This window comes from Comamonas sp. 23 (genome assembly GCF_049601575.1).
Classification (GTDB): Bacteria; Pseudomonadota; Gammaproteobacteria; order Burkholderiales; family Burkholderiaceae_C; genus Comamonas; species Comamonas squillarum.
Map to the genome: position 1 here is coordinate 3302644 of NZ_CP187127.1, position 230686 is coordinate 3533329.

At 63.7% G+C, this 230686-nt stretch carries 200 protein-coding genes, 1 tRNA gene, 2 pseudogenes and 1 riboswitch (2 of these 204 running past the window's edge); of the genes and pseudogenes, 88 read left to right on the forward strand and 115 right to left on the reverse strand.

Translation table 11 applies throughout. From position 1 onward, the window contains the following. The 3 genes from ligK to ACPEE1_RS15015 form a co-directional block, all read right to left on the reverse strand. On the reverse strand, window positions 1-288 hold the start of the coding sequence (ligK, locus tag ACPEE1_RS15005) for a 4-carboxy-4-hydroxy-2-oxoadipate aldolase/oxaloacetate decarboxylase (protein WP_260719310.1). Its footprint begins 396 nt before the window's first position; the window shows 288 of its 684 coding nt (coding positions 1-288); the start codon lies at window positions 286-288; its stop codon lies beyond the left edge, outside the window. Between the two features lie 32 nt (window positions 289-320). Further along, window positions 321-1349, reverse strand: coding sequence for an amidohydrolase family protein (locus tag ACPEE1_RS15010; protein ID WP_423933576.1), 1029 nt, complete (start codon window positions 1347-1349; stop codon window positions 321-323). Between the two features lie 69 nt (window positions 1350-1418). Next, window positions 1419-2537: a 4-oxalomesaconate tautomerase gene (locus tag ACPEE1_RS15015; RefSeq protein WP_423933579.1), complete on the reverse strand. Its 1119-nt coding sequence runs from the start codon at window positions 2535-2537 to the stop codon at window positions 1419-1421. A 280-nt stretch (window positions 2538-2817) separates the two neighbouring features. On the opposite strand from ACPEE1_RS15015, the gene ACPEE1_RS15020 reads away from it, so the two are divergent. After that, entirely contained in the window at window positions 2818-3240 is a 423-nt protein-coding gene (locus tag ACPEE1_RS15020) for a hypothetical protein (protein WP_423933581.1), read from the forward strand. Between the two features lie 120 nt (window positions 3241-3360). Here the strand turns inward: ACPEE1_RS15020 and ACPEE1_RS15025 are convergent, their stop codons facing one another. Beyond that, the gene (locus ACPEE1_RS15025; RefSeq protein ID WP_116925207.1) at window positions 3361-3663 is read right to left on the reverse strand and encodes a DUF883 family protein; all 303 of its coding nucleotides are present in this window, start codon (window positions 3661-3663) and stop codon (window positions 3361-3363) included. Between the two features lie 233 nt (window positions 3664-3896). Here ACPEE1_RS15025 and ACPEE1_RS15030 point away from each other — a divergent pair, with 233 nt between their 5' ends. Further along, window positions 3897-4157, forward strand: coding sequence for a hypothetical protein (locus ACPEE1_RS15030; RefSeq protein ID WP_232539609.1), 261 nt, complete (start codon window positions 3897-3899; stop codon window positions 4155-4157). A 176-nt stretch (window positions 4158-4333) separates the two neighbouring features. After that, window positions 4334-4528, forward strand: a complete 195-nt coding sequence (locus ACPEE1_RS15035) for a hypothetical protein (protein ID WP_133248088.1) — start codon at window positions 4334-4336, stop codon at window positions 4526-4528. A gap of 212 nt (window positions 4529-4740) precedes the next feature. Here the strand turns inward: ACPEE1_RS15035 and ACPEE1_RS15040 are convergent, their stop codons facing one another. The 12 genes from ACPEE1_RS15040 to ACPEE1_RS15095 form a co-directional block, all read right to left on the reverse strand. Continuing rightward, window positions 4741-7824, reverse strand: coding sequence for an efflux RND transporter permease subunit (locus ACPEE1_RS15040; protein ID WP_423933584.1), 3084 nt, complete (start codon window positions 7822-7824; stop codon window positions 4741-4743). Continuing rightward, the gene (locus ACPEE1_RS15045) at window positions 7821-8999 is read right to left on the reverse strand and encodes an efflux RND transporter periplasmic adaptor subunit (protein WP_423933586.1); all 1179 of its coding nucleotides are present in this window, start codon (window positions 8997-8999) and stop codon (window positions 7821-7823) included. Before ACPEE1_RS15045 ends, ACPEE1_RS15040 begins: the two co-directional genes overlap by 4 nt. 22 nt (window positions 9000-9021) lie before the next feature. Further along, window positions 9022-10464 carry an efflux transporter outer membrane subunit gene (locus ACPEE1_RS15050; RefSeq protein ID WP_260719305.1) on the reverse strand — a complete coding sequence of 481 codons (1443 nt, stop codon included), beginning with the start codon at window positions 10462-10464 and terminating at the stop codon, window positions 9022-9024. Between the two features lie 11 nt (window positions 10465-10475). Next, window positions 10476-11123 (reverse strand): GbsR/MarR family transcriptional regulator, encoded by a 648-nt coding sequence (locus ACPEE1_RS15055; protein ID WP_165841146.1) that lies wholly within the window; start codon window positions 11121-11123, stop codon window positions 10476-10478. 144 nt (window positions 11124-11267) lie between these two features. Next, the gene (locus tag ACPEE1_RS15060; protein ID WP_116925200.1) at window positions 11268-12332 is read right to left on the reverse strand and encodes a PAS domain-containing protein; all 1065 of its coding nucleotides are present in this window, start codon (window positions 12330-12332) and stop codon (window positions 11268-11270) included. Between the two features lie 7 nt (window positions 12333-12339). Continuing rightward, window positions 12340-13221 (reverse strand): hypothetical protein, encoded by an 882-nt coding sequence (locus tag ACPEE1_RS15065; RefSeq protein ID WP_423933591.1) that lies wholly within the window; start codon window positions 13219-13221, stop codon window positions 12340-12342. Between the two features lie 77 nt (window positions 13222-13298). Further along, entirely contained in the window at window positions 13299-13988 is a 690-nt protein-coding gene (locus tag ACPEE1_RS15070; protein ID WP_423933594.1) for a response regulator, read from the reverse strand. 253 nt (window positions 13989-14241) lie between these two features. Beyond that, window positions 14242-15102: an isocitrate lyase/PEP mutase family protein gene (locus ACPEE1_RS15075; RefSeq protein ID WP_116925198.1), complete on the reverse strand. Its 861-nt coding sequence runs from the start codon at window positions 15100-15102 to the stop codon at window positions 14242-14244. Window positions 15103-15117: 15 nt separating this feature from the next. Next, the gene (gene prpF / locus ACPEE1_RS15080) at window positions 15118-16317 is read right to left on the reverse strand and encodes a 2-methylaconitate cis-trans isomerase PrpF (protein ID WP_423933598.1); all 1200 of its coding nucleotides are present in this window, start codon (window positions 16315-16317) and stop codon (window positions 15118-15120) included. 25 nt (window positions 16318-16342) lie between these two features. After that, window positions 16343-18982 (reverse strand): Fe/S-dependent 2-methylisocitrate dehydratase AcnD, encoded by a 2640-nt coding sequence (gene acnD / locus ACPEE1_RS15085; RefSeq protein WP_423933600.1) that lies wholly within the window; start codon window positions 18980-18982, stop codon window positions 16343-16345. An 88-nt stretch (window positions 18983-19070) separates the two neighbouring features. Next, window positions 19071-20249 carry a bifunctional 2-methylcitrate synthase/citrate synthase gene (gene prpC / locus ACPEE1_RS15090; protein ID WP_423933603.1) on the reverse strand — a complete coding sequence of 393 codons (1179 nt, stop codon included), beginning with the start codon at window positions 20247-20249 and terminating at the stop codon, window positions 19071-19073. Continuing rightward, the gene (locus tag ACPEE1_RS15095; protein ID WP_423933605.1) at window positions 20246-20644 is read right to left on the reverse strand and encodes an acyl-CoA thioesterase; all 399 of its coding nucleotides are present in this window, start codon (window positions 20642-20644) and stop codon (window positions 20246-20248) included. Before ACPEE1_RS15095 ends, prpC begins: the two co-directional genes overlap by 4 nt. A 159-nt stretch (window positions 20645-20803) precedes the next feature. On the opposite strand from ACPEE1_RS15095, the gene ACPEE1_RS15100 reads away from it, so the two are divergent. Continuing rightward, window positions 20804-22222: a short-chain fatty acyl-CoA regulator family protein gene (locus ACPEE1_RS15100; protein WP_423933608.1), complete on the forward strand. Its 1419-nt coding sequence runs from the start codon at window positions 20804-20806 to the stop codon at window positions 22220-22222. Here ACPEE1_RS15100 and ACPEE1_RS15105 read toward each other — a convergent pair. Further along, window positions 22204-23091 (reverse strand): LysR family transcriptional regulator, encoded by an 888-nt coding sequence (locus ACPEE1_RS15105; RefSeq protein ID WP_423933611.1) that lies wholly within the window; start codon window positions 23089-23091, stop codon window positions 22204-22206. The two genes, ACPEE1_RS15100 and ACPEE1_RS15105, sit on opposite strands and share 19 nt — an antisense overlap. An 82-nt stretch (window positions 23092-23173) precedes the next feature. Between ACPEE1_RS15105 and ACPEE1_RS15110 the strand changes: the two genes are divergently transcribed. Both ACPEE1_RS15110 and ACPEE1_RS15115 read left to right on the forward strand, forming a co-directional pair. Then, window positions 23174-23710, forward strand: a complete 537-nt coding sequence (locus tag ACPEE1_RS15110) for a GNAT family N-acetyltransferase (RefSeq protein ID WP_423933614.1) — start codon at window positions 23174-23176, stop codon at window positions 23708-23710. Window positions 23711-23712: 2 nt separating this feature from the next. Next, window positions 23713-25263 (forward strand): MFS transporter, encoded by a 1551-nt coding sequence (locus tag ACPEE1_RS15115; protein ID WP_423933617.1) that lies wholly within the window; start codon window positions 23713-23715, stop codon window positions 25261-25263. A gap of 37 nt (window positions 25264-25300) precedes the next feature. Here ACPEE1_RS15115 and ACPEE1_RS15120 read toward each other — a convergent pair whose 3' ends face one another. Together ACPEE1_RS15120 and ACPEE1_RS15125 are read right to left on the reverse strand one after the other, a co-directional pair. Further along, window positions 25301-26497, reverse strand: a complete 1197-nt coding sequence (locus ACPEE1_RS15120) for an MFS transporter (protein ID WP_116925190.1) — start codon at window positions 26495-26497, stop codon at window positions 25301-25303. A gap of 37 nt (window positions 26498-26534) precedes the next feature. After that, the gene (locus ACPEE1_RS15125) at window positions 26535-27776 is read right to left on the reverse strand and encodes an MFS transporter (RefSeq protein ID WP_423933620.1); all 1242 of its coding nucleotides are present in this window, start codon (window positions 27774-27776) and stop codon (window positions 26535-26537) included. A gap of 133 nt (window positions 27777-27909) precedes the next feature. On the opposite strand from ACPEE1_RS15125, the gene ACPEE1_RS15130 reads away from it, so the two are divergent. Together ACPEE1_RS15130 and ACPEE1_RS15135 are read left to right on the forward strand one after the other, a co-directional pair. Beyond that, window positions 27910-28524, forward strand: coding sequence for a TetR/AcrR family transcriptional regulator (locus ACPEE1_RS15130; RefSeq protein ID WP_423933622.1), 615 nt, complete (start codon window positions 27910-27912; stop codon window positions 28522-28524). A 150-nt stretch (window positions 28525-28674) separates the two neighbouring features. After that, window positions 28675-28827: a hypothetical protein gene (locus ACPEE1_RS15135; protein WP_165841144.1), complete on the forward strand. Its 153-nt coding sequence runs from the start codon at window positions 28675-28677 to the stop codon at window positions 28825-28827. A 73-nt stretch (window positions 28828-28900) separates the two neighbouring features. Here ACPEE1_RS15135 and ACPEE1_RS15140 read toward each other — a convergent pair whose 3' ends face one another. The 4 genes from ACPEE1_RS15140 to ACPEE1_RS15155 all read right to left on the reverse strand — a co-directional run bounded on the left by ACPEE1_RS15140 (window position 28901) and on the right by ACPEE1_RS15155 (window position 33124). After that, the gene (locus ACPEE1_RS15140; RefSeq protein WP_021028205.1) at window positions 28901-29071 is read right to left on the reverse strand and encodes a hypothetical protein; all 171 of its coding nucleotides are present in this window, start codon (window positions 29069-29071) and stop codon (window positions 28901-28903) included. Window positions 29072-29203: 132 nt separating this feature from the next. Continuing rightward, window positions 29204-29398, reverse strand: coding sequence for a hypothetical protein (locus tag ACPEE1_RS15145; RefSeq protein ID WP_021028206.1), 195 nt, complete (start codon window positions 29396-29398; stop codon window positions 29204-29206). Between the two features lie 185 nt (window positions 29399-29583). After that, a complete protein-coding gene (ligD, locus tag ACPEE1_RS15150) occupies window positions 29584-32094 on the reverse strand; it encodes a DNA ligase D (protein WP_423933626.1) in 2511 nt (836 codons plus the stop codon). Window positions 32095-32119: 25 nt separating this feature from the next. Next, on the reverse strand, window positions 32120-33124 hold the full coding sequence (locus tag ACPEE1_RS15155) for a Ku protein (RefSeq protein WP_423933628.1): 1005 nt from the start codon (window positions 33122-33124) through the stop codon (window positions 32120-32122). Between the two features lie 252 nt (window positions 33125-33376). On the opposite strand from ACPEE1_RS15155, the gene ACPEE1_RS15160 reads away from it, so the two are divergent. The 11 genes from ACPEE1_RS15160 (at window position 33377) to infA (ending at window position 41191) form a co-directional block, all read left to right on the forward strand. Next, entirely contained in the window at window positions 33377-33634 is a 258-nt protein-coding gene (locus ACPEE1_RS15160) for a hypothetical protein (RefSeq protein WP_116925186.1), read from the forward strand. Beyond that, window positions 33634-34413, forward strand: coding sequence for a trehalose-phosphatase (gene otsB, locus ACPEE1_RS15165; RefSeq protein WP_423933632.1), 780 nt, complete (start codon window positions 33634-33636; stop codon window positions 34411-34413). The genes ACPEE1_RS15160 and otsB overlap by 1 nt, the downstream gene beginning before the upstream one ends. Beyond that, entirely contained in the window at window positions 34410-35954 is a 1545-nt protein-coding gene (locus tag ACPEE1_RS15170; protein ID WP_423933635.1) for an alpha,alpha-trehalose-phosphate synthase (UDP-forming), read from the forward strand. The genes otsB and ACPEE1_RS15170 overlap by 4 nt, the downstream gene beginning before the upstream one ends. 3 nt (window positions 35955-35957) lie before the next feature. Continuing rightward, window positions 35958-36983 carry an acyl-CoA dehydrogenase gene (locus ACPEE1_RS15175; RefSeq protein ID WP_182345435.1) on the forward strand — a complete coding sequence of 342 codons (1026 nt, stop codon included), beginning with the start codon at window positions 35958-35960 and terminating at the stop codon, window positions 36981-36983. Beyond that, on the forward strand, window positions 36971-37729 hold the full coding sequence (locus ACPEE1_RS15180) for a PIG-L deacetylase family protein (protein ID WP_116925182.1): 759 nt from the start codon (window positions 36971-36973) through the stop codon (window positions 37727-37729). The genes ACPEE1_RS15175 and ACPEE1_RS15180 overlap by 13 nt, the downstream gene beginning before the upstream one ends. Then, window positions 37726-38304 carry a class I SAM-dependent methyltransferase gene (locus tag ACPEE1_RS15185; RefSeq protein ID WP_423933639.1) on the forward strand — a complete coding sequence of 193 codons (579 nt, stop codon included), beginning with the start codon at window positions 37726-37728 and terminating at the stop codon, window positions 38302-38304. Before ACPEE1_RS15180 ends, ACPEE1_RS15185 begins: the two co-directional genes overlap by 4 nt. Before the next feature lie 7 nt (window positions 38305-38311). Continuing rightward, window positions 38312-38968, forward strand: a complete 657-nt coding sequence (locus tag ACPEE1_RS15190) for a glycosyltransferase (protein WP_182345432.1) — start codon at window positions 38312-38314, stop codon at window positions 38966-38968. A 229-nt stretch (window positions 38969-39197) separates the two neighbouring features. Beyond that, the gene (locus ACPEE1_RS15195) at window positions 39198-39371 is read left to right on the forward strand and encodes a hypothetical protein (protein WP_158400602.1); all 174 of its coding nucleotides are present in this window, start codon (window positions 39198-39200) and stop codon (window positions 39369-39371) included. Between the two features lie 561 nt (window positions 39372-39932). Next, entirely contained in the window at window positions 39933-40355 is a 423-nt protein-coding gene (locus tag ACPEE1_RS15200) for a hypothetical protein (protein ID WP_232539603.1), read from the forward strand. A 316-nt stretch (window positions 40356-40671) separates the two neighbouring features. Beyond that, on the forward strand, window positions 40672-40896 hold the full coding sequence (locus tag ACPEE1_RS15205; protein WP_116925179.1) for a hypothetical protein: 225 nt from the start codon (window positions 40672-40674) through the stop codon (window positions 40894-40896). A 28-nt stretch (window positions 40897-40924) separates the two neighbouring features. After that, window positions 40925-41191, forward strand: a complete 267-nt coding sequence (gene infA / locus ACPEE1_RS15210; RefSeq protein WP_116925178.1) for a translation initiation factor IF-1 — start codon at window positions 40925-40927, stop codon at window positions 41189-41191. Window positions 41192-41395: 204 nt separating this feature from the next. Here infA and ACPEE1_RS15215 read toward each other — a convergent pair whose 3' ends face one another. Beyond that, window positions 41396-41905: a hypothetical protein gene (locus ACPEE1_RS15215; protein WP_423933644.1), complete on the reverse strand. Its 510-nt coding sequence runs from the start codon at window positions 41903-41905 to the stop codon at window positions 41396-41398. Window positions 41906-42358: 453 nt separating this feature from the next. Here ACPEE1_RS15215 and ACPEE1_RS15220 point away from each other — a divergent pair, with 453 nt between their 5' ends. The 6 genes from ACPEE1_RS15220 to ACPEE1_RS15245 all read left to right on the forward strand — a co-directional run bounded on the left by ACPEE1_RS15220 (window position 42359) and on the right by ACPEE1_RS15245 (window position 50619). Beyond that, window positions 42359-42925, forward strand: a complete 567-nt coding sequence (locus ACPEE1_RS15220; protein ID WP_198424355.1) for a sigma-70 family RNA polymerase sigma factor — start codon at window positions 42359-42361, stop codon at window positions 42923-42925. Then, window positions 42922-43926, forward strand: a complete 1005-nt coding sequence (locus ACPEE1_RS15225; RefSeq protein WP_116925175.1) for a FecR family protein — start codon at window positions 42922-42924, stop codon at window positions 43924-43926. The genes ACPEE1_RS15220 and ACPEE1_RS15225 overlap by 4 nt, the downstream gene beginning before the upstream one ends. A gap of 185 nt (window positions 43927-44111) precedes the next feature. After that, on the forward strand, window positions 44112-46559 hold the full coding sequence (locus tag ACPEE1_RS15230) for a TonB-dependent siderophore receptor (RefSeq protein ID WP_423933648.1): 2448 nt from the start codon (window positions 44112-44114) through the stop codon (window positions 46557-46559). A gap of 323 nt (window positions 46560-46882) precedes the next feature. Further along, window positions 46883-47629, forward strand: a complete 747-nt coding sequence (locus ACPEE1_RS15235) for a sulfite exporter TauE/SafE family protein (protein WP_182345426.1) — start codon at window positions 46883-46885, stop codon at window positions 47627-47629. A 453-nt stretch (window positions 47630-48082) separates the two neighbouring features. Beyond that, window positions 48083-48775 (forward strand): response regulator transcription factor, encoded by a 693-nt coding sequence (locus ACPEE1_RS15240; RefSeq protein WP_423933651.1) that lies wholly within the window; start codon window positions 48083-48085, stop codon window positions 48773-48775. Window positions 48776-48798: 23 nt separating this feature from the next. Then, window positions 48799-50619: an ATP-binding protein gene (locus ACPEE1_RS15245; RefSeq protein ID WP_423933653.1), complete on the forward strand. Its 1821-nt coding sequence runs from the start codon at window positions 48799-48801 to the stop codon at window positions 50617-50619. A 105-nt stretch (window positions 50620-50724) separates the two neighbouring features. On the opposite strand, the gene ACPEE1_RS15250 is transcribed toward ACPEE1_RS15245, so the two are convergent. Continuing rightward, window positions 50725-51294: a TetR/AcrR family transcriptional regulator gene (locus tag ACPEE1_RS15250; RefSeq protein ID WP_116925278.1), complete on the reverse strand. Its 570-nt coding sequence runs from the start codon at window positions 51292-51294 to the stop codon at window positions 50725-50727. 87 nt (window positions 51295-51381) lie between these two features. On the opposite strand from ACPEE1_RS15250, the gene ACPEE1_RS15255 reads away from it, so the two are divergent. Further along, window positions 51382-51849: a DUF1348 family protein gene (locus ACPEE1_RS15255; protein ID WP_116925171.1), complete on the forward strand. Its 468-nt coding sequence runs from the start codon at window positions 51382-51384 to the stop codon at window positions 51847-51849. A 199-nt stretch (window positions 51850-52048) separates the two neighbouring features. Here the strand turns inward: ACPEE1_RS15255 and ACPEE1_RS15260 are convergent, their stop codons facing one another. From ACPEE1_RS15260 to ACPEE1_RS15280, 5 genes are all read right to left on the reverse strand, one after another. Then, window positions 52049-53326, reverse strand: a complete 1278-nt coding sequence (locus tag ACPEE1_RS15260) for a CitMHS family transporter (RefSeq protein ID WP_182345422.1) — start codon at window positions 53324-53326, stop codon at window positions 52049-52051. Between the two features lie 114 nt (window positions 53327-53440). Continuing rightward, the gene (locus ACPEE1_RS15265) at window positions 53441-54151 is read right to left on the reverse strand and encodes an RraA family protein (RefSeq protein WP_182345421.1); all 711 of its coding nucleotides are present in this window, start codon (window positions 54149-54151) and stop codon (window positions 53441-53443) included. Between the two features lie 54 nt (window positions 54152-54205). After that, a complete protein-coding gene (locus ACPEE1_RS15270) occupies window positions 54206-55174 on the reverse strand; it encodes a hydroxyacid dehydrogenase (RefSeq protein ID WP_182345420.1) in 969 nt (322 codons plus the stop codon). A 17-nt stretch (window positions 55175-55191) separates the two neighbouring features. Continuing rightward, on the reverse strand, window positions 55192-56088 hold the full coding sequence (locus ACPEE1_RS15275) for an amidohydrolase family protein (RefSeq protein ID WP_182345419.1): 897 nt from the start codon (window positions 56086-56088) through the stop codon (window positions 55192-55194). Then, window positions 56081-57052 carry a Bug family tripartite tricarboxylate transporter substrate binding protein gene (locus ACPEE1_RS15280; protein ID WP_260719280.1) on the reverse strand — a complete coding sequence of 324 codons (972 nt, stop codon included), beginning with the start codon at window positions 57050-57052 and terminating at the stop codon, window positions 56081-56083. The genes ACPEE1_RS15275 and ACPEE1_RS15280 overlap by 8 nt, the downstream gene beginning before the upstream one ends. A gap of 92 nt (window positions 57053-57144) precedes the next feature. Between ACPEE1_RS15280 and ACPEE1_RS15285 the strand changes: the two genes are divergently transcribed. Continuing rightward, a complete protein-coding gene (locus ACPEE1_RS15285; protein WP_116925165.1) occupies window positions 57145-58062 on the forward strand; it encodes a LysR family transcriptional regulator in 918 nt (305 codons plus the stop codon). A gap of 213 nt (window positions 58063-58275) precedes the next feature. After that, a complete protein-coding gene (locus ACPEE1_RS15290) occupies window positions 58276-58596 on the forward strand; it encodes a hypothetical protein (RefSeq protein ID WP_116925164.1) in 321 nt (106 codons plus the stop codon). A 266-nt stretch (window positions 58597-58862) separates the two neighbouring features. Here the strand turns inward: ACPEE1_RS15290 and ACPEE1_RS15295 are convergent, their stop codons facing one another. Continuing rightward, the gene (locus tag ACPEE1_RS15295) at window positions 58863-60569 is read right to left on the reverse strand and encodes a hypothetical protein (RefSeq protein ID WP_423933661.1); all 1707 of its coding nucleotides are present in this window, start codon (window positions 60567-60569) and stop codon (window positions 58863-58865) included. Window positions 60570-60918: 349 nt separating this feature from the next. Beyond that, window positions 60919-64863, reverse strand: a complete 3945-nt coding sequence (locus ACPEE1_RS15300; protein ID WP_423933663.1) for an IPTL-CTERM sorting domain-containing protein — start codon at window positions 64861-64863, stop codon at window positions 60919-60921. Between the two features lie 1092 nt (window positions 64864-65955). Between ACPEE1_RS15300 and ACPEE1_RS15305 the strand changes: the two genes are divergently transcribed. Beyond that, the gene (locus tag ACPEE1_RS15305) at window positions 65956-66978 is read left to right on the forward strand and encodes a DNA topoisomerase IB (RefSeq protein WP_260719277.1); all 1023 of its coding nucleotides are present in this window, start codon (window positions 65956-65958) and stop codon (window positions 66976-66978) included. Between the two features lie 143 nt (window positions 66979-67121). Here ACPEE1_RS15305 and ACPEE1_RS15310 read toward each other — a convergent pair whose 3' ends face one another. Together ACPEE1_RS15310 and ACPEE1_RS15315 are read right to left on the reverse strand one after the other, a co-directional pair. Further along, a complete protein-coding gene (locus ACPEE1_RS15310; RefSeq protein ID WP_423936456.1) occupies window positions 67122-69917 on the reverse strand; it encodes a prealbumin-like fold domain-containing protein in 2796 nt (931 codons plus the stop codon). After that, window positions 69918-70331, reverse strand: a pseudogene (locus ACPEE1_RS15315) (hypothetical protein); the annotation flags it as partial. 910 nt (window positions 70332-71241) lie between these two features. Between ACPEE1_RS15315 and ACPEE1_RS15320 the strand changes: the two are divergent. Continuing rightward, window positions 71242-71610, forward strand: coding sequence for an excalibur calcium-binding domain-containing protein (locus ACPEE1_RS15320; RefSeq protein ID WP_423933666.1), 369 nt, complete (start codon window positions 71242-71244; stop codon window positions 71608-71610). Window positions 71611-71842: 232 nt separating this feature from the next. Here the strand turns inward: ACPEE1_RS15320 and ACPEE1_RS15325 are convergent, their stop codons facing one another. Beyond that, complete coding sequence (locus ACPEE1_RS15325; protein ID WP_423936458.1) at window positions 71843-72445, reverse strand: TonB-dependent receptor domain-containing protein; 603 nt, start codon at window positions 72443-72445, stop codon at window positions 71843-71845. Window positions 72446-72492: 47 nt separating this feature from the next. Continuing rightward, window positions 72493-73329 (reverse strand): TonB-dependent siderophore receptor, encoded by an 837-nt coding sequence (locus tag ACPEE1_RS15330; protein ID WP_423933668.1) that lies wholly within the window; start codon window positions 73327-73329, stop codon window positions 72493-72495. A gap of 95 nt (window positions 73330-73424) precedes the next feature. Here ACPEE1_RS15330 and ACPEE1_RS15335 point away from each other — a divergent pair, with 95 nt between their 5' ends. From ACPEE1_RS15335 to ACPEE1_RS15370, 8 genes are all read left to right on the forward strand, one after another. Next, the gene (locus ACPEE1_RS15335) at window positions 73425-73946 is read left to right on the forward strand and encodes a hypothetical protein (RefSeq protein ID WP_232539594.1); all 522 of its coding nucleotides are present in this window, start codon (window positions 73425-73427) and stop codon (window positions 73944-73946) included. A 585-nt stretch (window positions 73947-74531) separates the two neighbouring features. Further along, window positions 74532-76169: a methyl-accepting chemotaxis protein gene (locus tag ACPEE1_RS15340; protein WP_116925150.1), complete on the forward strand. Its 1638-nt coding sequence runs from the start codon at window positions 74532-74534 to the stop codon at window positions 76167-76169. A gap of 2 nt (window positions 76170-76171) precedes the next feature. Next, window positions 76172-76654, forward strand: a complete 483-nt coding sequence (locus tag ACPEE1_RS15345; RefSeq protein WP_423933671.1) for a chemotaxis protein CheW — start codon at window positions 76172-76174, stop codon at window positions 76652-76654. Then, window positions 76651-77910, forward strand: a complete 1260-nt coding sequence (locus ACPEE1_RS15350) for a CheR family methyltransferase (protein ID WP_423933674.1) — start codon at window positions 76651-76653, stop codon at window positions 77908-77910. Before ACPEE1_RS15345 ends, ACPEE1_RS15350 begins: the two co-directional genes overlap by 4 nt. Beyond that, a complete protein-coding gene (locus ACPEE1_RS15355) occupies window positions 77894-78580 on the forward strand; it encodes a chemotaxis protein CheW (protein ID WP_116925148.1) in 687 nt (228 codons plus the stop codon). Before ACPEE1_RS15350 ends, ACPEE1_RS15355 begins: the two co-directional genes overlap by 17 nt. 55 nt (window positions 78581-78635) lie before the next feature. After that, entirely contained in the window at window positions 78636-80858 is a 2223-nt protein-coding gene (locus ACPEE1_RS15360; RefSeq protein ID WP_260719266.1) for a hybrid sensor histidine kinase/response regulator, read from the forward strand. Beyond that, window positions 80855-81862: a chemotaxis-specific protein-glutamate methyltransferase CheB gene (gene cheB / locus ACPEE1_RS15365; RefSeq protein ID WP_423933678.1), complete on the forward strand. Its 1008-nt coding sequence runs from the start codon at window positions 80855-80857 to the stop codon at window positions 81860-81862. Before ACPEE1_RS15360 ends, cheB begins: the two co-directional genes overlap by 4 nt. After that, window positions 81859-82875, forward strand: a complete 1017-nt coding sequence (locus ACPEE1_RS15370) for a response regulator (protein WP_116925145.1) — start codon at window positions 81859-81861, stop codon at window positions 82873-82875. Before cheB ends, ACPEE1_RS15370 begins: the two co-directional genes overlap by 4 nt. 397 nt (window positions 82876-83272) lie before the next feature. Here ACPEE1_RS15370 and ACPEE1_RS15375 read toward each other — a convergent pair whose 3' ends face one another. Further along, window positions 83273-84463 carry an ankyrin repeat domain-containing protein gene (locus ACPEE1_RS15375; RefSeq protein WP_423933680.1) on the reverse strand — a complete coding sequence of 397 codons (1191 nt, stop codon included), beginning with the start codon at window positions 84461-84463 and terminating at the stop codon, window positions 83273-83275. Window positions 84464-85085: 622 nt separating this feature from the next. On the opposite strand from ACPEE1_RS15375, the gene proX reads away from it, so the two are divergent. Further along, the gene (gene proX / locus ACPEE1_RS15380; RefSeq protein ID WP_116925143.1) at window positions 85086-86096 is read left to right on the forward strand and encodes a glycine betaine/L-proline ABC transporter substrate-binding protein ProX; all 1011 of its coding nucleotides are present in this window, start codon (window positions 85086-85088) and stop codon (window positions 86094-86096) included. 107 nt (window positions 86097-86203) lie between these two features. Here proX and ACPEE1_RS15385 read toward each other — a convergent pair whose 3' ends face one another. Further along, a complete protein-coding gene (locus ACPEE1_RS15385) occupies window positions 86204-86458 on the reverse strand; it encodes a hypothetical protein (RefSeq protein WP_133248085.1) in 255 nt (84 codons plus the stop codon). Window positions 86459-87018: 560 nt separating this feature from the next. Here ACPEE1_RS15385 and ACPEE1_RS15390 point away from each other — a divergent pair. Both ACPEE1_RS15390 and ACPEE1_RS15395 read left to right on the forward strand, forming a co-directional pair. Then, window positions 87019-87213 (forward strand): hypothetical protein, encoded by a 195-nt coding sequence (locus ACPEE1_RS15390; RefSeq protein WP_182345404.1) that lies wholly within the window; start codon window positions 87019-87021, stop codon window positions 87211-87213. A 172-nt stretch (window positions 87214-87385) separates the two neighbouring features. Next, a complete protein-coding gene (locus ACPEE1_RS15395) occupies window positions 87386-87826 on the forward strand; it encodes a hypothetical protein (RefSeq protein ID WP_116925141.1) in 441 nt (146 codons plus the stop codon). Between the two features lie 141 nt (window positions 87827-87967). Here ACPEE1_RS15395 and ACPEE1_RS15400 read toward each other — a convergent pair whose 3' ends face one another. The 4 genes from ACPEE1_RS15400 to ACPEE1_RS15415 all read right to left on the reverse strand — a co-directional run bounded on the left by ACPEE1_RS15400 (window position 87968) and on the right by ACPEE1_RS15415 (window position 95115). Continuing rightward, entirely contained in the window at window positions 87968-89815 is a 1848-nt protein-coding gene (locus ACPEE1_RS15400) for an acyl-CoA dehydrogenase (RefSeq protein WP_423933684.1), read from the reverse strand. A gap of 177 nt (window positions 89816-89992) precedes the next feature. Further along, window positions 89993-91177 carry an acetyl-CoA C-acyltransferase gene (locus ACPEE1_RS15405; protein WP_423933687.1) on the reverse strand — a complete coding sequence of 395 codons (1185 nt, stop codon included), beginning with the start codon at window positions 91175-91177 and terminating at the stop codon, window positions 89993-89995. A 42-nt stretch (window positions 91178-91219) separates the two neighbouring features. After that, complete coding sequence (locus ACPEE1_RS15410) at window positions 91220-93325, reverse strand: 3-hydroxyacyl-CoA dehydrogenase NAD-binding domain-containing protein (protein ID WP_423933690.1); 2106 nt, start codon at window positions 93323-93325, stop codon at window positions 91220-91222. 125 nt (window positions 93326-93450) lie between these two features. Continuing rightward, on the reverse strand, window positions 93451-95115 hold the full coding sequence (locus tag ACPEE1_RS15415) for a flavin-containing monooxygenase (RefSeq protein ID WP_423933693.1): 1665 nt from the start codon (window positions 95113-95115) through the stop codon (window positions 93451-93453). Between the two features lie 254 nt (window positions 95116-95369). Here ACPEE1_RS15415 and ACPEE1_RS15420 point away from each other — a divergent pair, with 254 nt between their 5' ends. The 8 genes from ACPEE1_RS15420 to ACPEE1_RS15455 all read left to right on the forward strand — a co-directional run bounded on the left by ACPEE1_RS15420 (window position 95370) and on the right by ACPEE1_RS15455 (window position 103173). Next, a complete protein-coding gene (locus ACPEE1_RS15420) occupies window positions 95370-97034 on the forward strand; it encodes a long-chain fatty acid--CoA ligase (protein ID WP_423933696.1) in 1665 nt (554 codons plus the stop codon). 99 nt (window positions 97035-97133) lie between these two features. Then, window positions 97134-98054 carry an SMP-30/gluconolactonase/LRE family protein gene (locus ACPEE1_RS15425; RefSeq protein WP_423933698.1) on the forward strand — a complete coding sequence of 307 codons (921 nt, stop codon included), beginning with the start codon at window positions 97134-97136 and terminating at the stop codon, window positions 98052-98054. 44 nt (window positions 98055-98098) lie between these two features. After that, complete coding sequence (locus tag ACPEE1_RS15430) at window positions 98099-98851, forward strand: SDR family NAD(P)-dependent oxidoreductase (protein WP_339559210.1); 753 nt, start codon at window positions 98099-98101, stop codon at window positions 98849-98851. A gap of 14 nt (window positions 98852-98865) precedes the next feature. Then, the gene (locus ACPEE1_RS15435) at window positions 98866-99639 is read left to right on the forward strand and encodes an ABC transporter ATP-binding protein (protein ID WP_423933702.1); all 774 of its coding nucleotides are present in this window, start codon (window positions 98866-98868) and stop codon (window positions 99637-99639) included. Further along, window positions 99632-100372 carry an ABC transporter ATP-binding protein gene (locus tag ACPEE1_RS15440; protein ID WP_116925132.1) on the forward strand — a complete coding sequence of 247 codons (741 nt, stop codon included), beginning with the start codon at window positions 99632-99634 and terminating at the stop codon, window positions 100370-100372. Before ACPEE1_RS15435 ends, ACPEE1_RS15440 begins: the two co-directional genes overlap by 8 nt. A 17-nt stretch (window positions 100373-100389) precedes the next feature. Beyond that, window positions 100390-101271, forward strand: coding sequence for a branched-chain amino acid ABC transporter permease (locus ACPEE1_RS15445; protein WP_021028133.1), 882 nt, complete (start codon window positions 100390-100392; stop codon window positions 101269-101271). 64 nt (window positions 101272-101335) lie between these two features. Then, window positions 101336-102346, forward strand: a complete 1011-nt coding sequence (locus tag ACPEE1_RS15450) for a branched-chain amino acid ABC transporter permease (RefSeq protein ID WP_423933706.1) — start codon at window positions 101336-101338, stop codon at window positions 102344-102346. 2 nt (window positions 102347-102348) lie between these two features. Next, window positions 102349-103173: an SDR family NAD(P)-dependent oxidoreductase gene (locus ACPEE1_RS15455; RefSeq protein WP_423933709.1), complete on the forward strand. Its 825-nt coding sequence runs from the start codon at window positions 102349-102351 to the stop codon at window positions 103171-103173. A gap of 425 nt (window positions 103174-103598) precedes the next feature. On the opposite strand, the gene ACPEE1_RS15460 is transcribed toward ACPEE1_RS15455, so the two are convergent. After that, the gene (locus ACPEE1_RS15460) at window positions 103599-104546 is read right to left on the reverse strand and encodes an IS481 family transposase (protein WP_423933322.1); all 948 of its coding nucleotides are present in this window, start codon (window positions 104544-104546) and stop codon (window positions 103599-103601) included. Window positions 104547-104694: 148 nt separating this feature from the next. Here ACPEE1_RS15460 and ACPEE1_RS15465 point away from each other — a divergent pair, with 148 nt between their 5' ends. Then, window positions 104695-105225: a hypothetical protein gene (locus ACPEE1_RS15465; protein ID WP_423933712.1), complete on the forward strand. Its 531-nt coding sequence runs from the start codon at window positions 104695-104697 to the stop codon at window positions 105223-105225. Window positions 105226-105253: 28 nt separating this feature from the next. Here ACPEE1_RS15465 and ACPEE1_RS15470 read toward each other — a convergent pair whose 3' ends face one another. Further along, on the reverse strand, window positions 105254-106099 hold the full coding sequence (locus tag ACPEE1_RS15470; RefSeq protein WP_423933715.1) for a hypothetical protein: 846 nt from the start codon (window positions 106097-106099) through the stop codon (window positions 105254-105256). Window positions 106100-106197: 98 nt separating this feature from the next. On the opposite strand from ACPEE1_RS15470, the gene ACPEE1_RS15475 reads away from it, so the two are divergent. Further along, window positions 106198-106965 (forward strand): competence protein CoiA family protein, encoded by a 768-nt coding sequence (locus tag ACPEE1_RS15475; protein WP_423933717.1) that lies wholly within the window; start codon window positions 106198-106200, stop codon window positions 106963-106965. A gap of 84 nt (window positions 106966-107049) precedes the next feature. Here the strand turns inward: ACPEE1_RS15475 and ACPEE1_RS15480 are convergent, their stop codons facing one another. From ACPEE1_RS15480 to ACPEE1_RS15510, 7 genes are all read right to left on the reverse strand, one after another. Beyond that, window positions 107050-107433: a hypothetical protein gene (locus tag ACPEE1_RS15480; protein WP_423933720.1), complete on the reverse strand. Its 384-nt coding sequence runs from the start codon at window positions 107431-107433 to the stop codon at window positions 107050-107052. A 63-nt stretch (window positions 107434-107496) separates the two neighbouring features. Beyond that, the gene (locus ACPEE1_RS15485; RefSeq protein WP_423933722.1) at window positions 107497-107928 is read right to left on the reverse strand and encodes a DUF6283 family protein; all 432 of its coding nucleotides are present in this window, start codon (window positions 107926-107928) and stop codon (window positions 107497-107499) included. A 50-nt stretch (window positions 107929-107978) separates the two neighbouring features. Then, window positions 107979-108836: a hypothetical protein gene (locus tag ACPEE1_RS15490; protein ID WP_423933725.1), complete on the reverse strand. Its 858-nt coding sequence runs from the start codon at window positions 108834-108836 to the stop codon at window positions 107979-107981. 20 nt (window positions 108837-108856) lie between these two features. Then, the gene (locus ACPEE1_RS15495) at window positions 108857-110701 is read right to left on the reverse strand and encodes a sigma factor-like helix-turn-helix DNA-binding protein (protein ID WP_423933728.1); all 1845 of its coding nucleotides are present in this window, start codon (window positions 110699-110701) and stop codon (window positions 108857-108859) included. Window positions 110702-111093: 392 nt separating this feature from the next. Continuing rightward, on the reverse strand, window positions 111094-111399 hold the full coding sequence (locus ACPEE1_RS15500) for a hypothetical protein (protein ID WP_423933731.1): 306 nt from the start codon (window positions 111397-111399) through the stop codon (window positions 111094-111096). Between the two features lie 525 nt (window positions 111400-111924). Further along, window positions 111925-113586, reverse strand: a complete 1662-nt coding sequence (locus tag ACPEE1_RS15505) for an RNA-directed DNA polymerase (RefSeq protein WP_423933733.1) — start codon at window positions 113584-113586, stop codon at window positions 111925-111927. A 53-nt stretch (window positions 113587-113639) separates the two neighbouring features. After that, on the reverse strand, window positions 113640-114644 hold the full coding sequence (locus ACPEE1_RS15510; RefSeq protein ID WP_423933735.1) for a hypothetical protein: 1005 nt from the start codon (window positions 114642-114644) through the stop codon (window positions 113640-113642). A gap of 689 nt (window positions 114645-115333) precedes the next feature. On the opposite strand from ACPEE1_RS15510, the gene ACPEE1_RS15515 reads away from it, so the two are divergent. Both ACPEE1_RS15515 and ACPEE1_RS15520 read left to right on the forward strand, forming a co-directional pair. Further along, window positions 115334-116107 carry an enoyl-CoA hydratase/isomerase family protein gene (locus ACPEE1_RS15515; RefSeq protein ID WP_021028139.1) on the forward strand — a complete coding sequence of 258 codons (774 nt, stop codon included), beginning with the start codon at window positions 115334-115336 and terminating at the stop codon, window positions 116105-116107. Between the two features lie 445 nt (window positions 116108-116552). Then, window positions 116553-117200: a TetR/AcrR family transcriptional regulator gene (locus tag ACPEE1_RS15520; protein WP_021028140.1), complete on the forward strand. Its 648-nt coding sequence runs from the start codon at window positions 116553-116555 to the stop codon at window positions 117198-117200. Between the two features lie 73 nt (window positions 117201-117273). Here the strand turns inward: ACPEE1_RS15520 and ACPEE1_RS15525 are convergent, their stop codons facing one another. From ACPEE1_RS15525 to ACPEE1_RS15580, 12 genes are all read right to left on the reverse strand, one after another. Then, on the reverse strand, window positions 117274-118467 hold the full coding sequence (locus ACPEE1_RS15525; RefSeq protein WP_021028141.1) for a porin: 1194 nt from the start codon (window positions 118465-118467) through the stop codon (window positions 117274-117276). 206 nt (window positions 118468-118673) lie between these two features. Further along, window positions 118674-119249, reverse strand: a complete 576-nt coding sequence (locus ACPEE1_RS15530) for a nuclear transport factor 2 family protein (RefSeq protein WP_423933739.1) — start codon at window positions 119247-119249, stop codon at window positions 118674-118676. Further along, on the reverse strand, window positions 119246-121363 hold the full coding sequence (locus ACPEE1_RS15535) for an acetate--CoA ligase family protein (protein WP_423933741.1): 2118 nt from the start codon (window positions 121361-121363) through the stop codon (window positions 119246-119248). The genes ACPEE1_RS15530 and ACPEE1_RS15535 overlap by 4 nt, the downstream gene beginning before the upstream one ends. 11 nt (window positions 121364-121374) lie before the next feature. Then, complete coding sequence (locus ACPEE1_RS15540; RefSeq protein WP_423933744.1) at window positions 121375-122526, reverse strand: acyl-CoA dehydrogenase family protein; 1152 nt, start codon at window positions 122524-122526, stop codon at window positions 121375-121377. Between the two features lie 3 nt (window positions 122527-122529). Continuing rightward, entirely contained in the window at window positions 122530-123708 is a 1179-nt protein-coding gene (locus ACPEE1_RS15545) for an acyl-CoA dehydrogenase family protein (RefSeq protein WP_021028144.1), read from the reverse strand. Window positions 123709-123771: 63 nt separating this feature from the next. Then, entirely contained in the window at window positions 123772-124755 is a 984-nt protein-coding gene (locus ACPEE1_RS15550) for a Bug family tripartite tricarboxylate transporter substrate binding protein (RefSeq protein WP_182345387.1), read from the reverse strand. A 52-nt stretch (window positions 124756-124807) separates the two neighbouring features. Further along, on the reverse strand, window positions 124808-125638 hold the full coding sequence (locus ACPEE1_RS15555) for an SDR family NAD(P)-dependent oxidoreductase (RefSeq protein WP_198424353.1): 831 nt from the start codon (window positions 125636-125638) through the stop codon (window positions 124808-124810). Beyond that, on the reverse strand, window positions 125638-126861 hold the full coding sequence (locus ACPEE1_RS15560) for an ABC transporter substrate-binding protein (protein WP_423933749.1): 1224 nt from the start codon (window positions 126859-126861) through the stop codon (window positions 125638-125640). The genes ACPEE1_RS15555 and ACPEE1_RS15560 overlap by 1 nt, the downstream gene beginning before the upstream one ends. A gap of 446 nt (window positions 126862-127307) precedes the next feature. Then, window positions 127308-128474: a mandelate racemase/muconate lactonizing enzyme family protein gene (locus ACPEE1_RS15565; protein ID WP_182345385.1), complete on the reverse strand. Its 1167-nt coding sequence runs from the start codon at window positions 128472-128474 to the stop codon at window positions 127308-127310. A gap of 35 nt (window positions 128475-128509) precedes the next feature. Next, on the reverse strand, window positions 128510-129208 hold the full coding sequence (locus ACPEE1_RS15570) for an SDR family NAD(P)-dependent oxidoreductase (protein WP_116925117.1): 699 nt from the start codon (window positions 129206-129208) through the stop codon (window positions 128510-128512). Beyond that, complete coding sequence (locus ACPEE1_RS15575) at window positions 129198-130172, reverse strand: Bug family tripartite tricarboxylate transporter substrate binding protein (RefSeq protein WP_182345384.1); 975 nt, start codon at window positions 130170-130172, stop codon at window positions 129198-129200. The genes ACPEE1_RS15570 and ACPEE1_RS15575 overlap by 11 nt, the downstream gene beginning before the upstream one ends. A gap of 315 nt (window positions 130173-130487) precedes the next feature. Next, window positions 130488-131426, reverse strand: coding sequence for a dihydrodipicolinate synthase family protein (locus tag ACPEE1_RS15580; protein WP_423933753.1), 939 nt, complete (start codon window positions 131424-131426; stop codon window positions 130488-130490). Between the two features lie 396 nt (window positions 131427-131822). Here ACPEE1_RS15580 and ACPEE1_RS15585 point away from each other — a divergent pair, with 396 nt between their 5' ends. After that, entirely contained in the window at window positions 131823-132821 is a 999-nt protein-coding gene (locus ACPEE1_RS15585) for a LysR family transcriptional regulator (RefSeq protein WP_260719237.1), read from the forward strand. Between the two features lie 398 nt (window positions 132822-133219). Here the strand turns inward: ACPEE1_RS15585 and ACPEE1_RS15590 are convergent, their stop codons facing one another. After that, window positions 133220-133756, reverse strand: a complete 537-nt coding sequence (locus ACPEE1_RS15590; protein WP_423933756.1) for a hypothetical protein — start codon at window positions 133754-133756, stop codon at window positions 133220-133222. 170 nt (window positions 133757-133926) lie between these two features. On the opposite strand from ACPEE1_RS15590, the gene ACPEE1_RS15595 reads away from it, so the two are divergent. After that, window positions 133927-134484: a GNAT family N-acetyltransferase gene (locus tag ACPEE1_RS15595; RefSeq protein WP_260719235.1), complete on the forward strand. Its 558-nt coding sequence runs from the start codon at window positions 133927-133929 to the stop codon at window positions 134482-134484. A gap of 130 nt (window positions 134485-134614) precedes the next feature. Here ACPEE1_RS15595 and ACPEE1_RS15600 read toward each other — a convergent pair whose 3' ends face one another. The 6 genes from ACPEE1_RS15600 to ACPEE1_RS15625 form a co-directional block, all read right to left on the reverse strand. Continuing rightward, on the reverse strand, window positions 134615-135238 hold the full coding sequence (locus ACPEE1_RS15600) for an ANTAR domain-containing response regulator (RefSeq protein ID WP_243419268.1): 624 nt from the start codon (window positions 135236-135238) through the stop codon (window positions 134615-134617). Between the two features lie 2 nt (window positions 135239-135240). Further along, window positions 135241-136386 carry a transporter substrate-binding domain-containing protein gene (locus ACPEE1_RS15605; protein ID WP_260719234.1) on the reverse strand — a complete coding sequence of 382 codons (1146 nt, stop codon included), beginning with the start codon at window positions 136384-136386 and terminating at the stop codon, window positions 135241-135243. Between the two features lie 153 nt (window positions 136387-136539). Next, window positions 136540-138342 carry a nitric oxide reductase activation protein NorD gene (locus tag ACPEE1_RS15610; RefSeq protein WP_423933760.1) on the reverse strand — a complete coding sequence of 601 codons (1803 nt, stop codon included), beginning with the start codon at window positions 138340-138342 and terminating at the stop codon, window positions 136540-136542. A 13-nt stretch (window positions 138343-138355) separates the two neighbouring features. Beyond that, the gene (locus ACPEE1_RS15615; protein WP_423933763.1) at window positions 138356-139198 is read right to left on the reverse strand and encodes a CbbQ/NirQ/NorQ/GpvN family protein; all 843 of its coding nucleotides are present in this window, start codon (window positions 139196-139198) and stop codon (window positions 138356-138358) included. A 5-nt stretch (window positions 139199-139203) separates the two neighbouring features. Further along, window positions 139204-139686, reverse strand: a complete 483-nt coding sequence (locus tag ACPEE1_RS15620; RefSeq protein ID WP_260719231.1) for an AmiS/UreI family transporter — start codon at window positions 139684-139686, stop codon at window positions 139204-139206. Between the two features lie 73 nt (window positions 139687-139759). Continuing rightward, window positions 139760-140797, reverse strand: a complete 1038-nt coding sequence (locus ACPEE1_RS15625) for an aliphatic amidase (protein WP_423933767.1) — start codon at window positions 140795-140797, stop codon at window positions 139760-139762. Window positions 140798-141343: 546 nt separating this feature from the next. On the opposite strand from ACPEE1_RS15625, the gene ACPEE1_RS15630 reads away from it, so the two are divergent. Next, on the forward strand, window positions 141344-141640 hold the full coding sequence (locus ACPEE1_RS15630; protein WP_423933770.1) for a hypothetical protein: 297 nt from the start codon (window positions 141344-141346) through the stop codon (window positions 141638-141640). A gap of 85 nt (window positions 141641-141725) precedes the next feature. On the opposite strand, the gene ACPEE1_RS15635 is transcribed toward ACPEE1_RS15630, so the two are convergent. After that, window positions 141726-142643 (reverse strand): LysR family transcriptional regulator, encoded by a 918-nt coding sequence (locus ACPEE1_RS15635; RefSeq protein ID WP_182345375.1) that lies wholly within the window; start codon window positions 142641-142643, stop codon window positions 141726-141728. A gap of 135 nt (window positions 142644-142778) precedes the next feature. Here ACPEE1_RS15635 and ACPEE1_RS15640 point away from each other — a divergent pair, with 135 nt between their 5' ends. Then, a complete protein-coding gene (locus ACPEE1_RS15640) occupies window positions 142779-143528 on the forward strand; it encodes an SDR family oxidoreductase (RefSeq protein ID WP_423933772.1) in 750 nt (249 codons plus the stop codon). A 295-nt stretch (window positions 143529-143823) separates the two neighbouring features. Next, entirely contained in the window at window positions 143824-144315 is a 492-nt protein-coding gene (locus ACPEE1_RS15645) for a hypothetical protein (protein WP_182345373.1), read from the forward strand. 314 nt (window positions 144316-144629) lie between these two features. Here the strand turns inward: ACPEE1_RS15645 and ACPEE1_RS15650 are convergent, their stop codons facing one another. The 4 genes from ACPEE1_RS15650 to ACPEE1_RS15665 form a co-directional block, all read right to left on the reverse strand. Beyond that, entirely contained in the window at window positions 144630-145115 is a 486-nt protein-coding gene (locus tag ACPEE1_RS15650; protein WP_232539582.1) for an ASCH domain-containing protein, read from the reverse strand. Window positions 145116-145580: 465 nt separating this feature from the next. After that, window positions 145581-147173, reverse strand: coding sequence for an aldehyde dehydrogenase (NADP(+)) (locus ACPEE1_RS15655; protein ID WP_423933775.1), 1593 nt, complete (start codon window positions 147171-147173; stop codon window positions 145581-145583). A 134-nt stretch (window positions 147174-147307) separates the two neighbouring features. Beyond that, window positions 147308-148639, reverse strand: coding sequence for an MFS transporter (locus ACPEE1_RS15660; protein ID WP_182345371.1), 1332 nt, complete (start codon window positions 148637-148639; stop codon window positions 147308-147310). Window positions 148640-148751: 112 nt separating this feature from the next. Beyond that, window positions 148752-149888, reverse strand: a complete 1137-nt coding sequence (locus tag ACPEE1_RS15665; protein WP_182345370.1) for an iron-containing alcohol dehydrogenase — start codon at window positions 149886-149888, stop codon at window positions 148752-148754. Between the two features lie 104 nt (window positions 149889-149992). Between ACPEE1_RS15665 and ACPEE1_RS15670 the strand changes: the two genes are divergently transcribed. The 3 genes from ACPEE1_RS15670 (at window position 149993) to ACPEE1_RS15680 (ending at window position 152816) form a co-directional block, all read left to right on the forward strand. Then, window positions 149993-150934, forward strand: a complete 942-nt coding sequence (locus tag ACPEE1_RS15670; protein ID WP_423933779.1) for a LysR family transcriptional regulator — start codon at window positions 149993-149995, stop codon at window positions 150932-150934. A 318-nt stretch (window positions 150935-151252) separates the two neighbouring features. Further along, on the forward strand, window positions 151253-151858 hold the full coding sequence (locus tag ACPEE1_RS15675; RefSeq protein WP_182345369.1) for a nucleotidyltransferase family protein: 606 nt from the start codon (window positions 151253-151255) through the stop codon (window positions 151856-151858). After that, window positions 151845-152816, forward strand: coding sequence for an XdhC family protein (locus tag ACPEE1_RS15680; protein ID WP_182345368.1), 972 nt, complete (start codon window positions 151845-151847; stop codon window positions 152814-152816). Before ACPEE1_RS15675 ends, ACPEE1_RS15680 begins: the two co-directional genes overlap by 14 nt. Before the next feature lie 51 nt (window positions 152817-152867). On the opposite strand, the gene ACPEE1_RS15685 is transcribed toward ACPEE1_RS15680, so the two are convergent. The 3 genes from ACPEE1_RS15685 to ACPEE1_RS15695 are packed head-to-tail and all read right to left on the reverse strand — an operon-like array spanning window position 152868 to window position 156804. Continuing rightward, the gene (locus tag ACPEE1_RS15685; RefSeq protein ID WP_423933783.1) at window positions 152868-155054 is read right to left on the reverse strand and encodes a xanthine dehydrogenase family protein molybdopterin-binding subunit; all 2187 of its coding nucleotides are present in this window, start codon (window positions 155052-155054) and stop codon (window positions 152868-152870) included. Between the two features lie 18 nt (window positions 155055-155072). Further along, on the reverse strand, window positions 155073-156065 hold the full coding sequence (locus tag ACPEE1_RS15690; protein ID WP_116925268.1) for an FAD binding domain-containing protein: 993 nt from the start codon (window positions 156063-156065) through the stop codon (window positions 155073-155075). Further along, a complete protein-coding gene (locus ACPEE1_RS15695) occupies window positions 156052-156804 on the reverse strand; it encodes a 2Fe-2S iron-sulfur cluster-binding protein (RefSeq protein WP_198424367.1) in 753 nt (250 codons plus the stop codon). Before ACPEE1_RS15695 ends, ACPEE1_RS15690 begins: the two co-directional genes overlap by 14 nt. Before the next feature lie 493 nt (window positions 156805-157297). Between ACPEE1_RS15695 and ACPEE1_RS15700 the strand changes: the two genes are divergently transcribed. Beyond that, window positions 157298-158221, forward strand: a complete 924-nt coding sequence (locus ACPEE1_RS15700) for a LysR family transcriptional regulator (protein ID WP_182345364.1) — start codon at window positions 157298-157300, stop codon at window positions 158219-158221. A gap of 202 nt (window positions 158222-158423) precedes the next feature. Further along, a complete protein-coding gene (locus tag ACPEE1_RS15705) occupies window positions 158424-158792 on the forward strand; it encodes a VOC family protein (RefSeq protein ID WP_182345363.1) in 369 nt (122 codons plus the stop codon). A 129-nt stretch (window positions 158793-158921) separates the two neighbouring features. Here ACPEE1_RS15705 and ACPEE1_RS15710 read toward each other — a convergent pair. Continuing rightward, window positions 158922-159413, reverse strand: a pseudogene (locus ACPEE1_RS15710) (acetyl-CoA C-acetyltransferase); the annotation flags it as partial. Between the two features lie 184 nt (window positions 159414-159597). Between ACPEE1_RS15710 and proP the strand changes: the two are divergent. Together proP and ACPEE1_RS15720 are read left to right on the forward strand one after the other, a co-directional pair. Beyond that, window positions 159598-161169: a glycine betaine/L-proline transporter ProP gene (proP, locus tag ACPEE1_RS15715; RefSeq protein ID WP_182345361.1), complete on the forward strand. Its 1572-nt coding sequence runs from the start codon at window positions 159598-159600 to the stop codon at window positions 161167-161169. Between the two features lie 284 nt (window positions 161170-161453). Continuing rightward, complete coding sequence (locus ACPEE1_RS15720) at window positions 161454-162422, forward strand: tripartite tricarboxylate transporter substrate binding protein (RefSeq protein WP_423933787.1); 969 nt, start codon at window positions 161454-161456, stop codon at window positions 162420-162422. Between the two features lie 348 nt (window positions 162423-162770). On the opposite strand, the gene ACPEE1_RS15725 is transcribed toward ACPEE1_RS15720, so the two are convergent. The 6 genes from ACPEE1_RS15725 to cysS all read right to left on the reverse strand — a co-directional run bounded on the left by ACPEE1_RS15725 (window position 162771) and on the right by cysS (window position 168447). Next, a tRNA-Ser gene (locus ACPEE1_RS15725) sits at window positions 162771-162863 on the reverse strand. Window positions 162864-162888: 25 nt separating this feature from the next. Continuing rightward, complete coding sequence (locus ACPEE1_RS15730; RefSeq protein ID WP_116925084.1) at window positions 162889-164169, reverse strand: aspartate kinase; 1281 nt, start codon at window positions 164167-164169, stop codon at window positions 162889-162891. Window positions 164170-164246: 77 nt separating this feature from the next. Then, window positions 164247-165218, reverse strand: coding sequence for a tRNA lysidine(34) synthetase TilS (tilS, locus tag ACPEE1_RS15735; protein ID WP_182345359.1), 972 nt, complete (start codon window positions 165216-165218; stop codon window positions 164247-164249). Between the two features lie 83 nt (window positions 165219-165301). Continuing rightward, window positions 165302-166276, reverse strand: a complete 975-nt coding sequence (locus ACPEE1_RS15740; RefSeq protein WP_116925082.1) for an acetyl-CoA carboxylase carboxyltransferase subunit alpha — start codon at window positions 166274-166276, stop codon at window positions 165302-165304. A gap of 77 nt (window positions 166277-166353) precedes the next feature. After that, a complete protein-coding gene (locus ACPEE1_RS15745) occupies window positions 166354-167004 on the reverse strand; it encodes a DNA-3-methyladenine glycosylase family protein (RefSeq protein ID WP_116925081.1) in 651 nt (216 codons plus the stop codon). A gap of 57 nt (window positions 167005-167061) precedes the next feature. Then, the gene (gene cysS / locus ACPEE1_RS15750) at window positions 167062-168447 is read right to left on the reverse strand and encodes a cysteine--tRNA ligase (RefSeq protein ID WP_260719219.1); all 1386 of its coding nucleotides are present in this window, start codon (window positions 168445-168447) and stop codon (window positions 167062-167064) included. A gap of 315 nt (window positions 168448-168762) precedes the next feature. Between cysS and ACPEE1_RS15755 the strand changes: the two genes are divergently transcribed. The 5 genes from ACPEE1_RS15755 (at window position 168763) to ACPEE1_RS15775 (ending at window position 172379) form a co-directional block, all read left to right on the forward strand. Next, window positions 168763-169329 carry a tetratricopeptide repeat protein gene (locus ACPEE1_RS15755; RefSeq protein ID WP_243419265.1) on the forward strand — a complete coding sequence of 189 codons (567 nt, stop codon included), beginning with the start codon at window positions 168763-168765 and terminating at the stop codon, window positions 169327-169329. A gap of 183 nt (window positions 169330-169512) precedes the next feature. Then, window positions 169513-170097: a peptidylprolyl isomerase gene (locus ACPEE1_RS15760; protein WP_423933792.1), complete on the forward strand. Its 585-nt coding sequence runs from the start codon at window positions 169513-169515 to the stop codon at window positions 170095-170097. A gap of 68 nt (window positions 170098-170165) precedes the next feature. Further along, window positions 170166-170672 (forward strand): peptidylprolyl isomerase, encoded by a 507-nt coding sequence (locus ACPEE1_RS15765; protein WP_182345356.1) that lies wholly within the window; start codon window positions 170166-170168, stop codon window positions 170670-170672. Window positions 170673-170689: 17 nt separating this feature from the next. Further along, on the forward strand, window positions 170690-171550 hold the full coding sequence (locus ACPEE1_RS15770; protein WP_423933794.1) for a UDP-2,3-diacylglucosamine diphosphatase: 861 nt from the start codon (window positions 170690-170692) through the stop codon (window positions 171548-171550). Between the two features lie 4 nt (window positions 171551-171554). After that, a complete protein-coding gene (locus tag ACPEE1_RS15775) occupies window positions 171555-172379 on the forward strand; it encodes a zinc-dependent peptidase (RefSeq protein WP_423933797.1) in 825 nt (274 codons plus the stop codon). A gap of 9 nt (window positions 172380-172388) precedes the next feature. Here ACPEE1_RS15775 and ACPEE1_RS15780 read toward each other — a convergent pair whose 3' ends face one another. From ACPEE1_RS15780 to ACPEE1_RS15800, 5 genes are all read right to left on the reverse strand, one after another. Further along, window positions 172389-173057: an alpha/beta hydrolase gene (locus tag ACPEE1_RS15780; RefSeq protein ID WP_423933800.1), complete on the reverse strand. Its 669-nt coding sequence runs from the start codon at window positions 173055-173057 to the stop codon at window positions 172389-172391. A gap of 119 nt (window positions 173058-173176) precedes the next feature. Beyond that, window positions 173177-173734, reverse strand: coding sequence for an NADPH-dependent FMN reductase (locus ACPEE1_RS15785; RefSeq protein ID WP_116925263.1), 558 nt, complete (start codon window positions 173732-173734; stop codon window positions 173177-173179). A 114-nt stretch (window positions 173735-173848) separates the two neighbouring features. Beyond that, entirely contained in the window at window positions 173849-175390 is a 1542-nt protein-coding gene (locus ACPEE1_RS15790) for an ArnT family glycosyltransferase (RefSeq protein WP_423933803.1), read from the reverse strand. A 66-nt stretch (window positions 175391-175456) separates the two neighbouring features. Further along, on the reverse strand, window positions 175457-176053 hold the full coding sequence (locus ACPEE1_RS15795) for a phosphatase PAP2 family protein (protein WP_260719215.1): 597 nt from the start codon (window positions 176051-176053) through the stop codon (window positions 175457-175459). 128 nt (window positions 176054-176181) lie between these two features. Beyond that, on the reverse strand, window positions 176182-176895 hold the full coding sequence (locus ACPEE1_RS15800; protein WP_116925071.1) for an ABC transporter ATP-binding protein: 714 nt from the start codon (window positions 176893-176895) through the stop codon (window positions 176182-176184). Window positions 176896-176974: 79 nt separating this feature from the next. Between ACPEE1_RS15800 and ACPEE1_RS15805 the strand changes: the two genes are divergently transcribed. Then, complete coding sequence (locus ACPEE1_RS15805; RefSeq protein WP_260719214.1) at window positions 176975-177589, forward strand: arylesterase; 615 nt, start codon at window positions 176975-176977, stop codon at window positions 177587-177589. A gap of 63 nt (window positions 177590-177652) precedes the next feature. Here the strand turns inward: ACPEE1_RS15805 and ACPEE1_RS15810 are convergent, their stop codons facing one another. From ACPEE1_RS15810 to ACPEE1_RS15835, 6 genes are all read right to left on the reverse strand, one after another. Next, window positions 177653-178894 (reverse strand): PLP-dependent transferase, encoded by a 1242-nt coding sequence (locus ACPEE1_RS15810; protein ID WP_116925069.1) that lies wholly within the window; start codon window positions 178892-178894, stop codon window positions 177653-177655. A gap of 58 nt (window positions 178895-178952) precedes the next feature. Then, complete coding sequence (tadA, locus tag ACPEE1_RS15815; RefSeq protein ID WP_423933809.1) at window positions 178953-180458, reverse strand: tRNA adenosine(34) deaminase TadA; 1506 nt, start codon at window positions 180456-180458, stop codon at window positions 178953-178955. A gap of 5 nt (window positions 180459-180463) precedes the next feature. Next, entirely contained in the window at window positions 180464-180709 is a 246-nt protein-coding gene (locus ACPEE1_RS15820; RefSeq protein ID WP_182345351.1) for a hypothetical protein, read from the reverse strand. 32 nt (window positions 180710-180741) lie between these two features. After that, on the reverse strand, window positions 180742-181677 hold the full coding sequence (locus tag ACPEE1_RS15825) for an ADP-ribosylglycohydrolase family protein (protein ID WP_182345350.1): 936 nt from the start codon (window positions 181675-181677) through the stop codon (window positions 180742-180744). 108 nt (window positions 181678-181785) lie between these two features. Then, window positions 181786-182400 carry an HAD family hydrolase gene (locus ACPEE1_RS15830; RefSeq protein WP_116925066.1) on the reverse strand — a complete coding sequence of 205 codons (615 nt, stop codon included), beginning with the start codon at window positions 182398-182400 and terminating at the stop codon, window positions 181786-181788. After that, complete coding sequence (locus tag ACPEE1_RS15835; protein WP_116925262.1) at window positions 182397-182987, reverse strand: RNA 2'-phosphotransferase; 591 nt, start codon at window positions 182985-182987, stop codon at window positions 182397-182399. Before ACPEE1_RS15835 ends, ACPEE1_RS15830 begins: the two co-directional genes overlap by 4 nt. 139 nt (window positions 182988-183126) lie before the next feature. Here ACPEE1_RS15835 and ACPEE1_RS15840 point away from each other — a divergent pair, with 139 nt between their 5' ends. Beyond that, window positions 183127-183855, forward strand: coding sequence for an NUDIX hydrolase (locus tag ACPEE1_RS15840; RefSeq protein ID WP_116925065.1), 729 nt, complete (start codon window positions 183127-183129; stop codon window positions 183853-183855). Between the two features lie 115 nt (window positions 183856-183970). Further along, complete coding sequence (locus ACPEE1_RS15845; RefSeq protein ID WP_423933814.1) at window positions 183971-185974, forward strand: peptidase U32 family protein; 2004 nt, start codon at window positions 183971-183973, stop codon at window positions 185972-185974. A 134-nt stretch (window positions 185975-186108) separates the two neighbouring features. Here the strand turns inward: ACPEE1_RS15845 and ACPEE1_RS15850 are convergent, their stop codons facing one another. After that, the gene (locus tag ACPEE1_RS15850; protein ID WP_116925063.1) at window positions 186109-187461 is read right to left on the reverse strand and encodes an MFS transporter; all 1353 of its coding nucleotides are present in this window, start codon (window positions 187459-187461) and stop codon (window positions 186109-186111) included. Window positions 187462-187648: 187 nt separating this feature from the next. On the opposite strand from ACPEE1_RS15850, the gene cyoA reads away from it, so the two are divergent. The 7 genes from cyoA to ACPEE1_RS15885 all read left to right on the forward strand — a co-directional run bounded on the left by cyoA (window position 187649) and on the right by ACPEE1_RS15885 (window position 194578). Continuing rightward, a complete protein-coding gene (cyoA, locus tag ACPEE1_RS15855; RefSeq protein ID WP_116925062.1) occupies window positions 187649-188704 on the forward strand; it encodes a ubiquinol oxidase subunit II in 1056 nt (351 codons plus the stop codon). Between the two features lie 30 nt (window positions 188705-188734). Next, window positions 188735-190738: a cytochrome o ubiquinol oxidase subunit I gene (gene cyoB, locus ACPEE1_RS15860; RefSeq protein WP_116925061.1), complete on the forward strand. Its 2004-nt coding sequence runs from the start codon at window positions 188735-188737 to the stop codon at window positions 190736-190738. After that, window positions 190731-191354 (forward strand): cytochrome o ubiquinol oxidase subunit III, encoded by a 624-nt coding sequence (gene cyoC, locus ACPEE1_RS15865; protein WP_021026722.1) that lies wholly within the window; start codon window positions 190731-190733, stop codon window positions 191352-191354. The genes cyoB and cyoC overlap by 8 nt, the downstream gene beginning before the upstream one ends. Then, entirely contained in the window at window positions 191355-191783 is a 429-nt protein-coding gene (gene cyoD / locus ACPEE1_RS15870; protein ID WP_116925060.1) for a cytochrome o ubiquinol oxidase subunit IV, read from the forward strand. Window positions 191784-191852: 69 nt separating this feature from the next. Then, on the forward strand, window positions 191853-192608 hold the full coding sequence (locus tag ACPEE1_RS15875) for an SURF1 family protein (RefSeq protein WP_423933818.1): 756 nt from the start codon (window positions 191853-191855) through the stop codon (window positions 192606-192608). A gap of 106 nt (window positions 192609-192714) precedes the next feature. Then, complete coding sequence (locus ACPEE1_RS15880) at window positions 192715-194073, forward strand: ATP-binding protein (RefSeq protein ID WP_243419264.1); 1359 nt, start codon at window positions 192715-192717, stop codon at window positions 194071-194073. Continuing rightward, window positions 194036-194578: a response regulator transcription factor gene (locus ACPEE1_RS15885; RefSeq protein ID WP_021026719.1), complete on the forward strand. Its 543-nt coding sequence runs from the start codon at window positions 194036-194038 to the stop codon at window positions 194576-194578. Before ACPEE1_RS15880 ends, ACPEE1_RS15885 begins: the two co-directional genes overlap by 38 nt. A gap of 18 nt (window positions 194579-194596) precedes the next feature. Here ACPEE1_RS15885 and ACPEE1_RS15890 read toward each other — a convergent pair whose 3' ends face one another. Further along, window positions 194597-195496, reverse strand: coding sequence for a LysR substrate-binding domain-containing protein (locus ACPEE1_RS15890; protein WP_116925260.1), 900 nt, complete (start codon window positions 195494-195496; stop codon window positions 194597-194599). 167 nt (window positions 195497-195663) lie between these two features. Between ACPEE1_RS15890 and ACPEE1_RS15895 the strand changes: the two genes are divergently transcribed. Both ACPEE1_RS15895 and ACPEE1_RS15900 read left to right on the forward strand, forming a co-directional pair. Next, complete coding sequence (locus tag ACPEE1_RS15895; protein ID WP_116925058.1) at window positions 195664-196755, forward strand: YeiH family protein; 1092 nt, start codon at window positions 195664-195666, stop codon at window positions 196753-196755. A 118-nt stretch (window positions 196756-196873) separates the two neighbouring features. Beyond that, window positions 196874-198157 (forward strand): O-acetylhomoserine aminocarboxypropyltransferase/cysteine synthase family protein, encoded by a 1284-nt coding sequence (locus tag ACPEE1_RS15900; protein WP_182345344.1) that lies wholly within the window; start codon window positions 196874-196876, stop codon window positions 198155-198157. A 98-nt stretch (window positions 198158-198255) separates the two neighbouring features. Here the strand turns inward: ACPEE1_RS15900 and ACPEE1_RS15905 are convergent, their stop codons facing one another. The 3 genes from ACPEE1_RS15905 to mntP all read right to left on the reverse strand — a co-directional run bounded on the left by ACPEE1_RS15905 (window position 198256) and on the right by mntP (window position 201163). After that, window positions 198256-198867, reverse strand: coding sequence for an OmpW/AlkL family protein (locus tag ACPEE1_RS15905; protein ID WP_182345343.1), 612 nt, complete (start codon window positions 198865-198867; stop codon window positions 198256-198258). 288 nt (window positions 198868-199155) lie between these two features. Further along, window positions 199156-200151, reverse strand: coding sequence for a DUF808 domain-containing protein (locus tag ACPEE1_RS15910; RefSeq protein ID WP_260719208.1), 996 nt, complete (start codon window positions 200149-200151; stop codon window positions 199156-199158). A gap of 442 nt (window positions 200152-200593) precedes the next feature. Beyond that, window positions 200594-201163 carry a manganese efflux pump MntP gene (gene mntP, locus ACPEE1_RS15915; protein ID WP_116925055.1) on the reverse strand — a complete coding sequence of 190 codons (570 nt, stop codon included), beginning with the start codon at window positions 201161-201163 and terminating at the stop codon, window positions 200594-200596. A 19-nt stretch (window positions 201164-201182) separates the two neighbouring features. Next, window positions 201183-201346: riboswitch (yybP-ykoY riboswitch) on the reverse strand. Between the two features lie 419 nt (window positions 201347-201765). Here mntP and ACPEE1_RS15920 point away from each other — a divergent pair. Continuing rightward, window positions 201766-203298 (forward strand): NCS1 family nucleobase:cation symporter-1, encoded by a 1533-nt coding sequence (locus ACPEE1_RS15920; RefSeq protein ID WP_423933826.1) that lies wholly within the window; start codon window positions 201766-201768, stop codon window positions 203296-203298. A gap of 15 nt (window positions 203299-203313) precedes the next feature. Continuing rightward, a complete protein-coding gene (locus ACPEE1_RS15925) occupies window positions 203314-204048 on the forward strand; it encodes an aspartate/glutamate racemase family protein (protein WP_021027627.1) in 735 nt (244 codons plus the stop codon). Window positions 204049-204129: 81 nt separating this feature from the next. Here the strand turns inward: ACPEE1_RS15925 and ACPEE1_RS15930 are convergent, their stop codons facing one another. The 13 genes from ACPEE1_RS15930 to ACPEE1_RS15990 all read right to left on the reverse strand — a co-directional run bounded on the left by ACPEE1_RS15930 (window position 204130) and on the right by ACPEE1_RS15990 (window position 221173). Then, window positions 204130-205251 carry a VWA domain-containing protein gene (locus tag ACPEE1_RS15930; RefSeq protein WP_423936460.1) on the reverse strand — a complete coding sequence of 374 codons (1122 nt, stop codon included), beginning with the start codon at window positions 205249-205251 and terminating at the stop codon, window positions 204130-204132. Between the two features lie 116 nt (window positions 205252-205367). Then, window positions 205368-207929: a DUF5682 family protein gene (locus tag ACPEE1_RS15935; protein WP_423933829.1), complete on the reverse strand. Its 2562-nt coding sequence runs from the start codon at window positions 207927-207929 to the stop codon at window positions 205368-205370. Between the two features lie 47 nt (window positions 207930-207976). Next, entirely contained in the window at window positions 207977-209059 is a 1083-nt protein-coding gene (locus tag ACPEE1_RS15940) for an ATP-binding protein (RefSeq protein WP_423933832.1), read from the reverse strand. Between the two features lie 43 nt (window positions 209060-209102). Next, window positions 209103-210824 (reverse strand): DUF5691 domain-containing protein, encoded by a 1722-nt coding sequence (locus ACPEE1_RS15945; protein WP_423933835.1) that lies wholly within the window; start codon window positions 210822-210824, stop codon window positions 209103-209105. Further along, on the reverse strand, window positions 210821-212233 hold the full coding sequence (locus ACPEE1_RS15950; RefSeq protein WP_423933837.1) for an SWIM zinc finger family protein: 1413 nt from the start codon (window positions 212231-212233) through the stop codon (window positions 210821-210823). The genes ACPEE1_RS15945 and ACPEE1_RS15950 overlap by 4 nt, the downstream gene beginning before the upstream one ends. A 292-nt stretch (window positions 212234-212525) precedes the next feature. Then, complete coding sequence (locus ACPEE1_RS15955) at window positions 212526-212813, reverse strand: DUF3325 domain-containing protein (RefSeq protein ID WP_116925050.1); 288 nt, start codon at window positions 212811-212813, stop codon at window positions 212526-212528. Next, window positions 212810-214606, reverse strand: a complete 1797-nt coding sequence (locus tag ACPEE1_RS15960) for a PepSY-associated TM helix domain-containing protein (protein ID WP_423933839.1) — start codon at window positions 214604-214606, stop codon at window positions 212810-212812. Before ACPEE1_RS15960 ends, ACPEE1_RS15955 begins: the two co-directional genes overlap by 4 nt. Next, on the reverse strand, window positions 214603-214929 hold the full coding sequence (locus tag ACPEE1_RS15965) for a DUF3649 domain-containing protein (protein WP_021027639.1): 327 nt from the start codon (window positions 214927-214929) through the stop codon (window positions 214603-214605). Before ACPEE1_RS15965 ends, ACPEE1_RS15960 begins: the two co-directional genes overlap by 4 nt. Further along, on the reverse strand, window positions 214926-215651 hold the full coding sequence (locus tag ACPEE1_RS15970) for a cobalt ABC transporter substrate-binding protein (RefSeq protein WP_423936462.1): 726 nt from the start codon (window positions 215649-215651) through the stop codon (window positions 214926-214928). The genes ACPEE1_RS15965 and ACPEE1_RS15970 overlap by 4 nt, the downstream gene beginning before the upstream one ends. A 120-nt stretch (window positions 215652-215771) precedes the next feature. Further along, on the reverse strand, window positions 215772-218138 hold the full coding sequence (locus ACPEE1_RS15975) for a TonB-dependent siderophore receptor (protein WP_423933842.1): 2367 nt from the start codon (window positions 218136-218138) through the stop codon (window positions 215772-215774). 105 nt (window positions 218139-218243) lie between these two features. Further along, window positions 218244-219557, reverse strand: a complete 1314-nt coding sequence (locus ACPEE1_RS15980; protein ID WP_423933845.1) for a sigma-70 family RNA polymerase sigma factor — start codon at window positions 219555-219557, stop codon at window positions 218244-218246. 221 nt (window positions 219558-219778) lie between these two features. Continuing rightward, window positions 219779-220579, reverse strand: coding sequence for an anti-sigma factor (locus tag ACPEE1_RS15985; RefSeq protein ID WP_423933848.1), 801 nt, complete (start codon window positions 220577-220579; stop codon window positions 219779-219781). A gap of 18 nt (window positions 220580-220597) precedes the next feature. Continuing rightward, complete coding sequence (locus ACPEE1_RS15990) at window positions 220598-221173, reverse strand: sigma-70 family RNA polymerase sigma factor (RefSeq protein WP_182345334.1); 576 nt, start codon at window positions 221171-221173, stop codon at window positions 220598-220600. Window positions 221174-221515: 342 nt separating this feature from the next. Between ACPEE1_RS15990 and ACPEE1_RS15995 the strand changes: the two genes are divergently transcribed. Next, on the forward strand, window positions 221516-222304 hold the full coding sequence (locus tag ACPEE1_RS15995; RefSeq protein ID WP_423933852.1) for an SDR family NAD(P)-dependent oxidoreductase: 789 nt from the start codon (window positions 221516-221518) through the stop codon (window positions 222302-222304). Between the two features lie 3 nt (window positions 222305-222307). Further along, window positions 222308-223009, forward strand: a complete 702-nt coding sequence (locus tag ACPEE1_RS16000) for a glutathione S-transferase family protein (RefSeq protein ID WP_116925044.1) — start codon at window positions 222308-222310, stop codon at window positions 223007-223009. A gap of 68 nt (window positions 223010-223077) precedes the next feature. Here ACPEE1_RS16000 and purL read toward each other — a convergent pair whose 3' ends face one another. Then, on the reverse strand, window positions 223078-227088 hold the full coding sequence (gene purL, locus ACPEE1_RS16005; protein ID WP_182345332.1) for a phosphoribosylformylglycinamidine synthase: 4011 nt from the start codon (window positions 227086-227088) through the stop codon (window positions 223078-223080). Between the two features lie 182 nt (window positions 227089-227270). Here purL and map point away from each other — a divergent pair, with 182 nt between their 5' ends. Both map and ACPEE1_RS16015 read left to right on the forward strand, forming a co-directional pair. Continuing rightward, window positions 227271-228086 carry a type I methionyl aminopeptidase gene (gene map, locus ACPEE1_RS16010; protein ID WP_021024879.1) on the forward strand — a complete coding sequence of 272 codons (816 nt, stop codon included), beginning with the start codon at window positions 227271-227273 and terminating at the stop codon, window positions 228084-228086. Between the two features lie 222 nt (window positions 228087-228308). Then, a protein-coding gene (locus ACPEE1_RS16015; RefSeq protein ID WP_116925041.1) for a [protein-PII] uridylyltransferase crosses the window boundary here: on the forward strand, window positions 228309-230686 show its 5' portion. The gene runs 241 nt beyond the window's last position; 2378 of the gene's 2619 nt are visible here — the first part of the coding sequence; its start codon is at window positions 228309-228311; its stop codon lies off the right edge, out of view.

The window sequence follows — 230686 nt, forward strand, 5'->3', positions numbered from 1 at the left end:
AAAATAGCCATCGCTGCATGGTGAGGTCACGGCCGCCACGACGATGTCGCCAGGCTGGATCTGCTCTGCCGCCACATGCAACATCCAGTTGTCGCCAGGCTGGAGCAGCACCGTCACCGCTGTGCCGGAGACACACTGGCCCGCGGCGATGGGACGCAGCGCTGGCTGGAGCAGGCCGACACGGCCCATGGCCTCATGCACCGTGGCCGAACCCAGAGGGGCCAGGCCATCGGCTGCGGCACGGTCAGCACGCTGGATATGGCGGTAAACAACACCGAGTTCATACATGGAAATGTCCTTGTTGGTGGGTGGCGGGCGCTTCACAGCCCCCGGTGGCGAAGCACGGCATCCAGGCGCGGAAACACGCGGCGCGCATTGCCCTCGTAGACCTGATGTCGCTCTTCGTCGTTGAGATGAGGTGTTGCCTCGATATAGCGCCGGGTGTCGTCGTAGTGGTGGCCGGTTTGCGGATCGATGCCGCGCACCGCCCCCACCATTTCGCTGGCAAACAGAATGTTTTTGGCTGGCAGCACCCGGGTGAGCAAGTCAATGCCGGCCTGGTGGTAGACACAGGTGTCAAAAAACAGGTTGTTGAGCAGGTGCTCCTCGAGCAAGGGCTTGCCCAGCGCCTGCGCCAGCCCCCGAAACCGCCCCCAGTGGTAAGGCGCGGCCCCTCCTCCGTGGGGGATCAGCAGGCGCAGCGTGGGAAAGTCCTGGAACAGCGCACTGTCGAGGCACTGCATAAAGGCCGTTGTGTCGGCATTGAGGTAGTGCGCGCCAGTGGTGTGAAAGCAGGCATTGCAACTGGTGGAGACATGCACCATCGCGGGGATGTCGTACTCCACCATCTTTTCGTAAATCAGGTACCAGGAGCGGTCAGACAGCGGCGGCGCAGTCCAGTGCCCACCGGAGGGATCAGGGTTGAGGTTGATCGCCACATTGCCGTATTGCTCGACACAGCGCACCAGCTCGGTGATGCAGGTGCGGGGATCGACACCCGGGGACTGGGGCAGCATCGCGGCCGGCACAAAGTGGTCGGGGAACAGCTCGCTCACGCGAAAGCACAGCTCATTGCAGACCTCGGCCCAGGCGCTCGATGTCTCGAAATCGCCGATATGGTGGGCCATGAAGCTGGCGCGCGGGCTGAAGACGGTCAGGTCCAGCCCCCGCTGGCGCATCAGCTGGAGTTGGTTGCACTCGATGGTCTCGCGAATCTCGTCATCGCTGATGCGCAAATCTGCGGCCCGAGGCGTCAGGCGTGGGTCCTTGAGGCCAGCCATCTGCAGGTCGCGCCACTGGCCCAAGCCAGCAGGTGCGGTTGTGTAATGCCCATGTACATCAATAATCATGCGGTGCTCCTCCCTGTTTGTTCTCTTTGGTAGCGCTTGCAGCCAAACGTGGCTTTGTATGGCCCAGCGTTACACGGGCCCTGCCCAGATGGCGCTGGGCACCATCACCTCGCCGCGCATCAGCACCCGCGCTGTGCGCAGCAAGGCCACCTGGGGCGGCGCATCGGCCTGCGCCACGCCCTGCTTGAGCTTGACGCTCAACACGCCGGAGGGATGCTCGATGGCGACCGTATCGGCATCGGCACCGCTGGCCCGCCGGGCCCATCCGTCACAGACGGAGCCTGGCAGCTCAACGGCCGTGCCCACCGTGACCGCGGCCAGCACGCCAATGCTTTCGTGGCACACATGGGGGATAAAGCTGCGCGTGCTGATCGCACCGCCATGCCGGGGCGGCGCCACCAGGGTCATCTTGGGGTAGTTTTTGGCAGAGACGTCACCCAGACCCATGGCCTTCGCGGCCTGCAGGCGCAGCGCCTCCAGCCGGCGCCGAAGATGGTGGTGGGCATCGAGCTGGGCAACGGTCTCATAGCCGCTGGCACCCATATCCTTTGCTTTGACCATCACCAACGGCATGCCGTTGTCGATGCAGGTCACCTCCACGCTGAATGGCGCAAAGCCCTCTCCTGCCACGTCCATGCGCTCGCGCGCCTTGCCGGTGGGCAGCAGGCTCTTGCAGACCGACCCCGCTGTTTCCTGAAAACAGATCTCGATCGGCGCAGCGCTGCCCGGCACGCCATCGATGCGGGCGTCTCCGCCATCTGCCAGCTGGCCGCCAGATAGCGGCAGCGTGATATCGGCCAGCATGCCGGTGTTGCGGGCCAACACGCGAAAGCTGGCACGCTCACCTTGGGCCTGCACCATGCCCGAGGCCAGCGCAAAGGGCACCGCCGCGGCCAGCATATTGCCGCAGTTGGGGCGGGTATCGACCGTGCCCATGTCCGGCTGCACCTGGGCAAACAGAAACTCCAGATCCACCCCAGCTTGCGCCGAGCGGCTGACAATGCCGATCTTGCTGGTCAGCGCATGCCCGCCGCCAATGCCGTCGATCTGCCGGCGGTCGGGTGAGCCCATTGCGGCCAACAGCACCCGGTCCCGCGTGGCCGTATCCTGGGGCAAATGGGCGGCATTGAAGAATGGCCCTTTGGACGTGCCGCCCCGCATCAGCAGGCAAGGAATCGCTGTTGGCATGGAATGCTCCCCGTGTTCTGTTGGCATCCATTCTGGGGACAGACACCACAAAGAGCCACGGGCACAGCGGCCTAGCAGCTATACCCTGCTGGCATATCTGCGCCGCACAGGCAACGCACAGGCGCGCCTCGTCCTACGGCAGATGGCATCGGCTGCTGTCAGGCCTTCACCCGCCTCTGTCCTAGCATGGGGCATGCTGATTAAGAGAGCTACCCCCAAAGTTTCTAGGAAAGCGGCCGCCGCGCTGGCGAGCCTGTGTATCGCTGCCACGGCCTCTGCGATGAGCGATGAGGAGGTCCGCGCTGAAACCGACCGCATTGCGGCCCAGTACCGCACGGCCATCGCCCATTGCCAGACGCTGCAGGGCAACGACAAGCACATCTGCATAGAGGATGCCAAAGGCAGCCAGCGCGTGGCCCAGGCCGAGCGCGATGCCAAAGTGCTGGGCGACGCCGGCCACAGTTACCAGGTGCGTGTGGCCAGAGCCGAAGCAGACTACCGCGTTGCCAACGAGCGCTGCAATGAGATGCGCGGTGATGCCGTCGGCATCTGCAAAAAAGACGCCGAGGCGACCTATCGCAAAGCCCAGCAAGATGCCCAGGTCAAACGCGTGGAGGCGCCCCCTGCCATGTCCACTGACCGTCCCTTGACTCCGCTGGCGCCTGCCCGCAGCGACTTGCCCCTCGCAAACCCGCCGCGTTGATGCCGCATGGCGCGGCGCCGGTGGACATGGCGCAAAAAAACCTGCGCTGACCCGATGCGGTCAGCGCAGGTTTTCTCGCATGCACAAAGGGCCGGCGCCGCCAGCCCCAAAATTTGGCGATCAGCGACGGCAGGCTGCGTAGCCCAGCACCACACCAATGGCCAATGCTGCGCCTGCAATGTGCCAGGGCTCGTCATGCGCATATTTGTCAGTGCAGGCGGCGGTGTGCTTGGTTTGCGCAATGGCGCGGGCTGCGGAATCGCGGGCCATGCCCATGCCCTCGTCCATGCGCTCGCGAATGCGCTTGATCTCGGGGATCGCATCGAGCTCCTTGACCGACAGCAGTGCACGCACATCGCCCACCAACTGGTCGACATCCCCCTTCACATCGGAGAGGCTGACTTGTCGCTTCTTGAAAAACATGTTCTTTCCTTTCTTGTACCAAGCCCAAAATGTGCTCTAGCTCATACCTTATCCAAAGACAAACTAGCGCCATGTAGGAAAGCCGCCCGCATCGGCGTGCAAGGGTTCTGCTATCAGCGGTGGCAGAACAAAACCATGCTTTGGCGCACAAGCGCTGCCCCCGCTTTTCCTACACACAAGCCTTGCCTTGCAGGCCACCATGGGCGCTGAGCCCCATGAACCCTGGAGGATGTATGCCAGACCAAGCCCCCGAGAAAACCAACCCGCCCGCGAGCGACGAGACCAAGATCAACACCACCCGCAAGCAGCAGCCCCATGACACCGGCTCGCAGGCCAAGATGCCCCATGAAAAAGACCAGTCCGTGGGGGAGACCAGCCCAGAGCCCTCGCCCGAGATGGAGCAAGCCCATACAGATCTCAAGCGCGGTCTGATCGATACCGATGCGCGTGCCCCCGACGGCCGGCCCAAAGCAAGCAAACCATCGGCCACTTGAGGCATTTCATCGCCGCAGACATCAGCGGTACAGCATTCGAAAACCCTATTTGGGGGCAAATGATTTATTTTGTAACATCATCAAATATACAAATGCATCTATAGGATAAATCTTGCTTTCGTACTAAGCTGTCCGCGTTGGAGCCCGTCCATGTGGCACCGACAGGAAGGTTTGCCGTGTCGCAACGAAAGCAGGAGGATGCTGCCACAGGCGATTACCTGGAACAGCTCAAAGCCGAAGGTGCCAGTCTTTTGATGCAGAACCCACAGGAAGGTACGCCCGAGCACGCCAAGATGATGCTGATTGACGCCAAGATTGACCAACTCACCAGCCCCATTACCGTCCCGAACTGGAAGGAAACAGGTTTGTGAACCGCAGCCCGCTGATCCAGCGGGTTTTTTGTTGCCCGGCGCAACCGCTGCGCCGGGGGCCGCACGGCAGCGAACTTGGAGCCGCTAACACGACCCAGCAAACCGAGGTTTGCGGTTGAGACGAGGTGTCAAACCGCAGACAGTACAAACGTACGGCAAGGCTTGAGGCGGCCGGCTAGGCAACGACGTATCAAGGGTTTTGTTTGCGGCTCTCATTGGTGGGCCTGTAGCGTCTCCCGCTGATCCTGAGCACTGGGCAAGGTCACCCAGCGCGCCAGTTTGGGCCGCAGCCAGTTCTCCAGATCATCCATCACCGCATAGACCACCGGCACCAGCACCAGCGACAAGGCGGTGGACGACACCAGCCCGCCGATGACGGCAACGGCGAGCGGCTGGCGGAACTCCGAGCCGCTGCTCACGCCCAAAGCGGTAGGCAGCATGCCCATGGCCATCGCAATCGTGGTCATGATGATCGGCCGGGTGCGCTCATGGGCGGCTTCCAGCAGGGCCTCGGTCTGGCTCTTGCCCATGCGCTCGGCCTCCACCGCATGCTCGACCAGCAAGATCGAGTTCTTCGCCGCCAGGCCCATCAGCATCAGCAAGCCAATCAGCACCGGCAGGTTCAGCTCTCCGCCTGTTGCCAGCAAGGCCAAAAAGGCGCCGGCCAGCGACAGCGGCAGTGCCGCCAGAATCACCACCGGTTTGACAAAGCTGCGGAACAGCAAGATCAGCACGCCAAAGATCAGCCCCACCCCCGCCATGATGGCCAGGCCAAAGCTGGCAAACAGCTCCTGCATGCCCTCGGCATCGCCATAGAGCGGGCGCGATACGCCCTCGGGCAGGTTCTTCAGGAACGGCAGCGCATCCACGGCCGCATTGGCCTGGCCCAGCGACACGCCATGGACCTCCGCCTCCAAGGTGATGCGGCGCTCGCGGTCAAAGCGATCGATGTGGGATTCGCCCACCTGGAAATGCATGTCCGCCACCGCCGACAAGGGCACCGTGCCACCCTGCCCCGTGGGCACGCGCAGCGCGCCAATACTGTCCAGATCACGCAAGGTACCCTGGGGCAGCCGCACGCGCACCGCCAGCCGCTGGCGCCCGGTGTTGAACTTGGAGGCGGTCGCATCCAGGTCACCCAGGCTGGCCATGCGCGCCACCTCGGCCACCACATCGGGGGTCACGCCCAGGCGCGCGGCCGCATCGGGCTTGAGCCGTATCACCAGCTCGGGGCCCGGGTTGGGCGCCACCTGGTGCACATTGGCCAGCATGGGCAGGCCGCGCAGCTCGCGCTCGGCGTCTGCGGCCGTGCGCCGCAGCAGCTCGCCATCGTGGCCACCCAGGATTACCTGCAGGTTCTGCGTGCCGCCGCCTTCGCTCTCGCTATAGCTCAGCCGCACATCGGGCACCTGCAGCAGCAGAGGCCGCAGATGGTCCTGGAAGGCCTTGGTCGTCATCGAGCGCGGTGATTTGAGCTGCACAATCACGCTGCCCTTGCGCGGGTCGCCATCGCGCTGGCTGCTGCCCACGCTGACAAACACATCCTGCACATCCCCTTGCTGGCGCAGCAAACGGGTCAGGCTGGCGGCCGAGGCGCGCATGTCTTCGGTGGTCGCGCCGGGCGCGCCTTGCAGGTTGATCTGCACCGTGCCGCCATCGCCCTTGGGCGCAAAGCCGGTGGGCAGCAGCGAGGCGAGCACCAGCGAGCCGACAAAAATCAGCACCCCGGCCGCCAGCGACCACCAGCGGTGCGCCAGCGCCCACTCCAGCAACCGGCGGTAGCGGCCAGTAAAGGGCTTGTGCGGATGGGGCTGTGCCGAGGGCTTGAGCAAATAGGCGCACATCAGCGGTGACAGCAGGCGCGCCACCATGAGCGAAAACATCACCGACACGGCCACCGTCACCCCGAACTCGCGGAAGTACGGCCCGGCATAGCCACCCATAAAGGCAACGGGCAAAAACACCACGGCAATGGCCAAGGTGGTGGCCACCACCGCCAGGCCAATCGCGTCGGCCCCTTCCATCGAGGCGCGCCAGGGCGAGGCGCCGGCCTGCACCCTTTTTTGGATGTTCTCCACCTCGACAATGGCGTCATCGACCAGCACGCCGATCACCAAGGTCAAGGCCAGCAGGGACAGCATATTGAGCGAATAGCCGAGCCAATGGATCACCGCAAACGTGGGGACCAGCGAGATCGGCATGGCCACCGCCGCAATGAGCGTCGCGCGCCAGTCGCGCAAGAACATGAACACGACGACCGCCGCCAGCAGCATGCCTTCGAGCAAGGTCGCCACCGTGGCATCAAAGCTCTCGCGGGTGTTCTTGGCGCCCGATGACACCAGCTGGTACGAGACCCCGGGCTGCTCCTTGGCCAGCGCCGCCACCGCCTTGGCCACCGCCGTCTCCACATCCACGTCGGACGCGGCCTTGGTCTTCATCACCTGAAAACCGACCACCGCCTCGCCATTCAAGGCCGCAAAGCCGCGCCGGTCGCTGGCGCCACTGGCCACGGTGGCCACATCACCCAGGCGCAGATGGCGGCCGTCACGGGTGGCAATCACCAGCTGCTCAAGCTCCTGCACCGATGGGGCGGCCGCGAGGATACGCACCTGCTGCTCCTGCGCACCAATCTGCGTGCGGCCGCCCGATGCATCGAGGTTGTGCGCGCGCAGCGCATCGTTCACCGCCACGGCCGTCAGTCCCAGCGCCTGCAGCTTGGCGGGGTCCAGCGTCACGGTGATGTCGCGCGCCACACCGCCGACCTGGGTCACCTGCCCCACCCCTGGCAGCGCCACCAGCTTGCGCGCCACCACATCCTCAATGAACCAGTTCAGTTCCACATCGTCCATGCCCGGGGCGGAGACCGCATAGGTCAGCAAGGGCATGGCATCAAAATCGAGGCGCTCGACAATCGGCGGCTCGATGCTGGCTGGCAGGTTGGCGCGCACACGGTCAATGGCCGCCCGCACCTCATCGACAGCCCGCTGCGGCTCCAGCCCGATCTCGAACTCGACCAAGGTCAGCGACATGCCCTGGGTGACGGTCGAGATCACATGCTTGACGCGGGCCACATTGGCCACCCCGTCTTCCACCACGCGGGTGACCTGGGTTTCCACCTCGGTGGCCGCCGCGCTGGGCAAGGCCACTGCCACCTGCACGATGGGAAAGGACACATCCGGGTAGAGCTTGATCGGCATGACACGGTAGGCCATCAGCCCGGCCACCAGGATGGCGATGAACAGCACCACCACGGGGATCGGGTTCTGGATGGACCAGGCGGAGATACGCAGCTTCATCGCTGGCCTCCAGCCGCAGCCGCAGCAGCAGGTGCAGGTGCAGGTGCCGCCTCCGGCGTGGCAGGCACGGCGGCCGGCTGGGCAGCGCCATTGATCTGCACCCGGTCCCCCTCCAGCACAAAGGCGCCGCCGCCCAAGGCCAGGCGCGTGCCCAGCGGCGGGCCATCGCGCAAGGCCACCCAGCCCTGGGCACGGGCGCCCAGGCTCACCGGCAGCTTGCGGATACGGCTGTCGGCATCGATCGTGGCCAGCTGCGGGCCACCGGCTTCAAAGTGGATGGCTTTTTCTGGCACTGCCGCCACCGGTGCGGCCGCCTGCGCAAAACGCGCCTGCGCAAAGCCGCCGGGGCGCAGATCGGCCCGCACCGGCAGCGCCACGCGCACCTGGGCCAGCTTGGTCTTGTCGTCCACCCGGCGCGACAAAAGCCGCACCTGGCCCTCCAGCTCAACACCCGAAGCCAGGGTCACCGCCACCTGGTTGCCCGGCTGGATACGGTCCACCTGGTCCTCGGGCACCTCGGCAGCCAGCTCCACCATGCCGTCCCGCGCCAGGCGGAACATCGCCTCGCCCCCAGGGCTGGCCACATCGCCCCGGCGCACATTGCGCTGCAGCACCACACCGGCCACCGGCGCGCGCAGCACCATGCGCTCGGCCTCTACGCGCAGCCCCGCCAGGTTGGCCGCTGCCACATCGGCATTGGCCTGGGCGCTGGCCGCTGCCGTGCGGCGCTGCTGGATCTGCTCGTCCGACAGCACGCCCTGGCCGTCCAGGCCTTCGACCCGTGCCGATTCGGCCCGGGCCTGCCTGGCCTGCGCCTTGGCCTGCACCAGGCTGGCCTGGGCCTGGGCAATCTTGGCCTGCAGCAAGCCGTCATCGAGCCGCGCCAACGGCTGGCCGGCACGTACCTGGTCGCCCTCATCGGCCAGCAGCGCGGCCACCCGGTAGCCGCTCAGCTCCGGGCCAATCGCAATTTCTTCGCGCGCCACCAGCAGGCCCGATGCCTGCTGCACCCCACCCATGGGACGCAGCTCCACCTGCGCCACGCTCACCGTTCGCACCACCTCGGCCACCGGCTTCGCAGTCTTGTCCGCACTGCCTTCGGAGCAGGCCACCAGGCCCAGCAGGGCCAGCGACCCCAGGCCTAGCCCCAAGCCCACGCGCCATCCGCTTGTCATTGATTGCAGCATTGCATCCCTCTCAATTCGTCTTCTGTGTATCGGTGCCCAGCGCATCCCGGGGCCAACCGCCGCCCAGCGCCTGGAACACCTGCACCGCATGCGCCAAGGCTTCAGCGCGCGCCTGGGTCAGGCCACCGCGCGAGTCGCGGTAGACCTGCTCGGCATCGAGCACCACCACCAGGTCAAAAAAGCCGGCCTCATAGCCCTTGCGCGCCGCCTCATAGGCCGTCTGCGCCCGCGCCTCGGCCTGCGCCAGCACTTTCAGCCGCTGTGTATCGGGCGCCATGCGGAGCAGCGCCTGGTCCGTCTCGGAAAACGCGCGCTGCACCACCTGCTCATAGGCGATCACCGCCTGCTCGGCGCGGGCGCCCTGAGCGCGGGCGTTGGCCAACAAGCGCGGGCGGTCCAGTACCGGCATGGCCACATTGCCTGCCAGCGACCACAGCCCGGTGCTGAGCGACGCGCCCTGCTTTTGCCAGTTCAGCCCCAGCCCGGGCGTCAAGGTGATGCTGGGCAGCAGCGCCAGGCGCGACAGCTCCAGGCCGCCCGCGGCCGCATCCATCTGCGCCTGGGCCTGCAGCACATCGGGGCGCCGCGCCAGCAAATCCGCAGGCAACGCACGCGGCAGCGCCGGCGCCTGGGTTTGGCTGTCATCGAGCACCAGGGCCGACAAGGGCTGGTCGCCCTGCCCCACCAGCACCAGCAAGGCGCGCCGTGCGGCATCGAGCTGCGACTGCAGCACCAGCGCATTGGCCTGGGCTGCCAGCAAGCTGGCATCGACCCGCGCCACATCGGCCAGCGCCACCAGGCCGCGCTCGAGCTTGCGCGCCAGCACCTGCTGCAGGCGGGTCTGGATGGAGATCGTCGCCTGGGCATCGGCCAGCGCAGCGGTCAGGCGCTGGGCCTCAAACAGGCTGCGCGCCACTTCGGCCACCAAGGCCGCGCGCTCGCCATAGGCGCCATAGAGCGCCGCGCCAAAGTCGCCATCGGCCTGCCGCGCCAGCGCATCACCCCGGCCCAGCACATCGAGCTCCCAGGAGACTTGCAGGTCCAGCCCGGCGCTACTTTGCCGGCCCAGGCCAACCCCACCCGCCGATGCACCGCCCAGCCGCTGCACGCTTCTGCGCTCGCCGCTGGCGCGCAGGCCGCCCTGGGGCTGGTACTGGGTCAGCGCCGCCTCGCGCACCGCCCTGGCCTCGCGCACCCGCGCCAGCGCCATCCGCGCCTCGGTGCTGGCCGCCAAGGCCTGGTCCACCAGGCGGTTGAGCTGGGGCTGCTCGAACAGGGTCCACCAGGTATCGAGCTGGGGCGCCGCCTGCGCTGGCTGCAGGTCCGGCAACGAAGAGGCCACCGAAAACTGCGACGCCACCACCGGCGCTGGCGCGGGCGCATCCGGCACCGACGAGCACCCCGACAAAGCCGCCAGGCACAGCGGCGCGGCCGCCCATAGAACGTATTTCATGGCTCGGGTACTCAGTCTGGTGCTTTGCGGCTGGATGACGGCGCGCGAGCTTGGCGCACTTTAGGTGCTTTAGGCATTTTGGGCGTGGTTGCAGCAGCGGCTGCCGCCCTCTCGGCACGTGCCGATCGCCGGGCAGGCACCGGTGGCGCCGCCGCCTGCTTTTGCCGCTCGGCCAGCTTGGCCAGCAGCTCCTGCAAGGTCTGGGCCGTCACCGCATGAAAATCCTGCGCCTGCTTGAGGCGCGCGGTGGCATCAGCGGACAGCGGGCTGGCCGCCAGCAGCTCATCCACATAGGTCGTAAAGCGCTGGCAATCGGCAATGCTCTGCTCCAGCACGATCAAGAAGGGGTTGGCGCGCAGGCTGAAAAAGTCCTGGCGCTCGCCGCGCATCGCCACCCGCTCGATGATCCCCAGGCGTTCGAGCAAACGGGTATTGGTGCTCACGCTGGCGCGGCTGGCCTGCATGCGCTCGGCCAGCTCGGCAAAGCTGATGGGCCCGCCATCGAGCAAAAAGATGCCGATCAGGCGCCCTGCAATCCGGGGCAGGCCACTGGTTTCCGCCTGGATCGCATTGCGCTCGATAAACAGCTCGCGCGCTTCCAGCGCTTCATGCGCCTTCTTGGCCGCCGAGGCCGCCTTCGCCTTGTCCTGCTGGGTCACAGCCACCGTCCTTTATCCATATTGTTCAGTCACCGCTGAACAATATAAACGAATTCGGGTTGACCCTAGTTATTAGAAGTAACGCTCGCCTAAAAAAGAAAAAGGGCCGTGGTGGTCGGCCCTGCGGTGCTGTGCTACTGGTGGTCAGGACTGGCGCAAGGCCAGCCGCGCCGTCAGCAGGGTGCGCCCCGGCTCGGAATCGATCTCGAGCACGCCGCCCACGCGGCCGATACGCACGGCCATCGAGCGCATGCCGATGCCCAGGCCCGAAGCCTCCACGGCTGCGGCATCAAAGCCCACGCCATCGTCTTCGATCTCCAGCACCAGCGCATCGGCCTCAGGCTGCAGAAAGGACAGGCGCACCTGGCGCGCCTGGCTGTGCTTGATGACATTGGTGAGGCCCTCCTCGACCAGGCGCGTCATCGCCAGGTACTGCAGCGCATCGGGCGGTGTGCGCCAGGCGGGCGCAAACTGCCAGTCGCAGCGGATGTCGAGCGCATCGAACAGGTTGGCAAAGCGGTGGCGCAACGGGGCCAGCCACTCCTGCGGCGACGCGGGCACGCGCACCTGGGCCGAGGAGTTGCTGTCAATGGTCTGGCGCAGGTCATCACGAATGTGCTTGAGCATGGACAGCACCTGGGGCCGCGTCAGGCTGCCACCGCCGCCCTGCTCCACGGCAGCAATCATGTGCACCAGCGAACCACCGAGCCCGTCATGAAGGTCATGGGTCAGGGCCAGGCGCTCTTGCAGGCGCGCGTTCGACAGCTTTTGTGCATCGAGCTCGGCCTTGACCTGCTCGGCCTTCTTCTGCTCGGTGATGTCGAAGGTAAAGCCGATCAGCCCGGTGGTCTCGCCCTGTGCATCGCACAGCACATGCACCACCTCGCGCACCCAGACAAAGCTGCCTTCACTGGTCAGCGCGCGGTACTCAGCCTCGTGGTCCACGCCGGCCAGGCACAGCCCAACGCAGCGATTGACCGTCGTGTCGCGCTCGTCCGGGTGGATACGCTCGGCCCAATCGTTCACCGTCTGCCAGCTGTCCTGGGGCCAGCCCAGCAGCGCCTCGATCTGTGGGCCCACATAGGTGTACTTTTTGCTCGCCCAATCGATGCGGAACGGAATCGCCAACGTGGACTCCAGCAACGTTTGGTAGAGGCCATTGTCGGTATCGGGCTCCAGGGTGCGTAGACGAGGCTGCGTATCGAGCATAGGGGTGTCAGGGTTGCGTCAACAAGGGGTGAACCGTCGGCAACGCATTCCAGAACCAGTAGAAGTACCCGCTGTCTTTGGGCAGCAAGGTCAGGGTCTGCACACTTCTTTGTGTGCCTCCCCGCCAACAGGCCAGGGCTGAATTGCGGTTGCCGTGCAGATCGATATAGGCCGCATCCGGGATTTTGGGCCTGGGCGGCATGTACAAGGCCATGCCCCGGGGCACCCAAAGATCGGCGAGAAAGATTCTATCCCGGTGGGGCCAATAGCGCCCTACCGAAATCACCAGCGGCAGCTGGGGGTCTACCGAGGAGAACACATGCGGGAAATCATGGTGCTCCAGGTCGGTGCAGACCGTGGGCTGCAGCTGGTTGCGCTGCGCATCGTCCAGGTACGGACACTGCTGGCCGGCAAACATGCCGTACTCGAACGGGGTGTTCTCCAGATGGCGGATCGGGCTTTGCATGCGCAGGCCCTGGCCCGGCTCGATCAAGGTGATGCCAAACGCAGCAGCGGCCTCGCGCGTGGCCCACAGCGGCTCGTACACCACCTCGGTGGCGACGAACTCCAACTTAGTCTCCTCACCAAATGTTGTCGGCGGCAAGCGATGCGTGCCACTGACCTGGTAGCCGCGACCCCAAGAGGGCTCGGGGGAACCGGCCGCGGGGCTGCCCGCCACCGGGCTGCCGGCCACCGGAGTGCCGGCCACCGGAGTGCCGGCCACCGGAGTGCCGGCCACAGGCTGCAGCTCCTTCACCGCTGCAGGGAGCTTGTCCTTGAATGTGGGCATGCCATCGATATTGCAGACATAGGGCTTCTCCTGCGTATCGACCCATGTGCCGATACCGTCTCGAATCAGCAAAGGCGCATCAAAAAAAGTGTGGGGCACGGTCAATCACTCCAGATCGGATGGGCGGGCGGTTACGGGCAAGAGAGACATGGGACCAGCGCTGCGCGCATCCAGCATCAATCCACCAGGCGGCGCCGGCGCGCTTCCTGCGCTGCCTGGGTGCGCGAGGACACCGACAGCTTGCGGTAGACATTCTTGATATGCGACTCGACCGTGTAGCGCGACAGAAACAGGCGCTCGGCAATCTCGCGGTTGCTCAGGCCCTCGACCACGAGGTGCAGGATAGTGTGTTCGCGCGCACTCAAGCCCGGGTCGTCCGCCGCCTGCACGGCTGGCGGGGCTTGCAGCGGCAGCTCCTCAATAATGCGCCGGGCAATAAAGGGGTCGATGGGCGCGCCGCCGCGCAGCACGCTGCGCAAGGCCATGGCCATTTCCATGTCGTCGCGCTCCTTGAGCACATAGCCCACGGCGCCCGCGCGCAAGGCCGCCCAGATCATTTCCTGCGTGCTCCAGGCAGACACCACCAGCATCGGCAAGTTGGGCGCCTGGGCATGGAGCTCCTCGATCAGCTCGATACCACTGCCATCGGGCAGGCCCAGGTCCACCAGCACCAGTGATACGGTGTGGGCCTCGCCCGCCAGGTAAGCGCGCGCCTGGGCGAGCGACCCGGCCATCACCAGCGCATCGCTGCTGTAGCCCAGCTGCTGCAGCAAGCCCCGCAGCCGGTTGCGCACCAGCGGGTTGTCCTCCACCACCAGTACGGGTGCGGGCAGTGCGAGATCGGCGGTGAGCATCTGGGTGGGCATGGGATCCGTTCATATTCCAAGTGCTGCAATTATTCCGCAAGCCCAGGCCCTTGCCCCTCACTGAAACTGGTGAATTTCAGCGCCGTGACGGTTTGCTGAACACCGCGTGGCAGCGGCCAATGATCGCCCTTAAGAGTCGCTAACACAACCCTTGATACGTCGTTGCCGAACCTTGTCGTACTACTGTACTGCCTGCGGCTCGACGCCTAGTCTCAATCGCAAACCTTCGGTTTGCTGGGTCGTGTTAGCGACTCTAAGTAAACCGCTTCTCCAGCGCATCCCAGGCGGGCTTGCCCACCAGGCGCTGGCGCTCGGCAAAGGTGGCCACCAGGCCGCTCGCCTCCTGCACCGACTTCTTATCGCGCAGCACGGTCAAGGTCTTTTGCATGCCGGCCACTGCCCCCTGCAGCGCCGCATTGGCATAGAGGACGATGCCGTAGCCCAGCGCGCCCAGTTGCTCGGCATCAAAAATGGGGGTCTTGCCGCCAATCACCATGTTCATCAGCTGCGGGGTGGCGAGCCGCTTGGGCAGCGCGCGGATCTCTTCAGCGCTGGTGACCGCCTCGACAAACAAAATATCGGCCCCGGCTTCGGCAAAGCGCTGGGCCCGCTCCACCGCCGCCTCAAAGCCATGGGTGGCCGCCGCATCGGTGCGCGCCATGATCAGCAGGTTCGGGTCGCGCCGGGCATCGACGGCGGCCTTGATCTTGCTCACCGCCTCTTCGGTGGAGACCACCTCCTTGCCGTTGAAATGCCCGCAGCGCTTGGGCGCCACCTGGTCTTCGAGCTGGATGCAGTCGGCACCGGCACGCTCCAGGGTGCGCACCGTGTGGTAGACATTGAGCGCATTGCCAAAACCGGTATCGGCATCGACCAGCAAGGGCACACTGACCGTATCGCGGATGCGCGCCGTGTGGTCGGCGATCTCAGCGAGGCCCATAAAGCCCTGGTCCGGCAGGCCCAACCACATATTGGTCACGCCCGCGCCGGTCACGTAAATCGCCTCAAAGCCCAGGTCCTCGATCACCTTGGCCGACAGCGCATTGAAGGCGCCCGGCACCAGCACGCCCCGGCGCGCCGCCACCATGTCTTTCAGCAGTTGCTTGGTATCCATCCCACAGTCCCCCGTTCAAAAACAATCGCCCGGCACCCGCACGGCGCCTTCCATCAGAATGCGTGCGCTGCGGCTCATCAGCGCCTTGGTCACCACCCACTGGCCATCCTGCAGGCGCGCCTCCGCTCCCACCCGCAGGGTTCCCGAGGGGTGGCCAAAGCGCACCGCGCTGCGCTCGCCGCCACCGGCGGCCAGGTTGACCAGGGTACCCGGCACGGCTGCAGCCGTGCCAATGGCCACCGCTGCCGTGCCCATCATCGCGTGGTGCAGCTGGCCCATCGACAGCGCCCGCACCAGCAAGTCCACGTCCTGCGCCTCCACCGCCTTGCCGCTCGATGCCGTGTAGCTGGCCGGCGGCGCCACAAAGGCAATCTTGGGCGTGTGCTGGCGGCTCGCGGCCTCGGCCAGGTCCTGGATCAGGCCCATCTTCAGCGCGCCGCAGGCACGAATCGCTTCCAGGCGCGCCAAGGCCTGCGCATCGCCATTGATATCGCCCTGCAGCTCGCAGCCGGTGTAGCCCAGGTCTTGCGCATTGAGAAAGATCGTCGGGATGCCGGCATTGATCAAGGTCGCGGCAAAGCTGCCTACCCCTGGCACATCGAGCTGGTCCACCAGCTGGCCGGTGGGGAACATGGCGCCACCATCCTCGCCCTCATCAGCCGGGTCCATGAAGGCCAGCTGCACCTCGGCAGCGGGAAAGCTCACGCCATCGAGCGCAAAGTCGCCGCTCTCCTGCACCTGTCCGTTGCGGATGGGCACCTGGGCCATGATGGTCTTGCCGATATTGGCCTGCCATATACGCACCGTGCACAGCCCGTTGTGCGGGATGCGGGCCGGATCGATCAGGCCCATCGCGATCGCGCAGGGGCCGACGGCGGCCGAGAGGTTGCCGCAGTTGCCACTCCAGTCCACCAAGGGCTTGTCGATGGCCACCTGGCCAAACAGGTAGTCCACATCATGGTCAGCGCGAGTGCTCCTGGCCAGCAGCACCGCCTTGCTGGTGCTGGAGGACGCATTGCCCAGGCCATCGATCTGCTTGCCATAGGGGTCGGGGCTGCCCAGGGTGCGCAGCAAGATCGCATCGCGCGCCGCGCCAGACTGCTGCGCGGGCAGCGGCAAATCCGGCACATGGAAGAACACCCCCTTGCTGGTGCCGCCCCGCATATAAATGGCGGGGATCTTGATCTGGGGAGGATGGGCGGTCAGGTTCGTCATGGTCGTTCAGAAAAAAACTAGGCATTCACACCGAGGCCGGTTGCACCGCGCGCGATGCCAGAAAATCCTGCGCAAAGCGCTGCAGCACGCCGCCTGCCTCGTAGACAGACAGCTCCTCGCCGGTATCGAGGCGGCAGGTCAGCGGCACGCGGTCCACCAGGCCGCTGCGGCGCCAGATCACCAGGCTCAGCGTAGCGCGCGCTGTGCGCTCACCTTCCACATCATAGGTCTCCGTACCATCGAGCTGCAGCGTCTTGCGTGTCGTGCCCGGCTGGAACTCCAAAGGCAGCACGCCCATGCCGATCAGGTTGGTGCGGTGGATGCGCTCAAAACCCTCGGCCACCACCGCCTCCACCCCCGCCAGGCGCACGCCCTTGGCCGCCCAGTCGCGGCTGGAGCCTTGGCCATAGTCGGCACCGGCAATGATGATCAGCGGCTGGCGGCGCTGCAGATAGGTCTCCATCGCCTCCCACATGCGCACCACACGCCCCTCGGGCTCGATGCGGGCCAGTGAGCCTTTTTGCACCTGGCCACCCACCACGGCCATCTCGTTGACGAGCTGGGGGTTGGCAAAGGTCGCGCGCATGGCCGTTAGGTGGTCGCCCCGGTGGGTGGCGTAGGAGTTGAAGTCCTCCTCGGGCAGGCCCATCTTGGCCAGGTACTCGCCAGCGGCCGAGCTGGGCAGAATGGCGTTGGATGGCGAGAGGTGGTCGGTAGTGATGTTGTCGGGCAAGAGTGCCAACGGCCGCAGCCCCTTGAGCGTGCGCGGATGCGCTGCCAGCGCGCCCACACCTTCGGTGTCCCAATACGGCGGGCGGCGGATATAGGTGGACTGGGGGCGCCAGGCGTACTGCGGAGCCGCCCGCTCGCCGTTGTCTGCCTGGACTGCAAACATGGGCTCGTACACCGCGCGGTACTGCGCAGGCTTGACCGCTTGCGCCACCACGGCATCGATCTCCGCGTCGCTCGGCCACAGGTCCTGCAGCCGGATCTCCTGCCCGTTCACGACGGCCAGCACGTCCTTTTCGATGTCAAAGCGGATGGTGCCCGCCATCGCATAGGCCACCACCAGCGGTGGCGAGGCCAGAAACGCCTGCTTGGCATAGGGGTGGATGCGTCCGTCAAAATTGCGGTTGCCCGACAGCACTGCGGTGGTGTAGAGGTCGCGTTCAATGATCTGCTGCTGGATCTGCGTATCGAGCGCGCCGCTCATGCCATTGCAGGTGGTGCAGGCAAAGGCGACGATGCCAAAGCCCAGCGCCTCCAGGTCCTCCAGCAGACCCGCCTCTTGCAGGTACAGCTGCACCGCCTTGGATCCGGGCGCGAGCGAGGTCTTGACCCAGGGCTTGCGCACCAGGCCCAGGCGCCGCGCATTGCGCGCCAGCAGCGCCGCAGCGATCACATTTCGCGGATTGCTGGTGTTGGTGCAGCTGGTGATGGCGGCGATGATGACGGCACCATCGGGCAGCAGGCCCTGGGCTTCTTGGGCGCGCGCCAGCGCCAGGGGCTCGGCGCCGGCAATGCCGCGCGCGGTCAGCTGCGAGGTCGGCAGACGCCGGTGCGGGTTGGACGGACCCGCCATATTGCGCACCACCGTCGACAGGTCAAACTGCAGCACCCGGTCGTACTGCACCTCGTGCAGGCTGTCCGCCCAAAATCCGGCGGTCCTGGCATAGGTCTCGACCAGCTGCACCTGCGCTTCCTCCCGGCCCGTCAGCCGCAGGTAGGCCAGCGTCTGCGCATCCACCGCAAACAGCGCGGCAGTGGCGCCATACTCCGGGCACATATTGGCAATGGTGGCGCGGTCACCAACCGAGAGGCTGCGCGCGCCCTCGCCATAAAACTCCAGATAGGCGCCCACCACTTTTTGCTGGCGCAGGAACTCGGTCAGCGCCAGCACGATGTCAGTCGCGGTAATGCCCAGCTGGGGCTGGCCGCTCAATGCCACGCCGACAATATCGGGCAGGCGCATCCAAGAGGCCCGGCCCAGCATCACGTTCTCCGCCTCCAGCCCGCCCACCCCCACCGCAATCACACCCAGCGCATCGACATGGGGCGTATGGCTGTCGGTGCCCACGCAGGTATCGGGAAAGGCGACACCGTCCTGCACATACACCACCGGCGACATCTTCTCCAAGTTGATCTGGTGCATGATGCCGTTGCCCGCGGGGATCACATCCACATTGGCAAAGGCCCGCTTGCTCCATTCGATGAAATGGAAGCGGTCCTCATTGCGGCGGTCCTCGATCGCGCGGTTCTTCTCAAAGGCCTGCGGGTCAAACCCGCCGCATTCGACGGCCAGCGAATGGTCGACAATCAGCTGCACCGGCACCACCGGGTTGACGGCGGCCGGATCGCCGCCCGCCTGGGCAATCGCATCGCGCAGGCCGGCCAGGTCCACCAAGGCCGTCTGGCCCAGGATGTCGTGGCAGACCACGCGCACGGGAAACCAGGGAAAGTCGATATCGCGCCTGCGCTCGATCAGCTGGCGCAGGTAGTCTGGCAGCTGCGCCGGGTCGGCGCGGCGCACCAGGTTTTCGGCATGGACGCGCGCCGTATACGGCAGCTGCGCCCAGGCGCCGGGCGCCAGCGCATCGACTGCCGCCTGTGCATCAAAATAATCGAGGCCGGTGCCGGCCAGTGCTTGTCGGTAATTGCTGTTCATGGGGCAGTGCAGACCGGCGGGCTGGGCGGCCCGCAGGGTGTCGCTTTTCTATATAGATCTGTAGAAGGTCGTGTCGGCCGGCAGCCGCTCAGCCGCGCTGGTCGATGGGCTGGAACACCTGGTCTTCCGGCCCCGTGTAGTGCGCGCTGGGACGGATGATCTTGTTGTCCACCCGCTGCTCGATCACATGCGCAGCCCAGCCGCTGGTGCGCGCAATCACAAAGAGCGGCGTGAACATGGCAGTGGGCACGCCCATCATGTGGTAGCTCACGGCGCTGAACCAGTCGAGGTTGGGGAACATCTTCTTGGCCTCCCACATCACGGCCTCCAGGCGCTCGGCAATGTCATACATCTTGGTCGAACCCGCCTCCAGCGACAGCGCCTTGGCCACGCCCTTGATGACGACATTGCGCGGGTCGCTGACGGTGTAGACCGGGTGGCCAAAGCCGACCACCACCTCCTTGTTCTCCACCCGGCGGCGGATGTCGGCCTCGGCGGCATCAGCGCTGTCGTAGCGCTTCTGGATCTCGAAGGCCACCTCATTGGCGCCGCCATGCTTGGGGCCGCGCAGCGCGCCAATCGCGCCGGTGATCGACGAATACATGTCACTGCCGGTACCGGCCACCACGCGGGCGGTGAAGGTCGAGGCATTGAACTCGTGCTCGGCATACAGGTTCAGCGAGGTGTGCATGGCCCGCTCCCACAGCGCACTGGGCTTTTTGCCATGCAGCAGGTGCAGAAAATGCGCGCCGATGGAGTCGTCATCCGTCTCCACATCTATGCATTTGCCCGAGGTGCTGAAGTGGTACCAGTACAGCAGCATGGAGCCGAGCGACGCCATCAGCCGGTCGGCAATATCGCGCGCGCCGGGCAGGTTGTGGTCGTCCTTCTCCGGCAGGGTGCAGCCCAGCACCGATACCCCCGTGCGCATCACATCCATCGGGTGGCTGGCGGCGGGCAGCTGCTCCAGCGCCTGCTTGACGCTCGCGGGCAGGCCGCGCAGCGCCTTGAGCTTGTCCTTGTAGGCGCGCAGCTCCGCCCCGTTGGGCAGCTTGCCATGCACCAGCAGGTGGGCGATCTCTTCAAACTCGCAGACCTGGGCCATGTCCAGAATGTCATAGCCCCGGTAGTGCAGGTCATTGCCGCTGCGCCCTACGGTGCACAAGGCGGTGTTGCCCGCCGTCACGCCCGAGAGCGCAACCGATTTCTTGGGCTTGAAGGTCGAAGGCGTGGTGGGCGCGGTGGCCTCGGCGGTCGTGGTGGTCATAGCAGGGGTTCCTGGTTCAAATATGCGCAATCGAGGGGAATGGGGCGGCCTTTGGCATCGACGGCCACCATTTCAAACAAACCTTTGAGAATTTCCTCTGGTGGGGTACCGGGCAGGTCCGCCAGGCCGGTGACGCACACGGTCATCGAGCTGCACCCTACGCGGCTGACCCAGGCGCGCAAGGTCAGGGCATGGCCCACCGGCGCCGGTGCCACAAAGTCCACCCGGCTGACGGCGGCCATCACGACTTCGCGTTGCGCCAGGCGCCGCGCCGCCAAAAACGCGGCCTTGGCCATCAGCTGCAAACCCTGGCCCGCAAACAGCGTGCCGTGGTGGTTGGCCAGCGCCGGCAGTACCAGCTCTTGCAACTCGGCGAATCCGGTAGGTGTTGTCATGCTTCGCAATTTACGCAAAATACAAAGGGGTGAATAGCACTGAAATGGCGAATTCCTGCGAACGAAAATCGGCATTTTGCGAATTTTGCGAAATGTAGAATCTGGGCATTCCACCGCCCCTTCGATGCGAGCGCCCCTGTTGAAGCGAAAGACTCTGCGATGAAAAAAACCTTTATGGGCGTCAAGCTACGCAAGCTGCGTGCCGAACGCAATCTGTCCCAGATTGCGCTGGCCCATGCGCTGGGGCTCTCGCCCAGCTACCTCAACCAGATCGAGCAAAACCAGCGGCCGCTGACGGTGTCGGTGCTGCTCAAACTGCACCGCAGCCTGGGCGTGGATATCCAGCAGTTCTCCGAAGACGAAGAGGCGCGCCTGGTGGCGGGGCTGCGCGAAGCGCTCGCCGATGCGCCCGAGGCCATTGCGCTGCCAGAGCTGCAAGAGGTGGCCACACAGATGCCGGCGCTGGGCGCAGCGGTGGTGGCGCTGTACCGAAGCCATCTGGAGACCAAGGAGCGGCTCGAAGCGCTGTCGCTGCAGCTGGGCGATGACCGCGCCGGCAGCAACCAGCCCGCCGCCATGCCGTTTGAGGTGGTGCGCGATTTCTTCTTCTCGCACCAGAACTACTTTGATACGGTGGACCGCGCCGCTGAGAGCCTGGCCGCCCAGGCCCAGGCAGAACGCCCGGGCAGGCCGCTGGCCGACTGGCTGCGTGAGCGCCTGGCGCTGGCGCACCAGGTCCGGGTGGAGTTTGTGGACAGCGCAGGCGCGAGCAAACGCCAGTTCGACCCCGCCTCGCGCCTGCTGCAGCTGTCCTCTGCGCTGGGCACCGCGCAGCAGGCTTTTCAGCTTGCCACCCAGCTGGCGCTGCTGGAGATCGGCGACACGCTCGACCGCCTCAGCCAGGTGCCAACACTCATCAGCGACCCCGCTGCCCGCAGGCTGGCGCGGCTGGGCCTGGCCAACTATTTTGCCGGCGCCCTGCTGCTGCCCTACGAGCCCTTTGTGCAGGCCGCCGAGGCGCTGGGCTATGACATTGACCTGCTCGGCCAGCGCTTTGCCGTGGGCTTTGAGACCGTCTGCCACCGGCTGAGCACCTTGCAGCGGCCAGGCAGCCCGGGCGTGCCATTTTTCTTTGTACGGGTGGACCGGGCCGGCAATATCTCCAAGCGCCAGTCGGCCACGCATTTCCATTTCAGCCGCACCGGCGGCACCTGTCCGCTGTGGAATGTCTACGAAGCCTTTGGCCAGCCCGGCCAGGTGCTGGCCCAGGTGGCCGCCATGCCCGATGGCCGGCGCTATCTGTGGATTGCGCGCTCGGTCTCAGGAGGGCAGCGCGGCTATGGCGCGCCGCGCAAGACGTTTTCCATCGGCCTGGGCTGCGACCTGCGCCATGCAGCGCGCCTCGTCTATGCCAAGGGTATCGACCTGCAGGACCCGGAGCTGGCCACGCCGATCGGCATGGGCTGCAAGGTCTGCGAGCGCGACCACTGCCCGCAGCGCGCCTTTCCCTATCTGGGCAAAAGCCTGGCCGTCGATGAGAACGCGAGCCGCCTGACCCCCTACGGCTCGGGCGTCTGAATCTCCGCCAGCAGCTGGCCAAAACGCCGCTCGACATACTGGGCCGTCGGGCTGCGCTGCGCGCCCTGGCGCCAGAGCATGCGCACCGACAGCGGGGGCAGCGCCAGCGCCGGGCAAGGCACCTCGCGCAGCGCCTGGCGGTTGCCTTCGTAGTGCGCGATATTGACCGGCAGCACCGCCCAGCCCAGCTTGTCGGCCACCATGTCGGCGATGTTGTAGAAGCTGTCCGAGCGCCATACGCGCGGGCTGTAGGCGCGCTCGTGCACATCCTCGGTATGCATCAGCAATTGCCGGTGCTGGGCCAGCTGCTGCAGGCCCACCACCCGGCCATCGGCGAGCGGGTGATCGGTCGCCACAAACACCCCCTGGGGCACGGTGCCCAGGTGGCGCTGCTCAAAATGCTGCAGCACCGGGCCCCGGTCGATATGCAGGGCCATGCCCGCCCTGCCCTCGCCCACATAGTCGGCCACCTCGCTGGCGGTGCCATTGAGCAGCAGCAGCTCCAGGCCCGGGTACTGCTGCGCCATCTCGCGCAGCAGGCTGGCCACCGCCGTATAGGGCAGTGCCTCGTCAATCGCCAGCGACAGCTCGGCATCGGCCCCGCCGCTGAGCGCCTGCGCGCGCTGGTCCAGCTGCTCGGCCTGGCGCAGCAGCTCGCGCGCCTCGAGCAGCAGCACCCGGCCCGCATCGGTGAGCTGGGCATTGCGGTGTGAGCGGTCAAACAGCACCACGCCCAGGTCCACTTCCAGCATGCCGACCGCCGTGCTCACGGCCGACTGGGCCTTGCCCAGCTGGCGCGCGGCCGCCGAAAAAGAGCCACTGTCGGCGGTGGCGACAAACTGCCGCAGTTGTTCAACGGTCCATTGCATATCCGGATACTGTAGCCTATCCATCTCTTTTATTGATGGATTCCAACTTTATCAATCGGTTTTTATGGCGCAATATCGGACCATGCAATCGATCAATACCCAAGCACCAGCTCTGACGATGGCCTGGTGCCATGACCCCGCACAGTCGCCAGCGATCCTGGCGCTGTTCATGGGCCAGCTCAGTCCCCATTACATCTCCCATGGCGAGCTGCAGTCCCCGCGCGCCATCGCACCGGGTCAATGGAGCCCCCAGCTGGCCGACAACATGGCGCTGCAGATTGAGGCCACGTTGGCCGCGCCCGAAGCAAACGCGATGCAGCGCATCGCCACCGCCCACCAGGGCGATACGCTGGTCGGCGTTGCTTTTGTCGCGCTCGACGAGGCCCAGCTCGCGCCCACCCCGTTTGCCACCTTGGACGACCTGGTGGTCAGCCCCGCCGTGCGCGGCCAGGGCTTGGGCGAGGCCCTGTTCGGCTGGGTCTGCGCCCAGCTCCAGGCCGAGGGCGTACAGCGCCTGTTTCTGGAAAGCGGTATCGGCAACCAAGGGGCACACCGGCTGTTTGAGCGCCTGGGCTGCCAGCCCGTGTCCGTCACGATGATGAAAGAGTTGGGAGTTTGACCATGGCAATGCATTCCAAAAGATGGCTGGTGCTGGCCATTGTGTCGATGGCGCTGCTGCTGATCGTCGTCGACATGACGGTGCTCTACACCGCCCTGCCCACCCTCACCCATGACCTGGCCGCCTCCACCTCGATGAAGCTGTGGATCGTCAACGCCTATGCGCTGGTGGTCGCGGGCCTGCTGCTGAGCACCGGCGCTTTAGGCGACCGCCTGGGCTACCGGCGCATGTTCATGCTCGGCCTGGTGATCTTTGGCGCCGCCTCGCTGGCAGCCGCCTATGCGCCCAATGCCGGGCTGCTGATTGCCGCGCGCGCCGTGCTGGGCTTGGGGGCGGCCATCATGATGCCCGCTACCCTGGCCATCATCCGCATGAGCTTTCCCGACCAACGCGAGCGCTCGGTCGCCATCGGCATCTGGGCCTCGGTCGCCTCGGGGGGCGCGGCGCTTGGCCCGGTGGTGGGCGGCGTGCTGCTGCAGTATTTCTGGTGGGGCTCGGTGTTTCTGGTCAATGTGCCCATCGTGGCGCTGGCGCTGCTGCTGACCGCCTGGCTGATTCCTGCAGACCGCCTGAGCACCAAGGCCAGCCTGCCCGGTTGGGACTACACCAGCTCGCTGCAGGCCATGGTCGCCATGGTCAGTCTGGTGCTGGGCATCAAGGAGCTGGCCAAGCCCGCACCATCGCTGGTGTTTGCCGTGCTGATGGGGCTGCTCAGTGCCGCCGTGCTGTGGATCTTTATCCGCCGCCAGCTCAGCCGGCCCCAGCCGCTGATCGAGCTGCGTCTGTTCCGCATTCCGACGTTCTCGGGCGGTGTGGTGGCAGCCGTGGTGGCGGCCGTGGCCCTGGTCGGGGTGGAGCTGGTGTTCAGCCAGCGCCTGCAGCTGGTGCTGGGCCTCAGCCCCCTGCAAGCGGGGCTGGCCATCTTGCCGATTCCGGTGGCGGCCTTTGTCGCCGGCCCGATTGCCGGCTGGGCGCTGTCGCGCCTGGGCACCCACCAGCTGATAGTGGGCGGCCTCCTCGTCACTGCCGTGGCGCTGTGCGCGCTGGCCATGAGCCTCAACAGCGATGCCCATGGCCTGCAGAAAATAGCGGTACTGGCCGTCCTGGGCCTGGGCGTGGGTGCCACCATCACCGCCGCATCGAACGCGGTGATGAACAGCGCGCCGCCCGAGCATGCCGGCATGGCCGCCTCGGTCGAAGAGGTGTCCTACGAGTTTGGCGGCGTGCTGGGCGTGGCCTTGCTGGGCAGCGTGCTGTCCTGGCGCTATACCAGCAGCCTGGTACTGCCAGACATCCTGCATGGCGCCGCTGGCGGGGCCAGTGACGGCATCGATGCGGCTTTGTTGGCTGCAGAAAAACTGCCGCCGCAGGCTGCCACGCAGCTGCTGGGCCTAGCCCATGCCGCGTTTGACCAGGGCTTTATCGCGGTGATGGCCACGGCCGTGGTGCTGGTGCTAACCGCTGCGTTGGCGGTGGCCCTGCTGCGCAGCCGAGGTCAGCAACAGGCCACCCTGGGACATCGCAGCGGCGCGGTGGCCAGCAAAGGGCACTGATCGTGAGTCACTACTCAGCGGCGGGGCGCCATCTCCTTTAGCGCGTCCCCATGCGCCGCTGCCGCAGTGCGTGCCCGGTCGCCAACATCAAGGCCGCCGACGCCAAGGCGGCGGCCGGCCACAGCACGGCAGACAAACCCCATGCATCGACCAACGCCCCACCTCCCCAAGCACCCAGCGCAATGCCGGTGTTGAAAACCCCGACATACAGCGCTGCCACGACCTCCATCGCCTGGGGGGCCGCCTTCATCATCCAGGTCATCAAGGCGACGGACACCCCGCCATAGGCCAGGCCCCAGACTAGCAGCAGCGCAAGTCCACCCGTGGGAGAGCCGCCAAACACCAGCCACAGCAACGGCACCAGCAGCAGCCCCAGTGCAATGGTGGCCACCGTCAGCGTTGTTTTGTGCGCCGCCGCCAGGCCTGCGATGAAATTGCCCGCAATGCCGGCTAGCCCATAGGCCAGCAGCAAGGCTGCAATCCACTGCGCATCAAAGCTCGAGACCGCCAGCAGCAGCGGTCGCACAAAGGTAAAGGCCATAAAGTGCCCTGCGACCAGCAGCAAGGTCAACACCAGACCCGCTTGCAGCGCGCGGTTGCTGCGCAGTGCCAGAAACTGGCGCAGCCCCACCGCGCTGCGGACCGGCAAGGCCGGCATCACCCATAGCTGCAGGGCCAGCACCAGCACACTGAACAAGGCCATCACACCAAAAGCCCAGCGCCAGCCTGCCCCTTCCCCGATCAGCGCGCCCATTGGCACGCCCAACACCGATGCGGCGGCCACCCCGCCAAAGATGATGGAGGTGGCGAGCCCGACGGCAGCCGCTGGCACCAGGCGCGCCGCCAATCCCCCCGCCACCGCCCAGATCCCGCCAATGCACAGACCCAGCAACACGCGGGCGGCCAGCATCCAGCCCCAGCTCGGCGCGAGGGCCGATGCGGTATTGGCCAGCGCTAACAGCGCCAGCAGCGCTGCCAGCATGCGGCGCCGGTCCATGCGGCCGGCTATCACCACCACCAGCGGTGCAAACACCGCTGCCAGCAAGGCAGGCAGCGACACCATCAGCCCAGCTTGGCCAGTGGTCATGCCCAGCGAAGGCGCAATCGCTGTCAAGAGGCCCACGGGCAGCATCTCGGTGGTAACGACAGAAAAGGTTGCCAGGCCGGCGGCGATCACGGCCGGCCAAGGGTTGCGGGCATGATGTGGAGCAGGCGCTGATAAAGACAGGGACATGTCATGGGTTCCAGTCATGGCAAAAGGCAGCGCGCTATCAAGCGGCTGGGGAGGCGGTGTTGTTGTTGGTGGTGGTGCCATCTGCCACAGCAGACATCGGCACACGCAGTTGCCGCGCAGCCCATAGCGCCAGCAGCAGCACAAGCGCCCCAGCCACCCAGGCCACCGCAAAGGCCGAGCGAGCACCCAAGCCATCGACCAGTTGGCCTGATGCCGCTGCGCCCAGCGCTACGCCCACATTCAGGCCGGCCAGCAGCCAGGTCATGCCCTCGGTCAGGCGCTGCGCGGGCACCAGGCGCTCGACCAGCGCCATCGCCACGATCATCGTGGGCGCAAAACACAGACCGGCCAGCAGCACGGCACCAGCGAGCGCCGGGATGCTGCCTACCAGCAGCAGTGGCAAGGTCGTCAGCGCCGTGGCCAGCCCGCCCAGCGCCAGCTGCTGCGGCAAAGGCATGCGCAGCTGGAGCGCACCAAACAGCAGGCCTGCCACGCAAGAGCCCAGCGCATAAGCGGCCAGCACGCCACTGGCCCAGGCCGGCTGGCCAAGCGTGCGCGCCAAGGCCACGCTCACGATATCGACTGTGCCCACGATGACCCCCATCGCCGCCATCAAGAGCGCCAGCAGGCCCACATGGGGCAGGCGGATCACCGAGACCGCTGCTCTGCCCTGCAGGTCCTGCGGCTGAAGCGCTGGCTCGGTCGCGCGTTGGGCAAGCAATGCGAATACACCCAGCACCAGCAGCCCACCGGCTGCCAGCGGCCCTGCCTGCGCAAAGGCCGCCACGCACAGCCCCACCGACAACGGTGGCCCGGCAATAAAGCTCAGCTCATCGAGCACGGCCTCCAGCGCATAAGCGGTCTGCAGCTGCGGCGATCCCCGGTACAGCGCCGTCCAGCGGGCACGCAGCATCGCCGGCATGCTGGGCATGGCCCCGGCCAGCACCGCGCCGGCGAACAAGGTCCAGTCCGGCAGTGGCCACCGGGTAGCCGCCAGCAGCAGCACCAGGCCGGCCACACTGATGCCGGTGGCCAGCGGCAGCACACGGCCCTGGCCATGCCGGTCCACCAGGCGCGATGTCTGCGGCGACAGCAGCGCATAACTGAGCACAAAGGCGGCAGAGACTGCGCCAGCGAGCGCATAGCTGCCGCGCAGCTGGGCCAGCATGGTGATGATGCCGATGCCCATCATCGGCAGCGCCAGGCGGGCAAGCAGCCCAGCCAGGCTAAAGCCCGTGCTGCCGGGCGCGGCAAAAATTGTTCGGTAGGTCTGGAGCATGGCTTCTTTCTGCGCCCGGCTTGCCAACACGGGCCGGGCTAGCGACAATACATACAAGGCGTATGAATAAAATCTTATATACATACGCCATGTTTGTAAATAATCATACGCACTGTATGTAAGGAGATTGCGCATGGTTCGACGCACCCGCGCCGAGATGGAAGCCACCCGTGCCAGCCTGCTGGCCACCGCCCGCCAAGTGCTGGCCGAGCATGGCTATGCCGATACGTCGATGGACGATTTGACCGCCCGGGCCGGCCTGACCCGGGGCGCGCTCTACCACCACTTTGGTGACAAGAAAGGCCTGCTCGCCGCCGTGGTGGCGCAGATCGATGACGAGATGGATGCCCGGCTGCAGGCGATCTCGGACAGCGCCGACGACCCCTGGCAAGGCTTTCGCCAGCGCTGCCGCGCCTACCTGGAAATGGCCTTGGAGCCAGAGATACAGCGCATCGTGCTGCGCGATGCCCGGGCCGTGCTAGGCGGCGCGTCCCCCGATGCACAACGCCATTGCCTCACCGCCATGCAGGGCTTGATCAGCACGCTGATCGCGCAAGGCGTGGTGGCCCCAGCCGATGCGCGGGCGCTCGCAGCACTGATCTATGGCAGCCTGGCCGAGGCGGCGTTCTGGATTGCCGATGGGGCTGAAGGTGCCGATGGGGCCGATGGCGCAGCGCGCCTGGAGCAAGCCGCCGTGGGCCTGGATTTACTGCTGCGGGGCTTGCTGGTGCAGCCGCTGCGTGGCTAGCTCTGGCGTGTCTGTGAGATGGGCGGTGACGACATGCCTCCACGGCATATTACGCCCATGCAAGCACAGTGACTACAGATTCAGCAAGGCTGCGCCTTTAATCTGAAAGGGCAGCAAATATCCCGCTGCGCCCTTTAATCGGAGACAGAGATGACCAACCAGCAGCAACCCAACCAAAGTCCCAATGGCCAACAACCTGCCCAAAAGCAGCAGGACCAACAAAACCAGCAGCGCCCTGCCCAGCAGCAGCAGCAAGGCCGGGGCCAGAACCAGCAGCAGCAAGCGCAGTCCCAGCAGCAGTAAAAGCGGTGAAGCAGGCGGGCCGCAAGACCCGCCCAGGAAAAAACCCGCCACTGCGGGTTTTGTGTCGTATCGCTTAGGGGCGAAATTGCGTTTGGTAATGTTTCAGTGCCAATTCCACATCCTGCAGGCGATCATATTGCGGAGAGCCCATGAAGGGCTCCAGATCCCGTAAACCAATCACTTCCAGTTCCAGACGCTCGTATTGCGCTTGCGTCACCACAAGCAGGTCTTCCGCTTCTCGCATAAGACCTCCTTTCCACCTGATACCCAAACCGTAGATTCGGCTGACGATCCAGGTTCCACGACGATAGCGCCATCCACGCGTTTTGCAAAGTTCTTTTACAAGAACCAACGTTTGGTACACCCCCGGGCGTATTCAGTATTCCGGCGTTTTCCAGCTGTCTGCGGTGATGGGTCGCGTCAACTGCTCGATCTTGGCGTCGATCAGCGACAGGCGCGCGTGCTCAATGGTGCCTTCTGCCGGGTGGTCTGCCAGCAATTCGGCGCCCTGGGCTTTCAACGCATCCAAATAGGCGTCTTTCTCCTTGTCATTTCCGGTCTGCGTAGACATTCCTAGCCTCCAATGCTTTGGTGGTTAAACTGTAACAAAACTACTCCAAAACGCCAGCCAGCGATCTTAAAATTACGAAATAAGCAGAAAACGTCCTACAGCCACCCCCAGGCGTGGCGCAGACTTGTTATTTGCTTTCCGTAAGACTAACCCAGCTGATATGCACTGGGTTGATATAGAGGCTTTCAAGCCCATCCATCACCCGATGATGAGCCTGCGTCAGCGAGCCGCTTCATTGCCGCGGTAATTGACACCGCCGCTTGGGCATAGCCATCCCAGGGTGCATTTCCCTTGCGAAAGCGCGCTTCAATGGACTCAATGCCCCAGTGTGCGCCGCTGCTGACCTGGTCCAGCTCCGACCAGCCGATGGGTACCGACACACCCATACCCGGCCGCGCCCGCAGCGACCAGGCACTGACCGTCGTGGCGCCCCAGCCATTACGCAGGTAGTCGACAAAGATCTTGCCCTTGCGGTTTTGCGGGCCGCTCTTGGCCACAAAGCGCTGGGGCACGGTGGCTGCGAGGTGCTGCACGATCGCCTTGGAAAAGCCCTTGACGGTATCCCAGTCATGGCGGCGCTGGATCGGTACTACCAAGTGCAGGCCCTTGCCGCCGCTGGTTTTGAGAAAGGGCTCCAAGCCAAGCTCCTGCAGCAGCACCCGCACCAGCTCGGCCGCCTCCTGCACCGCCGGCCAGGCCACGCCCTCTCCCGGGTCCAGGTCAAAGGTCATGCGGTCGGGCCGCAGAATCTTGTCGCGCCTGGCGTTCCAGGTGTGGAACTCGAGCACATTGAACTGCGCCGCCTGGACCAGGCCCTCCGATTGGGCAATGGCCAGCAGCGGCGGGTGTTCCGGATCGAGCGACGGGGGCAACTGCACGATGCCGGCCATGGCACGGGCCTGCAGGTGCTTCTGAAAGAAATGCTCGCCCCCCACCCCATCGGGGGTGCGCACCAGCGAGGTAGGCCGGTCTTGCAGGTGCTCCATCATCAGCGGCGCCACCTGCTCGTAGTAGCGCACCACGTCCAGCTTGGTCACGCCCGTGCTGGCGTCCATGATGCGCTCTCCATGGCTGACCTCAATGCCGCCGGTAGCGCTGGGGGTTATCTTGCAAACAGGCATGGTGGTGGTTCTCTCCCGAGTGATCTGGTTGGCGGGCTTGTCCCCGCGCAAGCCATGGAAGACCGCATGGCGCACCCGGCCCTGGCCGGTCCAGCCGGCAAAGGCGATTTCTGCGACCAGCTCGGGACGAACCCAGATGGCCGCATAGTCAATGCGCTTGGGGTCCACAAAAGGGCATGTCCTAGTCTTGATTTTTTGCAGTTGCGCCGTCAGCGCGCGCAGGCTGGCCTCGGTAAAACCGGTGCCCACATTGCCGGCATAGACCAGTTGGCCGCCGCTGTCGTGCATCCCCAGCAGCAATGAGCCCAGACCGGTTCGCGTGCCTTGGGGGCGCGTGTAGCCGCCGATGACAAACTCCTGGCGCTGGCCGCATTTGAGCTTGATCCAGTCCGCCGTGCGGCCCTCGCGGTAGGCGGCATCCTTGCGCTTGCCGACAATGCCCTCCATGCCCAGCGCGCAGGCCGAGGCCAACAGTTGTGCCGGGTCGCCGGCAAAAGCCTCACTGATTCGCACGCTGTTGCCCAAGCCCGGGCTGGCATCCAGCGCCGCCCGCAGCGCCTGGCGCCGCGCCTGCCAGGGCTGGGCACGCAAATCCTGACCATTGGCAAACATCAGGTCAAACAGGTAATAGACAAGGTCGGCCGTACCCTCCCCATCAAACGCGTTTTGCAGCCGCTGAAAATCGGGCAGCCCTTTGTCATTGAGCGCTACCACCTCGCCATCCAGCCAGGCGTCGTTGAGCTGCAGATGCTGCAGGGCCGCTGCCAACGCCGGCATCTTGGCCGTCCAGTCCTTGCCATTGCGGGTCCACAGCGCCAGCTTGCGGCCCTGTTTGCGCGCTGCCATGCGGTAGCCATCGAGCTTGAGCTCCCAGGCCCAGTCCTGGGGGTTCGGGGGCGGCGCATCAGCGAGCACGGCCAGCTGCGGCGCCATCGTGGTGGGCAAGGCAGTGGCTCGGGTTTTCGCTTTGCGGGTGGTGCCGCGCTGGGCCGCTGGCGCTGCAGCGAGTTGGGCGACCGCCGCCCGCTGCACACTGGCCACGCTGTCGGGCCGGGCGCTGACAATGTCCAACTCGCCAGCCGGGCGGGCAAAGTCGTCCGCTTCCTTGATCCAAAGCCAAGGCGGTTGGCGCTCGCCCTCCTTGCCCTTCATGCGCACCAGGGTCCAGCGCCCGCCCAGCTTGTGGCCCTGCAACTCAAAATGGAGTTTGCCCTTGCGGTAGCCCTCGTGCGGGTCAGCCAGCGGCAGCCACAGGCCTTTGTCCCAGACGATCACCTTGCCCGCGCCATAGTGGCCGGCGGGGATCTGGCCCTCAAAGCGGTTGTAGGAAATCGGGTGGTCTTCCACCTGCACGGCCATGCGCTTGTGGCTGGGGTCCAGGCTGGGCCCTTTGGGCACCGCCCAGCTTTTCATCACGCCATCGAGCTCGAGCCGCAGGTCGTAGTGCAAATGGCTGGCCCAGTGTTTCTGGATGACAAACTGCAGCTGGCCCGCGACCGATTCGCCGCCGTCGGCCGGCTCAGGGGTCTTGGCAAAGTTGCGCTTGGCTTGGTATTTGTCCAATGAACTGGGCATGCAGAGCCTCCAGGGCGCCAGGCCACTAAGCCGCACGCCGCTTGGCAGGCGTGGGCTTGCGGGCGCTGGCGGATTTGGTGGCTGGCGTGGACTTGGCCTTGGGTTTAGCCGCTGCGGCTGCCACTTTGGCTGGGGCACTGGCCTTGGTCTTGGCCGGCGCGGCCTTGGTTTTGCGTGCAGCGCGCTTGGCCTCGGCAGTCTTGGCGCCGCCAGCCAGGCTGCGCTTGAGCAATGCGGTCAAATCCAGGATCTCCGCGCCGCCCGATACCGGCGAATCCTTGGGCGCCTGCACCACCTCTTCGACCTCGCCCGATTTGACCTTGGCAACGATGAGCTTCTGGATCTGTTCGGAGAAGGAATTGCGAAAATCATCGGCATTCCAGGCCTGGGCCTTGTCTTCGATCAACGCAACGGCCATGTCCATCTCGGCGCTGCTGATGCCTGCGGCCTTGGGCGATTGGGGCGGCAGGTTGAGCTGCTCGAACGAGCGGATATCACCGCCCCAGCGCAGAAGGTTCAGCACCAGCGCCCGCCCGCACGGCACCAGCACGGCCAGGTGCTGCTTGGTCTGGATGACGACCTTGGCCACGCCGACCTTGTTGGTCTTGCGCAGCGCCTCGCGCAGCAGTGCATACACCTTTTCGCCGCGCTTGAGCGGCGCCGTGTAGTAGGGCCGCTCCAGGTAGATCAGCGGAATGTCATCGGCATCGACAAAGACCTCGATCTCGATGGTCTGCGTGGTTTTGGGAAAGGCCGCGCTGATCTCCTCCTGGCTCAGGATCACATAGTGCCCGTCTTCGTACTCCACGCCTTTGACGATATCGCTGCTGGCGATCTCCTTGCCAGTGCGCTTGTTGATGCGCTTGTAGCCCACTGGCTCCATCGAGCGTTTGTCCAGCCAGTCAAAATCAATGCCCGAATCGCGCGTGGCCGTGTACAGCCCTATGGGCACATGCACCAGCCCAAAGCTGATCGCGCCTTTCCAGATGGTTCGTGTCGATGTCGGGGCGTTGCCTTGCTGCGCTTTCATGCCGGCCTCCTAGGTATGCGGCCAGTGTGCGCGCGTCACGGCCGGACCGCTGAGAGCAAATGGCAACGCGCGTAGGGAACTTCCGACCATCTGCATGCCAGCGCGGTCTGACAAAAAGACCGCACCACCCCAATCCTGCACCAGCCTCAGCTGCCAACTCGCTTGGATGACTCCATGCGCGGGCGCACAAATCCTACAGACCTGGGGCGCGGCAGCAGCGAACCTAGTAGGCATACGACCGAGGAGCACGACATGAGCAGCACCAAGCCAGACACCCAGCCGGAAACCGGTACCGACAGCCGCACCGACACCCGGCCCGCAACCCAACCCAGTTACCCCGAAGACGAAACCATGGATCCCGTGGGCAAGCCCTATCCCGAGCAGGAGCCTTTGGCACCCGAGCCGGGCGAGGACCCGCCCCACCCTCCGTTCTCACCCAGCACCGAGCCCGACATTCCGCAGGATCCCGAATCCGAGCGCGTCATCAGCCCAGAACCGCTGGATCCCTGATGGCCAGCCTCTTGCCAGTGCCGCCGCATCTGCCCGCCAATGCGGCGCTGTTCCTCGACTTCGATGGCAGCCTGGTGCCCATTGCCCCAACGCCAGACATCATTGCCGTGCCTGCCGGGCTGGTGCCGTTGTTGCGCGATCTGCAGGCACTGCTGGGCGGCGCGCTGGCTATCATCTCCGGGCGGGAGATTGCAGTCATCGACGCCTTCCTGCAGCCCTTGCAATTGCCCTGTGCCGGCGCGCATGGCGCGCAGCGCCGCGATGCCGCAGGCCACCAATGCGACGACGCGCCAGGTGATATTTCTGCAGTGATCGACGCCTGCGAGCAATTGGCCCAGGCGCACCCAGCGCTGTATGTCGAGCCCAAACAAAGCGGTGTTGCCTTGCACTACCGCCGCGATCCATCGCTGGAGGACCTGTGCCTGCGCAGCCTGCAAGCGATGCTGGCCCACAGGCCGCAGTGGACGCTGCTGCGCGGCAAGCAGGTGCTGGAGATGCTGCCGGTGGGCGCGAGCAAGGGCCGCGCCATCCAGGCCTTTATGCAGGAGCCGCCGTTTTCCGGCCGCACGCCATTTTTCCTGGGTGATGACATCAGCGATGAAAGCGGCTTTGCCGCTGTGCTGGCCGAGCGCGGCGTCGCCATCAAGGTGGGCGCGGACGTAAGCTGCGCCAGCCACCGCCTCGATGGCGTGGAGGCCGTCTACCACTGGCTTCAAGCCGCGTGCACGCAGCAACGCATGCTGAGCGCGCTGCGCCGGCCGGCGGAGGTGCAACCATGAGCCGTCTGGTCATTGTCTCCAACCGCGTGGCCGATCCGCAGGATGCGGCGCCCGGTGGCCTGGCCATCGCGCTGGAAGAGGCGCTGCAGCGCCACGGCGGTCTGTGGTTTGGCTGGGGCGGCGCGGTCACGGAGCAGTCCCCAGCGCAACCCTCCATCCGCCCATGGGGCGCCGTGACCGTCGCCACGACCACGCTGGAGCGCTGCGACCATGACAGCTACTACAGCGGCTTTTGCAACAACGTGCTCTGGCCGGTGTTCCACAATCGCCTGGATCTGGCTGCATTCGACCCCAGCTTTTACGAAGGCTACCAGCGTGTCAACCGACAGTTTGCGCAGCAGCTGCTGCCGTTGCTGCAGCCCAATGACGTGATCTGGGTGCATGATTACCACCTGATGGCGCTGGCGTCTGAATTGCGCGCGCTGGGCTGCCAGCAGCGCATCGGCTTCTTCCTGCACATCCCATTCCCGCCGCTGGTCGCCCTCGGGGCCGTGCCCCAGCACAAGGCATTGATGCAGGCCTTGATGGCATTTGATCTGGTGGGCCTGCAAAGCCGGCAGGACCTGCAGCATTTTGAGAGCTATGTGCTGGCACAGGCAGATGGCCGCATCAGCCACCGCCACCACTACCGCGCCCACGGCCAGCAAACGCGCTGTGAGGTATTTCCGATCGGCATCGATGCCCGCGCCTTTGCAGCGCTGACGGACACCCCCCCCGCCCAGCAGGTGCAGGCGACACTGGAGCAGGAATACCGCCAGCGCCGCCTTGTGGTGGGTATTGACCGGCTCGATTACTCCAAGGGCCTGCCCGAGCGCATCCACGCCTTTCGCGATCTGCTCGAGCGTCACCCGGCCCACCGGCGCAGCGCCACCCTGGTGCAGATCGGCTCGCCCACCCGCGAGCACCTGCTGGCCTATGCAGCGATCCGCCGCCAGTTCGAATCGCTGTGCGGCGCCATCAATGGCGATTTTGGTGAGCTCGATTGGATGCCCGTGCGCTACATGCACCAGGTGCTCACGCGTGCCCAGCTGGCGGGCCTGTGCCGCTCGGCAGCGGTGGGCCTGGTCACGCCGCTGCGCGACGGCATGAACCTGGTCGCCAAGGAATTCATTGCTGCCCAGGACCCGGCTGACCCCGGGGTGCTGGTGCTGTCGCGCTTTGCCGGTGCGGCCGAGCAGCTGCAAGAAGCCCTGCTGGTCAATCCCTATGACGCCCACAGCACTGCCAACAGCCTGGACCAGGCCCTCCAGATGCCGCTGGCCGAGCGCATCGAGCGGCACCAAAAGCTGCTGGCCCGCATCGAGGCCGAGGATGTGCACTGGTGGTGCCAGCGCTTTTTGCAGGCGCTGGACCAGTGCCAGCCTGCGATGCCGCGTAAACCGCGCTTGTCTGTGCCAGCACACCGCCTCGTTGCCGCCGCGGATGGCGAGCTGCCGATGACCCGCCCCACGCGGGATGGCAGCTTTCCCTATCTGCGTGTGGTGAGCGGCAGCGCCCCCGCACCACGCCCGGACGCTGCAGCAATACGCATGGGCCGTTGAACGATGAATGCCTCTACCGAACTTGAAGATTTTCTGACCGCCTCCGAGCCGCAGGAGCCCGCAGAGATGCTGCGCACCTTGGTGGCGCAGCGCCTTGACCGGTTGCCTCTGCCCGGACAGGGCCAGACCCTGGCGCGCTGGCGGGCGCTGGCGGCTGTGGCAGCCAGCAACCTGAGCCTGGTCAAGTTGTTTGAGGGCCATACCGATGCGCTGGCCACTCTGGCTGAACTGGGCGCGCAGGCGCCGGCAGCGGCGCGGACCTGGGCCGTCTGGGGCGCGGAGCCGCCGGGCAACCGGGTGCAGGCCGTAGCGCTCAGCGCCAGCGATGGCCTAGCCCCCGGCAGCAAGGTGCTGCTGACCGGCACCAAGGCCTGGTGCTCGGGCGCGCAATCCGTGGACCATGCGCTGGTGACCGCCTGGCTCTCCGATACCGAGCGCTGTCTGGTCGCCGTCAACCTGCTCCAGCCCGCAGTGCAGGTCAGCAGCGATGGCTGGCAGGCCGTGGGCATGGCCGACAGCGCGAGTGTGGATGTGCAGCTGCGCAACGCCACTGGCACCCTGGTGGGCCAGCCCGGTGCCTACCTCAGCCGCCCGGGCTTTCAGCATGGGGGCGCCGGCATTGCAGCGTGCTGGTATGGCGCCAGCGCCCGCATCGCGGGCCAGTTGCTGCGCACCTGCCGCAGCCATGCAGAGCCCCATGCCTTGGCCCACCTGGGCGCGGTGGATGTGGCGCTCTCGGCCACAGCCGCGCTGCTGCGCGCCACGGCAGCCCATATCGATGCCCAGCCTGACCAGCCCTGGACCCGGGAAGTGAACCGCACCCGCCTGGCCGCCGAGGCCACAGCCCAGCAAGTGCTGCAGCATGTGCCGCGCGCGCTGGGCCCGGGCCCTTTTTGCAAAGACAGGTCGCTCGCCTTGCTGCTGGCGGATCTGCCAATTTTTATCCGCCAAAGCCATGCGGAGCGCGATCTCGCCGCTCTCGGGCAGGCCATCACACAACAGGAGAATAACGCACCATGGAAGCTCTGATGTCCCGCCATATCGAGGGAGAAGGCACCCCCGAATTGCAATGGCAGTCCTGGCTGGCCCAGGCCCCCTTGAACACCACGCCTGCCGATGCGCTGCTGCAGGGCTGCCAGCGGGTGGTGATTGTCTCACCCCATCCCGACGATGAGATTCTTGCCACTGCCGCCATCATGCAGTACTGCGAGGCCAACGCGCTGCCCTGCACGGTGATCGCCGTCACCTCGGGCGAAGCCAGCCACCCGGGCTCGCGCCTGTGGACGCCGGACCAACTGGCCCAAGCCCGCGAGCGCGAAAGCGCCCAGGCGCTGGCCCTGCTCTGCCCGGGCAGCCAGATCATCCACCTGCGCATCCCTGATGGGCAGGTACAGGACCACCAGCCCCAGCTCGAGTCGCGCCTGCAGCAACTGCTGCGCGCAACGGACGCCGTCTTCTGCCCGTGGCGCTATGACGGCCACCCGGACCACGAGGCCACCGGCGAGGCCTGCGCAGCAGCCACAGCCGATGTGGGCAGCCGCTTGTTTGAGGTGCCAATCTGGACCTGGCATTGGGCCAGCCCCGGAGACCAGCGCGTGCCTTGGCAGCAGGCCGTGCGCATGCCGCTGAGCGCCGAGCAGCTGGACCGCAAATGCCTGGCGCTGTCCTGCTTTCGCAGCCAGTTGCTGCCTGACCCGTCCACGGGCAGACCCCCAATCCTGCCCCGTTGGGCCACGGCGCGCCTCTTGCGCAACTTCGAGGTGATCTTGCGATGAACCAGCGCCAACACTTTGAACAGCTCTACCAACGCTCCCCGGACCCCTGGGCCGTCAAGACCGCCTGGTACGAGCGGCGCAAACGCCAGCTGCTGCTGGCATCGCTGCCGCGCGAGCACTACCGCTACGCGTTTGAGCCCGGCTGCGGCAATGGCGAAACCACGGTGGCGCTGCTCGAGCGCTGTGACCAACTGATCGCCGCCGACTGTGCCGAATCGGCGGTGCTGCTGTGCAACGCCCGCATCCAGCGCGAGGACCGGCACCAGCTGCACCTGCAAAAGCTGCAACTGCCGCAGCAGTGGCCCCAGGTTCCACCCGGCGGCTTTGATCTCTTGGTGGTTTCCGAGCTCGCCTACTACCTGTGTGATGCCGATCTGGCGTTGTTCATCGAGCGCTGCCTGTCGTGCCTCGCGCCGGGTGGTCATTGGCTGATGTGCCACTGGCGCCACCAGGCGCCCGACCTGCTGCAAGCCGCCGATACCATCCATGCGCAGGTGGGGGCCAGCGCAGCGCTCAAGACTGTGGTGGAGCACCGCGAGACTGATTTCTTGCTAGAGGTTTGGGAAAGACTGTGAGCACCCGATGATTGGTATCTGCATACCCGCCCATGACGAAGAGGAACTTATCGCGGCCTGCCTCGAGAGCGTCGCCCGCGCCAGCCTGCACCCCGACCTGGAGGGCGAAGACGTCAAGGTTGTCGTCGTGCTCGACAGCTGCAGCGATGGCAGCGCTGCCATCGCACAGCAATGGCCTTTTGTGACCCTGCACGTCAGTGCCCGCAATGTGGGCCGCGCGCGGGCCGCAGGTGCGCGCCATCTGCTGCAGCACCAGGCGCGCTGGCTGGCATTTACCGATGCCGATACCCGCGTGGCACCCGATTGGCTGGCGGTGCAGCTGTCGCTGGGGGCCGATGTGGTCTGCGGCACGGTGGGGGTCGACAGCTGGCAGGCGCACGGCCTGGATGCACAGGCCGCGCGTCTGCGCTTTGAATCGAGCTACCAGGACCGCGACGGCCACCGCCATGTGCATGGCGCCAACCTGGGCCTGTCTGCCCATTGCTACCAACAGGCGGGCGGGTTTGACGCGATGGAGTGCGGCGAAGACCAGGCGTTGGTGGACCGCCTTGCCGCCCTGGGCGCCCAGATCGCCTGGAGCGCCTTGCCGCGGGTGCTCACCAGCGGCCGGCCTTTTTCGCGCGTCGAGCATGGCTTTGCGGGGGCCATTCGGCTGGCGACCTAGCACGGGCTGCGCTAAGGCAGCCCTGCACGCAGCACCAAAACTGCCCTCAAGGCCTGATGTGCCGCCAGGCGCTGCAGCAATCTGCCCAACGCCATCGCTGCGGCAGCAGGCCACGGGCAAAAACACTACAGCCAGTCAGCTCAAATCTGTTGACATTCCTCAGACAGCGCCTACACCGCGAAGCAGCCCTTCGCGGCGATCATGGAGCTATCGAAGAAAGGAGTTCGTCATGCAACACCAGCCATCATTTCCGATGCTGACCATGCCAACCCGACCCTTAGTCGCGCAGCGTGGTGAGAAGCAAAACCGCTATGTTCCAGCGGTGTCCACTGATATCAGCAAGACCTTCGAAAAGTACCGCCGCCTCGCTGCATTGCAAAACGCCAAGCAGCTCGCCACCTAGTCTCTGTTTCACGCCGAGTTCGTGCATCTCCTCCATCCGGTTCAAGCTTGCATGAACGGCTTTTAGCGAGCATCGGCTTTCTTGCACCTGCCTGCGGTATCACCCAGGCCTGGCTACCGGCACCACAGCCCGCCCACTGGCGGGCTGTTTGCCTGGAATTGCGTCTGGGTTCCGGCTCCTTTGGTCGCAAAAGCGCCCGGTACCCGCATGGCAATGCGACATCCCAGCATGCTCTGCGCCCAGCGATGGCGTCTCTGGCATGTGCCAACGGCGCGGCAAGCGGCGCAGGCAGTGCCTACCCAAAGTGCCAACGTAAGACATTGTGTGGGCCGGTTTAAGGTCATTAAAAGGAGTACTGTGGGTCGAGGCAATCCATCTTGATCTGCCGCAATAGACCGGAGGTCTACATGTTCAAATTCTCAGCCTATCCCCCTGCGTCGTTTTGGGATACGTCCAAACTGATGCTGCACAGCGCGGGGGTGCCAGCGCCGCAGGAGCAAGACAAGAAACCCCCTGCAGACAAAGATCGCCCCGGCCAGGACCAGCAGATCGCGGCGGTGCATGCCTTCAAATTTCTATAACCGGGGGACGCTGCAGTCCAAAGACCTGACCGCCGTTGCGCGGTTTTTTTCTTGGTGGATTGCGCTGTCGTCACCGTTGGCAGCACTGGCCCTGCTGTGGCCCCTACCGATACGGGCGGGCAACTACGCAACCTGCATCCTCGACCATGCGGAACAAGTGGGAAGCGACGCTGCTGCCAAGGCGGTATCGCAAGGCTGCTTGGCAAGCTACCCCGCAGGGATGGAGGCGGTAGGACAAGGGTCAAGAAACGGCGGCACAGACTTCCGCTCCGGAGCCCAGTGTTCAGCCCGAAAAGCGCAAGACACGCGCAGCGAAATGGCCGCCTACCAGATCAAGCGGGCTTGCCAACGGCTGTACGACCATCCTGATTTCGCATTACCCGCAGCCATCGCTGCGCCGTAGCGCTCTGGGGTGTACCGTCGCTGCCACAGGATGGGTTGCCTTTTTGGGAGCCGGTGCCCACCCTGGGCCCTGACCTGGATTCTTCCTGCAATTGGACTTCTCGCGCACGGAAGTCAGCTTTGTGCTATCCTGAAATATCCGATCAGGGCATGCTTGCCCCTTGATTCGTCAAAGTGCAAAGTGCTCAAGGCGCTGTGCACACCATCCTAGGCAAGCCCTCCAAGCCACAATAAATTCCTAGGGTCGGCTTTTCCCTCTTTCGCATTTATTTCTGGCGCTTCATGCTCCACCGTGTCAACGTGTGGAGCGCGCACCCATGTTTCATTTTTTTAAAGACACTAACAAAATTTCCCGTTACTTCATCTCGCCAGGCGTGTGCGAGCAGCCAGACGGAAAGTTCCAATCCGCAGTCTCATTGAAGTCCGGCCAGGGCTCAGTAGCGCAAGACACCGTGTACACCTTCTCCAAGCTGTTCGAGACAGCGCAGGAGGCGGTCGATCACGCCAAGCAAGAGGGCATGCAGCTTGCCCTCATGAAATAAGGCCGCAGGCCATCACCAAGGACATCCGTTGAGCAAAGAAGACCTTATCGAAATGCAGGGGAAGATCGAAGAAATTCTTCCAGATGCCAGGTATCGCGTGAACCTGGACAATGGACACTCCCTCATTGCATATACCGGTGGCAAGATGAGAAAGCACCGTATCAAGATCATTGCAGGGGACAATGTGACTATCGAAATGTCCCCTTACGATCTGTCGAAGGGTCGAATTACGTTCCGGCATCTTGCGCCTCGCACAGGAGCCGCCACCGGCTCCAAGCAGTTCCGCAAGCGATAGACAGACAAGCAACCTTTAAGGAGCTTGGCTCTGCCGATCTATAACCGCCTCCGGGCGGTTTTTTTCGTCCACTGCAGGCCCCGGGCTGCAATCTCGCCGCTGTGGGCCATGACATGCACCACCGAGCAAGCCAGCGCCATGGCGCGCTTCAGTCATCAGGCTCGGTGACAGGCCCGCGAACCCCGGTGGCCCGCCTTCAAGGCGCTAGGCTTCGAACCAATCCACATCCAGGCAAATCGCGTAGTGCCGCTTTTTCCCGTCCGCCGCCGTTCCGCCACCGCCGATATATGCATCGCAGGATGTGACTTGGGCATGCAATCCCGCGCCATGCAACATGACTTTAAAGGGCATCAGGTCTCTCGCGGACAGCTGACCGATGCGCAGCCCATCCACCACCACTGACACGGCCTTGTCGGAACTCGCCTTGCCGTCTTCTGGAACAAGAAACGCGATGCACTCCCGGTTGGCGTTTTCACCAAAGGTATTGCCTGCGACTCGTGAGATGTTTGCCGTATAGCTGCCATCGTCGGCAATTTTGACCGTCTCCCCTCTGGCCCAGTGCTTTTTTGATATCAGGTCTTCCAATCGGACCGAGCTCTCAACAGGGCGGCTGAGACGCCCAGGCGCATTCGGCGGCCCCCTCGACAAAAGCCAGTACGCAAAGTACGACAGCCAACACATGAAGAAAAACAACAGTATTTGCCCATAGCTCATCTTGTTCCTTTACCTGAAGCTGTGAGTCAGGCTACCCCATCGCCAGGGCGATGGAGCGAGAGCAAGTAGATGTCCTTCAAGTAGGCGCTTCCCGCGTTTACCAATTGGCCAGGCACCTCATCCATGGCGCCGACTGCCATCGATAGCCATGCGAACCGTGCTCGGCGAAGCAGCGCGGCCCGCATTTGGCCCGCGGCACAACACAAACCCCAACGCCAGAGCGAAGGGCCCTCGGCCAACGCCTCTGATTTGCCTGCATGCGGGCTCGGGCGATTCGCTGCGTCGTCGTCGTTGCCACGAGCTCGCAGCTGACCGCAAACGACGCCTTGCGCCGCATGCCCATCGGCATCCATCCCGCGGCACGAGGGTATTGCCGACAGGCCCAGGAAACCGACTTAAAATGCGAATAATTCTCAAATGCATCCGCTTGCCGCCTGTTTGGCACCGCCTCCCATGTCTGCCATTCTCGACATCCAGCTTCTCTACACCGGCCACCACCAATGGCTGCAGCAGCGCCTGCAGCACCGGCTCGGCAATGCCGCCGATGCGCAGGACATGGCGGCCGACACCTTTGTCTGCGTGCTCACCAGTGCCACGCCGCCCGAGGCCATCCGTGAGCCCCGGGCGTTTTTGACGACCATTGCCAAGCGGCTGCTGATCAACCACTGGCGCCGCCGCGACTTGGAGCGCAGCTACCTCGAAGCGCTGGGCGCCCAGCCCGAGCCGCTGATGCCCTCGCCCGAAGAGCTGGCGGTGCTGCAAGAGACGCTGGCCCATGTGGCCCATGCGCTCGACGGCCTGCCGCTGCCGGCCCAGCAGGCCTTTGTGCTCAGCCAGCTCGATGGTCTGGGCTATGAGGCCATCGCAACGCGCCTGGGCATCTCGCACAGCACCGTGCGCCGCCATATGGCAGAGGGCTTTCGCCGCATTGCGCTGGCCCTGGCCAGGCAGGATGCCGGCATTACCGCACCAGTGCGCAATGCAGCACCTGCGATGGCGACCCGCCTGAGCGCTGGATGACGGCAGGCCCCGAATCCGCGCTCGACCCGGTCAGCGAAGCGGCCGTGGAATGGCTCGTGCAGTTCCACTCGGGCGAGATGACCGAGGCCGACCAGGCCCGCCACCGTGCCTGGCTCGCCGCCCAACCCCAGCACCAGGTGGTCTGGCAGCGGCTGAGCGGCAGCCTGCATGCGCAGTTTGGCGCTGCCCGCGCCGTGGCCGCGCCCCAAGCCGCCACCCCGATCGGAGATGTGATGGGCCAGGCCCTCGCGCATGCCCAGCGCCGGGGCAGCAGCCGGCGGCGTTTGCTCAGCGGTGCGTTGGCCGTTGCCGGCGTGTCCACCGGGGCGCTGCTGCTGGCCAACCGCCAGATGCCGCTGCGCCAGATCACCGCCGACCTGCGCACCGGCACCGGCGAGCGCCATGCGTTCACCCTGCCCGATGGCAGCGAGCTGCTGTTGGATGCGCGCTCGGCCGTGGACCTGGACTTTGGCGCGGACCGCCGCCGGGTCAAGCTGCGCCAGGGCGCGCTGCTGTTGCAGGCCCAGCCCGCCAGCAACGGCCTGGCGCCGTTGGAGGTGCTGAGCCCGCACGGCCGCATCCAGGCGCTGGGTACCCGCTTTGCCGTACGGCTGGATGAGGCCGCTACCCGCGTCAGCATGCTCGAGCACGCCACGCGCCTGACGACTGCAGCCGGTGCCAGCCAGGTGCTGGAAGAAGGCCGAAGCGCGCGCTTTGATACGCTGTCGATCGCTGGCGACGACACCAGCCCGCAGGCAGCGGCTGCCTGGCAGCGCGGCATGCTCGAAGTGCACCACCAGCCGCTGGGCGAGGTGGTGCAGGCGCTGCGGGCCTACCGCCGGGGTTTTGTCCGCATCAGCGCCCAGGCTGCGGCGCTGCGGGTCTATGGCAACTATGCGCTCGATGACAGCGACCGCGCCTTGGATGCGCTGGCGGCGACCCTGCCCATCACGGTGCGCGTCTACCAGCGCGGCTGGCTGGTCGTGATCGAGGCGGCCTGAGGCGCACAGCCCTGTCCGGACAGGTCTGTTCGGGATGGGGCTGCAGCGCATCGGCCTCGCCCCCCAAAAATAAATGAACACTTTTTTGTGCTCGCTCTACATACCTTGGAAGCCTCGATTTTTCCCTCTGCATCTCCAAGGAATCTATGCCACTTTGCCGCTCGCCCGCCCTGCCCACTGCGCATATGGGCGCACTCGCACTGGCCGCCGCCATCGCCTGCAGCTTGCCTGCCCAGGCCCAAACCAGCCACCCGGCCGCCGTCCAAAGCTATGACCTGCCTGCCCAGCCGCTGGGCAGCACGCTGGCCCGCATTGCCTCGCAAAGCGGCCAGCAAATCAGCATGGATGCCAGCCTGGTGCAAGGCCGCACGGCGCCGGCCCTGCGCGGCAGCTATGCCCCGGAGGACGCAGCGCGCGCCGCGCTGGCCGGCAGCGGGCTGGAGCTGGTCAAGATCGACGGCGGCACCTGGGCATTGCGCGCCGCGCCCCATACGGGAGCCGGAGCCGGCGCCACGACCGTCAGCAGCGATGCCGCCGCCGCTGGCCTGACGCTCAACGAGATCCGCGTGACCGCGCCGGCCATCCGCAGTGCGACCACCGAGCAGACCGGCGCCTACACGCCGCGTGCCGTCACCATCGGCAAGGGTGAGCAGGCGCTCAAGGACATCCCCCAGTCGATCAGCGTGGTCACCCGCCAGCTGATGGATGAGCAAAACGCGACCTCGGTCTACGATGCGCTGGGCAGCACCACTGGCATCACCTTGCTGCAAAGCCCGCAAGGCGGCAAGTACATCTACTCGCGCGGCTTCAGCATCGCCACCATCCAGTATGACGGGGTCAATGTGCAGCGCCTCTATGGCCGCGCCAGCAACTACCAGGGCGGCACGGCCATCTATGACCGGGCCGAAGTGCTGCGCGGCTCGGCCGGCCTGCTGCAAGGCGGCGGCGACCCGAGCGGCGCCGTCAACCTGGCGCGCAAGCGCCCGCTCAAGGAAGGCGGCGTCACCGTCACCGCCAAGGCCGGCTCCTGGGACCGCTATGGCGCGCAAATCGATGGCAGCGGCGCGTTGAACGCCGAAGGCAGCCTGCGCGGCCGCGCCGTCATCGATGTGGACGACCAGCACTCCTTCATCGACTATGCCAACCAGCGCAATGGCACCCTGTACGGCACCCTGGAGTACGACATCTCGCCCCAGACCCAGGTCAGCGTGGGCGCAAGCTACGAGTCCTTCAAGGGCCGGCCCTTTATCTCGGGCCTGCCGCACTACAGCGATGGCCGCGACATCGCGCTGCCCCGCTCCACCTACCTGGGCGCCATCTGGAACCGCCAGAACAACCATACCCAGACGCTGTACGCCGACCTCTCCCATACCTTCAACAGCCGCTGGCGCGCCAAGGTCTCGGCCCTGCACGTCAAGGAAGCGCTGGACATGAAGTACGCCTCTTCCCAGCGCGCCGTGGCCGCCGCCACCGGCCTGGGCGCCACCGTCAGCAACCTGACGCAAGCCGACCAGAGCGCCTCGGGCCTGGATGCGAGCCTGGTGGGCGACTTCAGCGCCTTGGGGCGCGAGCACCAGCTGGTTCTGGGCACGAGCTACAGCCAGGGCAAGGTCACCAGCGACTACAGCTCGATGAGCCCGGCGGTGCCGATCAATGTGTTTGACCCGGACCCGTTCCGCACCGAGCCCAGCGACGAGGCCATTCGCTATGCCAACACCGAGCGCACCTTGGGCAAGACGCGCCAGGCCGGCGCCTATGGCGCGCTGCGCCTGCAGCTGAGCGATCCGCTCAAGCTGGTGTTGGGTGGGCGCCTGGGCAGCTACAAGACCGATTTCGACACGATCACGACGACGACCGGCACCGTCGTCGCCTCATCCACGCACCAGGACAACACCCGCTTCATGCCCTTTGCCGGGCTAATCTATGCCCTCAACCCGCAATGGTCGGCCTACGCCAGCTATGCCGATATCTTCAACCCGCAGTGGTCGCTCAACGCGGCGGGCCAGAACTTGAAACCCATCCAGGGTGCAACCTATGAGCTCGGCCTCAAGGGTGAAATCCTGGGCGGCCGCGCCAACACATCGTTTGCGCTCTACCGCGTCGACCAGAAGAACCGCGCCACCGAAGACGTCGCCTCCGGCCCGGACTGCCGCGATGGCTACTACTGCTACACCGACGACGGGCGCGTGCGCAGCCAGGGCTTTGATGCCGAGATCAGCGGCGAGCTGAGCCGGGGCTGGAACCTGTTTGCCGGCTATACCTTCAACCGCAACACCTACAAGCGCGATATCAACAACGAAGGCCTGGACTTCAACAGCTACACGCCCAAGCACCTGCTGCGCCTGTGGACCACCTACCGCCTGCCCGGCGACTGGAACGCCCTCACCATCGGTGGCGGCGTCAACACCCAAACGGCCTCTTACCGCAAGATCGGTGCGATCAACCTCCATGCCCCGGGCCGCGCCGTCTGGAGCAGCTATGTCCGCTACCAGATCGACCCGCATTGGCAGCTGAGCCTGAACTTCAACAACATCTTCAACAAGCGCTACTACTCGTCCATCGGCAGCCTGGTCAACAGCAGCCACTATGGCGAGCCGCGCAACGCGATGTTGACCTTGCGCGGCTCGTTCTAAAGCCCGCCTGCGCAGATGGCAGGCGAGTTTCGCCAACGCATGGCCTGGCTGCACACCTGGAGCGGCCGGGTCGGCATGGTCTGCACAGTAAAACAAACTGGACGCTGCCACGTCCAGCGGGCCGCGGGGGCCCAACGGCCAACGCCAGCCCGGCTACCGCCTGCCAGACAGCAGCCATAGGCATATACGGCATTTCCAACTGTTCCGGCCATTTTCAAGTCTCTCTCCATAGATCCTTAGGAATAACCGAAGCATCAGCCATAAATTCCGAATTGTGCTTGGACCGCCAAACCCGTTCAATGGGGGCCATCTGGAGGTTTCCCATGCATGATTCAATGTTCTTTTATGGCTTGCTGACAGCCACCTTTCTTTTTGCCGGCTTGGTGAAGGGGGTGACCGGGATGGGGCTGCCGACGGTGGCGATGGGGCTGCTGGGCATGGTGATGCCGCCGGCCATGGCGGCATCCCTGTTGGTGGTGCCGTCCTTAGTCACCAATATTTGGCAACTGTTCTCTGGCAGCGCGGTGGCAGCGCTGGTGCAGCGCCTGTGGCCCATGCTGGCGGCCATGGTGATTGGGACGGTGGGCGGGTCCGCGCTCCTGGTGCAAGTTGACCCTCGCTGGTCCGGCTTCGCCCTGGGATCGGCCTTGATCGCGTATGCGGTCTATGCCTTGTTGGCGCCCGCGCTCACCATCCAGCGTGCGCTGGAGACATGGCTTTCACCATTGGTGGGGCTGGTTACCGGCATGGTCACGGGCGCCACCGGCGTCTTTGTCATGCCGGCCGTTCCCTACCTTGGCGCTCTTGGCTTGCACAAGGATGAGCTGGTGCAGGCGCTGGGGCTGTCCTTCAGCATCTCGACCCTGGCCCTTGCCGCAGGTTTGCTGGCCAACGACGCGTTACGCCTGAACCAGCTGGGTCTGTCGTCGCTCAGCGTCATCCCTGCATTGCTGGGCATGGGGCTTGGCGCTTCGCTCCGGGCGCGCATCAGCCCCCAGCGCTTTCGGCTGTGCTTTCTGCTGTTGCTGCTTGTGTTGGGACTCGAGCTTGCCTCTCGGCCCTTTATTTAAAGACGCGCAGACCACGCAAAACACCGATCCCCCACGCCCGCCCCACCACAGCAGCCGATCACCTGGATAGCAAAAATGCCTTGCTACCGTCCGCAACCTGTGGCCATGGCGCTGATCGGCGCGGTCACCAGCGACACGCTGGTGCTGTGCGCAGGCGTCGCGCAGCTGGCGCTCATCAGTCCGCTGCTGGGCGCGCAGCGGGCGCGTTCCAGCGCAGCATCTCTTGGCCGCCACGCCGCTGTGCGGCAAGGTGGTGGTGCCTGGGCACCGCTCCGTGGCTGGCTTTATGCTGCTGGCCTCTGCCGTACTGTGGCGGCTCACCTGGCGCAGTGCCCAGCAGGTGCCATCCACGCTCAACGCCTTGTCCGGCCATTAGCGCTCCAGGGGCCATAACAGCCGCATTTACCGTAAATGCGTGATGGAAGATCTCCGTCTTTGCGTCAAAATGTAGCGATGGCTATTGCGCAACTCCCCGTACTGCTGGTTGATGACGACCCCGACATGCTCGCCCGGCTGGGCGCCGTGCTGGGCTCGGTAGGCGTCGCAGCCGATCAGCTGTGCGAGGCCGGCTCGCTGGCCGAGTGCCAGCAATTGGTGACCGCGCCCGAGGGTGGCCTGCAGCCCATGGTGATGGGGCTGATCGATCTGGGCCTGCCCGATGGCAATGGCATTGACTTGATTGACTGGCTGCGCGCGCGCAACCCGGTGCTGCCGATTCTGGTGGTGTCGGCCTGGAGCACCGAGGAGATGATTCTGGGCGCGCTGCGCGCCGGCGCCAATGGCTATGTGCTCAAGGAGCGCGACGACCTGGAGATTGCGCTGTCGGTGCGCAATGTGCTCAAAGGCGGCGCGCCCATCGACCCCTTCATCGCCCGGCGTATTCTGGACCTGGTGGGGCGCCCGGCCGGGCGCCCTCCCACCCCGTCGCAGCCGCCGGACCCGGCGCTGCGCGAAGCGCTCACCGAGCGCGAGCGCGAGATCCTCGACCATGTCGCCGCCGGCATGAGCAACCGCGAAATCGCCGAATGCCTGCACCTATCCCGATGGACCATCGACACCCATATCCGGCATATCTACGACAAATTGGCCGTGAGCTCGCGCACGCAGGCCTTGCGGCGTGCACGCGAGCATGGCTTGTTGCGCTGATCTGCCTGGCGGCCCTGTGCCAGGTGCCGCCCGCGCAGGCGCAAGGCCAGCCCTGGCCTGGCACGGCCGAGGCGGCGCGCTCGGACTGGGATGCCCAGCAGCCGCCGACTACCGGCTGGGTGCCGGTGAAGGTGCCCAACGACTGGAACCAGCAGTGGCCCGGCTATAGCGGCGTTGTCTGGTACCGGCTGCGCTGGGACATCAGCGGCGAGCCGCAGACCCAGGGCCTCTACATCCACTACCTGATGCAAGCCGGGGTCATCTCGGTCAACGGCGTGGAGCTGCAGCGCGACCCGCATCTGACCGAGCCGATGACACGTGCCTGGAATACGCCGCGCTACCTGGTGCTGCCCGCGCCGCTGCTGCACAGCGGCAGCAACGAGCTGCTGATCCGCGTGAGCGGCTACTACGCCTACCAGCCTGCGCTGGGCCCGGTTGAGATTGGTGCACCCGAGCTGCTTCGCACGGCGCAGCAGGACAGCTACCTGGTGCGGCACAACCTCAACTGGCTCCACCTGGGCGTGGGCGCAACCCTGGGCTGCTTCTTTCTGGTGCTGTGGCTGATGCGCCGCCAAGAGGCCGCCTACGGCTGGTATGCCGCGCGCCAGGCGGCCTGGGTGGGCTTTACCGTCAACTTTGTCAGCGTGACGCCCTGGCCGTTCCACCACATCAACACCTATGCGGCGGTGGTCTCTATCGCCTATGTGCTCTACCACGGCTGCAATGCCATGTTTGTGCTGCGCTTCATGGGCCGCCGCTGGCCCAGGCGCGAGGCCGCCATGTGGCTCATCATTGCCGCGCTGGCGGCCATTACCTTGCTGGTGCCTGATGCGCAGCTCAGAGACATGCGCAATGTGATGGCCTGGGCCTCGTCGGCCCTGCTGTTCACCACCGCTGGCGTGTTTGTCGGCCTGGCCTGGCGCAACGGCAACCAGGCGCAGCGCCTGCTGTCGCTCACGGCACTGGCCAGCGCCCTGGCGATGGCGCATGACCTGCTGGTCTTCACCCGCATCGTGGACGACAACTTCTACCTGGCCACCTACACCGAGCCACTGGCCACCGTAGGCATTGCGCTGACCCTGGCCTGGACCTTTGTGCAGAACACGCGGCGCATCGAGAGCTTCAACGACGAGATGCAGCACCATGTGGCCGAAGCCCGCGCCGAGCTGACCGAATCGCTGGCTGGCCGCCATGAGCTGGAGCTGCTGCAGGCCCGCCTGGGCGAGCGGGTCAACATTGCGCATGACCTGCACGACGGCCTGGGCGGCATGCTGATCGGCAGTATCACCACCTTGGAGCGCACACGCGGCTCGCTGCCACCCGACCAGGTGCTGGGCATGCTGCGCGGCATGCGCGATGACCTGCGGCTGATCATCGACCTGGCCTCCGCCCAGCACTATGGCGAGCTGTCGCTCGCAGAGCTGCTCGCCCCCATGCGCTACCGCATGAGCCAGCTGTTCGAAGTGCATGACATGGAGGTGCACTGGCAGCTGAGCCATATCGACCAGCTGCACCTGCCCACCAGCGCCAGCCTGGATGTCCTGCGCATTTTGCAAGAAGCCTTGACCAATGCCTTCAAGCACAGCCACGCCAAGCGCGTGGATGTGGTGCTGGCCCGCGAGGCCGAGCAACTGCTGCTGCAGGTGCAAGACAACGGCGTGGGCCTGCCTGCGCCCAAAGCAGCCAACACCCCCACGCACGGCACCGGCCTGCGCAGCATGCAAGCCCGGGCCCAGCGGCTGGGGGCGCAGTTGTCGGTAGGGTCGCAAGGCGGGCTCACAACGGTGCTGCTGCGGGTACCGCTGCCCACGGACGCAGAGGGTGCTGAAACACCTGAGGCCTGATGTCCGCCAAGCACCTTTGTTGAGAGTACGCTTCATTCGAGGCAACCATCCCCATTCCTCCTGCAAGATTGCACGAGCTGCATGCGCGAGCTGCGTGCTCGCAGCTTAGCGCTGAAGCATCGCCGCAGCCGTTACGTTGAAGGCGTCCATTACGTCATCCAAAACTTGGCCCATTTGGGCATGGACGATCGCGCCATCAATCACCAACGACAGCGCATGGCCCACAGGCCTGCCATCGCTGGCCAACAGGCTGTCGAGCACCGCTGCCATTTCCTGCTTGTGTTGGCGCACCACTTTCAAAATTTCCGGGTTAGAAGAGCCTAACTCAGCCGCTGCGTTGAGAAATGCACAGCCCCGAAAATCAGCACGGCTGAACCAAGTCCGCAACGTGGTGCTGAGTGCTAGCGTGGCAGCCGCTCCTGCATGGAGGGCTTGCGTCAAACTCATCTCGAACCAGGACATCCAGATGCCATGTCGATAGTCAAGATAGGCCCGGATCAACTCGTCTTTGCTCGGGTATTGGCGGTAGAACGTGACTTTGCTGACGCTGGCCTGGTCAATGATTTTGTCTACGCCGGTGGCTCGGATGCCATCCTGGTAGAAAAGCGCGTGCGCGGCCACAAGAATGCGCTCCCTAGGAGCGAGGGTGTCTGAGGAGGATTTTGCAGAAGGCATGTGGGCATTGTAGACAGATCGTTCCACATGCGCTAGCATGACACATGTAGACAGATCGTCCTACATACGTTTTGAAAGAGGTAACCCATGGAAATGCGCCCACCCCTGCCCCCCTTTACCCGCGAAGCCGCCATCCAAAAGGTGCGTATGGCTGAAGACGGCTGGAACACCCGAGATGCCGCTACAGTGGCTATGGCTTATACGCTGGATACACAGTGGCGCAACCGCGCCGAATTCGCGCACAGCAGAGCGGAGGCCCAGGCCTTCCTGGAGAGAAAGTGGAACAAGGAGCTGGACTACCGGCTCATCAAAGAGCTGTGGTTGCATGAAGGCAACCGGATCGCGGTTCGGTATGCGTATGAGTGGCATGACGACGCAGGCCATTGGTTCCGCTCGTACGGTAACGAGAACTGGGAGTTCGAAGCCGACGGCCTGATGCGACGCCGCTACGCCTGCATCAACGACATGCCGATCAAAGAGTCCGAGCGCAAGTTCCACTGGCCCCTTGGCCGCCGGCCGGATGACCATCCTGGACTGTCAGAGTTGGGGCTTTAATAAACAGGCTAGCGAGCGGTTCTACCATCTCAATGGCAAATTTTCCCGCTCCCCCGCGGACCAGTCTGAGGCAGCTCGGCACCTGGGCATCTCCCGCTTGGTCCTGCTCAAAAATCTGGTGCGACTGGGTTGAAAGCAGCGACCGTGATCCACCGCTGGGGCGCCCATCACCGCCGCTGCGGTGATGGGCATCAGGCGCTTACTTCACTAAAGGCACCACACCCAGCGCCAGCGATGCCAGCAGCATCACCATGCTTGACCCCACGGCCCACTTGATCGCTTGCTTTTGCACGGCGCCGTAGTTGAGATCCAGCATGCTGACCAGCAAATAGGTGGAGGCGACCAGCGGGCTCAGAATGTGCACGGGCTGGCCGATGAGCGAAGCGCGGGCCATCTCGGCGCCCGTCACGCCGTAATGGGCGGCGGCCTCCGCCAGGATGGGCAGCATGCCGAAATAGAACACATCGTTGGAGACGACCCAGGTCATCGGGATGCTGACCAAGGCGGTGACCACGGCCATATAAGGGCCCAGCGCCTCGGGAACCATCGCGACGATGGTCTTGGCCAGTGCCGAGGCCATGCCGGTTTCGTTCAGGATGCCGATAAAGACGCTGGCAGCAAACAGCATCATCGCTACGGACAGGATGGCGGGCGCATGTTCGGCCATGCGCTTTTGCTGGTCCTGGTGCTTGGGGAAGTTCACGACAAAGGCAATAGCGGTGGCCAGCATGAATAAATAGGCCAGAGGCAGCACTTCCATCACCAGGCCAACCATCAGGCCAATGGTCAGCGCCCAGTTGAAGTACAGCTTCCAGCCAGCAGGCGGGTGCTGCTCGAGCATCTGCGCCGTGTCGAGCTGGACGATGCCCAGGCGGCTGCGCTCACGCTTGCCAAACAGCCAGGCCATAAAGAAGGCCCAGACCACGCAGGCCAGCAGTGGCGCGAACAGCGGCGTGAACACCTCCGACATCTCGACCTTCATCGAAGCGGCGGCCCGAGCCGTTGGGCCGCCCCAGGGCAGCAGGTTGCCAATGCCAGTGCACTGCAGCAGCAGCACCGCCACCAGCGGCAAGGACAGGCCCAGGCGTTTGTAGATCGGCAAGAAGGCCGACAGCACAATCATGTAGACCGTGGCGCCATCGCCATCGAGCGCGACCAGGTAGCCCAGCGCCACGGTGCCGATAAGGATCTTGACGGGATCACCGCCGACCGCGCCGACGATGCGGCGGATGATCGGATCGAACAGACCGGTGTCGGTCATCAGCATGAAATAGGCCATCGCGAAGATCAGCAAAACGCCGGTCGGTGCAATGGTGCGAACGCCCTTGATGACCATGGCGCCCATCTCTGGTCCAAAGCCTCCAATCAGCGCAAAAATGGTCGGGACCAGAATCAGGGTGGCCACGGCCGACATCCGCCCGCTGATCAGCAGGTAGATGAAACAGGCAAACATGGCAAAGCTCAATGCGACGAGCATGGACGTGTTCCTCCACCCCCACGGGCGCTGGCCCGAAGGGAGATGTGTCTTGGTAAAGGGGTCAGCGAGGGGTCCTGCTGACCTTCTTGGTATGGCCGCTGAGGCGGCTGGCGATCAGACCGGCAGACCCTTGGCGCGCAAGGTGGCGTCAAAGCGCTCGGGGTCCGAACGACCGGCCTCATTGTCGGCGCGGATCTTGGCTTCCTTGACCAGGTGCGCACGGCCCAGCTCCAGCACCCGCGCTGCCTCGGCGGCCGGGATCGCGATCACGCCATCGGCATCCCCAACGATCAGGTCACCCGGCAGCACGGCCATGCCGGCGCAGGATATGGGGATGTTGATCTCGCCCGGGCCGTCCTTGCTCGGGCCCCGGTGCGTATGGCCCTTGGCAAACAGCGGCATGCCCTCCTCGGCCCATTCGCAGAGGTCCCGCACAGCGCCGTCGATGACCAGGCCGCCCAGTTTTTTAGCTACGCAGGTGGTACGGATCAGGCCGCCGACCAGGGCTTGGGCCACATCGCCGCCGCCATCGATCACCAGCACATCGCCGGGCTGCACCATCATCAGCGCCTTGTGGATCATCAGGTTGTCGCCCGGGCGCACGCGCACCGTCACCGCAGGGCCGCACAGGACGGTGTCCAGCCGCGCATGGTACTGGCGCAGGCCGATGGTGCCGATATTGCGGCTCATCGCATCGCCAATCGCGGCCACCGGAATCTCGCGAAACGCGGCTACAACGTCAGCGGCTGGCCCGTCCACACGGGGGTTGATGCGGTAGCCCGCAGGCCATTGGAGCGATGCGGTAGTAGTGGTGTCAGAACTCATGCGGCGCTTTCTCGGATAAAGAGGGAAAAGGTATCGAAGGTCGTTGGGCGGGCATCAAGCCAGTACTTGCCCGTTCACGCAGGCGGCCGCATCGGCCGGCTGCCCCTGCAGCCAGCCCAGCACATTGCGCGCGGCGCCCGAGGCCATGCCGGCCAAGGCGGCGGGCGTGGAGCCGCCCACATGCGGGGTCAGCACCACATTGGGCAGGCGGGTCAGCGGGTGGCCGGCAGGCAGTGGCTCCTCGTGCATGGTGTCCAGGCCGGCGGCATAGAGCTGCCCGGTCTTCAAGGCATCGATCAGCGCAGCCTCGTCGATCACCTCGCCGCGCGCGGTGTTCACCACGATCGCGCCGCGTGGCAGTTTGGCGATCTGTTCGGCACCCAGCATGCCGCGGGTGTGCTTGTTCAGGGGTACATGCAGGCTCAGCACATCGGCATGGCCCAGCAGCTCCTCGAAAGAGCCCAGCAGACGAACGGCGGGGTTGGAGCTCTGCGCCAGAGCCGGGTCAAACGCAACCACCTGCATGCCGATGGCCAGCGCAGCCGCTGCCACCCGCTGCCCGATCTGCCCGAACCCGACCAACGCCAAGGTGCGGCCCTGCAGCTCGATGCCATCCTGCACGCGCGACCAGCGGCCGGCATGCAGTTCGCTGTCCATCCAGGCAATACGGCGGGCTGCGGCAAACATCAGGCCCAAGGTCATCTCGGCCACGGACTGGGCATTGGCGCCTGGCGTCACATACACAGGAATGCCGCGCGCCGTGGCCGCCTCGACATCGATATTGCTGACGCCCACGCCATGCTTGGAGATGACCTTGAGCGTGGGGCAGGAGGCAATGGCCTTGGCCGACAGCGCGACGGTGCGCGAGATGACGGCATCGACCGGTTCGGTCGCCATGATGTGCTCCACCTCCTCGGCGCTGTTGCCATCCTGCAGATAGATGACACGGGCATTGGCCTGGGCCAGCAGGTCAACCCCGCTTGGGGCCAGACGGGGTGCGGTAACAAAGATGCAGAAAGTCATAGGTGAGAGTCAAAAAATCAAACGCTGAAGCCGTACAAGTTGCAGGCGTTGTCCAGCAGGATCTGCCGTTGCACAGCGCTATCGGGTACACAGGCAGACAGCCAACGCAGCAGCGCTGCGTCATCGGGGGCCGCATCTCCGGTCTTGTGGATAGCGGGGTGCGGCCAGTTGCTGCCCCAGACCAGGCGGTCAGGAGACAGCGCAATAAAGCGCTGGGCGACACGGGCAGCGGAGGCGTAGCCCGGCGCCTCGGCCGCGCCATCCAGCTCTGCGCCGGACAGCTTGAGCCAGGCGCGCTGCTGCTGCAGCAGCTGGGCCACCACGTCAAATGCGGGATGCGTGCTGCCGCCATGGCCCGGCAAACGGGCGAGGTGGTCAAACACCACCGGCACTGGCAAATCACGTATCGCGGGCGCCAGCGCAGCAATCTGATCAGCACTGGCATGTAGCTGCAGATGCCAGCCCCAGGGTGCAATCAGCCGGGCCACCGCATGCATCTGGCCAGCAGCCACAGGCGACGGCCGCAGCAGGTTGAAGCGCACGCCACGGGCGCCGCGCTGGTGCATCGCGGCCACATCGTCCGCGCTCGTGCTGGCATCCACCACGACGACGGCGCGGGCAACGTCCAAGCCCAGCTCGGCCACCGCATCCAAGGTGCAGCGGTTGTCCGTTCCGTAGCTGGAGGGCTGCACTACCACCACCCTGCGGGTGCCCAGCCGCGCCTGCAGCTGCCGGTAATCGGCCACAGTGGCTGCGGGCGGATGGAGGTCGGCCCCAGCCGCATAGGGGTAGCGGGGATCGTTGATATGAATATGGCAGTCGCAGGCGCCCGCCCATTGCTGGCCTGACAGAACCGGCAGCGGCGAAGGCAGCGCAGGCGACGCATGCTTGCCGGTGGCTACCGCATCAGTCATCGATCGACACCTTGCTGGTCTGGGCCGCATTGGCCCAACGCTTGGCTTCCGCTGCCACATAGGCTTCAAACTCCACACGCGTCAGCGCCGTGGGCTCGGCACCCATCTCCCGGTAGCGCTGCTGAACCTTGGGGTCCTTCAGGGCAGCGGTCAGCGCGCTGGAGAGTTTGTCGAGGATGGCAGGAGGCAGACCGGCAGGCGCAAACAAGCCGGTGTAGAGCGTGGCATCCACCGCCGGGAACCCCTGCTCCGCCAAGGTGGGCACATCGGGCATCAACGGCGAGCGCACAGGGCCCAGCTGGGCGATGGCCTTGACTCGGCCATCCCGGATCAGCGGCGCGGCCGTGGTGATCTGGTCCACCATCGCATCCAGGGTATGGCCCATCAGGTCGGCCGCCGCAGGGCCTGTGCCTTTGTAGGGAATGACGGTAATGGGCGTGGCCGTGGCGGCCCGCACCAGCTCGATCGCCAGATGGGTGAAGGAGCCGTTGCCAGCGGTACCCACGCTGGCGCCGCCCGCGCGGCCCCTGGCATAGGCATTGAACTGCGCAAAGTTGCTGGCGGGGATATGGGTGGAGATCGTCAGCACCGCCGGATTGGTGGTGATGCCACCAATGACCGTGAAGCTCTTGACGCCGTCGTAAGGCACCTTTTTGCTGACCGCATTGGCCACCGCGTTGGGGCCGGAGTTGCCCAGCAGCAAGGTATAGCCATCGGGCTTGGCGCGGGCCACATAGGCCGCGCCGATCACGCCGCCAGCGCCGGGCCGGTTCTCGACGATGACCGGCTGGCCCAGCGACTTGCCAATCAGGTCCGAAATGGCCCGTGCCGTGAAATCGATGTTGCCGCCCGGGGCAAAGGGCACCACCAGGGTGATGGCGCGGGTTGGCCAGGCGCTTGCAAAGGCCGCCGAGCAGGCGAAGGCCAGCGCTGCCACTGCAACCTTTTTCGTCATATTGCGCATGTCTTGTCTCCTGTTATGGGATGGCATTCTCCAGTCGACAAATCATTCCGTCCATTGGATAATTTTCATAAAATAATTCCTAAAAGTTATCGATGGACATCAATTTCCGGGACCTCAAATACTTCGAAGCGGTGGCAGATGCCGGCCATGTCGGCCTGGCTGCCGACAAGCTGGGCCGCACGCAGCCGGCCCTGAGCAAGGCCATCCAGCGGCTGGAGGAAGCTTTTGCGTGCGAGCTGTTTGAGCGCAAGGGCCGGGGCATCCAGCTCACCGCCGTGGGCGAGGTGCTGCTGGCCCGGGCCCGGCTGCTGCGGGGCACGACCGAGGAAGTGCTGCGCGAGGTCAACGACTTCTCGCGGGGGCAAGCCGGCCATGTGCGCATTGGCAGCGGCCCCATCGCCGCCGACTATGTCCTGCCCGAAATCTGCAACCTGCTGCTGGCCGAGGCGCCCGAGACCACGATCGACATCACCACCGGGCCCAGCCTAATGCTCCGAGAGCGCTTGAAGGAAGGCTCGCTCGATCTGCTGATCGGCCTGATGCCGGACGACGATGAGGAGCTGGTATCGCATGCCATCGTCGACGACGTCGTCGTGGTCGCCACCAGCCGCCGGCACCCCGTGTTTTCGCTGCCGCAGATCACTGTCGAGTCGCTGCTACGCTGGAAATGGGTGCTTCCGCTCGAGAGTATCCCCAGCCGGCAATGGCTGGATGCCGCCTTCCGCGCCCGGGGCCTCTCTACCCCGCAGGTGCAGATCAACGCCAACTCCATCCCCCTGCTGCCCCGCCTGATTGCCCACAACGAGCTGCTGAGCTTTCTGTCTCGCCACACCTTGGCAGAAGCGCGTGGCCACCAGGCGCTGCGCGAAGTACCGCTCAAGGAATTGCAGCTGCACCGCAAGCTTGGCGTGACCTACCGCCGCTCCGGCTACCTATCGCCTGCGGCCCGCCGCTTGCTGAATCTGCTGCGGGAGCGGGGAAGGAGTTTGTTTGTGGGAGCTGGGGATTGAAAGCCACAGCAGAGCGCACCCCGCACTTGTGCAAGAACGCCACCCGGCCTCGGGCGCAGACACCAACATGCATCCGTAGTCCAAAAACTCGAATGCGGCATTGACGCTGAGGGCTGGCGCATGCAATCTATCAGCCAACAACGCCTATTCATCCCTTACAGGCAGAATTTCCCCCCCTATAGCCCCCCATCATTTCCCCAGAAAAGATAGAAAATGGACTGGAAAAGAGCGCTTGTCATCGCCGCACTGGTGAAGCAAAAGGTCGCAGAGGTGGATGCCCTCGGCTTATGGCAGCACATCCTTCCCGAAGTCGCCGCCAGCGAGCAAGCATTGGATGCACTTGAAATGTGCCTTGGCGAAAGCCTGGACTCGGGGTACAGAAGCTTTTTGCTGCATGCCGAGCGTTTCATTACCAGATTGACCTATTCGGTATCGACGATCTCTTGGCGGGGCCACGCGCTGATCGTGCGAAGGAACTTAGCGATTCGCTGGAGCGGCTGCCCGACTTGTGCGGATGCGACCGGTCAGAATTGATGGCAGTGGCGGTTTCCTCCGACGACATCGATATCATGCTCATGACACGGCCCCATGCAGGCGAACCAGGCCAGGTTTTCTGGTTCGGTGGCGGACTGATCGATACCTTCCCCACATTTGAAGATTTTTTCTGGCAATGGTCGACTACAGCCGGCTTGACTACCAGGGACTTCTTCACAACCAAACCTCGTAGACAGACACCGACGCGGGACCATCGCGAGGTTCGGCAGAGCTATGGCCTGGATGGCTCTGCACAGACTGCAGCGTTAATCTTTCGCCCAGTCCAACTGCCCCAAGCCCACGCCGTTGCCGTGGCGGTCACGTAAGCGGATCATGGCGCCACCTCGGTTCATCAATGGCTTGGGAGAGTCCCGGTTCCAGGAAGCACCATCACCAAGCCGAACTATGCAACTGACTTGGTTATCGGCGCTTCCCGTCACGGGTGGGCGGCAACTGGCTAGCCCGTCTTCCGAAACGGCTGCATTGCCTTCTATCTTGCTGAGGGTGAAGCTTGTCTGGAGCGCTGGCAGGAACCATTGCCCCAAGAATTCTTCGGGCCAGGTTTCTGCCCGTTCCAACTGCAGGCGCCTGATGCGAACAGGCTGCTCGCCGGGCAGTTGTACAAGGCCCGAAGTCCAGTACTGCCATTCTTCTTGAGGCTGGGCGTTGAACTTTTGGTATGCAAATTCCAAAAGCGCATCGCCTGCATGGCTACGCCATTGTGCAGGCTGCTGTACGCCCCCGATGCTGCGACCATTTGCATACTCATCCATCGGGATGGTCGCTACCGTAGCCAAGGTATCGACCCCTTTGCTCACATAATCGGCACTGCCCATATGAAAGCTGGGCTGTCCGTCGGGACGGTAGTTGAAAATCTGCAAGATCGCAGTGCTGCCTTGAATATCCAGGGCTAAACCCCTGCCTGGCTTTCCAGTTAATTCGTCCTCTACCACCCAGGTTCCATTGATAGGCATCAAGGTATTGAAATTTTCACGAGCCGAGCACTGCAAGGAACAAGCGCCTGGCCCAAATTCATTTCCGTCTGGATAATAGTTTTGCTGTGTATAGGGTGTTATCAATTTGCCATCGACTACCCGAGTGGAGCCCTTGATGCTGGAGAACTGGTCGAAGCCCGTCAGCTGCAGCGTAGTGACCGGCTGGCTTTCGCCAGCACCTGCCAAATCCACGAAGCCTGACAAATCATAGCCAGCCAATTCAAAGTTCAATCTGGCGATGTTGGGGCCTTCTGCGGGTTTCCCATCAAATCCCAGAACAGGTTCAGAGCCTGAGGGAAGGCATGTAAAGCGGCTTCTCAATCCATCTGGTTCACAGACCAGCTTTTGAAAAATAGTTCCGCCATACCCTCTGGGGTTGTACCCGTGCTGATGCATGGTGAGCTCGGTTCTGTTGTCGCGAGACCGCGAAAGTTCCGCCATCCATTGAAAGGCCACTTCTCGCTGTGCATTCAACACCAGCATGGTCATGAGACGCGTGCCGTTTTGCATGACGGGATTCGTCACGCCTTCCATCGCGGTGTCGACCAGGAATCGCCTTATCTCGGCTGCAGGCTCGCCAGGAAACTGCACCGTTCCTTTCAAGCCGCTGGTAAAGCTCACCGTCACATTACCCAGATTGGCGTCCTCTTTCGCATCCCGTGCCTCGCTGCCAAAGCTACGGCCACCTTGATAGCGCATCAGCGGGGCGGTGACAGCCGTGCCATCCATATGACCGGTGGCAGTGTAGAAGGTGGCATCCCCATTCTTCTCATAGCCAAATACCTGCATAAAAAACGTATTTCCCTGTACATCAATCGCCAGGCCACGTCCAGGCTTGCCGTCCACTTCTTGATTGATGACCCAGGTGCCAGCTTGTGGCGTGAAATCGCGCGCTGCCCAACTCGCGGCTCCTGATAAAGCAGCCAAAGAAACCAACATAGCCGAACGAATCACTTTTATGCATTGGGTGCTTTTCACTTTATCTCCTATGGTGCGCAGCAAGTATAGGGGATGCGTCGTTAATCGCTGGCTATCTACCGCCATCCTTTATTTATCCGCAACCCGCAGCCAATGCTCGCTGCGGAATACCTCTGTACACAAGCACGCTGTGAAGAGCGGTGTCACTCTCAGGCGTCAACAAACGAGCCCATGTCGTGGGTGCAAAAAATATTAGTTCCCAAACCAGCTGCGGCGGATCTGGCAAAAAACTGCCAGACCAGCCGCGCAACGAGGGACCGTTAGCCTGCCCCTCAGCCCTCTCGCCTCTGTTTGATCAAAAAATATGACTCCAATGCTATGCCATGCAAGCTGATCACAGCCAAGGCCTTCAGTCCTGCTTGCGCGCCACCACACGGCGCCCCACCAGGCCCATCCCGCCCACTAGCGCCGCCAGCAAGGCCAGCGCCCAACCCGACAGCGCAGGAACCGCAATGGGATTGGCGCCGCCGTTGCCTGGGGGCGCGGTCACCACCACCTGCGACGGGGTCAACACGACGGCCCCCGCATTGTTCGCATCGCCGCTGTAGGTCACAGTGATAGCGCGCTCGCCCTGCGCCAACGCGGAGGTGGTGCAGCGGGCAGTGGCGGTATCGCCCACAGTGGCAAGGGCCACGGGGCCGCCGCAGAGCACGGTGGGGCCATCGCTGAAGGTGACGGTGCCGCCAGGGGCGCTGCCGATCACCGTCGCGGTCAAGGTCACCGCCTGGCCCTGCTGCACTTGCTGCGGGCTGGCCTCCAGGCTGACCTGCGCGGCGGACTGGCCGACGGCGAAGCTGGCGCTGCTGGTTTGCAGCAGGGCCGGCTCGGCCAGGCTGGGGTTGAGCGCCAGGCTGGCGACGAGGCTCTGGCTACCGGCTTGGGCAAACTCCAGATCGTCAAACACGGCAATGCCGGTGGCAGTTGCCAGGTCTACCGATACCGGCGTGGTGGCCAACACCCGCTTGGCCAGGCGGCCCGTGCCTGGGCCTTGGGCCAGCTGCACGCTGCCCAGCGAGGCGAGTGCGCCAAGGGCTGGGTAGCTGGTACTGTTAAAGGCCTGGTCGTTTTCTTCCAATGTGACTTGTGGCGCTGGCAGCATGGGCGTGTTCAGCGCCACCGCTGATGGCTGCACGCTGAACTGCATCGCGTAATGGCTTTGCACGGCACCGGCGTCCACGCAGGATGCGGGCACCAGGCCGTCGGCCGCATAGGGGCGTGCGGCGCCGCGCTGGTCCAGCGGCGGCACGGTCACCCCAGCCGCGCTGACCACGCCCGCACAAATGCTGCGCGAACCGGGCAGCGCCAGCAGGGTTTGCGTGTTGCCGCCGTAGTGGCCCAGCGGTGCCAGCCCAGGGTCGATGGTCGTAGATGTGTCCCGGGTAAAGACATTGCCACCGCCATCAACGAAGGTCAGCCCTGTGCTGCGGATATCAGCCGCTGGCCCAGCGCCGCCGCTGTTGCCGGCCACAATGCTGTTCACCAGCGTCAGGCTGGGGGTGTTGCCACCGTCGGCTGCGCCACTGATACCACCGGCAACGCCGCTGCTATTGCCTGCCAGCGTGCTGTTCACCAGCACCAAACGGCTCTGGCCCTGGCTGAACAGGGTGCCGCCTTGGCCGGCCGCATCCGGGCTGGCATTGGCGCTGAAGGTGCTGTTCTCGATTTGCGCCACACTGCCCAGGTTGGCAAGCGCACTGCCACCCAAGTCGCCTTGGTTGGACACCCAGGTGCTGCCGCGCAAGCTTGCGGTGTGGCCCGATGCCACCAACAGGCCGCCGCCCAGCTGCGCAGCACTGTTGCTGTCGAAGGTGGAACCTTCAATCTCCAACGCACCCGTTCCATGCGAGTACACCGCCCCACCCGATCCCGCCTGGGCCAGCGTGTCATTGCCGCCGCTGTAGCCCCCGGCTGCGGCCACATTCTGCGCCAGCACCAGGTTTTGCAGCTGCACCATGCCGGTGGAATGGTTGAGCACCGCGCTGCCGCCGTTGGAGCGGCCTTGCGCCAAGCGCAGGCCCGCCAGGCGCACCGGCTGCGCGGTGGCCTCGATCTGCAGCACACGGCTGGCACCATTGCCGCTGACCGTCAGCACATCGGCGCCCGGGCCCTCGATGGCCACGCTTTTAGCCAGGCTGATCTGGCCATGGGCCAAGCTGATGGTCTGCGGCGCAGCGGGGTTGAACACGCTGGCATCAAACTCGATGACGGGCGCGCCGCCCAGCATATTGGCCTGCAGCACCGCATCGCGCAAGGTGCAGGTGTTGGCATTGCCCTGGGCACAGGCTTGTGGGTTGCTGCCATCGCTGTCGCCAGCGTTGTTGACCACATAGCTGGCCGCAAAGAAACGCAACACGCTGGCGGGCGTGATGGGGCTCATGCAATGGGTGTTGGGCGGGGCCACATAGCAGCCTTGGGTAAACACCTGTACCGCTGCATCACTGCCGCCCGCGCCGGCTGGCGCCACAAAGCTGAGCGACGTGGCTGTCACATCGAAAGGCTGGATATAGGTAAAGCCCGCAAATTGCACTTGGGCCGTGGCATCAAAGTGGCTGCCGTTCACCGTCACCACCGTGCCGCCTGCGGCATCGGCCACGGCGGGCGCCAGATTGGTGACGGTGGGCGGCAGCAAGAGCACCTGCGTGCTGGCCGAGCCTTGGGCCACTGGGTTGGACAGCGCATCTGCCACCGTGATCTGCTGGCTGCCCGTGGCGGCCAAGGTGGCGCTGAAACTGCCCGCGCCGCCGGAGAGCGCGGCGCCTGCGGGCAACTGTGCCCCGGCATCACTGCTGCTGAAATGCACGGTGCCGCTGTAGCTGGGCATCGCATGGCCATCGGTATCGAGCGCGTTGACGGTGATGTTGAACGCCTGGCCCGCAGCCACTTGCGCTGGCAGGCTGATACCGAAGCCGCCCAGCTGCTGGGCCGCAACGGTAAAGGCCGCGCTGCTGACCGAGGCCGCGCCCAGGTAGGCACTGAGGCTGACGCCCGCGACCGGCACGCCACCGGGCAATGTGAAGCCGACCGTGCAAGCAGCCTGGCCGCTGGCATTGCTTGGCGCGCAGCTGGCGCTGGAAGTCAGGCCCGCATGTGCGCTGGCAAGCAAGGCCGGCGTAACCCCCACCAGAGGCTGCCCGCCGCTTTGCACATCCACCGTCACCGGCAACGCCGCGCCCGGCGCCACCTGGCTGGGGAAAGGCGAAGGGCTGGCAAGCGTCAGGGTATAGGCCTGGCCTTGCACAGCACCTGCATCAATCACCGCACCCACGGTGGCTGGGCGCGGTGCGCCGATCTGGTCGAGCGCCTGCTCGCCTGCCGCGTAGCGGCCCAGGCCCAGTGCCGGCGAGCCCGCCAGGGGCGGCATCGTAGGCATGGTGCCGCCATAGGCGCCCAAAGTTGCCATGCTCACTTGCACCGCATCCTCCAGCCGAACGGTATTGACCAGGCTGTTCTGGACTAGGAAAGAGGCCCCTCCGACGACATCCGGATAGCTGTTGGAGGGTGCTGTATTGCCACGGATGATGGAGTTGACCACCAACGGCGCGCTGCTGCCCTCCTTATAGAAGCCCCCACCAAAACCGGTCGTGGCCAGGTTGGCGCTGATGGTACTGTTATGGATGACCACGCTGCCGCCAGAGCTGCTGTTGATGCCGCCCCCCCGGATGGCGCGGTTATTGGCAATGGTGCTGTTGTGAATCAGCAGCGCCGTGGCAGTCGGATCATTCTGGATGCCGCCGCCGTAGCCAAACGACGCGTTGCTGGCCGTGTTGTTGGCCACCGTGCTGTTGAGCAAGCTGAGGCTGCCGCGGTTGAGGATACCGCCACCATTGCTCGTGCTGGTGTTGGTGTTGCCATCGATCCAGCAGCTGTCGACCGTGAGCTTGGCAGCGCTGTTGATGCCTTGGCGCGCGCCACTGATGCGCAGCCCAGCGAGACGAACCTCCAAGGTACTTCCGGTACCGCTGGCGCCTTGGCCGGCATTCATCACAAACATGGTCTGCGAGCTGCTGCCCCTCAAGGTCAGCAGATGCGCACCCGGGCCCGCAATGTCCACGCTGTAACGAGGAGCCAATTGGCTCACCGCAATCGTCTGCGGAGACGAAAACAGGCCCGCGTCAAACTCGATGCGCGCCGCAACGCTGCTGTCTGCATCTGCATTGAGCGCCAAAATCGCATTGCCGAGGGTGCAAGTGCCACTATTGCCTGCACCGCAGCCGGACGCATTCACCGTAGCGCTGGTTACGGCATTGACCACATAGGTTTTGGCCTGGGCCGCCAGTGGCAGTGCAGATGCCAATGCCAAACTGCCCAGCAAGATCAGCTGCCGCAAGCGGCTCCCGGCGGCCCTTGCCTGCGCTGTGCGCTCAAGGGTCGTTGCCAGCCCAACTCTCCCGCATTGCGCCCGCCTGTCGACGTTACCGGCGTTGCCAAAACTAACCATAGTTACCCCCAGTCTTGTCTTGAGCGCAGACTAAAGGGGTAAGCCGGTTTTGCCATCCCGTAAATTAGTGATTCGGCTGCGGGTGGCGGGCTTTCAGGGCCTGCCCAGGGGAGATGTGGGGACTATCGAGGCCCATGCGCGGCACTGGGGCGATGGTCAGCGCTCGGGTGAAAGCCAATGCAGTCCGCTTGCTTATCAGCGTCCAGCCGCCAGGCTTCCCAGACCTACTCTGCGTCACCGATCGTGTGGCTTGGCCCAAGCGGAAGAATACAGAACAGATGCCTGGCATGCTGCCATCCGCTTCTGCTCATGCAAGGGCAAATAGCGGTTGGCCTCCGCGCGATGGCGCTTGCCGAAGGCCCCATAAGAGCCGGTACCTTGGTGCAGCCTGCACAACATGCCGCGCGTGAGTCCAAGGCTCAAGGTTGACCCGCCCCCTGCTGCAGCTGCCGGCTCAACGCCTCTATCTGGGCATCGATTGAAGACAAACGCGCATGGTCGCTGGTGCCCGGCGCCGGCCTGCGGGCCAGCAACTCCGCCCCTTCTTCCCTCAAGGCTGCCAATCTTTCAGCCAAATCCTGCAGGTTGCTAGAACGTTCTGATATTTGGTTTTCTTCAATTTTCTTTGAAAAATTAACTCTACCTATTTATTTGATGAAATCTATCCGGCGTTACAAAAACTACATAACGAAGCGATTTCCGCTTACAGAGTGCCCGTGCCAGCGCATTGAACTTTTCCGCCGAGCACGGTCCCGGCTGCCCCGGCTTTGCCAAGACCACAGCCATGCGGCATCTACCCCGCATCTGCGCAGCAGCCCCGTCTGAGGCGCAGATGCGCCAAAACAGGAGGCCTGCGCAAGCCCCGCGCTGACAGCGGGCTGCCGTGGTCCCCACTACGCTTTTGCGACGCGCTCAGCGCATTTCTCAAAACCACAAGAGCAGCACCACATGGTCAAACCCCAAAAGCCTTTGGCTTATGTCACCGATGCCTCGCCCGGCTGGCAGCGCATCCAGCGCGGCGACGGGTTTGTCTACCAAAACCAGCGCGGGCAGACCATCCGCAACCCGCGCCAGCTCGAGCGCATACGCCTCTTGGTCATTCCCCCCGCCTACACCGATGTGTGGATCTGCCCCGATCCGCAGGGCCACCTGCAGGCGACGGGCCGCGATGCCCGGGGGCGCAAGCAGTACCGCTACCACCCGCTGTGGCAGGAGCAGCGCAAGCAGACCAAGTTCGAGCGCATGGCGGCCTTTGCGGCCAAGCTGGGTCTGATTCGAAGGCGCATCCAGCGCGACCTGAAAGCGGGGGATACCACGCAGACCTCGGTGGCGGCAGCGGTAGTCCGCCTTCTGGACACCACGGCGCTGCGCATTGGCAACGACAGCTATGCGCGCGAGAACGGCTCGTTTGGGCTGACGACCCTGCGCAACCGCCATGTGACGATGCGCGCATCGCGCATCCGGCTGGCGTTCAAAGGCAAGAGCGGCGTGGAGCAGCAGGTGGAGCTGGAGGACCCGCGCGTCGCGCGCATCGTGCGGCGCTGCCAGGACCTGCCGGGCCAGCGGTTGTTCCAGTATGTGGATGACGCGGGCGAGCGCAAGCAGCTGCGCTCCGAGCATGTGAATGCCTATCTGCACGAGATCGCCGGTGAGGACTTCAGCGCCAAGGACTTTCGCACCTGGCATGCCAGCGTGCTGGCCCTGTCGCTGGCGCTGCAGTCGCGCAGCAGCGATGCGCCGCTGACGGCACCCGATATCGTCCGCCAGGTCGCCCAGCACCTGGGCAATACCGTAGCGGTCTGCCGCAAGTACTACATTCACCCGCTGGTGATGGAGGTCTGCGAAGGGCCCGAGGGCAGCGCGCGCTGCGATGCCTATGCGGGCAAGCTGCGCGGCAGCGCGGGATTGCGCGAGGCCGAGCGCACGCTGATGGCGTTTTTGGCGACTGGCAAGCGGCGGCGCAAACCATAAAACGGCTTTGGGCCTTCTCCTTTAGCGCATTGGGCAGCGGCTGCAGCGTGCATGCGCATGCCTGGCGCCAACCCTGGCGCAAATAAAAAACGCCGATATCTCCACGATATCGGCGTTGCGGTCCAATGCCTGGCGCAATCGGATCAGCGTCGTTGTGCGCGGCGCAGGCCCGCCATGCCCATGGCTGCAACTGCCAGCATCATCAGCACCAGCTTGGATGGATCCAGGGTCGTCACTTTCTTGAGCTGAGGAGTACCCGGGCCATTGGGATCAGTGGGGCCACCATCGGACGTATCTGTTTGGCGGTTGGTAAAGGTGCAAACCAGCTCCTCGACCGATACCAGGGCAACGCTCAGTTGCCGCGTGGCTACATCGGTGGTGATCGTGCTCTTCGGCGGGGCGCCATTTTGGTCGGTGCATTGGATGCTGGCGAGCTTCCAACCGGAGAGAACACCTTCCGTCCAGGTGTAGCTTTGGCCGGCTGCCAGGTTGTCGATGGTCTGGCTACCGGAGCCAGCCTGGGTCGCCACCGCCATGGTGGCGGGCACACCCGTGCCGGTGCCGGCAAAGCTGAAGCTAGCGGTTCCCGTGGCAGGGGTACCCGTTGCGGTTTGCGCCAGCTTGGCGATCGTTACCTTGCCAGGCGGCAGTGCAGCCAGGGTATTGGTCACCACCACCGTCAGGGGCGTCGCCGGCCCCAACACATTGGTAGGGTTCGGGGCAATGGTCGCCGTCCCCACCCAGGTGTAGCCATTGGGCGCTGCGGGCGGCGTATCTTCGGTCACCGTACAGCTGTCCTTGTCATAGAAAGTCAGTGCCGCGCTGTCCGCGCTCAAGGCGCCAGCGGCAACGGTGGCCGACCATGTCTGCGGTGCCTGCGCGCCGCAGGTGATGGTGCCGGTAAAGGTCATCGCTGCGGGCATGCCTGCAGCAGGCAAGCCTTGCACCTTCTTCGTGACGGTGATGGGCGAGCTGGTATTGAAGATCTGGAAGTTCACCGTGCTGCTGTTCGACGAGGGCACGGGGTCCAGCCACCCTGGCGCCACAGCGGCAGAGGCCGTATTCGCATAGGTACCCGCGGTGTTGCCGGCCGCTCCAGTGATGACAAAGCGCACGATGCCGCCTTCGGGAAGCGCAGGGATGGTGCTGGTCACCGTGTGGCTCGCCGCGTCGTAGTTCACCGCACCACAAATGGCATTTGGCGTCTGGGCAGCGCACATCGCATTGCCGTAGACAAAGCCGCTGGGCAGAGGGTCCGAGAAAGCCACGTTGTTCGCCGCAGCAGAGCCCGTGGCATTGGCCACATCAATGGTGTACACCACGGTGGAGCCGCTCACGCTGGTCGTTACCGGGTCCACCTTCTTGTTCACGGAAATATCCGCACAGCTGACAGGCAGCGATACGCTCGCCGAATTGCTGGCCGGACCCAGATCGATATAGCCTGCAGGAACGGAGGCAGAAAACGTGTTCTGGATAAAGCTCGACGCGCTGTTGCCACAAGACGGAACCGGGAGCGCCGTTGGCGTCATCGTGTAAACCACGGTCACCGCACCTCCCACCGGCAGCTTGGGAACGGCGGTGCTGAACAGCATCACATCAATACCCGCTTGGGACTGGTTGCCAAAATTCGATGCATCGGGGCACACCGCACCTCCCGCCGCAGTACAGCTGACAAAGGCCGTGCTGGTATTGATGTACTGGTAAGGCGCGCCGTAGGTGTAATTCGCAAAATTGGTGATCGAATCGGTGATCTGCACCTGGTCCACCGCATTGGGGCCGTGGTTGAGCAAGGTCATCGTATAGGTAATGGGCTGCCCTGCCACAAACACGTCGCTGCTTTGGGTCTTGGTGACTTCCAGATCGGTTTGCGGGCAATCGGGCGCGCGCGGCGTTTGAATGCTCACCTGCGATGCATTGTTGTCGTAATTGCTATCGGTCATGCCGCTGGGCAAGGTGGCACGGAATTCATTCTGGATGAATCCTGCGCCCGAGCTGCAGCGCTGCGTGCCCACAATGGTGGGCGTCATCGTATAGACAATGGTGAGCGCACCTCCGGCAGGCAGACTGGGCACCGTCGTGTTGAACAGGTTGTAATCAATACCCGTCGCCGAGATATTGTTGAAATTCGGGCCATCCGGGCAAACCGCGCCGCCAGAAGCCGAGCAGTCGACAAAGCTGGCTTCGATATTCATGTAATCGTAGGGAGCGCCCGCGTTGTAGTTGGCAAAACTGGTAATGGAATCACGGATATAGGTGCCATCGGCGGCATTGGGGCCGTTGTTCACCAGGGTCATCGTGTAGGTCACGGGGGCACCCGAGGTAAAGGTATCCGTGCTCTGCGTCTTGGTCACGGCCAGATCCGACTGCGGGCAGTTGGGCGATTGCGGTGTGGAGATGCTGACTTGCGCAGCATTGTTGTTGTAATCAGAGTCGGTCATGCCCGCTGGCACCGATGCCCGGAACTCGTTTTGCAAAAATCCCGCGCCCGTGCCGCAACGCTGCGCACCGGTAATGGTCGGCGTCATGGTGTAGACGATGGTGATCGAACCTCCCGAGGGCAAGCTGGGCACGGAGGTATTGAACAACACGTAGTCAATGCCAGTAGCAGACTGGCTATTGAAATTGGAGCTGGCCGGGCACACCGCTCCGCCCGAGGCGGTACAGCTGACAAAGGTATTGGCAATCGTCAGGTAGTCATAGGGTGGGCCTGAGTTGTAATTGGCGAAATTGGTCAGACTGTCTTGAATATGGGCGCCATCAGCGCTGGCCGGTCCATTGTTTTGCAACGTCATCGTGTAGGTGATGGGAACACCCGGTGCAAACACATTGCTGCTTTGCGTCTTGGTCACGGCCAGATCCGTTTTATAGGACATGGCGGTACTCACCACGCTGGTATTGGTGGCCAGATCGGGATCCGTCACCCCCACAGGGGTATCCACGCGGGCAGAGTTCGTGATACTCGAAGGGCCACTGCTGGGGAAATTCCCGGTGATGTTGATGATCACCCGCCCCAAAGCCGGAAAGCTGGGAATGGTGGCCGTCACACCCGAGGCGTCGATCGCCATGGAGCTTGGGCATGCCGCACCGTTGATGGCAGACACGCAGACAGCGGCAACATTGCTCAAATTGGGCGGCAAGCTATCGACCACACTGGCCCCACCCGCTGCACCTGGACCGTTGTTATCAATGGTCAGCACATACAAAAACCCATCCCCACCATTGGCAGATACCGGCCCTGTCTTGGTAATCTGCAGATCTGCTGTTTGCGCCTGCGCAAACGCCGGCAAAAGCATAAAAGAGAATAACAAGAAGCAGAAATTGGATATTCTCTTATTTATAGAATTAAATGACATATAAAATCTTTAAAAGAATTTATCAAAGGACGTCAACCCATCATTAACTGCAAGAAATGAGTTAATGCGTTTACCCAAAACCACCCACAAAATCGCATGAAGCCGCTCTCTGCGGCTTCTTCTGCCATGGCCTTTACCCACAGCCAAGGGCCATGAGGAAGTCAATCTCCAACCAACCTGCGATTGCAAACAATTGAAAAATTCTAATAAATATATGAATTAATCAAAGAAATCTATTTTATTTCAAACACGACATTGAGACTGTGAACAATCTCTGATCACATCTAGATTGCTGATAAGTTGATTGGCACTGACTTGGCGCAGCGCCGGAACCTGTGGCTGCCCGGCAGCGACCATCCACCCTCCGCGCTGGCCATCCAGCGTCGAAGAGTCAGCCCAAGCACCAGGAAGCCCTTTGTGGGCCGAGCGTCAGCGCTGCGATGGTGGGCAGAGGCCGCTAATATCCCGGTCGTGTAACTAAATGTCAATGACTGAAAACAGTGCCAGGGAAAACCCTTGCGCCAGCCATAGCCACTTGGCAGTGGAGCCCCTGCGCTCAAGTCCACCGGCTTGATAGGGCCCAGGCGGCATACCGCGCCAAAGGTGAAAGCCGGGGCGCCCAGCGCTGCCACGGGTACATTCGCAGCATGGGCAACCTGGTGGCGCCCTGCCCCAAGCTCTACCACCAACTCCAGTTAGATAGGTTGGCAGTCAGCGCCTTTGACCTGGCGCTGGGCTCGGCCTGCCGGGTTCGCCAGCGCCTGTACGATCTGGACGCTGTGCGCGGCACTGCGTGCCGCATGGTTGAGCGGCACCTGCTCAGAGCCCGAACTGGCAGCGGGAAGGAACCGCATGCTGTTGCCGGGACAAGCAGCTAAGTGCTTTCCCGCGCCCCTGGCTTGACTCGGCTTTGGATGGAGTTGTTACACTCATTAACATCCAAAAAATGGAGGAGACCGTGTTCAGGCCTGTCATCTATCTGCTGATCGCATTAGCCGCGTGGACGGTCTACAGCCGCTATGAGCAGCAGCAGGCCGCATCGATGCGGGATTCCGAGCCGGTTCTCTCCGAGCCCGAGCCACCCGAGGCACCTGAAGCAGCAGCGCCCAGTGCGCCGAACCCACTGTTCAAATGCGATGGCCGCACCCACTGCTCGCAGATGACATCGTGCAAAGAGGCCAAGTTTTTTCTGAAGAACTGCCCCGACACCAAGATGGATGGCGACAACGATGGCATTCCCTGCGAGCGGCAGCTCTGCAACGTCAACAAAAGACCATAAACCAAGAGCCTGCGCTGCAGGCTCTTTTTTCCATCGCTGATGGCTTAGGGACCCTCTACATAACTTCCTGCCGTAGTCTGAACGCGGTCTCGGGTGATCTACGTCCATCCCGCTTGGCGAGCGTTTTGCATAGCATCCCTAGAACTTGCCGTTCAGGGTCAGCATCGCATTGCGTGGCAGCGCCTGCATATTGCCGTTGTAGACCGAGCTGACGGTCTGGTAGTAGGTCTTGTCAAAGACATTGTTCAGGTTCAGGACTCAAAGTCCAGGTCGGGTCAAAGCGGTACTGCAGCATCAGATCCCAGGTCGCATAGCCGTCCTGCGTGAACTTGTAGGGCTGGCTCTCGCCGCTGCTGTTGGTGACAGAGCCGCTCACATACTGCGTGCTCTGGATACGGCCACTGCCGCCCACGCGCCATTTCGACAAAGCACCCGGCAAGGTATAGACGGTGGACAGCTTGAACAAATGCTTGGGCGTGATGCTGCTGAAGACCGTGCCTTCGGTCTTGTCCCGCGTCTGGTTGAAGGTATAGCCCGCCGCCAGCTGCCAGCCGCTGGAGACCTCGCCCCCCACTTCCACATCAAAGCCCCGGCTGCTGACCTTGCCCTGTGGCAGGTAGCAGCAGCTCGCGCCCCACAAGCTGTAGTTCTCCGCATAGCGTTCATCGAGCACCGCAGTGCCGGTGCGCTCCACGTTGAAGACGCTGAAGGTCGCGTTCATGCGCCCATCCATCAGCTCGCCTTTGAGCCCCGCCTCATAGCTCTTGCCCTTGATGGGGTTCAGCGGCGTGCCCGGCTGCGGGCCCGCCAGGTTGAGCGCCTGGGGTTTGAAGATCGACGATTAGCTGACGTAGGCCGATCAATGCGGGTTCAGGTCATAGATCACACCGCCATAGGGCGTGAGCTTGGCGCTTTCCTTGAACGATTTGGCGGACCAGGGGCTGTGTTGCCAGCGGTGTCGATGATGTCGGACATGGTCTGCGTGAACTCATAGAGCGCCATGCGGGCGCCAGCAATCACATGCAGCTTGTTGCTCGGGTGCAGCCGCACAACGCCATAGGCGCCCAGCTGCTCCTGGCCCCAGGGGCCGTAGCGCTCGCTGAGGTTCAGGTTGAACTGGTCAAATGCCGGGTTCCAGGGCTGAATATCAAACACAATGCCGCCCACCGTGCCGCTGTCGGTATAGCTCATGTTCTGCCAGCGGCTGCGCACCCGCTGCCAATCAGCCCCGATGAGCAGCTCATGGCTGCGGCCCAGCAGCGAGAACGGGCCGCTCAGGTTCAGATCCACCATGTCCTGGGTGTTGGACGAGTCCAGCACACCGCCGCGCCACACCGGCCCGGCCAGGGTTTGCGGGTCTACTGCGCCGGACAAGGTGCTCCAGCGGCGCTGCTGCTCGGTGCGCGCATGGGTGGCGTTGAGCTTGAGCTTCCAGTGGTTGTCAAAACGGTGCTCCAGCTGGGCAAACATCTCGTCGTTCTCGTAGTGGAAGTAGGCCCAGGGGTTGGAGAAGGCCGTGCTGCGCGGCAGGCCCAGGCTGCGACCATCGGCAAAGCGTGGCAGGCCGGCATAGTCGCCCTTCTGCCGCACCTTGCCGTAGGAGCGGCCCACGGTCAGCAAGGTGTCGGCCGTCAGGTCGGCCTCCAGCACACCGTAGAGCGAAGGCTTTTCCTGGCTGATGTAGTCAAAGTAGGAGTAGCCCTTTTGGTAGCTCAGCACCGTACGGCCCCGGATGCGGCCTGCTGCGCCTCTACACCGCCATCGCCAAGGTACTGGCCCCCGCCCAGGCCTACCAACAGCGCAAGCCAGCCGAGGTGCTGCTGCACCACCTGGAAGAAAACGTGCAATGCGCCATCGATACGGAACTGCTGCCCCAGCTGCAGCGCTTGCAGGTGGCTTTGGACCAAGAGCAGGAGCGCCTGCAACACAGCAAGGCAGCGATGCTGCGCGCCGCATGGCGCCAGACCATCCCGGCACTGCCGGGGTTGCTGGATCTGTATGCGGACCGGTTGCACGTGCTGTCTGCCGAGGTTGCCGCGCTGGTGCGAGGTGAGATTAGGGAACAGCTGCGCAGCCATCTCGGTGGCTATGCACTGCCTGCGCTGCAAGCAGAACCAGCGACCCTGGGGTTGCCACCGGCTACTGTGGGCCCTGATGCCCTTTACGCGACTTTGCAAAATGCTGTGCGCGAGCAGCTAGAGGTGGCTTTGGCTGCGGCGGTCGATACCTGCAGCCATGCACTGGAGCCGATGGTGCTGCCAGTCGCGCAGATGCAGGCGCATTTGCGGCAGTGCAGCCAGGATTTGCATAGCGTGGGTACTGCGTTGCGGGCTTGAATGCGAACGCACGCCCATGTCCCCTAACGAGCCACCTAGAGTCATGGTTTACCATCCGATTCGGGCTTCGGGCAAAAACATGCCCATGTTTTTCAAGGTGGATGGACGATGCTCAAGAGCAGCAAAACGGCATGGTCGAACGCGTGACCCCAACGCTGAAGGAACAATGCGTACACACACCGCTTGGAGCGTCTGCAGAACGCCAGCAGGGTCCTTGGGGACTCAATGGGCTTCTGCTGGACGGCCCCTGGTCAGGCCAGAACTGCTGGCACCCGCCAATCGCCAGATTCACACGATAGATACCATCATCGACCTACCATCTATCCCATAGCTTGCCGCATACCCGTTGCGCCTGTTTTATAGATTTGAGGCGAACAAAGAACAATCAAGCAGAGGGATTTTTCGCTTGCACTCTCGCGAGATTACGAAGGATCTACAGAGAGGAGAACGGCCTGCGCAGCGCAACGACCTAGCTGGATTTCAGCCTCAAACAGCGCTCGGCAGCACCAGCATGCCCAGTAATTAAATGTGATTTGGAGTTCACAAGGCAATACAATTTGAGTACGTTCTATAGAAAGACATACGATGATGGGCCTAACGGTCAGCCAGCGGATATCCGCCAGCTTTGCACTAATTATTGCGGTGATGTTCGGGATGTCCGCCATCTTTTATATGCGTGCGGATTCGAACCATGAGCGGGCTGCCGACGTTCTCTCCTCCGACCTCGCGGGCATGGGATTCGCTGGCCAGATGCGCCAGGATTTGACCCTCCATTTTTACCAGACGCTCAACCTACTTCGGGATGCGGAGGCTAATGCCGGTCGCAGCAGCGACGTGCTCGCCGAAAACAAGGCGCAGTTGAGCGCGATCGAAGCCAGTTTGGACAAGGTTTACGCCAAATACCTCAACACCATCACCCGCCAGGAAGATCGCGATGCGACCGCGGAGTTCGCGCGTACACGTGAGGCGTATCAGAAAAATACGCATCTGCTGGTTGAAATATTGGAGCGTGGCCAGGTCGCTGAAGCTGCGCAGTTGCGCAGCGGGCAAATGCTGCCGCAATGGCGCAAGGCGCAGGAGCAGGTCAGCCGCATCGTTGACTTGAACCAACATGCCGTGGAGGAGGACATGCAGACGATTCAAGAAATCGCAAGCTCCAACAAGCGCTTGGCAGTCGGTGCGCTGGTGCTGGCTCTGGTGCTGGCCATTATTTGCGGTCTGCTCTTGCACCGCTCGATACTACGTCCTATTCAAGCAACCTTGGCGGCCATGAAAACGCTGGGTACGGGCGACCTTTCGAGCAAGCTCAGTCTGAACCGTAGCGATGAATTCGCTGCCATTGAGGCAGGCTTCAATGGCATGGTCACCTCGCTTCGCGAATTGGTTGTTCAAGCGCAGCGTTCATCGGTACAGCTGACAACGTCCATCACTGAGATCGCTGCAACCACCAAGCAACAACAAGCCACCGTCACGGAAACGGCTGCGACCACCAGCGAAATTGGCGCAACTTCGCGCCAGATTGCCGCGACCTCTCGGGAGCTGGTACGTACCATGGGGGATGTCTCGGCCCACTCCGAGCAAACTGCAGCGCTGGCCGGGTCGGGCCACCGAGGCGTAGTACGCATGGCTGAGGTGATGCAGGAGTTGACCAGTGCCTCCGAAATGGTCAACGCCAAACTCGCCCTGCTTAACGAAAAGGCTGGTGGCATCAATCAAGTCGTTACCACCATCGTCAAAGTCGCTGACCAAACCAATCTGCTGTCTCTCAATGCTGCGATCGAAGCCGAGAAAGCGGGCGAATATGGCCGCGGATTTGGCGTAGTAGCCACTGAAGTACGCCGTCTGGCGGACCAGACTGCGGTTGCCACCTACGATATTGAACAGATGGTGCGCGAAATTCAGTCTGCCGTGTCTGCAGGCGTAATGGGGATGGAAAAATTCTCCGAAGAGATGCGCCGCGGCAATACTGAAATGTCCCAAGTTGGCGACCAGCTGTCACAGATCATCCACGAAATTCAGGTTTTGGCCCCGCAGATGCAACAGGTCAGTGAGGGCATGCAAACTCAGTCCAGCGGGGCCGAGCAAATTGAGCAGGCCTTGAGCCAACTCACCGAAGCCAGTGGCCAAACCGTAGAGTCACTGCACCAGGCCGGCATGGCAGTTGAGAACATGAGCGATGTCGCCAACAATCTGCGCAGCGGGGTTAGCCGCTTCAAGGTTTAATCGTGGCATTGACCCCAGCAACGGAGCCTGCACCGTTGCACCTGCTGTTCAACCTGGGCGCTGATCGTTACGCCTTGCCTGCCAGCGTGGTTCGCAAAATCATGCCCCTGCAACGGCTCAAGCATGTGCCGGAGGCCCCCGCCTGGGTGGCTGGTTTGCTGTCCTACCACGGGGAGATCATTCCAGTACTGGATCTTTACCAGCGTGTGTTTGGGCAAAAGGCTCGGCATAGCATCAACACCCGCATGGTGCTGCTGCACTATTCGTCGACCCAATCCCTTGGCTTGATCCTTGAAAAGGCCAATCAGGTGATGCGCCTGCCTAGCCCCGCACAACAGCCCACGGGGCTGGATGCAGGAGGCGCCTACCTGGGCGCCGTTCAGGCGCAAGGCTTGGGCGACATGATTCAGCACATCTCCATTGAAGGGCTGTTGCCACCGGATATGGTCCAGTTGCTGTTCCCGCCCCAGGGCAAGCTAGCATGATTGAACGACTGGAACAACTCTTGCGATCGCTTATCGGACTCGACGCGAGTACGCTGGGCCGAGGGGCAGTCGAGCGTTCACTGCGGCAACGGTTGAAGGCCAACTCCATGGATGAAGAAGCCTACTGGAGCCATATCCGCCAATCGCAGACAGAGCAGCGCGCACTGATCGAAGCCATGGTGGTTCCTGAGACCTGGTTTTTTCGCTACCCTGAATCGTTCTCGCTGTTGACCACCCAAGCGCGAGCGCTACAACGCCGGCTCCCTGTAGGGCAACCTTTGCGCTTGCTCAGCTTGCCATGCTCCAGCGGAGAAGAGCCCTACTCCATGGCAATCGCCATGTTCGATGCCGATTTTGCAGCGCACGAATTTCAGATTGATGCGCTGGACATCAGTCAGCGCGTCATAGAACATGCGACCCTTGGCCAATATGGCGTGAATGCCTTTCGCGGCGATGATCCAGGCATCCGCGAGCGGTATTTTCAACGTGAGGCGGATGGCTCCCACCGCATCGATGAGAGGCTACGCGCCGTGGTGCGCTTTCAGTGTGGGAACATACTCGGCAGCACCATGCCGCCTTCGCTGACGGACTACGACATCGTATTTTGTCGCAATCTGCTGATCTACTTTGACCGACCTACGCAGTTGCGGGCGCTGACCAATCTCAAACGCTGGCTGCGCGCCGACGGACTGCTGTTCACTGGGCCAGCCGAAGCAGGCGTTCTAAGCCAACAAGGCTTCGAATCGCTGGATGCCGCACACAGTTTCGCGTTCCGCCGCCGCACCCTGCCATGCCCCCCAGTGCCAGCGCGCCCCATATTGCCTGCGGCGGTCAAGCCGCGCGCGCCTTCGCCTTTGCCATTGCGTGCCACTTCGGCCGTACGCCGAATGGCGCCTTCACCAGCTGCCAAAAGTGAATCGCCGCCAACGGGCGATGCAGCGGCTGGACTGCGCAAAATCACCGAGCTCGCCAATGCAGGACGCAGCGCAGAGGCGCTCACTGCCTGCGCACAGCAGTTGACCCAGCATGGGCCGACCGCCGAGTTGTTTTTCTGGTGGGGTTTGATATGTGACGGTGCAGGCCAGGCCGAGGCTGCCCTGCGCCACTACCGCAAAGCGCTTTACCTTGAGCCCTACCACACCCGAGCACTGGCACACCTGGCAGCCCTGCTGGTGACACAAGGCGACCACAGCGGTGCGGCACGATTACAGCAACGGCTGAAGCAGAGAGAAACCCAAGATGCCGGCAAGTCCTGATCGCCATATCCCGCTAGAGCCCCCAGCTATTGACGCCTGCTGGCAGCGCATTGGTGTTCGCGGCGACCGCTCCTGCGAGAGGCTGCTCCAGCATGTTCATTGCCATAACTGCGAACGCTATGCCGAGGCTGCCGCTCTGCTGCTCGATCGGCATGAGCTGGATCTGGAGATGGTGGACGAGGCTTCGTTCGCGGAGAATCAGCAACCTGACCCGCTGGCTGATGGCCAGACACTGTCGGTCCTGATCTTTCGCATTGGGCAAAACTGGTTGGCTCTGCCTTCAACGCTTTTGCTAGAAGTATCGTTGCCCGTGCCCGTTCACGGACTGCCTTACCCCCGCAACCGTTCACTGCGTGGACTGTGCAATGTACGGGGAACCTTGGTTCCCTGTATGGCGCTTGACCTGGTATTGGGCCTGACCACCGAGACCACGCCGCAAGACCGCCCCCACATGCTGATACTGGACACACCTGGCGGCCCACTGGTGACGGAGGTTCAGACGGTGGAAGGCATATACGCGATTCCACTTGCCAAGCTGCAAAAGACGGGCCATGCCAGTGGCCTTGCGGTCAGCCAGTTAGCCTCTGCGGTGATGCAGTGGCAGCAGCACAGCATCACGGTGCTCCATGCTGATCGCCTGTTGCAAGCCTTGTCCAGGAGCCTTAGATGATCCAACAAGCAACACCGCTGGCACATCTCGCGATGTATGGACCAAAGGTCAAGCCATGAGCCTTGATGCCTACAAAGACAGCTCCATGCTGGAGTTGTTCCGTCTAGAAGCGCAGGCACAAACCCAGGTCATGGATTCATGCCTGCTGGTACTTGAGCGTGAGCCAACCGATCCCGCGCAGCTGGAGGCCTGCATGCGTGCAGCGCACTCACTCAAAGGTGCGGCACGCATTGTCGGCTTGGATGTCGCTGTGACATTGGCCCATGTGATGGAGGACTTGCTAGTCTGTGCCCAGAGCGGCAAGGTCCGCCTGAGCTCCACACGCATCGACGCCCTGCTACGCGCTTCAGAGGCATTGAGGCAGTTGAGTGAAGGGATCAGCGTGCAAGGGCTGCCTGCGCTGCAAGCAATCCTGGCAGAAGATACGCAGCAAGATGCGCCGGTACCCGATGCCATGCCGGACTTCAGGCCGGCCTTGCCGGAAGAAGTCTCCGCCATTGAGACCAACGAGCCCGAGCCCGCCGGTGAACTGCATGACCGTATCCTGCGTGTGTCAGCCGAACGCCTGGACCATCTGCTCGATCTGGCGGGACGCTCACTGGTGGCTGCACAGCGTACCAAGTCCCTGGGCCAGGAGTTGGCACAACTCAAACGCCTGCAAGACCATATTGATCGATCCCTGCATGGGTTGCGCGATGCGCTGCTGGGGCAGGAGCTACCGCCTCGTGCCAAGGCCTTGCTATCCGATGTGAACCACTGGACGCTGGAAGCCAAAAGCCAGTTGCAACAACATACAGCGGCTTTCGACAGCTTTGGCTGGGCCTTTGAGCAGCGCAGCCAGCGCATGTATGACACCGTATTGGCCTCGCGCATGCGCCCCTGCGCGGATCTGATGGCTGGCAAGGCGCGCATGGTGCGTGAGCTCAGTCGCAGTCTTGGCAAAGAGGTATGGCTGAATCTGGAAGGCGAAGAGGTACAAGGAGATCGCGACGTACTGGAGACATTGGAAGCACCACTGATCCAGTTACTGCGCAATGCGGTGGACCACGGCATTGAAAGCCCCGCACAACGGTTGGCCAGCGGCAAGCCGGCACAAGGCAACTTGGTACTGCGGGCTCGGCATGCTGCTGGGCTCCTGGTCCTTGAGCTGGAAGACGATGGAGCAGGCGTTGACCTCGCTCGCGTACGTGCCGCAGTCATCGCACGCAAGCTGGCCACCGAAACGATGGCCCAGCACATGCATGAGGAAGAATTGCTGGCTTTTCTGTTCCTGCCGGGTTTCAGCGTGAGCGAGAAAGTCAGTGAGATCTCTGGCCGTGGGGTGGGCCTCGATGTGGTCCAGCACACGCTGCGTCAACTACGCGGTACGGTGCGCGTCCGCCAGCAACAGGGGCGAGGGACGGTGTTCCAGCTGCAACTGCCTCTGACCTTGTCGATGCTGCGCTGCTTGGTGGTGGAGATCGGCGGTGAGGCCTACGCGCTTCCGCTTGCGCAAGTGGAGCAGACTTTGCGTATCCCGGCGGACGCCATCAGCATGGTGGAGGGCCAGCAACATATCTGGGTACGCGAGCGCGCCATCGGTCTGGTCGCTGCCCACCAGCTTTTACAACTGCCGCATGGCAAATCCGATCCGCTGGGCCTCCCAGTGGTTTTGATACCGCACCACGACCGAAGCCTTGCCATTGCGGTAGACAGGATTGTTGGCGAGCAAAATCTGGCTGTCGTTCCCATCGACTCCCGCCTAGGCCTGCTGCGCGGCGTGGAGGCAGGTGCCCTGCTCGATGACGGCAGTCCGGTGCTTATCGTGGATATGGATGACTTGCTGAACTCCGCTGACAAGCTCTTGGGTGCAGGCCAAGTCGAAAGGGTTGCACGGTTGTCTGAAGGGCCGTCACTGCGGCGCAAGCGCGTATTGGTGGTGGACGACTCGCTGACCGTGCGTGAGCTGGAGCGCAAGCTGCTCATTGGGCGCGGTTACGAGGTGACCGTGGCCGTGGATGGCATCGATGGCTGGAACATTCTGCGTGCAGAAAAATATGACCTCCTGGTGACCGATATCGACATGCCCCGCATGGATGGCATTGAGCTGGTAGGCCTGGTAAGGCGCGACGCACAACTGCAGTCCATGCCCGTGGTGGTTGTATCCTACAAAGACCGCGAGGAAGACCGCAGACGCGGCCTTGATGCGGGAGCCGACTACTACCTTGCTAAGTCGAGCTTTCACGATGAAACATTACTGGAGGCTGTACACATGCTGATTGGCGAGGCTGTTGAATGAAGCTTGGACTGATGGTTAACACCCCTGAGTTGGCGCAACGCCTCGAACACGCTTTGGAGCCGCTGCACGACATCCACTGGGTGGCACAAGACGAGACGCAGGCCTTGCGCCTGTGTCGTGATATGCCCCCTGAGCTACTGCTGCTGCAACTGGGCACAGCTGATCGAGTGGCCTTTTCGCAACGTGTCATGAATGAGGCGCCATGCCCTTTGCTGCTGCTGGATCTGGCGACCGAGCTCCATACCGAATGGGCATTCAATGCCTTGGGCCACGGTGCCCTTGATGTGGTGCATCTGCCCGAATTGGCGAACGGCAGCGCATTCAATCCAGCGCTGCTGCTGCGCAAGATCCAGAACATCGCCTGGCTGGCCACGCCCCCGCAGCCTGTTACCCACCGAGCCACGCGCACCAGCGCGAAACGCGCGTGCCTGATTGCCATCGGTGCCTCCGCTGGTGGGCCCGCCACACTCAACCAGTTGCTGCGTGAACTGCCTAAAGATCTTGACGCCGCCGTGGTACTGGTTCAGCACCTGGACGACAAGTTCTCTGCGGGCATGGCTGAATGGTTGGCGCGGGAATCAACGCTTCCGGTACGCCTGGTTCAGGCTGGTGAGATACCGCAGACCGGCATGGTCTTGCTGGCTGGCCGCAATGAGCATTTGACGGTGAGCCGCCGCGGTGACCTGCAGTATTCACTCAAGCCTGATGCGCAAATTTACCGTCCGTCGATCGACATTTTTTTTCACAGCATTGCCGAGCAATGGCGAGGTGATGCCATCGGTGTGTTGCTAACGGGTATGGGGCGAGACGGGGCAGATGGGCTCAAGGCCATGCGCGAGCGAGGCTTTGCCACCATTACCCAAGACCAGTCCAGCAGCGTGGTGTGGGGCATGCCCAAGGCCGCCGTTGCTATCGATGCGGCAGCGGAAGTCCTGCCTCTGGACCGCATCGCCAACCGCTTGGCCGAACTATGCCGCTGGATGGCGGTAAAGAGAAATTCATGACTCCTATTCCAACTCTGGATGAAAACACCTCTGCCGGGGAGCCTGGCGAGCTTGAAGTCAAGGTTTTACTAGTAGATGACCAAGCCATCATCGGCGAGGCCGTACGCCGCATGCTGAGCCATGAGATCGGCGTGTCTTTCCACTACTGCGGAGACCCGAAAAATGCCATGGAAATGGCTGAACACATCCAGCCGACCGTCATCCTGCAAGACCTGGTGATGCCCGGTGTTGATGGTCTGGACTTGGTGAGCCAATATCGCAACAATCAGAAATTACGCGACCTGCCCATCATCGTTCTGTCATCCAAGGAAGACCCGAAGATCAAGAGCCAGGCATTTGCAGTGGGGGCCAATGACTACCTCGTGAAACTGCCAGATGCAGTGGAACTGATAGCACGTCTCCGATACCACTCCCGAGCCTATCTGGCGATGAAGCAACGCGACCTGGCGAACCAAGCCTTGCGCCTGAGCCAACAGCAACTCCTGGAGAGCAATCTTGCGCTGCAGCGTATGACGAAGCTCGACGGCTTGACTGGCTTGTCAAACCGGCGGCATTTCGATGAGCACCTGGACCTGGAATGGAAACGCGCACGGCGAGAGAGAATTGAACTCTCACTACTGATGATCGATGTCGATTTTTTCAAATCCTATAACGACAGCTTCGGCCATGTGATGGGCGACGAGACCTTACGCAGCGTGGCCCAGGTCCTTGCACAATCTTGCTCGCGCTCCGGTGATCTGGTCGCCCGATATGGGGGTGAAGAGTTCGCTATCATTTTGCCCAATACCTCGCAAGACGGCGCATGCTCGCTCGCCAATAGTGTGCGGCGCGCAGTCCAGGCACTAGCCATTGCACATGTTGCACCGGTAGCCGATGCCACAGTGACGGTCTCCATCGGAGTTGCCACCATGGTGCCTGAGCAAGACCTCAAACCCATTGCATTGATACAGCGCGCAGACACTGGGCTGTACCAGGCCAAAGAAAGTGGTCGAAATCGCATCGGCGTAGCCTGAGTACGGTAAATTTCTGATTCGATGCGATCTTGATCAGCAGGGGATGGGCTTCCTCCGGCTCGCCAAAGCGCTGGTAGCGTTGGATGGCCGCAAGTCTACGCAGGGTGCGTCAAGGGTGTCGTGCAGACCTGCAAGGACGGATCCTTGCAATGACTGCTCTGGGTGCCTCAGTGATCCAACTTATTGAGTTGGCGGACTGCAACCAGCCTGAAGCCGCCCTCAGCAACTTCGAACCAGGCCCCGACGCGCTCTAGCCAGCGCGGCCCGGTGTCTGGCTCTGACTGCAAACAATCCCACCCCGTTGAACCTCGGCCTACGCTTGTAGCTGGAGAAGATCACGCGCCCTGCTGGTATTTGAGATCAAGTCAAACCGCCCTGAGACCCAGCCTGCGCGGGCTTAAAGGACCTGCCTGTCCCAGGTACTGTTGCCCTGGTAGCGCTGCTGCCAACGGTCGATGCGCCACTGGCCGGCCTTGCGCAGCAACGTGAAGCGGCTCTCCACGATGGGCCAGCGGTTCGAGAAGAATTCCCCGCGCGTGGTCGCGCCCGCCTGGGTGTCGGCCGACTCGGGCTCATCGACGGGGAGCATGCGCTGCTGGGTGGTGATGGTGCATTGGTCAGGAGTTGGCCACTCCAGCGCCAGCAGGTCCAGGTGCAGCGGCAAATCAGGCTTGGCGCTGATGGAGATGCGCGGGTACTTGCGCAGGCGCGGCGTGGCATAGGCCTGGCGCAGGGCCATCGCACCCGCCAGCTGCTGCCACATCACGCCCATGTCCAGATGCGCCTCGGCGCCCCGGGCGCCAGCGATGGCCTGACTCGCCGCGCGCTCCCAGTGGTTCATGGCCTGCACCCAGCTGCGTAGCGCCGCCGTGGGGCTGGCAAAGGCGGGGATCAGTCGGTCGGCCAGCGCGGCGTGAAAGGCGCTGTCAAACGACGAGTCCTCGCCGCTGGCCAGGCTCCGCCAATTGGGCTGCTGAAACGCGGGAAAGTCATCGGGCCAGTGCAGCACAGCCAGCGGTTCCTCGGGCCAGGGCAAGGTTCCGCTGGGCGGCGCCGGCGCAGCGGCACGCAGCGCGGGGGGCAGCATGGCATCCAGGCGCGCGGCTAAGGCCTCGAAGCCGTTGCGGCGCGCCAGGTCGGCAGCGGTGGCGCCCAGGCCGTCCTGGGCAGCCAGCTGCGCGCCAGCGGCCAGCAAAAGGATCACGGCCTCGTCGCCACCCGCCTGGGCGGCGGCCATCAGCGGCGTGCGCCCGTGCTCGTCGGCCTGGTGCTCGGTATCGGCGCCGGCGGCCAGCAAGGCCTGCACCAGCGCTGCCTCATTGCCGCTGGCAGCCCAGCCCAAGGCCGTCCAGCCCATCACGGCATCGGGGGTGTTGAGCGACACACCGCGCGCCAGCAACCACCCGACCGCCTCCGCCTGCTGGGCGATCACGGCCTCGATCAGCAGCGTGCGAATGTTCCACAGGGCCGACAGGTCTTCGCCCGCTTCGGCCAACGCGGCCAACGTGCGGATATCGCCGCGCGCAGCGGCCTGGTTGCCTGCGCCAGCTGAGCCAGGGATAGAGGTTCCAGAAGCAAGCTGTGGCATGGGAGGGAACTGCGATCCTGTCGCACATCGAAGGAGTGATGGATCGGAAGTTTAGTGCCATGCCACGAAAGAGTGAGGTGGGCTGAGAGAACCCTGCGCCGGGGCCCGGAACTCCAATCGCAGAGCACTTACCCCATCACTGACAGTCCCCCTCCCCCGCCCCCCTCCGAGCCCTGCAGCGCAACGGATAAACGCCGCGCAAGCCTTGACTGCTTTAGACTCGGGAGTTATATTTATTAGAGTCTTAAAGCCAACAGAGCATGTTGGCGCTTCGGTACTACTCGCGGACCAGCTTGCGTCCCGTCGCGGTACCTATTTTCTTTCGTGGGGTGCTGTCGCCCCCACCGCCCTGCGTCGTCAACCAACGCCTTGTCCCGCCCGCTGGACGCTGATCCCACGATCGGCAGGCCTTGCTTGCGCCGTCTGTCTCGCCGTCTTTAGCGCCTGCCTTGCGGCTGTGGAACGTGGCTGCCTTGGCTTGGGCGGCTATCGCCCATCGCATTGCATTGCCGCAGGCTTGCCGCCATGGCGCCAGAGACCTCCCTGAGCTCGGCTCAGGCGCTTGCGTGGCGCCAAGAGCCTAGCTTGCTTTCTCCACCCGCTTGTATAGGAAATACGCCGCATGATGAACACCCGACACTTTGCCCGCACCCTGCTCGCCAGCGCCCTGCTGGCCCTTGGACTGTCCACCCACGCTGGCGATCTGCCCGGCAAGGGCGTCAAGGTGCTGCCCCTGCAAAGTTCGTTGGCCGAGGAAACCTTCCAGACCCTGCTGGTCACGCGTGCGCTGACCAAACTTGGCTATGACGTGCAGCCCATCAAGGAAGTCGAGTACCCGCTGGCGCATCTGGCCGTTGCCCGCGGAGACGCCACCTTCATGGCCAACCATTGGAATCCGCACCACTCGGAGTTCTACAAAAGCGTAGGGGGCGACGCCAAATTGTCGCGCAAGGGGGTGTACGCAGCCGGCGCCGCACAGGGCTACATGATCGACAAGAAGACAGCCGATCAGTACGGGATCACCCACCTGAGCCAGCTCAGCGACCCCAAGCTGGCCCGGCTCTTCGATACCAACGGCGACGGCAAGGCCGATCTGGTCGGACCCAGCGCCGGTTGGGGTGGCGAAGCCGTGGTGAACCACCAGCTCGCCGCCTTCAAGCTGCAGGGCACGGTGAACTACACCCAGGGCAACTACCCTGCGCTGATCTCGGACACGCTGGCCCGTTATCAGCAAGGCAAGCCGGTGCTGTTCTACGCCTGGACCCCCTACTGGTTGAGCAATGTGCTGCGCTCGGGCAAGGACGTTGTCTGGCTGGAAGTGCCGTTCTCGGCCATGCCCGGCGTACAGGCCGGCACGGACACCCAATTGCCCAACGGCAAGAACTACGGCTTTCCTGTCAACAACGAATACATCGTGGCGAACAAGACCTTTGTCGAAAAGAACCCCGCCGCCGCCAAGCTGTTTGAGATCATGTCGCTGCCCATCGGGGACATCAGCGAGCAAAACCGCCGGATGCACGACGGCGAGAACCGCCAACAGGACGTGGAGCGCCACACGGACAGCTGGATCAAGGCCAACCAAAAGACCTTTGATGGCTGGATCGAGACAGCGCTGAAGGCCGCCGCAAGCTGACCTGGGTTAGCGCTGACCTGGGTTTGCTCTGAACGCTGGGCGATGGGCGCGCAGCTTCTACACCTAGGCAACACCCACGCAGGCCGCCTGGCGCGTCGACCACGCACTCATTGGTCAGCGCCTTGTGCACGGATCAGATCGCGCACTGCTATGGCCATCACCAAAAGCGCCAAGCCGGCGGCGGTCAGGGTTGCGGCCGTGTAGAAGCTGATCAATGCCCAGTAAAGGACGGGCTGCTCGGCAGCAAGGATGTCAGGTCCTTTGCGGTTGTTGAGCACCCCGGAGCGCAAGCTCTCCACCACTTCAGTCGCGCCAATAATGCAACCCCAGCCGATCAAGGCCGCGATGGCGAGGGCTGCCATCGACTGCAGCCACGGTCGCCGTCGGCTCGGGGTGTTCGGAAGGCCCATCACCTGCTCACTGCCTTGGCAAAGGCCCAAAGGCCCATGGCTTCGCAAAGGAATGCCGCACTACTGCATCTCGCTGGCCCACACCCGCTGCGCGCGATGCCAGGCAACGCATGGACGTACTGTCTGGCTGCCAGTCCAGCACCAAATCCAGCGCGTCCGTTGCATCCCATGCGCAGGACCGTGCCGCGCCAGGCACTGCTGTAGTGATCGGCCAGGTGCTGCACACTGCCCTCAGGCAACACTGGAAGGTGCCGTGCTTGCATAGGCCCAAAGCGATATTGCTCCACAGGCATTGTTTCCTTTTAGTGAATCCGATGGGTAGGAACCCATCCGTCGCATATTGTCCGATTTCCATCGGGTGGTGGGCGCATAGCATACGCGTCCATCGTCTCTACGCTGGGATGGTGCAATTGTCATGCTGTCAAAAGCGCAAGGCCGCCCCATAGCAGGCATTGGAGGACAAGTTGGATTTAAACACCTTTGAGTCTCGCGCCACGAGGGCAACAGAGAGTATGTTCTCCTTCGCAGCGTTTGTTGCAGCGGCCGAAGATCTGTCGACGGATCCACGCTATGCCGATGCCTGGCTGGATGCAGAGATCGTGAATGCACTGGCTCTGGCCGCATGGGAAGAGCAGGGACGGCTAAATGGACTGCGCAGTGGCAGCAGACCTTCAGGAAGGATGCCATCCAAGCCATGGCCGCATTGATAAACGCCGGCAAAGCGAGCCTGTAGCGCGACACATCCGGCCAGTGCTTGCGATCACGGTAGGTGTCATTGCAACCGTCTGGGATCGGCCAATTCAGGCAAAATCCAGATGATCGGGGCAAGCCTGGCACAGGTCTGCAGGGAAGCCCACTTTGAAGAATGGAACAACACCAATGGCACTGACGAAAAAGGGCGAGTTCATGTACGGGACGACGTCGGGAGACACCCAAGCCGAGCTGCGCAGCTACAGCGTTGCCAATGGCCATGAGGCCACCCGGTTTGCCTCGTCCAAATGCGAGTGCGGCTCCCGGACTTTTGCGCTGCAGACCGACGAAGAAGCCGGCGTGGCCATCCGCACCTGCTCCGACTGCGGGCAGGAACACCTGATGGGCGACAGCGAGGATTACATGGAAGAGGCCACCCCCGAGGGGCACGCCTGCGTGTGCGAGAACGAGGTGTTCGAGCTGGTGTCCGGCGTCTCCGTGTACCAGGGCACGCATGATGTGCGCTGGTACTACATCGCTTGCCACTGCGTTGAATGCGATCTGGTGGGGGTCTTCGCAGACTGGAAGTGTGAAGCGGGTGATGCGGCGGCCTTCCTCGCCAAGGTATGAGTGCGCCGCCCGCAGAGGCCCTATTGGCAGGCTTGAGCGGCCCATCAACCAATAGAGCCCTACCCGCCGCCAGCACCTGCACCATGCGCTGAACGCGGATTAAAGCCCTGCGGCACCCTGCCCCGCCCTTTCCCCCAGGGCTCAAAACCCACTCCCCCCCAGCTCCACAAACAGCGCCTCCCCCGCCATCACCGGCGCCAGCCAGGCCTGCACCAGCGGCAGCTCATACGCGTAAAAGTAGCGCGCGCAATCCAGCTTGCCCTGCAAAAAGGCCTGCTGCCCGGCATCAGCGGCCGCCATGCGCCCATGCGCCTTGAGCGCCATGTCCAGCCACAACCAGGCCAGCGTGACATGGCCGAAGGCGGTCATGTAGGCGGTGGCGTTGGCGAGGGCCAGCTGGGCGTTGCCGCTGGCCCAGGCCGCGTCGGTGGCGGCATGCAGGGCTTGGGTGGCCGCATCTAAGCGATCGGCCCAGGGGGCGCATGCGGGCACCGACCGGGCAGTGGCGACGGTTTGCGCGATCTCGGCTTGCAGCAAGGCCCAGGCGGCTCCCCCATCCATGCGCAGCTTGCGGCCCAGCAGGTCGAGGGCCTGGATACCGTGCGTGCCTTCGTGGATCATGTTGAGCCGGTTGTCACGCCAGTGCTGCTCCACCGCATAGTCGCGCGTATAGCCATAGCCGCCCAGCACCTGGATGGCAAGGCTGTTGCCCTCCTGGCACCACTGGCTGGGCCAGCTTTTGGCGATGGGGGTAAGCACCTGCAGCAGCAGCTGCGCGGCATCGGCCTGCTGCGGCGCGCCGGCGCGCTGCGTATCGACCAGCTTGGCACAGTACAGCTGCAGCGCCAGCGCGCCTTCGGCATAGCTTTTTTGCGCCAGCAGCATGCGCTTGACATCGGCATGCTCGGCAATCGGCACCTGGGGCTGCTGCGCGTTCTTCACCACCTTTTGGCCGGCAGCGACCGGGCGGCCCTGCGGGCGCTGGCGGGCATAGTCACGCGATTGCAGGTAGCCCGCGTATCCCAGCATCGTGGCGCCCAGCCCCACCTGGATGCGGGCCTCGTTCATCATGTGGAACATGCACTTCAGGCCCGCGCCCAGCGCGCCCACACGGTAGCCAACGGCCCCGCCCTGCTCGCCATAATGCAGCAAGGTGTTGACGGTGCCCCGGTAGCCCAGCTTGTGGTTCAGCCCGGCCAGCGCAATGTCGTTGCGCTCGCCGGTCACCTGGCCTTCGGTATCGACCAGGACCTTGGGCACGATGAACAGCGAGATGCCGCCCACGCCAGCGGGTAGCTGGCCGCTGTCATCGGGCACCTTGGCCAGCACCAGGTGGACGATGTTCTCGCCCATCGCATGCTCGCCGCCTGAGATCCACATCTTGCGGCCCGTCAGCCGGTAGCGCGGGCCCAGCGGGTCATCTGCAAAGTCGTCACCATCGGGCACGGCAAGGGTCGTGATGTCCGACAGGCTGGAGCCGGCTTGGGGCTCACTGAGGTTCATCGTGCCAAAAAAGCGGCCTTGCAGCTGCGGCAGCGCAAAGGCCTTTTGCTGCGCGGGCGTGCCATGGGCCAGCAGCAGGCCGGCATTGGCCGCTGTCAGCATCGAATAGGCCTTGAGCGCAATGCTGGCGGCCGAGACCATGCTGTTGGCCGCCATATCCACCACGCAGGGCAGCTGCATGCCCCCCACCTCGTAGTCGTGCGACGCCGCCAGCATGCCCGATTCGGCATAGGCGGCGCAGGCTGCCGGTGTGCAGTCAGGCAGATGCAGCTGCTGGCCGTCAAAATGCGGCTCCTGCTGGTCCACCAGGCGGTTGAAGGGCTCGAACTTGTCAGCAGCCAGGCGCTCGCACATGTCCAGCACGGCGCCATAGGTCTGCCGGTCATGGCCGGCATAGCGCGCATGGCGGCTGAGTGCCTCTACCTCCAGCCAGTCGTAGAGCAAAAAATCCAGGGTCTGGCGGATGCTGGCGTAGTCGAGTTGCATGTTAGAACGTGTTGAGGATCTCTACGCAGCGGCGTTGGAGAGCAATCGGGATGGGTTCGAAGGGATGGAACGCAGCTTGCACCGGGGTGCAAGCAAGGGCCAGCGCGAAGAAATCGCCCGATTTCGCTCCAACCCGTAGGGACACTGTCGCGGCGCGAGGAGATCGTCAGCACGTTCTTAAGCAACCTCAAATAAGGCTGCCGCTCCCATACCGCCGCCCACGCACATGGTGGCCACCACATAGCGCACACCGCGTCGCTGGCCTTCCAGCAAGGCATGGCTGGCGATGCGGGCGCCCGTCATGCCATAGGGGTGGCCGATGGAGATGCCGCCGCCGTTGACATTGAAGCAGGCTGGATCGATGCCCAGCTGGTCGCGGCAGTACAGCGCCTGGCAGGCAAAGGCCTCGTTCAGCTCCCACAGGCCGATGTCCTGCACGCGCAGCCCGTGCTGGGCCAAGAGCTTGGGGACCGCATAAATGGGGCCGATGCCCATCTCTTCCGGTGCGCAGCCAGCCACTGCCATGCCCCGGTAGATGCCCAGCACCTCCAGGCCCCGGCGCTCGGCCAGTACCGAATCCATGACCACGCAGGCCGATGCGCCATCCGACAGCTGGCTGGCATTGCCGGCGGTGATGACGCCGCCCTCGATCACCGGTTTGAGGGCGGCCAGCCCTTCCAGGCTGGTGTCGGGGCGGTTGCCTTCGTCGCGGGCCAGGGTCACCTGCTGCAGGCTGACTTCCTTCGTGAGTTTGTCCGTCACCGCCATCTGGGTGCTGAAGGGCACGATCTCACGGTCAAACAGGCCAGCGGCCTGGGCGCGCGCGGTGCGCAGCTGCGACTCCAGCGCATAGGCATCCTGCGCCTCGCGGCTGATGCGGTACTGGCGCGCCACATGCTCGGCCGTTTGCAGCATCGGCATATAGGCATGGGCCGCGCGGGCGATGACGGCCGGATCGCGCTCGCGGCTGGCCCATTCCATATAAGACGTTTGCACGGCGGTGATGTTCTCGCAGCCGCCTGCCACCACCACCTGCATGCCATCGACCAGCACCTGCTTGGCTGCGCTGGCAATCGCCATCAGGCCGGAGGCGCATTGCCGGTCTACCGTCTGGCCCGCCACGCTCATCGGCAGGCCTGCGGCCAGCAAGGCATTGCGTGCCAGGTTCATGCCGGCGGTGCCCCCGGTCAGCACGCAGCCGACGATCACATCGTCCACCTCCGCCGGGTCCACCCCGGCGCGCGCCACCGCGTGCTCGATGCTGTGGCCCATCATCTGGGGCGAACGGGTGTGGTTGAGCGAGCCCTTGTAGGCCCGGCCGATGCCCGTGCGGGCGGTGGAAACAATGACGGCGTCTTTCATGGCGGTGCTCTTCAATGTTGATGGGTTCTGGCCTTCAGGCCCTCAGGCGGCTTGCAGGCTGTCAAAGCCCTGGCACTGTGCAGCCAGCCGCTGCAGCAGTGGCGACACTGTCCAGTAGCCATAGCGGTTGCCCCGGCTGGCGGCATAGTGCTCCAGCCGCGCAACGATCTGCGCCAGGCCAATCTCCTCGGCCATGAACATGGGCCCGCCCTGAAAATCCGGAAAGCCATAGCCCGCCGCCCAGACCACATCGATATCGCTGGCGCGGTAAGCAATGCCCTCATCCAGAATCTTGCAGCCCTCATTGACCATGCTGTAGAGCAACCGCTCGACAATCTCTTGCGCTGCCATATCACTGCGCTGGGCAATGCCATGCGTCTGCGCCAGGTCGGCTGCGATGCGGCCAGCCTCCGGGTCAGACAGCGCGTTGCGGCCTTCGTAGCGGTAGTAGCCCAGGCCGGTTTTCTGGCCAAAGCGGCCCAGTGCATACATCTTGCGCACCACCGCGCGGTAGCTGGCATCGGGCGGCAGGCCGCCGGCCTTCTCGCATTCGATGACCGTCTTGGCGCCCACATCGAGCCCGGCCATATCCAGCATGCGGCAAGGGCCCATGGCCAGGCCCAGCGCCTGCACGGCCTCGTCGATCTGCGCAGGGGTGGCGCCTTCCATCAGCAAGAACTCGGCCTCGCGCAGGTAGACCTCGGCCATGCGGTTGCCGATAAAGCCAAAGCAGACGCCCGAGACCACCGGCGTCTTGCCGATCTTGCCGGCCAGGTCGATGACGGTCTTGAGCACCTGCGGGGCCGTCTCAGCGCCGCGCACCACCTCCAGCAAACGCATGATGTTGGCCGGGCTGAAAAAGTGCATGCCCACCACATCGGCAGGCCGTCCGGTGGCCTGTGCCAGTGCATCCACATCCAGGGTCGAGGTGTTGCTGGCGATGATGGCGCCAGGCTTGCAGACCTCGCCCAAACGGCGGCAGACCTGCAGTTTCAGGGCCATGTCCTCAAACACCGCCTCGATCACCAGGTCGCAGGGCGCCAGCGCCTGGTCGTCCAGCGACGAGGTCAACAGCGCCAGGCGCGCGCTGGGCTGCTCAGCCCCCATGCGGCCCTTGGCCACCTGGGCCTCATAGGTCGAGCGGATCAGTTGCAGCCCGCGCTCCAGCCCCGCAGCTGCGGCATCCACCAGCACGGTGCGGATGCCGGCGTTCAAAAAGCACATCGCAATGCCGCTGCCCATGGTGCCTGCCCCCAGAATGCCCACCTGCTCGATCTTGCCGGCCGGCACCTGCCGCTCCAGGCCAGGAATTTGCCGGCTGCGGCGCTGTGCAAAAAACAGATGGCGCAGTGCGCGCGACTGCGCCGACGGCAGCAAGCGCTTGAAGGCCTCGGCCTCGGCACGGGCGCCGCTGGCAAAGTCAGCGGTAAGCGCCTGCTGCACGCAGAGCACGATGGCCTCTTTGGCGGGGTACTGCGGGCTTTGGCGTGCAGCCTCCAGCGCTGCCGCAATCGCCTTGCTGTGCTCGCCGGGCGGGGCGCTTTGCGCGCTCAAGCGGCGCGGCTGGCCCCCCTGGGCCAGCAGCTGGCGGCCAAAGGCCAGTCCAAACGCCAGCGGGTCGCCCTCCTCCACCGCATCGACGATGCCGCTGGCCAGCGCCTCTTGCGCAGGCACCGGCCGGCCGCTCAGCATCATGTCCAGCGCCAAGCTGGCGCCCACCAGGCGTGGCAGGCGCTGGGTGCCGCCGGCGCCGGGCAGAATGCCCAGTTTCACCTCGGGCAGGCCCAGCCTGGTTCCCTTTTGTGCCACACGGTAGTGGCAGGCCAGGGCCAGCTCCATGCCAGCGCCCAGCACCGTGCCATGCAGGGCTACCACCACCGGCCGCGTCTGCGCCTCGATGCGGTTCAGCAGCGCATTGATGGCCTCGGCAGAAAACGCCGGGTTGTTGAACTCGGCAATGTCCGCACCCGCCACAAAGGACGGGCCTTCGCAGTAGATCAGCAGCAGCGGCAGCGAGGCATCGGCCTCAAACTGCGCCAGCGCGGCGCTCAGCCCCGTCAGCAGGCTGTGCGAGAACAGGTTCAGCGGCGGGTGGGAGATGCAGATACGGCCTATCCCGTCTGCGCTGTGAAAGGTGACGTTGCTCATGGCTGGCAGCTCTTGGTGGAAGATAAAAATGCCCCGCTGCAGGGCGCAGGCAGGCACAGCCCCCAGGGCGGATCGGCCAGCAGACAGGCCGTTCCAACACCCAGGGGGCTTGGAGACCCAGGTTATCAGTGCGTGGCGTTTTCCACTGTTGCGCTGGCGTCTGCCGCGCGCTCGCGTTCGCGCTTCTGCGCAAAGTGGTAGCCGCTAAAGCCCTTCTGGATGGCAGCGTTGCAGTGCTCGCGGTACTTCTGGAAGCCGCCGGTAAACATGGTCAGGCCCGGGGCCTTGCCCTGCACATTGGCGCCCACATACCAGGTCTTGGCCTTGGACAGCAAGGTGCGCGGCGCCAGCGAATGGACCAGCTCCATCCAGGCCCGCTCCTCTTGCGCGCTCGGTTCGATGCTGCCGAAACCTTGGGCCTGCATGTGGCGGATGGCAGCGGCCGTCCAGTCCACATCGTTCTCGCTGGTGCGCACCACATTGGCCAGGGCTGAGGGGCCGTTGGGCCCGGTGGTCATGAACAGGTTGGGGAAGCCATGCATCATGATGCCCAGGCACGAGGTCGCACCCTCCTTCCACTTCTGCTGCACCGTCAGGCCGTCGCGCCCTTCCACCTCAAAAGCCAGCAGCGCGCCGGTCAGGCCGTCGTAGCCGGTGGCAAAGATCAGCACATCCAGTTCCACCTCGCCCGACTGCGTGCGCACACCCTTCTCGGTGATGGACACGATAGGGTCGGTGATGCAGTCGCGCAGATGCACATGGGGCTGGTTGTAGGTTTCGTAGTAGCCGGTGTCCAGGCACGGGCGGCGGGCAAAGATGGGGTAGCCGCGCGGCTTCAAGGCCTCGGCGGTGGCCGGGTCGTCTACCGCCTCGCCAATCTTGCAGCGCACAAACTCGGCCACTTCCTCATTGGCCTGCTCGTTCTGCATCAGGTCGGCAAAGGTGCCCAGCATCGCCAGGCCGCCTTGCAGCCAGGCATCTTCCAGCAGCGCGTGGCGCTGCGCCGGCGTCACGCTGAAGAAGGGACGGCTCGACTGCGGCCGCACGCCGCCCACATTGCTGTTGCGCGCCAGCTCGCGGATGCCGGCATAGTGGCGCTTGACTTCGGCGACATACTCGGGCTCCAGCGGCACATTGCGCATCGGCATCGTAAAGCTGGGCGTGCGCTGGAAGACGAACAGCTCGCAGGCCTGCTTGCCCACTTCCTGCACGATCTGGATGCCGGTCGATCCGGTGCCGATCACCCCCACGCGCTTGCCGCTGAAGTCCACCGGCTCATGCGGCCAGCGCGCCGCACGCAGGATCTGCCCGCCAAAGCGCTCAATGCCTTCAATCTCCGGCTCCTTGGGCACCGACAGCGGGCCGGTCGCCATGATGCAGTAGCGCGCCTCATAGCATTCGCCCCGGTTGGTGCGCACCACCCACAGCTGGCGCGCCTCGTCCCAGCGGGCGCTGTCCACGCGGGTGTTGAACTGGTAGTGCTTGCGCAGGTCCAGCCGCTCGGCGACAAAGTGGAAGTAGCGCATCAGCTCGGGCTGCGCGGCAAACTGCTCGGACCAGGTCCATTCCTGCTCGATCTCGGGCGAGAAGGAGAAGCTGTAGTCGATGCTGGGCAGATCGACCCGCGCGCCGGGGTAGCGGTTCCAGTACCAGACGCCGCCCACATCGCCACCGGCCTCGAAGGCCTGGATCTTCAGCCCCATCTCCCGGAACTTGTGCACTGCGCACAGACCGCCAAAACCGGCGCCCACGATGATCGCATCCACCTGGTGGATTGTGTGATTGTCCATTGCTCTTTGTCTCCTGCTGGCTGGTGCCGGCCGCCCCGCCACACCGCAGTGGGGCACCGGCTCGATAGGGGATGGCAGCTCGCCTCCACCTTGTTCTCGCTGCATCATGCCTACTTGCCGACCGGTAAACAACAGGGTTTCCCCGCAAGCGTTTTGGAGGGAGCAAGTCCAGGGTAATCCCGGGCTTGCGACGCTGCTGCGGCTGCTAAACTTTTTACCTGCCGACAGGTATATAAAACAAAACAAGGAGCAACATGCAAGGGCTAATGCAGCAGCGCGCGCTGCGGATTTCCGGCTTGCTGGAACATGCAGCACGCTTTCATCCCCAGGTGGAAGTCGTCTCCCGCACCCCGGACGGGGAGCTCACGCGCTCGAACTGGCTGACCGTGTCCCAGCGCTCGCAGCGCCTGGCCGCCGCCCTGCTGCGCCAGGGCATGGCCAGTGCTGCACGCATGGCTACGCTGGCCTGGAACACGCACCGCCATCTGGAGCTGTACTACGCCGTATCGGGCGCCGGCGCAGTGCTGCACACCGTCAACCCGCGCCTGTTTGCCGACCAGATCCGCTACATCATCAACCACGCGGCCGATGATTATGTGTTCTTTGATTTGAGCTTTGCCGGCCTGGTGGCCGAGCTGGCGCCCAGCCTCAAAACCGTCAAGGCCTATGTGGCGCTGTGCAAGCCAGAGCAGATGCCCGCGATGGACCTGCCCGCCCCGCTGCTGTGCTACGAGGACCTGGTGGCCGAGGACGCGGGCGATTTTGACTGGCCCGAGCTCGCCGAAGACAGCGCCTCGTCGCTGTGCTACACCTCGGGCACCACCGGCAACCCCAAGGGCGTGCTCTACAGCCACCGCTCTACCGTGCTGCATTCCTGGGTCGTCTGCGCGGCCGATGGGCTGGCCTTGCGTGCCCGCGATTGCGTGCTGCTCACCGTGCCGATGTTCCATGTCAACGCCTGGGGCCTGCCCTATGCCAGCGCCATGTGCGGCGCCAAGCTGGTGCTGCCCGGGCCGGATTTGAGCGGTAAGGCGCTCTACCAGCTGATGCGCGACGAGGGCTGTACCTTCTCGCTGGGCGTTCCCACCGTCTGGATGGGCTTTTTGCAGTATGTCGAGAGCCTGCCAGCTGCCGACAAAGACGCCTTGAAGCTCGAGCGCATCATGATGGGCGGCTCTGCCGCACCGCGCGCGATGATCGACCAGTTCGACAGCCTGCTGGGTGTGACCGCCAACCAGGCCTGGGGCATGACCGAGACCAGCCCGGTGGCCACCATCAGCACCCTGCTGCCCCAGCATGAGGCCCTGGCCCGCGACGCGCGCATCGATGTGCGCGCCCGCCAGGGCCGGCCCATGTATGGCGTCGATGTGGCCATCTTCAATGACGAGGGGCAGCAGCTGCCGCCCGGCGATCCAGCCCCTGGCGAGCTGCGCGTGCGCGGCCCCTGGGTCATTTCCGCCTATTACGGGCAAGAGGCCGGCTCGGCGCTGGATGCGCAAGGCTGGTTCAGCACCGGCGATGTGGCACGGATTGATGAAGAAGGCTTTGTGCAGATCACCGACCGCGCCAAGGATGTCATCAAGTCCGGCGGCGAATGGATCTCGTCGATCGACATCGAGAACCTGGCGCTGGCCCACCCCGCTGTCAAGGAAGCCGCCGTCATCGGCGTGCACCACGAGCGCTGGCAGGAACGCCCGCTGCTGGTCATCGTGCGCAAGCCCGGCAGCGATGTCAGCGGCCAGGAGCTGCTGGACTTTATGAAAGACCGGCTGGCGCGCTGGTGGCTGCCCGATGCGGTGGAGTTTGTCGATGAGCTGCCCCACACGGCCACCGGCAAGCTGCTCAAGACCCGGCTGCGCGAGCAGTTCAAAGGCTACCAGCTGCCCACCCCCACCTCTTCGGCACCCGCCGCCCACTAAGCAACCCCCGCCCGCTACGCGCACGGCCCCACCAGAAAAGGCCGGCGCAGCCGCAGCGGCCAGGGCAACCCCTTGGCTGACCGCACCAGGAGACAAGACATGAACGCCCTCACCGCGCAGGCAGCGGCCGCGCGCATCCATCCATTGCTGCCCCAGCGCGATCTGCTGGGCGAATGCCCGCTGTGGGATGTGGCCACGCAATCGCTGTACTGGATCGATGGCCGCGCCCAGTGGGTACACCGCTACTGGCCGGCAGACGGCAGGCAGCAACAGTGGGCGCTGCATGCCCATATCGGCTCGATCGCGCTGTGCCGCAGCGGGCGCTTGCTGCTGGCGCTGGAGGATGATTTTCATTTTCTGGACCCGGACAGCGGCCGGATCACCCCTATGGGCGTGCAGGTGCAACACCAGGGCGAGCGCATGCGCCTGAACGATGGGCGCTGCGACCGGGGCGGCCGCTTTGTGGTCGGCTCGATGAGCATGACGCCGAAGTCACCCACCGGCAAGCTCTACCAGCTGAGAGGCGATGGCCGCCTGCGCGAGCTGGACCAGGGTTTTCAGGTTGCGAACGCCACCTGCTTTAGCCCCAACGGCCGCTGGCTCTACTTTGCCGATAGCCCGGCGCGCCAGATCTGGCGCTATGCCTATGACCCGGCCACCGGCGCCTGCGGTACGCGTGAGGCCTTTATCGACACCGCTGCGCTGGGCCTGGCGCCCGATGGCGCCACCGTCGATGCCCAGGGCTATCTCTGGGTGGCCATGGTGCTGAGCGGCCAGCTGGCCCGCTTTACGCCCAGTGGCGAGCTGGCCGGCACGGTGGATTTTCCCGCCGATGCCTACGTCACCTGCCCGGCCTTTGGCGGCCCGGCGCTGCAAACCATCTACCTCACCTCGATCAGCAACAGCGGCAACCTGCTGCGCTCCAGCCACCCGGATGCGGGGGCCGTCTTTGTCATCGACGGCCTGGCCGCAACGGGGCTGGAAGAAGCGCGTTTTGACGATACCAACAGCCCACGCTGAGACGTGGCGGACCTCATTTTTATTTTGACCAGGAGACAAACACCATGACACAACGCTTTGCAGGCAAGGTTGCACTCGTGACCGGCGGCGCACAGGGTATCGGCCGCGCCATCGTCCAGGCCATCGCGGATGAGGGCGGCAGCGTCGGTATTCTGGACCGCGCCGAGGACAAGGCCGCCGAGGTGGCCGCAGCCATCGTGGCCCAGGGCGGCCGCGCCCACGCCTATGGCGGCAATGTAGCCGACCGCGACAGTTTCAGCAGCGCGATTGCCGATCTGAAGCACCGCTACGGCCGCTTTGACATCCTGGTCAACAACGCCATCTGGGTGCGCTACGGCCCGATTGCCGACATCACCCCCGAAGCGCTGCAACGCATGGTGGGCACGGGCTTCAACTCCATCGTCTGGGGCATCCAGACGGCAGCGGAGGCCATGGACGACGGCGGCAGCATCGTCAACATTGCCTCGGCGGCCGCCTTTATCGGCATGCCCCAGGGCATGGTGTACTGCGGCGTCAAAGCCGGGGCACTGGGCCTGTCGCGCGCAGCAGCGGCGGAGCTCGGGCCCCGCGGCATCCGCGTCAACGCGGTCTGCCCCGGCTCCATCCCGACCGAAGGCGTGGGCATCAACGTGGATGCAGAAAAAGTGCGGCTGCGCATCGCCAAGACGCCGATGGGGCGCCTGGGCACCGTGCAGGACATTGCCCGCGCCGCCTGCTTTTTCGCGTCGGACGACAGCCGCTTTGTCACCGGCGAATCGATGCTGGTCGACGGCGGCGCCACCCAGTCCTTCATCTGATCGGAGGCGCCGCGATGACTGCTCCCCCCGAGGCCGATGCCCCCATCCTGGAGGCGCGCCAGCTCTGCCGCCAGTTCAGCGGCTTCTATGCCGTCAAGGACGTGAACCTGAAAGTCAAGCGCCACTCGGTGCATGCGCTGATAGGCCCCAATGGCGCCGGCAAGACGACCTGCTTCAACCTGCTGACCACCTTCTTGCGCCCCAGCTCGGGCCAGGTGCTGTTCAACGGGCGTGATATCTCGCGCAGCGATCCGGCCAGCGTGTCGGCACTGGGCCTCGTGCGCTCGTTCCAGATTGCAGCCGTCTTCAGCCACATGACGGTGCTGGAGAACGTGCGCATCGCGCTGCAGCGCAAGACCGGTGGCACCTTCACCTTCTGGCGCTCGGTCAAGGTGCTGAGCGCGCTGAATGAGCGCGCGATGGACCTGCTGGACAGCGTGGGCCTGACGCGCTGGAAAAACGTCAAGGCCTGTGACCTGCCCTATGGCCGCAAGCGCGTGCTGGAGCTGGTCACCACCATCGCGATGGAGCCGGAGATGATCCTGCTGGACGAGCCCATGGCGGGCCTGGGCCATGAGGACATCTGGCCGGTGGTGGAACTGATCGGCAAGGTGGCGCAGGGGCGCACCGTGCTGATGGTGGAGCACAACATGAAAGTGATATCGCATCTGTGCGAGACCGTCACCGTGCTGCAGGCCGGCCAGGTGCTGGCCGAAGGCAGCTATGACGAGGTATCGCGCGACCCCAGGGTCATTGAAGCCTATGTCGGAGGGGCCGCCCATGCCTGAGAACAACCAAAACGTTAACAACAACACCACACCGCGCCAGATGCTGCAGGTACAGAACCTGCGCGCCTGGTATGGCGAAACCCTGGCGCTCGACGGCATCGACCTGCATGTCGGCGAAGGCGAGGTCGTCTGCCTGCTGGGGCGCAACGGCGCCGGCAAGACAACCACCTTGCGCGCCATCATGGGCCTGCTCAAAAAGCGCGAAGGCCAGATCAGCATCCAGGGCCAACCCACCGAAGGCCTGCCGCCCGAGGCCATTGCCCACCTGGGCGTGGCCTATTGCCCCGAAGAGCGCGGCATTTTTGCCAGCCTTAGCACCGAAGAAAACCTGATGCTGCCGCCCGTGCTGCACCCCGGCGGGCTGACGGTGGAGGAGATCTACCAGGTCTTCCCCAACCTGCAGGCGCGCCGCAAGAGCCCGGGCACGCGTCTGTCGGGCGGTGAGCAGCAGATGCTGGCCATTGCCCGCATCCTGCGCACCGGCGCACGCCTGCTGCTGCTCGATGAGGCCACCGAAGGGCTGGCCCCCGTCATCGTGCAGAAGATCGGCCAGACGCTGGAGATGATCCGCGCGCGCGGCTACACGGTGCTGATGGTGGAGCAGAACTTCCGCTTTGCCGCATCGGTGGCCGACCGCTTCTACGTGATCGAGGAAGGGCGCGTGGCCAGCCACTTCCACCGCGCCGAGCTGGAAACGCGGCGCGACGAGATCGAAGCGCTGCTGGGACTGTGACAGGCGGAGACAACACGATGGATACTCTTTTCGGAATCCCGACAGCCGCGCTGATCGGCCAGCTCGTGGTGGGCCTGATCAATGGCTCGTTCTACGCGCTGATGAGCCTGGGCCTGTCGATCATCTTCGGCCTGCTGCATGTGGTGAACTTTGCCCACGGCGCGCAGTACATGCTGGGCGCCTTTGTGGCCTGGGGCCTGCTGCACTACCTGGGGCTGAGCTACTGGTGGGCGCTGATCCTGGCACCGCTGGTGGTGGCCGCCTTCGGCATCCTGCTGGAGCGCACCATGCTGCGCCACCTCTATGCAGTGGACCATGTCTATGCGCTGCTGCTTACCTTCGGCATCTCCATCCTGATGGAGGGCGCGTTCCGGCTGTGGTTTGGCGTCAGCGGCCAGCCCTACCCCAACCCGCTGCAAGGCGGCATCGATGTGGGGCTGAGCTTTTTGCCGATGTACCGCGTCTGGGTGATCCTGGCGGGCCTGGCCGTCTGCCTGGTGACCTGGTACTTCATCGAAAAAACCAAGCTGGGCGCCTACCTGCGCGCCGCCAACGAGAACACGCCCCTGGTGCGCACCTTCGGCATCAATGTGCCGCGCATGCTGACCCTGACCTATGCGCTGGGGGTGGGCCTGGCCGGCTTCAGCGGCGTGATGGCCGCGCCCATCTACCAGGTCAGCCCGCTGATGGGCTCGAACCTGATGATCATCGTCTTTGCCGTCGTCGTCATCGGCGGCATGGGCTCGATCATGGGATCGATCATCACCGGCTTTGCGCTGGGCGCCATCGAGGGCCTGACGCGCGTCATCTACCCCGAAGGCGCTGGCGTGGTCATCTTCATCGTGATGATCATCGTGCTGGCCGTGCGCCCCAACGGCCTGTTTGGCAGAGCGCATTGATGCACCCGCACCGCCCTGCCCCCTGGGTCCCCGCCCAAGCTCTTGTCTTTCCCAAGGATTGAACATGCATTTCTTCTCACAACGCACCAACACCCTCTTGCTGGTGCTGGCGCTGGTGGCCCTGCTGCTGGCGCCGCTGGTGGCCTACCCGGTCTTTCTAATCAAGCTGATGTGCTACGCGCTGCTGGCCGCATCGGTCAACCTGCTGATGGGTTACGCCGGCCTGCTGTCCTTTGGCCATGCGATGTTTTTTGGCACAGCCGGTTATGCGGCTGCCCATGCCATCAAGGTCTGGGGTTGGGACGGCTCGGCCGCCATCGTGCTGGCCATGCTCTGCGCGATGGCTGTGGCCGTGGTCACCGGGCTGCTGGCCATCCGCCGCCATGGCATCTACTTCTCGATGATCACCTTGGCCTTCTCCCAGGTCATCTACTTCTTCGCGCTGCGCCTGCCCTTTACCGGCGGTGAGGACGGCATCCAGAACGTGCCCCGGCCGGAGGTGTTTGGCTTTATCTCGCTGGCCGACAACACCACCCTGTACTACTTTGCCGCCACCTTGGTCGCCGCCGCCTTCTGGCTCATCTACCGCATCGTCTACTCGCCCTTCGGCCAGGTGCTGCGTGCCATCCGCGACAGCGAGGCGCGTGCCCAGTCGCTGGGCTACCAGGTGCTGCGCTACAAGCTGGTGATCTTTGTGCTGTCGGCCGCGCTCGCTGGCCTGGCTGGTGCGCTCAAGGTCATCACCTTCCAGCTGGCCACCCTCAACGATGTGAACTGGACCACCTCGGGCGAGGCGCTGCTCATCTGCATCGTCGGCGGCCTGCAGACCTTGCTGGGCCCCGTCATTGGCGCGGCCATCATCGTCAGCATGCAGAACTACCTGGTCGCCATGGCCGAGTGGGTGCTGATCATCCAGGGCCTTGTGTTTGTCGTCGTCGTGATGCTGTTCCGCAAGGGCATCATCGGCCAGCTCTACGCCTGGCTGGAAACCCGCCAGGCACGCCAGGCGGCACCGCAGGAAGCCCACAACCAGGCCGAACGCCAGAGCCGCAGCCAAACGGGACAAGGAGCCTAAGCATGAGCGATCCAACATCCGTACCCACGCAAGCCCCTGTTCAGCCCCAGGCCCCCAGCCATTTCCCCGAAACACCCGGCTTGCTGCAAGGCCGCCTGGCCCTTATCACCGGCGCAGCCAGCGGCATCGGCCAGGCCATTGCGATCAGCTTTGCCAAAGCCGGCGCCCGGGTGATAGTGACGGACCTGGACACTGCGCGCTGCGCGGGCACCCTGGCCCAGGTAAAAGCAGCTGGCACAGAGGGCTGGGCCTTTGCGCTCGACGTCACCGATCTGGAGGCCTGCCAGGCACTGGCCTCCCGCATCGGCAGCGACATCGGCCCGGTGGACACCCTCGTCAACAACGCCGGCCTGCTGATCCGCGAAGGCATCGACCACCCCCAGGCATCCCGCCACCTGCGCCAGGTCATCGATGTGAACGTCTTTGGCCTCTACAACATGGTGCAGTCCTGGCTACCTGCGCTGCGCGCCACACGCGGCTGCATCCTCAACATCGCCTCCGGCGCGGCCTTTATCGCCCAGGGCAACGCCATGGGCTACTCCGCCTCCAAAGGCGCCGTAAAAATGGCCACCCAAACCTTGGCCCTCGACCTGGGCCGCGACGGCATCCGCGTCAACGCCCTGGCCCCCGGCGTCATCCACACCCCCATGACCGAAGCCACCCGCAACAACCCGCAGCGCCTGCAAGGCTTTATCCAGCGCACGCCTGCCGGGCGCATTGGTGTGCCGCAGGAGTTGGCGGGGCCGGCGGTGTTTTTGGTGTCGGGGTTGGCTAGTTATGTGAATGGGGTGACGTTGCCGGTGGATGGGGGGACGGTGGCGGTTTAGGAAGGAAGTGGGAAGTCGGGGGGAGGAAAAGGGTTTGGCTGGTGGCGATCGGCAACGGACGCTGAACTTGGCGGTGAGTTAGGACTGGCTCCTGGCTGATGTTGGGCAGTTAAGGCTCGAAATCTTGTGTTGTTCAGTCTTGCACTTCGTGCAGTTTTCCTCACTAGGTTCTAAGTTTCGGGATTGACTAGGAGCAGCAGTCTTTAGCCCTGATAATTGTCGGATTCAGGGCGCCAGGGTGCTGCTAAGCAGTCACTAGCGTCGCTTCACCTGCCAGGCGTTCTGCGCCCCTCCGCCATCAACCTTTCTGGCAACGTCGCAGGGCGTGATCCTAAGGTGCTTTGCATGTGCGCCTTTTCCCCAATTGTCACAACTCAAGTTCGCCCTGCGACACGAAGTTCAAGTTCCAAGGCAAGCATGCTCCACTAGGTGTGAACTGTCAAGAGGTTGTTTGCAGATTTGAGCCTGGCCATCGGGGTAATTCGACCAATGCCGCTGTGAGGCCTGTGCCAGTTGTAGTAATGCTGCCAGCGATGTAAGGCTTGTGTTCGCTCAGCTGAATTCTGGTATGTCCAACCATAGGCCCACTCGCGCAGCGCCGATTGGATGAATCGCTCGGCCTTGCCGTTGGTCTGTGGCCGGTACGGCCTGGTGAACTTGTGCTGCACGCCCAAGGCGTTGCAGGCCGCAGCGAACTCCCTTGAGCGGAATGCCGCACCGTTGTCGGTCAGCAGGCGTTTGATGCTCACTCCAAGCCCCGCGTAGTACGCCACGGCGTTGCGCAGAAAGGCGACGGCTTGCGGCGTTTTCTCGTCCGGATGCATAGCGGTAAAGGCAATGCGTGCGTGGTCGTCAATGGCCACGAACAGTGTCTCCCATCCCGCACCATCGACCGAATCGCGCCGATTGCCTGTGACGCGGTGGCTGGGCCGAACGATGCGCCCGAGCTTCTTGGTATCGATGTGCAGCATGTCTCCAGGCGCATCGTGCTCATAGCGAACCACGGGCTCGGACGGCTGCAGATCGCTGAGTCGAGACAGGCCCGCACGGGCCAATACCCGGCTCACGGTGGACGCCGAGACGCCTGCGTAGCTGGCAATGCGCGACTGCAGCATGCGGCGTTTGCGTAGCTCAACAATGAGTAAGGCCTTGGACTCGCAGATGGCTTTGGGAGAGCAAATGGGCCTGGAGGAAGCATCGGCCAGGGCTGCTTCGCCGCCCGAGAGGTAGCGGCCCAGCCACTTGCGAGCGGTCTGTGCGGTGACGCCTTGAAGGGCTCCGGCCTGAGAGGCATCCAGGCCTTGCAAGGTCATCTGTTTGACCATCTCCAGTCTCCGGGCAAAGGTAAGTCGGGCATGCTTATGAGTGTTCATCCGGTTGGCTGTCCTGAGTGGGTTGGGTGTTTGGCGACTTCCAGTCTCTCAAATCCAACCCGGATGAACACCGGATACAACCTATTGAACCTTCACAACTAGGCACGATTCAGCCTGTGGTCAGCATCTAGTGATCGAGGAGAGGTTGATGTGTGGATCGGTTCGACTGAACACCAATTTCGAGGCCATGCTGCAAGGGGATATGCCTGCCTTCGCCAGCCAGCGCCTGGTTCGATTTGATGAGCACGTGTTCCACGAAAAAATCATACAGGTGGCGCACCTTGAAAACGCTCGCATAGATCTCTCATTGGTAGCGGGGACCGAGCATCCGGACTACTACGGATCCACCTGGGCTGAGTTGATTGGCCAGCCACCGGGCCATGACCGATGCGTGCTCAAGCGTCTCAACCTCAATTTGCAGCAGCTTGCATCATCAGCTGAGTACTACCTGAGCGCAGACAAGAAAGAACACTGGAGCTTTTACCTGCTCGATGACCAGTATTTCATCTCCTCGGGAAACCACCGCACCGTGCTAGGAAGGTTTCTGCTTGCGCTCAACGGATTGCCCACGATCGTCCACGGGGTCTCCGTCACGGTCCTTCGTAGAGCATCGGCTGTCCAAGTGCAAGCGCCAGCTTCCGCCTCTTTCCGCCAACGCTTGATGGGCATGTTCTCGTAGCCCTAGCATTGCGCTTTGGAGGGCCAGGTCAGGCCTTTCGCGCGAGCACCTCAAACTCGTGGTGTATCTCTGCAGGATTCGATGTGTTTCGCAGGCCTGTGCTGAATCGCGCAACGGCATGAAGAAAACCCACGTGGTCAGCAACCCGGTAGAAGCCTGATTCTGGCTCCGGCCTTCCAAGACTTGGCGGCAAGGCCTCATCCCATCCCTCTTCGGCTGCAGGCCATGGTCGCAGAGCATAGTCGCCCTTCTTGAGCGGGTACAGAACCCATTGACTGCCATCGCCAAAGGCGTAGCAGAAGAAGTTGCCGTTCAATTTCACCTCCTGCGCCCAAGGTGGAGAGGGTGACGCCACAGGGCCATCAGGCTCTTGGTGTTGCGTGAAAACGCGCGGGACAGGCTCTTGGACCACTCTGCTGGCAAATGCCGCTCTCAAAGCTCGAAGCTTTTCCCGTGGATCGAAGGCAACAGTAGATCTTGCAGCCAGGCGTTGGGCTTCCCGGCGACGCTCTTCCATTTGGGCAGCGAGTCGCCTTTGCTCCTGCGCCAGCGCCTGCTCCCGGATCAGGCGCTGACGCTCTTCCTCCTCAAACCGCGCCAGCAGAAGATCGGTATTGATAACCAGCAGCTCGCGCTCCTCGGTGGTCAGCGGTCGACCGGATGCACCGGAGTTGAACTGGGGTTGTCCCAGAGCTTTGGCGCTTCCATAGCGGCGCTCAAAGCATGTGCTGCCCAGCACCATCAGGAATCCGCCCTCGCGCACGATATGGATTGCCGCGTGCACCCCATGGCCACAACCAGGGTTCTGGCATTGAACCCGCTCGTTTTCAGGTACACGAACAATCGCCAAGAGCTTTGAACCCATTGTTTGCATCTAGAACACCTCCGCTTTTTCGACAGTCTACAAGTGACGGACCCGCGCCAAAAGGCATCTCATCCATCATTGCGCCCCACCCATAGGACAATCCGTGAATGACACTCATAGCTACCATCGCGACAACCGATAAAGATGTCGAGTCATTCACCACGCCCCCGGACATCTGGGCGCAATGGCGAAAGCACCCCATCGGCACCTTTGTCATTGGCCGACACCGAACGCCAGCAGTACTCAAGCGCAGCCCACGGGGTCTCCAGTTCTTTGCCGCAGCACCAGGAGAGGGGGGAGTGACAGCCCCAGAGTCCATCGAACACCAAATAGCCAAGATCCAGTTGGTACAGGGAATGCGAGCTGCTGGCCATGAGGCGCGGGTCGAGTATCCAGGTGCCGCGCCATCAGGCGAAGAATGGCAAGCTGATGTGTTTGTGCAGGCTCCACATGGACTTGTGGCTATTGAGGTGCAAATGTCTCAGCAGCACTGGGACGAATACAGAAGAAGGACCGCGCGCTACAAGTCCAGCGGCGTCTTTGTCGTGTGGCTAGTTCGCGGCATGCATCACAATGCAGTGGTGAACAGCCGAATTGAGTACCTGAAGGCGCAAGGGTTGAAACACGCGGAGGCGATGATGCACGACATGGATGACATGCCCTGCATCCCTCTGGATAAACCTGTAGGCGATGAAGATGGGCCCCGAGTTATCGTCTACCCAAAGGACGGTTCCAAACCCTTTCTGAGGCTTTCCCTAGAGAGTTTCGGTGCTGGGGTCGCTGCTGGCGCTTTGGACTATTGCGAGTACAGATCTAGGGATGGCTCGCGGGCATGGCCATGCTGGATGTGGGACAGTACAAAGGGGCTGGTCTGAAGACACCAGCGATCGCGCGCGCAAAGATCCGCTTTTCTAGAGGGCGCTGGCAGAACAAGGCGGCATGGCCCACCAAACCTCGTCCTAGTCCGTCAAATCAAGCAACTCAAGCAATGCGGCCCGCTTGCGCGTATTGAGCATCGCGATCCGCTTCGCCAACAACTCGACCTGAGGATCCGACTCAGGAGTTGGCACCGCTCCGTCTATAGGTCTGGGCTGCTTGCCAGTCATTAACCACCGGGCGGAGCCCCCCAAGGCATCGGCAATCGGAAACACATTCCCACCGGCCATCTCTTTTGTAGATCCGTTGATCAAAAAATTGATGGCAGCTGAAGTCAGGTTGCACCTTCTAGCAAGTTCGGACTTTGTCATCCCGCTGTCGAGAAAGGCCGCATTCAGCCGCTCAGAGAAACCTGCAGGTGAAACCTTCTCGCGGGGCTCTTTGTCGGTATTTGATACTTCCAACATTGAATTTCGCCTTCATTCAATCGAGGGTATAGGTCAGATTTCGCATCGATGTCTGAGGGGCGCTCAGTCCCGGCACAATGAAAGCGAAGGATCGTCGGCATCAACGCCGTTAACTATGGCCATGGCACGGTAGTTTTCGTGCAGCTCGTGGCCACCGTCATGCACGTCATGACACTCCCCTCGCATGCGCTTGAGTCGCACGAGAAGGTTGTGATCTGCACCTCGCAGGAGGAAGCCAGCACATATGGCAGGTTTTTCAGCCCCTGACTCATGGCAAGCAAAGGAGGCCTGCGCCATGTCATACGCGGTACCGGCTGAGTGTTTGAACGCTTCCGCAGGAAACTCACCGACAGCATCCAGACGCCAAGGGCAATTTCTGCATGGTTCACGGCGATAGCTTCCTGCACCACCGGTCACGGTCACCACTTGGTGGTCTTCACGCCTGTTGTTGAAGCCAGCTAGACGGACGTTAGTAATTTTTGTATTGCTGGTCATTCAAATCACTCCAATTGTCTTTCGCGACATCCTCGTGATTTCCTAGGAATTCATCTACCATCATTGCGGGATAGCTGGATTGCGTTGAGTATCAACTGAATTCTGACGAATACAAGCAATTTCTCATCCTGCTTGCGTTCAATAAAAAGACCAGCAAGCCTTCCGACGACGGGTGCATCGGGGTGGAAGGTCTCAGGGTGTGGTACCCCCATATCTATAAGGGCTCCACCACTAGCCCCTTTGGGACTGCCTGAATCTACACGATCCCCCTTGTAATTACCGACCTTCTTAGTCATGCGAATAAAGAGGTGATGATCAATGTCGCAATCAATTTTGTCCAGTGTTTTATCGTCAGGTATGAAGCCATTGCTCTGGTAGTGCCAGGCCTCGGAGTAAACCTTCCTCTGAGTCGCGTTAACTTTTTTGTTTCGTGAAATGGGGTAACCCATAGCCAAATACGAGCGCTTGGTCGGATCAGCGCGATTTTCTGAAATTTGGTCCTTTCCAAGAAATTGAGCGCATGGCATTTGCGAAAGCATCTCATTATCTAGTCTCATGAAAGCAAAGTCTAGACGATCCTTAGCCCTTTCACCGTGTGGAGGATCTGTGCAAATAAATGCCTTCGAAATGGGGATCATTCGGTTACTGACGCCCATCAGCAATCGCGTGTTTTTTTGATGATCGGCAACATGAGCGGCTGTTATCAAATATTTGTCCCCATCAAAGTCAATCAATATGCCTGTTCCTATCGCGGTTGGCACTGGGTCAGTACTTTCATCATCACCGCTGATAGGTATAACATAGCTCAAATAGTTTTTGGAGACTTTATTCGCACGAATTGTCATCCACGACATCATTGATTCTTTAAGCGTCTCAATCATTGCAACATCTCTTTTATCTATTTCCATTTAACCCGCCCAGTGACTCACTACGAAGAAAGTGCCGCAATTTGATCGCTAATAACCAGTGAATGCTGCTTGGCATTGACACTATAGGTGCGGTTGGTCAGATCCAGCTCCAACTCGAAGCGCTCTCCGGGCCCGACCCCGATGGCATCGGCCACTGCCGCAATTCTCGATATCTGGCCGGTGCTGGAAATATTGATATGGCCATGCGCGCTACCGGCATGATCGAAGACGCCAGTAGCACTTGGCAAAAAAGCTCTGGGCAGATAGACGATTCTGTGGCGGCTCTCCTTCGGGGTATTGCACTGCGTCACCTGGACCGTGAACGGCTTCGTCAAGTCCACGTCAGCCCGCACAAGCCTAGCCCCCCTTGGCCCCTCTAACGCATACCTCTTTCGCGCCTCAATGAGCGCCTGAGCATTGAGCTCCCGGCCATTGGTAGCGTAGATGGAGTGCTCGATTTTGATGACCGTGGGCGAGCTTGCCAAGCAGATGCTCACCGTCGGGTTCGAGACACCCTGCTCTGTGATCAACACCTTTGCAATTTCAGCCCGCGTGGCTACTCCACCATGGTTTTCGATTACCCTGACCACGGCCAGCTCTGTATCAGACAAGACGCTCTTCTGATCAATCACGGTCCGCGAACGAAACTTGTTGTGCTTGTCGCTTTCGAGCCACTCCCAGCGCTTGAGCAGCCCTGCGAGCACATGACTCGGGGGTACCGCTCTAGACTTCTCCACATCTCGGTACAGCCACTGGTCATCGGTGACAAGCATCGTGACGATGACATCGATGTTGACAGTCGAGGTGGCAACTGACATCAGTTTCCGAATCCGTGCTGCCAGGGCACTACTCTCTCCATCCACCAGGGTGAACCAGCCATCGGTGCCCCCAATGCGCTCAAATCCCGGGCCTTCTTGAAGAACCTGGCGCAACGCTTCCATGTCCTTCACCTCACCCGTCTGCTCTGCCATAAGGCCAGCGACTCGCACGAAATTGGTACCCCCAACGGTCAAGATCTCTTGCCTTGCTATTGAAAGAGCCACTTGGAGCCAGCCCGAGGGCTCGGTGGCTTTGACAACGCAGGGAATCAGCTCGTACCCGGAGGACGTGGAAATCCGATGCTTGGCCACCTGCACCCCTGGTGACCTACCCAGAGCGAGGGCAAAATCAATCGCGGCGTTGATGCCCTGCCCTTCTCCCAGGAAGTCAGCGAGCTGAATGTTGCATTCCGGCAAGCTCGATGGCGCGATACGAGAAGACGCCGAAAGGACGCGATCCAAAGCAGGCATGGCAGCACTAGAAGCGTGAATGACATCGAAGCATCGCTCGGTGATCTGCCTGACCCGCTCACGGGTGAGTGAGACCAGATCGCCGACCTCCTGCAGAGTCTTCCCCTCCAGGCCTCCGTAACGGAGCATGAAGGCTTTAGTCCACCGACTGGCCTTTTCCAGGGATCCTGGCTGGCGCTCGGCCAGCGCCAGCCCTGCCCTTGCCACCTCTTCCAGCTCGGTGCCCCAATCCGACTTGCCAGCGATCAGCATGCGATCGCACAGATCCAGTTGTCGTAAGGAAAGTTCTTTCTTGCATGACTGGTCGAACAACCATGCGCCCATACCCCGCTCATCGATCGATGGAAACCGGATGTCGTCCCAGGCCAGCGCCTGAACCCAAGGCTGATTAGCCAGCCCCAATAGCTCTTGCCGCTTCTTTTCGGGTACCTCCACGCGTTGCTGCGGGTCCCAGGCCACCAACTCCTCAACTCGCATTGCGCGCGGCCCTGGCACCCAATAGATGGATTCGAGGCGGGCAAGAATCCTCAGTACACGTTGAAGAGGCAGCTTCAACCCCTCTTTGATCTCACGCATGGTGAGTTTCACGAAGTCTTGTGGTGAAGTCAGGTTGGCGACAAAGGCTAACAGACGCTCCTTGTCATCACCTTGAACGACATCATGTCAACCTGGCTCCAGGCTGATGCACGCAGGTAAAACCCACAGTCTCTCGGTTGCGTTGCGTATACGAACCACGAACTGGGCTCGGATCTCTTCTGCAACTGATTCCCGAGGAATAGGGTCGCTCCATGCGATTAAGTCATTGACTGAAAACTCCCTGCCGTCAGCCCGAAAAACGTGGGATATCAGGTTACTGGCTACGCTTGGAAGAATCCCGGGATGCCGAAAAAAGCGGCCTTTGCTCATACTTATTGCCTGCGTCTTGAATCGATGAAGTCGCTGCGCCAGAGTCTGACTGGGCTGGAACTTCAGGCGAACCCGGTATTGGGTGTTTTGCTAGCGCTAATCGTCCAGCGGGATTGTGGAGCTACTGATCCAGAATTGCTTTCTGCGCGGATCCTCTGCTCGATGGCCCTCAAAGTAGGCTCGTACTCGGGCCAGTCCTGCTCGACAACCACGCATTCCAGGTAGCTCTTGCCCGCGTCTTGACGGTTGCGATCAATCTTCGCGTTTAGGGCTTTAAGAAGATCCAGCTCTGCCTGGCTCAGCCCTACCGCCTGTAGATCAGTCGCTTTGAAGACCACGTATCGCGGCTCTCGTGAAAATTCGATCATGTTGCTTTCAAAAATGGAATTTCTTGGTCGGTTGCGGCCTTCAGAACTATGCAATACGACCTTTACGCGGGTCCAGCGCGACGATTCCAGGCGTCAGCATCCTGGGGGATATCAAGGCAAAGGACAGTCATTCGTCCCCAGTAACAGCCATCCGGCTTGTAGCTTGCTTTTGGGTTCGGAGCTCTGTCACCATTTCCTCGCACCGAAGCGGTTAAATGTATACCGCAGAAGGGACACGGCCTCAACGAACTTACTGTCAGTTCTCCGTGAGTTTTGAATTTTCTCACTGAAGTTTGAACTTGAAGTGCTTTTAGTTCACGCCAGAGGGCGTGCTGAAGCGGCTTCCAGCCTGTCGCCGGCCCGTGAGCCTGCTGTTGCGCCTGGTCAATTCGAAGGTAGGATGGCGGCTATCGGCCAGAAGCAGCCGATCACCCCTTTTTCCGCAGTTGGCGGCTTTAGTCTGGTCTGAGTCATTTGCAGTAGGCTGCTCGTGCGTCAGCGACGCTCATTACCGGTTATTGGAACTCAGTAAGTATCAATCGGCGTCGTCGCGTCGAAGGCGAGTTCCTCACGGTGATCTAGTGCCGTCTCAAGAATCCCGGGATGGCGGGCGTGTTCTGAAATCCCGTGAAGGCAGGCCATTTCCTTGATAAACGGTTCGTCTGACCTCATCAGATCATGCCCGCGCTCGTTCCATAAAGCGAAGCGATTGAGTTCATCGTCTGCCGGGCCGGCAATGCCAATACCGTTAGCTCGCAAGATGGCCAAGCCCTGACGTTCAGCAGAGCCCCAAGATTCGATTTGGCAAGTGATTGCGCCGGAAGTTAGTTTCAGGGGTTGGGCAGCAGATTGGGCCGCATTGCTACCCAATCGCAATAGTTGCGTGATGTCTCGTGTGCCAACTGAATGGAGTATTTCTGCAAGCATGACGAGCTCTGGATATCGACGCAGTCGCTCTGCAATCAAAGGCAAATCTTCAGCTTTGGCTAGGTAGAGGAGTCTGCCTGCGAAATAACGAATTTTAGGGATGACTCTCTTGCGTGCGTAGCCATCTAAATTATGGCCAGTCTCAAGGTTGTGAAACAAACTCTTGGTAAATTCAGCCCGAAGATTCTGTGCAAAAATCAAAAGGGTGCTTGGCGTAGCCTGTCGGAATATTTTTTTTAATAACCACGGGTAACGCCGCAACTGGTCCAAAAAGCGGTCTTGATACCTCGCATCACTGACCTGAACGCTGTAATCTGGCAACGGAATCCGGAATCCCTCCTCTTCAAATCTGTTGGCTAGCTTGGTGCGAGACGAAGGTTGTGAAATAAGGAACTGCTTAATGTCACGGACGAAGAACATCCAGTTGTATGAGTCCTTGCTGCTGAAATCCTCCTCTCCACACAGCCAATCAGCAGAAGCAAGCTCAAAGTCCTTACCCGCACCGGCCTCATGCAAGTCAAGCCCTAACTCACTCAACATAGCTGCCAATTGAGAGCGGCCTGCGGAAACCTCTGCTGGCAAGCCGACCAAGACTACATCATCCACGTAGCGGAAGTAACGCTTCGGGAAGGCCGCGGACATTGCTTCATCAACATCGCGCAACACAAGGTTTGCAATCAGGTGGCTGAACATGGGGCCGGTCAGCAGACCCTTGCCATGAGCGGCGTTCTGACAAACCTGTGCGTGGTGAGCCAAAAATTTTATGCCTAAATCACGGCTCAGGACCGGCATTTGAGCTGTATCGCACGCCTTCTGCCAAGCTCGAATTGCCAGATCACCGGAGATATTCGGATAAAACCGTTTAATGTCGGTGTAGCGCACGACCTGACCTGTACCAGCCTTGCACGCACCGGCAATTTGTCGTTGTCGCTCTTGTAATCCCGTGAAATAAGGCTTATAGACCCCTTGAGTTTCCTCGCCTTCAGCCAAACGATAACTGAAGACGAAGTCAGGTGAATGAAATACTGCATGGCGGCTGCACTCTGCGAGCAATGCAGCTTCCGCGAAAGACTCATTTGGGCCTGGCACAAAAATGCTTCGATAGCCAACCAGGCCGTCAGAGCGAATATCCTTGAAATGCAGTGACTCGAAATAAGCACTGCTGCTGCTCATCACAAGATGAGAGGACACCTCTTCAGCCCAACGATCCCTGCGTGCGCACTGATTGGCAAAGTAATAGCGCAACCCAAGATAGGCCATGATGTCGCGTGTGCGGTACTGATTGGTCGCACGTAGTGCGAGCAGCTGTGGCCTCATGTCCTCGCTCCGCTCAAAGGTAAATCGAAGCGCTGAACTACTAGTTGCACGTTAAATTGATGCTCCTTTAATGGGTGCTGAACGTTAGCAGCACTCTTTCCAAGGTTCTCAACCACGAGATTGTCCTGCGCGTCCTTAGTCTGCTGTGCTGAAAACAGTTTTTTGAACCAAGCAATAGCTCTACCGAAGAACCCCCCGGATCCAAGCACCGCGTTCGTCTGCGGCTCGATCCAGAGCACAAAACTATTATGCGCTCTGCCATGTATGAACAAGCTTTCGAATTGCGGGAGAGCCTCCTTCCATTTCCCCTCGCGCTGTAGAAAGCCGGAAAAATTGGCCAGAACTATGAGGCGTGCTGAACAATCTTGGCCAAGCACGGTCAGGCGGTTAGTTAGATCTGCTGTAGAAAACTTATCCAACGCATCCCAGGACATAAACTCAGCAGATACCCAGATCGCTTGTTCGGCCAACGCATCCTTGATGTGTTCTGTTGCTAGGCTGGCATAGCTGCGAGCGAACTCTGACAACTCACCGCCAACAATTTTGACGTTCAGCGGGCTCCGGGGAATTCGGTCTTGGCGTCGCAACTCAGCAATGTTTGCCAGCAACGCCAATGCTGCCGCGCCTGAACCACAAGGTAGGTCTGCAAGCAACACGGTTCCACCAGAAAAGACCTTTGCAAACGCGTCTGCCACTTCAGTAAGTTTGTCCTCTGGATCGAGCAAACTGAGTTGAACCCGCGCCGACGACCCACTGAAGCGCCATGCCAGATGATCATCCGTATCTTCCTTACTAAAGCCGCCAATTTTTCCTTCAGGAACAGGCTGCCGAGCCTTTTCTTCGAGCCCGGCGTGTCGTAGCAAGTGCTCCCAAGCTTTCAGAAGTGCAGGGGCAAGATGCAAACATGTTGTATCGACATGCCAAAGTGTTTGCGGAATATCTGTAGGTTTAATTAGTCGGGACATTACTTTAAGCACATTCACATGGGGCTCTTCTGTCATAAAAGCTTGCTTAACAGGCTTCTACAGGGCCTCAATTATGTAACAAATGTACATTCATCTTGTAGGAGCATGAGCGATGACCGCTTCATCTCAGTAAGCGTGGATGCAGTCTTCAGCAGCCAAGGTCAGCATTCGCTGAAAGCACCCACTCGTTGAAGATGCCCGAATGGCAGCAACGGGTCGACAACGCCACTTCAGATTCCGTGAAAGCGGTCCTTCGGTGGGTTCCAGTTCCGAAGACAGCTTCAGGTCGTAGAGCAGACGTATAAAGCAGAGCCATGCGAAGACAGCTTTGGGTGGTTTGAGTCACTCAGTCTGTTAGGTTGACCGACTGCAATCAGCCTGAACCTGCCTTTAGCAGTCACGACTTACAGAGCCGCTTATGGCCGCACTAATGTATTTAGAACACCGCGAACTAGCTGCCGACACTAGCGTGCCAACGAGGGATGCGAGCTCCTTGAAACCTCTTAACTCGCATCCCTCCAGCTGAAGTCCTGGAAAAATTAACTATCTCCAAGCACCGATATCCGACCATCCACGCTTTGCCCCGGCCCCCAATCGCTTCCCCCAATCACCTGAGCGACACCCCCACCCCTCCCCCGTACCAACCCGCTTGAGCCCTCCGCCGTTATTCGCTAATATTTACTTGCCGACCGGTAAATTACTAGTATTCAACCAGGAGACCCTGCATGGCCTACAACACGCTCATCGTCGATATCAAGGACAAGATTGCCGTTGTCACCCTCAACCGCCCGCCCGTCAACGCGCAGAACAAGGAGTTCCGCAACGAGATCATGGAGCTGTTTGACGAGCTGTCCGACCGTGACGATGTGGCCTGCATCGTGCTCACGGGCACGGGCAAGGTGTTCTCCGCCGGTGCCGACATTCGTGAACGCCCCAACCTGGCCGGTGAGCCCGGTGCCTATGGCCGCCACAACCGCCTGGTGCGCGAGTCGAACAACGCGATCATGGAATGCTCCAAGCCCATCATTGCGGCGATCAATGGGCCGGCGCTGGGGGCTGGCTTTGGGCTGGTGATGGCTTCGGACATCTGGGTGGCTTCGGAAGACGCTTATTTCTCGATGCCTGAAATCAATGTGGGGCTGGCGGGGGGCGTGACCTTCTTGCAGCGCTATTTCAGCCAATCGCGCGCGCGCCGCATGTTCTTTACCGGCATGAAGGTGTCGGCGCAAGAGATGTACCGCCTGGGCCTGATCGAGGCCTGCCTGCCCGCCGACCAGCTGATGCCCTATGCGATGGAGATGGCGCGCGAGATTGCCTCCAAGAGCCCTATCGCCTTGCGCCTGGCCAAGGAAGCGGCACGCATGACCTTGCTGATGCCCACGCGTGATGCCTACCGCTATGAGCAGGGCAACACCGTGGCGCTGTCCAAGACGGAAGACACGCGCGAGGCGCAGCAAGCGTTTCTGGAAAAGCGCGAGCCGGTCTACAAGGGCCGCTAAGCGCTACGAAGGGCCACTAAGGGCCGCTTACACCGCCCTTGGTACGTCCTCGCCTGGCGAACCGCGGCCTGACTTGCCGTACGTCTGTACGGCATGCGTCAGGACGCACTGTCAGGGACGCTCAGCTGGGGGCGCCTAGCTGGGGGCGCCTAGCTGGGGGCGCCGAGTCGGGGGCGCCGAGCCTCAACGGCAAACCTTCGGTTTGCTGGGTGCTATTAGCAGCTCCCAGTCCCACGCGCTGAGAATCATCGATCGCTGCCGCTGTCCCAGGGCTACAAGGCCCGGGTAGCGCAGCCTTAACGGCCACCAAACCGCGTCGGGCGGGGCCCGATGGATGGATGATTTTCGTTGAACTATGATGGTGCCACCGCCCAGAAGCCACAAGCCTACGGATGCGGATCGGCCGTCTCCCGGCCGATATCAGGGCAAACAAATTTTGGTGACTATGCAAAAAAACACGACGAAACCCTCCGACGCCCCCGAAGAAGGCAGCAGCACGCGCATGCGTGTGGAAGACCGGAAAGAGCAACTGATAGAGATAGCGGTCCGGCTGTTTGCCAGCAAGGGCTTTGACGGTACCTCGCTGCGCGACATTGCCGACGAAGCCCAGATCACCAAGGCGGCGCTCTACTACCACTTCCCCAACAAGGATGCGCTGTACGAAAGCATCCTCGTCGATGGCATGCGCACCCTTGTCAACTATGTGTCTACGGCCATGGGCAAGGTGGCCAGCCCCGAAGGCAAGGTGCGCGAGTTCATGCTGTCCTCGGCCGACTACATGGACCGCAACCGCGACTCCTGGATCGCCGGCTCCAACATGTTCTGGTTTGGCGACAATGCCAAGCCCCGCACCGAGAACCTGGCCCTGCGCGACCAGTATGAAAAACTGCTGCGCGATGCGATCAAACAGGCCGTGGACAGCGAGGTGTTCCAGAAGGTGGACCCCACCATTGCCAGCCGCATGCTGCTGGCCGTGCTCAACCAGCTGCCCCGCTGGCATTCGCCCACCGGGCGGCTAAGCGCCCGCCAGGTGGTGCAGCAGTACATTGACATGATCTTCCAGGGACTGCTCGCCAGCAATCCCGCTCGCTAAGCCAGACACGGGATACCTATAAAACAAGGCCCAGGCGCTGCAAACGCCTGGGCCTTGTTGCGTATTTCAGCCGTCAGAAGCTGTGGATGATGCCCACCCGGTAGGCATTGCTGTTGCCGTTGTTGGTAAAGCCGGCAGCAGTCACCGCGCCGGTCAAGGTGTAGCCGGCGCCGTTCTTGTTCTTCACATAGCCATAGTCCGTGTACAAGGTGGTGCGCTTGGACATGGGGTACAGGTAGGCCACGCCGTACTGGCGCGCATCGCGGTTCAGCGGGCCGGTGTCGTTCAGGTCGATGGCATTGAGCAGCAAGGTGCCTGGGCCGAGCTTGACGGAGGCGCCGATCGAGAAGCTGCGGTCGTCCTGGCCCTCGTAGTAGCCCACAGAGGGGAAGCCGGCGAGCTGGCCACTGTTGTCCAGGCCGGTGTTCACCGTGGGCGTGATGGCCGCGCCGGGGTTCTTGAAGGTGGCAAACGAGCCAAACAGCTTGAAGGCCTTGAAGTCATAGGCCAACGCCGAGTTGAAATAGCGCGTCGCCGAGCCATCGGTGGGGTTGGTCATGCGCGTGGCCGATACGGCTGCGCTCCAGGCATCGTTCTTGTAGAACAGCGCCAGGGTGTACTGGTGGGCACGGTGCTCGATGTCGATGCTCTGGCGCGTGTACTCGCTGATGGTATAGGCCGCCTTGCCGATAAAGCCGCCGATCGACGGGCTTTGGTAGAGGATGTTGTTGTTCTGCCGGCCGGGCGATGGCTGGATGCCCTGCAGGTTGCCACCGCCACCCAGGCCAAAGGGGTCACCCACGGCCTGCACCTCGGTCGGCAGCGATGCCAGGGTGCGGCCCATGCGCAGCTCGCCAAAGTTGCCGGTCAGGCTGATCAGCGAGCCCCGGCCAAAGGCCTTGGCGCCAAAGCCCTGGTTTTGCTGCTGCGCGCCGTTGGAGGTGTTGATGCCCATCTCCAGCTGGAAGTTGGCCCGCAGGCCGCCGCCCAGGTCCTCGCTGCCCTTGAAGCCCAGGCGCGAGCCCATCATGTGGCCGCTCTCCAGCTTGGTGGCGCGCTGGCCCTGCATCGATACGCTGGCCACGCTGCTGTCGATCAGGCCATAGACCTGTACCGAGCTGCTACCGCCCGAGGCCAGCCCCCCGGCTGGTGACGTGATCTGCTTGAGCTCCTGGGTCTGCGCGGTTTGTGCCGCCGCCCCCCCGGCCGCCGTGGTGGCGATGAGTGCTGCGAGCAGCGGATGAAGTCTGGGCTTGTTGGCTTTCATGGTTTGTCTCCTGGTGTACTTTTGGAAAGACGTGGTCGGGCCTGGCCCCATGCACGACCACGGTGAAAACGCTTTGCTGTTTTTTTTAGACCGAGCAGATCCCCACCGCGCTATGCAGTGCAGTGAGAAAGGGAGTCCCTGCAGTCAAACGCAGGGGCAGAAGGGGCGGACGCGATCCGCCAGATGGAGCGCGGTGAGCGGCGCGGCTATGGGCTAGCGGGCATGGCCACCTCGCGCATCAACGCGTACCAGGGGTCGTCAGGCGCCCTGGCGCCTAGGGGCAGGCGCCGGCCAAAGCGCGTGGCTTCGTCCTGCGTGGGCGCGGCCCAGATGTCCTGCCAGTCGTAAACCACCACGCGCTTGGCCACCCGCCATTCGCGCGCGGCGGTGGCCGTGGCGCGGCAGGTGAACAGATCGACATAGCGGCCGCACAAGAAGGTGGCGCGCGGCGCGCCAGCGGCATCGCTGTCCGTCTGGTAGGCCAGAAAATACGCCTCCACCGCAGCGGCATCGCCGTTCAGCTGGATCGACAGATTGGCGATGTTGTGGATATAGCGCCCCTTGGCCAGCTGGGGCAGCGCCGCCTGGATAAAGCCTTCCGCACTGCCCTGGTAGGCGCCATGGCGGTCGGTGGCATCGGGCCAGTAGGCGGCGCGCAGCGCCGCTTCGTCGCCCCGGTCAATGCCCCGGCAGTACGAGTAGAGTGCTTCGCGGATCGCCTCGCGGTCGCTGAGCGCCTGGAGCCGCGCCTCCAGCTGGGCCAGCCTTGCTTCACTGCTCATGGCTGTTCCTCCTGCGCGCGCAGCTCGATCACCGCATCCAGGCACATGGCGCCCCGGGTGCGCACCATCAGCGGGTTGATGTCCACGCTCTGGATGCTGTCGGCATGCTGCACCGCAAATTCCGACAGCCGGCACAGCGCCTGCACCAGTGCGGCCTCGTCATAGTGCGGCCCACCGCGCCAGCCGCGCAGCAGCTGGCTGGAGCGCACCGCATCGACCAGCGCCTGGGCGCGGGCTGTGCTGAGCGGTGCCGATGCCAGCGCCACATCCTGGAACAGCTCCACCGCCGTGCCGCCGCTGCCATACATCACCATCTGGCCAAAGGTTGGGTCGCGGTGCAGCCCCAGGATCACCTCCACGCCGCCACTGAGCATCGGGGCGATCAGCACGCCGTCCAGCCGGGCATCGGGCCGCGCTGTACGGGCGCGGTCCATCAAGGTGCCAAAGGCGCGTTCGACGGCAGGGGCATCCTGCAGGTTGAGCATGACGCCGCCCACCTCGGTCTTGTGCGCAATATCGGGCGAGACGATCTTGGCCACCACCGGGAAACCTACCTGCGCTGCGGCAGCGGCAGCTTGCGCAGCGCTGCTGCACAGGTGCTCAGGCGGCACCGGCAGACCGGCGGCCGCCAGCGCACGCTTGGCGCCGCTTTCGGTATGCACATCGTCCAGCGCCAAGGCGGGCGCGGCAGGCTGCGCGCTGCCGGGCAGCTGGTACAGCGTCTGCCAGCGTTGGCGGATCTTGGCGAGGCCAGCAACGGCGCGCACGGCGCGGGTCGGGTCCTCGAACACGGCCACGCCTTGTTTTTCCAGCGCGCTGCGCACCTGGGGCAAGGCCAGCATCACCAGGATGGTCAGGCGCTCGCGGTGCTGCGCAGCCAGTTCCGCAATCTCTTGCTGGGTGCTGGCAAAGCGCTCGGGCGACAGGCCCACATGGGCCAGGTAGCCCAGTACCGCGCCATAGCGCGTGTGCTCCAGCATCACACCCAGCGTGCGCGAGGTGCCACTGGCCACCGAGGTGACCTGGGCCGTCATGTCCAGCGGGTTGGCGGCCACCGCAAAGGGCAGCAGCGCCAAGGTGGCTTCGCGGGCGGGGGCGGGCAAGGGTGGCAGCTCCATGCCCTGCGCGCCCGCCTCGTCGGCCATCAGCACGCCAATGCCGCCCGAGCCGGTGAACACACCCAACTCGTCATTGGCCGGCAGCACGCCGCTCACGGTGTAGAGGTAGGCGATGTCCAGCATCTCCTCGATGGACTCGGGCCGCAGGGCGCCGCATTCGCGGAACACCGTGTCGTAGACCTTGTCGTTGCCGGCCAGCGAGCCGGTGTGGGTGGAGGCAGCGGCGGCACCCAGCTCGGTGCGCCCCACCTTCATGATCAGCACCGGCTTGCCGGCGCGGGCTGCCTTGAGCAAGGCGCGGCGCAGGCGGTTGCCGTCGCGGCAGGATTCGACCGCCGCGCAGATGATGCGCGTGTCAGGGTCATCGGCCAGGTAGTCGATGCTCTCGGCCACATCGACATCGGCCTCGTTGCCGGTGGCGATGATCTTGCTGAAACCCAGGCCGCGCAAGGTGGCCAGGCCATAGGCGGCCGAGCCAAAGGCGCCGCTTTGCGTGGCCAGCGAGATGGAGCCCGGCTGGGGCTGGGCGCCGTTGAGAAAGGTGGAGAAGGTCGAGAAAAAGCGCGCCGGCACATTCAGGAGGCCCAGCGAGTTGGGGCCCAGCATGCGCACACCCGCAGCGCGGCACAGGCCGACAATGCGGTCCTGCAGCGCGCGGCCGGCCGCGTCAATCTCGGCAAAGCCGGCCGTCATCACCTGGATGGCCTTGACGCCCTTGGCAATGGCATCGCGCACGGCCTCTTCCACCCCGGCCACCGGCACGCAGATGATGGCCTGGTCCACCGGGAACGGGATATCGGACACCTTTTGGTAGGACTGCAGGCCCTGGATCAGCGCGCCGCTGCGGTTGACCGGGTAGATGGGCGCAGCAAAGCCGGCTTCGAGCATAAAGCGCAACGGCCGGCCGCCAATGCGCTCGGGGTCAGACGAGGCGCCGACCAGCGCCACCGAGCGCGGGTGGAACAAGGCGTCGAGGGACGAAGATGTTGGGCTCATGGCGGGTCCTCTCAGGCGCGGGCGGCGGTAGGTGCCGATTCAGCGGCTACTTCAGCCGCAATTTCGGCGGCCATGTCGGCTGCCAGGCTGTCGAGCTGCTCGTAGCGGTCGCCCCACTGCAGGCTGCAGCCAATCGCGTGCATGGCCAGGCGGGCGGCAGGCAGCTCGCGCGACATGCCAATGCCGCCGTGCAGCTGGATCGCCGACTCGCCCACCTGGCGGGCCGCGATCGACAGGTAGTGCTTGAGCAGTGCCACGGCATGCGCATCGCTGTCGCCCTGGTCAAAGGCCACGACACGCTCGCGCACCATGCCGCGCACGCTCTCATAAGCCACATACATGTCCACCGTGCGGTGGCGCAGTGCCTGGAAGGTGGCAAGCTGCACGCCAAACTGCTGGCGCGTGTTCAGGTACTCGATGGTCTGCTCGACCATCGCGCCAATGGCGCCAACGATCTGCGCGCAGCAGACCAGCGCGCCCACGGTATTGGCGCGCTCGGCAGCAGCGACTGCCGCCCGGCCCCGTAGCAGCACGGCGCTGGCGGGCAGGCGTGTGGCCTTGAGGCTCAGGTCGGCCGTCAACCGGCCATCGTGGCCAGCCCAGCTTTGCAGGCTGCCGCCTAATTGATCGCGGCTGGCCAGCAGCAGCAAAGCCTCGCCGGCAGCGCTGCGGGCCAGAAAGAGCAGATGGCTGGCGGGCTCGCTCAGGTCAATGCCGCGCAGGCTGCCCTGCAGTTGTACGCCTTCGGCATCCACCATCGCCGTCAGGCTGCAGCTGCCGTCATGCGCAAACACGGGGGCGATGGAGACTTCGCCGGCCGCCAGCAGACCCAGCATCTGGGCCACATCGTCGCGGCCGGGGATGGCGCCAAGCACCGCGGGCACCACGGCGCAGCGTGCGACCAGCGGCGTGGTCAGGCCATAGCGGCCAGCGGCCTCTGCGATGGACGCGACATCGGCAAAGGTTGAGCCCGCGCCGCCACTGGCCTCGGGCACCAGCACGGCTTGCCAGCCGAGCTCCAGAAACTGCTGCCAGCTGTCGCTGGCCTGGTCGGTGGCCTGGGCTTCGGTCAAAGCGGCATTGACCGCCACAGCATCGGCTGCCACCCGCAAGGTTGTGTCGTACAGGTCGCCCGGAAACATGGGAGAGGCTTGAAAAGGCATGGGTCAGGCTCCAAAGATATCGCGTGCAATCACGTTTTTTTGTACTTCGCTGGTACCACCGGCCAGGGTGCGCGAGCGGTAGAAGAGGTAGGTGTGGATCAGCTCGCGCTTGAGCTCCACATCGGCGGGGCTGTCCTCGGGCAGGCTCGGAATCAGGCGGGCTGCGTAGTCGGGGCTCATGTCGAAGGCAATGCCGATGATCTGCTGGGCCAGGTCGGAGCAGAACAGCTTGAGCGCCGACGATTTGGACGAGGCCAGCGTGCCCTGCATCTCTTCGTCGATGGCGCTGATCAGCATCTCCTTGGCGCCGGCCACGGCAGCCTGTGCCAGAAACAAGCGCTCCAGCAGCATGTGCTGGCTGGCGCCCTGTTGCGTGCGGCCACGCTCGCGCAGCGGCTGCTCGATTTGTTCCAGCAAGCGCACCAGGCGCGGCACGGTGGCGGGCGACAGGCGCTCGCGGTCGAGCAGGAACTTGGCGCAGGCCCAGCCGCCGCCCTCCTCGCCAATCAGGTTGGCCACGGGCACGCGCACATCGCGCAAGAACACCTCGTTGACATGGTGCCAGTGGTCAATCGTCGGGATGGGGCGCACCTCGATGCCGGGGGAGTCCATCGGCACCAGCAGCAAGGAGATGCCGGCCTGCTTCTTGCCCTCTTTGGAGGTGCGCACGAGGGTGTACATCATGTCGGCCTCCTGCGCATGGGAGGTCCAGATCTTCTGGCCGTTGATGACATAGTCATCGCCATCGCGCACCGCCGCCGTGCGCAGCGAGGCCAGGTCGGAGCCGGCGCCGGGCTCGGAGTAGCCCTGGCACCACCATTCGCTGCCGTCCACAATGCGCGGCAGGTAGCGCTCCTTTTGCGCAGGCGTGCCAAAGTGCATGATCACCGGGCCGATATGGCCGATGCCATGGTGGTAGAGCGGCGGGCAGTCTTCCTGCGCCATCACTTCTTCAAACAGGTAGCGCTGCTGCATGTCCCAGCCGGTGCCGCCCCATTCGATCGGCCAGTTGGGGGCGCTCCAGCCCTTGCGCTGCAGGATCTTGGCCCACTCGCTCATCTCGGCGCGGCCCAGCTTCTCGTTGGCGCGGACCTTGGCTTTCAGCGCGGGCGGGCAGTGCTGCTGCGCAAAGTCGCGCAGGGTTTGTCGAAAATCGGCATAGGGATCGGTGGTTGCTGTCATGTTTCCGGGTTCAAGGTCAAATCAAACGACAAGGGGCGGGCAAGGGCTGGGTGCCCCTGGCCCTCATTCCTGGGTAATGTGCTTTTCTCGGATCACGGCGGCCCAGCGCGGGCGCTGGGCATCCAGGTAGGCGGTGAAGTCTTCGGGGCCGAGCAGGTGCAGCTCGCCGCCGGGGCGGGTCACGCCCTCGGCTACCGTGGGCACTTCCACCACCGCGCGCAGATCGCGGTAGATGCGCTGCTGCAGTGCTGCGGGCACCTTGGCAGGCATGAAGAAGCCAAAGAAGCTGCTGCAGCTGTAGGGCTTGAGCTCAGGCGCGGACGACTGGGAGAACGGGGTCAGCGGCAGTGCGCTGCGCACGGGTTTGTCGCTGGCCACACCCAGCACCTTCATGCGCCCGGCCTGCACATAGCTCACTGCGCTGGGCGCATCCAGCAAGGCCGCTACCTCGCCGGCCATCAAGGCGTTCAAGGCCGGGGCATTGCCCCGGTAGGGCGCGTGGATGATGTGCGCGCCGACGGCCGAGGCCAGCATCTCGGCGCAGATATGCGGGCTGGAGCCGACGCCCGACGAGGCAAAGGCCACCTTGCCGTCATTGGCGCGCATATAGCTGGCAAACTCGGCCAGGTTGTTGGCGGGCACCTGCTTGCCTACATAGAGCACGCTGGGCGACTCGGACACCATCATCAAAGGTTTCAGGTCCTGCGGGTCATAGGGCAGGCGGGGCATCATCAGCGGGTTGGTCAAGTAACCCAGGCTGCTCAGCAGCAGGGTGTGGCCATCGGCAGGGGCCCGGGCGACCAGGGCCGTGCCAATGGTGGTGCCGCCGCCGGGGCGGTTGTCGATCACCACCGGCTTGCCCCATTTCTCGGCCAGCACCGGCGCAATGGCGCGGGCCACCTGGTCGGTAAAGCCGCCGGCCGCATAGGGCACAACGATGGTGACCTGCTTGTCAGGGAACTCCGCCGCCTGCACCACGGCCCCGGCCCAGGCGCCGATGAACACGCCCCAGGTGGCGGCCCGCTTGAATTTTTGAGAGATAGACACGGCAGGTCTCCATCACAAAATACGTTGTTGCTATGGGCTGGTCAGCAGTCGCCTAACGCGCGGCAACGGCCTGGGGCAAGCGGCTTAGCGCCGCCTGGTCCTGCCAGGCTTTTTGCGGCAGCGAGGCCATCATCGTGTGGGCCAGCCCGCCATCGACCACCAGCTCGGCGCCGTTGACGTACGCAGCCGCATCGCTCAGCAAGAAGCTGACGGCACCGGCTATGTCACCCGGCTCACCAATGCGGCGCAGCGGTACGCGCTGCTCGCGCTGAGCCTTGGCTGCCGGATCGGCATAGGCCAGCGCGGTACCGGGCGTGGCGATCAAGCCGGGCGAGAGCGCATTGATGCGCACACCCAGCGGCCCCCACTCGGTCGCCAGCTGGCGCACCAGCATCAGCGCGGCCGCCTTGCTGGCGCTGTAGGCGCCCAGCGGTGGTGTGGCATGGCTGGCCGATACCGAGGTGATGACCACGATGCTGCCGCCACTGGCACGCAGCGGTGCCAGGGCCGCCTGGGCCAGCAGCAATGGCGCCCGCGCATTGAGCGCAAAGGTCCGGTCCCAGTCGGCCACCGGGTAGTCGCTCAAGGCCCCGGGAAAAGCCGCGCCCGCATTGCTGACCAGGCCATCGAGCCCGCCCCAGTGCTGCACGGCAGCGGCCACCGCCTGGGCGGCAAAGTCCAGCCCCGACAGATCACCCGCCAGCACCTGGACCTGCGCGCCCAGCGCTTGCAGCTCAGCGGCCACCGCATCGAGCTCGGCCGCATGCTGGTCCAGCAGGGTCAGTTGCGCTGGGTCGGCTTGGTCATGGGCGTCTTGGGCCAGGCGCAGCGCAATGGCGCGGCCAATGCCGCGTGCGGCACCGGTGACGAGAGTGCGGCCCATCACTGCCCCTTGAGCAGGTCGCAGGCGCTCTCGGAGGCGGGTCGCCAGGCCTCTTCAGGCGCGATGGTGCCGATGATCTTGTAGTAGTCGAACTTGGCCTTGGACTCCGCCGGGGTCTTGACCTGCACCGCATAGAGCGGGCGCAGCACCTGGCCATCGGCCCGCACCTTGACCTGCTTGGAGAAGAAGTCGTTGACCGGCAGCTCGCGGATCTTGGCCGCCACGGCCTTGCCCTCGTCGGTGCCGGCGGCCTGCACCGCCTGCAGGTAGTGCGTGGTGGCGCTGTAGGCACCGGCCATCAGGTAGGTGGGCGCGCCATTGTTGTAGCGCGCCATGAAGCGCTTGGACCAGGCCCGGGTCTCGTCGTTCTGGTCCCAGTAGAAGGGCAGCGCCAGCTGCAGGCCCTGGGCCACATCCAGGCCCATGGCGGTGACGCTGTTGATCGTCATGCCAAACACCGCCACCTTCTGGCCACCGCGGGCAATGCGGTACTCAGCCGCTTGCTTGAGGGCGTTGGACAGGTCCAGCCCCGCGTTGATGATGACAATCGCCTCGGCACCACTGGCCTGCGCCTGCAGCAGGTAGGACGAGAAATCGGCCGTGCCCAGCGGGTGGCGCGTGACCCCGGCCACCTTGCCGCCACCCTCTTTGATAAAGCGCGTGGCCTCGTCCAGGTAGGCCTGGCCAAAGGCGTAGTCGACCGCGATGAAGTAGAAGCTCTTGACGCCCTGCTTCAGCAGCGCCTTCACCCCTGCCTTGGGCATCGCGTAGGAGTCGGCGACAAAATTGAAATTCATCGGCGAGCAGGCCTTGTTGGTCAGGTCGGCCGTCGTGGTGCCTGCGATCAGGTAGGGCTTGCTGCGCTCCTTCATCAGCTGGGCCACCGTCAGCGCAATCGACGAGGCAGAGTTGCCGACGATCGTGTCGAACTTCTCCACATCCAGCCAGCGGCGGGTGATGCTCAGGCCGATGTCGGGCTTGTTCTGGTCGTCGGCCACCACCACCTCGATGGGCTTGCCCAGCACCTTGCCACCAAAGTCCTCGACCGCCATCTTGACGGCCAGCGCATGGCCGGGACCGCCATTGCCCGAGTAAGGCCCCGTCTGGTCCCCCATCACACCGATGCGGACCACGTCATCACTGACCTGGGCCCAGGCAGCGGACGGCGCGGCCATGGCCGCCAATAACGACAAAAGGAATGTATGCGGGCGTACAGATTTCACGTTGTCTCCTTGATCAGCTCTTTTTTTGCGATGAACCGTGTCTTGGCCGGCCGTCCAGATCTTGGTGCTGGACTACATACCTGCCGACAGGTAAATAGTACAAACAAAAGCTTGAAAGGCTTTCAGTGCTAACCCTTGGTCGCTGGGAGCTGTGTGTTTTTGCCCTGGCTGGACGGGACTTGGAAGGCCGATGCACAGGCGGTGCTGGCGGGCATCAAAGGCCTGAGACACTGCCGGAGTTGCCCTGCTCTCAGCGGTAGTTGCGCATGCCCAAGCAGGCATGGCCCAAAAGAAAACGCCTCGGCTTTAGACAAGCAGAGGCGCAAAGGCGCCTATAAGGCGCCGCTGGGGGAGGCAGTCGCAAGCGTCGCGTGGCGCGACCACTTGCCGATTCTCAAAATAAAGTCGCAAGCGCCCTATTCGCAAGCGCTTGTGGCCAGACCGGGTCAGGAAGCCAGGGCCCGCATCTCCGCAATCAGGTCGGACTTGCCTTCAAAGCCGATGCCTGGCAGCGCTGGCAGCGTGACATAGCCGTTGTCCACCTTCACGCCATCGGGGAAGCCGCCATAGGGCTGGAACAGGTCCGGGTAGCTCTCGTTGCCGCCCAGGCCCAGGCCTGCGGCGATGGCCAGCGACATCTGGTGGCCGCCGTGGGGAATGCAGCGGCTGGGCGACCAGCCGTATTCCTTGAGCATGTCCAAGGTGCGCAGGTATTCCACCAGGCCATAGCTCAGCGCGCAGTCAAACTGCAGCCAGTCGCGGTCCTTGTGCATGCCGCCGTGGCGGATCAGGTTGCGGGCATCCTGCATCGAGAACAGGTTCTCGCCCGTGGCCATGGGGCCTTTGTAGACTTCGCCCAGCTTGGCCTGCAGCTCGTAGTCCAGCGGATCACCGGCCTCTTCGTACCAGAACAGCGGGTACTGCGACAGCGCCTTGCCGTAGTCGATGGCGGTCTGCAGGTCAAAGCGGCCATTGGCATCCACCGCCAATTGCTGGCCCGGGCCCAGGATTTTCAGCACCGATTCAATGCGCTCGCAGTCCTCGGCCAGGGTAGCTCCGCCAATCTTCATCTTGACCACCGAGTAGCCGCGCGCCAGGTAGCTTTCCATTTCGCGCTGAAGTGCCTCCAGGCCCTTGCCGGGGTAGTAGTAGCCGCCGGCGGCATAGACAAACACGCGCGGGTTGGCTGTGCCATTGCCATAGCGCTCAGCCAGCAGCTGAAACAAGGGCTTGCCGGCGATCTTGGCCGTGGCATCCCAGACGGCCATGTCGATGGTGCCGACCGCCACCGAGCGCTCGCCATGGCCGCCGGGCTTTTCATTGATCATCATGCGGGCCCAGACCTTGTGCGGGTCCAGGTTCTCGCCGGTCTCGTCCAGCAGGCTGCCGGGCTGGGCTTCGAGCACGCGCGGGATAAAGCGGTCGCGCATCAGCGCGCCCTGCCCGTAGCGGCCGTTGGAATTGAAGCCGTAGCCAATGACGGGCTTGCCATCGCGGATGACATCGGTGACCACGGCCACCAGGCTCAAGGTCATCTTGGAGAAGTCGATGTAGGCGTTGCGGATGTCCGACTTGATGGGACGGGTGGATTCGAGGATGTTGACGATCTTCATGGTGGTCATCGGTTGTGAAAATGTTGGATGAAATATCAGCGGGCCAGTGACGAGCCACCACAGATGGCGATGTCCTGCCCGGTAATGGCGGCAGCCGCCGGAGACAGAAGAAAGCCCACCAGGGCGGCGATCTCGGCCGGCTCGATCAAGCGGCCCATGGGTGGCAGGCGCGGCGCACTGCCGGCGCGGGCCGGGTCGTTCAACATGCCAGTCGCTGTGGCTGCGGGCGAGACCACATTCAGCGTCACGCCCTGCGCAGCCACCTCGGCCGCCCAGCTGCGCGCCAGCGCGATCAAGGCCGCCTTGGTGGCGGCGTACTGGCCGCGCCCTGCCATGCCCTGCGCCACCCGGCTGCCGATAAACACGACCCGGCCTTGGCCGCGCTGCGCCATGCCGGGCACGATGGCATCGGCCAGGCGCGTGGCGGCATCCACATGCAGGCGCCACATCAGCGCGCCGCCGTCATGGTCGAGCTGGCCCAGCGCGCCCACGCGCAGCACGCCGGCGGCATGCACCAGCGCATCCACAGCGGGCAAGGCCGCAGCGGTGCGCGCAATGGCGGCGCCGTCCGTCAGATCAACCGGCACATGCGCATAGCCGCCATGCACGATGGTGGCCTGCGCCACATCGAGCCCCGTGACGCGCCAGCCCGCCGCCAGCAGCGCATCGGCAATGGCGCAGCCGATGCCGATGCTCGCTCCGGTTACGACGACATGGCCCAGCTCAGTCTGCACGGATGCCTCCTTCGCTCACGATCTTTTGCGCACGGTCCATCTCGCTGCGCTGGAATTTCACAAAGTCCTCGGCGCTACCGGGCGTGGGCAGCAGGCCTTGTTCCTTGAGCTTGGGCGCCATATCGACCAGGGCCTTGTTCACCTCGGCGTTGAGGCGCTGCACCAGCGCGGGCGCAGTCTTGGCAGGCGCCCAGAGGCCATACCAGCTGTAGAACTCATAGCCGGGAATGGTCTCGGCCACGGTAGGCACATCCGGAAGGCTGGGCACACGCTCGGCCGAGGTGACGGCCACCACCCGCAGCATGCCGCCCTTGTGGTACTGGAGGGATCCCAGGATCGGGTCGATAAAGCCATCGATCTGGCCGCCAATCAAATCCTGGAACGCCGGTGCCGTGCCCTTGTACGGAACGATCAGGTAGTCCAGGCCGCCCGCGCGCTTGAGCAGCTCGGTAGACAGATGCCCGGCCGAGCCCAGCGACCCCACGGCAAAGGTCATCTTGCCGGGGTGGGCCTTGCCGTAGGCGATGAGCGACTTGATATCGGTCACCGGCAGGTTCTTGTTGATGGCCACGGACAGCGGGGCCTTGGCCACCAGCGCAATCGGCACAAAATCCTGCGTGACGTTGTAGGGCACGGACTTGAGCGTCAGCGGCGCTGTGACATGCGTGGAGGCACTGAACAGCAAGGTGTAGCCATCGGCCGGCGCGCGGGCCACCGTCTCACCGCCGATCACGCCGCTGGCACCGGGCTTGTTCTCGATGACAAAGGGCTGGCCCAGCTGGTCGGCGAGCTTCTGGCCCAGCATACGGCCCACCGCATCGAGCGTGCCGCCCGGCGGAAAGGGAATCACGACGCGCACCGGCTTGGCCGGGTAGGTCTGCGCAAAGCCGCTGGCGGCCAGGGCCAGGGCGGCGGCACCGATGGCGCTGCGTAGCGCGGTACGGATGAATGGTTGGCGTTGCATGGTGTCTTGTCTCCTGTCGGTTTTTTTCTAGAACGTGTTGACGATCTCTACGCAGCCGCGTTGGCGTGCAATCGGGATGAGTTCGAAGCGGTGGTTCGCAGCTTGCACCGAGGTGCAAGCAAGAGCCAACGCGAAGAAATCGCCCGATTTCACGTCAACCCGTAGGGACAGTGACTTTGGGGACATCCCGTCTTGAGGTGCACGCATCACGTCATTCCGCAAGGACACTGTCGAGGCGCGAGGAGATCGTCAACACCATCTTCGGGACCCCAGGGCGCAGGGGCTCAAAATCCCCTGCCCTACTTCAACGGCTGTTTAGCGCTTGAGCAACCCGGCTTGCTTGACGGCCGCGCGCAGTGCCTCCACTTCCTTGGCATTGGGCGCTTCGGTCGGTGGGCGCACGGTGGCGTCGTCGATCACGCCGGCCAGGTACATGCCACCCTTCATACGGGCATGGGCCTCGCCGGTGGGCTCGCCCCCGCCATACACGGCATCCTTGAGCGGGGTGATGATGGCCTGCACTTCCATCGCCTTCTTCAGGTCGCCTGCCTTCACCGCATTCCACAGGTCGATGATCAGCTGCGGAATAAACGTCGCAAAGCCCACCAGCGCGCCGTCCACGCCCTGCACCATCGAGGCGAGCAGGTACTCGTCGTGGCAGGTCAGGATGGCCTTGGAGGCATCGGCCTCGCGGATCGCCTGGATGTCGCGGGCATATTTGTTCATGTCGCGCTGGCCCACCTTGAAGGCCTGCAGGTACGGCAGCCTGGCCAGGTCGGCCAGCAGTTGCGACGAGTAGGAGGCACGCGTCCAGGCCGGGTAGACATGGCAGACCAGGTCGGCATGGGGGGCGGCTTTGTGGATGGCATCGAAATACTGCAGCGCATGGCCGGAGGTGAAGCCAAAGCGCAGCCAGTGGTGCGGGGGCATGACATCCAGCGCCACGGCACCGGCTTCCACCGCAGCGCGGGCATGTTCGGCCGCATCGGCCAGGCCTTCGCAGACGATGGACGAGATCACCGGCAGGCGGCCTTTGAGCTCATCAGCCACAATGCGCGTCACCTCAGCGCGCTCGGCGGGCGTCAGCGAGAACACCTCGCCGGTATGGCCGTTGGTCATGATCGCGACCACGCCATCGTGGCCGGCTAGCCAGGAGGCGAGCTTACGCAGCGCGGGCTCGTCAATGCGATGGTCAGGGGTGAAAGGGCAAGAGATGGCGGGAATAATTCCACGATAATTCGCGATGGCAGGCATGTTTTTGTCTCCGTTAGGGGTGCGAGTGGTCAACGGTGTTCATCATTTCGCAGGCTGCCTCTGCTGTCCAATACCCGAAACGCATACATGTATCTAAGAACGTGTTTACGATCTCCTCGCGCCGCGACAGTGTCTTTGCGGGATGGGATGCGAGGCGCAATACCGCAGCAATAGTCATGCTATTTCTAGGATTTGGAACAACGCACACGTCCCGCAAAGCCACTGTCCCTACGGGTTGGAGTGAAATCGGGCGACTTCTTCGCGCTGGCCCTTGCTTGCACCCCGGTGCAAGCTGCGAACCAGCGCTTCGAACTCATCCCGATTGCACTCCAACGCAGCTGCGTAGAGATCGCAAACACGTTCTATAGCCTTAGCAGACTCCAAACAAGGAAACCCATGGGACCCGGCAACCGCCCGCTCGATCTGGAGTGGCTCGAAGACTTCATGGCACTGGCCGATACCGGCAACTTCTCGCGCGCAGCCGAGGCCCGCGCCATCGCCCAGCCCGCCTTTAGCCGCCATATCCGCTCGCTGGAAGACTGGGTCGGCGTGGAGCTGTTTGACCGCAGCGCCCACCCCGCCGCGCTCACCCCCGCCGGCCAGCGCTTTCTGCCGCTGCTGCAAAACGTGCTGGCCAACCTGGAGGCCGCCCGCATCAAGGCCCGCGCCGCGCACGACACAGCGGCCGCCAGCCTGCGCTTTGCCGCCACCCATGTGCTGTCGCTCACCTTCTTTCCGCGCTGGCTGGTGGGCATGGAAGCGCAGCTGCGCATGGGCCCGATCCAGACGATGAGCGACAGCTCACTCGCCTGCGAAGACCTGATGCTGCAGCGGCGCGTGCAGTTTGTGCTGTGCCACGGCCATGCCGCCGTGCCCGGGCGCCTGGACGAAGGCCAGTACCCGGTGCTGCGCCTGTCCGATGACCTGCTGCGCCCGGTCAGCGCCGCCGCACCCGATGCACCCGGCCAGCCGCTGCACCGCATCGGCCAGGACAGCGCTGTGCCCGTGCTCGCCTACAGCGAAGCCTCGGGCCTGGGCCGCATCATGCGATCGCGCATGCGCGGCATGTTTGCCGATGGCGCAGACGCCGTGCACTCCCCCCAGCCCGGTATGGCGCATGGCGTCGCCGTCGTCTTTACCGCCCACCACGCAGCCTTACTCAAAACCATGGCCCTGGAAGGCCGAGGCGTCGCCTGGCTGCCCCACAGCCTTATCACCGAAGAGCTGCGCAGCGGCAGCCTGGTGCCCGCGGGCGACGACCGCTGGAACGTACCGGTGGAGATCCGCCTGTACCGCCAACGGTCGGAGATGGCGCCTGCGGCGGAGGCCTTGTGGGCGCTGGTGCAGGGGCAGGGGCAGCAGGCTGGGGGTGCGGATGGGAAGCAGGCCGGCTAGGCCCTGAAGCGCTGCGGTCATCGCGCCGCTGCAGAATGGGCATGGATGGGATGACCCCATACCCAGGTGCTGCGCATCGTGTTTTCAACCGGAGTGGATGATGGATCTCGCTATCGCGGCCTTCGCTGTGCTCGCCGTCCCTGTCGTGCTTTTCTTGCTCTGGGACCAGAGGCGGCTCGGCAAGAAAGCCTTGCATGATGCCAAGCTTGAACGGCCATTTCCGGCGGAGCCCGCGAAGGCTGGCTCGCGGGATGATGCAGGGGCCAATGGCAGCGGCGGTGATGGCTGTGGGGGCGATGGGGAATAGTTGCTCTTGACAGCACTTCCAGCCTGCGACCGCAACATCCAAACCAAGGTAATGCGCCTATCTGCTCAACCAAATCTCCACTGCCGAACGCTCAAACAGTGGCTTTGCCAAAGCGCTGCAGCCAGCTATTGAAGGATGCGGGCAACACACTCTGGTTCGCATCCAGGATCGTGCATTTATCAACCTTTTTCAGCTTGACGCCGTTGGTGGTAGCGCCCGTGATTTTCTCCAGCTGCGCCTCTAGCTTGTAGCTGACGCAGTAATCGCCAGGCAATGCTCTTGCGCCTGCGGCTAGTTGGCCCACCATGGCCTCAATGAGCCGATTCATCGCCAGCTCCGCAATTTTCATGGCGGCGGCTTGGGATTCGGGTGGCAGTTCGGCCAGCGCGGCAAAGGGCTCGCTGTTTACTTTTCCAAATTTGGTGCGGTAATCCTCGTCCTCGACCAGAGCAGCCAGCGTGGAGAGAATATCGTTGCGCGATTGGAATAGCGCACAGCCAAAAATATCGGCATGGTTTTGGAGCCGATTTTCTGCATCGGCCACCAGCTGATCACCCGAGACGGGATAGGCTGGGATGCGACCCATACGAAAAGGCTTTATCGAGCGATCAGGAAAGGTTTGATCCATAGAAGTGTTCCAATTTTCTAGCGCATGTGCGCGATAGAAACCGGCGTTTTAACGTCAGACGCCTGGATACTACATCCTCTACTGAACAAGGCATTCGAGCATTCTGTGCTCGTCGTACACTGCCAGCCTCTGCCTTTTAACGAGCTTTGTCCAAGCCAATGACAGCGCCCATGTTCCCTGACAGCATCGACACCCCCATCCAAACACCCCGCCTGAGCTTGCGCCTTGCCGGCCCCGGCGATGGCAAGGCTGTGTATGCAGCGGTCGTAGAAAGCCTGGCCAGCCTGCGCGCCTGGCCCACCTCGCTGCCCTGGGCACTGTATGAGCCGTCGGTATCGGCGTCCGAAGACTTCTGCCTCGCCAGCATGCGTGATCGCGAAAACGGCACTGGCCTGGCCTTTCTGGTGTGGGACCAGGAACAACGGTTGATTGGCAGCGTGGGCCTGCACACGATCCGCTGGGACATTCCCAGCATGGAAATTGGCTTTTGGATGCGCAGTGGCGTGCACCGAAACGGATTTGCGAAAGAGGCGGTCACGGCAGTGCTGCAGTTGGCATTCACGCAATTGAAAGCGCGTCGTGTGTTTGCACGCACCGATGAAGATAACGCGGGCAGCCGTGCGACCTGCGCCAGTGCGGGGATGCTATTGGAGGGGGTGATGAAAAATGAGCGCATCACGCCGTCAGGGCAGCTAAAGAATGGCTGCGTGTATGCGTCAACCAGGTAGCCTGCGATTGCCGTAATCGAGCCAGCGCAGATCTGGCGCAGATTGGCTGCTGCAGGTTATAAACCGCGCCTTGATGCCCTGCACCCCAAAGCAATCTCCGAAGCAGCCCGAGGATCCTCCGCTGCTGTCACTACTCGGGCTTGCCCTTCATCCCCAACAATTCGCTCGCACTGATGATGGCCTGGGCGATGTCTTCGACGGATACGCGCTTTTTCATGGCCTGCTCGCGCAGCATTTCGTAGGCGCGGTCTTCACTGACCTGGTGGGTGGCAATGAGGATGGCTTTGGCGTCGGTCACACGGCGTTGGCCCAGCAGCTTGTTTTGCAGCTTGTGCACATGTTGCTGCATCTGCCGGTGCTCCTTGTGCATCTGGCGCGCGACAACCAAGGTGGAGAGCAGGCCAAAGGAGCGTATGGGCGAAGGCAGGATCGCCTGCGCCTTGAGCTCCAGCACAGCAGACACAATGGTGGGGTTTTCATAGTTCACCACCGCGACCAGCGCAGGCGCCTGCTCACCACTCGCCCACGCCATGAGCAGGTGCAGAAAATCAGGGCGCACCGCCAACAGGACGATATCCGGGTCGTCCGGCAATTGCTGCACCGGAGGCCAAACGCTGCGCACCTGGCAGCCGATGCGCTGGAGCTGCTGGGCCAGCAGCAAGCCATCGGCATCCTCGGGGTGCATCAGGATGATTTTGAGTTGGCGCAGCTCCTTGAGGTGCTGCGAGGTGGCGCGGGGCTGCTGCGGGTTCACGCTCAGACCTCGATCTTGGCCGTCCAGTCGCCCAAGGAATGGGTGACCAGATAAGGATCCGGCGATACGGCACGTTTGGCCTCGCGCAGTATGGTGAACTCCCCTTGCGCATTGGCCCGCCCAATGCGGGGGTAGACCCAGGTGTGGTGGTTTCCGGGATCGATGCGCACACGCCCCTGCGGGGCATCAAACTCGCTGCCCAGCAGGTGAGGCAGCAACTCGCTGATGGTGTCGCTGCCCGAGCGGCGAAAGGCGTTGGCAAACATATGCAGCTGAAAATAGGAGGCTTCCCAGCACAGATTGGGGCGGCAGTCATCGCCGAACAGCCGCTTGAGGTGGGCCAGGCAGCGCTGGTTGGCGGCAGATTGGATCGACTGAAAATAAGGTGCCGAGGTGATGTGGCCGGCTGCGATATCAAAGCCCATTTGTCCGATCTCGGCCTCCGAGGTGGTGAGGCTGCAGATGGGCATTTCTTTGGTGTTGAAGCCGGCATCGGCATAGGCGCGGTAGAGCTGGGCGGTGGAGTCTCCGACCACCGTGGAAAAAATAAAATCAGGGCGCTTCTGGCGGATATCTTCCATGACGGCTTGGTAGTCCTGCTCGGTGGCCGCCAGTGGCAGGTAGCGCTCGCCGAGGATTTCGCCCTCGGGGTGCTGCAGCACCAACTCGCGCAGTATGCGGTTGGATTCATAGGGGTAGATGTAGTCGGAGCCGATGAGGTACACGCGCGCACCAAAGCTGCTGGTCATGAAATCGGCCAGCTGCACGCTGTTCTGGTTAGGGGCCGCGCCGGTGTAGATGATGTTCGCTGAGAACTCGAAGCCTTCGTAGAGCGTGGGGTAGAACAAAAGCTTGTTCCATTTCTCGACCACGGGCAGCACAGCCTTGCGGCTGCTGGACATATAGCAGCCAAAGATGGTGTTGACGCGGTCGTGCATGATCAACTGCTCGGCCAGGCGCGCGTACTCGGCAGGGTTGGACGCGGGGTCATAGCGCACGGCCACCAGCTCACGCCCGAGCACGCCGCCGGCGTTGTTGATTTCGTCGATGGCCAGCAAGCTGCCCTGCAGTTGCGACTGGCCAATGATGGACGTGGTGCCCGTTTCCGAAAAAAGAATGCCGACACGCAAGGGATCGTTGTTTGCCAAAACCTGTCTCCTGGTCTATCCCACTCCAATGCTTGGGGCATCGGGGCGGATGCGGGGTAAATGCATAAATGCATAAAGCGTGCCAGCCAGCTTAGCGCAGCAGCAGGCGCTGGCCGGTCTCATCGGTGCAGGGCTGGGCAACACCCTGCACATCTAGCGCCCGGCGGCCAGGCGCGCGCCCATCCTGGTCAAGCGCGGCAGCAGCTGCACGGCCTCATCCGCGATGTCGTAGCCTCGCCAGCCGAAGATCTGGCGCACATAGGCATCGGCCTGTGCATCGACGGCCAGACAGCAAACTTGCACCCCTGCGCGCTTGGCCTCCTGAACAGCATGCCGCGCATCTTCGATCAGGTATCGCTTGTCGTGCACATCGATGTCGTGTGGAGCACCATCGGTGACCACCAACAGGCTGCGCTGCCCTTCGGGCTCGTTGCGCAGCAGGCTGCTGGCGTGGCGCAGGGCCGCGCCCATGCGCGTCGAATAGCGCCCGCGCAGGGCTTGGACCATGGCTGCCGTGGCGCGGCTGTGTACCTGGCCAAAATCAAGCAGGCGGTAGTAGTTGACTTCGGCACGGGTGTTGGACGAGAACGCATGGATGGCCAGACGCTCGGCGCTGCGCAAGCACGCCTCGGCCAGCATCAGCGCGGCTTGCTTCTCCAAGGCCAGCAGGCTCTGGCCCTGCAGGCCGATGTCGTTGACCGATTCGGAGATGTCCAGCAGCACCAATATGCTGGCAGGGCGTGGGCCCTGACCGCTGCGCATGAAAATGCGCGGGTCAGGGCGTAGCTGCATGCGCATGTCCACCTGCACGTCGATGGCCGCATTGAGGTCCAGCGCATCGCCCTCCCACTGGCGGCGAAGCCGATGGCGCCGGTCAAGCACGCGGGGATGGGGCAGCGCCAGGCTGTCGACCCTGGTGGTACTGGACAGGCGCGCACTGCTGACCTCGCTCAGGCCCTGCCACGCGGGAAGTTTTTCGACCACCTGGCACCAATCGGCCTTCATGTGCTCGCTCCTGTAGTCCCATTCGGGATAGTGAAAGCGGGCGATCTCCAATTCTTCTGCAGCCTGGGGCGTTTGCGCCGGCTTGGGCGGCTGTTGCGCATTTCCGATAGGCGCCGGTGGCCGTTGCGTGGCAGTCTGGGGCAGCTGCAAGGCCTCGTCCTGGTTGTCTTCCGACTCGGGATGCGCCCAGAGGTAGCTGTTGTCATCCCGGTAGAGCGTGGGCCCGGCGTAGTGCTGAGGGTCCATGCGCACCCGCATCTGGCCAAGGTCATTGGCGAGGATGGAGGCGATGGCGCGGAATGCCGCATAGTCTTCAAGCCCATGCTTTTGCACCGTGCCTTCAAAGAGCTCCCGCGCCTTGCTGACCCAGTGGTTAGCGCTATGGCTATCCGCCAGCAGCAAGATCCGGTCAAGCCGGGCCATAAAGGCGAGAAAGCCCAGGTTTTCCGCCTCAGGCTCAGGCGCGATATGCGCCTGGAACCAAGGGCGTGCGCCGGGGTAGTCGCGCAGCAAAAGGCGTTCGGCGCGGGCGTCTTCTATCGCCGAGACCAGCACCATGCCCATGGGCTTCAAGGCCTCGCTGGGCTGGCGAGCGGGTGAATGCAGCAGATGCGCCGCAGCGTGCGCCACCATGGCGGTGTGCCGATGCGCACGCTTGGCCTCGGGCAGATCATGCAGCGGCGGCAGCATCAAGCGTGCAGCGCCTGAAGATGCCCCCTCGTCTGCAGCAAGCACGATGGCACGCTGCGCGGAGGCAGGCGGGGCCGCTGCGCCCCCCAGCAGCCCCCCCGCCTCCCGATGCGGTCTGGCAACCTGCAACGGATGGACTTGCACCTGCGTCAACGCCAGACAGGATGCCAGCCTGGTCAGGCGCTCAAAAGCCGGTGTGTCGTCGTCGATCCAGGTGGGGGCGGAGCGCTCGCTGTACAGAGGCGCGGATGATGGTGCCATGGCGGTGTGCGTCCTAGTTACCAAATTTGGCTTGCACGAGTTTCTTCAGCGCCTCGGTGGTGTCGGGGTCATCCGTCAAGGCCTGGGTGATCGTCATGTCGCAGCTGTCGGCGGGCGATACGCCATCGCGTATCAGCAAGCCGGCATAGATGAGCATGCGGGTGGAGGCGCCTTCATCCAGGCCATGGTGTTTGAGCGCGCGCGTGCTGTGGGCCAGCGCGACCAAGCGCTCGGCCTGCGCACGTTCAATGCCCGCTTCGTGCGCGACGATGTCAGATTCGGTGGCGGCGTCGGGGTAGTCAAACTCCAAGGCTGCAAATCGCTGCCGCGTCGAGGGCTTCATGTCCTTGGCGCTGCTCTGGTAGCCGGGGTTGTACGAGACCACCAGCTGAAAATCCGGATGGGCGTGCACGACCTCCCCTTTCTTATCGAGCGGAAGCACGCGGCGCGCGTCGGTCAATGGATGGATGACAACCGTCGTGTCCTGTCTGGCCTCCACCACCTCATCGAGGTAGCAGATGGCACCGTAGCGCACGGCCATGGTGAGCGGCCCGTCGTGCCAGGCCGTGCCATCGGCATCGAGCAGGTAGCGGCCTACCAGGTCAGAGGCGGTCATGTCTTCGTTGCAGGCCAGCGTGATGAGCGGGCGCCGAAGCGCCCAGGCCATGCGCTCGACAAAGCGCGTCTTGCCGCAGCCCGTGGGGCCTTTCAGAATCAGCGGCATACGGTGCCGGTAGGCTTGCTCGTAGAGAGCGATCTCATTGCGGGCGGGCCGGTAAAACGGCTCTTGGGCCAGGCGGTACCCGGCCAGCGGGTCGTCGCCGCGAGCGGCTAGCAGAGGGTCTTTTGCGTTCATCATGTTCACCATTTCCCCATCAACAACATCAAGCCTGGAATCCAGCAGGTCACGATGCCCACCAGCACCGTGTAGGCCGGCAGAAAGCGCAGCTGCCTGCCGAGCCCCAGCGCAAGAAAGAAGAAAAACCACAGGCTCGACCAGACCAGCCACATGGCGATGACGCGGACATCTGCTGCGGCTGCGGCAAAGGCCAGCGCACTGAGCGCTACAAACAGGCAGTACCAGCCCAAGCCCACGCCTTTGAGCGCCCACCACTGCACCACCGCCAAATACAGGTAGGTGAAAGCAAAAAGCAGGCCGCCTGCGGCAGCGAAATAACCAGCGTCCGTATCTGCACGAAGCATGCCCATGGCATTGAGGAACAAGGCCAGCAAACCCACGAGCAGATTGAAAGGCGCAGAGTCCCGCGCGTCGATGCGGCCGCTCAGGCCCACACCGTTGACGATCAGCACCGCGCCAATGAAAAAAAGTGCAATACCCAGCATGTTGTCTCCTTGTTTTTTATCGGATGGCATGGCTGCGCGCTACCGGGCGGCCATGCCCACTGGGGTTGCGGCTTTAGCGGTGCTGGGGCGCTTCGTGCGGAATCCCTTCTATGGGGCATTCAGGCGTGCCCACCGTCGTGCGCGTGAACGACTCGACCATCTCCCGCGTCCCTTCGGGGTCGTTGATCCACTGGCTGTAGAAGCTGTAGGGGCAGGCGGCAACGCCCTTGTCGCCATCGCCTGAATTGATGGTGCCGGTGTAGCCCCGGTGCACCAATTTGAAGAGGTGGTTCTGCGACTGGCCGTTCTTGCGTGCATCACGGATCAGCGATTTGGACAGCTCCGCGTACTGAATGCCCATTTCCTCTTCGCCGGTCTCACCCAAGGTGCGGCCGTCAAAGCCGATGATGGCCGAGTGACCGAAATAAGAGTAGACACCGTCAAAGCCCGCCGCATTGGCCACGGCCACGTAGGTGTTGTTCATGAACGCCATGGCTTTGGACACCATGATCTGCTGCTCTTTGGCCGGGTACATATAGCCTTGGCAGCGGACGATCAGCTCGGCGCCACGCATCGCACAGTCGCGCCAGATCTCCGGGTAGTTGCCGTCGTCGCAGATGATCAGGCTGATCTTCATGCCCTTGGGGCCTTCGCTGACGTAGGTGCAGTCGCCGGGATACCAGCCTTCGATAGGCACCCAGGGCATGATCTTGCGGTACTTCTGCACGATCTCGCCCTGGTTGTTCATGAGGATCAGGGTGTTGTAGGGCGCCTTGTTGGGGTGCTCCTCATGGCGCTCGCCGGTGAGCGAGAAAATCCCCCAGACATTGGCCTTGCGGCAGGCATCGGCAAAGATGGCCGTCTCTTCACCGGGAATGGCAGAGGCGGTCTCGTACATCTCCTTGGAGTCGTACATGATGCCGTGCGTGGAGTACTCGGGAAACACCACCAGGTCCATGCCCGGCAGTCCTCGCTTCATGCCCACCACCATGTCGGCGATCTTGCGGCAGTTGTCCAGTACCTCGGCCTTGGTATGCAGGCGTGGCATCTTGTAATTCACCACCGCTACGCCTACGCAATCATTGCTGCTCGAAATATCTCCGTGTCTCATGGCTGTGCTCCAAGTTAATGAGAAAAAAGTGCGACCTGTCCGGCTGGCAGCCGCAGCGCAGGGGTTTCAAAGCAGCGTAGGCAAAGCTCCGCCAGCGAACCAAAGGCCTGGTCCGAAAAACGGGAATACCAAAAAACGAACAAAAAAAAGCCCGAATCGACTCTGGAATGAATCGATTCGGGCTTTATTGCCGGACATCTGCGCTGGCAACCTTGGCAGCTGATGTCAATATCTGCAACGAAATCTGCGTGGCGTTTGTCCGCCGCCAGACCATGTTAGAGCGATTGTGGCCATGGCTGCCTAGAACATCTACCGGTTGCAGCGTTTGAGCGATGGTGGTAGTTGGCGAGCCGCGCAGCGAGAAAATGGGCAAGAACCATGCGAGCCTGGAACAAATCCGTGGCGCATCTTCGTGCAACGGCCCGCATCGAGCCCATCGGACTTCTTGTTTATCGGCTACATTCGCGATCGTGACCAGCAGCAGTTGGCCAACCATCTGCCGATAGCACCATCCCTCCATAGCATCGCAAGGGAATCTCTTCCACCATGAGCCTTGTCACCGATCTTCTCGCCGGCGTTGCGGAGTTCTTCGCCGATGTGTTGGTGTTCAGGCGCCAGCGCGAAAAGCGAGGCCATGCCAAGCGCGACATCGCCGATGACGCCATGGCGGTCGCGCATTTTGATGTCGTCAGCTTGCTGTGGATTGCCCTGGTCTGCGTTGGTTTGATGTTTCTGCTGATCTTCGGCTTGGGGGTGCCTGTGGGTTGGGGCGTCGGCATTGGCGTGGTCGTTGCAGCGGCGTGGGGATACAGAAAATATGCGCAGCTGCTCCGAGACGAATGACGGCACGGGCATCCGAGCGCAGCCGGGCTGACACCGTCGCTTGACCATGCCTTGGCCCTCATCTTTGCAGTACCAAGCGGCCAACTCAAAAGTTCCTATGCAGCAATGGCCCCACCAGGCGCGGGTCACGCAGCTTGTCCACCCACCACTGCAGCGCGGGCCCCGCGCGGTGCGAATGCCATCCGACAAACAGCAGGTTGGGTTCGCGCGGGTCTTGCGTGGCCAGGGCCACCAGGCTGCCTTGGGCCAGGTGATCGCGCACTTTCTCCAGCGGTAGCCAGCCAACGCCCAGACCCGCGACCTGGGCGGCGATCTTGGCGCGCATGCTGGGCATGGCCAGGCGCTCCTGGTGCGTCTGCACCCCATAGCTGCGCGCGACCGCCAGGCGCGAGGTATCGGCCACCACGACCGAGCGGTACGCGGCAATGGCCTCCACCGACAGGGGCCGCCCGTCTTGTGCCTTGCGTGCCAGCGGGTGGCGCGGCGAGACGGCAAACACCCATTCGAGCTGCGCCAGCTCAAACCATTGCAGATGCGCCATCGCGGGCGGCTCGTTCGTCGCAGCCACCACCAGATCGGCGCGCTGGTCCAGCAAGGCCTCCCAGGTGCCGCCCAGCACCTCATGGGCAATGCGCAGGCGCACGCCGCTGTTGAGCGCATCAAAGTCGGCGATCAGCGGCAGCAGTGCCTCGGTATTGGCCAGCTCGTCGGTCACGATGCGCAGCTCGGACTCCCAGCCCCGCGCCACCTGCTTGACCCGCTCCGTCAGCCGCCGCGCCTGGGCGTGCAGCTGCGCGCCCTGCTCCACCAGCAGCAAGCCCGCTGGCGTGAGCGCGATGCGGTAGCCCGCACGGTCAAACAGCAGGGCATCCAGCCGCTCTTCCAGCTGGCGCGCGGCATAGGACACGGTGGATGCGGCCTTGCCCAGGCGCTCGGCTGCGCGCGACAGGCTGCCGGTGGCACGCACCGCTTCGAGTAGCTGTAAATCTTCGAGACTCAACATATTCGATATTCTTGCACGAGTTCATCGAAATGCTGGTGTTTGTAGCGCCACCCATCGTCAGATACTTCATTCATCGGCTCAACAACTGGGCTGATAACCCAGCAAGACATCAACGAAACAACCGAAGGAAATACCATGAACCGCTTTGAAGGAAAGAATATTTTGGTCACCGGTGGCAGCAGCGGCATCGGTGCCGCAGCCGCCATCGCCTTTGCCCGTGAAGGCGCCCGCGTAGCGATCACCGGCCGCGATGCCGACAGCCTCGCCCGCGTCAAGGCCGAGCTGGGCCCCAACGCGCTGGCCTTGGTCAGCGAAGCCGGTGATGTATCAGCCCAGGCCGCACTGGTGGCCGAATTGCAAACGCAGATGGGCGTGATCGATGGCGTGTTCATCAACGCCGGCGTGGCCAAGTTCGGCCCGCTGCCGCAGATCGATGAAGCGCTGTGGGACAGCAGCTTTGACACCAATGTCAAAGGCCCCTACTTTCTGATCCAGCGCCTCGCTCCGCTGATGACGCGTGGTGGATCCATCGTGCTGAACGGCTCGATCAACGCCCACATCGGCATGCCCAACTCCAGCGTCTACGCCGCCAGCAAGGCCGCGCTGATCTCCCTGGCCAAGACCTTGTCGGCCGAGCTGCTGCCCCAGGGCGTGCGCGTGAATGTGGTGAGCCCCGGCCCCGTCAGCACGCCGCTCTACGGCAAGCTGGGCCTGGCACCCGACCAGGCCAAGGCGATGGCCGCCGGCATCCAGACGCAGATCCCGCTGGGCCGATTTGGCACGCCGGAAGAAATCGCCGCCACCGTACTGCACCTGGTGTCCAAGGAGTCCGGGTTTATTGTGGGCACCGAGATCATTGCGGATGGGGGCATGAGCCAGATGTGAAGCGAGGGGCTGTGGGTTCCAGAGCGATGGTTTGGAGCTGCTGCGTCGCAAGAACCACCTTGAGCCAGAGGTTGCAGTTATAGTTTTTGCGGCCAGTGACAGCTTCTGGCTGCGAATTCAACCGATCGACGCAACCCGCGCTACGTGGATCGTTGGTGTCCGCCACTCTGAACTCCAGCCTTGCTGGACGCTCCGCTGAAAGAAGTGGATTCACTTCGGAAAAGACCCATGCACGCGAAACTGTATGAATAAACAGTAAAATTCTGACCTTGGTAGTTTTCACAAAGGTCCAGAAATGTCCGAAGAGCTCCAACAAGAAGCTGCATCAGTCTTCGAAGATCGCCTTTGGCATCACAACGGCTGGGAGGCCCGCGTCATCAAGAATGAAGACGACGATGGCTGGGCGGTTGCCATGACCCAGGACGGCCAGGCCGAGCCAAGCCTGGTGGGGCCATGGACGATGGGCCGCGACAAGAAAAATCCCAAGCCGCTTGACGTTTCTGCTTTCAACACCCTCGTCAAGACTGCCCACGAAGTCATGCGGCGGCATGAGCAGCACCTGGCGGCCCAGCTGCACAAGGACATCCAGATCTTGGTGAATGGATCGCGCGTGACCATCTCTCTCGATATTGAGCCCGACGAGGACAATCCCTCCGCGACCCTTACCGCCACCGCAGAGGATGGCAGTGAGTTGGCCAAGGTTCGCGTCAGGCCGGACCATAGCCTCAGCCGAGCGTCGGCGCAACGTTGGGCCGATGCAGGCTATCCGCGTCCCGGCGAGGAATGAGCTTCAGGCCGCACCAGCTCGCCCGGATGCTTGGGTCGGCAGCGCTTATTCATATGCCACCCTCGGTGGCTCACGTCGGCCGAGCTGCGCACCCAAGGCGTGCGCGTGCGCGTCGTGAGCCGCAGCGCTGTCAGCACGTCCCCTCTACCGTAAGCTAGGCCTGGCTCCGATCGAATGAAGGCCATGGCAGCCGGCATCCAGACGCAAATCCCGCTGGACCGCTTTGGCACACCAGAGACGGAGATTGTTTCGGATGGGGGATGAGCCAGATGTGAAGCAGAGGGCCAACCTGTGCACGCCGTTTGAGCAGAGGGTCAGGCCGTGCTGCGTGCCACTTGTGGATAGACCACGCGGAATCGCTCGCAGGCCAGCAGCATGTCTTCATCGAACGAGCGACCTGTGCTTTCGCATTCTCTGCTGAAGTACGCAAAATGCGCTTCACGCCAGTAGGCCAGAGAGCCATCCCCTTCGCCCTCCGTTGCTGCAAATTCCTCAGTGACAGCGCTAAACGGCACGATATCGACTTGAACCGTCTCGATGATGCACAGCGGGATGTCATTGGAGTCGGTTACGACGCTCAAGTCACCGGGCTTGGGCACACCTTTGCCAGATGACTCGTAGGACCAGACGGATCCGGCAGTGGCGCGCTTGATGCCGGACAGCACGAGCTGCCCGAGTTCATCGGCCAATGTCGGAGAGTCGCCAAAGCCGAAGGCTTCGTAGAACCTTTCTTCCTGGATTCCGCCTTGCTCCAAAGAGTATGCGGACCACATCGAGAGAACGTGAGCTGGGATGGTCATGGTGCTAGATGTTGTGCGCTGCAGCGCCGTGCCAACCGCAATACCTACGGCATAGTCTGATCACTGATGGCGCTTGAAAGGCGCCAGATTTGAAACGGGACGAACGTACAAACGTCCGAGTATAAATAGTCCCGCCCAGCGCGTGCGCCCAACGAAACCGAGAACCACCATGGGCAGCCCGGAACCCCTACTTCAGGCGTTTGCATTCACCGGTGTGCGGATGCCGCTACGCAGGGGCTCCCCGCGCGCAAAGACTCGGCCTGCTTTTCGCTTCATATGCGTAATCCCAGCTGGCGCAACTGCAAAAAAGCCGAAGCACCAAGCAGTTCTCACAACTTCCAACAGGCGCAAGCAGTGATGCGTCCGGCCTCCGCACAAGCCAGGCTCCCCCATATGCGGTGGAATGCCATGGAACGCCAGGCTTGCTATTCAAGAGAGCCCTCACCGCTCCCCAAAAATCCCACCTCAGCCCACCGCCCCCTGGCTAGGCTGCCCATCCACCAAGCGCCACAGCCCCAACGCATTGTCATTTTGCAAAGCCACCGGTCGCAGCGCATCGGGCAGGTCCTGGTAGCAGACCGGGCGCAGGAAGCGGTCGATCGCGCTGGCGCCAACGGAGGTGTACATGGCGTTGGAGGTAGCGGGGAAGGGGCCGCCGTGGACCATGGCGTGGCTCACTTCGACGCCGGTGGGGAAGCCATTGACGAGGATGCGGCCGCACTTGCGCTCCAGCACCGGCAGCAGGGCGCGGGCGCTGTCGTGGTCGCCCTGCTCCAAGTGCAAGGTGGCGGTGAGCTGGCCTTCCAGCTGCTGGGCGACCTGCAGCAACTCCTCCACACTGCTGGCTTTGACGACGATGGAGGCGGGGCCAAACATCTCCGACTGCAAGGCTTCATTCGCCAACAAGGTTTGCGCGCTGGTCACATACAGCGCGGCCTGGGCTGCGTTGTCATGGTCTGCGGCCACGCCGGCGGCCAGCTGCTCCACACCAGCGGCGGCTTGCACCTGCGCACGGCCGGCCTCATAGGCTTGGTGGATGCCGGCGGTCAGCATGGTTTGCGCGCCCTTGGCACGGATGGCCGTAGCTGCCGCACTGATGAAGGTCGTGAGCGCAGGGCTGTCGACGGCCAGCACCAGGCCGGGGTTGGTGCAGAACTGCCCTGCCCCCATCGCCAGCGAATCGGCAAAGCCCTGGGCCAGGGCCTCGGGCCGCGCGGCCAGCGCCTGGGGCAGCAAGAAGACGGGGTTGATGCTGCTCATCTCGGCATACACAGGGATGGGCTCGGCGCGGCTGTTGGCGATGCGCAAGAGCGCCAGCCCGCCTTGGCGCGAGCCGGTAAAGCCAACGGCCTTGATCTCGGGGTGAGCCACCAGCGCCTCGCCCAGCTCACGGCCTGCGCCCACCAGCAGCGAGAAAACGCCTTCGGGCATGCCTTGGCGCTGCGCGGCCTTTTGCACCGCCCGCGCCACCATCTCCGAGGTGCCCAGGTGTGCGCTGTGCGCTTTCACGATCACCGGTGCGCCAGCGGCCAGTGCTGATGCGGTATCGCCACCGGCCACCGAAAACGCCAGCGGAAAATTGCTGGCACCAAACACCGCCACCGGGCCGAGCGGGATCTTGGTCAGGCGCAGATCGGCACGGGGCAGCGGCTGGCGATCGGGCTGGGCGGTGTCGATGGCGGCGCTCAAGAAATGCCCGTCACGCACCACCTGGGCGAATAGGCGCAACTGGCCCACGGTGCGGCCGCGCTCGCCCGCCAAGCGGGCGATGGGCAGGCCGCTTTCCGCATGGGCGCGCTCGATCAGTGCATCGCCCAGCTGCAGAATTTCTTCGGCAATCGCCTCCAAAAAGGCAGCGCGTTGCGCCAAAGGCAGATGGCAGTAGGGATCGAAAGCGGCAGCGGCCAGGCTGGCCGCCAGCTCGACTTCGTTTTTGCCACCCAGGCCAAACGCGGGCTCGGCGATGGGTGCGTTCAGTGTGGGGTTGAAGGCGCGTTGGCTGCCGCTGGTGCCGCGCAGGCTGCGGTAGCCAATGACCATGTCTCCAGTGATCTGCATGGAGGGTTTCCTCAAGAAGTTGCGTTTGGGGGAAAAGATGAAGGGGATGCGCGTAGCGCGCCCAGCATGGCAAGACCCACCGCAGGCCAGCAGCGCTGCGGCAGGTCCGGCCACTTAGGCAGGCATTCAGGCCATCACTCGTCCAGCGGCAGGCCGCTGCGGTCGCGGGCAACGCCCACGGCGACGATGGACACCAGCGCACAGAGCACCAGGAAGATGACCACCGGCACATAGCTGCCGCTGTAGTAAGCAATCAGCGCGGTGGCGATCAGCGGCATCGGGCCGCCCACCAGGGCTGCACCAATCTGGTAGCCCAGCGACATGCCGGTGTAGCGGATGTCCGGCGGGAAGGCCTCGGCCAACAGGGTGCCGATCATCGCGCCATAGCTGGACCAGATGATGCCCAGGCCCACACCGACGGCCAGCGCTGCTGCCCAGACGGATTTTTGATCGAGCAGCCAGAAGTACGGGAAGATCCAGAGCATGAAGGCGATGCTGCCGCCGATAAAGACTTTCTTGCGGCCGATCTTGTCCGACAGGTGCCCGAAGAACAGCATGCAGGGGAAGGCGATCAGCGCGCAGACCAGCACGATATTGAGGATCGTCGCGCGGGCAAAGCCGTGGTCCATCATGTACGAGATGGTGAAGGTGGCGTAGAGGAAGAAGGTCGAGGTCTCCACCACCTTGGCGCCGATGGCGATCAGCACTTCGCGCCAGTGGAACTGCAGGGTCTGCTTGATCGGAATGGGCGCGCTGCTGCGGCTGGCCTGGATTTTCTTGAACGATGGCGTCTCGCCCACTGCATTGCGGATCCACATGCCCACCATCACCAGCACGATGGAGCCCACAAACGGAATGCGCCAGCCCCAGGACAGGAAGGCCTCTTCGCTCATGCTCGCGCTCAGCAGCGAGGTGATGATATTGCCCAGTGCCAGGCCCAGCACCGCACCGGTCTGTGGCACCGCGCCGTAGAAGCCGCGCTTCTTGCGGGGCGAGTACTCGACCGCCAGCAACACGCCACCGCCCCACTCGCCGCCCAGCGCCAGGCCTTGCAGCAGGCGCAACACCGTCAGCAGGATGGGCGCCAAGATCCCAATCTGCGCATAGTTGGGCAGCAGGCCCATCAGCACGGTTGACAGGCCCATCATCGACAAGGTCATCGCCAAGGTCTTCTTGCGGCCAATGCGGTCGCCGATGTGGGAGAAGATCACGCCGCCAATCGGGCGGATCAGGAAGGCCAGCGCAAACGTGGCCAGCGACAGCATCTGGCTGACCAGCGCGTTGTCGCTGGGGAAGAACTGCTTGGCAAAAATGATGGACGACATGGTTCCGTAGAGGAAGTAGTCGTACCACTCGATGGTGCTGCCCACGGCGCTGCCAATCAGCGCGCGCTTGCGTTCCGCATCCGGAACCATGGTTTCCTTGTCGGCCATCGTGGCCGTGTGATTCAGAGAGCTGCTGCCCATGTCTCCACCTCGGGTTGTTGATTTATGAATGTCTGCCTGTGCGCAAGCCTGCGGCCTGCCGGCCGTTGCGGCGGCGGGCCGGGCTTGCGTCTGTTTTGTAGAAAAAGCCGGATTACATTGACTGGCGCAGCATCTCGACGTAGTCGTCTGCGCTGGCCTCACGCGGGTTGGTGCGGTGGCTGTGGTCGGCCAGTGCGCCCTTGACGATGCGCTCAAACAGGTCCTCGCTCACACCCAGCTCGGCCAGGCCCGTGGGCAGCTGCAGCGCGCGGGATTTGGTGACCAGGGCTTCCTCCACCGACACGCCCTCGGCCAAGCCCATGGCCTGTGCCAGGCGGGCGATCTTGTCTTCACGCACCACCGACTCTGCACCCCGGTTGAAGCGGATCACCGCCGGCAGCAGGATGGCGTTGAGGGTGCCGTGGTGCAGCTTGGGGTTGATGCCGCCCAGCGAATGGCTGAGGCTGTGCACGCAGCCCAGGCCCTTCTGGAAGGCCAGCGCGCCTTGCAGCGAGGCACTCATCATGTTGGTACGCGCCTCCACGTCGGCGGGATCGCGGAAGGCCACCTCGATATGGCGCCAGGCGCGCCAGAGGCCATCGAGCGCAATGCCATCGGCCGGCGGGTTGAAGGACGGCGCCAGAAAGGTTTCGATGCAGTGTGCAATCGCATCCATGCCGGTGGCGGCCGTCAGGCCTGCGGGCAGGCCCAGGGTCAGGTTGGGGTCGCAGATGGCAACCTTGGGAATCACATGGGGCGAAAGGATGCCGACCTTGCGGCCATCGTCCAGGATGATGATGGCGCCACGCCCTACCTCGCTGCCGGTGCCCGCCGTGGTGGGCACGGCAATGATGGGCAAGGTGGCCGCGGTGATCTTGAGTGCGCCGCCCTCGATCAGCGCAAACTGGCGCAGCGGGCCTTCATGGCGGGCCGATACTGCCACGGCCTTGGCCAGGTCAATCGACGAGCCGCCGCCCACGGCGATGATGCCGTCGCAGGCGCTGCTGTTAAGCGCTTCGACGCCAGCGCGCACGGCCGTCTCCGACGGGTTGGGCGGCGTGCCGTTGAACACGCCGAACCGGGCCGTGCCCAGCGCCTGCTTGACCTGGTCGATGATGCCGGCCGCCTCCACACCCTTGTCGGTCACGATCAAAGGATTGGTAATACCCAGCTTCTCGCACACTTCCTTCAGTTCCGCCAGCACACCGGCGCCAAAGCGCACTTCAGTCACATAGTTGATCAGAGCCATAACGTTTTAACAGTTATATCCATTGCTATCAGAAGGCCCGAAGTCTAGGCAGCACGGCCCATTCGGTACACTGACGGCTTCCCATACCGATATAACTTTTATTCATGGCCAGCAGCATCCCCAGCCTCAATTCCGTCATGTCGCGCCTGCATGCCAAGCAGCTGCGCCTGCTCATCGCCATCGAGGAAAGCGGCTCCCTGCTTGGCGCTGCGGACAGAGTCGGCCTCACCCAGCCGGGCGCCAGCAAGGCGCTGCGCGAGCTGGAATCGACCTTGCAGGTGGACCTGTTCGAGCGCACAAACCGAGGGTTAATCCCGACGGAGGCCGGGCACTGCGCGCTGCGTTTTGCCCGCCTGATCCAGTCGGACATCAACCAGCTGCGCTTTGAGCTCGATGCCATCGCCAGCGGCGTGGGCGGCCACCTGGCGATTGGCACCATCATGGGCGCGGTGCCGCTGCTGTCCGACGCGCTGTCGAACGTGCTGGCGCGCCAGCCGCATATGTCGGTGGAGATCATCGAGGACACCAGCGAGACCTTGCTGGGCATGATCGAGCGCGGCCAGATCCATGCCGCCATCTGCCGCTCCTCGGTCAGCCGCACGCCCGAGGTCTATGAGTCGCTGTTCATCAAGCAGGAGTCGCTGTCGGTGATCGCCAGCGTGCGCCACCCTGCGATGGGCGCCAAGGCCGTGCAGTTGCAGGACCTGCAGGACAGCCGCTGGCTGGTCTACCGCGCCCGCATGCCCATGCGACGCTTGCTCGAGCGCGAGTTCCACGAATCGGGGCTGCACTTCCCCTCGCACCTGATCGAGACCACGTCGGCCCTGGCCACCGTCACCATGCTCGGCCGCAACAACGACCTGGTGGCCCTGGTCTCCGACGACATCGCGACCTATTTCTCGCGCAATGGCCTGGTCGGCACCATCGATCTGACCCTGCAATCGCGCAGCGAGCCCTATGAGCTGGTGCTGCGCAAAGGCGCCCCCCAAAGTGCCGCGCTGGGGCTGTTGGTGGAGGCGCTGTGCGGCGGCGCGGCAGAGGCGTGACGGACGCCTAAGCCTGTGGGCCAAACCATGAGACAGCGCGACCCCGCCCCTATCGATGGGGTCTTACAGAGATTGCCTGTGTACAGGAGATTGCTGGCGCATGTGCACTTAATACACTTATTAGCTTCACTAATGAGTTGCAGCGATGGCTTCGTTGAGAATTGAGCAGAAGAAACCCCCTGTGGTGCGCCATGCATCGCGCCCACCTGATGAAAGAGCTGCCTGTGCCTCCGCATGATTTCAACGCTCCGCGCTGGGCCGGGAGGCTGGCCGTCAGCCCCCCGCCCAGGCCACGCAGATATGCAGCGGTCTAGCCAAATGCTGCAACCCCTCCGCCCCACGGTCCTTGTTTTGGCCGCAGGCCAAGGACGGCGCTTTGCGCGTTCGGGCGGCACCACGCACAAGCTCGACGCGATGCTCGGCGACGTGACGGTGCTGGAACAGGTGCTGCGCAGCGTCGTTGCATCGGGGCTTGCCTACTATGTCGTGCGCCCCGCTGCGGCCCCGCCGGCTGCCCACATCGATGGCATGGGCCACTCCATCGCGCGCGGCGTGGCAGCGACTGCCGACGCCAATGGCTGGCTTATCCTGCCCGGCGACCTGCCCCTGGTTCGCACGCAGAGCCTGATGGCGGTAGCGCTGAGCCTGGCCACCTATCCAGTGGTGGTGCCGCAATGCGGACAGCAGCAAGGTCACCCGGTCGGCTTTGACAGAACATGCCGTGAGGCATTGCTGCAGCTGAAGGGCGACACGGGGGCCAGCGCCGTTGTGCGCAGCCATCGGCAAGCGGGAACGGCGCACACCTTGCAGCTCGATGATCCCGGCATCGCCATCGATATCGACACCTGCGATGACCTGGCGCGGGCACAAGCGCTGCTGACCAGCGGAAACTTTGGGCAGGAGGCCAGCCTTGGAAAACGTTGATGCACGGGTGTTGCGCAGTGCGCGCGACTGGCTGGCCAGCGGGCACCGCGTGATGCTGGTCACGGTGGTCAAAACCTGGGGGTCATCACCCCGTCCGGTGGGCTCGATGATGGCCCTGCGCGAAGACGGACCGTGTGTCGGCTCGGTGTCAGGCGGCTGCATTGAGGACGACCTGGTCCATCGCTACACCAGTGCCTATGGTGACGCCTGCATGCGGCAGTCCAGGCCCGAGCTCGTGCGTTACGGCGTAACGGCAGACGAGGCCCACCGCTTTGGCCTGCCTTGCGGCGGCACCCTGGAATTGCTGCTCGAGTTTGCGCCTGCGCTCTCGGTGATGGACGACCTCGTGCAGCGCCTCGATGCCGGGCAACTGGTGCAGCGCACGGTGGACTGCCACTCTGGTCTGGTCCGCCTGGCAGAGACCTCATCGCCGGCGGCTGTGCATTTTGATGGTGCGAGCCTGTCGGTCACGCTCGGGCCCCAGTACCGCATGCTGCTCATCGGCGCGGGCGCGCTGGCAGAGTATGTTGCCGTGATGGCGCTGTTCAACCATTTTGAGGTGACGGTCTGCGATCCGCGCATCGAGCACCACGACACCTGGTCGGTGGCAGGCGCCAAGCTCAGCACCGAGATGCCGGACGACGCCGTGCGCAGCATGCAGCCGGACACGCGCAGCTGCATTCTGGCGCTGAGCCACGACCCCAAGCTCGATGACCTTGCGCTGCTTGAAGCGCTGTACAGCCCTGCCTTTTATGTGGGTGCCATCGGATCGCGGCGCAACGCACACAGCCGCAAGCAGCGCTTCAGCGAGCATTTTGACGCGACAGAGGATGCGCTGCAGCGACTGCACTCTCCCGTAGGCCTGCATATTGGCAGCAAAACCCCCGCCGAGATCGCGGTGAGCGCCATGGCAGAGGTGTTGGCAGTCAAGAACGGCATCTTGCGACACAGCGCCTGACTGCGCCCAGGTTGGCCGCAGCGAGCCGGTGCACGGCCCGACCCTCTGCGCTTACAGCAGTTTTTCCGGGGTGATCGGAAGACTGCGGATGCGCTTGCCGGTGGCGTGGTAGACGGCATTGGCGATGGCCGCCGGGATGCCGACCATGCCAAGCTCGCCCATGCCTTTGACCCCCAGCGGGTTGACGATGGTGTCGTCTTCCTCCACAAAAACGGTCTCGATCGCATGGATGTCCGCATTGACCGGCACATGGTAGTGCTGCAAATTGGCGGTCATCAAGCGCCCCGTGCGGTGGTCCACCTCGGTGGCCTCTTCCAGCGCCATGCCGATGCCCCAGACCACGCCTCCGATTTCCTGGCTGTGCGAGGCGAGCGGATTGAGGATCTTGCCGCAGGCGGTGATCTCGATGACCCGGGTGACCTTGACGGTCCCCAGATCGGGATCCACCTTCACCTCGACAAACTGTGCGCCATGGGCGAGCGATGCGTACTTGTCACGCTCGGGCGACGGTGTTGACTTGTAGACCTCGGTGATTTCGCTCGTACCGGTGCTGCGCATGACATCGGCGATCTCCACCCCGCGCGCAGCATCGCTTTTGAGCCGCAAGCGGCCGTCGAGCATCTCCACGTCGTCAGCGCTGGCACCCCGCAATGGCGAGCTGGCATCGCGGTTGGCCAAATCCAGCAGCTTGGCGGTGATCGTCAGCGCCGCACCGCGCACGGCCGATCCGACACTGGAGGTGGTCCAGGAGCCGCCCTGCGCCGGTGCCTGGGGCTGGCGCGTGTCACCCAGCTCAAAGGTCACCTGGTCCAGCTTCAGGCCCAGAAACTCTGCAGCGATCATGCTCATCACGGTGTAGGTGCCCGGGCCGATATCGCTGGTCGCGCTGGACACGGTGGCCGTCCCATCCTGGCGGAAGGTGATCTTGGCGCTCGCGGGCATCTGCATGGCCCCCCACACGCTCGATGCCATGCCCCAGCCGACCAACAGCTTGCCGTCGCGCATCGAGCGGGGCTCGGGCTTGCGGTTCTTCCAGCCGAACTTCTCGGCGCCCAGGCGGTAGCACTCGCGCAGCGCCTTGCTGGAAAACGGCTTGCCGCTGACCGGGTCCACCTCGGCATAGTTGACCAGGCGCAGCTCCATCGGGTCCATCTTCAGCGCATACGCCAGCTCGTCCATGGCGCTCTCCAGCGCAAACATTCCGCTGACAGCGCCGGGCGCACGCATCCAGGTGGGGGTGGCCAGATCGGTGGCGGCCACCTTCAGCGGCATGTCCAGGTTCTCGCAGGCATACACCTGCTTGAGAAAGCCGGTGGTGTTGTCCGAGAACACCTCGAACGAGGAGGTGTTATGGAAGGCCTCCTGAATGATGGCTTGCAGCTTGCCGTTAGCGTCCGCACCCAGCCTGACTTTCTGGATCGTCTGTGGCCGGTAGCCGTGGCCGGTGAACATCTGCGTGCGCGTCAGCACCAGCTTCACTGGCCGCTTGAGTTCGCGGGCCGCCATCGCTGTCAGTGAGGGGTAGTAATTGGGCTTGAGCGATGAACCAAAGGCGCCGCCGACAAACGGTGACACCACGCGGATGTTCTCTGCGGGCACGCCCAGCCCTTCGGCCAGGTGCTTTTGCACGCCATACACGTTCTGGGTCTTGTCAAAGACGGTGAGCTTGTCACCCTCCCAAAATGCGATCGCGGCATGCGGCTCGATCGGATTGTGGTGGTTGATGGGGATGTGGTACTCGGCGTTGACCTGAACCGCCGCTGCCTGCAGTGCCTTTGACGGATCTCCGCGTGGGGGTGTGTTGTCCGACGAGGGCTTGGCCTGGTCCAGCACCGTCTCCAACGCGGTGGTAGGGGGCTCGCTCTGGTAGCTGGCCTGGACCAGCCGCGCCGCATAGCGCGCCTGCTCGTAGCTCTCGGCCACCACCAGCGCGATCGGCTGGCCGTTGAAGAACACCCGGTCCGACTGCAGCGGCCAGGCCCATTGCGGAGCGGCATCGGCAGCGGGCGCCTTGCCCAGCCGCCCGGCATTGAGGTGGGTAAAAACGCGCACCACGCCTGCGGCCTGCTCGGCGGCGCGGGTGTCAATCGCGGTGATGCGCCCCTTGGCCACCGTGCTGAGCACAACAAAGCCATAGGCGACATGCGGCACCTGGAACTCAGCTGCGTACTTGGCCTTGCCGGTGACTTTGGCGACCCCGTCCACGCGGGTCGTCTCTTTACCTAGATAACGTGCCATGGTGATTCTCCTTCGCCCTTAACCGAGTTTGGCAGCACGCATCAGCGCGCGCACCACGGAACGTTGAGCCAGCTCCACCTTGTAGCCGTTGTGGGCCAGCGGTTTGGCACCGCTCAGCGCCGCCTGGGCCGCCTTGGCGAAGGTCGCCTCGTTGGCACGCTGGCCCACCAAGGCCGCCTCGGCCTCCGCGCTGCGCCAGGGCTTGTGGGCAACACTGCCCAGCACCACGCGCGCCTGGCCGATGGTGCCGCCCTCCAGTTGCAGCGCTGCAGCCACCGACACCATTGCGAAGGCGTAGGAGCTGCGATCACGCACCTTGAGGTAGTGCGAATGCTGGGCAAATTGCGCAGCCGCGACCGGCAACTCAATGGCCAAAATCAGCTCGCCATGCTCCAGGTTGTTGTCCCGCTGGGGTGTATCGCCTGGCAGACGGTGGAACTCCGTGATCGGGATCAAGCGCTCGCGCCCGTCGGTCGCCCGCACCCGAACACTGGCATCCAGCGCAACCAGCGCATTGGCCATATCGCCGGGATAGGTGGCAACGCAGGCATCGCTCCATCCGAGCACGGCATGGATCTTGTTGAGCCCTTCGCGCGCGCCGCAGCCTGTGCCAGGCTCGCGCTTGTTGCAAGGCGTGGCGGTGTCGTAGAAATAGTTGCAGCGCGTGCGCTGCAGCAGATTGCCGCCATTGGTCGCCATATTGCGCAACTGCCCCGAGGCGCCAGCCACGATGGCCTGGGTCAGCAGCGGGTAGTTCTCGCGGACCAGCGGATGGTTGGCCGTCTCGGTATTGGTCGCCAACGCACCCAGAGACAGACCCGCGCGGCTGCGCTGAATCTGCCGAAGCGGTAGCTGGCGGATGTCGACCAGGCGCGTGGGCCGCTCCACATCTTCCTTCATCAGATCGACCAGATTGGAACCGCCAGCGAGAAACCTGGCTCCCGGCACGCCCACCATCGCGGAGGCAACAGCGGCAGCATCGGCCACCCGCAGATATTCAAACGGTCGCATGGCCATCCTCCTTGCCTGCCGAGGCAGTTTGCGTCTCCGTGGCATAGCCCCAGGTCTTGGCAGCTTGCCTGCCTGAATGGACCTCTTGCACGGCAGCGACGATGCCCGGGTAGGCACCGCAGCGGCAGATGTTGCCACTCATGCGCTCCTTGATCTCGTCGTTCGTCAGGCGGGTCGTGGTTTTGCGCACATCACCTGTGACATGGCTGACATGGCCGCGTTGGGCCTCCGCGAGCACGCCAACGGCCGAGCAGATCTGCCCTGGCGTGCAGTAGCCACACTGAAAGCCGTCATGCTTGATGAAGGCCGCTTGCACTGGGTGCAGTTGATCGCCTTGGGCCAGGCCCTCGATCGTGGTCACCTCGCGCCCTTCCAGCGTCGCCGCCAAGGTCAGGCAGGACAGCACCCTCTGGCCGTCTACCAGCACCGTGCAGGCGCCGCATTGCCCTTGGTCACAGCCTTTCTTGGAGCCCGTCAACGCGAGCCGCTCACGCAACGCATCCAGCAGCACTACCCGCGAATCGAGCTCCAGCGTTTGCGGCACGCCATTGACCTGGAAAGCCACCTTGACGACGTTCTGCGCTTTGATGGGCGCCACCGCCGCGCCTTCGGCCAGCGGCATCTGCGCCAGGGCGGCCTCCTGCGCCAGCAGATCTGCGGCAAACAGCCCCACACTGCCTGCAGCCGAATGGATCATGAAGCTGCGCCTTGCCTGGCCCACCCCCTGGAGTTGCGGCATTTCTTGGAGCAAGGCTGCTTCGTCGGCGCTCAGCTCGACGGGGAAATCAGCATCATCGGAATGTGTCATCGTGGTTTCCTTGATTGCGCGCCGGGAGGCGCTTGCGATTCGGCAGGGCGGGCCCCAAGCGGCTACGTTCTTGGCGACGCATGCGGGCTTGGCGTGCTGCGGGGCAACGGATGTCAGAAGCGGTACCTCCGGTCTCCAGTGCCCCAAGCGGCACATGGAGCTGGAGTCCGACCTGGGCTTGCGCGACGCCACTGCCCAGCAACAGACAACCTGCAGCGCAAGCCGTTAGATCCTAGTGCTGGATGCTGGGCGCGCCAGTCAGACAGCAGCGCAGCTTGTGCGGCGGGTGGTCGTACACGGGCGCCGGTGCTTCCAGACCTGGCCATGGGCCTATCTTGAGATCCTCTGGCCTCTTTGACTAGCTAATGAAACCTTCTAGACCTTATTAGCCTTGCTAATCAATTGCCCGTGCGACACTTTCGCGATGGTCAAACGCAACCTCAACGATCTGCTGTACTTTGTCACGGTCGCCCGTGAGGGGAGCTTCACGCGCGCGGCCTCGGTGCTGGGAGTGACCCAATCGGCACTCAGCCAGGCCGTCAGCAGTCTGGAGGCGAGGCTTCATATTCGCCTGCTCACACGCACCACGCGCAGCGTGTCGGTCACGGCCGCCGGCGATCGGCTGCTGAGCGCGATTGGCCATCGCTTTGACGAAATCGACGCCGAGCTGCACCAGCTCACCGAAATGCGCGACAAGCCCAGCGGCTTGGTGCGCATCACCTGTGGCGAGCATGTCGCGCGCGCCACACTGGTGCCAAAGCTGGCGCCCTTGCTGCTGCAGTACCCTGACATCAAGGTCGAATTCGACGTCAACTACGGATTGCGCGACATCGTTGCGGACCGCTTCGATGCAGGGGTGCGCTTTGGCAACACCATCGACAAGGACATGATCGCTGTGCCCATCGGACCGACATTGCGCATGGCGGCCGCCGCATCGCCGGCCTACTTCCAACGCCATCCGCTGCCCAAGACGCCAGGCGATCTGATCACACACAACTGCATCAACATGCGTATGCAGACAGCAGGAGGCTTGTGGACCTGGGATTTTGAGCGCCGGGGCAAGCCGCTGAGCGTTCGGGTGGACGGGCAGGTCATCTTCAATACCTCTCCCAGCATCGTCGATGCAGCACTGGCCGGCATGGGCATAGCGCATTTGCCCGAAGACGAGTTTGCCCCCCACCTGGAGCAAGGCCGCTTGATACGGGTGCTGGACGACTGGTGCCCACCCTTCCCCGGATACTACTTGTACTACCCCAGCCGACGACAGCCTTCACTCGCCTTTTCTTTGGTGCTCAATGCGCTGCGGGTCACACCGCTGCCCCTTGCCATCGCTGCGGGTTCAGCATAGCGGGGGCGATGGTCTGCACGCAGTCGCCAGCCACATCTGGCGCAGCACCCCTTCGCGCCCCGATCCCCCGCCAATCTTGACCTGGTGCCGACCGCTGGCAGTCCCGCCTATAGTCAAGAGCGCGTCAACAACGCTAGACTGCCGGCTTGCGAGGCGGTCCTGCCGCAACGCACGTTCTGATGATCACAACGGAGGAAAAGAGATGTTTGACCATATCGGCATCGGTGTCAGCAACCTGAATGTGAGCCAATCCTTTTTTCTCCCATCGCTGCTCCCTTTGGGCGTTGGGCTTGCGATGGAGGGGCCCGGCAGCATCGGTCTGGGCCGCAACGGCAAGCCTTCGCTTTGGTTGACGGAGTCTTCGCAGAAGCCGACCCCTGTGCACATCGCCATCACCGCCCAGACCCGAGCGGAGGTGGATGCCTTTTATGCAGCAGCGCTGGCGGCCGGTGGGCGTGACCACGGCGCTCCCGGCTTGCGGCCGCACTACCACGCCAACTACTACGCGGCCTTTGTGCTTGACCCCGACGGCCATAACATCGAGGCAGTGTGCCATCAGCCCGTGCTCTGAATACGCTGCGCTGGGCGCCTGTCACAGGCTGGGGCGCAGCCTGATGCCCATGGCAAAGGCCAGAGCACATTCAGCCCCCCAGCACACCATCACATGCTGCGTGGACTTGGCCAGCGCCGCCTATATTGAACGCCCCACCATCTCGGCACCGACAAACTGGCTAAAGACGGTATCGCCATAGCGGCTGGCGATGCCGGGACTGTGGTAGTGGCCCAGCCCGGCCTTTTGCGCCAGGCCACCCGGGCTGCCCATGGGCACGCGGGTCATCGATTCGACGCCGGCGGCGATCTCCATGTCCATCGCGCCCGACATCTCCGCCTGCGCGGCAAAGTGGATGGCCTGCTGCGAGGAGCCGCATTGGCGGTCGATGCTGGTGCCGGGCACCGATTCGGGCAGCCTGGAGGCCAGCACCACATTGCGCGCCACATTGCTGGACTGCTCGCCCACCTGGCTGACGCAGCCCAGAAACACATCGTCCACAGCGGCCGGGTCGGCATCGACGCCCTCGACCACCGCATTGATGACCTGTGCGGCCAGATCCACCGAATGCCAGCCGGCCAGTTGGCCACCCCGGCGGCCACCGGCCGTGCGTTGTGCCGCCACGATAAAAGCTTCGGACATGGGACTCCTTTGTCTCGTCATTGTCTAGAAGATGCTCGGGAAGAGTTTAGGCGCGCAGCCAGATCACCCAACCACCCATAACGGGTGGCCGGCGAAGTTTGGCGGCAGCGTGCAGCCCCCTCGTCCTACAGACGGCCCGGCGGCGATTGGCGAAGATGGCGACCGATAATTACCGGGGAACCGCATGGATAGCATCAACAACAACACAGCGGCCGATCCGACGCCTCCTTCGCCGCCGCTGATCCCGACCCAAAGCGGCACCTTGGAGCTGCATGACATCACCATCGTCGACAAGGTCAAGCTCAGAAAGGCGATTTCTGCCGCCGCGCTGGGCAATGCGATGGAGTGGTTCGACTTTGGCGTCTATGGCTTTGTCGCCTTTGCGCTGGGCAAGGTGTTCTTCCCCGATGCATCGCCCAGTGTGCAGATGATTGCCGCGCTGGGCACCTTCTCGATTCCCTTCCTGGTTCGGCCGCTGGGTGGCCTGTTCTTTGGCGTGATGGGTGACAAGTTCGGGCGCCAGAAGGTGCTGTCGATCACCATCATCATCATGGCGGCCAGCACGTTCTGTATTGGCCTGATACCGTCCTACGCGAGCATCGGCATCTGGGCGCCGATCCTGCTGCTGCTGTGCAAGCTGGCGCAGGGCTTCTCGGTCGGCGGTGAATACACCGGCGCCGCCATCTTTGTGGCCGAGTTTGCGCCTGACCGCAAGCGTGGCTTTCTGGGCAGTTTTCTGGACTTTGGCTCCATCGTCGGTTTTGTCACGGGCGCGGGTGTCGTCGTCTTGCTGCAAAGCCTGCTGAGCGAGGCGCGCTTTCTCGACTGGGGCTGGCGCGTGCCCTTCTTCCTGGCAGCGCCCCTGGGCCTGGTAGGCCTGTACCTGCGCCATGCGGCGGAAGAAACGCCTGCCTTCCAGCAGCAGCTCGACCAGATGGAAAAGGACGACCAGGAGGATGTGGAGAACCGCCCGCGCATCTCCTTCAAGGAAATCGCGACGCGCTACTGGCGCCCCTTGCTGGTGTCGGTGGGCCTGGTGCTGACCACCAATATCACCTACTACATGCTGCTGACCTACATGCCCAGCTACCTGTCGCACAACCTGCACTACTCCGAAGACCATGGCGTGCTGATCATCATCGCGGTGATGATCGGCATGCTCTTTGTGCAGCCGGTGATTGGCCTGGCCAGTGACCGCTTTGGCCGCAAACCCTTTGTGATCGTTGGCTCGATCGGCCTCTTGGTGCTGGCGATTCCCGCATTCCGGCTGATCATCAACGGCCAGATCGCGCTGATCTTTGTCGGCCTGTTCATGCTGGCCATTGTGCTGAACTGCTTTACCGGCGTGATGGCCTCCACCTTGCCTGCGATGTTCCCGACCCGCATCCGCTACAGCGCGCTGGCCGCCTCGTTCAACATCGCCATCATCGTCGCCGGCCTCACGCCCACCATCACCGCTGCGCTGGTCGACTCCACCGGCAGCCTCTACCTGCCTGCCTACTACCTGATGTTTGTCGCAGTCGTCGGCATCATCACCGGCATCTTCATGAAGGAAACCGCCAACCGCCCCTTGCGCGGCGCCACGCCAGCGGCATCCAGCAGGCAAGAGGCCAAGGAGCTGCTGATCCAGACACTGGACCATATCGAGCAAAGCGTGGACGACATCGACGCCGAGATCGCCAAGCTGCAAGAGCAGATCGCGGCGCTGGAGCTGCGCAAGCAGAAGTATGTTGATTTGCATCCTCGGCTGGATTGAGGAGCGTACCGCTTAGGCACTACCAACATCGCACCACAAGGCCCTGCAAATTGCCTATTTGCAGGGCCTTGTTTCTTCTGAACCCGCTCACCATGCTTTCACCGCTCACCCGGGCTCCAGTGCGACACCAGAGCTGGGTACTTGCCACCCAGATCCGGCGAGCACTACCATTCGCCAAGATGACACCGCCGCCGGCGCAATACTGCTGTCACCCGTGTTGGGGGTACGGAGGGGTGGCGTCGCTAGACTGCAGTGCAAACAAGCTTTCGTGCAAGGAGACAACCATGCAACGCCGTACTTTTGCCGCTGTCGCAGTCAGCATTGCCGTTGTAGGCGCTGCGGGTTTTGCCGCGCCCGCCATGGCACAAGCTGACTACCCTAACCGGCCTATTGTGCTGATCGTGCCCTATGGGGCGGGTGGTGTGAGCGATGTGGTGGCGCGGGCGCTGGCTCTGTCGATGGGCAAGCAGTTGGGCCAGTCCATCATCATCGAGAACAAGCCGGGTGCCGGGGCGTCGATGGGGGTGATGGATATGAAGAATGCCAAGCCCGATGGCTACCGGCTGACTTTGAGCCCGGTGGCTATCTTTCGGCAGCCCCATATCCAGAAGGTGGCCTACGATCCAATTGCCGACCTGACCTATGTGGTGGCCTATATGTCATACGACTTTCTGCTGGCCGTGGCGCAGGATTCGCCATTCAAATCGGTCAAGGACATTGTGGATCAGTCTAAGAAGCAGCCCGGCTCGGTTGACTACGGCACACCCGGCAAGTTTTCGGCCAATCACGTGCTGATGGCCTTGCTGGAGAAGAAGGCGGGTGTACAGTTCACCCACGTGCCGTACAAGGGCGATGCCGAGGCGGTGAATGCCTTAATTGCGGGCCACACCAAGACGGGGGTGTTTGGCAATACGGTGCTACCGCATATGCAGTCAGGCAAGCTGCGTGCGCTGGCCATTGCGTCAGAAACGCGCCCGCCAGCCTTTGCCAATGTGCCGACCTTCCGTGAACAGGGCTATGACGTAGTGACGCCATCGCCGTTGGGCATTGCCGGGCCCAGGGGCCTGCCGCCCGAAATCGTGCGCAAGCTCGAAGCCGCCGTGAAGTCTGCCATGGACGACCCCGCCTTTCAGCAGGCGGCGGCAAACTATGGCGTACGGCTGGAGTACCGCAATGCCCAAGATTACAGCGCCTTCGCGAAGAAGGCCTTCGCCGAAGAAGGCGCGATTGTGCAGAGCATCGGGTTGGAGTAAGAGTCGCTTGAGAATGACAGGTGCCAGGGTGAGTGCCAGAGCCGTCATCAGCTTTTGTGCAGACTGGCCACCTTCCCATCCAGCCTATAGCGTCGATAAGGAACTGAGCAGCGCGCAGCCCTGAGGCTGTGTAGCTGCCGCCCTGAAGGCAAGCCAGCGCACATGGATGGCGTCATTCATCTCGAACCGCGTAAGCATGGATTGGCGCTTGGTCACGGACACGTGCGGCACTCGAGGCTGCGATCCCCCCTTGCCACACCCCGACAAGAAACAATTTAGCGTTGAGTGAAGAGCACACACCCAGACGAAGAAAAACCCCTGAGTGCGAACACTCAGGGGTTTGATTCTTGGCGGAAACGGAGGGATTCGAACCCTCGATGAGGCTCTACACCCCATACTCCCTTAGCAGGGGAGCACCTTCGGCCACTCGGTCACGTTTCCAATACAGCTATTCTAACCTGAAAATTTAGGCCGATTTGGAAACTTCTTCAGAATCCAGACCAAAAGCAGTGTGCAGGGCGCGAACGGCCAGTTCCAGGTACTTCTCATCGATCACGACCGAGGTCTTGATTTCGGAGGTGGAGATCATCTGGATGTTGATGCCCTCTTCAGCCAGCGCGCGGAACATGGTCGATGCCACGCCCACGTGGCTGCGCATGCCGATACCGACGATGCTCACCTTGCAGATGTTGGGGTTGCCGATGACTTCGTCAGCGCCGAGCTTGGGCACCACTTCTTCGCGCAACAACTCGACCGTGCGGTTGAAGTCGCCTTGGTTGACGGTGAAGCTGAAGTCAGTCTTGCCGTCCTTGCCGATGTTTTGCAGGATCACGTCCACATCGATGTTGGCGTCGGCCACCGGGCCCAGGATCTGGTAGGCAATGCCGGGGGTGTCAGGCACGCCACGGACAGAGATTTTGGCTTCGCTGCGGTTGAAAGCGATGCCCGATACGAGGGCCTTTTCCATCTTTTCGTCTTCCTCAAATGTGATCAGAGTGCCCGATTTGGCCTCTTCATCCAATGCAATATCCCAGGGCGTGAAGCTCGACAGCACACGCATTGGCACTTTGTACTTGCCGGCAAATTCCACCGAGCGGATCTGCAGCACCTTGGAGCCCAGGCTCGCCATCTCCAGCATTTCCTCAAAGCTCACGGTCTTGAGGCGCTGTGCGGCCGAGACCACGCGCGGGTCCGTGGTGTAGACACCGTCGACGTCGGTATAGATCAGGCACTCGGCGGCCTTCATGGCGGCTGCCACGGCCACGGCCGAGGTGTCCGAGCCGCCACGGCCCAAGGTGGTGATGTTGCCGTTCGGGTCAATGCCCTGGAAACCGGTCACGATCACCACACGGCCCGCGTCCAGATCGGCCCGCACGCGCTGGTCGTCGATCGATTCAATGCGCGCCTTGGTGTAGCTGTCGTCGGTGCGCACCGGCACCTGCCAGCCGGTGTAGCTCACCGAGGGCACGCCTTCTGCCTGCAGCGCAATGGCCAGCAAGGCCGACGAGGCCTGCTCGCCGGTGGCGGCCAGCATGTCCAGCTCACGGTAATAGGACTTGTCTGCGCGGCTGGGTGCCAGCTCGCTGGCCAGGCCCAACAGACGGTTGGTTTCGCCACTCATGGCGCTGGGCACCACCACCATCTGGTGGCCAGCCCTTGCCCACTTGGCGACGCGTTTGGCGACATTGCGGATGCGCTCGGAAGAGCCCATCGACGTGCCGCCGTACTTATGAACGATCAGTGCCATTGAATATCACGATGACGAAACACGAAGCTCGGCGTTGATGCAAAGTGTTTTGGCACGCCGTCGGAATCGTACATTAGTCAGACCAAAACTGGCGGATTGTACCAATCGATGACATCTCTGTGGCGCTGTATATACCCACGGCCCACTTTTATATGGATTTGGTGGCCCCGCGTGGTGCAGCGCTGCAGCTGCTGCTGCAGTTGCGCCAGCTGTGCAGCGCTCGGCGTTTGGTCATGGGCCGTGCGCAGCCAGTAGCGCAGCACATTGGCCATGCGCGCCTCGCTCAGCGCCTGCAGCGCGCCGATGCGCGGCGGCGCGCCGGTGGCCTGCAGGTCGATCTGCGCCAGGTCATCGAGCAGCTCGGCCGCCTGCGCCGCGTTTGCGCTGCTGCGCGCCACCGTCTGCGCGATCTGCGGAAAGGCCTGCGCCAGGCCGGGCATCACCTGCTGGCGGATGCGGTTGCGTGTGTAGCGGGTGTCGGTGTTGCTCGGGTCTTCCACCCAGGCGATGCCCAGCGCAGCCAGGTCAGCGCGGATCTGCGCACTGCCCAGGCCCAGATAAGGCCGCGCCCACTGCAGACCGGCGCGCTGCCACTGCGGGCGCATGCCCGCCAGGCCGGCCACCCCAGCGCCGCGCGACAGCGCCAGCACCACGGTTTCGACCTGGTCATCGGCATGCTGGGCCAGTGCGATGGTCTGGATACGGCCCTGCCCTGCATCGGCGCAAGCCAGCACGGCCTGGGTCAGCGCCTGGTAGCGCGCAATGCGGGCCGCGTCCTCCGGGCTTTGCCCGGGCAGCGCATGGGCATTCACCGCCACCACCTGCAGCGTCACGCCCCAGGCCGCGCACTGGGCGCGGCAATGCGATTCAAATACCGCGGCTGCGGCCTGCAGCCCATGGTTGATGTGGAGGGCATACACCTGGCCGGGAAAGCGCTGCAGGCAGGCCCAGAGCAAGGCGGTGGAATCGGCTCCACCGCTGTAGGCCACAGCCAGCGGCAGTGCGGGCTGCCAGCCGTTCAGCGCAGCAACAATAGCGGGCTCAGCCATGGCCCGCGCCCCACAGCAAAAAGCCTCCGCAAAGGGAGGCTTGGCAGCAACGGCGCAGCATCAGCGGCGGCCGGCAGCGCGTATCAGTGCTCAGCCTTGGTGTCCGAGAAACGGCCATAGCTTTGCAGGCGCTCGTAGCGGCGGTCCAGCAGCTCAGCGGGTTTCAAATCAGCCAGCTGGCGGAAGGCATCGCTCAGGCCGCGCTTGAGCAGCGCCGCCATTTGCTTGTGGTCACGGTGGGCGCCACCGACGGGCTCGTGGATGATCTTGTCGATCAGGCCCAGGGCCTTGAGGCGGTGGGCGGTGATACCCATGGCGTCCGCCGCTTCCTGGGCCTTGTCGCTGGTCTTCCACAGGATGGAGGCGCAGCCTTCGGGGCTGATGGTCGAGTACACCGAGTACTGCAGCATCAGCACCTGGTCGGCCACCGAGATACCCAGCGCGCCGCCCGAGCCACCTTCACCGATGATGGTGGAGATGATCGGCACTTCCAGCTGCGCCATTTCATAGATGTTGCGGCCAATGGCTTCGGACTGGCCGCGCTCTTCGGCATCGATGCCGGGGTAGGCACCGGGTGTGTCGACAAAGGTGAACACCGGCAGCTTGAACTTCTCGGCGGTCTTCATCAGGCGCAGCGCCTTGCGGTAGCCCTCGGGCTTGCTCATGCCAAAGTTGCGCAAGGTGCGCTCCTTGGTGTCACGGCCCTTTTGGTGACCCACTACCATGCAGGGGTTGCCATTGAAACGTGCCAAGCCGCCCACGATGGACAGGTCGTCGGCAAAGTGGCGGTCGCCATGCATTTCGACGAAATCGGTGAAGATCTCGTTCACATAGTCCAGGGTGTAGGGACGCTCGGGGTGGCGTGCGATCTTGGTGATCTGCCAGGGGGAAAGCTCGCTGTAGATGTCCTTGGTCAGCTGCTGGCTTTTCTTGCTGAGCTGATCAATCTCTTCAGAGATATCCACTGCGCTTTCGCTTTGCACATAGCGCAGTTCATCAATTTTGGTTTCCAGCTCCGCAATCGGTTGCTCGAAATCCAGGAATGTTCTTTTCGCCAAAATGATTCTCCTCGAGAAAAGCCGCAGGCAGCCTTCTCATAACGACCGACAGTGTAACCGCATGCGGCCAAACCAGATCAATCTGCATCCTGCCCCAGTGGCATGGCATTCTGGGAGCGCCAGATCAGCCAGGCCGCGACACTCGCCCAGGGTTGCCAGGCCTGCGCCACCTCGCGCGCATCGCTGCGGCTGACGGCCTCGCCCGAAAAATAATGGTCGCTGATGCCCTGCAGGAGCGCCGCATCATCAATGGCCAGCACATTGGGCCGGCCCAGATGAAACAGCAAAAACATCTCCGCACCCCAGCGCGCCAGCCCGCGCTGCGCCATCAGCTGCTCGATGACTGCGTCGTCATCGACATGCACCCAGGACAGCGCGTCCTTGGGCTCCTGCACAAACCATGCAGCCAGATCACGCAGATAGCCCAGCTTGCGCTGCGGCAGGCGGATGGCCTTGGCCGCCTCGTCCGTCAGGGCCAGCATGGCCTTGGGGCTAGCCGACCCAAGCGCCGCCACCAGCCGCTTCCACAGCTGGCGCGCCGAGTGGTCCGACAGCTGCTGCCAGACCACCGAGCGCACCAGCAGCGCAAAGCCGTCTGCTTCGCGGCGCAGCATCTCGCCGGCATACAGCGGGGCGAGCCGGCGCATCACCCGGTCCTTGCGGGCCAGGTGCTTGCAGGCCACGGCCCAATCCTCCGCTGACAGCGGCTTGTTGCTGATACCAGGCATACGGCTAGACGCTCGGCTTCAATGCCAATGCCGGGTTCACACCACCCAGAGCGCGCATCAGGCGCCCGCCTGGACTACCGTCCAGGTCGTGCCTTGCGCAGAGTCCTTGAGCTCCACCCCCTGGGCCAGCAGCTCGGCGCGGATGCGGTCCGATTCCGCATAGTTCTTGGCCGCCTTGGCAGCGGCGCGCAGCGCAATCTGCGCCTCCACATAGGCCGCATCCACGCTGGCGCCCGCTTGCAGGTAGGCGGCAGGTTCGGCCTGCAGCAGGCCCAGCGTGGCCGCCAGCGCCTTGAGCAGGCCAGCCACCGCAGGCGACTTGCTGCGGTTGACCTCGGCAGCCAGCTCAAACAGGACCGCCACCGCTTCGGGCGTGCCAAAGTCCTCGTCCATCGCCGCCTTGAAGCGCGCCGCACTCGGGTGGCTCCAGTCGATGGCCACCGGCTCGGCGGCGACCAAGCTCAGCGCGGTATAGAGGCGCTTCAACGCATTGCGGGCGTCGTCCAGGTGCACATCGCTGTAGTTGAGCGGGCTGCGGTAGTGGGTGCGCACGACAAAGAAGCGGATGGTCTCGGCGTCGTAGCGCTTGAGCACATCGCGGATCGTGAAGAAATTGCCCAGCGACTTGGACATCTTCTCGTTGTCCACATTGATGAAGCCGTTGTGCATCCACATCTTGGCCAGCGGCTGGCCGTGCGCGCCCTCACTCTGGGCAATCTCGTTTTCGTGGTGGGGGAACTGCAGGTCAGCGCCGCCGCCATGGATGTCGAAGGTCTCGCCCAGCAGCGCGCAGCTCATCGCCGAGCACTCGATGTGCCAGCCCGGCCGGCCCGTGCCATAGCTGCTTTGCCACTTGGCCTCGTCGGGCTCAGTCGGCTTGGCGCTCTTCCACAGCACAAAATCCAGCGGGTCGTCCTTGCCGTCCTGCACGGCCACGCGCTCACCGGCATTGAGCTCGTCGAGCGACTTGCCCGACAGCTTGCCGTAACCGGGGAACTTGCGCACGGCATAGTTCACATCGCCGCCTTCGGTGCGGTAGGCCAGGCCTTTTTCTTCCAGCTGCGAGATGATGGACAGCATCTGCGGCACGTATTCGGTGGCACGGGGCTCATGCGTGGGCCGCTCGATGCCCAGCGCATCGGCATCCTGGTGCAGGGCCTCGATCATGCGGTCGGTCAGGCTGCGGATGGTCTCGCCGTTTTCCACGGCGCGGCGGATGATCTTGTCCTCAATGTCGGTGACATTGCGCACATAGGTCACCTTCAGGCCGCTGACGCGCAACCAGCGCTGCACCACATCAAACGCCAGCATCGAGCGCGCATGTCCCAGGTGACAGAGGTCATAGACCGTCATGCCGCATACATACATGCGGACATGGCCCTGCTCAATCGGAACAAATGACTCCAGCGCACGCGAAAGCGTGTTGTAGATGCGCAAACTCATGAAAAATTAGCGTGGTTGTGGTTGAGAGAGGGAAAGGCGCCTGGCGCCCTACCCCGGTCCGCCCCCGTCCCCCTGGGAGATGCTTGGGCGCAGGTTGTGCAGCGCCTGCCTGGGCACCGCCGCCCGGCAGGAACCGCCGAACCGTGTATGGTAGCTGATGCCCGAGACCATGCCCTGCAAACCATGGCCGCCCGTCGTTCCGGGGCGCCAGCCCCCTCAGCTACAATGCGCTGCAGTATAAGCCTGCAGGCCACTTGCACGCGCCCAGCGCGCCCGAACCCTATGAAGTTAGTCAGTTGCCTTTTCTCCCCCCTGATGCCCCGTGCCGCCTTGCTGGCGCTTGCGCTGAGCTGCGGCGCCGCCTATGCGGACGATTACTCGGCCGTGGAAAAGCTGATCCAGTCGGGCCAAAATGCCCTGGCACTGGAGCAGTTGGAGCCCAAGATCCAGCAAGCCCCGCGTGACCCGCAATGGCGCTTTTTGCAGGGTGTGGCCCAGATGAATGCAGGCCAGCGTGACGAGGCCACGGCAACGTTCGAGAAGCTGGTGCAGGAATACCCCGAACTGCCCGAGCCCTACAACAACTTGGCCGTGCTCTACGCCCAGAACAACCAGCTGGAAAAAGCCAGCCGCGCGCTGCAAGATGCGGTGCGGGCCAACCCCGGCTATGCCACCGCCTATGAAAACCTGGGCGATATCTATATTCGCCTGGCCGAGCAGTCGCTGAGCAAGGCCAGCACGCTGGCGCCGGCCCAGCAAGCCAGGCTGCAGCCCAAGATCAGCAGCCTGCGCCTCTTGGTAACCCGGGCCCAGCCTGCCGCTGCTGCAGCACCCGCTGCCGCCGCACCGGCTGCCCCGGCAGCGGCGCCCGACGCAAAATAGTAAGGGCCTTGCCTTGAATCTTGCACCGTTGGCCCTCAACTCGGTGCAAACGCACACCGTGCAACGCACACGATGCAACGCACACCGTGCACCGCCCAAGATTTGCGCGCAGCGCAGGATGCCTTGCGGACCCCGCAGCGCCCTGCACTGGACATCTACCGTATACAACGACAGAGGAAACCGATGCCTTCCAAACGACACACTCTTTCCATTCTGGGCGGCCTGGCACTGGCCGGCGGCATGTTGCTGACCAGCGCCGCACAAGCAGCGGACCAGCCCAGCGTGAAGCTGGCGACCTCGATGGGCGACATCGTGGTCGAGCTCAATCCAGAAAAAGCGCCCAAGACGGTGGCCAACTTCCTGCAGTACGTGAACGACAAGTTCTATGACGGCACGATCTTCCACCGCGTGATCGGCAACTTCATGATCCAGGGCGGCGGCTTCACCCCCGATATGCAGCAAAAGCCTGCACGCTCGCCGATCCCGCTGGAGGCCAACAATGGCCTCAAGAACAACACCTATACCATCGCGATGGCCCGCACGGCGGTTCCCGACTCGGCCACCGCGCAGTTCTTCATCAATGTGCAGAACAACGATTCGCTGAACGCCCCCAACCCCGATGGCCACGGCTATGCGGTGTTTGGCAAGGTCGTCAGCGGCAATGATGTGGTCGACAAGATCAAGGCCGTGCAAACCGGCAATGCCGGCCCGCACCAGAACGTGCCCAAGACCCCTGTCATCATCAAGTCGGCTACCGTCGTCAAGTAAATGGCCCTGCCGCTGGCCCCCAACCGGGCTGCGGCGCCCTTCCCACCTTTCTCAACAGGAAACACACCATGAGCAATCCACAAGTTGAACTGCATATCAAAGACTACGGCGTCATCACGCTGGAACTCGACGCAGACAAAGCCCCCAAGTCCACCGAGAACTTCCTGAGCTACGTCAAGAGCGGCCACTATGACGGCACGATCTTCCACCGCGTGATCAACAGCTTCATGATCCAGGGCGGCGGCTTTGCATCGGGCATGGACCAGAAGTCCACCCAGGCGCCGATCCAGAACGAAGCGCAAAACGGTCTGAAGAACGACCAGTACACCGTGGCCATGGCCCGCACCAGCGATCCCCATTCGGCCACCGCCCAGTTCTTCATCAACGTCGCCAAGAACGACTTCCTCAACCACACCTCGCCCACCCCTAGCGGCTGGGGCTATGCCGTGTTCGGCAAGGTGGTCAAGGGCAACGACGTGATCGACAAGATCAAGGCTGTGAAGACCGGCTCCAAGGGCATGCACCAAGACGTGCCCAAGGAAGAAGTGCTGATCGAAAAGGCTGTGGCCCTGTAATAGGCGCCTCCATTGGCATGGACAGCCCGACCGACACCCGCGCCGCAGACACTCATGAGGCGCTGCGCGCCCAGTTGGCCACCACGGCAGTCCATGCCTTCGCTGCGCCCCCCGCCTGGCGCAGCATCGAATTCATCTCCGATCTGCATCTGCAACCCCAGCTGCCACAGACCTGGCACAGCTGGCAGCAGTACCTGCAAGCCAGTACGGCAGATGCGATCTTCATGCTGGGCGATTTGTTTGAAGCCTGGGTCGGCGACGATGCGCTGGACGAGGCCGGCAGCTTTGAAGCGGCCTGCGCCCAGAGCCTGCGCGAGGCCAGTGGCCAGCGCGCCGTCTTCTTCATGCATGGCAACCGCGACTTTCTCATCGGCGCGCAGTTTGCCGAGCGCAGCGGCATGCAATTGCTGCCCGATCCCAGCTGCCTCACTTTTCTCGGCCAGCGCTGGCTGCTCAGCCATGGCGATGCGCTGTGCGTGGAAGATACCGAATACCAGCGTTTTCGTGCGGTGGCACGCAGCCCCGCCTGGCAGCAGCAGATTCTGGCCCAGCCGCTGGCCCAGCGCCGCCAGCTCGCTGGCGCCATGCGCAGCCAGAGCGAGGCGCGCCGCATGCGCGAAGTGATCACCGCCGATGTGGATACCCAGGCCGCCCTCGCCTGGTTGCAACAGGCCCAGGCGCCCACACTGATCCACGGCCACACCCACCGCCCTGCCCGCCACGCGCTGGATGCGGGCCACGAGCGCCTGGTGCTGAGCGACTGGGACACCGACCTGGAACCCGCCCGCGCCGAAGTGCTGCGCATCGACGCCACCGGCCAGCAGCGCATCGCGCTGGCCGATTACCTGGCCCGGCCTCCACAGCCCGGCGCGCACTGATCCCATGGCCTGGCTGCACCGCACCTGGTCACGCCTGCGCGCGCTGGCGCGCCCCGTGCCCGAAATCCCTGCCGCCCTGTGGTTGCAGGTGCTGCAAAAATACCCGTTCCTCGAGGTGCTGTCGCTGGAAGAAAAAGCCAAGCTGCGCGCCCTCAGCGCACTGTTTATGCGCCAAAAGCAGTTCTCCGGCGCCCATGGCCTGGTGGTGAGCGACGCGATGGCGCTGACTATAGCCGCGCAGGCCTGCGTGCCGCTGCTCCACCGGGGTGAGGCGCAGCAGGCCATCGCGCTCTACGATGATTTTGTCGGCATTGTCGTGCACCCGGGCACGATGGTGGCTGCGCGCGACATGCATGACGAGGCGGGCCTGGTATCGCACCGGCGCATGATGCTCGAAGGCGAAGCGATGCAGCATGGCCCCGTCACGCTCAGTTGGGCAGCCATTGCGCAAGATCCGCTGCAGCAAAACGCGCGCGGCACCAGCGTCGTCATCCACGAGTTCTGCCACAAGATCGATATGCGCAATGGCGGTGCCGATGGCTACCCCTCGCTGCCCGGCCATTTTCTGGGCCTGGCGAACGCCGCCGAAGCACGCCAGACCTGGGAGCGCACCTGGGCATCGGCCTTTGCGGCCTTTGGCCATGCGATTGCCAAATCCCAGCGCTTTGGCGAGCCCGCGCCCTGGCTGGACAGCTATGGCGCCACGGCCCCGGCCGAGTTCTTTGCGGTGGCTTGCGAGGCCTTCTTTGTCAACCGCAGCCAGTTCGCACAGGAATGGCCGCAGCTCGACCGCATGTTGGCCGGGCTGTTCCGGCCGGACGCTGGCTAAATACTGACCTTAGCCGCGCTGCGCCTGCGTCAGAGCCTGCAGCCAGGCCATGCTGTCCTGCAGCTCTTGCGGGTGCAGCTCATGGCGGCAGGGGTACTCGTGGTACGCCAAGTCAACAGGCGTAGCTTGCAGCGCCGCGCGAATCGCATGGGCCTGCGCCAGTGGAATCACATTGTCGGCGGTGCCATGGCTGATCCAGGCTTGATGGCCAGCCAGTTGCGCGGGCGCGACCTGCTCGGCCGCAATCTCGGGCAACAGGCGGCTGTGCCACACCATGATGGCCTGCAGCAGCTGCGGCTGGGTCAATAGCGCCGAGAGCGACATGATGCCGCCCTGGCTGAAACCACCCACCACCAGCCGCTGGGCCGGTATCTGCAAGGCCTGTGCCGCCTCGGCGCAGGTCTGGGCGACGAGCGCGCGGCTGGCTTTCTCCTGCGCGGTATCGATGGTGCGGCTGCCGTCGGGGTTCACGCCAAACTGGAACCAGGCATAGCTGCTGGGCCCCAAGGTGTAGGGCGCGCGCAGGCTCAGCACATGGAAAGCCGACGGCACCATGCCCGCCAGGCCAAACAGATCCTGCTCATTGCTGCCCACGCCATGCATCAGCACCAGCAGCCAAGGTGCTGGGGTATCCACCGCAGCGGCGCGGTACAGGTGGTGAAGGGGAAGGTTCAACATGGCAGCCCTGGTCAAAAAAAATTTGGCTGCATCGTACCGCAGCCCTGGCAACCACAGCAAAACGCGTTGCGGTGGGCGCCATTGCCAGCGACGGCAGCCCCCTACCCAGCGCTGATGGCTTATTTCTTCGGGTGCAGAGCCACCCAGGCCAGAAAGCGCTCCATGTAGCTGCGCAAAAACTTTTCGCTGGCCTCGGCCACCTTGCCATCGGCACTGATCAGGCCATCGGTCCAGCGGATAAAGCCCTCGGGCTGCGCCATCGCCGGCATGTCCAGAAACACCAGAATATTGCGCAAATGCTGCTGGGCCATCGAGGTGGCCGGACCACCGGTCGAGGTGCCTATGATGCCGGCGGGGATGCCGTTCCATGCGCCACTGCCATAGGGGCGGCTGGCGCCGTCCAACGCGTTTTTCAGGTAGGCCGGCACCGAGCGGTTGTGCTCGGGCGTCACAAACAGGATGCCGTTCTTGCTGCGCACCTTGTCTTTGAAAGCGGTAAATGCCGCCGGATAGGCGTCGGCATCGTCGTCGCGGTTGTAGAACGGCAGCGCGCTCAGGTCCAGGAACTCGAAGTCCGCCTGGTTCTGCACCAGGTTGACCAGGCCATGCGCCAGTTGCTTGTTGATCGAGGTCTTGCTGTTGCTGCCAACGATCACGCCGATTTGGGGTTTTGCCACAGTCATTCTCACTTTCAGGACATGCAGAGGATAGAAAAGCCTCTGGTTATACCCCTGCTTGGTGACAACCGATGTAGGCCAACGCGAACAGCGCGGCCATGGCCGCGCTGTGACTCAACGGCCCGTGCCTCGGTCGCAGGCCTGGCCCGCCTGCAATTGCCAGACCTGGGTGCTGCCCAAATGCAGGGCCGCTGCGGCAGTGGCCAGCGCCGGCATCTGGCGCTGGGCCGCCTCGGCGCTGCCAACGACCCACAGGCGCTGCTGCGGATGCGCGCAGGCATAGGCTTGCAAGCTCTGCGCATCCAGCAAGACACGGCTGCCCAGCTGCGGCGCAAACTGCGCAGCATCGCTCAGCTCCTTCTTCCAGTTGTCGGCCTGCTGGTCCTCGGTGCTCCAGTCGTCCACCACCAGCGGATCGGCCATGGCGGGCAGGTAAAAAGGCACTTCGTAGTACAGGTGCTCAAGCATCACCACGCGGTCCGCCGACTGCACCGGCAGGCTGCGCAGTGCGCGCCATTGGGCCTTGGCAGGCACAGCCACCGTGCCCAGCGCCACGGCCAGCGCCACACACAACAGCGCGGCCAACGCCGCCGTATGCCGGCCCCAGCGCTGCCAGCCAGCGGCTTGCACCAGCCGCACCACCGCATAGGCCAGCGGTGGCAGCGCAGGCAGCACATAGCCCACGATCTTGCTGTGCGGCACCGAGAAGAACAGCACAATGACGGCAAACCAGACCAGCATCAGCCGGTCCAGGCTTTGCACGAAGGCCTGCGTTGCTGGCAGTGATACCGATGCGGCACGTTGTTTGCGCCTCCAGCTGCGCCAGCCAGCAGCCAGCGCCCAGCCCGTCCAAGGCAAGGCGGCCAGTGCGATCACCGCACCATAGAACCACCAGGGCTGGGGGTTGTTGAAGCTGCTGCCGGTGTAGCGCTGAAAGTGCTGGGTGACAAAAAAGTAGTGGAAAAAGCCGCTGTGGCGCTCTTGCGCCATGAACACCCAGGGGCCGGCAATCAGCAGCACCGGCAGCCATGCCGCGGCATGCAAAGGCAGCCACCATTGGCGCCAGCGCCGGTCCCAGACCAGCCAGAGGGCCCAGACCATGCCGGGCAGCACCAGCGCAATCAGGCCCTTGGCCAAAAAGCCCAGCCCGGCCCAGGCACCGGCCGCAGCCAGCCAGCCCATCCACGCCATGCCCCGGATGCGGCCCGACGCCTGGCGCGCCTCCAGGGTCGCCATCGCAGCGCTGCAGATGCAGGCCGTCAGGCAGCCGGCCAGCAGCATGTCCATATTGGCGTACTGCGCGGCCAGGTAGGTGTAGGGCATGGTCACCAGCACCACGGCAGCAGCCACGGCTACCGACTGGCTGGCATAGCGTTTGAGCAGGGCGAACAAGGACATTGCCGCCAGCCATGCGCCCAGCAGCGACGGCAGGCGCGCCACCCATTCATGGACGCCCGCGACCTGCAAGCCCGTAGCAGCGAGCCAGTAGTACAGCGGCGGCTTGTGGAAAAACGGCAGGCCGTTGAGCGCAGGCGTCACCCAGTCGCCGCTGCGCAGCATCTGCAAGGCAGCCACAGCGTACCTGCCCTCATCCGGATCGCTGAGCGGCCGCAGCCAGGCCAGCGCCAGCAGCCACAGCGCTAGCAAGAGTGCCATGCGGACCTGGATCGACCAAGCAACGCGGGCAGGCACGGCCCGCGCAGAAGCGAGACTGTTCATGCCTTATTCCACCGATGCGGGTAGCGGCGATGGGCGTGGTGCTGCAGCGCCCTGCAGAGCTAGGTCAGCAGGATCTTGCACCACCGGCCCGGCATGCCGCCACAGCCAGCCGAACAACAGCGCGATCACCCCGCCCAGCGCAGCGCCGGCTGCAATATCGAGTGGAAAATGCACGCCGCAATACACCCGGCCCCAGCTCACCGCCAGCGCCACGGCCACGATGGCCGCGCCGCCCAGGCGCAACTGCCGCAACCACAGCAGGCAAAATCCCAGGGTAAAGAGTGCGCTGGCATGCGCGCTGGGCAGTGAGCCCCGGGCGGCATGGTCAATATAGGCGGGGCTCAGCCCCATCACAAAGGGGCGGGGATGCCCCAGCCAGACGGCGAGCCGGTGCGCCAGCAACACGGCAGCGGCGCAGCACAGCATGCTGCCCAGCAGGTACAGGCGGTCCGCCGGCCGCTTCCACCACAGCCACAGCAGCGCCGCCCCGGCCAGCGCCACGCCGTCCATGCCCAGCCAGCGGGCCAGCGCCAACACCCAGGCGGTGGGCCCAAAGCCCCCAGCCATCCATGCAAACCATTGCAGATTCAATGCATCCATCGCAAGCCCCTCGCGCAGAAGGCCGCTCTGGATGGGAGTTCACCCGGCAACAGCGCAATCTGTAGGTGGGCACTGTGGCGGGCGGAGCTTACCGATGTCTTAATGCATAAAAAAAGACGATAAAGAATTTAAATGCGGCTGTCTTGCACGACGGCGCCGGCGGCGATAGTGATCACGCGCTGGCACTGGGCGGCAATGGCGCGGTCGTGCGTGACCATGATCAGGGTCGTGCCCGCCTCGCGGTTCAGGTCCATCACCAGCTGCATCACCGCTTCGCCGGTGGCAAAGTCCAGGCTGCCGGTGGGCTCGTCGGCCAGCAGCACAGCGGGCTGCACGACAAAGGCGCGGGCCAGTGCCACGCGCTGCTGCTCGCCACCCGACAGCAGCTTGGGGTAGTGGGCGAGGCGCTGGCCCAGGCCCACACGCTCAAGCATGGCAGTCGCCTGCTTGCGGGCATCGCGCTGGCCAGCCAACTCGAGGGGCAGCATCACGTTTTCCAGCGCCGTTAAATTGCCCATCAATTGAAAGTTCTGAAACACAAATCCCATCGTGCGCGCACGCAGCGCTGCCCGGTCGTCTTCGCTCAGCGCAAACAGGTCCTGGCCAGCAATCCGCACCGTGCCCACGCTGGGGGTATCGAGGCCCGCCAGGATCGACAGCAAGGTGCTTTTGCCCGAGCCCGATGCACCGACAATCGCCACGGTTTCCCCCTGCGCGATGCTAAAGTCCACATCACGCAGAATGGTCAAACTGCCGGTCGAATCCGAGACCGATTTACCCAGGCCCTGGGCCACCAACACCGCCTCAGGCGCCTGCGATTGAGAAAGCACTGCATCTGTCATGACAACCAATCTTTCCTCCAATGATCGAACACCCGTCACGCGACGCCGGTGTCTGCGCAGCATCGTAGCGTTGTCAATGATGACCTCCATCGCTATAGGTTTTACAGCACAGGCTGCTGCACCACAGGCGCCTGCCACGATTTTGGTCGTGGGCGACTCGATCAGCGCCGAATACGGCATTGCTCGCGGCACCGGCTGGGTGGCGTTGCTGCAGGACAAGCTCGAACAAAGCAAAAACGCAGGCGCCTACCAGGTGCACAACGCCAGCATCAGCGGCGACACCACCGCCGGCGGCCGGGCCCGCTTTGGCCAGCTGCTGACGCAGCACAAGCCCGGCATCGTCGTGCTGGAGCTGGGGGCCAACGATGCGCTGCGCGGCCTGCCGCTGGCCAGCACCCGGGCCAACCTGGCGGCGATGGTGGACAGCGCCCAAAAGGCTGGCGCCCAGGTGCTGCTGCTGGGCATGCAGGTGCCGCCCAACTACGGCAGCAAGTACACCACGGACTTTGCCCAGATCTTCACCAGCCTGGCGCGCGAGAAGAAAACCGCTGTCGTGCCCTTCTTGCTGCACGGCGTGGCCGATGTGCCCAACGCGGAAAAGAACTTCCAGGCCGACCGCATCCACCCACTGGCCAGCGCCCACCCGCAGCTGCTGGCCAATGTCTGGCCCGAGCTGCAAAAGCTGATGAAATAAAAATGCCGCCAGCGCGGTGCTGGCGGCATTTATGCGGCTAGCCCTACCCCTTAGAACAGGTTCTTAGCCAAAGGCTTTTTGCAGCGCTTGCGCCAGATCCTGCTGCAGGTCGTTGGCATCTTCGAGCCCGATCGAAAAGCGCACTACCGTACCCGGCTGCAGCTGGGACTCGCCCAGCGCGCGCATGCTGCTGATCTTGTAGGGCACCACCAGACTGATCGGGCCGCCCCAGCTGTAGGCCAACTTGAACAGGCGCAGGCTCTCGCAGAACAGGTCGATCTGCTGCTGGCTGTAGCGCGGATCGATCACCACGCTAAAGAGTCCTGCGGCTGCGCCCTGCTTGCCCGCCACGCTGCCCGCGCCACAGAGCTGCTGCCAATGCGCATGGCCGGGCGAGCCGGCAAAGGCTGGGTGCAGCAGCTGCACCACGGCGGGCTGCTCGGCCATGAAGGCGGCCAACTGCCGGGCTGCCGCATCTTGCGCATGGTAGCGCAGCGCCAGGCTGGGCAGGCTGCGCAGCACGGTTTCGATATCGTTCACTCCCACGCCCAGGCCCAGGTGCATATGCGTGGCCTGCACCTTGCGGTGCACGGCTGCATCCCGCGACACGATGGAGCCCATCAGCACATCGCCGCCGCCGCTGGGGTACTTGGTGAGCGAATGCGCCGACACATCCACGCCCAGGCGGTAGCTGCCGTCGCCATCCAGGTCAAAGCAGTTGAAGGCCAGGCCCGCGCCCCAGGTGTTGTCCAGCGCCGTGGCAATGCCTTTTTCCTTGCACAGGCGCACAAGACCCAGCAAATCGGGGAATTCCATGCTGACCGAGCCGGCCGCCTCCAGCCACACCAGGCGGGTGTTGTCCTGGATCAGGCTGGCGCAATGGTCCACCCGCATCGGGTCGTAGTAGCCGATGCTGACGCCAAAGCGCTGCAGCTCGCTCTCGGCAAAGCCCTTGCTCGGGCCATAGACGTTGTCGGGCAGCAGCACATGGTCGCCGCTCTTGAGCAACGCCAGGCCAATCACCGAGATCGATGCCAGGCCGCTGGGCACCAGCACGCAGTGGCTGCCGCCTTCCAAGGTGGCAATGCGCTCTTCCAGAATGTAGGTGGTGGGCGTGCCGTGCAGGCCGTAGGTGAAGGCGCTCTTGTCCTTCCAGTCCCAGCTGCGCATCGCCGCCACGTTGGGAAAGAACACGCTCGATGCCTTGAACACGCCGGGCTGCGGCGCTGCAAAGGGCGCATCGGCGGTGTAGGGGTGGTGGATGATGCCGGTGATCGGTGCCTGGTGTTTGGGGGTGGAGCTCATAGCAAAAAAAGTCGGTCAGAAAACGGAACAGCTGCGGGCTATTGTGCAGCAGATAGGCTCAGCGCCAAGCCGCCGCCACCAAGCCCAGCGCTGCGGCCTCGGCACCCGCATCAAAGAAGCGGCTGGCCTGCAGCAGTGCCGCGCTGTTTTGCAGCGGCAGCCAGTCACCGCCTGCGCAGCGCTGCCAGGCCAGCGGCCCGGCGCCGCCTGCCGCTGTAGCGACTGCTGCCAGCCAGGCCTCCAGTCCCTGCGCAGGTGCCGGCCACCAGCGGGCTTGCTCGCCCAGGCTGACCAGCACAGGAAGCGCTGGCGCTGATGCGCTTGGCATCACAACGGGCGCATCCAGCGCCGCCAAGGCATCGCGTGCCCAGGCGCGCAGCCCTGCGCGGTAGCCCTTGTCGGGGAACTGCGCCGCCCATTGCTGGCGGTCCGCATCCATCGCAGCATCGACCGCGCTGGTGCCCAGCGCAGCGGCAATGCCCAGCGCCGGTTTGCGCGCCAATTGCTCCAGCCAGAGGCGGTAGTCGGCGCTCGGCGCTGCGGCATTCGGCGGGTTGATCAGCCATAGCCCCTGCACCGGCTTGCCCAGCGCAGCCTGCTGTGCCACCAACGCCTGGGCCAGGCGCGCGGCATCGCCATGGGCAACGACGACCAGGCCCTGTTCGCCCTCCAGATGCAACTGGTGGACAAGGTCTTGCAGTATCGCCAGTTGCTGGGCATCGCCCAGGCGATTGTCCTTTTTGGGCTTGTCGCTGCGCCCCAGGCCCAGCCAATCGGGTGCCACCACGCGGTCACCGCGCGCGGCCAGGCCAGCGGCCAGTTCGCGAAACAGCCCTTGCTGCGCCGGCAGGCCGGGCAGCAGCAGCCATTGCCGGGCAGCGGCGGCTGGCGGTGGGTTTTGGCCCGCGCTGTCTTTGGTATGCAGACGCAGGCCGCCCAAAGCCGGCCACTCGCTGTAAAAGCAGCTGGGGCAGGCGCAGTCCAATGCGGGCGCAAACAGCGCATCGGGCGTGCGCAGTGCGTCGTCACGCAGCGGGTGGCTGGCCAGCGCCTGCTGCTTTTGCTGCACGCGGCGCTTGCCAAAAAATTCGGTGAGCAGGGCTGCAGCCTCGTGCGCCAGCACACCCGCGGTCACCGCCGTGTGGTGGTTCAGTGCAGCCTGCGCAAACAGGTCCAGCACCGATCCCCCGGCACCGGTACGCGGCTCGGCAGCGCCCCAGACCACGCGGTCCAGGCGCGCATGCAAGATGGCGCCGGCGCACATCGCGCAAGGCTCCAAAGTGACATACAAGGCACAGCCATCGAGCCGGTAATTGCCCAGGCGCTTGGCCGCATCGCGCAGGGCCTCGATCTCGGCATGGGCACTGGGGTCGTGTGTGCCAATCGGGTGGTTAAAGCCCCAGCCGACGATCTGGCCGTCACGCACCACCACGGCACCCACGGGCACTTCGCCAGCGTCAGCCGCAGCGCGTGCCTGCTCCAGCGCAGCGCGCATCCAGTGGCCGTCACCAGGCTGGGGGGGCAATTGACCACCGGTGCTGGAGGGGACGAGGCTGTCAGCCATCGCCGTCACTCTTCGGCTTGTTTCAGGCGCTGCGCATCCTGCTGCACCGCCTGGTTCAACTGGTCCTGCACCTGCTGCTGGATCTGCCGGCTTTGTGCATTCACATCTTTGCTGGTGTCAATCTGCGGCACGCGCACGCCTTCGACGGCGGCGGGCGCGGGCGCCTTCGTCACGCCCATGTTCTGCTTCATCAGCAGCGCCACAATCGCCATCACCACCAGTAAGCCTGCCAAACCCAATACCGCACGCATAGCATCCTCCCTCCATACCGTATGCGGTCTGATTATCGCGCGGCATCGCAGCCAGTGGCAGGCAAGCCCTGGTTGGCCTGCCACAGCTGCACAGCCAGCGCCCGGATCTCATCGGCCAGGTGCAGGCGCTGCAGCCAGTGGCGCGGTATGCCCTGCTCGCCCCAAAAAGCGCCCGCGATCTGGCCGGTGATGGCCGCCGTGGTGTCGGCATCGTCGCCCAGATTCGCGGCCTCCAGCACCGCGTCCTCCAAGCAGTCATGCCGGGCAAAGCACCACAGCGCCGCTTCGAGGCTACGCACCACATAGCCCGAACCGTGGATGTCGTCCCGGCTTTTGGCCAGGTAATGGCCCTGTGCAATCTGCTGCAGCTGGGGGCTGGCCAGTGGCAAATCCGACAGCGCCAGCACCTCGTTTTTGGGCCGCCCCTGCAACGCGCGGGCGATGGCGACCGCCAGCAGGCGGCAGGCATCCAGGCACTCGGCCGCGCCATGCGTGGTTTGCGAGCTGAGCGCCGCCTTGTCCTGCAAGCGCTGCGCATCGCCGCAAAAGCGCAGCGCCACAGGTGCTAGCCGCATGATCGAGCCATTGCCAGCGCTGTGCGGGTCGGTGCTGCCAGCCAGAGGATTGCCGGTGAGCAAGAACCTTTGCAAAGCTTCCCGCGTGGCCATGCCAATGTCAAAGCAATGGCCGGTAGCGCTCCAGTAACCCCACTGGTACCAGTTGGCATAGCGCGCCATCTGGTCGGCCGGGTCGCAATCGCCCTTGGTGACCAGGCTCTCGGCCAGGCACAGCGCCATCGAGGTGTCATCGGTCCACTGGCCCGCGCGCAGCGAGAACGGGCCCCCGCCCAGCATGTCCGTCAGCGGCACAAAGCTACCGCGCGGCTGAAACTCGACCGTGGTGCCCACCGCGTCACCGCAGGCCAGCCCCAGCAGTGCGCCTTGAAAACGGTCCTGAGTTGGCGTCATCACTGGCCTCCGGTGGGCAGCTGCGCGCGCGCCAACATGACGAACGCATCTACGCTATCTGCGCGCCGCGCCAACGCAGGCAGTTGGACGTGGTTGGTGTGTTTCATATCAGTTCTCTTGTCTCTGAGCCAGCCACGAGTGCGCAAACGCGGCCAGGCTGGCATGGGTGGAATGCAGTTGTTGCAGTGCCGGTCCGCAGTTGGGGCTGCCATCGGGTTCGCGCAGTACCAGTGCGCCATGGATGCCTTCGGGCAACCCTGCAAAGTTCGGTAGATAGTCATCCACCAAGGCCAGCGGCTTAAGCTGGGCCAGCGCTGCGGCTTTGGGGCTGCCGCCACTGGCATCGCTACCAGTCGCAATCACCCGCCCAATCGGAAAGCCGAGGGCCTGCAGGTTGCCAAGCCGTGCCTGGGCAAAATGGGGCTGCAGAGCAGTCAGGCACACCAGCTCAAAGCCGGCGGCCTCCAGTTGCTGGCATGCCGCGAGCGCACCGGGTACGGCAGGCAGGGCGGACCAGAACTGCGCATCAAAGCCTGCGCGAAACCGGTGCAGCGCCTCGCCGCTCAACCGCTCCACATCCCAGCGGTCTGCCGCCCAGTAGGCATGGGGGTTGCGCAAGTCAGGGTAGCGGCCAAAAGCACGCCGCCAGGCAGTGGCATAGGCCAGGTTGTAGTCGAGCAGCACGCCATCGGCATCCAGCGCCAATACGCGATGGCCGCTCATTCGTCCAGCCTCTGCAGGTAGGTCACGGGCACGGCGTCGGTCAACCAGACACCATTGTCCGAGCAATAGAACACATGGCCATTGGCGACCATGCCCGCCGCATCCACCCGCAGCAAGGCCAGCTTGCCGTGGCGCCGCCCAACTGCGCCAGCCGTCTCGATGCTGGCGGACAGGTGAACATGGTGGCGCTTTTGGCGTTGCAAGCCTTGCGCCAGGATCGCGTCAAGAAAACGGGTTGCCGTGCCGTGGTAGAGCGCATCCGGTGGGGTGCTGGGGACCAATTGCAGCTCGATGGTTACCGAATGCCCCTGGTTGGCACGGATGCGCTTGCCGTCCTCGCTGAAGGCAAAGCGCTGCTTGGCGCAGCTTGCCACCACTGCCTGCAATTGCACCGGGCTCATGGCTTTGCCACTGCGGGCCAGGCAGGCGAGCAGTTCGTCCGTATGCGCCCAGCCGGCCTCGTCAAGCTCAAGGCCAATGGTCTGCGGGCTGTGGCGCAGCACCAGGCTGAGCAGCTTGCTGCGGCGGGTCATGGTGGTGGACTGCTCGCCGACCGGGGTGTCTTTGGTTGGTTGTTCAAAAGTCATCATCTATCCTTTTTGTAGTTATGCATCTATTAGAGTGCAGTCGTCCAGCCTGCACCACACCTTCAGACTTTAAGTTGTATTGAGCAACTTAAATGAGTTGTACAATACAACTCGCTTTCCTATCCGTCAAGGTTTTTCTATGGCCTCCACCGCTGCCAGCCACCAACCCGTTGATTTTGTACGGCCCTATACCACCGTGGATGTGGTGATTTTCAGCGTGGTGGACGGGGCCTTGAAGGTCTTGCTGGTGCAGCGGCCGGTCTCAAGCTCCGAGCCCTTCCCCGGGCGGTGGGCGCTGCCTGGGGGCTTTGTCGACGTAGCGCAGGACAGCGATCTGCAGGCCTGCGCCAACCGCAAGCTGCGCGAGAAGACCAATGTCGCCAGCCCCTACCTGGAGCAGCTGGGCAGCTGGGGCGGGCGCAGCCGGGACCCGCGTGGCTGGTCGGCCACCCATGTCTACTTTGCGTTGATAGCTGCGCAGCCCTTGACCTTGGCCAAGGGCGCTAATGCGGCCGATGTGGCCTGGTTCGAGGTCGATGCCATCTGCGATGGCCCCCCTCTCGCCTTTGACCACAGCGAGATCCTGCGCGCTGCCGCCGAGCGACTGCGCGGCAAGGTCGAGTACACCTCTCTGCCCGCCTTTTTGCTGCCCGAGCCCTTTACCCTGCCCCAGCTCCAACAGGTGTACGAGACAGTGCTGGGACGGCCGGTAGACAAGAGCGGCTTTCGCACCCGCATGCTGGCAGCGCAATTTTTGCAGGAGGCTGGGCATGTCGAGGGGCCCTCCAACCGCCCGGCCATGGGCTACCGCCTGGCCGACCGCAGCGCGCCGGTGGTGTTTCCGCGCACCTTCAGCCCGCGCGGCTGAACCGGGCTGACCCAAGGACTAAACCGGGTCTGCATGGTGCTTGGGCTGGCACTGCAGTCAGCTTATCTCCGAGCGCAGCGGCCCTCCTGCAGCGACCTGAGATAATCCTGCCCCTATGTCCCTCCTGCCCTACCAGCTCGAACTGCTCTCCCCGGCCCGCGATGCCGATATCGGGATTGAAGCGATCAACCATGGCGCCGATGCCGTCTATATCGGAGGGCCGGCCTTTGGCGCGCGCGCCACGGCGGGCAATGACATCCGCGACCTGGAGCGCCTGATCAAACATGCGCACCGCTTTGGCAGCCGCATCTTCATCACGCTCAACACCATCTTGCGCGACGATGAGTTGGAAGGCGCGCGCCAGATGGCCTGGCAGGTCTACGAGGCCGGGGCGGACGCGCTGATCATCCAGGACATGGGCCTGCTGGAGCTGGACCTGCCCCCGATCCAGTTGCATGCCTCGACCCAAAGCGATATCCGCACACCCGAGAAAGCCCGCTTTCTGCAGGATGCCGGCCTGTCGCAGATCGTGGTGGCGCGTGAGCTGGATCTGCAACAGATCGCCGCCGTGCGCGCCGCCACCGACCCGGCCCGCACGACGATTGAGTTCTTTGTGCATGGCGCCTTGTGCGTGGCCTACTCGGGCCAGTGCTACATCACCCACGCCCACACCGGCCGCAGCGCCAACCGGGGCGATTGCAACCAGGCCTGCCGCCTGCCCTATGAGGTGCTGGACGCCCAGGGCCGCATCATTGCGCATGAAAAGCATGTGCTGTCGATGAAGGACAACAACCAGAGCGACAACCTGCGCGCACTGATCGATGCAGGGGTGCGCAGCTTCAAGATCGAGGGGCGCTACAAGGACATGGGCTATGTGAAGAACATTACCGCCCACTACCGCAAGCTGCTCGACGAGATCATCGAAGAGCGCGAGTTTTCCGAGGCGCCACTGGCGCGCTCGTCCTCGGGCCGGACCAACTTCAGCTTCACGCCCGATCCGGACCAGAACTTCAACCGCGAGTTCACCGATTACTTTGTCAACGGCCGCAAGGACGATATTGGCGCCTTTGACACCCCCAAGACCCCGGGCCGCGCGATCGGCTGGGTCACGAAGGTGGGGGAGAACTTTGTCGAGCTCGAAGCCTCCAGCGGCGACACCGTGCTGCACAACGGCGACGGCCTGTGCTACTACGACCTGCAAAAAGAACTGGTTGGCATGCAGATCAACCGCGCCGAGTCCGTAGATGCAAAGAAATCGCTGTGGCGTGTGTTCCCCAAGGACCCGATCGCCGGCTTCAAGGACCTGCGCAAGGGCCTGGAAGTGAACCGCAACCGCGACATGGCCTGGGTGCGCACCCTGGACAAGAAATCCAGCGAGCGCCGCATTGGCCTCTGGGCCCAGCTGAGCCAAACCCCGGACGGCTTTGCATTGACCTTGACCGATGACGACGGCTTTGTCGGCAGCGCGAGCCTGGTGCAGCCGCACCAAGCCGCCACCGACAGCGAGCGGGCCGAGGCCACCCTGCGCGACCAGCTGGGCCGCTTTGGCGCCACCATTTTCTCGGTGCACGACATCAGCCTGCAGCTGGACCAGCCCTGGTTCATCCCGGCATCCGCACTGAACCAGCTGCGCCGCGATGCCGTGGCTGCGCTCGAAGCCGCCCGCGAGGCCGGCTTTGTGCGCCTGCCGCGCGCGCTACCGGTGGAGCCACCCGCGCCCTTCCCGGAGGACACGCTGACCTATCTGTCCAATGTGTTCAACCAGAAGGCGCATGACTTCTATGTGAAGCATGGCGTCAAGGTGATCGACGCGGCCTACGAGAGCAAGGAAGAGGAAGGCGAAGTCTCGCTGATGATCACCAAGCACTGCGTGCGCTTCTCGATGAGCCTGTGCCCCAAGCAGGCCAAGGGCGTCATCGGCGTCAAGGGCACCATCAAGGCCGAGCCCCTGCAGCTGATCAATGGCAAGGAAAAGCTGACCCTGCGCTTTGACTGCAAGCCCTGCGAGATGCATGTGGTCGGCAAGATGAAGCGCTCGGTCATCAACCAGCATGCCAAGGAGATGCAGGAGTTCCCAATGCAGTTCTACCGCACCAGGCCTGCGGTGGTGCGTACTTGAGCAGGCCAGCCGCCCGCATCAAGAAAAAAGCTGCAGAAGCCAAGCTTTGCAGCTTTTTTTTCACCAAGGCCCAGGAGCTCAGGTCAATCCTTCGTCCCGGCTGTCCGCAATGGGCAGTCCCTTGATAAAACCGGTCAGGTGCTGGCCTCGGCGCTTTCGCGCGACTCCAGTGCACGGTTGATGCCCAGGGCCGCCAAGGTACAGACGGCACCCGACAGCAGATAAAGGCACACAGCGATCAGGCCGAACTTGGCTGACAAGCCCAGCGCCACCAGCGGTGCAAAGGCCGCGCCCACCAGCCAGGCCATGTCGGTAGACAGTGCCGCGCCGGTGTAACGATAGCGCGCCGAGAAGTTGGCGGTGACCGTGCCGGACGACTGGCCGTAGGACAGGCCCAGCAGCACAAAGCCGACGATGATGAAGATATTGTTACCGGTCACGCCACTGGACAGCAGCTTGGGCGTAGCCAGGCTGAACAGCGCAATCAGCACCGCCATCGCGCCCAGGGTATTGCGCCGGCCAAAACTGTCTGCCAGCTTGCCCGAGGCCACAATGGCCAGCGCCGCGCAGAAGGCCCCCAGAATCTGCACCCCCAGCACATGGGCGATGGGCTGGTCCGAATAGAGCGAAATCCAGGACAGCGGAAACACGGTGACCAGGTGGAACAGCGCAAAGCTGGCCAGCGCGGCAAAAGCGCCGATCGCCACATGGCTGCCCTCCTCGTCGATCAGGCGGGTGACGCTGACGGGTTCCAGCTCGCGCTCCTGCATCGCCTGGGTGTAGCTCTGGCCCAGCACCAGTTGCAGCCGGGCAAACAGGGCCACCACGTTCACCGCAAAAGCGACATAGAACGGATAGCGCCAGCCAAAGCTGAGGAACTCGGCCTTCGACAGCGCGCTGTACAAGTAGGCGAACAGGCCGGCAGCCAGCACAAAGCCCAGTGGCGCGCCCAGCTGGCCGATCATCGCGTACCAGCCTCGGCGGTTGCTCGGCGCGTTCATCGCCAGCAGCGACGGCAGCCCATCCCAGGAGCCGCCCAGCGCCAGACCCTGGGCAAAGCGGAACAGCGCCAGCAGCCAGATGGCGGTGCGGCCCAGTACGTCATACCCGGGTAAAAAGGCGATACCAACCGTGGAAACGCCCAGTAAAAACAGGGCCACTGTCATTTTGGCGGCACGTCCCCAGCGGCGCTGAATGGCCATCGAGATGGCGGTGCCGACCGGTCTGGCGACAAAAGCGATGGAAAACACCGCAAATGACAGCAACGTGCCATTGAGCTGAGAAAAGTTGGGAAAAAAGACGCTTGGAAAGACCAAGACCGCCGCTATGCCAAATACGAAAAAATCAAAATACTCTGACGAACGGCCGATAATCACCCCGACCGCGATCTCGCCAGGTGTTACATCTTCTTCAGAATGGGCACGGGGACGGGGATCAGCACCGGGGGTGCCGCCGACAGGAGATGCTGTGTAACCGAGACTACTCATACAAAAGCTCCTTCCTCAAGCTGTTACCGGCCTGCTGAGACCGTACCTTTACCAGGAGCCTAGCTGGGTACTTTCTGAGAGGGCGTAGGACAAAATGTCCAATCGACAGGCCTGCCTCTAGCATTTACATTTGGGGGGATTTTGCAATCCATGTTTATACCTAAGCGCGCTAGCCGTGCCCTTTCGCATGCCTGATCTCAACAAACTTCGCGGGCCCTCACGGCTCGTTGCGGCGTTACTGGTTGCCGCCAGCCTTGCAGGCTGTAATACCGTCGTTCTCAACCCTGCGGGTGACGTGGCGGCGCAGTCCGGCAATCTGGTGATCATCGCCACGTTGCTGATGCTGATCATCATCGTTCCGGTGATCGTGCTGATCCTCTTGTTCGCGTTCAAGTACCGCGAAAGCAATGAGCCCGCCGACTACGATCCCGAGTGGCACCACTCGACGGTGCTGGAGTTGGTGATCTGGTCCGTTCCTCTGCTGATCATCATCGCGCTGGGCGCCCTGACCTGGATCTACACCCACAAGCTCGACCCCTACCGTCCTCTGGACCGCATTGACGCCAACCGCCCACTGGCTGCAGACGTCAAGCCGCTGGAGGTCGAAGTCGTGGCCATGGACTGGAAGTGGCTGTTCATCTACCCCGAGCAAGGCATTGCCACCATCAACGAGCTGGCTGCGCCCGTGGACCGTCCGATCCGCTTCAAGCTGACCGCCACCACCACGATGAACGCGTTCTACGTGCCTGACCTGGCCGGCATGATCTATGCCATGCCATCGATGCAGACGCAGTTGAACGCCGTGATCAACAAGCCTGGCGTGTACAAGGGCATGAGCTCGCACTACAGCGGCTCGGGCTTTGCCGGCATGACCTTCAAGTTCCACGGCCTGAGCAATGGTGACTTCGACGCCTGGGTGCAAAAGGCCAAGACCGAAGGCGCTACCTTGGACCGTGCTGAATACGTGAAGCTGGAAAAGCCCAGCGAGCGCGATCCTGTGCGCCTGTTCAGCACCGTCGACAGCACCCTGTACCACGCCGTGCTCAACCGCTGCGTTGAAGCGGGCAAGATGTGCATGGACGAGATCATGGCCAAGGATGCGATGGCCAACATGAAGGCCCGTGCAGCTGCAGGCAAGAGTGTTTCGCTGATCCCTGAGGACGACGTGTGCACGGTGGCCAACGCCCCTGCCGTGGTCGCCTCCCTGGGCGAGCCAGCGCCTGGCACCCCCGTGGCGCAGTAACCCCATCGAGAATTTTCAAAGAGACTCAATATGTCCGTAGCTACAAACGTAAGCCATGACCCGCTCCTCGGGCGGCTGACATGGAATGACATACCGATGGTGCATGAGCCCATCGTGTTGTGGACCTTCATCGCCGTGGTCCTGGGCGGCCTCGTGGTCGTCGCCGGTATCACCAAGTTCAAGCTTTGGGGTCCGCTGTGGAAGAACTGGATCTGCTCCATCGACCACAAGAACATCGGGATCATGTACATGATCCTGGGCCTGGTCATGTTCCTGCGCGGCTTTGCCGACGCGATCATGATGCGTGGCCAGCAGGCGCTGGCCGCCGGTGAATCGATGGGCTACCTGCCCCCGCACCACTACGACCAGATCTTCACAGCCCACGGAGTGATCATGATCTTCTTCGTGGCCATGCCTTTTGTGACCGGCCTGATGAACTATCTGGTGCCGCTGCAAATCGGTGCGCGTGACGTGGCCTTCCCGTTCCTGAACAACTTCAGCTTCTGGATGACCACCTCCGGCGCCGTGCTGGTGATGGCCTCGCTGTTCGTCGGTGAGTTCTCCACGCTGGGCTGGCTGGCCCTGTCGGGTCTGGGCGAATACCATCCGGGCGTGGGTCTGGATTACTACATCTGGGCGCTGCAGATTGCCGGGGTCGGGACGACCTTGTCCGGTATCAACCTGATTGTGACCATCATCAAGATGCGCGCGCCTGGCATGAACCTGATGAAGATGCCTATCTTCACCTGGACCTCGCTGTGCACCAACGCGCTGATCGTGGCTTCGTTCCCGATCCTGACCGCTGTGCTGGTGCTGATGACCTTGGACCGCTACGTCGGCACCAACTTCTTCACCAACGAGCTGGGCGGCAACCCCATGCTGTACGTGAACCTGATCTGGATCTGGGGCCACCCAGAGGTCTACATCCTGATCCTGCCTGCGTTCGGTGTGTTCTCCGAAATCGTTGCGACCTTCTCGCGCAAGCGCCTGTTCGGCTACACCTCGATGGTGTATGCGACCGTGTGTATCACCATCCTGTCCTGGCTGGTGTGGCTGCACCACTTCTTCACCATGGGGTCCGGTGCCAGCGTGAACTCGTTCTTCGGCATCACGACGATGATCATCTCGATCCCGACCGGCGCCAAGATCTTCAACTGGCTGTTCACGATGTACCGTGGCCGCATCAAGTTCACCGTGCCCATGCTGTGGACCGTGGGCTTCATGCTGACCTTCACCATCGGTGGTATGACCGGTGTGCTGCTGGCCGTGCCGCCTGCTGACTTCGTGCTGCACAACTCTCTGTTCCTGATCGCCCACTTCCACAACGTGATCATTGGTGGCGTCGTGTTTGCCGTGTTCGCCGGTATCAACTACTGGTACCCCAAGGCCTTCGGCTACCGCCTCGACGAGTTCTGGGGCAAGGCATCGTTCTGGTTCTGGTTCTTCGGCTTCTGGGTTGCGTTCACCCCGCTGTACGTGCTGGGTCTGATGGGTGTGACCCGCCGCGTCAACCACTACGAAGACACCTCGCTGCAGATCTATTTCATCATCGCTGCCTTCGGTGCCGTGCTGATCGCGCTGGGTATCGCCTGCTTCTTCATCCAACTGTTCGTCAGCTACCTCAAGCGCGACCAGCTGCGTGATGTGACCGGTGACTGCTGGAACGGCCGTACCCTGGAATGGGCCACCTCGTCGCCTCCTCCCCAGTACAACTTCGCCTTCACGCCAGCCGTGCATGACAGCGACGCCTGGTGGGACATGAAGAAGCACAGCTACAAGCGCAAACTCGACGGTTTCGTGGAAATCCACATGCCCAAGAACACCGGCGCCGGCTTCGTGATCTCGATGATCGCCCTGGTCTTCGGCTTCGCGATGATCTGGCACATGTGGTGGATCGCAGGCATCAGCTTTGCCGGCATCGTGTTGGCTTCGATCATCCACACCTTCAACTACAAGCGTGACTACTACATCCCTGCAAGCGAAGTAGCAGCCACCGAAGAAGAACGTACCCAACTGTTGGCCCGCCATGTCTAATCACAACACCCTCGCCGGCGCGACCGGTACCCGTGACTACTTCCTCAAGGAAGAACCGCACGTTGAAAATGGCACCGCTCTGGGCTTCTGGCTCTACCTGATGAGCGACTGCCTGATCTTTGCTGCCCTCTTCGCCACCTATGGCGCGCTGGGCCGCAACTATGCAGGCGGTGCAGGTGGCGCCGAGCTGTTCGACCTGAGCCTGGTGGCCATCAACACCGCCTTGCTGCTGCTGTCGTCCATCACCTTCGGCTTTGCCATGCTGGCCAAGCAAAAGGGCTCGGTCAAGGGCACCGTCGTCTGGCTGATCATCACCATGCTGTTCGGCGCCGGTTTCCTGGGCGTGGAACTGTATGAGTTCCACCACCTGATCCATGTGGGCGCTGGCCCGCAGAGCAGCGCTGCGATGTCGGCCTTCTTTGCACTGGTGGGCACCCACGGTCTGCACGTGACCTTTGGTCTGGTGTGGCTGGTGGTGCTGCTGCTGCAAATCGGCAAGCACGGCCTGACCCGCGAGAACAACCGCCGCCTGATGTGCCTGTCGATGTTCTGGCACTTCTTGGACGTGGTCTGGATCGGCGTCTTCTCCTTCGTATATTTGATGGGAGTGCTGTAAATGAGCGCACAACATAACCACGCAGCACACGGCCACGATGACCACGGTCATGACGACGGCCCACACAGCACCTTCTCGGGCTACATGATCGGCTTTTTCCTGTCGATCATCCTGACGGCCATCCCCTTCGCTGTGGTGATGGGCGATGTGTTTGAGAACCGCACCACCACCGTGGTCGTGATCGCCTTCTTCGCGGTCGTGCAGATCATCGTGCACATGGTCTACTTCCTGCACATGAACGGCAAGATCGAAGGCGGCTGGACCCTGATGTCCACCATCTTCACCATCGTGTTCGTGGCCGTGACCCTGGCCGGTACCTTGTGGGTCATGTACCACATGAACACCAACATGATGCCTGGCCACAACCACAACCCGGCCGCCGTGACCCAGCAGCAACCTGCTGCCAGCGAAGGCCACACCAACCACTAAGCTGTTTTGACCAACGAAACGCAACGGAATGCACAGGGCCAGCCCCGGCATTCCGCACTTTTTCAGGCGATGCTCGCAACCGTGGGCATCGCCTTGTTCTTGGGCTTTTGCGCCTTGGGCACCTGGCAGCTCTACCGCCTGCAGTGGAAGCTCGACCTCATCGAGCGGGTCGAGCGCCGGGTGCACAGCGCGCCCCAACCCGTCCCCGCAGTAGCCAGCTGGCCCCAGCTCGACGCCAAGGCGCTGGAATACCAGCCCAGCCAGCTGCAAGGCCAGTGGCTGACGGACAAGACCGTGCTGACCCAGGCCACCACGGCGCTGGGTTCGGGCTTTTGGGTGCTCACGCCGCTGCAGCGTGCCGATGGCAGCCAGGTGCTGGTCAACCGCGGCTTTGTGCCCGACGCCTTGCGCCGTGACTGGGCAGGCGGCCCGCAGCTGACAGCAGCGACGCCCACGAGCGAGGTCAGCGTGACCGGCTTGCTGCGCGCTACCGAGCCCAAGGGCGGCTTTCTGCGCGACAACGACCCGCAAGCCCAGCGCTGGTTCTCGCGCGATGTGCAGGCCATTGCACAGGCGCAGGGCCTGGCGCAGGTGGCACCGTTCTTCATCGACGAAGGCCTGCCCGATGGCAGCGCCGAGCTGGTGGGCGAGCAAAAGCGCAGCAGCGCCAGCGACCTGCAAGGCCAGCAGTGGCCACGCGCAGGGCTCACGCAGGTTCGCTTTGTCAACAACCACCTGGTCTATGCGCTGACCTGGTATGGCCTGGCCCTGATGGTGGTGGGCGCCACCTGGCTGGTTCTTCGCAAACGCAAGGGCGCGCGTTAGCCACGGTGCAGTTACCGGCGCCCGTCGGCGCCGGTAACACTGGCAGGCGCAAGGCCTGCCGACTGCCGCCCATTCCTGCGGCACAGTCCTGCGGCACAATTGCACGGTGCCACTGTCCATCCCCTCCCCGTTTCAGGTCACCCACACCACTGACCGCCAGAACATGCAGCTGCTCATCCAGCTGCGCTGGCTGGCGGTGGTGGGCCAGGTGGTCACCATCTCGCTGGTCCGCTGGGGCTTTGACATCTACCTGCCGCTGTACGAGATGTTTGCCGTGCTGGCCGGCCTGGTCATCACTAACCTGATCTGCGTCTGGTGGCTGCGCTGGCGCCAGCACGACATCTCCTCCAGCGATCTGTTTGTGGCGCTGCTGGCCGATGTGGGGGCGCTCAGCCTGCAGCTCTACCTGAGCGGCGGCGCCAACAACCCCTTCATTACCTTGTTCCTGCTCCAGGTCACCTTGGGGGCGGTGCTGCTCAAGCCGTTCTATGCCTGGGGCATTGTGGTGGTCACCGGCAGCTGCGCGGTGGCGCTGGCCTTTTTCTACCAGCCGCTGCAGATCATGAGCCACCGCAGTGGCGCCATGCATGCGCTGTACCTGCTGGGGCTGCTGATCAGCTTTGGGCTCAATGCGATCTTGCTGGTCTCCTTCATCAACCGCATCATGTCCAACCTGCAGCTGCGCGATGCGCGCCTGGCCGACCTGCGCCAGCGCGCGGCCGAAGAGGAGCACATCGTGCGCATGGGCCTGCTGGCCAGCGGCGCCGCCCATGAGCTGGGCACGCCGCTGTCGACGCTGGCGGTGATTCTGGGCGACTGGCAGCGCATGCCCTCGATCGCGCAAGACAGCGAACTGATGGAGGACCTGCACGAGATGGAGCACCAGGTGCAGCGCTGCAAATCCATCGTCACCGGCGTGCTGCTGTCGGCCGGTGAGACGCGCGGCGACGCGCCGCAGAGCACCACCTTGGTCACCTTCATGGACCGGGTCGCCGCGCAGTGGCAAAGCCACCGCCAGCCCGGCAACTTCGTCTACCGCAAGCAGGTCGCGCGCGATATTCCGATCATCTCGGATACCTCGTTGCAACAGATGATTTTCAATGTGCTGGACAATGCACTAGAGGCCTCACCCGGCTTTGTCCAGCTTGTGGTGGAATGCCCCGCGCAGGACGATGCCCAGCTGGTGCTGCAGGTGACCGACAGCGGCCCGGGTTTCAAGAGCGAGATCCTGGCCCACCTGGGCAAGCCCTACCAGTCCACCAAACAGCGCCCTGGCGGTGGCCTGGGCCTGTTCCTGGTGATGAATGTGGCCCGCTCGCTGGGCGGCCATGTCGAGGCCCGCAACCGCGAACAGCACCTGGGCGGCGGCGCGGCCGTGCGCATCAGCCTGCCGCTGGCCTCCATTGCCCTGGATGACGAACCACACTATGACGCCAACCCAAGAACGCCTCTTACTCCTGGTTGAAGACGATGCCGCCTTTGCCCGCACGCTGCGCCGCTCCTTTGAGCGACGTGGCTACCGCGTGCTCCATGCCAGCAGCGCCGACGAAGTGGCGCAACTCTTGCAGACCGAGCGCCCTCAGTACGCGGTGATGGACTTGAAGCTGGCCGGCCACGCCTCGGGCCTGTCCTGCGTGCAGTTGCTGCATGCGCAAAACCCCGAGGCACTGATTGTGGTGCTGACCGGCTACGCCAGCATTGCCACGGCGGTGGAGGCCATCAAGCTGGGCGCCTGCCACTACCTGGCCAAGCCTTCCAACACCGACGACATCGAGGCGGCCTTCAGCCGGGTCGAAGGCAGCACCGAAGTCGATCTGACCGCCGCCACCACCTCCATCAAGACGCTGGAGTGGGAGAAGATCCACGAGACCCTCGCCGAGACCGGCTTCAACATCTCCGAGACCGCGCGCCGCCTGGGCATGCACCGGCGCACCCTGGCGCGCAAGCTCGACAAGCAGCACGTTCGTTAAGAACCTGCTCAACTGGGCTCAGACAGCGTCCATACAGGCCTGCACCAAGGCCTGCAGCACCGGCGATCGCTGCTTGCCCTGGCGCTGCAGCAGCGAAAACTGGCGCCGCATCGGCGGCAACAGGCTGTGCAGCACGGCCAGCTCGCCGCGCTCGATCCAGGGCTGGGCAATGACGCGTGACAGGCAGCTGATGCCCGCCCCGCGCGCCACCGCCGTGCAAATGGCTTCGGAGCTGCCCAGCACCGCCGCAATCGGCCATTCCCGCAGCTGGGACAGCACGGTAAACTCCACTGCCTCGCGCGTACCCGAGCCCTCTTCACGCAGTAGCCAACGGCAAGCGCCCAGCTGCTGGGCGCTGACAGGGCTGTGGCCGGCAGCGGCCACCAGCGCATGGCCCGGCGCGGCAATCAGCACCAGCTCATCCTCGCGCCAGGGCTGCACCTCCAGCGCCGGCCAGTGGCTCACCCCTTCGATAAAGCCCAGGTCCACACTGGCCTCGCCCACCGCCTCGGCCACCTCGCGCGTATTGCCGATCACCACCTCAAACCGCACCAGCGCATAGCGCTGCATGAAGTCCGTCAGGATGGCCGGCAGCACATGGTTGGCAATCGTGGTGCTGGCCGCCAGCCGCAGCACCACAGGCGCCATCGGCTCGGTCTGCTGCGTGGCCTGCTCCAGCTGCAAGGCCAGCTCCAGCAAGCCTTGCGCTTGCGGCCACAGGCTGCGCCCCAGATCATTGAGCACCAGGCGCTTGCCGCTGCGCGCAAACAGCTGCGCGCCCAGGCCCGCCTCCAGCTGCTGCAAAGCGGCGCTGACCGCTGATTGCGACAGGCCGATGGCCTGGGCCGCAGCGACGGTGCTGCCGCTGTGGGCGATGGCGCAGAAGACCTCCCACTGGCGCAGGCTGAGATGGAGCATATTGATGGCGCACAAGGCGCTTGGGTTGATAAAAAATATCTACCTATTTTATCGGTAGATATTAACCAAACAATTAGTTATACAGATATAAGAATAATTTCTATAGTGATTCCATATCGCCCGGCAGGCCACCGCTTTTGGCCCTGCCAGGGCCTCTGGAACCGCCCATGTCACTCGCCCCCCTCTCCCTCCCCCAACTGCGCAACGGCCACTGGCTCGATGGCGCCAAACGCCTGGCACCGGGCCTGCTGCTGTGTGCGGCCATTGCCTGGCTGGCCAGCACGCTCGCGGCCCTGCCCTGGTTTGGCAGCCATGGGCTGAGCGCGCTCACGCTGGCCATCGTCATCGGCATGCTGGTGGGAAATACTGTCTACGGCTGGGTGCAGGCGCCGGCGGCTGCGGGGGTGGGCCTGTCCAAGCAGCAGCTGCTGCGCCTGGGCATCATCCTCTATGGCCTGCGCCTGACCTTCCAGGACATCGCCGCCGTCGGCGCCAGCGGCGTGCTGATCGATGCGCTGATGCTCGGCAGCACCTTTGTGCTGGCGCAGTGGCTGGGCCAGCGCTGGCTGGGGCTGGATGCCCGCACCAGCATGCTGGTGGGCGCGGGCAGCGCCATCTGCGGCGCAGCGGCCGTGCTGGCCACCGCCCCGGTGGCCAAGGCGCGCGCCGATGATGTGGCGGTCGCCATCGCCACCGTGGTGGTCTTTGGCACCGTGGGCACCTTTTTGTACCCGGTGCTCTACCAGTGGCTCGCGCCCAGCCTGCAGATGAGCGAGTCCGGCTATGGCCTCTGGGTGGGCTCGACCGTGCATGAGGTGGCGCAGGTGGTCGCTGCTGGCGGCGCCATCAGCAGCAGCGCGGCCGACACCGCCGTGGTCGCCAAGATGGTGCGGGTGATGATGCTGGCCCCGTTTCTGATCGCGCTGTCGCTGTGGCTGGCCAGGCGCCCTGGCAGCGCTGCAGCGGTCCGGCAGCCGGCAGCCGGTGGCGCCGTGCAGGCCCGCCAGATCACCATTCCCTGGTTTGCGTTGGGCTTTGTCGCAGTCGCGGGCATCCATTCGCTGGGCGTTATCCCTGCGCAGGCGCTCGCCATCGGTGTGCAGTGGGACAACGCCTTGCTGACGATGGCGATGGCCGGCCTGGGGCTCACCACCCATGTGCGCGCCGTGCGGGCTGCGGGCATCAAGCCCTTGCTGCTGGCCCTGGTGCTGTTTGTCTGGCTGGTGCTGGGCGGGCTGGCGGTCAATACCTGGCTCTGAGGGGGCTCGGGGCTCTGCGGCCTCATAAGCTCATACCCAAAAAATCGTTGGCCCGGCGCGCAAAACTGCTACAACAACCAACGATTCATTCCGCCAAGCACACAAGGATTCCAACACCATGCGCATCGAGACATTGGCCGTTCACGCAGGCTATTCGCCCGACCCCACTACCAAGGCTGCGGCCGTGCCCATCTACCAAACGGTGGCCTACGCCTTTGACAGCGCGCAGCACGGCGCCGACCTGTTTGACCTGAAGGTGCCGGGCAATATCTACACCCGCATCATGAACCCGACCACCGATGTGCTGGAAAAGCGCGTGACCGCGCTCGAAGGCGGCATTGCCGCGCTGGCGCTGGCCTCGGGCATGGCAGCGATCACCGCAGCTATCCAAACGCTGGCCGAAGCGGGCGACAACATCGTCTCGGCCAGCACCTTGTATGGCGGCACCTACAACCTGTTTGCCCATACCTTTCCGCAGCAGGGCATTGAGGTGCGCTTTGCCGATCCACGCGACCCGGCCAGCTTTGGCGCCTTGATCGACAACAAGACCAAGGCCGTGTTCATCGAGTCCATCGGCAACCCCTTGGGCAATGTGACCGATATCCGCGCGCTCGCCGATGTGGCCCACCGCCATGGTGTGCCGCTGATCGTGGACAACACCGTGCCCTCGCCCTATCTGCTGCGCCCCATCGAGCATGGCGCCGACATCGTCGTCCATTCGCTCACCAAGTACCTGGGCGGCCATGGCACCAGCGTGGGCGGCGCCATCGTCGATAGCGGCAAGTTCCCCTGGGCCGAGCACAAGGCGCGCTTCAAGCGCCTCAATGAACCCGATGTGAGCTACCACGGCGTGGTCTACACCGAAGCGCTGGGCCCTGCGGCCTACATCGGCCGCGCGCGCGTCGTGCCGCTGCGCAATATGGGCGCAGCCATTTCGCCGCAGAACGCCTTCCAGATCCTGCAAGGCATCGAGACCCTGGCGCTGCGCATGGACCGCATCTGCGAGAACACGCAAAAGATTGCCGAGACGCTGCAAAAGCACCCCAAGGTGGCCTGGGTGCGCTATGCGGGCCTACCGGACCACCCGGACCATGCCACCTTGCAAAAGCAGTCGGGCGGCCGCGCCTCGGGCATTCTGTCCTTCAGCCTCAATGCCGCAGACGGCGAAGGGCGCGCCGCCGGTGCCCGCTTTCTGGATGCGCTGCAGCTGTTCACCCGCCTGGTCAATATTGGCGATGCCAAATCGCTGGCGACGCACCCGGCTTCGACCACGCACCGCCAGTTGGACAGCGCAGAGCTGGAGAAAGCCGGCGTGAGCGAAGGCATGGTGCGCCTGTCGGTCGGCATCGAGCATGTCGATGACCTGCTGGCCGATCTGGAGCAGGCGCTGGCCAAGGTCTGAGGGGCCGTCGCACGCAAAAAAAGAGCCGCTTTCAACAAGCGGCTCAAACACAGTGCTCTGTGGCTCCTGGATCACCAGGAGCGGGCATGAGGACCTGTTTAGAAGCGGTAGCCCACACCTACACCCAGCAACCAAGGATCCACCTTAAAAGTGCCCACCTTGGTGCCGGCCGAGCGCACATCGGTCTTGATGTAGACCTTCTTCACGTCGACGTTGATCGACCAGTGCTTGTCCAGCATGTAGTCAAAGCCGATCTGCAGCGCCGGGCCAAAGCTGTTCTTCTTGATCGATGGATCGAGCGCGGCCTCAACAGCCGGTGCAAAGTTCACGTTCGAGAAGCGCGTGTAGTTCACACCAGCGCCTAGGTAGGGCTTGAAGGCGCCCATATTGGTGAAGTGGTACTGCGCGAGCAGGCTGGGCGGCAGGTGCTTGAGCGTGCCGATCTTGGCGCCGTCCGAGCGCAGGTCATGCTTTTGCGGGTAGGTCAGCACCAGCTCTGCCGCGATATTGGGCGTGAAGAAGTAGCTCACATCCACTTCGGGAATCGTCTTGTCATTGATCGACAGGCCCAGGCCGGTGGAGTCCTTGTTGGCGCTGTCCAGATGCACGGCGCGCACACGCACTTGCCAGGGGCTTTGCGCCTCTTGCGCCATCGCCGCGCCCGACGCCATTGCATATACAGCTGCCGCTGCCAACATCATTTTTTTCATCGTCATTGCCCTCGCTGCGATCTTGCTCGCATGGATTGAAAAGTAGCTGAACCCAGGCCGCATCTGCATGTCCCCACCCGCGCCAAGCGCCGTATCTGAAGGCGGCAGAGCTGTTTCTGCTGTCCATGTCTGCATCTTCTGCTTAAGCGGGCTGCGCGGCCCTGACCCAGATCAACGAGACAAAACAAGCGATGAAAAAAGGCGGCCCGCTGTTGCGATGCCGCCTTCTGCCTCTTGCTGCGCCGCGCCCGAGGGACGCGGCCAGCAGCCATGCGCTGCTGCTTGCGATCAGTGCCCGCGCAGCTTGTGCCAGGCCTCCACCGCCAGCACCACCAGGCCACCAATGGCTGCGCCAACAGCCACATGCACCAGCGTTGGGGCCAGCAGTGCCACCACGCCACCCATCGGGGCTACGGTGCTCTCCAACCAATGCTCGATCGGGCCCATGCCATGCACCAGCAGGCTGCCACCCACCATGAACATCGCAGCCGTTCCGACAATCGACAGGCCACGCATCAGCCAGGGCGTAAACGCAATCAGGCCCCGGCCCAGGGCCTGGGCTGCGGCACTGGTCTTGCGCATCAGCCACATGCCCACATCGTCCATGCGCACAATGCCGGCGACCAGACCATAGACAAACACGGTGATCGCCAGCGCCACAGCGACCAACACCGCAAACTGCTCGGCAATCGGCTTGCTGGCAACAGTGCCCAGCGCAATCGCCATGATCTCGGCCGACAAGATGAAGTCGGTGCGCACCGCGCCGGCCACCTTGGCCTTTTCATAGGCCACCGGGTCCATGTTCTTCTCGTTGGCCGCTTTGACCGATGAAGGGGCTACGCCCATTTGAGCGGCCTGCGCCGACTCCTTGACGGCATCGTGGGTGTGCTGGGGCTTGTGGAACAGGCTCAGCACCTTCTCCACCCCTTCAAAACACAGAAAAGCGCCACCAATCATCAGCAGCGGTGTGATCAGCCAGGGCGCAAAGGCGCTGATCAACAGCGCGGCCGGCACCAGGATGGCCTTGTTCTTCAGCGAGCCCTTGGCCACGGCCCAGACCACCGGCAACTCCCGGTTGGCCTTGACCCCAGTCACCTGCTCGGCGTTCAGCGCCAGGTCGTCGCCCAGCACCCCCGCGGTCTTCTGCACCGCCACCTTGGTCTGCGTGGCCACATCGTCCAGGATGGCCGTGCTCTTGCCCGCAGCCGTCTTGGTCATCAGCGCCACATCGTCAAGCAAGGTCGCAATATCATCGAGCAACATCAACAAACCAGCACCAGCCATTACGCACTCCCAATCCAAATTCGGTGGCAAATCATAGCGATTTCGCGGTGCAATGCCGTGTCAGACCCTATAAAACGGTGATTTCTACGTTTTGTTGGAGCTTGTTCACAAAACTTTATGCAGGCCTTGTCAACAACTTCAGCGCGCGGCCCGTTGTACACCCATCTACACCAGAAAGGTGAAAGGACTGAAATGACTGAAGTGTTTGCTATTTGGCCTGAAGACGAACGTGACCGTAAGCGTGCTCCTGCCCGCTTCTGATACCAGCGCAGCCTGCAAGCGGTTGAGCCAGAACTAAAAACCCGGCACCCGCAGCAATTGCAAGCCCACTGATCTCTCTCACTTAAGCCCCGCTCTGCGGGGCTTTGTTTTGCCTGTAGCAACGCTCCTACAGCGCAAAACGCAGCCAAGCCCTCTGCCACGCCAGCGGAGGGCTTTGATTTTATACGGCCACCATGTGCTCGTACAGAATCAGCGAGCCAATGGCAATCAGCACGACACCACCCACCGCTTCTGCCCAGCGGCCCGTGATATTGCCCAGAATGCGGCCGACCATCACGCCCAGGGTCACCATCGCAAAGGTGGCAAAACCAATGCTGAGCGCAACGACGGTGATGTTCACATCCAGAAAGGCCAGGCCCACGCCTACCGCCATCGCGTCAATACTGGTGGCAAAGCCCGTGGCGACCAGCAGCCAGAAGCCATGGCGCGCGGGCCGGCTCATCTCGGGCTCATCGGCACTTTGGAAGGCACCCAGCACCATGCGGCCGCCCAGCACCAAGAGCAGCACAAAGGCAATCCAGTGGTCCCAGGCCTTCACATAATCGGCCGCGGCATAGCCCAGCGCCCAGCCCACCAGCGGCGTGATGGCTTCGATGACACCAAAGATCAGGCCGGTGCGCAGCGCCTCGGACCAACGGGGTTTGACAAGGGCAGAGCCTTTGCCAATCGCGGCAGCAAAGGCATCGGTGGACATGGCAAGCGCCAACAGGGAAATGGAAGCAGCGTTCATCGGAGGTTCTTCTAGGACAGTCGGGCATGAGCACAACGGCACGCCACCACTGCCCGACCGAGGTCGTGCTGGCATGCCGATGGTCTCGCCAACCGAAGAACGGATGTCTGCGCCACAGCATGCGAAATGCCGAGTATGTTGACGCAGACGCTTCCAGCGCGGAAGCAGGCTACTCCCCAAGGGAAGCCGCAGTCTAAACGCTGCGCAGCGCTTAGGAGCACATGGCCCCAACCGCGCCAAGTTCTTTAGGAATGGATCGTATTTCCGTCTTGCTGTTGCGGCCTGGACCCAGCAAAACGCCAACCGCTACAAGCCGAAACATGAGCAAGCTCATGTATTGCAGCTCTCCCTTGGCACCCTCTGACAGAGGCAGCCAAGGCGTCTCCCAAGTAACAGCGTGGCACTTCACCCAGGGTTGCCCCTAGTTCATTTTCAGGTGTTTTGTATACACTTAATGTATGCATATGTGCACACAACGCATAGCCATTGAGGCCTGTCTTGTGCTGCACATGCCATGCATGGACCCGCGCACATGACGAGACAAACCCGGCCGCCAGGCCGCAAATAAGGCGCAGCTGGATGCGCCCGATCCAAGGATGTCAATGACCGATCTTGCAGCAGACCAGAACGCAGGCTTTGCCTTCAACCCCGCACAGCAGCGCCCCGCAGCGGCCGGTGCATTGCCCGCCGGCGTATGCCCATCGCTCTACAACAAAGACCTCGCGCCCACCAAGAAAGACAGCCGCTCCTGGGGTGCCTACAGCCTGTTCACGCTCTGGGCCAATGATGTGCACAGCCTGGGCAACTACGCCTTTGCCATCGGCCTGTTTGCGCTGGGCCTGGGTGGCTGGCAGATTCTGACGGCGCTGATGATGGGCGCTGCCTTGCTGTTTGTGCTGCTGACCTTGTCGGGCTTCATGGGCCCCAAGACGGGCGTGCCTTTTCCGGTGATGAGCCGCATCAGCTTTGGCACCCGGGGTGCGCAGATCCCGGCCTTGATCCGGGGCGGTGTCGCGATTGCCTGGTTCGGCATCCAGACCTACCTGGCCTCCAAGGTGCTCGATGTGCTGTTGATCACCCTCTTCCCCAGCCTGCAGTCGCTGCTGGCGCACCAGGTGCTGGGCCTGCCGGTGCTCGGCTGGATCAGCTTTAGCCTGCTGTGGCTGGTGCAGACGATGATTGCCTGCTGGGGCATGGAGAGCATCCGCAAGTACGAGGCCTTTGCCGGCCCGGTGATTCTGGTGACCTTTATCGCGCTGGCCGGCTGGGTGCTGTACAGCTCGGGCGGCAAGATCCAGTGGACGGCGCCCAAGCCCAGCACCGGTGCGGCGATGTGGGTGCAGATCATGGGCGCAGCCTCGCTGTGGGTCGCCATCTATGGCACCTTTGTGCTCAATTTCTGTGACTTCACCCGGGGCGCCACCTCACGCAGCGCCGTGGTCAAGGGTAACTTCTGGGGCATCCCCATCAACATGCTGATCTTCGGCCTGATCGTCGTCGTGCTGACCGGCGGCCAGTTGGCGATTGACGGCACGCTGATCCTGAGCCCCACCGACATCGTCGAGAAGATCCCCAACAAGCCCTTGCTGGTGCTCGCCAGCCTGTCGCTGCTGATCCTGACCATCGCCGTCAACCTGATGGCCAACTTTGTCGCACCCGCTCTGGCCCTGGCCAACCTGCTGCCGCGCCAGCTCAACTTCCGCCGCGCGGCCCTCGTCAGCGCCATCCTCGGCTTTGTGATCCTGCCCTGGAACCTCTACGACTCACCGCTGGTGATCCTGTATTTCCTGGGCGGTCTGGGCTCGTTCCTCGGCCCACTGTTTGGCATCGTGATGGCCGACTACTGGCTGATCCGCAAGCAGCGCGTGCATGTGCCGGCGCTCTACAGCGATGACCGCAACGGCCCTTACCATTACGAAAACGGCGTCAACCGCCGCGCCATCCAGGCCCTGGTGCCCTCGGCGCTGATTGCGCTGCTGTTCGCCTTTTTGCCGGCGCTCGAGTCGGTGTCGCATTTCTCCTGGTTTATTGCGGCCGGGCTCGGCGGCCTGTTTTACTGGCTGCTGACCCCCAAGGGCCAGCACTATGAAGACCAGGACGGCGAGGCCATTGCCGTGAACCATGCCCAACATTGAGACGGAGTTTTTTGCATGCGCATTCTGATCGTGAACGTCAACACCACCGAGAGCATGACCGAGGCCATCGGCGCCCAGGCGCGCCGGGCGGCCGCACCGGGCACCGAGATCGTCGCCCTCACCCCGCGCTTTGGCGCAGAATCGGTGGAAGGCAATTTTGAGAGCTACCTCTGCGCCGTTGGCGTGATGGATGCGGTGATGCGCTATGACCAGCCCTTTGATGCCGTCATCCAGGCCGGCTACGGCGAGCATGGCCGCGAAGGCCTGCAAGAGCTGCTGGAAGTGCCCGTCGTCGACATCACCGAGGCGGCGGCATCGACTGCCATGTTCCTGGGCCACAAATACGCCGTGGTCACTACGCTGGACCGCGCTGTGCCCTTGATCGAAGACCGGCTCAAGCTGGCCGGGCTGGATGCGCGCTGCGCCTCGGTGCGCGCCAGCGGCATGGCCGTGCTGGAGCTCGAGAGCCAGCCCGAGCGCGCGGTCGACGCTATCGTGCAGCAGGCGGCCAAGGCCGTTGAAGAAGACCATGCCGAGGTCATCTGCCTGGGCTGCGGCGGCATGGCCGAGCTCGAAGACAAGGTGCGCAGCCGCACCGGCGTGCCCGTGGTCGATGGCGTGGCTGCCGCGGTGACGATCGCCGAATCGCTGGTGCGCCTGGGCCTCAAGACCTCCAAGGTGCGCACCTATGCGCCGCCGCGCGCCAAGCGGATTACCGGCTTTCCGCTGCCCGATTCGCTGGGCCGCTAACCGGACTTCTACCCCACTCTGCTTACTCCAACCGCCCTGCACCGCAGGGCTTTTTTCTGGCTGGATGGCTGCCTGGCAGCCTCATTGGCTGGTCTTGAAGCCCTGGGTTGCCGCCCAGGCCGCGACGTCATCGCGGCGGATCGCAGCGGCCATCAGCTGCGGGAAAGCATCCGGGGTGCAGGCAAAGGACGGCACCCCAAAGGCGGCCAGCTTGGCGGCCAGCGCCGCATCGTAGGCGGGCGCGCCCTCGTCGCTCAGCGCCAGCAAGGTGATGAACTGCACGCCCGACTCCACCAGCTCATTGGCGCGGCGCAGCAGGCCGGATTCCACGCCCCCCTCGTACAGGTCCGAGATCAGCACCAGGATGGTGTTGCGCGGCTCGCTGATCAGGCTTTGGCAGTAGCCCACCGCACCATTGATATCGGTGCCGCCGCCCAGCTGCACGCCAAACAGCACATCGACCGGGTCGTCGAGCTTGTCGGTCAGGTCCACCACGGCCGTGTCAAACACCACCAGCTTGGTGGCGACGGCAGGCAGGCTGGCCATCACCGCACCAAAGATGCTGGAGTAGACGACCGAGTTGGCCATGGAGCCGCTTTGGTCGATGCACAGAATCACCTCGCGCTGCGGGCGGCGCGCCTTGCGGCCGTAGCCGATCAAGGTCTCGGGAACGATGGTTTGGTACTCGGGCTGCCAGTGGCGCAGGTTGGCGCGTATCGTGCGGTTCCAGTCGATCTCGGCATGGCGCGGGCGGCGGTTGCGCTGGCTGCGGTCCAGCGCGCCGGCCACGGCACTGCGCATCGGCTCTTCGAGCTTTTTCATCAGCTCGTCCACCACCTTGCGCACCACCAGGCGCGCGGTGGCCTTGGTGTTTTGCGGGATGACCGAGCCGAGCGAAATCAGGTTGGCCACCAGGTGCACATCGGGCTGCACGTTCTCCAGCATCTCGGGCTGCAGCAGCAACTCGCGCAGCTGCAGGCGCTCCATCGCGTCGCGCTGCATCACCTGCACCACCTGGCTGGGGAAGTACTTGCGGATATCACCGAGCCAGCGCGACACCGAGGGCGACGAATTGCCCCGGCCGCCCTTGCGCGAACCGAGCTGGCTGTCGCCTTCGTAGAGCGCGGCCAGCGCCTGGTCCATCTCCTGCAGGCGTCCTCCCACGGTACCGCAGCTGGCATCGGCCGGGCTGCCCAGCACCATGCGCCAGCGCTGCAAGCGGGTGGTGGGCTGCAGCGCCTCTGCCTCATCAGGCGGCAGGGTTTGTGCATCGTCTTGCGCCAGGCCTGGCGCGGGATGGGCGGCATGGGTCATCGTCATCACTCCAGGGCTTGGTTAGCAGGCGTGGCGGCAGGCGGAATCTGCGCCAGCAACTCGGGCGGCAGCTCCAGCCCCAGCAGGGTGTTGAGCAGCGGCAGCGCCAGCACAGCGCGCGCCTCGTCCCAGGGGGCATCCTCATCGCCCGCCGCCAAGGCGGCAGCAGGCACGGCAGCACCAGCCACCGGCGCGCGCCGGGCCTTGTCGCCCAGGCTCTGGCGCTCATGCTTGCTGAAGTTGGCAAAACTGCGCCGCACCAGCGGCAAGATCTGCGCAAACTGCACCTCACCTAACCCCGCTAGCCAGGCATCGACGGCACCCCAGATGGCCTCGTCGTGCAGCAGCACCAGCGCCTGCTGGTTCAAAAAGCCATCCAGCCAGGCAGCAACATCGAGCGGCGCAGCACCCAAGGACAGGTTGCGGTTGAACTGCAGCACCACCTCGGCGCTGTCCAGCAGATGCTCATCGAGCAACAATCGGCAGGCCATGCCGCGCAGCAAGGCCGCAGCGGCGTCGCCCATCGCCAGGCTGCGCAGCGCAGCGCGCCAGGCGTCGACAGCGGCCTGGGCTTGCGCATCATTGCCGCGCAGGCGCAGCGCCTCATGCGCGGCCAACACCTTGCCCTTCATCGCAGCGGCCGCGTCTTCGTCCATCGCCATGCAGGCCACTGGCAGGCCAATGGCGGCGCGCAGCACGAGCGAATCAATGACCGTGGCCAGCAAGGCGGTATCGGTCTGGCGCACGCTGCCATAGCGGTACACATTGGCCAGCGGCGGCAGCGCCTGCAGCAGCTGGCCCACATCGCCGGTGGTGGCCGCGCGCTCGGCCAGGGTGGCAATCAGCGACTCGACCAGCTGCGGCAAGTTCGCCAGCAGCGCGTCGTCAATCGCCTGCGCAATCTCGGGCAAGGGCGTATCGGGCGAGAGGCTGGCGCGCAGCCGCGCGGTGGCGGCCTGCGCCACGGTGGCGCCATGCACGCTGGCCTCGATGATGCGCACGGCCAGCTCGGGCTCCCACTGCATCTGCCAGCTCTCGCGGAAGGTGCCGCGGTTGCGCTGCGCATCGGCCGCGCGCGTGCCCCAGCCAATGCCCAACAAGCGCAGGCGGTGCAGAAAATGGCTGCGCGCCAGGTCGGTCTCCTTGCGCAGATCCAAGGCCAGCAGCTTGCTCGCCGCTTCGGGCTTCATGCGCAGCGATTTTTGCTGCTGCTCAATATCGCGCTGCAGCGGCACCTGCGGCACATCGGCGGGCACGCTGCCCAGCACATGGCCGACGGTGAGCTCGTCATCGATCAAGGTCAGCGGCGCGGTCTCGCCCATGCAGACCACGGTGACGATGGCCTCGTTGATCTCCTGCAGCCCCGGTATCGGCTGGCCACGCATGGCAGCCAGCCCTTCGGCCAAACGCGTGGCTTCGATGATGTGGGCGCTAGAGCAGTCCAGGTCCTTGTCGCGCAGCAGGCGTGCCACGCGGGTGAGCCAGCCTGCGGTGCGCAAGGTGGCGGCATCGCGGGCGCTGCGTGCAGGCATCGAATGGCCTTGCGCCGCCTGCTGTGCCCAGGCCGCATCCGCCCGGTAGCACTGCCACAGATGCTCGTACCAGCCCGGTGACGTGACGCCCGCTCCATAGCCGCTGCGGCTGGCCAGGTTGCGGTAGGTCCAGGGCGCCCAGGTCGCCAGCACCTTGGCCTTGGGCAAACCCTTGAGCACGGCGCTGTCGGCCTTGGCGGTGGTGCTTTGCTGCAGTGCCGGCACATGCCATGCGCCGCAGACCACCGCAATGCGCTGGTAGCCGGCTTTCACCGCCTCACGGATGCACTGGCGCATATGCGCCTCCCGCTGGGCCTCGCGCAGCGCGTAGTGCGGGCCACGCCAGGCCTCGCCGTCGTCGCCCAGCTCGCTGCGCACCGCCGTCATCGCCTCGTTGATGCTGGTAAACAGCGCTTCGTTGTCGCCGCGCTCTTCCACCAGGCGGTTCCACCAGCTCTCGCCATCCTCAAAGCCGGCCGCATGGGCCAGCCAGTCGAGCGGGTCGCGCACCGGCGCTTGCTGACTGGCGGTGGTATCTGTTGCATCGCTGTCCACATCCGTCACCGGGGCCGTGTCGGCACTGGCCTCAGCGGCATCGCCTGGCGCCTCGTCCACTGCTTGCACCGGATCGTCCTCGCCCTCTTCCCCATCCACATCCTGCGCGGGCTCCGGCTTTTTCAACGCCTGGCGCCGCGCCCAGTCCTGGGCCATCGCATGGGTTTGGGGCAGGTCAATAAAGCGCGTGGTCACCCCTTGCTCGCTCGCCCATTGCAGCGCCTGCCACTCGGGCGAGAACTCGGCAAAGGGGTAAAACGCGGCCTGGCTGGGCTCGTCTTGCATGTACACCAGCATGGCGACAGGCGGGCGCAGCTCGGCACTGCGCAGCATCGGCAGCAGCGCCTCGCCCTCGGGCGGGCCTTCCACCAGCAGGCAGTCGGGCTGCAGTTGCGCCAGCGCATGCACCAGGCTGCGCGCACAGCCTGGGCCGTGGTGGCGAATGCCAAAGAAATGGACGTTGTCAGCAGAAGTGGCCATGGGCTCGGTCAGCGTTGTCGGGGCAGAAGAAAAACGGCGCCAGCGGCTTAGATTTGCTCGCGGCAGGCGCGGTACAGGTCTTTCCACTCGGAACGTTCTTTGACGACGGTCTCCAGGTATTCCTTCCAGACCACGCTGTCCTGCACCGGGTCCTTGATGACGGCGCCCAAGAGGCCCGAGGCGACATCGTGCGCACGCAGCACGCCATCGCCGAAATGGCCGGCCAGCGCCATGCCGCTGTTGATCACCGAGATCGCTTCGGCGGTCGACAAGGTGGAACTGGGCGACTTGATGCGCACGGTCTTGCCGTCTTCGGTCTGGCCATTGCGCAGCTCGCGGAAGATCTGCACCACGCGGCGCACCTCTTCGAGCGCGGGGGCTTCAGCGGGCAGCTGCAGCGCGCGGCTTTGCTCGCCCACGCGCTTGGTGACGATCTTCACTTCCTCATCCTGCGAGGCAGGCACGGGCAGCACGACCGTGTTGAAGCGGCGCTTCAAGGCGCTGGAGAGCTCGTTGACGCCCTTGTCGCGGTTGTTGGCCGTGGCGATCACCGAGAAGCCGGCGACGGCCTGGAACTCGGACGAGAGCTCGGGCACCGGCAAGGTCTTTTCGGACAGCACGGTGATCAAGGTGTCCTGCACATCGGCGGGGATGCGGGTCAGCTCTTCGATGCGGGCGATCTTGCCCAGCTTCATCGCATGCACCAGCGGGCTGGGGACCAGCGCCTTTTCCGAGGGGCCATGGGCCAGCAGCTGCGCATAGTTCCAGCCGTAGCGCAGTTGCTCTTCGCTGGTGCCGGCCGTGCCCTGGATCAGCATGGTCGAGTCGCCACTCACGGCCGCTGCCAGGTGCTCGGACACCCAGGACTTGGCCGTGCCGGGCACGCCGTACAGCAGCAGTGCGCGGTCGGTGGCGAGCGTCGATACCGCGATCTCCATCAGGCGAGGGCTGCCGATGTACTTGGCGCTCACTTCAAAACCATTGCTCAGCGTGCCGCCCATCAGGTACTGCAGCACGGCCCAGGGCGAGAGCTTCCAGTTGGGCGGACGCGGGCGGTCATCGGCCTTTTGCAGGGCATCTAGTTCTTCGGCAAATTGCTGCTCGGCATGCTGGCGTAGTACTTGGCTCATGGTGTGCTTCCGGTAGAGATCAATAGGTTCGGGGTGGGCGCCATCAGGCGGGCTGGGCCGCTTGCAGCGCCAGGCGCAGATCGACAATGCGGTTGAGTTGGGCGAGCACCTGCTCGTCGTCCCAGGGGCGCAGACGCGAGCGCTCCAGGCGCGCTTGCTGCTCCTCCTTGAGCTTGGCAACTTCGGCCTCGGTAGCACCTTCGGGCACCACCAGCGCGGTAGCGGTGTCGGCAGGTTCCGGCTCGGCGGGCACTGCCGCGCGTGGCGCGCGCCACATCTGCGCAAAGCGCTCCAGATCGCCCACCTGCAGGCGGCGTGCGCAGGCCAGAATGGCATGGTCGGCCTGCCAGCTGTGCCAGTTGCCCGCAGGCTGGCGCGCCTGCAAGGTGCTGAGCAAGGCCTCCAGCAACCAGCTTGACATCGCAGGCGAGAGCAACTCTGCGCGCCCCATGCCTTCGTCGATGCGGTGGATGGCCTCGATAAAGGCGCTCTTGCCCAGCTTGGCCTGCAGCTGTGCCAGCCACTGGGTTTCGCGCTCTGCGGCGCTCAGCTCGGCCATCAGCAGCGGCAGCACATCGCTGCTGCGCGAGTCGCTCTCCATGCTCTGGATCAGCGGCAGCCAGCGCACATCGCGCTGGGCACGCAGCGCCGCGATCCAGCCCTGGCGCAGTGCGCCCTTCCAGTCGCTGCGCCGGCTCCATTCCCAGAGCTGCTCGGGCGTCTTGCCCAGATGCTGCTGCCAGAAATCGAGGGGCGTGAGCTCCACCAGCTGCTGCAGCCACCAGGCGCGATGGCCTTTGATATAGGCGGGCGGCTGCAGGGTGATGCCGTCGCGCTCCCAGTCCTTGTGGCCCTCCTGGGGTGGCTCGATCTGCCACTCGCCATTGGCATCCTGGCTCAGCATGGCCTGGAGCGCCGCGCCCATGCGCTGGCTGTGCGGGCTGTTGGGCAGGCGTGCCAGCAGGCTGGCGGCCGATTCACGCACGTCCTTGCTGCGGTCACCCAGCAGCTTTTCCAGCAAGGCCTCGTCATCGGCCGACAGGCCGCGCGCCAGGCTCTGCACCATGGGTGCGCGCTCGCGGGCGCTCAGCTCCTTGAGGCTGGCCTCCAGCCGCGCGCGTGCGCCTGCCGGGTCGGTGGCGCGCTGCTGCTGCAGCAAGGCCACACGCTGCTCGAGCGAGCCTTCCTGCCAGATCTGCTCGGCATCGGCCGTCTCTTGCACGCCATGCGCATAGGCCCACTGCGGGTTCTGGGCGGCCAGCCAGCGGCCGCGCTCGCCCAGCACCGGCGTGAGCCATTGGCGCAGCTCCACCGATTGGCGGCCCTGGTGCAAGGCATCGACCAGCAGCGCATAAGGCAGACGCTGGCCGGCTTCATCAAGGCTGGCCAAGGCCAGCGCCAGCAGCTCGGGCGCATTGCCCTGCAGCACCTCGCCCAGCAGCCGCAACAGTGGCTCGCCCTGCGGTGCCGGGCGCGATTCTTGGGCCGGTGGCGGCACCGCAGCGGGGCCGGCCGCCGCTGGCAGTTGCGGCTGCGATGCACCGGGCTGCCAGCCCACGCGCTCCAGCACCGCAGCAACGGCCGTGGCGCGCAGCACTTGCTCGGCCTGGCTGCCCGCCGGCTGCATCAAGGCCGCTTGCAGGGCCTGCTGGCTGGCGGGCGCGCTGCGGTCGATGCCCTGGGTAAAGATGGCTGGCAGCGCCAGCCGCTCGGCGCCCACCAGCGCCGATTGCTGCAAGGCAGCCCAAAGATTTGCATGGCTCACAGCACGTCACCCCGGTTCTGCCAGATGTTGGTCCATGGCGCCTGGCCATCGCTAGCCTGCCAGGCACTGAGCAGGCGCCAACGCCCTTGCTGCTGGCCGCCCTCCCATTCGCCAAACAGCGCCATCGGCGCGCCGCCACCGAGCGCCTGCAATTGCCAGGCCTGGTCATCGGCTAAGGCCAGCGGCACCAGCGCCGGGGCCTCGCCCTGTTGCGGCCAGACCGCATACCACTGGCCAGCGCTGATCTGCAAGCGCCCCTGGCCGCACCACAGCGGCTGCACCGGCTGCAAGGGGTTGGCGGCCATGCGCTGGCTCAGCTGCGCCAAGGCATCGCGCCATGCTGCCTCGCCCAAAGGCGCGCCGGCGCCAGGCGCCAGCAACTCGATATCAGCACCCGCAATCGCGCGCAGAGGCGCCTGGCCGGGGTAGAAATGCAGACTGCCCCGGTAGCTTTGCGCCGGCACCCAGGCGGTCTCAAAACCACGGCCGCCTTGCGCATAATCGAGCAGCCAGGCGATGCGCCCGCTGTGCAGACCTTGCAGCCATACGCGGCGCTCCTGCAGACGGCCTTCGCGCTCGATCTGGCGCAGGCCTACCACCAGCCAGTCATCAGCCAGCGCCTGGCCGCGCGCCTGCACCTCGGCCTTGTCCATGGGCCAGCCCAGCGCGGCCATCACATCGGCGCGGGTCTCGGCGCCGAGGGTATCGCGCCGTGCCACCGCATCGGCCAGCAATTGCCAGTGGCCCAGCTGCACCAGCAGGTCACGCGACCATTGCGGATGGCTGTCCACCAGCTCCCAGGCCTCCTTGATGCGGGCGGCCATGCCGTTGGCCTGCGCATCGACCATGCGCGCGGCCATCGTGTTCCAGTGCTGGCGGGCCTGCTGGTCGCCCGAGAGGTTGGCCAGGCCGTTGCGCAGCATGTCCTGCATCCACAGTTGCAGCTCCTGCATGCCAGCGGCCACCTTGTCCCAGCGCTTGTCGTCGCGCTTGGCCTGCTGCTTGGCCAGCGCCTCGGGATCGGGCGGCGGAGCTGCGGCAATGGCAGCAGCCTTGGCTTCTTTTTTCTCGGCTTTTTCAGCGCGGCTGTCCAGCCAGGCGCTGACCCAGGCAGGCGGCTCGGCATTGTCGGCCACCTGGCCGGCAGCGCGCAGCAGCATCAGCGCCAGGCCATGTTTGCAGGGGAATTTGCGGCTCGGGCAAGAGCACTTGAAGGATGGCCCACTCAGATCGACCTGGGTCTGGTAGGGCTTGGAGCCGCTGCCCTGGCATTCGCCCCAGGCTGCCGTTTCATTGCAGCCCAGGCTGGGCCATTTGCTGGGGTTCTTCAACCCTTGTGCCGCCTTGGTGGAAGAGGCATCCGGTGACAGCGCCACCACCTCGGCTTCGGTTGCTAAGACACGTGACAAACCGCCTCCCCGTCCATTCAATCTGTTAGTAATCCGCTTTATAGATTTATCGCCAGGGATGCTCTGCAAAACCCTCGCCAAGCGGGATGGACGCGGATCGGGATGAAACGCAAGGCGTCTTTTGCAGTCAATAGCAATAGCTATTGACAAGGAAGACAACGCAGCGGATCGCCCGAGTCTGCGTTCAGACCACGGCAGGGAGTTTTGCAGAGGGTCCCTAGCGGCATCGCACGATTGTAGGCAGGGCGCAAGACGAAATGATGCAAGACAGGCCTGCGACCCGCCTGGCGTCTCACTTTTTTACAGATTTGCGGCGTTCCCAGGCCACCATCGTGAGGATGACGATGGCGGCGCTGAGCGAGATATGGCCGCACCAGGTCACCAGGCCCAGCGACCAACCCTTGAGCCCCACGGCTATCGCCAGCGAGGCCAGCAGCGCCAGCCAGCCGGCCAGGCGCAGGCCCCGGGTTTGGCCAGCTGGTAGTTCACGGCCCAACAGGTCGAGCTGGTGGCGGTCCATGGCCAGCGCCAGCAGTGCAAACGCTGGCAGCGACACCAGCTGAATGGCAAGGTGATTCATGGCCGGGCCTCCTGCAGATCGGTGGCAATGGCAGCGTTGGCGGCCACCGCGCTGGCGGCCACCGTATTGACGGCCACCGTATTGACGGCCACCGTATTGACGGCCACCGTATTGACGGCCACCGTATTGACGGCCACCGCATTGGCGGCCACCGCGCCCGTGTCAGCATCTCGGGCGGCAGGCGCTTGCCGTGGCGCTGCCTGGCGCTGCGGCTTGCGCTTGGGTTGGTGGCGCCAGGTGCGCACCGCCAGCCAGGCATGCAGCGCAGCGAGCGCCAGCAAGGTCAGCTCCAGCCCGCTGAACACCCAGTCACCCTCGATCAGGCTGCGCCACAGCGGGCGGTCGGTGGTCAGCACATTGAGGACCGGCAGCAAGGCCAGCGCCGCGCAACCGGCCCAGAGCAGCTCCACCCAGGCGCGCTTGGCAGGCCGCAGCATGGCCCAGACCAGGCTGGCACCCCAGAGGATGAAGAACCAGTGGATCTCCCAGTCACTGCGTTTTTCCATGCCCAGCGGCAGCAGGCGGTTGGCCCAGAGCATGGCGGCCATGCCGATGCTCAGGCCCGCAATCGCAGCAATGTTCAGGCGCTCCACCAGCCAGAAGCCAAAGTAAGGCTTGTCCGGATGGGGCAGCTTGGTGCGGCGCTTGACGGTCCACATCACCAGGCCGGTGCCGACCATGGCCGTGCCTGCCAAGCTGGTGAGAAAGTAGAGCCAGCGCACGGTGGTATCGCCAAAGCGGCCCAGGTGCAAGGCATAGAGCACGCCACGCGTCTCGGCCGCCGCGCCGACCTGGTCCTTGACCTCGAGCAGCTTGCCCGTGCTGCCCTCGAACAGCATGTATTTGGGGCTGATCGACACGCGCTCGAAATCGCCATAGGTGACGATCACGCGCGCCGATGCATCGCCTGCGTTGTTGACGGTGACGCGGCCAATGCGGTCCTCGCCCCAGCGCTGCTGGGCCTGGCGCACCATATCGCCCAAGGGGGCCAGCGGCGCGGCCTCGCCACTGGGTTTGCCGGCGGGGATAAAGGTGCTCAACTCACTTTGCATGGCCTGGCGCTCGGCCTGGGTCTTGAAGGCAGCGCTGCTGGCCCAGGGCATGGTCATCGCCATCAGCGTGACCAGGCCGGTGTAGGTGATCATCGCGTGGAAAGGCAGCCCAAAGACCGACAGCGCATTGTGCGCATCGAGCCAGGAGCGCTGGCCCTTGCCCCAGCGGAAGGTGAAGAAGTCGACAAAGATCTTCTTGTGGGTGATCACGCCGCTGACAATGGCCACCAGCATGAACATGGCGCAAAAACTCGCCAGCCAGCGCGCCCAGAGCACGGGCATGTAGTGGAACTGAAAATGGAAACGGTAGAAGAACTCACCGCCCACGGTCTCGCGGCCGGCCACCTTCTGGCCGGTCTGCGGATCGAACACCGCGCTGCCAAAGCCGCGCTCGCCCTTTTCGGGCTTGGCAATACGCCAGAACGCGCTCACGACGTTGTTGCGCGCATCGGGCATGGCCAGGCTCCACTGGTTGCTGCCAGGGGCCACTTGCTCCAGCACCTGCGCCACACGCGGGGCCACCTCGGCGGCATCGGGCACCACGGCCTGGTGGGCCAGCTCGGGCCGCATCCACTGCGAAATCTCTTCCTTGAAGTAGCTCACCGTGCCGGTGAGAAACATCGCATACAGAATCCAGCCCACCAGCAGCCCGGCCCAGATATGCAGGTCGGACATGGTCTGGCGGATGCCGCGCACGGCTGGCTTGCTCGGTTTGCTATCTTTTTTATCAATGGCAGTCATGCCGGAGTCACTCCATTCCATACCGGCCAGGCGGCCAGCAGCAGCGGTATTGCGGCCAGCAGCAGCCCCACCCAGGCACGGGTGGCCGAACGCACGGCAAACACCCAGATCACCGCGCCGGTGTAGACCAGAAAGCTGGCCATGGTGCCGGCGAGCACCGCCTGGGGTTTGGCCATGGGCAAGGCCAGCACCGCCACGCTGGCCACCGCCGCCAGCGCATAGCCGCCGCCAATGGCGGCAACGATGCGCGAGAGCAGCGGGCCAACCCGGCAGGCCTTGGCCAGCGCGGCGCGCAAGGCGCCGCTCAGCGCCTGGCTGGTCATTTGGCCGGGTTAGGCGTTGCCACGGGGCCAGCCGCCACAGGGGCCACGCCGTCCGGCTTCACATAGGTGACCGAGGTCACGTAGCTCACGCCGTCGTACTTCTCGCCAGCGCGCTCGCCGGGCGTGCGGTCGTTGTGCTTGATCTCGGCCACATACTGGCCTTGCCATGGCAGGTCGAAATGCACCAGGCCTTGGGCATCGGTGTGGCCCTCTTTCATCCAGCCCGATTGGGTGACCAGCGCGACCTGGGTCTTGGCCAGCGGCTGGCCCTTGAACGTGGCCTTGAACTCACCGTCCTTGCCGGTCGGGGTCAGGTCCAGTGCCAGCTTGGGCTTTTGCGCGGCAAAGCCGGTGACCAGGCGTGCAGCGGGGTGGTACCAGTTGGTGACATCCTTGCCATCACGCTTGAACTTGGACAGCGGGTAGTTCGCGTCCTCCGCCACGATGGATTCGCCCGCCTGAACGCTGAAAGGCAGCGCAAAGCCATTGGCGGTCTTGTTGCCGGCAGCGGCCTTCTCTTCGCCCTTGGCATTGATCAGCCTGCCCTGGGGCTTGCCAAAATGGTCCAGCAGACCGGGGGACGCTTCGCGCAGGTTGTCGCCAAACTCGCCAAAGCGCAGCACCACGGCGTTGTCTGCACCGGCGGGCTCGAGCCAGACCTGGTGGGCTTGGGCGGACATGGCCAGCACGGTCAGGCTCAGGGCAGACAGGGATTTCTTCAACATATGCTCTCTCTCCTATTTTGATAAACATGCTGCAGGCGCCTTGTGCGCTCCCGCAGCCCACTCCCCAGAACCGGTGGACGGTCTCTACGCCACTGCGCGGAGACCACCCGCAGGTTCTCAAAAATCAACCGTTGCCGACAGCACCACGGTACGCGGCGCGCTCAAGGTCAGGTAGTTGTTGCCGCTGATCAACCAGACGTTCTTGCCCGTCAGGTTCTCGACATTGGCACGCAGCACCACCGCCTTGCCGCTGACCTGGGTGCGGTAGCGCGCGCCCACGTCAAAGCGGGTCCAGCCCGAGAGCTTGAGGGTGTTGGCATTGCTGGCCCAGGCCGAGCCGGTACGGATCACACGGCCGTTGACCGACAGGCCCTGCGCGCCGGGCACATCCCAGTCGGCACCCAGGTTGGCATTGAGCTTGGGCACGCCGTAGGCATCGTTGCCCTGGTACTGCGCCGCCTTGGTGACCTTGGCGCGGTTGAAGGTGAGGCCCCCCATCAAGCGCAGACCGCGCTGCAGCTCGCCATAGGCGGCCAGCTCCAGGCCCCGGTTGCGCTGCTCACCATCAAAGCTGTAGATGTTGGTGCTCGGGTCGGTCATGCTGTTGGGGCGGCTGATCTGGAACAGGCTGGCCGTCGTCATGAAGCGGCCCCAGTCCACCTTCACGCCCGCTTCGTACTGCTTGGACTTGAACGGAGGAAACACCTCGCCGGCATTGACGGCCGTGTTGGGCGCCGTGGCACCGCGCGAGAGGCCAGCCGTGTAGTTGCCGTAGACGGAGACCTGGTCATTGGCCTTGACCACCAGGCCGACCAGCGGCGTGGTTGCGCTCTTGGCGTAGCGGCTGGTCTGCGCGCCGGTGGCGGTGCTGAAGTTGCGCAGGTCCACCGTCTGGCGGCGCAGGCCCAGCGTCAGCAGCAGGCGGTCATCGGCCAACGCCAAGGTGTCCGTCACCGCAATGCCGTAGTTGTGCGCCTTGGAGGCCTTGTTGGGCTCGGTGCGCGCGCCTTCGACCGGCGGCAGCGGCGCGGGGTTGTAGATGTTCGAGGGCGACGTGGTCAGACCCGCCACATAGGCGTTGCCGGATTCCTGGCGCAGATCGGTAGCGCTGACCACCAGCGCATGCTTGATGCCCGCGGTCGCGAACTTGGCACGCAGCCCCACATCGGCGCTGATGGTCTCGCTGTAGGAGTCATAGAAGCTGCTGCGCACCGTGAAGTCGCCAGCCGCATTCATCGACGTGGTCGTGGTCGGGAAGATCTGCTGGGCCTTGCCCTTGCGGTAGCCGATGCCGGCAAACGCCATGACCTGGTCGCTCAGATCGACCTCCAGGCGCGAGGCGATGACCTTGTCGTCCAGCGACAGATCGGTATCGGGGAACCAGTTGCTGCGCGAATTGGGCGGCTTGGGCAAGGACGTGAGCGCCGGGTTGAAGCCGATCTGCGGGCGGAAATCTTCCATCTCTTCGCGCTGCGCATAGGCGTCGAGCGACCAGCGCAGATTGCTGCCCCGGTAGTCGACCGCGATTGCGCCCACGCCCAGCTTCTGGTCGCCACCACGGATGCTGGCCTCGCCACCGCGCGCTGCGCCATTGACGCGCACGCCCCACTCTTTGTTCTCGCCAAAGCGGCGCGAGATATCGACGCTGCTGCCAAACTGCGCGCGGCCCAGGTACTGCAGGCCCACGCGGTTGAGCGGATCATCGCCCGCGCGCTTGGTCTGCACATTGATGGCGCCGCCAATGCTGCCGCCCGGCGGCATGCCGCCCACCATCGCGCCCGGGCCCTTGAGCAGCTCGGCACGCTTCAGAATCTCGGCCGGCACGCGGCTCGCCGAAGTCAGGCCATAGAGACCGTTGAGGCCCACATCGCCACCGCTGATGCCAAAGCCGCGCACCTGGATGTCTTCGCTAAAGCCCTGCGAGGCGGTGGTCAGGCGCACCGAGGCGTCGTTGGCCAGCACCTCACCCAAGGTGCGTGCCTGCTGGTCGGCCACCGCTTCTGCGGTGTACGCCACGGTGGAGAAAGGCGTATCCATCACATCCTGGTCGCCCAGCATGCCAATGCGGCTGCCGCGCGCCTGCTTGCCACCGGCATAGGCCTCGGGGCGGTCACCGGCGCGCGTGGCGGGTGCCGTCACCACCACCGGGTTCAAGGCCACTTCACCCGCGGTCTGGCCGTTGTCGATGACCAGGGTTGTGCCTTCGATGCGGGCCACCAGGTTGGTGTTGCGCAGCAGCTGGCGCACGGCATCCTGGGCGCTCATGCTGCCCTTGACGGCGGCGCCGGGGCGCCCTTGCACCAGCGCCGGTGGCGCCATCAGTTGCAGGCCGGCCTGGCGGGCCAGCTGGGCCAGCGCGCTGTCGAGCGGCTGGGCAGAAATATCAAAATCAGCGGCCGAGGCCGCGCCAGCCAAGGCGGAAATGGCCAGGGCGATCAGGTGGCGTTTGCAGGGGTGCGACATAGCGTTGGGTACTTTCCTCATGTGGTTCACAAGAGGTAATACGAACGAGACGCAGTTTTCCCTCAACGCCAGCGCAAGTATTTTTAAATGACCGTCTACCGGCCCATAGTGCATGCGCGCCATCGCTCAACTCTGCGCCTTGCGCCGTGCAATCGTGATGCGGCGCGCTGTGCCCTGGCCTTCTTCGCGCACCACCACTGGCAGGCTGCGCGGCAGCAGTTGCAGCCAGGCGCGGGCATCGGCAATGCGCACCCGGCCAAAAATCGTCAAATGCTCGGCATCGGGCGCCACCTGCAGGGGCACGGGGCAGTATCGGGCCAGGCGCTGCACCGCCAGGCTCAGCGGCTCGTGGCGGAAATCCAGCCAGCCATTGCGCCAGGCCGCCACCTCTTCCGCGCTGCTGTCGTGCCGGGGCGGCTGGCCTGGCTGCCAGTCCAGGCTCTGGCTGCCCGTCAGCTCCCAGCCATCGCCGGCATCGGCCAGATCGCCATCGCTGCCGCGCTCTTGCACGCGCACCCGGCCCTCTTCCACGGCTACGCGTAGCCCACCCTGGTTATCGAGGGCCACTTCAAACCGGGTGCCCAGCACGGTGATGCGGGCCGGGCCGGCATCGACGATAAAGGGCGCATCGGCATTGCGCGCCACGCTGAAGAAGGCCGCGCCATGGTGCATTTGCACATAGCGGCGGCTGCCGTAGTAGCGCACATCCAGGCGGGTCTGCGCATCCAGCGCAATGCTGCTGCCATCGGGCAAGGCCTGGTTCAGCTGGCGGCCGGTAGCGGTGCCCAGCTGGATCTGCCAGGTCACCACCTGGCTTTGGTACAAGCGCCAGGCCAGGCTGCCGCTGGCGCCCAGCCCTGCCACACCGAGCAAGGCAGACAGCGCGCGGCGCCGGCCCTTGCGTGGCAGCGCCTGCACGACGCCATCGCCGCGCCATTCGTGCAGGGCCGCTTCAATCGCATCCATGGCGCGCATGATCTCGCGCTCCACTGTCTTGACCGAGACGCCGTGCGCAGCGGCAATCGCCGCCTGCGATTCGCCATCGAGCCGGTCGGCCAGGAACATGCGGCGGCAGCGCTCGGGCAAGGCGGCAATGGCGGCATCGACCGCCACCAGCGCCTCGCGCCGCAGGCTGGCCTCGGCCACATCCTGGCCCAGCGCCTGCACTCCGGCCGCGCCGTCATGGGCTGCGCTGTCAAAACGCTCGGAGCTGCGCGCGGCCCGGCGCAGGTGGTCGATCACCAGATGCTCGGCCACCGTGTACAGATAGGCGCGTGGCGCCGGGTGCTGGCTTTGCGCCATGGGCCCCGCTTCCACCACGCGCAGCCAGGCGTCATGCACGATGTCCTGCGCCGATTGGCGGCTGCCGGTACGGCGTGCCACAAAGGCGATCAGCTCGCGATAGCTATCGCGAAAGGCTTCCAACGGGAGGGCGGACATGGCGGGGACGGGCGAGCAGTAAAGAGGACAAGGCGCGCTAGTATATTACGAATGAGAATAGATCTCATTTGTTATATAAATTCTCTTTGAAAACAGGGTGTTAAATCGCCCGCCCGTGGAGGCGGTTACTGCTGCCAGCGCAACCGTTTCCCGCTATGAAAGACACCATAAAAAACGCCCTGTAGCGCCAGCTACAGAGCGTGGGGACGGGTAAAAACCACTTACAAATCGCGCTTGATCAAAGCCCCGCTGAACAAAACCGGCCCGGTCGGACCCGTCTCGCTGGGCACGCCGCCCTTGGGCTCCAGGCTGACCGCCAGCGCGGGGACAGCCTGCACTTGGGCCAGCTGGGCCTGCAGTTGCGCCAGGCGCCCCTCGCCCATGACGCCCAGCGACTGCGGTGCGCCCTGCGCGGGCAAGGCCCACAGCTGCAGTGACCGGTCGGCGGCCTCCTGGTAGCCGCCCACGCGCTGCAGCACCAGCTGGCCCTGCCGGGCGTCAAAGGTCACCAGCATGGAAGCCTGCGCCTTGCCATCGGCCAGCACCGCGACATACTGCACCTGGGGGGCGGCCTGCAACGCGGTTTGGGTCTTTTGCAGCTTCGTCTGCAAGGCGGCCAGCTGCTGGCCTGCGCTGCGTTGCAGGCTTTGCTGCGCATACAGGCCAACGGCGACGGCAGCGACGGTGGCCACGGCGCCAGTCAGCGCCAGCGAGCGCCACCAGGCCAGCGCCTTGGGGCTGCGGGCGTTGGCAGCAGCGCGCTGCCGCTCCAGCGCTATTCCAGCCTGGTCGGCATCGACCAGGTTCTGGATGCGGGTCCAGACGGCGGCATCGGGTTGCACGGGCGACTGCAGCTCGGACAGCGCCGACCAGCGGCCCTGCCACAGCATGGCGGCCGAGCGCACCTGCGGGTGGGCGCGGGCCATCTGCTCAAAGCGGCGGCGGGCGCCGGCGCGCAAGGTGCCCAGCGCATAGGCCGCAGCGAGCCGGTCGAGCAGTTCAGGGTGTTGTACCAGATTCATCAGAGCACTCCTTTGCGCCTACACGTGGCGGGCCATGCACTTGCGCAGCTGCTCCAGACTGCGGCGCATCCAGGTTTTAACGGTGCCCAGCGGCAGCTGGAAGTGGCTGGCCAGCTCGCTGTGGCTCAAATCTCGCAAATAGGCCAGGCTCACCACCTGGCGCTGGGCCTGCTGCAGCCGCTCCATGCATTGGTGCAACACCGTCGCCTGCTCGCTGGCTTCCACCGATTGCATGGGGCCTTGTGCATCGTCGCCCTGCGGCAAGTCATCCATGTCATCGACCAGCGCATGCTGGTCCAGCCGCTCGGCCTTGCGCCGGCGCAGAAAATCCAGTGCCCTGCTGCGCACGAGCATCCCCATCCAGGCCAGCGGCGGGCTGAGCGAATCGCGGTAACTGCCCGCGTTACGCCAGATGGCGACAAAACTGTCCTGCAGCACATCCTCGGCCCAGGCTTGGTTGCCCAGAATGCGCAGCGCCAGGCCATACAGCCGGGACGCGGTCTCGTCGTACAAAAGCCGGAGCGCCTTGTCCTCGCGGGCGGCTATGCGGTCTAACAAAAGCATCAGTTCAGTGTCAGTGGTAGGTGTGCGCATGCCAGCATTGTGGAGCCAAGCCTGCGCAGCCGGTGTATCCGTTGTATTACTGCCAAGCAGCAAGCGCCTCGGGCAAACCCTCCAATCTCTTAGCGGTCAGCGGTCGCTCACGTCCAAAACTTTCATGCATCTGGCCGCTATACGCAGCAAGCCCTCCATTGGATGCAAAAAACGATGCAAAAAAATAATCGGCGCATTGAATCCAAATCTCCTGCTGGTGCGTAGTGCTAAGCGTAGACCTTGCCCAGACAGGGTCGGACAACCGGAACACCCTATGACAACCGCCACCACCACCATCGCCTACCAGCCATCGTGCCCATGCGCCAGCGCCAGGAGGCAGCCATGCCACTGAACACCCCCATTGCGCGCTGGTACGGCTTGCGTGTCTGGCTGGTGGGCGCCAGCTCGGGCATCGGTCTGGCGCTGGCCGAGCAGCTGCATGCCGCAGGCGCGCGCGTGATCGTGTCCGCGCGCCGGCAGGAGGTGTTGGACAGCTTCGCCGAGCAGCACCCGGGCTGTCTGCCGCTGCCGCTGGATGTCACGGACCTCGACGCGGTCGTCAGCGCCGTGCAGCAGCTGCTGGAGGACGGGCCGCTGGACCTGGTCTGCTACTGCGCAGGCGAGCGGCAGACCATGCGGGCCGATGACCTGGACCTCAACAGCTTGCTGCAGCACCGCGAGGTCAATCTGACCGGGGCCTTGCATTTGATCGCGGCCGTCACGCCCCACCTGCTGGCAGCGGCGCGCGCCGGGCGCCAACCGCATCTGAGCCTGGTGGCCAGTGTGGCCGGCCTGCGGGGTCTGCCGGGCAACCTGGCCTATGGGCCCAGCCAGGCGGCACTCATCAACCTGGCCGAGACCTTGCAACTCGAGCTGGTGCCTCAGGGCGTAGGCGTCAGCCTGGCCGTGCTCAAACCCGGCCTGAGCGATGCCTTCTTCACCGAGCCTCACCCCGCCAGCCTGCCAGTCTGGCCGCAGCCAGAGCAGGCGGCCAGCGCGATGCTTAAGGGCTGGGCCCGGGGCCACTTTCTGCTGGGCGTGCCCTGGCGCTCCCGGCTGAGCTGGCGCCCCGGCTACAAATCGACGGCATCCGGTCTGGTGGCCTGGGTGCGCCGCTTGCAAGGAAACTGAAGCATGCTGACCCTTCACCACCTGGAAACCTCACGCTCGCAGCGCGTGCTGTGGCTGCTCGAAGAGCTGAACCTGCCCTATGCGCTGGAGACCTACCCGCGCGATGCCAAGACGCGCCTAGCGCCGCCGGCGCTCAAGCGCATCCACCCGCTGGGCCTCTCACCCATCCTCTGCGACCGGGGCCTGGTGATTGCAGAATCCGGCGCCATCATCGAGTACCTGGCCGAGCGCTATGGCGCCTGGGCGCCGCCCGACATGGCCCACCTCGATCCGCCGCGCAGCAGCCCCGAGCACCTGCAGTGCCGCTACTGGATGCATTTTGCCGAGGGCTCGCTGATGAACTGGCTGCTGCTGCAGCTGGTGTTTGACAGCATCGCGGCCAAGCGCTTGCCGCTGCTGCTGCGCCCCGTCGTGCGCCCGGTGCTGCGCGGCCTGCGCCAGCAGGTGCACAAGCAGCTGATCGCGCCGCACATGGAGGCGGCGATGGCCTATATGAACCACCACTTGGCTCACCAGCCCTGGTTTGCCGGCGATCACCTGACGATGGCCGATTTTCAGATGGGCTTTGCCGTCGAGGCCGCGCTGGCGCGCTGCGCCAATGCCGCCGACTGGCCGCATCTGCATGCCTACCGCCAGCGCATGCAGGCCCGCGAAGCCTACCAGCGCGCCATTGCCAAGGGCGGCCCGGTGGTGATGAAGCTCTGAGCCACTGAACCGCGGCGCATGAAAAAAGGCCCTGCAGTGCAGGGCCTTCGTCATGGGCGTTGCGCAGATCAGCCCAGCCAGTGGCGGGCATTGCGCCAGACGCGCATCCAGGGGCTGTGGGCCGAACGGTCGCCGTCGGTCCAGCTCATCTGCACGTTGCGGAACACGCGCTCGGGGTGCGGCATCATCGCGGTAAAGCGGCCATCGGCGGTGGTCACAGCGGTCAGGCCGCCGGCCGAGCCGTTCGGGTTGAACGGGTACTGCTCGGTCGCCTGGCCGTGGTTGTCCACATAGCGCATCGCGGCGATCACCGCATCGGCGTTGCCACGGAAGCGGAAGTTGGCATAGCCTTCGCCATGGGCCACGGCGATCGGCAGGCGCGAGCCAGCCATGCCTTGCAGGAACAGGCTGGGCGAGTCCAGCACTTCGACCATCGACAGGCGCGCCTCGAAGCGGTTGCTCTGGTTTTGCGTAAAGCGTGGCCAGTCTTGCGCACCGGGGATGATATCGGCCAGTTCGGCAAACATCTGGCAGCCATTGCAGACGCCCAGGCCGAACGTGTCCTTGCGGCTGAAGAAGGCCTGGAACTGCTCGGACAGCGGCTCGTTGAAGGTGATGGAGCGGGCCCAGCCAATGCCGGCGCCCAGGGTGTCACCATAGCTGAAGCCGCCGCAGGCGACGATACCGGCAAAGTCACGCAGCTGGGCACGGCCCGTCTGCAGGTCGGTCATGTGCACGTCCACCGCTTCAAAGCCGGCTTCGCCAAAGGCGTAGGCCATCTCCACGTGGGAGTTGACGCCCTGCTCGCGCAGCACCGCCACGCGGGGCTTGGCTGCCACGTTCACATAGGGGGCTGCCACCACCTCTTGCGGGTCGAAGGTCAGGTGCACATGCATGCCCGGGTCAGACGGCACACCTACCGAAGCGTGCTCGCTGTCGGCACAAGCGGGGTTGTCGCGCTGCTGGGCAATCTTCCAGCTCACGGCATCCCAGACCTGGTGCAGATCGCTCAGGCTGGCGCCAAACACCTTCTTGGCATCGCGCCAGACCTGCAGCTCGCCCTTGCCCATGTCCATGCTGGACGAGGCCGGACGCGTCTTGCCCACGATGTGGCTGCAGGTGGACAGGCCGTGCTCGCGCAGCGTCTGCAGCACCTCGGCGCTGTCGCTGGTCTTGACCTGCAGCACCACGCCCAGCTCTTCGTTGAACAGCGCGCGCAAAGTCAGGTCTTCGCGGCGGCCCGATACCTGGGCGCCCCAGTTCTTGCCTTCGCCGCTGTCCATGCGGCTGTCGGAGATGCCATCGCCTTCGGTGATCAGCATGTCCACATTCAGTGCCACGCCGACATGGCCGGCAAAGGCCATTTCGGCCACGGTGGCCAGCAGGCCGCCGTCGCCCTTGTCGTGGTAGGCCAGGATCTTGCCCTGGGCGCGCAGCGCGTTGACGGCGTCAACGAGTGCAATCAGGTCCTTGGCCTCGTCCAGGTCCGGCGTTTCATTGCCGCTTTGGCCCAGCACCTGGCCCAGGATCGAGCCACCCATGCGCATCTTGCCGCGCGACAGATCAACCAGCACCAAGGTGGTGTCGGGCTCGTTGGCGTCCAGCTGGGGCGTCAAGGTGCTGCGCACATCATCGATGGAGGCAAAGCCGGTGATGATCAGGCTGACGGGCGAGGTGACCTTCTTGGTCTGGCCGCCCTCGCTCCACTGCGTGCGCATCGACAGGCTGTCCTTGCCCACGGGGATGGAGATGTTCAGCTGCGGGCACAGCTCCATGCCCACGGCCTTGACGGTGGCGTACAGGTCGGCGTCTTCCCCGGGCTCGCCGCAGGCGGCCATCCAGTTGGCCGACATCTTGACCTTGGACAGCGCAATGGGCGCTGCCAGCATATTGGTGATGGCCTCGGCCACCGCCATGCGGCCCGAGGCGGGAGCATTGATCGCTGCCAGCGGCGTGCGCTCGCCCATCGCCATCGCTTCGCCCTTGAAGCCCTGGAAATCGGCCAGGGTCACGGCCACGTCGGCCACCGGCACCTGCCAAGGGCCGACCATCTGGTCGCGGTGGGTCAGGCCGCCGACGGCGCGGTCACCAATGGTGACCAGGAAGCGCTTGGAGGCTACCGTGGGGTGGGCCAGCACGTCGATCACGGCCTTTTCCAGCGGCACGCCGGTCAGGTCGATGGCCGGCAGGCTGCGTGCCACAGTCTGCACATCCTTGTGCATCTTGGGCGGCTTGCCCAGCAGCACGTCCATCGGCATATCGACCGGGAATTTCTGGTCGTCCGCGGTCGCAGCCGGGTCTTCGAGCACCAGCTGGCGCTCTTCGGTGGCCGTGCCGATGACGGCAAACGGGCAGCGCTCGCGCTCGCAAAACGCCGTGAACTGCGCCAGCGACTCGGGCGCAATCGCCATCACATAGCGCTCCTGGCTTTCGTTGGACCAGATTTCCTTCGGAGCCAGGCCCGATTCTTCGAGGTTGACCTTGCGCAGGTCAAAGCGGGCGCCACGGCCGGCGTCATTGGTCAGCTCGGGAAAAGCGTTGGACAGGCCACCGGCGCCCACGTCGTGGATCGCCAGGATGGGGTTGGCCGCGCCCTGCTGCCAGCAGTGGTTGATGACCTCTTGCGCACGGCGCTCGATCTCGGGGTTGCCGCGCTGCACCGAGTCAAAGTCCAGCTCGGCCGCGTTGGTGCCGCTGGCCATGGAGCTGGCAGCACCCCCGCCCATGCCGATGCGCATGCCCGGGCCGCCCAGCTGGATCAGCAAGGTGCCAGCCGGGAAGAGGATCTTCTGGGTCTGCTCGGCATCGATCACGCCCAGGCCACCGGCGATCATGATGGGCTTGTGGTAGCCACGGGTGATGTCACCGACTTGCTGCTCGTACTCGCGGAAGTAGCCGGTCAGGTTGGGGCGGCCGAATTCGTTGTTGAACGCGGCGCCGCCCAGCGGGCCTTCGATCATGATCTGCAGCGGGCTGGCGATGTGCTCGGGCTTGCCGACCTCGCTGCCCCAGAGCTTGGAGACGGTGAAACCAGTAAGGCCCGCCTTGGGCTTGGAGCCCCGGCCGGTCGCGCCTTCGTCACGGATCTCACCGCCCGCGCCGGTGGAGGCGCCGGGGAAAGGCGAGATGGCTGTGGGGTGGTTGTGGGTCTCGACCTTCATCAGCACATGGCTGGTGGCGCTGTGCTTTTGGTAGCTGGGCGCAGTCACGGCATCGGCCTGGGTGTTGAACGGCGCGACAAAGCGCTCGACCTGGTGGCCTTCCATGATGGAGGCATTGTCCGAATAGGCAACGACGGTGTGTTGGGGCGATACCGCCTCGGTGTGGCGGATCATGCCAAACAGGCTCTTGTCCTGCGCCACGCCATCGATGGTGAACTTGGCGTTGAAGATCTTGTGGCGGCAGTGCTCGGAGTTCGCCTGGGCAAACATCATCAGCTCGACATCGCTGGGGTTGCGCGCCAGGCCCTTGAAGGCGTTTTCCAGGTACTCGATCTCGTCGTCGGCCAGCGCCAGGCCCCATTGCTTGTTGGCTTTTTCCAGCGCGCTGCGGCCGCCGCCCAGCACATCGACAAACTCCATCGGCTGGGCTTGCAGTGCGGAGAACAGCTGCTCGGCTTCGGCGCGGGTGGCGAAGACCGACTCGGTCATGCGGTCGTGCAGCAGTGCGGCGATCTGCGCGGTCTGCTCGGCGCTCAGCTCGGGCTTGCCACCCAGCAGGCCGGCCTTGAGCTCGATCCGGTACTCGGTCAGGCGCTCGATGCGGAACAGCGCCAGGCCGCAGTTGCGGGCAATGTCGGTGGCCTTGGAAGCCCAGGGCGAGATGGTGCCCATGCGCGGGGTGACGATGAAGGCCAGGCCGTCGCTGCCGCCTTCATAGGGGTCGCCATAGGTCAGCAGGGCCGCTACGCGCTCGGCCTGGGCACCCGCCAGGGGCTGCTCGGTGGCCACCAGATGCACAAAACGGGCAGCAATGCCCGTTATCTTTGGATGGATCGCCGTCAATGCGGTCTGCAGTTGTTGGGCGCGGAAGGAGCTGAGGGCGTTACCGCCTGGTAGCTGAGTCAGGTGCAGTGTCACGTGGCAGCCTATGTGGACTAGGAGGATGGGAAGAAAGCACGCATGCGCCTTGCCCACTGCTACGGGCGGACCGTGGCAGCACCATGACAAGGGCGGGATAACCCGGGATTCTACTGTGCCGCGCCAGGACACGTAGCCGCATGGAAAACAGGCCAATGGCAGCAGTGGGATAATCGTGGGCTATGACGATCAAAATCAATACCGAAGACGATATTGCGCAGATGCGCATCGCAGGCCGCCTGGCCTCGGAGGTCTTGGACTACATCACCCCCCACATCCAACCGGGTATCACCACCAAGCAAATCGATCTGCTGTGCGCCGAGGCGATGGAAAAGCAAGGCACCAAATCGGCCTGCCTGGGCTACCAGCCGCCAGGCATGACGCCCTACCCGGCCTATGTCTGCACGTCGGTCAACCATGTGGTCTGCCACGGCATCCCCAATGACAAACCGCTCAAGAAGGGCGACATCGTCAATGTGGACGTGACCATCATCACGCCCGAAGGCTATTTTGGTGACAACAGCCGCATGTTCGTGATCGGCGAAGGCACGATTGCGGGCAAGCGCCTGTGCCAGCTGACCTTTGAAGCCATGTGGCATGGCATCGTGCAGGTCAAGAATGGCGCCCACCTGGGCGATATCGGCCATGCGATCCAGAAGTTTGCCGAAGGCCAGGGCCTGTCGGTCGTGCGCGAGTATTGCGGCCACGGCATCGGCAAGGTGTTCCACGACGAGCCCCAGGTGCTGCATTACGGCCGCCCGGGCACCGGCGTCGAGCTCAAGACCGGCATGATCTTCACGATCGAGCCCATGCTCAACCTGGGCAAGAAGGACATCAAGGACCTGGGCAATGACGGCTGGACCGTCATCACCAAGGACCACAGCCTCTCGGCCCAGTGGGAAGTCGAAGTGCTGGTGACCGACACCGGCTATGAAGTGCTGACCTGGTCGGAGGGCTCGCCCACGCCGCCCAGCTTTGTGACCAGCACCAAGTGCTGATCGGGTGCTGATCCGGCACGAATAAATCGCTGCGCGCGTGCCGGGTCTGCCCGGCACCAGCCCACACCAAGGCGGCATTGCAACCAGCATGCCGCCTTGGTCGTTTCTGGCAGTCCCGCCTCCGCCATGCCCCCATTTGGTGCGTAGTGGCATGGAAAGTGCTTACTCGCAGCTGCTGTTGATTGCTATGGCACACTGCCAACGACAGCATAGTTAGGCACCATGAACGATCCTCGCATTCCGCAGCTGCGCGAGCAGTACCAGGCGCAACGCAGCGCCCTGTTTGATGACATCATGGCCGGGGGCAGCAGCACCCGGGGCATACAGACCCAGCTGCGCAAGCTCTCGCAGCTGGCCGATGGGCTGCTGCGCGACCTCTGGCACCTGGCCGGCCTGCCCGGCCGCCTGAACCTGGTGGGGGTGGGCGGCTTTGGCCGGGGCAAGCTGTTTCCCTATTCCGATATCGATGTGCTGCTGCTGCTGCCCGAAGGCACCGATCCGGAGCAGGACATTGAATTGCGCACCGCGATCGAGCAGTTCATCGGCTCGTGCTGGGACGCCGGGCTGGAAATTGGCTCGAGCGTGCGCACCATCAGCCAGTGCATCAGCGAAGCCCAGGCCGATGTGACGGTGCAGACGGCGCTGCTGGAGTCGCGCCGCATCATCGGCTCGCCCCGCCTCTACCACCTGTTCCAGGCGGCGCTGGCCCAGTCCATCAAGCCCGATGCCTTTGTCGTGGCCAAGGTGCTGGAGATGCAGCAGCGCCACAACAAGTACGAAAACACCGTCTATGCGCTCGAGCCCAATTGCAAGGAGTCGCCCGGCGGCCTGCGCGATCTGCAACTGATCCTGTGGCTGGGCCGTGCTACCGGTCTGGGCAGCCGCTGGAAGGAGCTGGCCGACAAGGGGCTGGCCACCGTCTACGAGGTGCGCAACCTGCAGCGCAACGAGGACCTGATCTGCCTCATCCGCGCGCGGCTGCACATTGTGGCCCGGCGCCGTGAGGACCGGCTGGTGTTCGACCTGCAAACGCCGGTGGCCGAGTCCTTTGGCTTCAAGACCATCACGCCAGCTGGCCAGCGCTTTCCCAAGCGCGCCAGCGAGGAGCTGATGAAGCGCTACTACTGGGCTGCCAAGGCGGTGGCCCAGCTCACGCAGATCCTGATGCTGAACATGGACGAGCGCCTGCACCCGGGCAACCACACCTTGCGCCGCATCGATGACGAGTTCTACGACAAGGCCGGCCTCATTGAGGTGGCCGACGACGAGGTCTACCAGCGCAACCCGCATGCGATCTTGCGCACCTTCTTGCTCTACGAGACCGAGCCGGGCTTGAAGGACCTGTCGGCCCGTACCTTCCGCGCGCTCTACCATGCGCGCCAGCTGATGGATGCCCAGTTCCGTCGTGACCCGGTCAACCGCGCCACCTTCATGCAGATTCTGCAGCAGCCCCATGGCATCACCCATGCGATGCGGCTGCTCAACCAGACCTCGGTGCTGGGCCGCTACCTCTGGCCGTTCCGCCGCATCGTGGGCCAGATGCAGCACGACCTGTTCCATGTCTACACGGTGGACCAGCACATCCTGATGGTGCTGCGCAATGTGCGGCGCTTTTTCATGGCCGAGCATGCGCATGAGTACCCGTTCTGCTCCCAGCTGGCCGCTGGCTGGGACAAGCCCTGGATTCTGTACCTGGCCGCCCTGTTCCACGACATCGGCAAGGGCCGGGGTGGCGACCATTCGGAGATCGGCGCGCTGGAAGTCAAGCGTTTTTGCCGCGACCACCAGATTGCCAAGGAAGACCGGCAGCTGGTCGAGTTTCTGGTGCGCGAGCACCTGACGATGAGCCAGGTCGCGCAAAAGCAGGATACGTCCGACCCCGAGGTGATCACCGCCTTTGCCCAGCGCATGGGCAATGAGCGCCGGCTCACTGCCCTCTACCTGCTCACCGTCGCCGATATCCGCGGCACCAGCCCCAAGGTCTGGAATGCCTGGAAAGGCAAGCTGCTCGAAGACCTGTACCGCTCGACGCTGCGTGTGCTGGGCGGGCGGGCACCCGATGTGGCCGCGCAGGTGGAAATCCGCAAGCGCGAAGCGCTGGTGCTGCTGGCGCTGTCGGCCCAGCCCCATGAATCACAAAAAGCGCTGTGGGATACGCTGGGCCTCGATTATTTTCTGCGCCACGAGGCCGCCGATATCGCCTGGCACACGCGCCACCTGTCACGCGCCGTGGGCAGCAAGGCCACCTTGGTGCGCGCGCGCCAGTCGCTGGCCGGCGAAGGCCTGCAGGTGATGGTGTATGCGCCCGACCAGCCCGATCTGTTTGCCCGCATCTGCAGCTATTTTGACCAGGCGGGCTTTTCGATTCTGGACGCGCGCGTGCACACCGCCCTTAACCGCTATGCGCTCGATACCTTCCAGGTGGTGGCGACCGATGCACCGCAAAGCTACCGCGAGCTGATCAACCTGGTCGAGAGCGAGCTCACGCGCGTGCTGGTGGCCGCCCAGCCGCTGCCCGAGCCCGCGCAGCGCCGCGTCTCGCGCCGGGTCAAGAGCTTTCCGGTGGCGCCGCGCGTGCTGCTGCGCCCCGATGACAAAGG

Bases quoted from the DNA above. Each gene is read 5' to 3' on its own strand.
- ACPEE1_RS15010 (WP_423933576.1), bottom strand. From the start codon at position 1,349: ATGATTATTGATGTACATGGGCATTACACAACCGCACCTGCTGGCTTG.
- ACPEE1_RS15015 (WP_423933579.1), bottom strand. From the start codon at position 2,537: ATGCCAACAGCGATTCCTTGCCTGCTGATGCGGGGCGGCACGTCCAAA.
- ACPEE1_RS15020 (WP_423933581.1), top strand. From the start codon at position 2,818: ATGAGCGATGAGGAGGTCCGCGCTGAAACCGACCGCATTGCGGCCCAG.
- ACPEE1_RS15025 (WP_116925207.1), bottom strand. From the start codon at position 3,663: ATGTTTTTCAAGAAGCGACAAGTCAGCCTCTCCGATGTGAAGGGGGAT.
- ACPEE1_RS15030 (WP_232539609.1), top strand. From the start codon at position 3,897: ATGCCAGACCAAGCCCCCGAGAAAACCAACCCGCCCGCGAGCGACGAG.
- ACPEE1_RS15040 (WP_423933584.1), bottom strand. From the start codon at position 7,824: ATGAAGCTGCGTATCTCCGCCTGGTCCATCCAGAACCCGATCCCCGTG.
- ACPEE1_RS15045 (WP_423933586.1), bottom strand. From the start codon at position 8,999: ATGACAAGCGGATGGCGCGTGGGCTTGGGGCTAGGCCTGGGGTCGCTG.
- ACPEE1_RS15050 (WP_260719305.1), bottom strand. From the start codon at position 10,464: ATGAAATACGTTCTATGGGCGGCCGCGCCGCTGTGCCTGGCGGCTTTG.
- ACPEE1_RS15060 (WP_116925200.1), bottom strand. From the start codon at position 12,332: ATGCTCGATACGCAGCCTCGTCTACGCACCCTGGAGCCCGATACCGAC.
- ACPEE1_RS15070 (WP_423933594.1), bottom strand. From the start codon at position 13,988: ATGCCCACCCAGATGCTCACCGCCGATCTCGCACTGCCCGCACCCGTA.
- ACPEE1_RS15075 (WP_116925198.1), bottom strand. From the start codon at position 15,102: ATGGATACCAAGCAACTGCTGAAAGACATGGTGGCGGCGCGCCGGGGC.
- prpF (WP_423933598.1), bottom strand. From the start codon at position 16,317: ATGACGAACCTGACCGCCCATCCTCCCCAGATCAAGATCCCCGCCATT.
- acnD (WP_423933600.1), bottom strand. From the start codon at position 18,982: ATGAACAGCAATTACCGACAAGCACTGGCCGGCACCGGCCTCGATTAT.
- prpC (WP_423933603.1), bottom strand. From the start codon at position 20,249: ATGACCACCACGACCGCCGAGGCCACCGCGCCCACCACGCCTTCGACC.
- ACPEE1_RS15095 (WP_423933605.1), bottom strand. From the start codon at position 20,644: ATGACAACACCTACCGGATTCGCCGAGTTGCAAGAGCTGGTACTGCCG.
- ACPEE1_RS15100 (WP_423933608.1), top strand. From the start codon at position 20,804: ATGAAAAAAACCTTTATGGGCGTCAAGCTACGCAAGCTGCGTGCCGAA.
- ACPEE1_RS15105 (WP_423933611.1), bottom strand. From the start codon at position 23,091: ATGCAATGGACCGTTGAACAACTGCGGCAGTTTGTCGCCACCGCCGAC.
- ACPEE1_RS15110 (WP_423933614.1), top strand. From the start codon at position 23,174: ATGCAATCGATCAATACCCAAGCACCAGCTCTGACGATGGCCTGGTGC.
- ACPEE1_RS15115 (WP_423933617.1), top strand. From the start codon at position 23,713: ATGGCAATGCATTCCAAAAGATGGCTGGTGCTGGCCATTGTGTCGATG.
- ACPEE1_RS15120 (WP_116925190.1), bottom strand. From the start codon at position 26,497: ATGTCCCTGTCTTTATCAGCGCCTGCTCCACATCATGCCCGCAACCCT.
- ACPEE1_RS15125 (WP_423933620.1), bottom strand. From the start codon at position 27,776: ATGCTCCAGACCTACCGAACAATTTTTGCCGCGCCCGGCAGCACGGGC.
- ACPEE1_RS15130 (WP_423933622.1), top strand. From the start codon at position 27,910: ATGGTTCGACGCACCCGCGCCGAGATGGAAGCCACCCGTGCCAGCCTG.
- ACPEE1_RS15135 (WP_165841144.1), top strand. From the start codon at position 28,675: ATGACCAACCAGCAGCAACCCAACCAAAGTCCCAATGGCCAACAACCT.
- ACPEE1_RS15140 (WP_021028205.1), bottom strand. From the start codon at position 29,071: ATGCGAGAAGCGGAAGACCTGCTTGTGGTGACGCAAGCGCAATACGAG.
- ACPEE1_RS15145 (WP_021028206.1), bottom strand. From the start codon at position 29,398: ATGTCTACGCAGACCGGAAATGACAAGGAGAAAGACGCCTATTTGGAT.
- ligD (WP_423933626.1), bottom strand. From the start codon at position 32,094: ATGCCCAGTTCATTGGACAAATACCAAGCCAAGCGCAACTTTGCCAAG.
- ACPEE1_RS15155 (WP_423933628.1), bottom strand. From the start codon at position 33,124: ATGAAAGCGCAGCAAGGCAACGCCCCGACATCGACACGAACCATCTGG.
- ACPEE1_RS15160 (WP_116925186.1), top strand. From the start codon at position 33,377: ATGAGCAGCACCAAGCCAGACACCCAGCCGGAAACCGGTACCGACAGC.
- otsB (WP_423933632.1), top strand. From the start codon at position 33,634: ATGGCCAGCCTCTTGCCAGTGCCGCCGCATCTGCCCGCCAATGCGGCG.
- ACPEE1_RS15170 (WP_423933635.1), top strand. From the start codon at position 34,410: ATGAGCCGTCTGGTCATTGTCTCCAACCGCGTGGCCGATCCGCAGGAT.
- ACPEE1_RS15175 (WP_182345435.1), top strand. From the start codon at position 35,958: ATGAATGCCTCTACCGAACTTGAAGATTTTCTGACCGCCTCCGAGCCG.
- ACPEE1_RS15180 (WP_116925182.1), top strand. From the start codon at position 36,971: ATGGAAGCTCTGATGTCCCGCCATATCGAGGGAGAAGGCACCCCCGAA.
- ACPEE1_RS15185 (WP_423933639.1), top strand. From the start codon at position 37,726: ATGAACCAGCGCCAACACTTTGAACAGCTCTACCAACGCTCCCCGGAC.
- ACPEE1_RS15190 (WP_182345432.1), top strand. From the start codon at position 38,312: ATGATTGGTATCTGCATACCCGCCCATGACGAAGAGGAACTTATCGCG.
- ACPEE1_RS15195 (WP_158400602.1), top strand. From the start codon at position 39,198: ATGCAACACCAGCCATCATTTCCGATGCTGACCATGCCAACCCGACCC.
- ACPEE1_RS15200 (WP_232539603.1), top strand. From the start codon at position 39,933: ATGCCTTCAAATTTCTATAACCGGGGGACGCTGCAGTCCAAAGACCTG.
- ACPEE1_RS15205 (WP_116925179.1), top strand. From the start codon at position 40,672: ATGTTTCATTTTTTTAAAGACACTAACAAAATTTCCCGTTACTTCATC.
- ACPEE1_RS15215 (WP_423933644.1), bottom strand. From the start codon at position 41,905: ATGAGCTATGGGCAAATACTGTTGTTTTTCTTCATGTGTTGGCTGTCG.
- ACPEE1_RS15220 (WP_198424355.1), top strand. From the start codon at position 42,359: ATGTCTGCCATTCTCGACATCCAGCTTCTCTACACCGGCCACCACCAA.
- ACPEE1_RS15225 (WP_116925175.1), top strand. From the start codon at position 42,922: ATGACGGCAGGCCCCGAATCCGCGCTCGACCCGGTCAGCGAAGCGGCC.
- ACPEE1_RS15230 (WP_423933648.1), top strand. From the start codon at position 44,112: ATGGGCGCACTCGCACTGGCCGCCGCCATCGCCTGCAGCTTGCCTGCC.
- ACPEE1_RS15235 (WP_182345426.1), top strand. From the start codon at position 46,883: ATGCATGATTCAATGTTCTTTTATGGCTTGCTGACAGCCACCTTTCTT.
- ACPEE1_RS15240 (WP_423933651.1), top strand. From the start codon at position 48,083: ATGGCTATTGCGCAACTCCCCGTACTGCTGGTTGATGACGACCCCGAC.
- ACPEE1_RS15250 (WP_116925278.1), bottom strand. From the start codon at position 51,294: ATGCCTTCTGCAAAATCCTCCTCAGACACCCTCGCTCCTAGGGAGCGC.
- ACPEE1_RS15255 (WP_116925171.1), top strand. From the start codon at position 51,382: ATGGAAATGCGCCCACCCCTGCCCCCCTTTACCCGCGAAGCCGCCATC.
- ACPEE1_RS15260 (WP_182345422.1), bottom strand. From the start codon at position 53,326: ATGCTCGTCGCATTGAGCTTTGCCATGTTTGCCTGTTTCATCTACCTG.
- ACPEE1_RS15265 (WP_182345421.1), bottom strand. From the start codon at position 54,151: ATGAGTTCTGACACCACTACTACCGCATCGCTCCAATGGCCTGCGGGC.
- ACPEE1_RS15270 (WP_182345420.1), bottom strand. From the start codon at position 55,174: ATGACTTTCTGCATCTTTGTTACCGCACCCCGTCTGGCCCCAAGCGGG.
- ACPEE1_RS15275 (WP_182345419.1), bottom strand. From the start codon at position 56,088: ATGACTGATGCGGTAGCCACCGGCAAGCATGCGTCGCCTGCGCTGCCT.
- ACPEE1_RS15280 (WP_260719280.1), bottom strand. From the start codon at position 57,052: ATGCGCAATATGACGAAAAAGGTTGCAGTGGCAGCGCTGGCCTTCGCC.
- ACPEE1_RS15285 (WP_116925165.1), top strand. From the start codon at position 57,145: ATGGACATCAATTTCCGGGACCTCAAATACTTCGAAGCGGTGGCAGAT.
- ACPEE1_RS15290 (WP_116925164.1), top strand. From the start codon at position 58,276: ATGGACTGGAAAAGAGCGCTTGTCATCGCCGCACTGGTGAAGCAAAAG.
- ACPEE1_RS15305 (WP_260719277.1), top strand. From the start codon at position 65,956: ATGGTCAAACCCCAAAAGCCTTTGGCTTATGTCACCGATGCCTCGCCC.
- ACPEE1_RS15340 (WP_116925150.1), top strand. From the start codon at position 74,532: ATGATGGGCCTAACGGTCAGCCAGCGGATATCCGCCAGCTTTGCACTA.
- ACPEE1_RS15350 (WP_423933674.1), top strand. From the start codon at position 76,651: ATGATTGAACGACTGGAACAACTCTTGCGATCGCTTATCGGACTCGAC.
- ACPEE1_RS15355 (WP_116925148.1), top strand. From the start codon at position 77,894: ATGCCGGCAAGTCCTGATCGCCATATCCCGCTAGAGCCCCCAGCTATT.
- ACPEE1_RS15360 (WP_260719266.1), top strand. From the start codon at position 78,636: ATGAGCCTTGATGCCTACAAAGACAGCTCCATGCTGGAGTTGTTCCGT.
- cheB (WP_423933678.1), top strand. From the start codon at position 80,855: ATGAAGCTTGGACTGATGGTTAACACCCCTGAGTTGGCGCAACGCCTC.
- ACPEE1_RS15370 (WP_116925145.1), top strand. From the start codon at position 81,859: ATGACTCCTATTCCAACTCTGGATGAAAACACCTCTGCCGGGGAGCCT.
- ACPEE1_RS15375 (WP_423933680.1), bottom strand. From the start codon at position 84,463: ATGCCACAGCTTGCTTCTGGAACCTCTATCCCTGGCTCAGCTGGCGCA.
- proX (WP_116925143.1), top strand. From the start codon at position 85,086: ATGATGAACACCCGACACTTTGCCCGCACCCTGCTCGCCAGCGCCCTG.
- ACPEE1_RS15385 (WP_133248085.1), bottom strand. From the start codon at position 86,458: ATGGCAGCCCTCGCCATCGCGGCCTTGATCGGCTGGGGTTGCATTATT.
- ACPEE1_RS15390 (WP_182345404.1), top strand. From the start codon at position 87,019: ATGTTCTCCTTCGCAGCGTTTGTTGCAGCGGCCGAAGATCTGTCGACG.
- ACPEE1_RS15395 (WP_116925141.1), top strand. From the start codon at position 87,386: ATGGCACTGACGAAAAAGGGCGAGTTCATGTACGGGACGACGTCGGGA.
- ACPEE1_RS15400 (WP_423933684.1), bottom strand. From the start codon at position 89,815: ATGCAACTCGACTACGCCAGCATCCGCCAGACCCTGGATTTTTTGCTC.
- ACPEE1_RS15405 (WP_423933687.1), bottom strand. From the start codon at position 91,177: ATGAAAGACGCCGTCATTGTTTCCACCGCCCGCACGGGCATCGGCCGG.
- ACPEE1_RS15410 (WP_423933690.1), bottom strand. From the start codon at position 93,325: ATGAGCAACGTCACCTTTCACAGCGCAGACGGGATAGGCCGTATCTGC.
- ACPEE1_RS15415 (WP_423933693.1), bottom strand. From the start codon at position 95,115: ATGGACAATCACACAATCCACCAGGTGGATGCGATCATCGTGGGCGCC.
- ACPEE1_RS15420 (WP_423933696.1), top strand. From the start codon at position 95,370: ATGCAAGGGCTAATGCAGCAGCGCGCGCTGCGGATTTCCGGCTTGCTG.
- ACPEE1_RS15425 (WP_423933698.1), top strand. From the start codon at position 97,134: ATGAACGCCCTCACCGCGCAGGCAGCGGCCGCGCGCATCCATCCATTG.
- ACPEE1_RS15430 (WP_339559210.1), top strand. From the start codon at position 98,099: ATGACACAACGCTTTGCAGGCAAGGTTGCACTCGTGACCGGCGGCGCA.
- ACPEE1_RS15435 (WP_423933702.1), top strand. From the start codon at position 98,866: ATGACTGCTCCCCCCGAGGCCGATGCCCCCATCCTGGAGGCGCGCCAG.
- ACPEE1_RS15440 (WP_116925132.1), top strand. From the start codon at position 99,632: ATGCCTGAGAACAACCAAAACGTTAACAACAACACCACACCGCGCCAG.
- ACPEE1_RS15445 (WP_021028133.1), top strand. From the start codon at position 100,390: ATGGATACTCTTTTCGGAATCCCGACAGCCGCGCTGATCGGCCAGCTC.
- ACPEE1_RS15450 (WP_423933706.1), top strand. From the start codon at position 101,336: ATGCATTTCTTCTCACAACGCACCAACACCCTCTTGCTGGTGCTGGCG.
- ACPEE1_RS15455 (WP_423933709.1), top strand. From the start codon at position 102,349: ATGAGCGATCCAACATCCGTACCCACGCAAGCCCCTGTTCAGCCCCAG.
- ACPEE1_RS15460 (WP_423933322.1), bottom strand. From the start codon at position 104,546: ATGAACACTCATAAGCATGCCCGACTTACCTTTGCCCGGAGACTGGAG.
- ACPEE1_RS15465 (WP_423933712.1), top strand. From the start codon at position 104,695: ATGTGTGGATCGGTTCGACTGAACACCAATTTCGAGGCCATGCTGCAA.
- ACPEE1_RS15470 (WP_423933715.1), bottom strand. From the start codon at position 106,099: ATGCAAACAATGGGTTCAAAGCTCTTGGCGATTGTTCGTGTACCTGAA.
- ACPEE1_RS15475 (WP_423933717.1), top strand. From the start codon at position 106,198: ATGACACTCATAGCTACCATCGCGACAACCGATAAAGATGTCGAGTCA.
- ACPEE1_RS15480 (WP_423933720.1), bottom strand. From the start codon at position 107,433: ATGTTGGAAGTATCAAATACCGACAAAGAGCCCCGCGAGAAGGTTTCA.
- ACPEE1_RS15485 (WP_423933722.1), bottom strand. From the start codon at position 107,928: ATGACCAGCAATACAAAAATTACTAACGTCCGTCTAGCTGGCTTCAAC.
- ACPEE1_RS15490 (WP_423933725.1), bottom strand. From the start codon at position 108,836: ATGGAAATAGATAAAAGAGATGTTGCAATGATTGAGACGCTTAAAGAA.
- ACPEE1_RS15495 (WP_423933728.1), bottom strand. From the start codon at position 110,701: ATGCGTGAGATCAAAGAGGGGTTGAAGCTGCCTCTTCAACGTGTACTG.
- ACPEE1_RS15500 (WP_423933731.1), bottom strand. From the start codon at position 111,399: ATGATCGAATTTTCACGAGAGCCGCGATACGTGGTCTTCAAAGCGACT.
- ACPEE1_RS15505 (WP_423933733.1), bottom strand. From the start codon at position 113,586: ATGGCCTATCTTGGGTTGCGCTATTACTTTGCCAATCAGTGCGCACGC.
- ACPEE1_RS15510 (WP_423933735.1), bottom strand. From the start codon at position 114,644: ATGACAGAAGAGCCCCATGTGAATGTGCTTAAAGTAATGTCCCGACTA.
- ACPEE1_RS15515 (WP_021028139.1), top strand. From the start codon at position 115,334: ATGGCCTACAACACGCTCATCGTCGATATCAAGGACAAGATTGCCGTT.
- ACPEE1_RS15520 (WP_021028140.1), top strand. From the start codon at position 116,553: ATGCAAAAAAACACGACGAAACCCTCCGACGCCCCCGAAGAAGGCAGC.
- ACPEE1_RS15525 (WP_021028141.1), bottom strand. From the start codon at position 118,467: ATGAAAGCCAACAAGCCCAGACTTCATCCGCTGCTCGCAGCACTCATC.
- ACPEE1_RS15530 (WP_423933739.1), bottom strand. From the start codon at position 119,249: ATGAGCAGTGAAGCAAGGCTGGCCCAGCTGGAGGCGCGGCTCCAGGCG.
- ACPEE1_RS15535 (WP_423933741.1), bottom strand. From the start codon at position 121,363: ATGAGCCCAACATCTTCGTCCCTCGACGCCTTGTTCCACCCGCGCTCG.
- ACPEE1_RS15540 (WP_423933744.1), bottom strand. From the start codon at position 122,526: ATGCCTTTTCAAGCCTCTCCCATGTTTCCGGGCGACCTGTACGACACA.
- ACPEE1_RS15545 (WP_021028144.1), bottom strand. From the start codon at position 123,708: ATGACAGCAACCACCGATCCCTATGCCGATTTTCGACAAACCCTGCGC.
- ACPEE1_RS15555 (WP_198424353.1), bottom strand. From the start codon at position 125,638: ATGGGCCGCACTCTCGTCACCGGTGCCGCACGCGGCATTGGCCGCGCC.
- ACPEE1_RS15565 (WP_182345385.1), bottom strand. From the start codon at position 128,474: ATGAAGATCGTCAACATCCTCGAATCCACCCGTCCCATCAAGTCGGAC.
- ACPEE1_RS15575 (WP_182345384.1), bottom strand. From the start codon at position 130,172: ATGCAACGCCAACCATTCATCCGTACCGCGCTACGCAGCGCCATCGGT.
- ACPEE1_RS15580 (WP_423933753.1), bottom strand. From the start codon at position 131,426: ATGCCTGCCATCGCGAATTATCGTGGAATTATTCCCGCCATCTCTTGC.
- ACPEE1_RS15585 (WP_260719237.1), top strand. From the start codon at position 131,823: ATGGGACCCGGCAACCGCCCGCTCGATCTGGAGTGGCTCGAAGACTTC.
- ACPEE1_RS15590 (WP_423933756.1), bottom strand. From the start codon at position 133,756: ATGGATCAAACCTTTCCTGATCGCTCGATAAAGCCTTTTCGTATGGGT.
- ACPEE1_RS15595 (WP_260719235.1), top strand. From the start codon at position 133,927: ATGTTCCCTGACAGCATCGACACCCCCATCCAAACACCCCGCCTGAGC.
- ACPEE1_RS15610 (WP_423933760.1), bottom strand. From the start codon at position 138,342: ATGGCACCATCATCCGCGCCTCTGTACAGCGAGCGCTCCGCCCCCACC.
- ACPEE1_RS15615 (WP_423933763.1), bottom strand. From the start codon at position 139,198: ATGAACGCAAAAGACCCTCTGCTAGCCGCTCGCGGCGACGACCCGCTG.
- ACPEE1_RS15620 (WP_260719231.1), bottom strand. From the start codon at position 139,686: ATGCTGGGTATTGCACTTTTTTTCATTGGCGCGGTGCTGATCGTCAAC.
- ACPEE1_RS15625 (WP_423933767.1), bottom strand. From the start codon at position 140,797: ATGAGACACGGAGATATTTCGAGCAGCAATGATTGCGTAGGCGTAGCG.
- ACPEE1_RS15630 (WP_423933770.1), top strand. From the start codon at position 141,344: ATGAGCCTTGTCACCGATCTTCTCGCCGGCGTTGCGGAGTTCTTCGCC.
- ACPEE1_RS15635 (WP_182345375.1), bottom strand. From the start codon at position 142,643: ATGTTGAGTCTCGAAGATTTACAGCTACTCGAAGCGGTGCGTGCCACC.
- ACPEE1_RS15640 (WP_423933772.1), top strand. From the start codon at position 142,779: ATGAACCGCTTTGAAGGAAAGAATATTTTGGTCACCGGTGGCAGCAGC.
- ACPEE1_RS15645 (WP_182345373.1), top strand. From the start codon at position 143,824: ATGTCCGAAGAGCTCCAACAAGAAGCTGCATCAGTCTTCGAAGATCGC.
- ACPEE1_RS15650 (WP_232539582.1), bottom strand. From the start codon at position 145,115: ATGACCATCCCAGCTCACGTTCTCTCGATGTGGTCCGCATACTCTTTG.
- ACPEE1_RS15655 (WP_423933775.1), bottom strand. From the start codon at position 147,173: ATGCAGATCACTGGAGACATGGTCATTGGCTACCGCAGCCTGCGCGGC.
- ACPEE1_RS15660 (WP_182345371.1), bottom strand. From the start codon at position 148,639: ATGGGCAGCAGCTCTCTGAATCACACGGCCACGATGGCCGACAAGGAA.
- ACPEE1_RS15665 (WP_182345370.1), bottom strand. From the start codon at position 149,888: ATGGCTCTGATCAACTATGTGACTGAAGTGCGCTTTGGCGCCGGTGTG.
- ACPEE1_RS15670 (WP_423933779.1), top strand. From the start codon at position 149,993: ATGGCCAGCAGCATCCCCAGCCTCAATTCCGTCATGTCGCGCCTGCAT.
- ACPEE1_RS15675 (WP_182345369.1), top strand. From the start codon at position 151,253: ATGCTGCAACCCCTCCGCCCCACGGTCCTTGTTTTGGCCGCAGGCCAA.
- ACPEE1_RS15685 (WP_423933783.1), bottom strand. From the start codon at position 155,054: ATGGCACGTTATCTAGGTAAAGAGACGACCCGCGTGGACGGGGTCGCC.
- ACPEE1_RS15690 (WP_116925268.1), bottom strand. From the start codon at position 156,065: ATGCGACCGTTTGAATATCTGCGGGTGGCCGATGCTGCCGCTGTTGCC.
- ACPEE1_RS15695 (WP_198424367.1), bottom strand. From the start codon at position 156,804: ATGCCGCAACTCCAGGGGGTGGGCCAGGCAAGGCGCAGCTTCATGATC.
- ACPEE1_RS15700 (WP_182345364.1), top strand. From the start codon at position 157,298: ATGGTCAAACGCAACCTCAACGATCTGCTGTACTTTGTCACGGTCGCC.
- ACPEE1_RS15705 (WP_182345363.1), top strand. From the start codon at position 158,424: ATGTTTGACCATATCGGCATCGGTGTCAGCAACCTGAATGTGAGCCAA.
- proP (WP_182345361.1), top strand. From the start codon at position 159,598: ATGGATAGCATCAACAACAACACAGCGGCCGATCCGACGCCTCCTTCG.
- ACPEE1_RS15720 (WP_423933787.1), top strand. From the start codon at position 161,454: ATGCAACGCCGTACTTTTGCCGCTGTCGCAGTCAGCATTGCCGTTGTA.
- ACPEE1_RS15730 (WP_116925084.1), bottom strand. From the start codon at position 164,169: ATGGCACTGATCGTTCATAAGTACGGCGGCACGTCGATGGGCTCTTCC.
- tilS (WP_182345359.1), bottom strand. From the start codon at position 165,218: ATGGCTGAGCCCGCTATTGTTGCTGCGCTGAACGGCTGGCAGCCCGCA.
- ACPEE1_RS15745 (WP_116925081.1), bottom strand. From the start codon at position 167,004: ATGCCTGGTATCAGCAACAAGCCGCTGTCAGCGGAGGATTGGGCCGTG.
- cysS (WP_260719219.1), bottom strand. From the start codon at position 168,447: ATGAGTTTGCGCATCTACAACACGCTTTCGCGTGCGCTGGAGTCATTT.
- ACPEE1_RS15755 (WP_243419265.1), top strand. From the start codon at position 168,763: ATGCCCCGTGCCGCCTTGCTGGCGCTTGCGCTGAGCTGCGGCGCCGCC.
- ACPEE1_RS15760 (WP_423933792.1), top strand. From the start codon at position 169,513: ATGCCTTCCAAACGACACACTCTTTCCATTCTGGGCGGCCTGGCACTG.
- ACPEE1_RS15765 (WP_182345356.1), top strand. From the start codon at position 170,166: ATGAGCAATCCACAAGTTGAACTGCATATCAAAGACTACGGCGTCATC.
- ACPEE1_RS15770 (WP_423933794.1), top strand. From the start codon at position 170,690: ATGGACAGCCCGACCGACACCCGCGCCGCAGACACTCATGAGGCGCTG.
- ACPEE1_RS15775 (WP_423933797.1), top strand. From the start codon at position 171,555: ATGGCCTGGCTGCACCGCACCTGGTCACGCCTGCGCGCGCTGGCGCGC.
- ACPEE1_RS15780 (WP_423933800.1), bottom strand. From the start codon at position 173,057: ATGTTGAACCTTCCCCTTCACCACCTGTACCGCGCCGCTGCGGTGGAT.
- ACPEE1_RS15790 (WP_423933803.1), bottom strand. From the start codon at position 175,390: ATGGCACTCTTGCTAGCGCTGTGGCTGCTGGCGCTGGCCTGGCTGCGG.
- ACPEE1_RS15795 (WP_260719215.1), bottom strand. From the start codon at position 176,053: ATGGATGCATTGAATCTGCAATGGTTTGCATGGATGGCTGGGGGCTTT.
- ACPEE1_RS15800 (WP_116925071.1), bottom strand. From the start codon at position 176,895: ATGACAGATGCAGTGCTTTCTCAATCGCAGGCGCCTGAGGCGGTGTTG.
- ACPEE1_RS15805 (WP_260719214.1), top strand. From the start codon at position 176,975: ATGACCTCCATCGCTATAGGTTTTACAGCACAGGCTGCTGCACCACAG.
- ACPEE1_RS15810 (WP_116925069.1), bottom strand. From the start codon at position 178,894: ATGAGCTCCACCCCCAAACACCAGGCACCGATCACCGGCATCATCCAC.
- tadA (WP_423933809.1), bottom strand. From the start codon at position 180,458: ATGGCTGACAGCCTCGTCCCCTCCAGCACCGGTGGTCAATTGCCCCCC.
- ACPEE1_RS15820 (WP_182345351.1), bottom strand. From the start codon at position 180,709: ATGCGTGCGGTATTGGGTTTGGCAGGCTTACTGGTGGTGATGGCGATT.
- ACPEE1_RS15825 (WP_182345350.1), bottom strand. From the start codon at position 181,677: ATGACGCCAACTCAGGACCGTTTTCAAGGCGCACTGCTGGGGCTGGCC.
- ACPEE1_RS15830 (WP_116925066.1), bottom strand. From the start codon at position 182,400: ATGAGCGGCCATCGCGTATTGGCGCTGGATGCCGATGGCGTGCTGCTC.
- ACPEE1_RS15835 (WP_116925262.1), bottom strand. From the start codon at position 182,987: ATGACTTTTGAACAACCAACCAAAGACACCCCGGTCGGCGAGCAGTCC.
- ACPEE1_RS15840 (WP_116925065.1), top strand. From the start codon at position 183,127: ATGGCCTCCACCGCTGCCAGCCACCAACCCGTTGATTTTGTACGGCCC.
- ACPEE1_RS15845 (WP_423933814.1), top strand. From the start codon at position 183,971: ATGTCCCTCCTGCCCTACCAGCTCGAACTGCTCTCCCCGGCCCGCGAT.
- ACPEE1_RS15850 (WP_116925063.1), bottom strand. From the start codon at position 187,461: ATGAGTAGTCTCGGTTACACAGCATCTCCTGTCGGCGGCACCCCCGGT.
- cyoA (WP_116925062.1), top strand. From the start codon at position 187,649: ATGCCTGATCTCAACAAACTTCGCGGGCCCTCACGGCTCGTTGCGGCG.
- cyoB (WP_116925061.1), top strand. From the start codon at position 188,735: ATGTCCGTAGCTACAAACGTAAGCCATGACCCGCTCCTCGGGCGGCTG.
- cyoC (WP_021026722.1), top strand. From the start codon at position 190,731: ATGTCTAATCACAACACCCTCGCCGGCGCGACCGGTACCCGTGACTAC.
- cyoD (WP_116925060.1), top strand. From the start codon at position 191,355: ATGAGCGCACAACATAACCACGCAGCACACGGCCACGATGACCACGGT.
- ACPEE1_RS15875 (WP_423933818.1), top strand. From the start codon at position 191,853: ATGCTCGCAACCGTGGGCATCGCCTTGTTCTTGGGCTTTTGCGCCTTG.
- ACPEE1_RS15885 (WP_021026719.1), top strand. From the start codon at position 194,036: ATGACGCCAACCCAAGAACGCCTCTTACTCCTGGTTGAAGACGATGCC.
- ACPEE1_RS15890 (WP_116925260.1), bottom strand. From the start codon at position 195,496: ATGCTCCATCTCAGCCTGCGCCAGTGGGAGGTCTTCTGCGCCATCGCC.
- ACPEE1_RS15895 (WP_116925058.1), top strand. From the start codon at position 195,664: ATGTCACTCGCCCCCCTCTCCCTCCCCCAACTGCGCAACGGCCACTGG.
- ACPEE1_RS15900 (WP_182345344.1), top strand. From the start codon at position 196,874: ATGCGCATCGAGACATTGGCCGTTCACGCAGGCTATTCGCCCGACCCC.
- ACPEE1_RS15905 (WP_182345343.1), bottom strand. From the start codon at position 198,867: ATGAAAAAAATGATGTTGGCAGCGGCAGCTGTATATGCAATGGCGTCG.
- ACPEE1_RS15910 (WP_260719208.1), bottom strand. From the start codon at position 200,151: ATGGCTGGTGCTGGTTTGTTGATGTTGCTCGATGATATTGCGACCTTG.
- mntP (WP_116925055.1), bottom strand. From the start codon at position 201,163: ATGAACGCTGCTTCCATTTCCCTGTTGGCGCTTGCCATGTCCACCGAT.
- ACPEE1_RS15920 (WP_423933826.1), top strand. From the start codon at position 201,766: ATGACCGATCTTGCAGCAGACCAGAACGCAGGCTTTGCCTTCAACCCC.
- ACPEE1_RS15925 (WP_021027627.1), top strand. From the start codon at position 203,314: ATGCGCATTCTGATCGTGAACGTCAACACCACCGAGAGCATGACCGAG.
- ACPEE1_RS15930 (WP_423936460.1), bottom strand. From the start codon at position 205,251: ATGGTGCTGGGCAGCCCGGCCGATGCCAGCTGCGGTACCGTGGGAGGA.
- ACPEE1_RS15935 (WP_423933829.1), bottom strand. From the start codon at position 207,929: ATGGCCACTTCTGCTGACAACGTCCATTTCTTTGGCATTCGCCACCAC.
- ACPEE1_RS15940 (WP_423933832.1), bottom strand. From the start codon at position 209,059: ATGAGCCAAGTACTACGCCAGCATGCCGAGCAGCAATTTGCCGAAGAA.
- ACPEE1_RS15955 (WP_116925050.1), bottom strand. From the start codon at position 212,813: ATGAATCACCTTGCCATTCAGCTGGTGTCGCTGCCAGCGTTTGCACTG.
- ACPEE1_RS15960 (WP_423933839.1), bottom strand. From the start codon at position 214,606: ATGACTGCCATTGATAAAAAAGATAGCAAACCGAGCAAGCCAGCCGTG.
- ACPEE1_RS15965 (WP_021027639.1), bottom strand. From the start codon at position 214,929: ATGACCAGCCAGGCGCTGAGCGGCGCCTTGCGCGCCGCGCTGGCCAAG.
- ACPEE1_RS15975 (WP_423933842.1), bottom strand. From the start codon at position 218,138: ATGAGGAAAGTACCCAACGCTATGTCGCACCCCTGCAAACGCCACCTG.
- ACPEE1_RS15980 (WP_423933845.1), bottom strand. From the start codon at position 219,557: ATGTCCGCCCTCCCGTTGGAAGCCTTTCGCGATAGCTATCGCGAGCTG.
- ACPEE1_RS15985 (WP_423933848.1), bottom strand. From the start codon at position 220,579: ATGAATCTGGTACAACACCCTGAACTGCTCGACCGGCTCGCTGCGGCC.
- ACPEE1_RS15990 (WP_182345334.1), bottom strand. From the start codon at position 221,173: ATGCGCACACCTACCACTGACACTGAACTGATGCTTTTGTTAGACCGC.
- ACPEE1_RS15995 (WP_423933852.1), top strand. From the start codon at position 221,516: ATGCCACTGAACACCCCCATTGCGCGCTGGTACGGCTTGCGTGTCTGG.
- ACPEE1_RS16000 (WP_116925044.1), top strand. From the start codon at position 222,308: ATGCTGACCCTTCACCACCTGGAAACCTCACGCTCGCAGCGCGTGCTG.
- map (WP_021024879.1), top strand. From the start codon at position 227,271: ATGACGATCAAAATCAATACCGAAGACGATATTGCGCAGATGCGCATC.